This window comes from Caulobacter sp. GW821-FHT11E11 (assembly GCF_058808315.1).
Window position 1 is genome coordinate 1 of record NZ_JBXARO010000012.1, and the last position, 174,594, is coordinate 174,594.

Annotated in this window: 153 protein-coding genes, 1 tRNA gene and 1 riboswitch; of the genes, 82 read left to right on the top strand and 72 right to left on the bottom strand. The window is 67.8% G+C overall.

From position 1 onward, the window contains the following. Nucleotides 1-70: 70 nt before the first annotated feature. Complete coding sequence (locus tag AC1RR5_RS24680) at nucleotides 71-427, bottom strand: nuclear transport factor 2 family protein (protein ID WP_492926038.1); 357 nt, start codon at nucleotides 425-427, stop codon at nucleotides 71-73. 142 nt (nucleotides 428-569) lie between these two features. Here AC1RR5_RS24680 and AC1RR5_RS24685 point away from each other — a divergent pair, with 142 nt between their 5' ends. Both AC1RR5_RS24685 and AC1RR5_RS24690 read left to right on the top strand, forming a co-directional pair. Further along, complete coding sequence (locus tag AC1RR5_RS24685) at nucleotides 570-2,210, top strand: NAD(P)/FAD-dependent oxidoreductase (protein ID WP_492926040.1); 1,641 nt, start codon at nucleotides 570-572, stop codon at nucleotides 2,208-2,210. Nucleotides 2,211-2,245: 35 nt separating this feature from the next. Next, a complete protein-coding gene (locus tag AC1RR5_RS24690) occupies nucleotides 2,246-2,896 on the top strand; it encodes an NIPSNAP family protein (protein WP_492926042.1) in 651 nt (216 codons plus the stop codon). Here AC1RR5_RS24690 and AC1RR5_RS24695 read toward each other — a convergent pair. The 3 genes from AC1RR5_RS24695 to AC1RR5_RS24705 all read right to left on the bottom strand — a co-directional run bounded on the left by AC1RR5_RS24695 (nucleotide 2,893) and on the right by AC1RR5_RS24705 (nucleotide 5,936). Beyond that, nucleotides 2,893-3,963, bottom strand: a complete 1,071-nt coding sequence (locus tag AC1RR5_RS24695) for an alkene reductase (protein WP_492926044.1) — start codon at nucleotides 3,961-3,963, stop codon at nucleotides 2,893-2,895. The two genes, AC1RR5_RS24690 and AC1RR5_RS24695, sit on opposite strands and share 4 nt — an antisense overlap. A 129-nt stretch (nucleotides 3,964-4,092) precedes the next feature. After that, nucleotides 4,093-5,475: an FAD-containing oxidoreductase gene (locus AC1RR5_RS24700; RefSeq protein ID WP_492926046.1), complete on the bottom strand. Its 1,383-nt coding sequence runs from the start codon at nucleotides 5,473-5,475 to the stop codon at nucleotides 4,093-4,095. Beyond that, nucleotides 5,472-5,936 (bottom strand): DUF4126 family protein, encoded by a 465-nt coding sequence (locus tag AC1RR5_RS24705; protein ID WP_492926048.1) that lies wholly within the window; start codon nucleotides 5,934-5,936, stop codon nucleotides 5,472-5,474. The genes AC1RR5_RS24700 and AC1RR5_RS24705 overlap by 4 nt, the downstream gene beginning before the upstream one ends. A gap of 211 nt (nucleotides 5,937-6,147) precedes the next feature. Between AC1RR5_RS24705 and AC1RR5_RS24710 the strand changes: the two genes are divergently transcribed. The 9 genes from AC1RR5_RS24710 to AC1RR5_RS24750 all read left to right on the top strand — a co-directional run bounded on the left by AC1RR5_RS24710 (nucleotide 6,148) and on the right by AC1RR5_RS24750 (nucleotide 16,466). After that, nucleotides 6,148-6,720: an ANTAR domain-containing response regulator gene (locus AC1RR5_RS24710; protein WP_492926050.1), complete on the top strand. Its 573-nt coding sequence runs from the start codon at nucleotides 6,148-6,150 to the stop codon at nucleotides 6,718-6,720. Further along, complete coding sequence (locus AC1RR5_RS24715) at nucleotides 6,717-7,721, top strand: CmpA/NrtA family ABC transporter substrate-binding protein (protein ID WP_492926052.1); 1,005 nt, start codon at nucleotides 6,717-6,719, stop codon at nucleotides 7,719-7,721. The genes AC1RR5_RS24710 and AC1RR5_RS24715 overlap by 4 nt, the downstream gene beginning before the upstream one ends. 233 nt (nucleotides 7,722-7,954) lie before the next feature. Further along, nucleotides 7,955-9,175 (top strand): nitrate/nitrite transporter, encoded by a 1,221-nt coding sequence (locus AC1RR5_RS24720; protein ID WP_492926054.1) that lies wholly within the window; start codon nucleotides 7,955-7,957, stop codon nucleotides 9,173-9,175. Nucleotides 9,176-9,200: 25 nt separating this feature from the next. Next, the gene (gene nirB, locus AC1RR5_RS24725) at nucleotides 9,201-11,666 is read left to right on the top strand and encodes a nitrite reductase large subunit NirB (protein WP_492926056.1); all 2,466 of its coding nucleotides are present in this window, start codon (nucleotides 9,201-9,203) and stop codon (nucleotides 11,664-11,666) included. Then, nucleotides 11,663-12,013: a nitrite reductase small subunit NirD gene (nirD, locus tag AC1RR5_RS24730; protein ID WP_454715989.1), complete on the top strand. Its 351-nt coding sequence runs from the start codon at nucleotides 11,663-11,665 to the stop codon at nucleotides 12,011-12,013. The genes nirB and nirD overlap by 4 nt, the downstream gene beginning before the upstream one ends. Beyond that, nucleotides 12,013-14,694 (top strand): nitrate reductase, encoded by a 2,682-nt coding sequence (locus AC1RR5_RS24735; RefSeq protein ID WP_492926058.1) that lies wholly within the window; start codon nucleotides 12,013-12,015, stop codon nucleotides 14,692-14,694. The genes nirD and AC1RR5_RS24735 overlap by 1 nt, the downstream gene beginning before the upstream one ends. Continuing rightward, nucleotides 14,684-15,454 carry a uroporphyrinogen-III C-methyltransferase gene (gene cobA / locus AC1RR5_RS24740; protein ID WP_492926060.1) on the top strand — a complete coding sequence of 257 codons (771 nt, stop codon included), beginning with the start codon at nucleotides 14,684-14,686 and terminating at the stop codon, nucleotides 15,452-15,454. Before AC1RR5_RS24735 ends, cobA begins: the two co-directional genes overlap by 11 nt. Nucleotides 15,455-15,529: 75 nt before the next feature. Continuing rightward, entirely contained in the window at nucleotides 15,530-15,937 is a 408-nt protein-coding gene (locus tag AC1RR5_RS24745) for a GFA family protein (RefSeq protein ID WP_492926062.1), read from the top strand. Between the two features lie 7 nt (nucleotides 15,938-15,944). Further along, nucleotides 15,945-16,466, top strand: a complete 522-nt coding sequence (locus AC1RR5_RS24750; protein ID WP_492926064.1) for a YdeI/OmpD-associated family protein — start codon at nucleotides 15,945-15,947, stop codon at nucleotides 16,464-16,466. Here AC1RR5_RS24750 and metC read toward each other — a convergent pair. Next, nucleotides 16,463-17,611 carry a cystathionine beta-lyase gene (gene metC / locus AC1RR5_RS24755; protein ID WP_492926066.1) on the bottom strand — a complete coding sequence of 383 codons (1,149 nt, stop codon included), beginning with the start codon at nucleotides 17,609-17,611 and terminating at the stop codon, nucleotides 16,463-16,465. The two genes, AC1RR5_RS24750 and metC, sit on opposite strands and share 4 nt — an antisense overlap. Before the next feature lie 75 nt (nucleotides 17,612-17,686). Here metC and AC1RR5_RS24760 point away from each other — a divergent pair, with 75 nt between their 5' ends. Next, nucleotides 17,687-18,763 carry an amino acid ABC transporter substrate-binding protein gene (locus AC1RR5_RS24760; RefSeq protein WP_492926068.1) on the top strand — a complete coding sequence of 359 codons (1,077 nt, stop codon included), beginning with the start codon at nucleotides 17,687-17,689 and terminating at the stop codon, nucleotides 18,761-18,763. Here AC1RR5_RS24760 and sseA read toward each other — a convergent pair. The 3 genes from sseA to AC1RR5_RS24775 form a co-directional block, all read right to left on the bottom strand. Beyond that, the gene (sseA, locus tag AC1RR5_RS24765) at nucleotides 18,760-19,617 is read right to left on the bottom strand and encodes a 3-mercaptopyruvate sulfurtransferase (RefSeq protein WP_492926070.1); all 858 of its coding nucleotides are present in this window, start codon (nucleotides 19,615-19,617) and stop codon (nucleotides 18,760-18,762) included. The two genes, AC1RR5_RS24760 and sseA, sit on opposite strands and share 4 nt — an antisense overlap. Nucleotides 19,618-19,652: 35 nt before the next feature. Next, nucleotides 19,653-20,633: a cysteine synthase A gene (locus AC1RR5_RS24770; protein WP_492926072.1), complete on the bottom strand. Its 981-nt coding sequence runs from the start codon at nucleotides 20,631-20,633 to the stop codon at nucleotides 19,653-19,655. 181 nt (nucleotides 20,634-20,814) lie between these two features. Continuing rightward, nucleotides 20,815-22,254 (bottom strand): cryptochrome/photolyase family protein, encoded by a 1,440-nt coding sequence (locus tag AC1RR5_RS24775; RefSeq protein WP_492926074.1) that lies wholly within the window; start codon nucleotides 22,252-22,254, stop codon nucleotides 20,815-20,817. A gap of 60 nt (nucleotides 22,255-22,314) precedes the next feature. Here AC1RR5_RS24775 and kdsA point away from each other — a divergent pair, with 60 nt between their 5' ends. The 5 genes from kdsA (at nucleotide 22,315) to AC1RR5_RS24800 (ending at nucleotide 28,140) form a co-directional block, all read left to right on the top strand. Next, complete coding sequence (kdsA, locus tag AC1RR5_RS24780; protein ID WP_492926076.1) at nucleotides 22,315-23,178, top strand: 3-deoxy-8-phosphooctulonate synthase; 864 nt, start codon at nucleotides 22,315-22,317, stop codon at nucleotides 23,176-23,178. A gap of 3 nt (nucleotides 23,179-23,181) precedes the next feature. Beyond that, nucleotides 23,182-24,183, top strand: coding sequence for an ADP-glyceromanno-heptose 6-epimerase (gene rfaD, locus AC1RR5_RS24785; protein ID WP_492926078.1), 1,002 nt, complete (start codon nucleotides 23,182-23,184; stop codon nucleotides 24,181-24,183). Nucleotides 24,184-24,269: 86 nt separating this feature from the next. After that, on the top strand, nucleotides 24,270-25,736 hold the full coding sequence (locus AC1RR5_RS24790) for an OB-fold domain-containing protein (RefSeq protein ID WP_492926080.1): 1,467 nt from the start codon (nucleotides 24,270-24,272) through the stop codon (nucleotides 25,734-25,736). 11 nt (nucleotides 25,737-25,747) lie between these two features. Then, nucleotides 25,748-26,950 carry an acetyl-CoA acetyltransferase gene (locus AC1RR5_RS24795; RefSeq protein WP_492926082.1) on the top strand — a complete coding sequence of 401 codons (1,203 nt, stop codon included), beginning with the start codon at nucleotides 25,748-25,750 and terminating at the stop codon, nucleotides 26,948-26,950. Nucleotides 26,951-26,997: 47 nt separating this feature from the next. Beyond that, nucleotides 26,998-28,140 carry a DUF3089 domain-containing protein gene (locus AC1RR5_RS24800; protein WP_492926084.1) on the top strand — a complete coding sequence of 381 codons (1,143 nt, stop codon included), beginning with the start codon at nucleotides 26,998-27,000 and terminating at the stop codon, nucleotides 28,138-28,140. On the opposite strand, the gene AC1RR5_RS24805 is transcribed toward AC1RR5_RS24800, so the two are convergent. Then, the gene (locus AC1RR5_RS24805) at nucleotides 28,111-28,485 is read right to left on the bottom strand and encodes a DUF6285 domain-containing protein (RefSeq protein ID WP_492926086.1); all 375 of its coding nucleotides are present in this window, start codon (nucleotides 28,483-28,485) and stop codon (nucleotides 28,111-28,113) included. The two genes, AC1RR5_RS24800 and AC1RR5_RS24805, sit on opposite strands and share 30 nt — an antisense overlap. After that, the gene (locus tag AC1RR5_RS24810) at nucleotides 28,482-29,447 is read right to left on the bottom strand and encodes a phosphotransferase family protein (protein ID WP_492926088.1); all 966 of its coding nucleotides are present in this window, start codon (nucleotides 29,445-29,447) and stop codon (nucleotides 28,482-28,484) included. Before AC1RR5_RS24810 ends, AC1RR5_RS24805 begins: the two co-directional genes overlap by 4 nt. A gap of 106 nt (nucleotides 29,448-29,553) precedes the next feature. Here AC1RR5_RS24810 and AC1RR5_RS24815 point away from each other — a divergent pair, with 106 nt between their 5' ends. Further along, complete coding sequence (locus tag AC1RR5_RS24815; RefSeq protein WP_492926090.1) at nucleotides 29,554-30,498, top strand: DUF808 domain-containing protein; 945 nt, start codon at nucleotides 29,554-29,556, stop codon at nucleotides 30,496-30,498. On the opposite strand, the gene AC1RR5_RS24820 is transcribed toward AC1RR5_RS24815, so the two are convergent. From AC1RR5_RS24820 to AC1RR5_RS24850, 7 genes are all read right to left on the bottom strand, one after another. Next, nucleotides 30,495-31,214, bottom strand: a complete 720-nt coding sequence (locus tag AC1RR5_RS24820; RefSeq protein WP_492926093.1) for a class I SAM-dependent methyltransferase — start codon at nucleotides 31,212-31,214, stop codon at nucleotides 30,495-30,497. The two genes, AC1RR5_RS24815 and AC1RR5_RS24820, sit on opposite strands and share 4 nt — an antisense overlap. A 16-nt stretch (nucleotides 31,215-31,230) precedes the next feature. Beyond that, the gene (gene recG / locus AC1RR5_RS24825; RefSeq protein ID WP_492926095.1) at nucleotides 31,231-33,312 is read right to left on the bottom strand and encodes an ATP-dependent DNA helicase RecG; all 2,082 of its coding nucleotides are present in this window, start codon (nucleotides 33,310-33,312) and stop codon (nucleotides 31,231-31,233) included. 41 nt (nucleotides 33,313-33,353) lie between these two features. Next, nucleotides 33,354-33,656: a hypothetical protein gene (locus AC1RR5_RS24830; RefSeq protein ID WP_492926097.1), complete on the bottom strand. Its 303-nt coding sequence runs from the start codon at nucleotides 33,654-33,656 to the stop codon at nucleotides 33,354-33,356. A gap of 148 nt (nucleotides 33,657-33,804) precedes the next feature. Then, complete coding sequence (locus tag AC1RR5_RS24835) at nucleotides 33,805-34,542, bottom strand: amino acid ABC transporter ATP-binding protein (RefSeq protein ID WP_492926099.1); 738 nt, start codon at nucleotides 34,540-34,542, stop codon at nucleotides 33,805-33,807. Further along, nucleotides 34,539-35,198, bottom strand: coding sequence for a cystine ABC transporter permease (tcyL, locus tag AC1RR5_RS24840; protein ID WP_492926101.1), 660 nt, complete (start codon nucleotides 35,196-35,198; stop codon nucleotides 34,539-34,541). Before tcyL ends, AC1RR5_RS24835 begins: the two co-directional genes overlap by 4 nt. Nucleotides 35,199-35,204: 6 nt before the next feature. Then, nucleotides 35,205-35,987: a cystine ABC transporter substrate-binding protein gene (tcyJ, locus tag AC1RR5_RS24845; protein WP_492926103.1), complete on the bottom strand. Its 783-nt coding sequence runs from the start codon at nucleotides 35,985-35,987 to the stop codon at nucleotides 35,205-35,207. Between the two features lie 125 nt (nucleotides 35,988-36,112). Further along, nucleotides 36,113-37,228, bottom strand: coding sequence for a beta-ketoacyl-ACP synthase III (locus AC1RR5_RS24850; RefSeq protein ID WP_492926105.1), 1,116 nt, complete (start codon nucleotides 37,226-37,228; stop codon nucleotides 36,113-36,115). 238 nt (nucleotides 37,229-37,466) lie between these two features. Between AC1RR5_RS24850 and AC1RR5_RS24855 the strand changes: the two genes are divergently transcribed. The 4 genes from AC1RR5_RS24855 to AC1RR5_RS24870 all read left to right on the top strand — a co-directional run bounded on the left by AC1RR5_RS24855 (nucleotide 37,467) and on the right by AC1RR5_RS24870 (nucleotide 40,533). Beyond that, nucleotides 37,467-38,000 (top strand): porin family protein, encoded by a 534-nt coding sequence (locus tag AC1RR5_RS24855; protein ID WP_492926107.1) that lies wholly within the window; start codon nucleotides 37,467-37,469, stop codon nucleotides 37,998-38,000. A 126-nt stretch (nucleotides 38,001-38,126) separates the two neighbouring features. Then, nucleotides 38,127-38,510, top strand: a complete 384-nt coding sequence (locus AC1RR5_RS24860) for a hypothetical protein (protein WP_492926109.1) — start codon at nucleotides 38,127-38,129, stop codon at nucleotides 38,508-38,510. Beyond that, on the top strand, nucleotides 38,510-39,424 hold the full coding sequence (locus AC1RR5_RS24865) for a sterol desaturase family protein (protein ID WP_492926111.1): 915 nt from the start codon (nucleotides 38,510-38,512) through the stop codon (nucleotides 39,422-39,424). The genes AC1RR5_RS24860 and AC1RR5_RS24865 overlap by 1 nt, the downstream gene beginning before the upstream one ends. A gap of 68 nt (nucleotides 39,425-39,492) precedes the next feature. Next, complete coding sequence (locus AC1RR5_RS24870; RefSeq protein ID WP_492926113.1) at nucleotides 39,493-40,533, top strand: alpha/beta hydrolase; 1,041 nt, start codon at nucleotides 39,493-39,495, stop codon at nucleotides 40,531-40,533. Here the strand turns inward: AC1RR5_RS24870 and AC1RR5_RS24875 are convergent, their stop codons facing one another. From AC1RR5_RS24875 to AC1RR5_RS24890, 4 genes are all read right to left on the bottom strand, one after another. Continuing rightward, nucleotides 40,534-40,989: a hypothetical protein gene (locus tag AC1RR5_RS24875; RefSeq protein ID WP_492926115.1), complete on the bottom strand. Its 456-nt coding sequence runs from the start codon at nucleotides 40,987-40,989 to the stop codon at nucleotides 40,534-40,536. A 74-nt stretch (nucleotides 40,990-41,063) separates the two neighbouring features. Next, nucleotides 41,064-41,426: a hypothetical protein gene (locus AC1RR5_RS24880; RefSeq protein WP_492926117.1), complete on the bottom strand. Its 363-nt coding sequence runs from the start codon at nucleotides 41,424-41,426 to the stop codon at nucleotides 41,064-41,066. Between the two features lie 53 nt (nucleotides 41,427-41,479). After that, nucleotides 41,480-42,460: an NUDIX hydrolase gene (locus tag AC1RR5_RS24885; protein ID WP_492926119.1), complete on the bottom strand. Its 981-nt coding sequence runs from the start codon at nucleotides 42,458-42,460 to the stop codon at nucleotides 41,480-41,482. Further along, on the bottom strand, nucleotides 42,457-43,101 hold the full coding sequence (locus AC1RR5_RS24890; protein ID WP_492926121.1) for a YfbR-like 5'-deoxynucleotidase: 645 nt from the start codon (nucleotides 43,099-43,101) through the stop codon (nucleotides 42,457-42,459). The genes AC1RR5_RS24885 and AC1RR5_RS24890 overlap by 4 nt, the downstream gene beginning before the upstream one ends. A 105-nt stretch (nucleotides 43,102-43,206) precedes the next feature. Here AC1RR5_RS24890 and AC1RR5_RS24895 point away from each other — a divergent pair, with 105 nt between their 5' ends. Beyond that, on the top strand, nucleotides 43,207-44,019 hold the full coding sequence (locus tag AC1RR5_RS24895) for a universal stress protein (protein WP_492926123.1): 813 nt from the start codon (nucleotides 43,207-43,209) through the stop codon (nucleotides 44,017-44,019). 34 nt (nucleotides 44,020-44,053) lie between these two features. Next, nucleotides 44,054-44,431, top strand: a complete 378-nt coding sequence (locus AC1RR5_RS24900) for a hypothetical protein (RefSeq protein ID WP_492926125.1) — start codon at nucleotides 44,054-44,056, stop codon at nucleotides 44,429-44,431. A gap of 17 nt (nucleotides 44,432-44,448) precedes the next feature. Here the strand turns inward: AC1RR5_RS24900 and AC1RR5_RS24905 are convergent, their stop codons facing one another. The 4 genes from AC1RR5_RS24905 to AC1RR5_RS24920 form a co-directional block, all read right to left on the bottom strand. Continuing rightward, nucleotides 44,449-45,261 (bottom strand): hypothetical protein, encoded by an 813-nt coding sequence (locus AC1RR5_RS24905; protein ID WP_492926127.1) that lies wholly within the window; start codon nucleotides 45,259-45,261, stop codon nucleotides 44,449-44,451. Nucleotides 45,262-45,360: 99 nt separating this feature from the next. Continuing rightward, on the bottom strand, nucleotides 45,361-46,230 hold the full coding sequence (locus AC1RR5_RS24910; RefSeq protein ID WP_492926129.1) for an AAA family ATPase: 870 nt from the start codon (nucleotides 46,228-46,230) through the stop codon (nucleotides 45,361-45,363). 93 nt (nucleotides 46,231-46,323) lie between these two features. Further along, nucleotides 46,324-46,911 (bottom strand): UDP-4-amino-4,6-dideoxy-N-acetyl-beta-L-altrosamine N-acetyltransferase, encoded by a 588-nt coding sequence (gene pseH, locus AC1RR5_RS24915; RefSeq protein WP_492926131.1) that lies wholly within the window; start codon nucleotides 46,909-46,911, stop codon nucleotides 46,324-46,326. Between the two features lie 126 nt (nucleotides 46,912-47,037). Next, the gene (locus tag AC1RR5_RS24920) at nucleotides 47,038-48,831 is read right to left on the bottom strand and encodes a tetratricopeptide repeat protein (RefSeq protein ID WP_492926133.1); all 1,794 of its coding nucleotides are present in this window, start codon (nucleotides 48,829-48,831) and stop codon (nucleotides 47,038-47,040) included. Nucleotides 48,832-49,027: 196 nt separating this feature from the next. On the opposite strand from AC1RR5_RS24920, the gene flbT reads away from it, so the two are divergent. The 11 genes from flbT to ssb all read left to right on the top strand — a co-directional run bounded on the left by flbT (nucleotide 49,028) and on the right by ssb (nucleotide 58,834). Further along, the gene (gene flbT, locus AC1RR5_RS24925; protein ID WP_492926135.1) at nucleotides 49,028-49,453 is read left to right on the top strand and encodes a flagellar biosynthesis repressor FlbT; all 426 of its coding nucleotides are present in this window, start codon (nucleotides 49,028-49,030) and stop codon (nucleotides 49,451-49,453) included. Further along, nucleotides 49,413-49,775, top strand: a complete 363-nt coding sequence (gene flaF / locus AC1RR5_RS24930) for a flagellar biosynthesis regulator FlaF (protein ID WP_295106582.1) — start codon at nucleotides 49,413-49,415, stop codon at nucleotides 49,773-49,775. Before flbT ends, flaF begins: the two co-directional genes overlap by 41 nt. A 248-nt stretch (nucleotides 49,776-50,023) precedes the next feature. Then, nucleotides 50,024-50,848 (top strand): flagellin, encoded by an 825-nt coding sequence (locus AC1RR5_RS24935; RefSeq protein ID WP_492926137.1) that lies wholly within the window; start codon nucleotides 50,024-50,026, stop codon nucleotides 50,846-50,848. A 276-nt stretch (nucleotides 50,849-51,124) separates the two neighbouring features. Then, nucleotides 51,125-51,949: a flagellin gene (locus AC1RR5_RS24940; RefSeq protein WP_492926139.1), complete on the top strand. Its 825-nt coding sequence runs from the start codon at nucleotides 51,125-51,127 to the stop codon at nucleotides 51,947-51,949. A 114-nt stretch (nucleotides 51,950-52,063) separates the two neighbouring features. Beyond that, nucleotides 52,064-52,420, top strand: a complete 357-nt coding sequence (locus AC1RR5_RS24945; protein ID WP_492926141.1) for a flagellar protein FlaG — start codon at nucleotides 52,064-52,066, stop codon at nucleotides 52,418-52,420. 176 nt (nucleotides 52,421-52,596) lie between these two features. After that, nucleotides 52,597-53,433, top strand: coding sequence for a flagellin N-terminal helical domain-containing protein (locus AC1RR5_RS24950; protein WP_492926143.1), 837 nt, complete (start codon nucleotides 52,597-52,599; stop codon nucleotides 53,431-53,433). A gap of 65 nt (nucleotides 53,434-53,498) precedes the next feature. Further along, complete coding sequence (pseH, locus tag AC1RR5_RS24955; protein WP_492926145.1) at nucleotides 53,499-54,053, top strand: UDP-4-amino-4,6-dideoxy-N-acetyl-beta-L-altrosamine N-acetyltransferase; 555 nt, start codon at nucleotides 53,499-53,501, stop codon at nucleotides 54,051-54,053. Between the two features lie 79 nt (nucleotides 54,054-54,132). Further along, nucleotides 54,133-56,994: a hypothetical protein gene (locus tag AC1RR5_RS24960; RefSeq protein WP_492926147.1), complete on the top strand. Its 2,862-nt coding sequence runs from the start codon at nucleotides 54,133-54,135 to the stop codon at nucleotides 56,992-56,994. 57 nt (nucleotides 56,995-57,051) lie between these two features. After that, entirely contained in the window at nucleotides 57,052-57,738 is a 687-nt protein-coding gene (locus AC1RR5_RS24965; RefSeq protein WP_492926149.1) for a hypothetical protein, read from the top strand. 21 nt (nucleotides 57,739-57,759) lie between these two features. After that, nucleotides 57,760-58,161: a hypothetical protein gene (locus tag AC1RR5_RS24970; RefSeq protein ID WP_492926151.1), complete on the top strand. Its 402-nt coding sequence runs from the start codon at nucleotides 57,760-57,762 to the stop codon at nucleotides 58,159-58,161. A gap of 160 nt (nucleotides 58,162-58,321) precedes the next feature. Continuing rightward, a complete protein-coding gene (ssb, locus tag AC1RR5_RS24975) occupies nucleotides 58,322-58,834 on the top strand; it encodes a single-stranded DNA-binding protein (RefSeq protein ID WP_492926153.1) in 513 nt (170 codons plus the stop codon). Nucleotides 58,835-59,043: 209 nt separating this feature from the next. On the opposite strand, the gene AC1RR5_RS24980 is transcribed toward ssb, so the two are convergent. Then, nucleotides 59,044-59,592 carry a GNAT family N-acetyltransferase gene (locus AC1RR5_RS24980; protein WP_492926155.1) on the bottom strand — a complete coding sequence of 183 codons (549 nt, stop codon included), beginning with the start codon at nucleotides 59,590-59,592 and terminating at the stop codon, nucleotides 59,044-59,046. 317 nt (nucleotides 59,593-59,909) lie between these two features. Between AC1RR5_RS24980 and ppdK the strand changes: the two genes are divergently transcribed. The 4 genes from ppdK to AC1RR5_RS25000 all read left to right on the top strand — a co-directional run bounded on the left by ppdK (nucleotide 59,910) and on the right by AC1RR5_RS25000 (nucleotide 64,802). Further along, the gene (ppdK, locus tag AC1RR5_RS24985) at nucleotides 59,910-62,597 is read left to right on the top strand and encodes a pyruvate, phosphate dikinase (protein ID WP_492926157.1); all 2,688 of its coding nucleotides are present in this window, start codon (nucleotides 59,910-59,912) and stop codon (nucleotides 62,595-62,597) included. Nucleotides 62,598-62,673: 76 nt separating this feature from the next. Then, the gene (locus AC1RR5_RS24990; protein ID WP_492926159.1) at nucleotides 62,674-63,336 is read left to right on the top strand and encodes an SAM-dependent methyltransferase; all 663 of its coding nucleotides are present in this window, start codon (nucleotides 62,674-62,676) and stop codon (nucleotides 63,334-63,336) included. Nucleotides 63,337-63,424: 88 nt separating this feature from the next. Then, nucleotides 63,425-63,871 carry a heme-binding protein gene (locus tag AC1RR5_RS24995; protein ID WP_492926161.1) on the top strand — a complete coding sequence of 149 codons (447 nt, stop codon included), beginning with the start codon at nucleotides 63,425-63,427 and terminating at the stop codon, nucleotides 63,869-63,871. Nucleotides 63,872-63,881: 10 nt separating this feature from the next. Further along, a complete protein-coding gene (locus AC1RR5_RS25000; RefSeq protein ID WP_492926163.1) occupies nucleotides 63,882-64,802 on the top strand; it encodes a DUF4861 family protein in 921 nt (306 codons plus the stop codon). Between the two features lie 103 nt (nucleotides 64,803-64,905). Here the strand turns inward: AC1RR5_RS25000 and wrbA are convergent, their stop codons facing one another. After that, entirely contained in the window at nucleotides 64,906-65,505 is a 600-nt protein-coding gene (gene wrbA / locus AC1RR5_RS25005; protein ID WP_492926165.1) for an NAD(P)H:quinone oxidoreductase, read from the bottom strand. 90 nt (nucleotides 65,506-65,595) lie between these two features. After that, the gene (locus tag AC1RR5_RS25010; RefSeq protein ID WP_492926167.1) at nucleotides 65,596-66,294 is read right to left on the bottom strand and encodes a pirin family protein; all 699 of its coding nucleotides are present in this window, start codon (nucleotides 66,292-66,294) and stop codon (nucleotides 65,596-65,598) included. A 126-nt stretch (nucleotides 66,295-66,420) separates the two neighbouring features. Between AC1RR5_RS25010 and AC1RR5_RS25015 the strand changes: the two genes are divergently transcribed. Next, nucleotides 66,421-67,314: a LysR family transcriptional regulator gene (locus tag AC1RR5_RS25015; RefSeq protein ID WP_492926169.1), complete on the top strand. Its 894-nt coding sequence runs from the start codon at nucleotides 66,421-66,423 to the stop codon at nucleotides 67,312-67,314. Here AC1RR5_RS25015 and AC1RR5_RS25020 read toward each other — a convergent pair whose 3' ends face one another. From AC1RR5_RS25020 to AC1RR5_RS25030, 3 genes are all read right to left on the bottom strand, one after another. Further along, nucleotides 67,315-67,797, bottom strand: a complete 483-nt coding sequence (locus AC1RR5_RS25020; protein WP_492926171.1) for a hypothetical protein — start codon at nucleotides 67,795-67,797, stop codon at nucleotides 67,315-67,317. It lies immediately after the preceding gene. A gap of 68 nt (nucleotides 67,798-67,865) precedes the next feature. After that, the gene (locus AC1RR5_RS25025) at nucleotides 67,866-70,469 is read right to left on the bottom strand and encodes a hypothetical protein (protein ID WP_492926173.1); all 2,604 of its coding nucleotides are present in this window, start codon (nucleotides 70,467-70,469) and stop codon (nucleotides 67,866-67,868) included. A gap of 111 nt (nucleotides 70,470-70,580) precedes the next feature. Then, nucleotides 70,581-71,903 carry an Hsp70 family protein gene (locus AC1RR5_RS25030; protein WP_492926175.1) on the bottom strand — a complete coding sequence of 441 codons (1,323 nt, stop codon included), beginning with the start codon at nucleotides 71,901-71,903 and terminating at the stop codon, nucleotides 70,581-70,583. Between the two features lie 224 nt (nucleotides 71,904-72,127). On the opposite strand from AC1RR5_RS25030, the gene AC1RR5_RS25035 reads away from it, so the two are divergent. Both AC1RR5_RS25035 and AC1RR5_RS25040 read left to right on the top strand, forming a co-directional pair. After that, entirely contained in the window at nucleotides 72,128-73,972 is a 1,845-nt protein-coding gene (locus AC1RR5_RS25035) for a methyl-accepting chemotaxis protein (RefSeq protein WP_492926177.1), read from the top strand. Between the two features lie 55 nt (nucleotides 73,973-74,027). After that, entirely contained in the window at nucleotides 74,028-75,209 is a 1,182-nt protein-coding gene (locus tag AC1RR5_RS25040) for a BaiN/RdsA family NAD(P)/FAD-dependent oxidoreductase (protein WP_492926179.1), read from the top strand. Between the two features lie 38 nt (nucleotides 75,210-75,247). Here the strand turns inward: AC1RR5_RS25040 and AC1RR5_RS25045 are convergent, their stop codons facing one another. The 3 genes from AC1RR5_RS25045 to AC1RR5_RS25055 all read right to left on the bottom strand — a co-directional run bounded on the left by AC1RR5_RS25045 (nucleotide 75,248) and on the right by AC1RR5_RS25055 (nucleotide 79,760). Then, a complete protein-coding gene (locus tag AC1RR5_RS25045; RefSeq protein ID WP_492926324.1) occupies nucleotides 75,248-77,503 on the bottom strand; it encodes a DEAD/DEAH box helicase in 2,256 nt (751 codons plus the stop codon). A 210-nt stretch (nucleotides 77,504-77,713) separates the two neighbouring features. Beyond that, on the bottom strand, nucleotides 77,714-78,346 hold the full coding sequence (locus tag AC1RR5_RS25050; RefSeq protein WP_492926326.1) for a DsbA family oxidoreductase: 633 nt from the start codon (nucleotides 78,344-78,346) through the stop codon (nucleotides 77,714-77,716). Between the two features lie 88 nt (nucleotides 78,347-78,434). After that, nucleotides 78,435-79,760: a diguanylate cyclase domain-containing protein gene (locus AC1RR5_RS25055; protein ID WP_492926181.1), complete on the bottom strand. Its 1,326-nt coding sequence runs from the start codon at nucleotides 79,758-79,760 to the stop codon at nucleotides 78,435-78,437. 217 nt (nucleotides 79,761-79,977) lie between these two features. On the opposite strand from AC1RR5_RS25055, the gene AC1RR5_RS25060 reads away from it, so the two are divergent. Together AC1RR5_RS25060 and AC1RR5_RS25065 are read left to right on the top strand one after the other, a co-directional pair. After that, the gene (locus AC1RR5_RS25060; protein WP_492926183.1) at nucleotides 79,978-81,105 is read left to right on the top strand and encodes a CaiB/BaiF CoA transferase family protein; all 1,128 of its coding nucleotides are present in this window, start codon (nucleotides 79,978-79,980) and stop codon (nucleotides 81,103-81,105) included. A 171-nt stretch (nucleotides 81,106-81,276) separates the two neighbouring features. Then, nucleotides 81,277-82,242, top strand: a complete 966-nt coding sequence (locus tag AC1RR5_RS25065) for a YihY/virulence factor BrkB family protein (protein ID WP_492926328.1) — start codon at nucleotides 81,277-81,279, stop codon at nucleotides 82,240-82,242. Here AC1RR5_RS25065 and AC1RR5_RS25070 read toward each other — a convergent pair. From AC1RR5_RS25070 to AC1RR5_RS25085, 4 genes are all read right to left on the bottom strand, one after another. Next, nucleotides 82,211-82,456, bottom strand: a complete 246-nt coding sequence (locus AC1RR5_RS25070; protein WP_492926184.1) for a sulfurtransferase TusA family protein — start codon at nucleotides 82,454-82,456, stop codon at nucleotides 82,211-82,213. The genes AC1RR5_RS25065 and AC1RR5_RS25070 overlap by 32 nt on opposite strands. After that, entirely contained in the window at nucleotides 82,449-83,186 is a 738-nt protein-coding gene (locus tag AC1RR5_RS25075; RefSeq protein WP_492926186.1) for a pseudouridine synthase, read from the bottom strand. The genes AC1RR5_RS25070 and AC1RR5_RS25075 overlap by 8 nt, the downstream gene beginning before the upstream one ends. Then, complete coding sequence (locus tag AC1RR5_RS25080) at nucleotides 83,186-84,094, bottom strand: class I SAM-dependent methyltransferase (RefSeq protein ID WP_492926188.1); 909 nt, start codon at nucleotides 84,092-84,094, stop codon at nucleotides 83,186-83,188. The genes AC1RR5_RS25075 and AC1RR5_RS25080 overlap by 1 nt, the downstream gene beginning before the upstream one ends. 37 nt (nucleotides 84,095-84,131) lie before the next feature. Then, a tRNA-Ser gene (locus AC1RR5_RS25085) sits at nucleotides 84,132-84,221 on the bottom strand. A 106-nt stretch (nucleotides 84,222-84,327) separates the two neighbouring features. On the opposite strand from AC1RR5_RS25085, the gene AC1RR5_RS25090 reads away from it, so the two are divergent. The 12 genes from AC1RR5_RS25090 to AC1RR5_RS25145 all read left to right on the top strand — a co-directional run bounded on the left by AC1RR5_RS25090 (nucleotide 84,328) and on the right by AC1RR5_RS25145 (nucleotide 97,843). After that, a complete protein-coding gene (locus AC1RR5_RS25090) occupies nucleotides 84,328-85,344 on the top strand; it encodes a septal ring lytic transglycosylase RlpA family protein (RefSeq protein WP_492926190.1) in 1,017 nt (338 codons plus the stop codon). 46 nt (nucleotides 85,345-85,390) lie between these two features. Then, entirely contained in the window at nucleotides 85,391-86,017 is a 627-nt protein-coding gene (gene tmk / locus AC1RR5_RS25095) for a dTMP kinase (protein ID WP_492926192.1), read from the top strand. Next, nucleotides 86,014-87,024 (top strand): DNA polymerase III subunit delta', encoded by a 1,011-nt coding sequence (locus AC1RR5_RS25100; RefSeq protein ID WP_492926330.1) that lies wholly within the window; start codon nucleotides 86,014-86,016, stop codon nucleotides 87,022-87,024. The genes tmk and AC1RR5_RS25100 overlap by 4 nt, the downstream gene beginning before the upstream one ends. Continuing rightward, entirely contained in the window at nucleotides 87,021-87,809 is a 789-nt protein-coding gene (locus tag AC1RR5_RS25105) for a TatD family hydrolase (RefSeq protein ID WP_492926194.1), read from the top strand. The genes AC1RR5_RS25100 and AC1RR5_RS25105 overlap by 4 nt, the downstream gene beginning before the upstream one ends. Further along, nucleotides 87,806-88,624 carry an MBL fold metallo-hydrolase gene (locus AC1RR5_RS25110; protein WP_492926196.1) on the top strand — a complete coding sequence of 273 codons (819 nt, stop codon included), beginning with the start codon at nucleotides 87,806-87,808 and terminating at the stop codon, nucleotides 88,622-88,624. Before AC1RR5_RS25105 ends, AC1RR5_RS25110 begins: the two co-directional genes overlap by 4 nt. A gap of 202 nt (nucleotides 88,625-88,826) precedes the next feature. After that, entirely contained in the window at nucleotides 88,827-89,033 is a 207-nt protein-coding gene (locus AC1RR5_RS25115; RefSeq protein WP_492926198.1) for a hypothetical protein, read from the top strand. 285 nt (nucleotides 89,034-89,318) lie between these two features. After that, complete coding sequence (gene kdpA, locus AC1RR5_RS25120; RefSeq protein ID WP_492926200.1) at nucleotides 89,319-91,031, top strand: potassium-transporting ATPase subunit KdpA; 1,713 nt, start codon at nucleotides 89,319-89,321, stop codon at nucleotides 91,029-91,031. A gap of 11 nt (nucleotides 91,032-91,042) precedes the next feature. Next, nucleotides 91,043-93,079: a potassium-transporting ATPase subunit KdpB gene (gene kdpB / locus AC1RR5_RS25125; protein ID WP_492926202.1), complete on the top strand. Its 2,037-nt coding sequence runs from the start codon at nucleotides 91,043-91,045 to the stop codon at nucleotides 93,077-93,079. Nucleotides 93,080-93,181: 102 nt separating this feature from the next. Continuing rightward, entirely contained in the window at nucleotides 93,182-93,862 is a 681-nt protein-coding gene (locus tag AC1RR5_RS25130; RefSeq protein ID WP_492926204.1) for a TorF family putative porin, read from the top strand. 16 nt (nucleotides 93,863-93,878) lie between these two features. Then, a complete protein-coding gene (kdpC, locus tag AC1RR5_RS25135) occupies nucleotides 93,879-94,457 on the top strand; it encodes a potassium-transporting ATPase subunit KdpC (protein WP_492926206.1) in 579 nt (192 codons plus the stop codon). Beyond that, complete coding sequence (locus AC1RR5_RS25140) at nucleotides 94,458-97,136, top strand: ATP-binding protein (protein ID WP_492926208.1); 2,679 nt, start codon at nucleotides 94,458-94,460, stop codon at nucleotides 97,134-97,136. 8 nt (nucleotides 97,137-97,144) lie between these two features. After that, nucleotides 97,145-97,843 (top strand): response regulator, encoded by a 699-nt coding sequence (locus AC1RR5_RS25145; RefSeq protein WP_492926210.1) that lies wholly within the window; start codon nucleotides 97,145-97,147, stop codon nucleotides 97,841-97,843. On the opposite strand, the gene AC1RR5_RS25150 is transcribed toward AC1RR5_RS25145, so the two are convergent. The 6 genes from AC1RR5_RS25150 to AC1RR5_RS25175 all read right to left on the bottom strand — a co-directional run bounded on the left by AC1RR5_RS25150 (nucleotide 97,840) and on the right by AC1RR5_RS25175 (nucleotide 107,373). Continuing rightward, nucleotides 97,840-98,583, bottom strand: coding sequence for an IclR family transcriptional regulator (locus AC1RR5_RS25150; protein ID WP_492926212.1), 744 nt, complete (start codon nucleotides 98,581-98,583; stop codon nucleotides 97,840-97,842). The genes AC1RR5_RS25145 and AC1RR5_RS25150 overlap by 4 nt on opposite strands. A gap of 52 nt (nucleotides 98,584-98,635) precedes the next feature. Beyond that, nucleotides 98,636-101,431: a TonB-dependent receptor gene (locus AC1RR5_RS25155; RefSeq protein ID WP_492926214.1), complete on the bottom strand. Its 2,796-nt coding sequence runs from the start codon at nucleotides 101,429-101,431 to the stop codon at nucleotides 98,636-98,638. Nucleotides 101,432-101,681: 250 nt separating this feature from the next. Beyond that, nucleotides 101,682-103,193, bottom strand: coding sequence for an alkaline phosphatase D family protein (locus AC1RR5_RS25160; protein WP_492926216.1), 1,512 nt, complete (start codon nucleotides 103,191-103,193; stop codon nucleotides 101,682-101,684). A gap of 62 nt (nucleotides 103,194-103,255) precedes the next feature. Next, nucleotides 103,256-105,754 (bottom strand): TonB-dependent receptor, encoded by a 2,499-nt coding sequence (locus tag AC1RR5_RS25165; protein WP_492926218.1) that lies wholly within the window; start codon nucleotides 105,752-105,754, stop codon nucleotides 103,256-103,258. Between the two features lie 117 nt (nucleotides 105,755-105,871). Continuing rightward, nucleotides 105,872-106,819, bottom strand: coding sequence for a FecR family protein (locus tag AC1RR5_RS25170; RefSeq protein ID WP_492926220.1), 948 nt, complete (start codon nucleotides 106,817-106,819; stop codon nucleotides 105,872-105,874). Beyond that, entirely contained in the window at nucleotides 106,819-107,373 is a 555-nt protein-coding gene (locus tag AC1RR5_RS25175) for an RNA polymerase sigma factor (RefSeq protein WP_492926222.1), read from the bottom strand. The genes AC1RR5_RS25170 and AC1RR5_RS25175 overlap by 1 nt, the downstream gene beginning before the upstream one ends. A gap of 219 nt (nucleotides 107,374-107,592) precedes the next feature. Between AC1RR5_RS25175 and AC1RR5_RS25180 the strand changes: the two genes are divergently transcribed. The 3 genes from AC1RR5_RS25180 (at nucleotide 107,593) to AC1RR5_RS25190 (ending at nucleotide 113,139) form a co-directional block, all read left to right on the top strand. Next, the gene (locus AC1RR5_RS25180) at nucleotides 107,593-108,855 is read left to right on the top strand and encodes an MFS transporter (RefSeq protein ID WP_492926224.1); all 1,263 of its coding nucleotides are present in this window, start codon (nucleotides 107,593-107,595) and stop codon (nucleotides 108,853-108,855) included. 126 nt (nucleotides 108,856-108,981) lie between these two features. Then, the gene (locus AC1RR5_RS25185; RefSeq protein ID WP_492926226.1) at nucleotides 108,982-110,853 is read left to right on the top strand and encodes a hypothetical protein; all 1,872 of its coding nucleotides are present in this window, start codon (nucleotides 108,982-108,984) and stop codon (nucleotides 110,851-110,853) included. Nucleotides 110,854-111,030: 177 nt separating this feature from the next. Further along, the gene (locus AC1RR5_RS25190; RefSeq protein ID WP_492926228.1) at nucleotides 111,031-113,139 is read left to right on the top strand and encodes a TonB-dependent receptor; all 2,109 of its coding nucleotides are present in this window, start codon (nucleotides 111,031-111,033) and stop codon (nucleotides 113,137-113,139) included. A gap of 104 nt (nucleotides 113,140-113,243) precedes the next feature. Here the strand turns inward: AC1RR5_RS25190 and AC1RR5_RS25195 are convergent, their stop codons facing one another. Both AC1RR5_RS25195 and AC1RR5_RS25200 read right to left on the bottom strand, forming a co-directional pair. Further along, nucleotides 113,244-114,386 carry a lactonase family protein gene (locus tag AC1RR5_RS25195; RefSeq protein WP_492926230.1) on the bottom strand — a complete coding sequence of 381 codons (1,143 nt, stop codon included), beginning with the start codon at nucleotides 114,384-114,386 and terminating at the stop codon, nucleotides 113,244-113,246. Then, the gene (locus AC1RR5_RS25200; RefSeq protein WP_492926232.1) at nucleotides 114,386-115,624 is read right to left on the bottom strand and encodes a LysR substrate-binding domain-containing protein; all 1,239 of its coding nucleotides are present in this window, start codon (nucleotides 115,622-115,624) and stop codon (nucleotides 114,386-114,388) included. Before AC1RR5_RS25200 ends, AC1RR5_RS25195 begins: the two co-directional genes overlap by 1 nt. A 379-nt stretch (nucleotides 115,625-116,003) precedes the next feature. Between AC1RR5_RS25200 and AC1RR5_RS25205 the strand changes: the two genes are divergently transcribed. The 9 genes from AC1RR5_RS25205 (at nucleotide 116,004) to AC1RR5_RS25245 (ending at nucleotide 127,950) form a co-directional block, all read left to right on the top strand. Then, complete coding sequence (locus tag AC1RR5_RS25205; RefSeq protein ID WP_492926234.1) at nucleotides 116,004-116,972, top strand: ABC transporter substrate-binding protein; 969 nt, start codon at nucleotides 116,004-116,006, stop codon at nucleotides 116,970-116,972. A 17-nt stretch (nucleotides 116,973-116,989) separates the two neighbouring features. Continuing rightward, nucleotides 116,990-118,015: an amidohydrolase family protein gene (locus AC1RR5_RS25210; RefSeq protein WP_492926236.1), complete on the top strand. Its 1,026-nt coding sequence runs from the start codon at nucleotides 116,990-116,992 to the stop codon at nucleotides 118,013-118,015. A 168-nt stretch (nucleotides 118,016-118,183) separates the two neighbouring features. Beyond that, entirely contained in the window at nucleotides 118,184-119,035 is an 852-nt protein-coding gene (locus tag AC1RR5_RS25215) for an amidohydrolase family protein (RefSeq protein WP_492926238.1), read from the top strand. Nucleotides 119,036-119,093: 58 nt separating this feature from the next. After that, nucleotides 119,094-120,434 carry an MFS transporter gene (locus AC1RR5_RS25220; protein ID WP_492926240.1) on the top strand — a complete coding sequence of 447 codons (1,341 nt, stop codon included), beginning with the start codon at nucleotides 119,094-119,096 and terminating at the stop codon, nucleotides 120,432-120,434. 31 nt (nucleotides 120,435-120,465) lie between these two features. Beyond that, complete coding sequence (locus tag AC1RR5_RS25225; RefSeq protein ID WP_492926242.1) at nucleotides 120,466-121,479, top strand: DODA-type extradiol aromatic ring-opening family dioxygenase; 1,014 nt, start codon at nucleotides 120,466-120,468, stop codon at nucleotides 121,477-121,479. Nucleotides 121,480-121,496: 17 nt separating this feature from the next. Continuing rightward, nucleotides 121,497-122,354 carry an HpcH/HpaI aldolase family protein gene (locus AC1RR5_RS25230; RefSeq protein ID WP_492926244.1) on the top strand — a complete coding sequence of 286 codons (858 nt, stop codon included), beginning with the start codon at nucleotides 121,497-121,499 and terminating at the stop codon, nucleotides 122,352-122,354. A 140-nt stretch (nucleotides 122,355-122,494) separates the two neighbouring features. Further along, nucleotides 122,495-124,039 carry an acetolactate synthase large subunit gene (locus tag AC1RR5_RS25235; RefSeq protein ID WP_492926246.1) on the top strand — a complete coding sequence of 515 codons (1,545 nt, stop codon included), beginning with the start codon at nucleotides 122,495-122,497 and terminating at the stop codon, nucleotides 124,037-124,039. A gap of 18 nt (nucleotides 124,040-124,057) precedes the next feature. Next, on the top strand, nucleotides 124,058-124,957 hold the full coding sequence (locus tag AC1RR5_RS25240; RefSeq protein WP_492926248.1) for a substrate-binding domain-containing protein: 900 nt from the start codon (nucleotides 124,058-124,060) through the stop codon (nucleotides 124,955-124,957). Nucleotides 124,958-125,130: 173 nt separating this feature from the next. Beyond that, nucleotides 125,131-127,950 carry a TonB-dependent receptor plug domain-containing protein gene (locus tag AC1RR5_RS25245; RefSeq protein WP_492926250.1) on the top strand — a complete coding sequence of 940 codons (2,820 nt, stop codon included), beginning with the start codon at nucleotides 125,131-125,133 and terminating at the stop codon, nucleotides 127,948-127,950. A gap of 257 nt (nucleotides 127,951-128,207) precedes the next feature. On the opposite strand, the gene AC1RR5_RS25250 is transcribed toward AC1RR5_RS25245, so the two are convergent. Both AC1RR5_RS25250 and AC1RR5_RS25255 read right to left on the bottom strand, forming a co-directional pair. Continuing rightward, the gene (locus tag AC1RR5_RS25250) at nucleotides 128,208-129,401 is read right to left on the bottom strand and encodes an LptF/LptG family permease (protein ID WP_492926252.1); all 1,194 of its coding nucleotides are present in this window, start codon (nucleotides 129,399-129,401) and stop codon (nucleotides 128,208-128,210) included. Between the two features lie 21 nt (nucleotides 129,402-129,422). Beyond that, a complete protein-coding gene (locus tag AC1RR5_RS25255; RefSeq protein ID WP_492926254.1) occupies nucleotides 129,423-130,673 on the bottom strand; it encodes a glycosyltransferase family 4 protein in 1,251 nt (416 codons plus the stop codon). Between the two features lie 185 nt (nucleotides 130,674-130,858). Here AC1RR5_RS25255 and AC1RR5_RS25260 point away from each other — a divergent pair, with 185 nt between their 5' ends. The 3 genes from AC1RR5_RS25260 to AC1RR5_RS25270 all read left to right on the top strand — a co-directional run bounded on the left by AC1RR5_RS25260 (nucleotide 130,859) and on the right by AC1RR5_RS25270 (nucleotide 133,302). After that, on the top strand, nucleotides 130,859-132,076 hold the full coding sequence (locus tag AC1RR5_RS25260) for a glycosyltransferase (protein WP_492926256.1): 1,218 nt from the start codon (nucleotides 130,859-130,861) through the stop codon (nucleotides 132,074-132,076). Nucleotides 132,077-132,081: 5 nt separating this feature from the next. After that, the gene (locus tag AC1RR5_RS25265; protein ID WP_492926258.1) at nucleotides 132,082-133,005 is read left to right on the top strand and encodes a hypothetical protein; all 924 of its coding nucleotides are present in this window, start codon (nucleotides 132,082-132,084) and stop codon (nucleotides 133,003-133,005) included. Between the two features lie 123 nt (nucleotides 133,006-133,128). Further along, entirely contained in the window at nucleotides 133,129-133,302 is a 174-nt protein-coding gene (locus AC1RR5_RS25270) for a DUF5690 family protein (RefSeq protein ID WP_492926332.1), read from the top strand. An 82-nt stretch (nucleotides 133,303-133,384) separates the two neighbouring features. Here AC1RR5_RS25270 and AC1RR5_RS25275 read toward each other — a convergent pair whose 3' ends face one another. After that, nucleotides 133,385-134,392 carry a LacI family DNA-binding transcriptional regulator gene (locus tag AC1RR5_RS25275; protein ID WP_492926260.1) on the bottom strand — a complete coding sequence of 336 codons (1,008 nt, stop codon included), beginning with the start codon at nucleotides 134,390-134,392 and terminating at the stop codon, nucleotides 133,385-133,387. 193 nt (nucleotides 134,393-134,585) lie between these two features. Here AC1RR5_RS25275 and AC1RR5_RS25280 point away from each other — a divergent pair, with 193 nt between their 5' ends. After that, a complete protein-coding gene (locus AC1RR5_RS25280; protein WP_492926262.1) occupies nucleotides 134,586-135,320 on the top strand; it encodes an IclR family transcriptional regulator in 735 nt (244 codons plus the stop codon). Nucleotides 135,321-135,338: 18 nt separating this feature from the next. Here the strand turns inward: AC1RR5_RS25280 and AC1RR5_RS25285 are convergent, their stop codons facing one another. The 5 genes from AC1RR5_RS25285 to AC1RR5_RS25305 form a co-directional block, all read right to left on the bottom strand. Further along, the gene (locus tag AC1RR5_RS25285; protein WP_492926264.1) at nucleotides 135,339-136,742 is read right to left on the bottom strand and encodes a glycoside hydrolase family 30 protein; all 1,404 of its coding nucleotides are present in this window, start codon (nucleotides 136,740-136,742) and stop codon (nucleotides 135,339-135,341) included. Further along, on the bottom strand, nucleotides 136,742-139,030 hold the full coding sequence (locus AC1RR5_RS25290; RefSeq protein ID WP_492926266.1) for a beta-glucosidase: 2,289 nt from the start codon (nucleotides 139,028-139,030) through the stop codon (nucleotides 136,742-136,744). Before AC1RR5_RS25290 ends, AC1RR5_RS25285 begins: the two co-directional genes overlap by 1 nt. A 20-nt stretch (nucleotides 139,031-139,050) precedes the next feature. Beyond that, a complete protein-coding gene (locus tag AC1RR5_RS25295) occupies nucleotides 139,051-140,583 on the bottom strand; it encodes a tryptophan halogenase family protein (RefSeq protein WP_492926268.1) in 1,533 nt (510 codons plus the stop codon). 115 nt (nucleotides 140,584-140,698) lie between these two features. Next, a complete protein-coding gene (locus AC1RR5_RS25300; RefSeq protein WP_492926270.1) occupies nucleotides 140,699-143,554 on the bottom strand; it encodes a TonB-dependent receptor in 2,856 nt (951 codons plus the stop codon). Nucleotides 143,555-143,708: 154 nt separating this feature from the next. Further along, complete coding sequence (locus AC1RR5_RS25305) at nucleotides 143,709-144,749, bottom strand: LacI family DNA-binding transcriptional regulator (RefSeq protein WP_492926272.1); 1,041 nt, start codon at nucleotides 144,747-144,749, stop codon at nucleotides 143,709-143,711. 195 nt (nucleotides 144,750-144,944) lie between these two features. On the opposite strand from AC1RR5_RS25305, the gene AC1RR5_RS25310 reads away from it, so the two are divergent. Beyond that, nucleotides 144,945-146,012 (top strand): alginate lyase family protein, encoded by a 1,068-nt coding sequence (locus AC1RR5_RS25310; protein WP_492926274.1) that lies wholly within the window; start codon nucleotides 144,945-144,947, stop codon nucleotides 146,010-146,012. Nucleotides 146,013-146,070: 58 nt separating this feature from the next. Beyond that, a complete protein-coding gene (locus AC1RR5_RS25315) occupies nucleotides 146,071-146,655 on the top strand; it encodes a DUF2939 domain-containing protein (RefSeq protein WP_492926276.1) in 585 nt (194 codons plus the stop codon). Here AC1RR5_RS25315 and AC1RR5_RS25320 read toward each other — a convergent pair. From AC1RR5_RS25320 to AC1RR5_RS25365, 10 genes are read right to left on the bottom strand one after another with little or no spacing between them, the layout of a single operon-like run. Then, the gene (locus tag AC1RR5_RS25320; RefSeq protein WP_492926278.1) at nucleotides 146,652-147,125 is read right to left on the bottom strand and encodes a tyrosine phosphatase family protein; all 474 of its coding nucleotides are present in this window, start codon (nucleotides 147,123-147,125) and stop codon (nucleotides 146,652-146,654) included. The genes AC1RR5_RS25315 and AC1RR5_RS25320 overlap by 4 nt on opposite strands. Continuing rightward, on the bottom strand, nucleotides 147,122-147,877 hold the full coding sequence (gene cobS / locus AC1RR5_RS25325; protein ID WP_492926280.1) for an adenosylcobinamide-GDP ribazoletransferase: 756 nt from the start codon (nucleotides 147,875-147,877) through the stop codon (nucleotides 147,122-147,124). The genes AC1RR5_RS25320 and cobS overlap by 4 nt, the downstream gene beginning before the upstream one ends. A 1-nt stretch (nucleotide 147,878) precedes the next feature. Beyond that, nucleotides 147,879-148,907, bottom strand: a complete 1,029-nt coding sequence (gene cobT / locus AC1RR5_RS25330; RefSeq protein WP_492926282.1) for a nicotinate-nucleotide--dimethylbenzimidazole phosphoribosyltransferase — start codon at nucleotides 148,905-148,907, stop codon at nucleotides 147,879-147,881. Continuing rightward, nucleotides 148,904-150,364: a cobyric acid synthase gene (locus AC1RR5_RS25335; protein ID WP_492926284.1), complete on the bottom strand. Its 1,461-nt coding sequence runs from the start codon at nucleotides 150,362-150,364 to the stop codon at nucleotides 148,904-148,906. The genes cobT and AC1RR5_RS25335 overlap by 4 nt, the downstream gene beginning before the upstream one ends. After that, a complete protein-coding gene (cbiB, locus tag AC1RR5_RS25340; protein WP_492926286.1) occupies nucleotides 150,352-151,278 on the bottom strand; it encodes an adenosylcobinamide-phosphate synthase CbiB in 927 nt (308 codons plus the stop codon). Before cbiB ends, AC1RR5_RS25335 begins: the two co-directional genes overlap by 13 nt. Beyond that, the gene (locus AC1RR5_RS25345) at nucleotides 151,268-152,041 is read right to left on the bottom strand and encodes an ABC transporter ATP-binding protein (RefSeq protein WP_492926288.1); all 774 of its coding nucleotides are present in this window, start codon (nucleotides 152,039-152,041) and stop codon (nucleotides 151,268-151,270) included. Before AC1RR5_RS25345 ends, cbiB begins: the two co-directional genes overlap by 11 nt. Next, a complete protein-coding gene (locus AC1RR5_RS25350; protein ID WP_492926290.1) occupies nucleotides 152,038-153,027 on the bottom strand; it encodes a FecCD family ABC transporter permease in 990 nt (329 codons plus the stop codon). The genes AC1RR5_RS25345 and AC1RR5_RS25350 overlap by 4 nt, the downstream gene beginning before the upstream one ends. Then, nucleotides 153,024-153,857, bottom strand: a complete 834-nt coding sequence (locus AC1RR5_RS25355; protein ID WP_492926292.1) for an ABC transporter substrate-binding protein — start codon at nucleotides 153,855-153,857, stop codon at nucleotides 153,024-153,026. Before AC1RR5_RS25355 ends, AC1RR5_RS25350 begins: the two co-directional genes overlap by 4 nt. Then, a complete protein-coding gene (locus AC1RR5_RS25360) occupies nucleotides 153,854-154,858 on the bottom strand; it encodes a threonine-phosphate decarboxylase (protein WP_492926294.1) in 1,005 nt (334 codons plus the stop codon). The genes AC1RR5_RS25355 and AC1RR5_RS25360 overlap by 4 nt, the downstream gene beginning before the upstream one ends. A gap of 8 nt (nucleotides 154,859-154,866) precedes the next feature. Beyond that, nucleotides 154,867-156,819, bottom strand: a complete 1,953-nt coding sequence (locus AC1RR5_RS25365) for a TonB-dependent receptor plug domain-containing protein (RefSeq protein ID WP_492926296.1) — start codon at nucleotides 156,817-156,819, stop codon at nucleotides 154,867-154,869. A gap of 153 nt (nucleotides 156,820-156,972) precedes the next feature. Next, nucleotides 156,973-157,161, bottom strand: a riboswitch (cobalamin riboswitch). Nucleotides 157,162-157,197: 36 nt separating this feature from the next. Between AC1RR5_RS25365 and cobU the strand changes: the two genes are divergently transcribed. The 5 genes from cobU (at nucleotide 157,198) to mazG (ending at nucleotide 161,773) form a co-directional block, all read left to right on the top strand. After that, entirely contained in the window at nucleotides 157,198-157,716 is a 519-nt protein-coding gene (cobU, locus tag AC1RR5_RS25370; RefSeq protein ID WP_492926298.1) for a bifunctional adenosylcobinamide kinase/adenosylcobinamide-phosphate guanylyltransferase, read from the top strand. Between the two features lie 172 nt (nucleotides 157,717-157,888). Beyond that, entirely contained in the window at nucleotides 157,889-158,761 is an 873-nt protein-coding gene (locus AC1RR5_RS25375) for a DUF8189 domain-containing protein (protein WP_492926300.1), read from the top strand. 367 nt (nucleotides 158,762-159,128) lie between these two features. Continuing rightward, nucleotides 159,129-159,284: a hypothetical protein gene (locus AC1RR5_RS25380; RefSeq protein WP_492926334.1), complete on the top strand. Its 156-nt coding sequence runs from the start codon at nucleotides 159,129-159,131 to the stop codon at nucleotides 159,282-159,284. A 286-nt stretch (nucleotides 159,285-159,570) separates the two neighbouring features. Continuing rightward, complete coding sequence (locus AC1RR5_RS25385) at nucleotides 159,571-160,983, top strand: MFS transporter (RefSeq protein ID WP_492926302.1); 1,413 nt, start codon at nucleotides 159,571-159,573, stop codon at nucleotides 160,981-160,983. Beyond that, nucleotides 160,940-161,773, top strand: coding sequence for a nucleoside triphosphate pyrophosphohydrolase (mazG, locus tag AC1RR5_RS25390; RefSeq protein ID WP_492926304.1), 834 nt, complete (start codon nucleotides 160,940-160,942; stop codon nucleotides 161,771-161,773). The genes AC1RR5_RS25385 and mazG overlap by 44 nt, the downstream gene beginning before the upstream one ends. On the opposite strand, the gene hflX is transcribed toward mazG, so the two are convergent. The 8 genes from hflX to dusB all read right to left on the bottom strand — a co-directional run bounded on the left by hflX (nucleotide 161,770) and on the right by dusB (nucleotide 171,634). Continuing rightward, nucleotides 161,770-163,107, bottom strand: a complete 1,338-nt coding sequence (gene hflX, locus AC1RR5_RS25395; RefSeq protein ID WP_492926306.1) for a GTPase HflX — start codon at nucleotides 163,105-163,107, stop codon at nucleotides 161,770-161,772. The genes mazG and hflX overlap by 4 nt on opposite strands. A 12-nt stretch (nucleotides 163,108-163,119) precedes the next feature. Beyond that, nucleotides 163,120-163,368: an RNA chaperone Hfq gene (gene hfq, locus AC1RR5_RS25400; RefSeq protein ID WP_013079113.1), complete on the bottom strand. Its 249-nt coding sequence runs from the start codon at nucleotides 163,366-163,368 to the stop codon at nucleotides 163,120-163,122. Nucleotides 163,369-163,527: 159 nt separating this feature from the next. Then, nucleotides 163,528-164,391, bottom strand: coding sequence for a D-amino-acid transaminase (locus AC1RR5_RS25405; protein WP_492926308.1), 864 nt, complete (start codon nucleotides 164,389-164,391; stop codon nucleotides 163,528-163,530). Continuing rightward, on the bottom strand, nucleotides 164,392-165,780 hold the full coding sequence (gene ntrX / locus AC1RR5_RS25410) for a nitrogen assimilation response regulator NtrX (RefSeq protein ID WP_492926310.1): 1,389 nt from the start codon (nucleotides 165,778-165,780) through the stop codon (nucleotides 164,392-164,394). Beyond that, nucleotides 165,777-168,020: a sensor histidine kinase NtrY-like gene (locus AC1RR5_RS25415; protein ID WP_492926312.1), complete on the bottom strand. Its 2,244-nt coding sequence runs from the start codon at nucleotides 168,018-168,020 to the stop codon at nucleotides 165,777-165,779. Before AC1RR5_RS25415 ends, ntrX begins: the two co-directional genes overlap by 4 nt. A gap of 70 nt (nucleotides 168,021-168,090) precedes the next feature. Further along, nucleotides 168,091-169,512, bottom strand: a complete 1,422-nt coding sequence (locus tag AC1RR5_RS25420; protein WP_492926314.1) for a sigma 54-interacting transcriptional regulator — start codon at nucleotides 169,510-169,512, stop codon at nucleotides 168,091-168,093. Nucleotides 169,513-169,514: 2 nt separating this feature from the next. Continuing rightward, nucleotides 169,515-170,630, bottom strand: coding sequence for a two-component system sensor histidine kinase NtrB (locus AC1RR5_RS25425; protein WP_454716186.1), 1,116 nt, complete (start codon nucleotides 170,628-170,630; stop codon nucleotides 169,515-169,517). Further along, nucleotides 170,627-171,634, bottom strand: a complete 1,008-nt coding sequence (gene dusB, locus AC1RR5_RS25430) for a tRNA dihydrouridine synthase DusB (RefSeq protein ID WP_492926316.1) — start codon at nucleotides 171,632-171,634, stop codon at nucleotides 170,627-170,629. The genes AC1RR5_RS25425 and dusB overlap by 4 nt, the downstream gene beginning before the upstream one ends. A gap of 99 nt (nucleotides 171,635-171,733) precedes the next feature. On the opposite strand from dusB, the gene AC1RR5_RS25435 reads away from it, so the two are divergent. The 3 genes from AC1RR5_RS25435 to AC1RR5_RS25445 are packed head-to-tail and all read left to right on the top strand — an operon-like array spanning nucleotide 171,734 to nucleotide 174,524. Beyond that, complete coding sequence (locus AC1RR5_RS25435) at nucleotides 171,734-172,882, top strand: bifunctional 2-C-methyl-D-erythritol 4-phosphate cytidylyltransferase/2-C-methyl-D-erythritol 2,4-cyclodiphosphate synthase (RefSeq protein ID WP_492926318.1); 1,149 nt, start codon at nucleotides 171,734-171,736, stop codon at nucleotides 172,880-172,882. A gap of 35 nt (nucleotides 172,883-172,917) precedes the next feature. Next, nucleotides 172,918-173,409 (top strand): CinA family protein, encoded by a 492-nt coding sequence (locus AC1RR5_RS25440; RefSeq protein ID WP_492926320.1) that lies wholly within the window; start codon nucleotides 172,918-172,920, stop codon nucleotides 173,407-173,409. Continuing rightward, on the top strand, nucleotides 173,409-174,524 hold the full coding sequence (locus AC1RR5_RS25445) for an FUSC family protein (protein ID WP_492926322.1): 1,116 nt from the start codon (nucleotides 173,409-173,411) through the stop codon (nucleotides 174,522-174,524). Before AC1RR5_RS25440 ends, AC1RR5_RS25445 begins: the two co-directional genes overlap by 1 nt. The last annotated feature ends 70 nt before the right edge of the window (nucleotides 174,525-174,594 follow it).

A 174,594-nucleotide genomic window follows, 5' to 3' on the forward strand; every position in this document is an offset into this window, starting at 1 on the left:
ACCGTTCACTTCCTCGGCTTCATTCACCTCGCCGCCGCCATGATCTGGATGCGCTGAATGTCGATAAGGCCTAGGCCGGGACCTTGTCGAGGAAGCCGGTGACGATGCTCAGGCGGCCGTTTTCGACCACGCCGAAGTCGGTGCCCTCGACCAGGCTCTGGCCGTCCGGACCCAGGGTCCACGAGAAGCGGACCTTGTCGCCGTAACCATCAGGCCTACCCGCCAGCGTGAACCGGAAACCCGGGAACTGCTGGTGAACGCCGGCGATCAGCGCGTCGATCTGGGCGCGGCCTTCGCCGGTCATCATTGGGTCGACGTAGCGGGCGTCTTCGGTCCATAGGGCGGCCAGCAGGCCGGCGCGGCGATCGGCGTCGGTCTCGTTCCAGCTGTCGACATAAAGTTGGGCGATCTGGGCGGCGTCGGTCATGGCGGGTCTCCGTTTTGCAAAGCGCCTGGCGTTTCCAGGCCCGCTCTTGATGCCTTTGCTTGAGAGGCTGCGCGATTACGCGGCAGGTAAAGGCCGCCGGTCCGGATGGCGCGCGGGCGCGGTTCCGGCTAAGACGCGCGCCATGCTGCGTATTTCGGAACTGAAACTGCCGCTCGGCCACCCGCCGGAGGCCATGGCGCCGGCCATTGTCGAGCGCCTCGGGATCGCGCCCGACGATCTGCTGAGCCACGTTGTCGCCCGCCGCGCCCACGACGCGCGCCGCAAGGCGGCGATCCTGATGATCTATTCGGTCGATGTGGAACTGCGCGACGAGGCCGCCGTGCTGGAGCGCTTCAAGGGCGACCACCACGTCCGCGTCCGCCCCGACACCGACTACAAGTTCGTGGCCCAGGCGCCCGAGGGCTTTGACGGTCCGCGTCCGGTCGTCATCGGAGCCGGTCCCTGCGGCCTGTTCGCCGGCCTGATCCTGGCCCAGATGGGCCTGAAGCCGATCATCATCGACCGCGGCAAGATCGTGCGCGAGCGCACCAAGGACACCTGGGGCCTGTGGCGCAAGAGCGAGCTGAACCCGGAGTCCAACGTCCAGTTCGGCGAGGGCGGGGCGGGGACCTTTTCGGACGGCAAGCTCTACAGCCAGATCAAGGATCCGCGCTTCCTGGGCCGCAAGGTGCTGGAGGAGTTCGTCGCGGCCGGCGCGCCGGAAGAGATCCTGACCGAGGCGCACCCGCATATCGGCACCTTCCGCCTGGTGCACATGGTCGAGCAGATGCGCGCGCTGATCGAGAGCCGGGGCGGTGAGTATCGCTGGCAGCACAAGGTCGAGGACTTCAACATCGAGGTGGCCGCCGATGGCTCGCGCCGGCTGAAGGGTCTGCACATCGCCGGCCAGGACTACCTGCCGGCCACGCACGTGGTCATGGCCCTGGGGCACAGCGCGCGTGACACCTTCGAAGTCCTGTACGAGCGTGGCGTCCACATCGAGGCCAAGCCGTTCTCGATCGGCGTGCGGATCGAGCACCCGCAGTCGTGGATGGACAAGGCGCGCTTCGGGACCTGCGCCGGCCATCCCGACCTAGGCGCGGCCGACTATAGCCTGTCGCATCACTGCGCCAACGGCCGCACGGTCTACAGCTTCTGCATGTGCCCGGGCGGCACGGTGGTGGCGGCGACATCCGAGCCGGGCCGCGTCGTAACCAATGGCATGAGCCAGTATTCGCGCAACGAGCGGAACGCCAACTCCGGCTTCGTGGTCGGCATCGATCCCGAGCGCGACTATCCAGGTCACCCGCTGGCCGGGATCGAGTTCCAGCGCAAGTGGGAGAGCCTGGCTTATGTGGCGGGCGGCTCGACCTACCAGGCGCCGGGCCAGAAGGTCGGCGACTTCATGGCCGGCAACCCCTCGACCGAACTGGGCGAGGTTCAGCCGTCCTACAGGCCGGGTGTCACCCTGACCGACCTGTCGGCCTGCCTGCCGGACTTTGTGATCGAGGCCATGCGCGAGGCCCTGCCGGTCTTCGGCCGCCAGATCGCCGGCTACGACCATCCCGACGTGCTGCTGACCGGCGTCGAGACCCGGACCTCCTCGCCGATCCGAATCACGCGCGGCAAGGACTTCCAGAGCCTCAACACCGCCGGCCTGTTCCCGGCCGGTGAGGGCGCGGGTTATGCCGGCGGCATTCTCTCGGCGGCGGTGGACGGCATCAAGGTCGCCGAAGCCGTGGCGCAGGCCTACATCGCCGAGGGGCTGATCGAGGCCTGCTGACAGGATCGGGCCTCGCGCCTGATCTAAGCGGGGCCATGAACACCGTCCTAGAGCTCCGCCAGTACAAGATCGTCCCCGGCCGTCGCGACGAGATGATCGATGTGTTCGAGCGCTGTTTCGTCGAGAGCCAAGAAGAGCAGGGCATGCGTCTGGTCGGCCAGTTCCGCGACCTGGACGACCCGAACCGCTTCACCTGGATCCGCAGCTTCGCGGACATGGAAGCGCGCGAGCGCGGGCTTAACGCCTTCTATTTCGGCCCGGCCTGGCAGGCGCATCGCGACGAGGCCAACGCGCTGCTGCTGGACAACGACAACGTCCTGCTGCTCAAGCCCCTGACACCGGAGATGGCCTTCGCCGACACGGATCGGCACGAGCCGCCGGCATCGGCGAGCCCGGTAGTGGCGACCATCTTCTATCTCTGGAAGGATCCGGCCGAGGGCTTTGGCCAGTTGTTCGCAGAGCGCGTCGCGGCAGCGGGCCTGCCCACGCTGGGCGTCTACGTGCCCGAGACAAACGAAAACACCTTTCCGCGCTTGCCGGTGCGACAGCACGAGAAGGTGCTCGTGTGGTTCTCGCGGGTCGAGGATCAGACTTGGCTGGCCGCCGATCCCGACATCGTCGACGCCCAGGAGCGCCCGGCCCAGGTTCTGCGCCTGGACCCGACACTCCGGTCTCGTCTGCGTTAGGCGACTTCCGTCACCTGCTCCAGCGTCGGGTAGTCCGTGTAGCCTTCGGCGCCCGGGGCGTAGAAGGTGGCCGGGACCGGCGCGTTCAGCGGCGCGCCCTTTTGAAGGCGCTCCACCAGGTCCGGGTTGGCGATGTAGGCCTTGCCGAACATGACCGCGTCGGCCTTGCCGGCGTCGATCGCGGCGTTTGCCGTCGCGAGGTCGAACTTTTCATTGGCGAAGTACACGCCACCGAACGCGGCCTTCAGCGCCGGGCCCAGGCTGTCGGCGGCTTCATGCTCGCGAGTCGAGATGAAGGCGATCTTGCGCTCGCCCAGGGCCTTGGCGACGTAGCCGAAGGTGGCGGGCAAGTCGCTGTCGCTGATGCCGTGACTATCGGCGCGCGGCGCCAGGTGGACGCCGACGCGGCCGGCGCCGAACACCGAGACGACGGCGTCGGTGACTTCCAGCAGCAGGCGGGCGCGGTTCTCGATAGGACCGCCATACTGGTCGGTGCGCTGGTTGGAGCCGTCCTGCAGGAATTGGTCGAGCAGATAGCCGTTAGCGCCATGGATCTGCACGCCGTCGAAGCCGGCGTCCTTGGCGTTCTGGGCGCCTTGGCGGAAGGCCTCGACCACGCCGGCGACTTCCTCGGTGGTGAGGGCGCGCGGGGTGGGGTAGGGGCGCTCGGGGCGCAGCAGGCTGACATGGCCGCTGGCGGCGATGGCGCTGGGCCCGACCGGCAGGTCGCCGTTCAGGTGTTCGGGGTCCGAGATCCGGCCGACGTGCCAGATCTGCATGAAGATGCGGCCGCCCTTGTCATGCACGGCCTTGGTCACCTGCTTCCAGGCCTGGACCTGGTCCTGGGACCAGATGCCCGGGACGCCGGCATAGCCGACGCCTTGCGGCGTGACTGGAACGCCTTCAGTGATCAGGAGGCCCGCCGAGGCGCGCTGGCCGTAGTATTCGGCCATCAGGGCGTTGGGGGTGTGGGTCGAACCGGCCCGCAGGCGGGTCAGCGGCGCCATGACGACGCGGTTGGGAAGGGTCAGGTCGCCGACGCGCAGCGGGTCGAACAGGTTAGTCATCGCAGTATCCGTGAAAACGGGCGCCAACCCTCCGTCGGCGTCTGCGCAGCTATCTGGGGTCGGCCTGGCCTATCGCAACCGCAACAGGTTCTATTTCGTCTGATAGCGACCCTGCCAAAATCTGAAAATCTAAACCGGCTTCAGCTCTTGGAGCATCGTCGGGATCAGCTCCGACACGGTCGGGTGGATGTGCACCGCTCGCGAGATCACCGTGTAGGGCGCCTTGGCGTACATCAGGTCAATCATGCCGTGGATGGCCTCGTCGCCGTTCAGGCCCAGGATCGCCGCGCCGAGGATCTCCTTGGTCTCGGCGTCGACGACCACCTTCATGAAGCCTTGGGTTTCGCCCTTCTCGACGGCGCGGCCGACGCGGGTCATCGGGCGCTGGCCGACCAACAGCTTGCGACCAGTTGCCTTGGCCTCGGCCTCGGTCATGCCGACGCGGCCCAGCGGCGGATCGACAAATAGGCCGTAGCAGCTGATGCGGTCGCTGACCTTGCGGGAATCATCATCCAGCAGATTGGCGGCGATGATCTCGAAGTCGTTGTAGGCGGTGTGGGTGAAGGTGCCCTTGCCGTTGCAATCGCCCATGGCCCAGACGCCGGGGACAGTGGTGCGCAGCTGGTTATCGACGACGATGTAGCCGCGCTTGTCGGTCTCGATCCCGGCGGCGGCCAGGTTCAGATCGTCGGTGTTGGGCTTGCGGCCCACGGCCAGCAGCACGTGCGAGCCGGTGACCTGCGGCGCGCCGGCCTCGCAGGTGACGTGGATGCAGACGCCGTCCTCGTGCTGCGCGAAGCTGATGCACTCGGAGTTGAGACGCACGGCTATGCCCTCGGCCTCCAGGATCTCGCGGATGGCGTCGGAGACCTCCGGATCCTCGCGGCCGATCAGGCGCGGCCCCATCTCGACCACGGTCACCTGGCTGCCGAAGCGGCGGAACATCTGGGCGAACTCCAGCCCGATATAACTGCCGCCGACGATCACCAGGTGCTCGGGTAGAGTATCCAGCTGCATCATCCCGACATTGGTCAGATAGGTGATGTCGTTCACGCCCGGCATGTCCGGGACGTTGGCGCGGCCGCCGACGTTCAGGAAGATCTTCGGCGCGGTCAGCAGGTCGTCGCCGACGCGGACGGTGTCGGCGCTCTCGAAGCGGGCATGGCCCTGGATCACCGTCATGCCGGGCATGCCGCGCAGCCATTTCTCGACACCGCCGCGCGCGTTGTGGACGACGGTCTGCTGGCGTTCCTTGACCCGCCTCATGTCGATGCCGACCGGTCCGCCCAGCACGACGCCATAGTCTTCAGCCCGGCGGGCCAGGTGGGCGGCATAGGCGCTGGCGACCAGGGTCTTGGTCGGCATGCAGCCGGTGTTGACGCAGGTTCCGCCGAAGTCCTTGCGCTCGATCAGCGCCACCTTCTGGCCAGCGGCGGTCAGGCGGCCGGCCAGGGACGGACCGGCCTGGCCCGCCCCGATGATGATGGCGTCGAACGCGCGCGGAGAACTCATCGGGCCAGGGCCACGATCAGCAGTGCGCCGCCGACGGCGATGGCGTCCTCGATGAAGGCGGCCGGCGCGTCCTTGCCGAACTTGGCGGCCAGCCGGCCTCGCAGCTCGGCGCCGCCCAGGGTGCCAAGCACCGCGCCCACCACGCCGATCACGGCGCCGCGCACCCAATGGCCGCTGGGCATCATCAGGGCCGCGCCGCTGAAGGCCCCGGTCAGCAGGCGCGTGCCGAACTGGACGGGGACCTTGCGGCTGGGGGTCTTGGGCAGCTGGTCGGCGACCAGTTCCAGCAGGGCCAGCACGGTCAGGACGCCGACCGCGATCCAGCCGCCCAGCCAGGCCAGCGGAAAGCCCGCCAAGGGCAGCCAGCCCAAGCGGGCGGCCCAGGCCACGGCGGCCGGCGCCGTCATGGCGCGCAGGCCGGCGATCACGCCGATCAGCAGGGCGAGCAGATAGAGGGTCATGAACGAACAGCTCCGCTTGGTCTCCGCACCGATCTGGCGCGTTCGCGCAAGGCAACGCAAGGTCGATCGACGGTCTTGCATGTTCTCGTCGCATTGGTGCGACGCCCAAGGAATAATCGCCGGCGCCCGCTATCTGGGCGGACTGCGATGCGGGCGCCCCTGGCGGGGGAAAGTTCCCCCATGCCGGCCGGCGCCGCTTAGGACGAGGGCGATGCGGGTGCTTGTCATTGATCCAGATACCGCGCGCGCCGCCCTCGTGGCCGAGGGACTGGAGGGCGTGCAACCGCTCGAGGTGCGCCGTTTGGCCGTCTTCGACGAGGCCGAGGTCCTGGCCTTCGCGCCGGACGTGGTGGTGATCGCCGCCGAGAGCCCCGACCGCGACACCCTCGACAGCCTCAAGGACTACGGCCATGGGCGGCCCGTGGTGATGTTCGTCGACCGCTCCGAGCCGGGCTTGGCCGAGCAGGCCGTGCGGGCTGGCGTGGCGGCCTATGTCGTCGACGGCCTGGCGGCCAATCGCGTACGCTCGATCCTGGACGTGGCCATGAGCCGCTTTGCTTTGACCCAGCAGCTGCGCGGCGACCTGGCCAAGGCCAAGGCCGACCTGGAATCGCGCAAGACCGTCGAGCGCGCCAAGGGCCTCTTGATGAAAGAGCGCGGCCTGGACGAGGACGGCGCCTATCGCCTGCTGCGCAAGCTGGCCATGGACCGGGGCAAGCCGATCGGCTCGGTCGCCGCCGACCTGCTGGCCTTCGCCGGCGTGCTGAAGGGCGACGCCTCGTGAGCGGGCTGTCCGAACTGAAGCTGGGCTTCATCCCGCTGACCGACTGCGCGCCGCTGGCGGTCGCCCAGGCGCTGGGCTTCTTTGAGGAAGAGGGGCTGAGCGTCGAGCTGGTCCGTGAGGCCTCCTGGGCCACGATCCGCGACAAGGTCGCCGTCGGCGCTCTGGACGGCGCGCACATGCTGGCGCCGATGGCCTTGGCGGCGGAGGGCGCGATCCTGGCGCCGCTGGCCCTGAACCGGAACGGCAGCGCCATCACGGTCTCGACCGCGCTGGCGAAGAAGATGGGAACTGGCCTTGCCCAGGTCGTCGCGACGAGACGGGCGAGCGGGCAGGGGCCGCTGACCTTCGCCGTGGTCTTCCCGCATTCGATGCATAACTTCTTCCTGCGCGACTGGCTGGCGCGGGGCGGCGTTGATCCCGACAACGATGTCCGCATCGTGGTCATCCCGCCGCCGCGCATGGTCGAGCGGATGCGAGCGGGCGAGGTCGACGGATTCTGCGTCGGCGCGCCTTGGAACGCCGTGGCCGAGGCCGAGGGTATCGGCAGGATGCTGATCACCGCCTCGCAATTCTGGCCGGGCGGTCCCGACAAGGTGCTGGGCGTTACGGCCGACCTGGCCGCCCAGCGCCCGGACGAGCTGCGAGCCTGCCTGCGGGCCGTGATCCGAGGCGCAGCCTGGGCGGATGATCCCGACAACCGTACGGCGCTGATCGAACTGCTGGCGCGGCCCGACATGATCGGCGCCGCGCCGGCCGCTATCGCGCGGGCGCTGGAGTCGGAGATCGTCTTCCACCGCGACGCCGCCGGCCTGCCACGCCGCGAGCACGGCCTGTGGTTCCTATCGCAAATGGACCGCTGGGGGCAGCTCGACTCGGTCACTGACCTGCAGGTCCTGGTGGACCAAGTCTACCGCCCAGACCTCTATCGCGACGCCGCGCTGTCGCTCGGCCTGCTGGAAGCGCTGGCCTTCGCCGATCCCGCCAGCGCCGTTCCGGCCTAATCTGCACATTTCAAGGGCGTCGCTGGCGCCCGTTTGCTGAGCAAGCGTGCGCCGCACACTTCTTGGCGCTGCAGCGCGGCATCAGCCGTGACATCGAGCTCGTTGCGGGTCTCACCTAAGCTCAAGGCCAACGAACAACGGCGTTCGCGGCTGCCAGAGGACCGCTCGGATGCGGTCAGCCACCCGGAGCGATGACGCTCCGCTCTCGCAGACACGCAACCCTTGAGGCCGTCATGATCTCCCGCGACTTCCTGAAGGCCGGCCATGCGCCGACCCTGTTCGCAGCGTTCCTGTACTTCGATCTCAGCTTCATGGTCTGGGTGATCCTGGGCCCGCTGGGCGTGGCCATCGCCAAGGATTTCCATCTCGACCCCGCCCAGAAGGGCCTGATGGTCGCCATCCCGGTCCTGGCTGGCGCGGTGCTGCGCCTGGTCAACGGCGTGCTGGTCGATCGGATCGGCCCGAAGAAGACAGGCATGATCGGTCAGCTGATCGTGCTAGCGGGCCTAGTGCTGGCCTGGGCGGTCGGCATCCACAACTACCAACAGGTGCTGGCCCTGGGCATCATCCTGGGTGTCGCCGGCGCCTCGTTCGCCGTCGCCCTGCCGCTGGCCTCGCGCTGGTATCCTGCGGAGCATCAGGGCTTGGCCCTGGGCATCGCCGGCGCCGGCAACTCTGGCACGGCCCTGGCGGCTCTGTTCGCCCCGGTTCTGGCCAAGATGTTCGGCTGGCAGACCGTGATCGGCCTGGCCGCCATCCCGCTGGCCGTGGCCTTCGTCGTCTACATGCTGCTGGCCAAGGACGCGCCGGATCAGCCCGCGCCAAAGAAGCTGGCCGAGTACCTGGACGTGCTGAAGGTTCCGGACGCCTGGTGGCTGATGCTGCTGTACGGCGTGACCTTCGGCGGTTTCGTCGGCCTGGCCTCGTCGCTGACCATGTACTTCAACAGCGAGTACGGCCTGGATCCGGTGATCGCCGGCTTCTTCACCGCCGCCTGCGTGTTCGCCGGCTCGTTCATCCGCCCGGTCGGCGGAGCCCTGGCCGACAAGTTCGGCGGCGTGCGCACCCTGAGCTTTGTCTACGTCCTGGCCGCCCTGGGCCTGGCTACCGCCAGCTTCCAGCTGCCGACCGCCTGGTTCGCCCTGGCCGCCCTGATGTTCTCGATGCTGGCCCTGGGCGCCGGCAACGGCGCGGTGTTCCAGCTGGCCCCGCAGCGCTTCCGCAAAGAGATCGGCGTCATGACTGGCCTGATCGGCATGACCGGCGGCATCGGCGGCTTCTACCTGGCCTCGACCCTGGGCATGGCCAAGAAGATGACCGGTTCCTACCAATCCGGCTTCCTGGGTTTCGCCTTGCTGGCCCTGTTCGCCTTCGTCGCCCTGTTCAGTCTCAAGGCCCGCTGGCGCGCCATCTGGCCGACCCTGCAAGGCGACGCCGCCAGCATCCGCGTCTGATCCCCGCTTCCTGAAAGATAAGCTCATGACCAAGCAACGTCTGGTCGTCATCGGCAACGGCATGGCCGGCTGCCGGGCGGTCGAGGAAGTGCTCAAGCGCGACCCGAACCGCTACGACGTCACCATCTTCGGCGCCGAGCCGCGGGTGAACTACAACCGCATCATGCTGTCGCCGGTGCTGGCGGGCGAGAAGACCTTCGACGACATCGTCATCAACGACGAGGCCTGGTATCGCGACAACGCCATCACCCTGCATGCCGGTCGCGCCGTCACGGCGGTCGACCTGGAAGGCCGCAAGGTGTTCGCCGAGGGCGGTCTGGAAGTCGGCTACGACAAGCTGATCCTGGCCACCGGCTCGGACCCGTTCCGCCTGCCGCTCCCGGGCATCGACCTGAAGGGCGTGGTGACCTTCCGCGACCTGGACGACGTCGAGGCCATGGTCGCGGCCTCGGGCAAGCCCGGCGCCCGCGCCGTAGTCATCGGCGGCGGCCTGCTGGGCCTGGAAGCCGCCTACGGCCTGGCCCGTCGGGGCATGGGGGCCACGGTCGTCCACCTGATGGACGTGCTGATGGAGCGCCAGCTGGACGAAAGCGCCGGCTTCCTGCTGCGCGAGGCCCTGGCCGAACGAGGCGTCGAGACCGTGCTGGGCGCCCATTCCGAGGAGATCGTCGGCGAGGACGGCAAGGTCGCCGGCCTGAAGCTGAAGGACGGTCGCGTCCTGCCGTGCGATCTGCTGGTCATGGCGGTCGGCATCCGGCCGAACTCGACCCTGGCCAAGGCTTCGGGCCTGCAGGTCAATCGCGGCATCGTCGTCGACGACGTCATGCGCACCTCGGACCCGGCCGTGTTTTCGGTCGGCGAATGCGTCGAGCACCGCGGCAGCTGCTACGGCCTGGTCGCGCCCATCTGGGACATGTGCCGGGCCCTGGCCGAAGAGCTGACGGACGGCGAGGGCGGTTATCAGGGCTCGGTCCTGTCGACCCGCCTGAAGGTCTCCGGCGTAGACGTCTTCTCGGCCGGCAAGTTCGCCGGCGGCGACGGCTGCGAGGACATCGTGTTCCGCGACGCCGCGCGCGGCGTCTACAAGCGCGTGGTCATCGAGGACGGCAAGGTCGCCGGCGCGGTGCTGTTCGGCGACGCGGCAGACGGCGGCTGGTACTTCGACCTGATGAGGGCGGGGACCGACGTCGCCGACATCCGCGAGACCCTGATCTTCGGGCAAGCGATCACGGAAGGCCTGTCTGGCCTGGACCCTAGCGCGGCCGTTGCGGCCATGCCCGACACGCAGGAGATCTGCGGCTGCAACGGCGTCTGCAAGGGTGCGATCACCGGCGCGATCACGGCCAACGGCCTCACCTCGCTGGACGATGTCCGCGCGGTGACCAAGGCCTCGGCCTCGTGCGGGTCGTGCACGCCGCTGGTGGAGCAGGTCATCCGCCTGACCCTCGGCGACGGCTTCAAGGCCCAGACCGGGCCCAAGCCGATGTGCAAGTGCACGCACCATCCGCATGGCGACGTGCGCAAGGCGATCGTCGAGCTCGAGCTGAAGTCGATGCCGGCGCTGTTCCAGGCGATGGAATGGACCACGCCCGACGGCTGCGCCTCGTGCCGTCCGGCCCTGAACTACTACCTGCTGTGCGCCTGGCCGGGCGAATATGTCGACGACAGCCAGTCGCGCTACATCAACGAGCGCGTCCACGCCAACATCCAGAAGGACGGCACCTATTCGGTCGTCCCGCGCATGTGGGGCGGCATGACGACGCCCGACGAACTGCGGGCCATCGCCGACGTCGCCGACAAGTACGACATCCCCTCGGTCAAGGTGACGGGCGGGCAGCGTATCGACCTGCTGGGCGTCAAGAAGGACGACCTGCCGGCGGTGTGGGCCGACCTCAACGCCGCGGGCATGGTCAGCGGCCACGCCTACGCCAAGGGTCTGCGCACGGTGAAGACCTGCGTCGGCAGCGACTGGTGCCGGTTCGGCACCCAGGATTCCACCGGCCTCGGCATCAAGCTCGAGAAGTTCATGTGGGGCTCGTGGGCGCCGGCCAAGGTCAAGCTGGCCGTGTCGGGTTGTCCCCGCAACTGCGCGGAATCGACTTGCAAGGACATCGGCGTGATCTGCGTCGACAGCGGCTACGAGATCCATGTCGGCGGCGCGGCGGGCCTGCACATCCAGGGCACCGAGTTCTTGACCAAGGTCGCGACCGAGGACGAGGCGATCCAGCTGATCTCGGCGGTCATGCAGATGTACCGCGAAGGCGGCTGGTACCTGGAGCGGATCTACAAGTGGATGGCCCGCATCGGCCTCGACACGATCCGCGCCCGGACCGTGGACGACCTCAACAATCGCGCGGCGCTGTTCGCGCGCTTCGTGGTCTCGCAGGAGACCGCCCAGATCGACCCGTGGGCCGAGCGCGCCTCCGGTCGCGTGGCGGCGGGCGAGTTCAAGCCCATGGCGACCCTTCCTCTGGAGATGGCGGCCGAATGACCCTGCAAGCCCATATCGATCCCGATTGGCGTGACGTCGGCGCCGTGACCGACATCCCCGAGCGCGGTGCGCGACGGGTGGCCACGGCCCAGGGCGATGTCGCCGTGTTCCGCACCGGCGACGGCCAAGTCTTCGCTCTGGTCGACCGCTGCCCGCACAAGCACGGTCCCCTGAGCCAAGGCATCGTCCATGGCCACGGCGTGACCTGTCCGCTGCACAGCTGGGTCATCGACCTGGCGACCGGTCACCCGACCGGAGCCGACGCCGGCAAGGGCTGCACGCCCGTGGTGCCGGTGCTGGTCAAGGACGGCCGCATCCTGCTGGCCCAACCGGCGATGGCCGACTGATGGCCGACGGCTCCACAGCGCTCCCGACGATCAAGACCACCTGTGCCTATTGCGGCGTCGGTTGCGGCGTCGCGGGAATGGTGGGCGAGGGCCGTTCGGTGTCGATCGCCGGCGACGCGGTCCACCCGGCCAATCTGGGCCGGCTGTGCTCCAAGGGGTCCGCCCTGGGTGCGACGGTGGGTTTAGAAGGCCGGCTGCTGGAGCCGACGATCAACGGCAAGGTCGCGTCGTGGACCGAGGCCACATCCCTGGTCGCCAAGCGCTTCAAGGACACCATCGCCCGCCACGGTCGCGACAGCGTCGCCTTCTACGTCTCGGGCCAGCTGCTGACCGAGGACTACTACGTCGCCAACAAGCTCATGAAGGGCTTCATCGGCTCGGGCAATATCGACACCAACAGCCGCCTCTGCATGGCCTCGGCCGTCGTCGCCCACAAGCAGGCCTTCGGCGCCGATCTGGTGCCGGGCTGCTATGAAGACCTCGACCTGGCGGACCTTGTGGTGTTCAGCGGCCACAACGCCGCCTGGACTCATCCGGTGCTCTTCCGCCGCATGGAGGCCGCCAAGGCGCGCGGTCAGAAGCACGTGGTCATCGACCCGCGCCGCACCGACACCGCTGAGGGCGCGGACCTGCACCTGGCGATCGCGCCCCAGAGCGATGTGCGTCTATGGAGCGGCCTGCTGGCCGACCTGATCCGGCGCGGCGCGATCGATCGTGACTACATCGCTGAGCACGTGAACAATTTCGACCAAGTGGTCGCCGCGCTTCTGGAAATGGACCAGTCAGTCAGCGCTGTCGCCGCCGACTGCGGCGTGCCGGTCGAGTCGGTGCAGGACTTCTACGACCTGTTCGCCGAGCACGAGCGGACGGTCAGCCTGTTCTCGATGGGGGCCAACCAGTCTGCCCAGGGCGCGGCCAAGGGCCTGGCGATCATCAACGCCCACCTGGCCACTGGCCGGATCGGCAAGCCGGGCGCCTGCCCGTTCTCGATCACCGGCCAGCCCAACGCCATGGGCGGCCGCGAGACCGGCGGCATGGCCAACACCCTGGCCGGCCACATGGACTTCGCGCCCGAAGACCGCGACCGCGTCGCCCGTTTCTGGGGCGCGCCCGACACCGTCCGCGCGCCGGGCCTGAAGGCCATCGAGATGTTCGAGGCCGTCCGCGACGGGCGGATCAAGGCGATCTGGGTCATGGCTACCAACCCGGCTGTCAGCCTGCCCGACAGCGGCGCGGTCCGTGAGGCCCTGGCCAAGTGCCCGTTCGTGGTGGTCTCCGACTGCGTCGAGACCGACACCACCGCCTTCGCCGACGTCAAGCTGCCGGCCCTGGGATGGAGCGAGAAGGACGGGACGGTCACCAATTCCGAGCGCCGCATCTCGCGCCAGCGGGCCCTGTTCCCGGCGCCGGGCAATGCCCGCGCCGACTGGAAGATCATGGCCGACGTGGCCACGGCCATGGGCTTTGACGGTTTCAGCTGGGCCAGCAACGCCGGTGTCTTCCGCGAATGGGCGCGTCTGACGGCCTATGAGAATGAAAGCCGTCTGCTCAATATCTCTGGCCTTTCGGCTTTAACGCCAGAGGCTTATGGCGAACTCCTGCCGATCCAGTGGCCCGTGAAGGCCGACGGCAAGGGCACGCCGCGCCTGTTCGTCGACGGCCAGTTCCAGACCCCCGACGGCCGCGCCCGCATGGTCCCGACCCGGCCGCGCGGCCCGGCCGAGGCCGTCAGCGGCGCCTTTCCTATGTCGCTGAACACCGGCCGCATCCGCGACCAGTGGCACACCATGACCCGCACGGGCCTGGCCCCGGACCTGTGCCGCCACGCGCCCGAGCCCTATGTCGAGATCCATCCCGAGGACGCCCAGGCCCGGGGCCTCCGCGACGGCGCCCTGGCGCGGGTGATCACCGGGCGCGGCGAGGCCGTCGCCGTGGCCAAGGTCACCGACCGCCAGCGGCGCGGCGGCCTGTTCATGCCGATGCACTGGACCGACGCCTTCGCCCCGTCGGGCCGCGCCAACGTCCTGGTCGCGCCGAATATCGACCCCACCTCGGGCCAGCCCGAGTTCAAGCACACCCCCGCCCGGATCAGCGCCTATCGCGAGACCTGGACGGGCTTCTTTCTCACCCGGTCCAGCCTCGCATCCCCCGGTGGGCTGGACCTCGTCTGGCGGCGTATCCCCCACGACGCCTGCCAGCAGCACGAGTTCGCCGGCCGGGGCGACGCCGCCGAGCGCGACGCCCTCCGCAAGGTCCTGTCCAAGGGCCTGGCTGGCGAACTCGTCACCTATGAGGACGCCGCGACCGGCGCCCGCCGCCAGGCCTGGATCGACGACGGTCGTCTGGTCGCCGTCCTGTTCATGACCACTTCCGGCCGCCTGCCGGCGCGCGACTGGCTGGCCGAAATGTTTACGCAGGACGACCTTAGCGCCGAGGCGCGTTCGACCCTGCTGTTCGGTCGCCCACCCGGCGCGGCCGCCGACAAGGGGCCGATGGTCTGCGCCTGCCTGAAGGTCGGGGCCAAGGCGGTCGACGCCGCCATCGCCGCCGGCGCCCGGACGCCGGACGCCGTCGGCAAGGCGACGGGCGCGGGGACCAACTGCGGGTCCTGCCGTCCGGAAATCGCTCGCATGATCAAAGCTTTGTCGGTCGCTTCTAAGGAGCCCGCCCATGTCGGTTGAGAACACGCTCGGCAAGGTCCTGTTGGTCGGCGCCGGTCCCGGTCCGGTGGACCTGATGACCGTCCGCGCCTTTCGCGCCGTCGAGAGCGCCCAGGCGCTACTCTACGACGCCCTGTGCTCGGAAGAGGCCATCGCCCTGGCGCCCGCCGGCTGCGTGCGCATCCAGACCGGCAAGCGCGCCGGCAAGCCCAGCATGAAGCAGGACGAGATCAACCGCCTGATGCTGCGTCTGGCCCGCAAGGGTCTGCGGGTCGTGCGCCTGAAGGGTGGCGATCCGTCGATCTTCGGCCGCGTGGGCGAGGAGGCCGCGTTCCTCAACGGCTTCGGCGTCGAGACCGAGGTGGTGCCCGGCGTCACGGCCGCCTGCGCCGCCGCAGCGCAGTTCGGCTTCCCCCTGACCCATCGTGGAGAAGCCCGCCGGGTGGTCTTCACCACCGCACGCCTGGAGGCCGGCAAACTGTCGGGCGACTGGAGCGCCGCCGCCGATCCCGAGGCGACCCTGGCGGTCTATATGGGCGGCGACGTGGCGGGCGACTTGGCCCAGCGGATGATCGAGGCCGGCCGCCCGGCCGACACCCCCGTCGCCGCCGTCGAGAAGGCCGGCGGCGCCGACGCGAGGCTCTACACCGCCACGCTGGCGACCCTGGCCGAGCGCATTGCCGAGGCTGGCGACGGGCCGCTGCTGATCGTGGTTGGCGAGGTCGCGGCTCAGGCTCACGCGGTCGCGGAGATCGTCGAGCAGTCGCGTCTCACCGCCTGATACTGACAGTAGGGTGGCAGCAGTTCCTCTCTAGAACGGCGTTCAACGAGACGCTTATCGAGAGAGGGACGACCCATGCTGAAGACTTATACCGGCGGCTGCCACTGCGGCGCGGTCCGCTACGAGGCCGAGATCGACCTGGCGGCCGGCACGGGCCGCTGCAACTGCTCGATCTGCGCCAAGACCCGCTCGTGGGGCGTGTTGATGAAGCCAGACGCCTTCCGCCTGCTGGCTGGCAAGGAGCATCTGGGCGCCTATCAGTTCGGCACGATGAGCGGCGACCACCGCTTCTGCATGACCTGCGGCGTGCGGGTGTACGGCGAGGCCAATGTCGAGCAGCTGGGTGGCGAGGTCGTCTCCGTCCAGGTGGCGACGCTGGACGCCGAGCCCGAGGAACTGGCCGCCGCGCCCATCAACTACGGCAATGGTCGCGACAATCTCTGGTGGGAGCAGCCCAGCGCGGCCGAAATGCGCTACCTCTAGGGCCATCATGACCAGCCTTCGCTATCGCTCTCGTATCGACATCAACGGCATCAACCCGTTCGTGCCGGTCGATCCCGAGCAGGCCCGGAGCCTGCGCGAAGGCTGGCGCAAGCCGATGCCGGTGCTGGTCCAGATCAATGGCGCGCCCGCCGAGCCGTGGCGGATCAATATGATGCCGCGCGGCGACGGCGGCTTCTTCCTCTACCTGCACGGCATCGTCCGCGAAGCAGCCGCTGGGGTCGGCGTGGGCGATGAGGTCGAGGTGTCGGTGGTCTTCGACAAAGACTATCGCAGCGGCCCAGCCCATCCGATGCCGGAGGCTTTCGAGCATGGGCTGGCGCGCAACAAGGCCACCGCCCAGGCCTGGGAAGCCCTGACGCCCAGTCTACGCAAGGAAGTCCTGCGCCGCTTCGACAGCGTGAAGTCCGAGGCCGCCAGGACGCGCAACATCGAGGACGCCCTGGCCGTGCTAGGCGGCGCGCCGGGCCGGTTCATGGCTCGCGACTGGAAGGACGGCGCGGTCGTCTAGACCAGCTTCTCGAACGCCTGGTCGAGGTCGGCCTTGAGGTCGTCGACGTTCTCCAGCCCGATGTGGAAGCGCAACAGCGGACCTTCCAGACTGACCGGCACGGCGCGGTTCTTCAGCTGCGGATCGCAATGGATGGCCAGGCTTTCATAGCCGCCCCACGAAAAGCCCAGGCCAAACAGCTGCAAGGCGTCCAGGAAGGCGTGCACCGCGCGCTGGCTGGCCGGCTTCAGCACCACGCCGAACAGGCCGCAGGCGCCGGTGAAGTCACGCTTCCAGAGCGCGTGGCCAGGATCGCCGGGCAGGGCGGGATGCAGCACCCGGGCCACCTCGGGCCGGTCCTGCAGCCAGCGGGCGATGGCAAGACCACTCTCCTGGTGGCGCGGCAGGCGCGTGGCCAGGGTCCGCAGGCCGCGCAGCATGGTGTAGGCGTCGTCGGGCGACACCGACCAGCCGATGTCCCACATGGCGTTGCCCAGCTCGTTGCCGATGTCGACATCCATGGTCGTGGCCGAGCCCATGAAACAGTCCGAGTGGCCGCCGACATATTTGGTCAGGGCCTGGACGCTGATCGTCACGCCGTGCGCCAGCGGCTTGAAATAAAAGCCGGCCGCCCAGGTGTTGTCGATCAGGGTGATGATCCCCCGGTCATTGGCCGCCTTGGCGATGGCCGGGATGTCCTGCATCTCGAAGGTCAGGGAGCCGGGGGCTTCCAGCAGGATCATCCGGGTCTTGGGCGTGACCAGCGCCATCAGGGCGTCGGGTGTCAGGGCCGGGTCGTAGTAGGTGGTGGCGACGCCAAAGCGGGTCAGGACGCGGTCGCAAAACCGGCGCGTGGGCTTGTAGGCGCTGTCGACCACCAGGATCTCGTCGCCGGCCTTCAGCACCGCCAGCATGGCTCCGGTGATCGCCGCCAGGCCCGAAGGATACAGCGTCACGTCCGGCGAACCCTCCAGTTCGGCCAGAGCGCGTTGCAGGGCGGCGGGCGAGGACAGGCCGGTGATGCCGTAGGTGATCTGGTCGTCGTCATACAGCGACGCGGCATTGGGCAGCAGCACCGTCGAGCCGCGCTGGATCGGCGGATTGACCACGCGCGCCAGACTGGTGGGCTCGGAGCCTGTACGGATCAGACGGGTTTCTTCATCCATGGCGGGACTCTTCGGCGACGCGGCGTAAGGCTTGTGGTTTAAGGCCCCGCGCGCACGGTTCAAGGGAGCGATCGGGTGTCGGTGCGATTTGGCTTGGCGATTTTGGCGGTGCTGGCTTTGGCGGGCTGCGAACGGCCCGCGTCCAAATCAGAGTCCAAGCCAACCGAAGCGCCGCTGGCCATCAAAGCCGCCGCCGCCAGCAAGACCCTGAAGGCCGTCCGCGCCCGCGGCGAACTGCGCTGTGGCGTGAACCCTGCGCTGCCGGGCTTCGCCTTCCAGGACAATGGCGGGCGCTGGCGCGGCTTCAATGTCGACTTCTGCCGCGCCCTGGCCGCCGCCGTTCTGGGCAAGCCCGACAAGGTGACCTTCGTGCCGCTGGGCAACGAGGAGCGGATCACGGCCCTGCGCGCGGGCAAGGTCGACGTTCTGTGGCGCAACACCTCCTGGACCTTTTCGCGCGACACCGGCGACCAGCTGGACATGGCGGCGATCTCGTATTTCGACGGTCAGGGTTTCCTGGTCCGCCGCAGTCTGAACCTGACCAGCGCCGTCGAGCTGAACACGGCCAAGATCTGCGTCCAGGGCGCGGCCACCTCGGCCCAGAACCTGGAGGACTTCTTCCGTTCGCGCGGCATCGCCTACACGGCCATGGTGTTCGACAGCGAGGAGCAGACTCGCGCCGCCTACCAGGCCGACAAGTGCGACGCCTTCACCGCCGACATCTCGGCCCTGGCGGCGGCGCGGACGCTGATGGACGACCCCGGCGCCCATGTGATCCTGCCCGACGCCATCTCCAAGGAGCCGCTGGGCCCGCTGGTGCGCCAGGACGATCCGGCCTGGACCGACATCGTCCGCTGGACCCTCTACGCCCTGGTCCTGGCCGAGGAGCGCAGCGTCACCAAGGCCAACATCAAGGACATGAAGGGCGGCGCCGATCCCGAGGCGCGGCGGCTGCTAGGTGAAGGCGAGTACGGCGCCAAACTTGGCCTGGACGCCGACTGGGCCGCGCGCGCCATCATGGCCGGCGGCAATTATGGCGAGATCTTCGACCGCGACATCGGCCAGGGTTCGGCGCTGAAGCTGGACCGGGGCCTGAACGCGCTGTGGAACGCGCCCAAGCCCGGCCTGCTGTACGCGCCGCCGATGCGCTAGGTCGCGGGACCGGTGGCCACGGGCACATCCGCCAGACCGCCCCATTCCGTCCACGAGCCGTCATAGACCGCCGAGCGCGGCTTGCCGAGCCGCGCGAGGGCCAGGGCCACGACCGAGGCGGTGATGCCCGAGCCGCAGGTCGAGACGATCGGCTTGTCGATGTCGACGCCTGCCTTTTCGAACACCGCCTTCAACTCGTCCACCGGCAGCATGGTCGCGTCCGGATCCAGCAGGGCTGACAGCGGAATGTTGCGGGCACCCGGCATGTGGCCGCTGCGCAGGCCGGCACGGGGCTCGGGATCCTTGCCCTCGAAGCGGCCGGCGGCGCGGGCGTCGATGATCTGCTCGCGGCCGGTCTCGACGATGCTCCGCATCTGCTCGACCGAGCGGTAGATGTCGGCCTGGTAGCGCGGCGTGAAGTGGCGCTCCTGTGGCGAGGCGGGACCGTCCTCGACCGGGCGACCTTCGGCGATCCACTTGGGCAGGCCGCCGTCCAGCACCACGACGTCCTCGTGACCCATGGCGCGGAAGTGCCACCAGGCGCGAGCGGCCGGCAGGATGCCGATGCTGTCGTAGACGACGATGCGTGAGCCGTCGCCCAAGCCCAGCTTCTTGACGCGCGAAGCGAACTTGGCCGCCGTCGGGATCATGTGCGGCAGGTCGCTGGTCTCGTCCGAGATGTCCTCGATGTCGAAGAACACCGCGCCCGGGATGTGGGTCGCCAGGAACTCCGCGCCGGGATCGCGCTGGGCGGCCGGCATGTGCCACGAGGCGTCGACCACGCGCACGTCCGGGGCGTCGAGATGCTCGGCCAGCCAGGCGGTGGAAACCAGCGGATCGGACGGGATGCTCATGGCGAGGCCTTTTGGAATCGAACTCGCTGGCGACCTTACATCCAAGGCGGGACGGGGAGGCCCTTTTCCGCCAGGAATTCGCGGTTGAACAGCTTGGACTGATAGCGCGAGCCGTGGTCGCACAGGATGGTCACGATGGTGTGGCCGGGGCCCAGCGCCTTGGCCAGCTTGATGGCGCCGGCGACGTTGATCCCCGTTGAGCCGCCCATGCACAGGCCCTCGTGCTGCACCAGGTCGAAGATCACCTCCAACATCTCGGTGTCGTCGACCCGGAACGGATAGTCGATGACCAGGTCCTCGAGATTGGCGGTGACGCGGCCCTGGCCGATGCCCTCGCTGATCGAGGCGCCTTCGGCTTTCAGCTCGCCGTCCTTGTACCAGCTATAGAGGGAGGCGCCGTAAGGATCGGCCAGGCCGATCTTCACGCCGGGCTTGCGCTCGCGCAGGGCCTGGGCGACGCCGGCCAGGGTGCCGCCCGAACCGACCGCGCAGATGAAGCCGTCGACCTTGCCGCCGGTCTGTTCGAAGATCTCCGGACCGGTGCCCAGGTAGTGCGCCTCGCGATTGGCGACATTGTCGAACTGGTTGGCCCACACGGCGCCAAGTTCCTCGGCCAAGCGCCCGGAATAACGAACATAATTGTCGGGATTGGAGTAGGGGACGGCGTCCACCTCGACCAGCTCGGCGCCCAGCAGGCGGATGGCGTCCTTCTTCTCCTGGCTCTGGGTGCGCGGGATGACGATGGTCGTTTTGTAGCCCAGGGCCGAGGCGACCATGGCCAGGCCGATGCCAGTATTGCCGGCCGTACCCTCGACGATCCGGCCGCCGGGTTTCAGCAGGCCCTTGGCTTCCGCGTCGCGGATGATGCTCAGCGCCGCGCGGTCCTTGACCGACTGGCCGGGGTTCATGAACTCGGCCTTGCCCAGGATCTCACAGCCGGTGGCCTCGCTGGCGCGGTTCAGGCGGATCAGCGGGGTGTTTCCAATAGCGTCTAGAACGCTGGGCAGGGCGGTCATGGTCGGCCTTCGAGAGGAACTTTCGGATGGCTGGTAGATCGTGCCGCGCCCCGCCCGCGCAACCCCATTTTTCCTGAAGGCGCTTGAGCGGCGCCCGCAAACCCTGAGCTTGGCCATGGGGTTGGCGGGCTATCCACAAGGCCATACAAGACATACAGAGCTGAATGGCTCAGTGTTGCCGCTACAGGCTGCGATAGGCCTCCATGGCCCGTTCCCGCGCCTTGCCATGGTCGATGATCGGTCGGCCGTAGATGCGCTTGGCTTCCGCCGGCAGGTGGAGGGCCCGCTCCCACGGCTTGTGGATCACGTCGTCGGGAACCTTGGCCAGCTCGGGAACCCAGCGCCGGACATAGACGCCGCGTGGGTCGAACTTCTCGCCCTGGGCGATAGGATTGAAGATTCGGAAATAGGGCGAGGCGTCGGCGCCGCTGCCGGCCACCCACTGCCAGTTGCCGACATTGTTGGGCAGGTCGGCGTCGACCAGCGTGTCCCAGAACCAGGCCTCGCCCTCGCGCCAGTCGACCAGCAGGTGCTTGATCAGGAACGAGGCGACGATCATGCGCACGCGGTTGTGCATGAAGCCGGTGGCCCACAGCTCGCGCATGCCGGCGTCGACGATGGGATAGCCCGTTTCGCCCTTGGTCCAGGCGTCGAAGGCCTTGGGATCGCTCTGCCAGGGGAAGGCGTCGAACTCGGGCCGGAAGCTCTTGGTCAGCAGGTCCGGCCAATGGAACAGGATCGAGTGGTTGAACTCGCGCCAGCCCACTTCCGACAGGAACTTCTCGACCTCGCCGGCGGGGGCGTCGCCGTGCTCGGCGGCGTTACGGGCGGCCAGCCAGACCTGGCGTGGGCCGATCTCGCCGAAGTGCAGGTGCGGCGACAGGCCGGAGGTGGCTTCCACGCTGGGGATGTCGCGCTTCTCGCCATAGCCGTCGACCGGGCCCGACAGGAAGTCGTCCAGCCGCTCCAGCGCCCCGGCCTCACCGGGCGTCCACTGGTCGAAGCCCTTGGACCAGTCGGGCTTGGTCGGATGCAGAGCCCAACCGGCCAGGCTTTCGGTGTGCGGGAAATGTGCCGGTGATTTCAGCGACTTCGGGGCAGGTTCTACGACGACGTGGGTCAGGTGTTCGCGGGCGGCGCGCCAATAGGGCGTGAAGACCTTGTAGGGCTGCTTCGAACCGTTCTGGACCGTCCAAGGTTCGTTCAGCAGGCTGGCATTGAAGCTCTGGCAGTCGACGCCAGCGTCCTTCAGACGGGCCTTGATCGCGGTGTCGCGGTCGATGCTGTCCTTGTCGTAGAGCCGGTTCCACAGCACGCAGGTCGCGCCGGTGTGGGCGATAACGTCGTCCAGCACCTCGGCGGCGACGCCCTTGCGCAGCACCAGCTTATTTCCAAGTTTCTCAAGGCTTTCGCCGAGGCTCTTCAGCGACTTGTCCAGCCACCACAGCGAGGCCGCGCCCATCGGCCGAATGCCGAGCGTCTCGTCGAGGATATAGAGGCAGATCACCGGTCGGCCGCTGCCGGCGGCATGGCGCAGGGCGGGATTGTCGGCTATGCGCAGGTCGTTGCGGAACCAGACGATGATCGCCTTACCGTCGTCACTGTTCTTCTGCACTTGCACCGCCTCGCCCGAAGGGTCACCTCTGGGCGCCTCAAATCCCTATCCGTCGGAATAGTTGCCGTGAGTCAGCCGCAAGCCGTAGCCCCGAATGCCGTCGTCGAGATCAAGACTCCGAACGGCGCGCCCGTCCGCATCGGCAATGGCGAGAAGCTGTCGATCATCGCAGGCCCGTGCCAGATGGAAAGCCGCCAGCACGCGCTGGAAACGGCCCATGCGCTGAAGGAGATGGCCCAGCGTCTCGGCGTCGGCCTGATCTACAAGACCTCTTACGACAAGGCCAACCGCACCTCGGCCAATGCCCAACGCGGCATCGGCCTGCACGACAGCCTGCCGATCTTCCAGGAGATCCGCGAGGTCACAGGCCTGCCGACCCTGACCGACGTGCACGAGACCAGCCACTGCCCGATTGTGGCCGAGGCGGTCGACGTCATCCAGATCCCGGCTTTCCTGTGCCGCCAGACCGACCTACTGGTCGCCGCCGCCAATACGGGCCGAGCGATCAACATCAAGAAGGGCCAGTTCCTGGCCCCGTGGGACATGAAGAACGTCATCGCCAAGGTGACCGGCGCGGGCAATCCCAACGTCATGGCCTGCGAGCGCGGCGCCTCGTTCGGCTACAACACCCTGGTTAGCGACATGCGCAGCCTGCCGATCATGAAGGAGATCGGCTGCCCGGTCGTCTTCGACGCTACTCACAGCGTGCAACAACCAGGCGGGCTGGGTGCGTCGTCCGGAGGCCAGCGCGAGTTCGTGCCGGTCCTGGCCCGCGCCGCCGTGGCCGTCGGCGTGGCCTGCGTGTTCATCGAGACCCACCCGGACCCGGACCACGCTCCTTCGGATGGCCCCAACATGGTGCCGATGAGCCAGTTCGAGGCCCTGGTCGGCAACCTGCTGAAGTACGACGCCCTGACCAAGGCGGCCTAAGGCATGAGCCGACGCATCGTTCTCGTCACCGGCGGCGCGGGCTTCATCGGCAGCAACGTCGTGGCTCGCCTTTGTGAAGATCCGGCCCTGGACGTCGTGGTCTGCGACCGCCTGCGCGATGCGGCCAGCGGCAAGTGGCGCAACATCGCCAAGCATCCGATCGCCGACTTCGTCGCGCCCGAGCAGCTCAAAGACTGGCTGGCCAAGCGCAGCGCCGAGGTCGAGCTGATTGTCCACATGGGCGCGGTGTCCTCGACCACCGAGCAGGACGCCGACAAGATCGTGCAGTCCAACTTCGTGCTGTCGCGCGACCTGTGGGAGTGGTGCACGGAGCACGGCAAGCGCCTGATTTACGCCTCGTCGGCGGCGACCTATGGCGACGGGACGCTGGGCTTCGAGGGCAAGGACGACATGGAGTCGCTCCAGGCCCTGCGGCCGCTGAACGCCTACGGCTGGTCCAAGGCCCTGTTCGACATCTACGCCGTGCGCGAGGCACATCGCGGTCGCGCCCCGGCCCAGTGGGCCGGCCTGAAGTTCTTCAACGTCTATGGCCCTAACGAGGACCACAAGGGCGGCATGAAGTCGGTCGTGGCCCAGATCTGGCCGCGCGTCGCCGCCGGCGAGGGCGTCAAGCTCTTCAAATCGCACCATCCGGACTACGAGGACGGCGGCCAACTGCGCGACTTCGTCTATGTCCGCGACGTGGTCGATGTGATCGCCTGGCTGGCCAAGAGCCCGGCCGTGAACGGCGTCTTCAACCTGGGCTCGGGCCACGCGCGCTCGTTCCGCGATTTAGCCGTGGCGACGTTCGAGGCGGTGAACCGCGAGCCGGAGATCACCTATATCGACATGCCCGAGGTGCTGCGCGGCAAGTACCAGTACTTCACCCAGGCCGACATGAGCCGCCTGCGGGCGGCCGGCTACGACGCGCCGATGACCTCGCTGGAGGATGGCGTGGCCGACTACGTGGCCGGGTATCTCAACACCGAAGACCCTTTCCGCTGACGTCAGGGCACGGTTGCCCGCTCTTGCCGCGAGCGTAAGCTGAACGCCGATAAGTCGGGCCTGAACCCGACGTCAGGGAGTTCGCTATGCCCGGCATCGCCGCCTGGGGCGCCTATGCGCCGCGTCTGCGTCTAAGCCGCAAGGCCATGACCGAGGCCAATGCCTGGGTCGCCCCGAACCTGAAGGCCAAGGGCAAGGGCGAGCGGTCGATGGCCAATTGGGACGAGGACGCCCTGACCATGGCGGTCGAGGCGGCCCGCGACGCCTTGGGCGTCGACGACGACCGTTCCCATATCGACAGCCTCTACTTCGCCTCCACGACCGCGCCGTTCGCTGACCGGCTCAACGCGGGCATCGTCTCGGCGGCCTTGACCCTGGAGAAGTCGATCGCCGCCAGCGATGTCACCGGCTCGCAGCGCTGCGGGCTGACGGCCTTGGGCCAGGCGCTCGCAGCCGGCGGAACCTCGCTGGTGGCCATCGGCGAGCACCGCAAGGCCCGCGCGGTGTCGGCCCAGGAGCTGGACTTCGGCGACGGCGCGGCGGCCTTCGTGGTCAGCGACGATCCCGGCGCGGCCGAACTGCTGGGGCGCGGCAGCGTCACCGATGACTTCGTCGACCACTTCCGCGGCGACGACGGTGGCTTCGACTACTACTGGGAAGAGCGCTGGATCCGCGACGAGGGCATCGTCAAGCTGGTCCCACCGGCCATCCGCAAGGCGCTGGAGGTCGCTGGTCTAAGTCCCGCCGACGTTGACCATTTCTGCTTCCCGTCGACCTTCGCCGGCATGGCCGCGACCCTGGCCAAGACGGTCGGGATCAAGCCCGAGGCCGTCCGCGACAACCTCGCCGCCGTGATGGGCGAGGCCGGCTGCGCGCACGGGCCGATCATGCTGGCTCACGCGCTGGAAGAGGCGAAGGCGGGAGAAGTCATCCTGGTCGCCCAGTTCGGCCAGGGCGCCGAGGCGCTGGTCTTCCGCGCCACTGGCGCCGGCCAGCGTCCCGCTCGGGGCGTCACTGGCTCGTTGGCTGATCGCCAGGAAGAGGCCAACTACCTGAAGTTCCTGACCTTCAATGGCCTGGTCGAGTGGGACAAGGGCATGCGGGCCGAGAAGGACAACAAAACGGCCCTGACCACGCTCTATCGAAACGAGGACATGATCCTGGGGCTGGTGGGCGGTCGTTGCCGGGAGACTGGGGTCGTGCAGTTCCCGCGCACGCGCATCTCGGTCGCGCCGAACAATCCCGCCGTCGACACCCAGGAGCCGTACCGCTTCGCCGAGCGCCGCGCCTCGGTGCTCAGCTACTCGGCCGACTACCTGACCTTCTCGATGGCCCCGCCCAACCACTACGGCATGATCGTCTTCAAGGGCGGCGGCCGGATAATGATGGACATCACCGACGTCGCGCCGGGTGACGTGGAGACCGGCCTGCCGGTGCGGATGGTCTTCCGCATCAAGGAGGTCGACGAGAAGCGCGGCTTCGTTCGCTATTTCTGGAAGGCGACGCCCGACCGGGCCGCTGCCTCCGCCCAAACCGCTCAAGCCGCAGAATAGGGAGACCGATCATGCCGCAGGGTATCCGGGACAAGGTCGCCATCCTCGGGATGGGCTGCAGCAAGTTCGGCGAGCGTTGGGACGCTGGGCCCGACGACCTGATGGTCGAGGCCTATCTGGAGGCCATGCAGGACGCCGGCATCGAGCCCACCCAGCTGGATGCGGCCTGGTTCTCGACGCACATCGACGAGATCGGCACGGGCAAGGGCGGCACGCCGCTGTCGATCGCCCTGCGCCTGCCCAACATCGCCGTCACCCGGGTCGAGAACTTCTGCGCCTCGGGCTCGGAAGCCTTCCGGGGCGCGGTCTATGCCGTGGCCGCCGGCGCGGCCGACATCGCCCTGGCGGTTGGCGTCGAGAAGCTGAAGGACACCGGCTATGGCGGCCTGCCGGTCGCCAATCCCGGCACACTCAGTCCGCAGGTGATGCCGAACGGCTCGGCGCCGGGGAATTTCGCCCAGCTGGCCAGCGCCTATCGCGCCAAGCATGGGGTCTCCAAGGACGACCTCAAGCGCGCCATCGCCCACGTCTCGGTCAAGAGCCACGCCAACGGCGCCAAGAACCCCAAGGCGCACCTGCGCAAGCCGATCACCGCCGAGCAGGCCCTGGCTGCGCCGATGATCGCCGAACCTCTGGGCCTGTTCGATTGCTGCGGCGTGTCGGACGGCGCGGCCGCCGCGATCGTCACCACGCCCGAGATCGCCCGCAGCCTCGGCAAGCACGACCTCGTCACCGTCAAGGCCCTGCAGCTGTCGGTCTCGAACGGCTACGAGAGCCAGTACAACGGCTGGGACGGCAGCCACTTCCACACCGCCCGCATCGCCGCCGGCAAGGCGTATCGCGAGGCCGGTATCGAGCGGCCGCGCGAGCAGATCTCGATGATGGAGGTGCACGACTGCTTCTCGATCACCGAGCTGGTGACGATGGAGGACCTGTTCATCTCGCCCGAGGGCCAGGGCTGGCGCGACGTGCTGGACGGCTTCTACGACGCCGACGGCGGGGTGCCGTGCCAGATCGACGGCGGGCTGAAGTGCTTCGGCCATCCGATCGGCGCCTCGGGTCTGCGGATGCTGTACGAGATGTACCTGCAGCTGCAGGGCCGCGCTGGGGAGCGCCAGCTGTCCAACCCCGTCTTCGGCATGACCCACAATCTGGGCGGCGCGCCGGCCAGCAATGTCTGTTCGGTGGCCATCATCGGCCAGGAAGGCGCGTGACGGAAAAGAGGCTTAAAGCCGTTCAAGGCTTGGTGTAACCCAGAGCCATGGGCGGTACGTTCAAAGGCTTCAAGCGCTGGATCTTCGGGGGGCTGGCGCTGTTCGTCGCGCTGTTCGTCGCGGCCGCCTTCATCTTCCGCTACGACATCCTCAGCAACGCCCTGGACCCCAAGGTCCCGTTCCTCACCTATCACCCGCCGCCGGCCCCCGACTACGGCAAGCGCGAGTCCTGGGCGCTGCTGCCCAAGGACGCGCCGGCGCCCGCCGATCGGCCCGTCGACGTGTTCTTCGTCCACCCGACCACCTTCGACGGCGGCCGCGACTGGAACGGCGGCATCGACCAGCCCAAGGCCCAGCGGTTCCTGTCGCGGGTGGTGATCCCCAACTATGCCGGGCCGTTCGACCGCGTGGGCCGGGTGTTCGCACCGCGCTATCGTCAGGCCAGCCTCTATACGTACCTGACCCTGCGCGACGACGCCCGCGAGGCGCGGCGCTTTGCTTATGGCGATGTGCTGCAGGCCTTCCGGGCGTATCGCGTCCGCTACGGCCAGGATCGGCCGTTCATCCTGGTCGGGGTGGAGCAGGGCGGCTCCCTGGCCGCGCGCCTGCTGCGCGAGGAAATCGCCGGCAAGCCCGAGCTCAAGGACCGTCTGGTCGCCGCCTATCTGGTCGAGACCGCCGTGCCGGCCGACGAATACGCCCCCGACGCGGCATTGCCCGCCTGCGAGCGCAAGGGCGAGACCGAGTGCGTAGCCGCCTGGATCTCGGCGCCGGAGGGCGATTTCCAGCGCGTGCAGGAGCTGATCGGCCGCTCGCTGGTCTGGGATCGCTCGGACCAGCTGGTCAACCTCGAGGGCCGAACGCCCCTGTGCTTCAACCCGTTGCTGGGCGGCGTCTCGCTGGAGAAGGCGCCCGCGCGGATGAACCTGGGCGCGACCAACGCCACCGGCCTGGACTGGGGCGCCCGGCCAGCGTTCCTGCAGCGCCAGGTCTCGGCTCGCTGCGAGAACGGCGTGCTGCGCACCAGCAAGCCGAAGTCCAGCTCGCTGCGCGACAGCGGCTCGTGGGCCGACCGCCGCAAGGTGGACGCCTACAACCTGTTCTATGCCGATCTGGAGGCCGACGCCCTGGCGCGGGCCGCCGCCATGATGGGCCGGCCGCTAGCCCTGGCCGTCGAGCAGGGCCGCTAAGCCACCGTAGCTCGGCTGGTCGATGGCGATCTGACCGATGGCTGTGGCGCGCAGATGGGCCAGCAGAGCAGCATTCAGCGGATCGATCGCACCGTCGTACAGCGCCTCGCAGAGCTTGGCGTTCAGCGCGTCGTAGTCACCAGTCTCGCCGAGCAGACCACTTAGCCGCTCGACCGCCTCGGCCTCCAGCCGCGCGCCGTGCTCGGCCTCGCGGGCCAGGGTGGCGCGGGCGTTGTCGGTCACGCGGGTCAGGAACGCCTGGCGGGCGTCGCCAGGGATGGTGGGTTCGGCCTCGAAGGCGGCGATCGCTTCGGAGAGCTCGGCGGCGGTCGGGTGGCTGATCATGCGCCCTCCATCAGCTTGACGAGGTCGATCTCGGTCTCGCTGGTCCGCCGGCCAATCATGGCGCGCTCGATCGAGCGATCCTGTCCGGTGGCGAAGCTCTGGTACATCATCAGGCACATGACGCCCCACTTCAGCGAGCCCAGGGCCTGCCAGAACCGGACCCGGTCCAACGAGATCCCGCCGCCGTAGCCGTCCAGCAGGTCGCCATAGTCGCCAAAGCCGCCGACGGGCTTTCGCCATTCGCCGAAGCGCCAGGAATTGACGCAGATCCAACCCAGGTCCTCGGCGGGGTCGCCCAGGTGGGCCAGTTCCCAGTCCAGCACCCCGACCAAGCCGCCCGTCGGATGGATCATGAGGTTGCCGTTCCGGAAGTCGCCATGCACCAGCACCGGCTGCTCAGGCGGCGACGGGGCGATGGCCTCGAGCCAGTGGAACGCGGCTTCCAGGATCGGCCGCTGGGCGCCGAGTTGGCGGTAGATCGTCTCGTAGCGCTGCAGTTCGCCACGTGCGTCGGAGGTCGCCAGTTCCGGCAGACCCTGCGTCGGTACGGCGTGGATCCGGGCCAGCACCTCGCCGCAACGCCGCGCCAGGCCCGGCCGCACGACGGCGAAGGCTTCGTCGCGGACAATGCGACGGCCCAGGGTCTCGCCCTCGAGCCGGCGCATCACATAGGCCTCGCCGAGGCCTTCGTCGGGTGCACAGACATGGATCACGCTGGGCGCCGGCGCGCCGGCCGCATCCGCCGCGCGGATCAGGGCGGCTTCGGAGGCCAGGGGCAGGGCGGTCTCGCGCATCGCCGCGCCGTCCGGACGTCGGCGCAGGATCAGCGGCGTGCCGTCATCCAGGTCGAAGGCCCAGGTTTCCAGGCTCGCGCCGCCCGACAGCCGGCGAGCGTTCAACGCTCGGGTCGCGGTCGGCGACAGGCGCGGGGCGAGGCGGGCGAGAGCGGCGGCGACGTCCATGGAACGAGCTTCCAGCTTTCACCTTACGTCAGGCAAGGGGTTCGCGACTTTACGGCGAGCCCGGCGCGCCTTACGCACTGGGGCTCAACTCTGCTTAGGATCCTCCATGCCCTCCGGCCTTGCCGCGCTGCTCGATGACGTCGCGGCCATCACCAAGATCGCCGCCGCCTCGCTGGACGACGTCGGGGCCGCCGCCGGTAAGGCGGGGACCAAGGCCGTGGGCGTGGTGGTTGACGATGCGGCGGTGACGCCCGGCTACGCCATGGGCTTCACGCCCGACCGCGAGCTGCCGATCGTGTGGAAGATCGCGATGGGCAGCTTGCGCAACAAGCTGCTGTTCCTGTTGCCGGGCGCCCTGCTGCTGTCGGCCTTTGCGCCCTGGGCCGTGACGCCGATCCTGATGGTCGGCGGCGCCTATCTGGCCTTCGAGGCCACCGAGAAGATTCTGGAGGCCTTCACCCCGCAGGCCGAAGGTGAGGCTCTCGAGGAGCTGGCGCTGAGCGGTCCCGAGTTGGAGAAGCAAAAGGTCGACGGCGCGATCCGCACCGACCTGATCCTGTCGGGTGAGATCATGGCCATCGCCCTGGCGGAGGTCGCGCATCTGAGCCTGGGCCTGCAGGCGGCGGCGCTGGCCGTGGTCGGCATCCTGCTCACCGTCGTCGTCTATGGCGCCGTGGCGCTGATCGTGAAGATGGACGACATCGGCCTGCACCTGTCGCGCCGTGAGAACAAGGGCTCGCAGGCTTTCGGTCGTGGCCTGGTCAAGGCCATGCCGGTGACCATGGAGGCCCTGACCGTGATCGGCACCGCGGCCATGCTGTGGGTCGGCGGCGGCATCATCGTCCATGGCCTGGAGCACTTCCACCTGACGCCGATCCCGCATTGGGTCGAGGGCTTCTCGCACTGGGCGCATGGCGTCCCTGGCATCGGCGCCGTGACCGGCTGGTTGGCCTTCGCGCTGGGTTCTGCCGTCGTGGGCCTGATCGTCGGCGGCGTCCTGGCTGGCCTCATGCACCTGTGGCATCACCGCAAGGGCGCGGCGGCGCACTAGGCCGGTTTGCGGCCCGCCACCAGGGTCGCGCAGCCGAAGAAGCAGCGCTTGAACTCGACCTCCAGACCCTCGGCGCGCAGCATGCCGCCGAAGGCCGAGGCGTCGCCGAAATTGGTGCTGTAGGTCCCGATCATCGTGAAGTCCTGGGCGCCGGCCAGGAGCACGCGCTCGATCAACGGGAGCACGACCTTGAGGTGGAAGAGGTAGAGCGGCCGCAGGATCCAGCCCTTGGGATCCGACGCCTCGATCAGCGAGAACACCCCGCCGGGACGTAGGGTTCGGGCGATCAGCTCGGCCAGCTTGGCGTGCTGCTCGGCGTTGAAGGTTTTCAGGCCGAAGGTCGAGACGATGACGTCCGCGCTTTCCGGCGGCAGGGCGCTGGCCAGGAGGTCATCCTCGACGAAGGTGATCCGGTGGGCGCGATGACGATGCAGGCGCTCCAGGGCGCGTTGGTGCATGCCCGAGGAGATGTCGACCGCCGTGATGGAGGCCAGGTCCGGGAAGCGTTTCAGCAGATGCGGCCAGATCTCACCGGTGCCGGCCATCAGATCGTAGCCGACGGGGTGTGGCGGCGGCGGTTCAGGCAGGGCCTCAACGCACTGCTTGCGCCAGCGCTCGGTGAAGCCGAACGAGCAGATCCAGCTGAAGGCGATGTATTTGCCCGAGCAGCGATCGAAGACGCCTTTGACGAAGGCCGGGTCGTAGATGTCCGCCATCGTCGTCGCTCCGTGATCAGCCCGCTTCGTTCAGGGGCGAGGCCGGTTTCCAGTCGAACAGTTCCTGCATCGTCCGCAGGGCCTGGCCGCGCGGCGAGGTCAGCTCCGGATCGCGGGCCAGGATCAGCCGCGCGTCATCAGCGGCGACGGCGATCAGGTCGCGGTGCGCTACCGGGTCGGCCAGGCGATAGGCCGGGAAGCCGCTCTGCTTGAGGCCCAGCGGGTCGCCGCCGCCGCGCAATTCCAGGTCCTTCTCGGCGATCTCGAAGCCGTCGTCGCTGCGCCGCAGAATATCGAGGCGCTGCTGGGCCACTTCCGACAGCGGCGGGTCGTAGAGCAGGACGCACGAGCTCTCGCGCGTGCCCCGGCCGACGCGGCCGCGCAGTTGGTGCAGCTGGGCCAGGCCGAAGCGATCGGCGTGTTCGATGACCATGATGCTGGCGTTGGGGACATTGACCCCGACCTCGACCACCGTGGTGGCGACCAGCACGCTGACTTCGCCGTCGACGAAACGCTGCATGACCGCGTCCTTCTCGGCGGGCGGCATCTGGCCATGGACCAGGCCGACGCCGGGCAGGTGGCGGGCGAGGTCGGCGGCGCGGTCCTCGGCGGCGCGCAGGTCGACCTTGTCGGACTCCGACACCAGCGGACAAATCCAGAAGGCCTGGGCCCCGCTGGTGATGGCGCTGCGCAGGCGGTCGACGATCTCGGGCACGCGCGGCGTCGGCGCGGCGCGGGTGGCGACAGGCGTGCGGCCCGGCGGCTTCTCGTCGATGCGCGAGACATCGAGGTCGCCGAAGACCGTCAGCTCCAGGGTCCGGGGGATAGGTGTGGCCGACATGGCCAGCAGGTGGACCCCTTCGCCCTTGTCCTGGAGCCGGCGGCGCTCGTTGACGCCGAAGCGGTGCTGTTCGTCGATGATGGTCAGGGCCAGGCGGTCGAAGACGACGTCGTCCTGGAACAGGGCGTGGGTGCCGACCGCGACGTGATGGGTTCCGTCGGCCAGGGCGAGCAGCTTGGCCGAGCGACCGGCGCCCTTGTCGCGGCCGGTCAGCAGGATCACCGACAGGCCCAGCGCCTGCAGCGGCGCGGCGATGGTCTCGAAGTGCTGGCGGGCCAGGATCTCGGTCGGCGCCATCAGGGCCGACTGGAAGCCGGCATTGGCGGCGTCGGCCATGGCCAGCATGGCCACCACGGTCTTGCCCGAGCCGACATCGCCTTGCAGCAGCCGGCTCATCCGCTCGCCAGAAGCGAGGTCGCCGCGAATCTCCGACAGGCTGCGGATCTGGGCGCCGGTCAGCTTGAAGGGCAGGGCCTTCTCGGCCGCGTCCGACAGCGGGCCGGACGGGATCACCGGACCCGGCGTCGCGCGGCGCGAGGCCTTGCGCTGGGCCAGGGCCAGCTGGTGGGCCAGCAGTTCGTCATAGGCCAGGCGCCGGCGCGGACGGGCCAGGGGCGACAGGTCGGCCTCGCTGGCCGGCGCGTGCATGGCCGCCAGGGCCTCTCGCCAACCCGGCAGCTTCTCGCGTTCGCGCCAGGCGGGGTCCTGCCACTCGGGCAGCTCGGGCGCGCGGTCGAGGGCTTCCAACGCGAACTTGCGGAAGGTGCGCGAGGGCAGGCCGTGGGTCGCGGGATAGACGGTCTCGATCTCGGGAATGTCGCCGGCCCGCTCCTCGGCGACGATGTAGTCGGGGTGGGCGATCTGGAGTTCGGACGCGTAGCCGTCGGGCCGCTCGACCTTGCCGCTGACGGCGCGGCGCTCGCCCTTGGGGTGCTGGCGTTCCAGATGCGGACCGTGGCCCTTGAACCAGATCAAGGTCAGGAAGCCCGTGCCGTCCCAGGCGCGAATCTTCCAGGGCTGGCTGGGACGCTGCGATGGGAAGTGGGCGTCGATGGTGACGACGAAGGTCTGGACCTGGCCCTCGACGGCCTGGTCGACGGTCGTGACGCTACGCCGGATCAGGCCCGTCGGCGCGGTGAACAGCACGTCGCGGGTGATCGGCCCGGCCAGTTTCTCGACCAGGGGCGCGACACGTGGGCCCACGCCCTTGAGCGTGGACACCGAGGTGAAGAGGGGGAAGAGAATCTCCGGGCGCATCTGACGGGACCTTAGCCGCGTCCGCGCCCGGAAAGCAGACCCTAGTCGGCCTTATTCATGATCGGCTGGAGAGCGATCACGATGTCGGAATATTCGTCGGCGCGCGACGCGCCCGAGACGTTCAGGCGCGTGTACAGCCAGGTCGCGCCGTGGCGGGAATAGGCCTCGGACCAGCGTCCCTTGGAATCGATGAGGTTGTTGGCCTCGCCCGCGTAGATCACGGTCCCCTTGGCATCGACATAGACATAGTTGCCGGCGATCGTGGTGTTCGGATCACCACTCTCGGCCAGTTTGTAGCGATAGACGGCGCCGGAGGCGCCCTTGAGTTCGATGTAAGGCTTCACGCTGTCCTCGCCATAAAAACCACCCGGCGTAGGGCTTTGGATTCAAATGTTTAGAGCGCGTTATGAGCAGCGAGGCCGCCTACGCATTCGCCTAACGCGATACCACGAGTTGAAGCGTCCCGTGGGCCAAATTATGGCTGCCGAGAGACTACCGCAGGACGCCCGACCTAGCCAGGAACCGACGGGTTCGCTCCTCTCGCGGCGAGGCGAGAAGTTGACGTGACGGTCCTTGCTCCACGATCACGCCGCCGTCCATGAAAATCGTGCGATCGGCCACATCTCGCGCGAAATCCATCTGATGGGTGACGATCACCATGGTGCGCTTTTCGGCGGCCAGGTCGCGGATCACGGCCAGGACTTCGCCGACAAGTTCGGGGTCGAGGGCCGAGGTCGGTTCGTCAAACAGGATGACTTCTGGATCCATGGCCAGCGCGCGGGCGATGGCGCAGCGTTGCTGCTGGCCGCCCGACAGTGCCGCCGGATAGGCGTCGGCGCGGCCGCCCAGGCCGACCTTTTCCAGCAGGGCCAGGCCCTTGGCGCGGGCCTGGACCGGATCGGCCTTGCGGACGACGATCGGCCCCTCGGCCACGTTCTCCAGCGCCGTCTTGTGCGGGAAGAGATTGAAGTTCTGGAAGACGAATCCGACCCGGCCGTTCAGCGCCTTGGCCAGCGGCGTCTTGCCGCCCGCCGTGACGCCCGCGATGGTCAGGTCGCCGGCGTTCATCGGCTCCAGGCCCGCCAGGCAGCGCAGCAGCGTGCTCTTGCCCGAGCCGCTGGGGCCGATCACGGCCACCACCTCGCCGGGCGAGACGGTCAGGTCGACGCCAGCCAGAACGGAGGTGTCGCCGAAGCTCTTCTTCACGCCCTTGGCGTCGATTGCGCTCATCGGCGGCCCTCCGACGCGCGGCGCTCGAGGCGCGCCTGAACCGCGGCCAGGATCGTCGACATGATCCAGTAGATGGCCGCCGCGGCCAGATACATCGTGAAGATCTCGTAGGTGCGCGCGGTGATCAGCTGGGCTTGGCGGAACAGCTCCGGCACCTGGATGGTCGCGGCCAGCGAGGTGTCCTTCACCAGGCCGATGAAGCTGTTGGACAGCGGCGCCACGGCGGTGCGGGCCGCCTGGGGCAGGATCACCCGGCGCAGGGTCTGGCTGCGGCTCATGCCCAGCACGCTGGCGGCTTCCCACTGGCCCTTGTCGACCGCGGCGATGGCGCTGCGCAGGATCTCGCAGGCATAGGCGGCGACGTTCAGCGAGAAGCCGATGCCGGCGGCCACCAGCGGCGGCATCTCCAGCCCGAACTGCGGCAGGCCGTAATAGATCAGGAACAGCTGCACCAGCAGCGGCGTGCCCCGGAAGGCTGAGACATAGACCGCCGCCGGCCAGCGCAGCAGCGGCGAGCGCGACAGCCGCATCAGGGCCAGGCCAAAGCCCAGCGCGACGCCCACGCCCATGCCGATGACGCTGAGCAGCACCGTGTAGCCGGCGCCCTTGGCCAGCAGCGGCGCCGATTGGCGCAGAAGGTCGAGGCCGGTCTCCATGGAACCCTAGTGCGTCACGTCCAGGCCGAACCACTGCTGCGAGATGGCGGTAAGCTTGCCATTGGCGCGCAGGGTATTGATCGCCTGGTCGACCACCACCTTGAGGCCCGGATCCTTCTTCATCGCCACGCCGGCACCCTGGGCCGCGAACGGCGGGCCCGAGGCGACGAACTCCGGCGAGGTCTTGATGAATTCGGCGGCGACCAGGCGATCGTTCAGCACCGCGTCGATGCGGCCGGCCTTCAGGTCCTGGTACTTGGTGGGATCGTCGTCATAGGTGCGCGCGTCAGCGGTCGGGACGTTGGCGCGGATCCACTGCTCGTAGTTGGTGCCCAGGCCCACGCCGACCTTCTTGCGGGCCAGGTCCTCGGGCCTTTCCAGGCCCGGCTTGTCCTTGAGCTTGATGATCTGGATGCCCGAGACGGTGTAGGGCTCGGAGAAGTCGTACTTGGCCTGGCGGTCGGGCGTGATGACGATCTGGTTGATCACCACGTCGACGCGGCCCGATTCCAGCGATCCCAGCAGGCCGGCGAACGGGGCGGGATGGAACTCGGCCTTCAGGCCCAGCTGGGCGGCCAGGGCCTTGCCGAAGTCGACCTCGAAACCGGCCAGCTGGCCGTCCTTGTCCTGGAAGTTGAACGGCGGATAGGTGCCTTCCAGCCCGATGCGCAGGGTCCCGGACGCCTTGATCCGGTCCCAGCTGCTGCCGACTTCCGGCTTCTTGCCGCAGGCGGCGAGAAGGGCGAGGCCGAGACCGGCGACGACGGCGCGGCGAGCAGGGAATCGCATCGGAGAACCTTCAGGCGAAACAATCCTGGGCAGTTCTATACACGGCAGCGCGGTTCGCCAGCCCGAACATGCCGACCTGCGCCGTGTCCGGAGCATGATCACGATTTAAGCCGCGCGGCGTGCGCCTAGCGCTTCCTGACGAACACCGTGCCGGCCGAATAGCCCGCCCCGAAGCTGCAGATCAGGCCTGTCTCGCCCGCCGCGAAGTCGTCATTGGCGGTGTGGAAGGCGATGATCGAGCCGGCCGAGCTGGTGTTGGCGTACTCGTCCAGGATGATGACGTTCTCTTCCCGCGACGGATCGCGACCCAGCACCTTGCGGCCGATCATCTCGTTCATGTTGATGTTGGCCTGGTGCAGCCACAGGCGCTTCAGGCCGTGCGGATCGATGCCCAGATCGCCAGCATGCTCGACGATCATCTCGCTGACCATCGGCACCACTTCGCGGAAGACCTTGCGGCCTTCCTGGACGAACAGCTTGTCGCGCGCGCCTTCGCCTTCTGGCGCGGCGCGGTTGAGGAAGCCGAAGTTGTTGCGGATGTTGTTGGAGAACTGGGTCTTCAGGCGCGTGCCCAGGATCTCCCAGCCGCCTTCGGCCTGCGAAGCGTCCTCGACGATCACGGCCGTGGCCACGTCGCCGAAGATGAAGTGGCTGTCGCGGTCCTTGAAGTTCAGGTGGCCCGAGCAGATCTCGGGATTGACCATCAGCACGGCCTTGGCGCTGCCAGTCGTCACAAAGTCGGCGGCTGTCTTGATGCCGAAGGTGGCCGACGAGCAGGCGACGTTCATGTCGAAGGCGAAGCCCTCGATGCCCAGGGCCTGCTGAATCTCGATGGCCATGGCCGGGTAGGGGCGCTGCATGTTCGAGGCGGCGCAGATCACCGCGCCGATCTCGCTGACCGGCTTGCCCCAGCGGGCGATCGCCTGCTTGGCCGCTTCAACCGCCATCTCGGCCAGGATCGACAGCTCGTCGTTCGAGCGTTCCGGCAGCACCGGACGCATGAGGTCGGGATCGATGATGCCGTCCTTGTTCATGACGAAGCGCGATTTGATGCCCGACGCCTTCTCGATGAACTCGGGCGAGGAGGGGGCCAGGGCGACCACGTCGCCGGCCGCGATGGCGGCGGCGTTCGCGACGTTGAACCGCTCGACGAAGGTGTTGAAGGCCTCGACCAGTTCGACGTTAGAAATGCTGTGGGGCGGGGTGAAGAGCCCCGTGGCGGCGATGACGGCTTGCGGCAAGACGGCGGTCCCGATGATGCGCGCGGACCTCGTCGCTGTGGTGGCGGGCCCGCGTTCTGACGCTTGTTTGAACCCGTAGATAACACGGAAGCTGGCGCCGTCATCCCCGTGGCTTTTCGGCAACGACACGCAACGGCCTCAAACCGGGCCGTGAACCGCCGCATGGCCGCCGCGTTATCCGCCTAGCCCTAGGCTGGCTGAGGGAGCTGAAGACTACGAGTAGAATTGGAGTACAAGAATGAAGACTCTCATCGCCACTACCCTGATCGCCGGTTCGGTTCTCGCGATCCCGATGTTTGCTCAAGCTCAGAATTCGACCGAGGTCTATGGTTCGGTGAACTATGGTCAAACTCGGACGCGTGGCGCCGACACCGGCGCTATTCAAGGGCGCGTGGGCGCCAAGTTTACGCCTAATTTTGGCGTCGAGGCCGAGGTGGCCGGCGGCGTCGATGGCGACAAGACCTATACGCCCGGCGGTCCGGCCAATGTGAAGATGGAGCACCAGGCCGCCGCCTATGCCGTCGGCTTCCTGCCGGTGACCCCCAATCTCGATCTGATCGGTCGCGTCGGCTACGGCACGACCAAGTTCGAGACCAAGAATCCGGCCGCCACGGAATTCGATGGCAGCCGCGACAGTTGGAACTACGGCGTGGGCGCCGAGTACAAGTTCGACGACAAGAACGGCATCCGCGCCGACTACACCAAGTCGGAATATACCAAGAGCGATCTGAGCTCGAACACGATGTCGGTGGGCTACGTCCGCCGCTTCTAACGTGGCCTTTTCGGACCTGACAGCGGCGCGCCTCGCAAGGGGCGCGCCGTTTTCATTGGCCGCTTGACGCGCGAACTGACCTCGGCAATCTAAACAGCAATAAGTTACGGGGGGGATGCGTCGGTCTTGGACAAGGCGCTGTTGATTCAGTTGGGCGGCTCGATCACGGCCGTCATGTTGCTTGTGGCGTTCGCGGCGTGGCTGGGAGTGGCGAGGGCGACCCCGCCGCTCGACTCCGATTCCGCTCGCGCGTTGCTGGATCTGGAATTCCCCGACCATCGTCCGGACGCCGTCTGGATCGCCGCCGACGGCCGCAGCCTGATCGCTCGCGCCGACGCCTTGGCCCTGGTGCTGTACCGGCGCGGCGACAGCTATGTCGCCCGCGACCTGCCGTGGAGCGTGATCGCCGCCCTGAAACCGACCAACGGCCGGCTCACCCTGCGCCTGTCCGACGCCCGTCCCGTCCTGGCCGTCAAGGACGACGCCTGGCCGCCGAAAGAGTTCGCCTGATGCTGAAAGCCGCGTTCGACCCCGTCCAGCTGGCCATTCCGTTCTTTGTGCTGGCCATCGTACTGGAAATCCTGCTGGGGCGCTTTGGCAAGGCCAAGGCCAATTACGAGGCCCGCGACACGGCCATGTCGCTGAGCATGGGCTTTGGCAGCACCGTCGCCGGCCTGCTGCTGGGTGGGGTGATCTTCGCCGCCACGGTCTGGGTCTGGAACCACCGGATCTTCACGATCCCGATGACCGCCATCTGGGCCTGGGTGGTGCTCTTCCTGCTGGAGGACCTGACCTACTATTGGTTCCACCGCCTGGCGCACGAGCGGCGCTTCTGGTGGGCCAGCCACGTCAACCACCACACCTCGACCCACTACAACCTGTCGACCGCCCTGCGGCAGACCTGGACCGGCGGCGTCGCGGGCACCTGGCTGCTGTGGCTGCCGATGACGTTCCTGGGCTTCCCGCCGGCCATGGTGGCGATCCAGAAGGGGATCAGCCTCGTCTACCAGTTCTGGATCCACACCGAGGCGATCAAGCGCATGCCGCGCTGGTTCGAGGCGGTGTTCAACACGCCCTCGCATCACCGTGTGCACCACGCCCGCAACGCCCGCTACCTGGACGCCAACTACGCCGGTATCCTGATCATTTGGGACCGCATGTTCGGCACCTTCATCCCGGAGGTCGACGAGGAGCCCTGCCGCTATGGCACGGTCAAGAACCTGGGCAATTTCAATATCCTGCACAATGTCTTCCACGAGTGGATCGGCATCGCCAAAGACGTGGCCGCCTCGCCGCGTCATGCCCTGGGCTACATGTTCGGTCCGCCGGGCTGGAGCCACGACGGCTCGCGCGACACCTCGCACACGCTGAAGGCCAAGTGGCGGGCGCGTGTCGAGGCAGGCGAGGGCGCGCCGCCGCAATAAAGCCCCACTGTGGCGTGCTGGTCCTGGGTTGAGTGGCGTCTCCCCGAAAGCTCGCACGGAGAGTTCCGATGCCCCGGTTCCTGGGTCTGCTGCTGGCGGCCCTGATCGTCTTTGCGTCCCCGCCGGCGCGGGCGGAAATTCGCGACTTCACGATCGCCTCCAAGGCCTTCGAGGGAAACAAGATCGGCGTCAGCGGCCAGCGGCGCGTGCGGGTCTATCTGCCGGAGGGCTATGACGCCTCGAGCCGGCGCTATCCCGTCGTCTACTACCTGCACAACCTGTTCGAGGACGAGAAGGTCGCCTTCGATCGCGACGGCTTCGGGCGGCTGCTGGACCAGGCGATCGCGGCCAAGGCGGTCCCGCCGACGATCGTGGTGGCCGCCGACTTCAGCACGCCGCTGGGCAGCTCGATCTATACCAGCTCGCCCATCACCGGCCGCTGGGACGACTTCCTGGCCGTCGAGCTGGTCGGCTGGACCGACCGGACGTTCCGCACCCTGGCCCGGCGCGACAGTCGGGGTCTGGCCGGCGACCGGATGGGCGGCTACGGCGCGATGGCCATAGGCATGCGCCACGCCGACGTGTTCGGCTCGGTCTACGCTCTGCATCCGGTCGGCGCGGGTGTGGGTCTGCAGCCGATGGCGTCGCGGCCGAATTTCGAGCTGCTGCAGAACGCCAAGTCGCTGGACGACCTCAAGGTCGACGGTTTCTCGCAGCTCTTTACGGCCATCTACCAAGCGCACCTGCCCAATCCCGACAAGCCGCCGCTGTATGTCGACCTGCCGGCGCGCAAGGTGGACGGCAAGGTGGTGGTCGACGCCAAGGTGACGGCGCGGCTGATCGACAGCTTCGCGCTGGACCACCAGGTCCTGCGCCACGCTGACGCCCTGAAGACCCTGCGCGGGCTGAAGTTCGACTGGGGCCGCAACGATCCCAATCCCGACCACGTGATCTCCGCCCAGGCCCTGTCGCGCATGCTGACCGAGCTGGGCGTGCCGCACGAGGCCGAGGAGTATGTCGGCGGCTGGGGTGACCGCACCTGGGGCGAGACCGGCCGGGTCTATACTGCCATGCTGCCGTTCTTCGCGCGGACGCTGGTCGCCGAGTAGCTAGCGCACCGTCAGGTCGACCGTGATCCGGCGCACGACGCCGTCGGGCGAAGAGCCCTGCAACACCATCCGGTCGTGACCCGCATAGCCGGCGGCGGCGGTGTAGTATGCCTGGTGGCCGGGCACCTTGCGGTCATTGCAGGCTGAGCGCGGATTGGCCGGCGGAAAGGCGGCGAAATAGGGCTCGTCCTTGACCGTCGCCACGCCGTGGGCGGGCTGTTCCAGCACGGTCAGGGTCGCGCCGGGCCGGTGCTCCGAGCAGTCGGGATCGATGGCGGTGTTGGCCCAGACCCGGATCGGCGTGCTGCCGATCGCGGCCTTGTCGATGTGCAGCTTCTGGAAGCCCGATGGCCTGGCGGCGGGCGACACGCTCACCTCGTAGTGTCTGGTCTGGGCGACGGCGCCCGTCGCGAGGGCGACGCCGATACACGCCACGATAAGCAGGCCAGGCCGCATGACCGATCTCCGACGATGAAGGTGTCGGAAAGCTGCGCCGCCTTTGTTGCCGGTCTATTGCGGGTGTTTTGCAGTCACTGACAGACGTCCGACCACTTCTGTTCCAGGGCGTCGGTGCCGTCGACCTCCTCGATCGTCAGGCCGCCTTCGGAGAAGACGTAGCGTTCCTCACCGTCGAACGAGTCCTGCTCCTCGACGATGTCGACGCGGCCGCAGACCGACGGGACCTCGCCGTCCCAGTGGACGAAGGTCTTGCCATAGGTGAGCTGGGCCTGCGGGAAGCGGTTCTCGATAGCGATCTTGGCGCCGGCGATCTGCAGCGGATCGTCCTTGTTGTCGGCCGTCTCTTCGCTGTCGGCGTCGCGCAGGACAAAGGCGGTCAGGCCGAAGCCCACCGCGCCCAGCACGACGGCGGTCGCGGCGCCCGCGATGATCATGATTTTCTTGTTCGCCATCTTGAGGCGAGCTTAGGGCCGATTTCGCCTCAGGTTCAATCCCGCAGCAGCGGCAGCGACAGGCCGGTCGCCTGGCGCGTGGCCAGCATCTCGCGGCGGAAGCGGAACAGCTCGGCGGGGCGGCCGCCGGTCTCGGCGTCCAGGCGGCCCAGACCTTCGACCAGCTCCTCGCGCTCGACCACGCGGCGGAAGTTCTGCTTGTGCAGCTGGACGCCGGCGATGGCCTCGACTGTGCGCTGCAGGGTCGACAGCGTGAACTCCTCGGGCGTCAGCTCGAACACCACGGGGCGGTATTTTATCTTGCCGCGCAGGCGCGAAAGGCCCGTGGCCAGGATCCGCCTGTGGTCCGAGATCATCGGTTCGCCCAGCGCCGCTGAGAGGGCTTGGGGCTCGGCCGGGTCATGGCCGTCGGCGCGATCGCGGTCGCGAGCGGCTTCGGGCGCCAGGCCCGCCTCGTAGAGCAGCTCGTAGCGCTCCAGCACTCGTTCCTCGTTCCACGGCGCGCCGTCCAGGGCGAAGGCCAGGCGGGCGCGCGACCACTTGGTCGTGTCGTCGGCGGCCCAGCGGCGCAGGGCAGGGGCAATGGCCTCGTCCAGCAGCGTCGGGCGGCCCAGGCGCCAGTCTTCCCAGGGGAAGAAGCGAGTCCAGGGGGCCCAGGCGGTGTCGGGCGCGTCGGTGTCGATGGCCTTGGGCGTCAGGCCCAGATAGCCGACCGAGACCACGCGCGCGGCGCCGGCCCCGACCTCGGCGCGCGGGGCGTCGCGGCCCTTGTCGCCGAAGGTGTAGAGCTGCTCGACATAGCCCAGCTGGAACCGGGTCTGGGCGGTCACGAAGGCGCGCAGGCCCAGCTCGAAGGTGCGGTGCGCCTCGGGATCGAACGGGCCGAACGGCAGGCCCGACAGCGGCGAGGCGATATCGGTGATCGCATCGTGCGGTCGCACGGTCAGCACGACGGCCTCGCCGTCGCGGATCGCGACGACCACCGCCGACAGGCCGATGACGACCGAACTGGTCATTCCGTCTCGAACGCCGCGCTTGGAGATGACTCGAAGCCCGCCGCCTTCGACAGCACGTGGAAGCGCTGGACGTAGCGGGCCTGGGCCTCGAATGGCGGCTGCGGCGTAATCTTCAGATCGTAGCCGGCCGGCGGCGCGCCGAAGATCTGCAGCGACTCCGCATGCTCGAAGCCCGCCAGCTGGGTGGCCTCGAAGAAGGCGCAGGCGCGGTCGGCCTGCTTGATCAGCTTCTTGATCGGGGCGGGAGTCTTCACCGGCAGTCCGAAACGGATGTGGATGGCGTCTTCCAGCCTAGCCTCGAAATCCTTGTAGCTCACCCCCAGCGCCGCCTTGAACGGGCTGATCATGTCGCCGATCACATATTCGCTGGCGTCGTGTAGCAGCGCGGCCAGGCGCCAGCGCGGCTCCAGGTCGGGCTTGATGTGCGCGGCGATCTCTTCGACCACCAGACTGTGCTGGGCCACCGAGAAACCGTGGTCGCCGACCGTCTGGCCGTTCCAGCGCGCGACGCGCGCCAGGCCATGGGCGATGTCCTCGATCTCGATGTCCATCGGCGACGGATCGAGCAGGTCGAGCCGACGTCCGGAGAGCATTCTTTGCCACGCGCGGGGCGGTGCGCCCCTATGCAGCCCTTTGGCCACGAGATCGTTCCTTACGGTGAAGGTGGTTGACTGGCCTATGCATTGAGAAAGATCAATGTGGCCGTCGCCGTCATCTGTGGAAATGCCCTTGAAGGGAGTTCGATCATGAGTTGGGCGAGAATTATGGTTCCGCTGGCCGGAACCCCGAACGACAAGGGTGTCCTGACCTCCGCCGCGGCGCTAGCCAGCGCCTTCCAGGCCGAGTTGGCCTGCGTCCACGCCCCCGCTGACATGGCCGACCTGATGCCCTGGATGGGCGAGGGGTTCATGGGCGGTGTGCAGGTCACCGCTTTGGAAAGCCTGAAGGAAGCGGCCGTGGAGGGCACGCGGGCCTGCGGCAAGCTGGCGGCCGAGACCGGCTATCCGCGCACGCGCTTAGTCTCGCTGGACTCGCCGGTCTGGGCGGGTTTGGCCATGGAGGGTCGCCTGTCCGACGTCATCGTCTTCGACGACGCCTCGGCGCGCGGCAAGGGGCCCCTGGCGGAGTCCTTCCAGCAACTGGTCGCCGACGAGCAGCGCCCGACTCTTGTTGCCCGTCCGGGCTTCCAGGTCGACGGCGTGGCCCTGGTGGCCTGGGACGGCGGCAAGGAAGCCAGCCGCGCCATGCGCACGGCCCTGCCGCTGCTGCAAAAGGCCGGCTCGGTGATCGTGGCTGGCGCGCCTGGCGCGTCCTCGCGGGCTTTCGAGCTGGAGCGGCTGGTCGAGTTCCTGGCCGCGCGCGGTGTCCGGGCGACGGTGAAGGTCCTGGAGGGCGGCAACGACGCCGCTGGCCTGCTGCTGGGCGCCGCCAAGGATACGGGCGCGAACCTCCTGGTCGCCGGCGCGTTCGGTCATCCCAGGCTGCAGGAGTTCATCTTCGGGGGCACGACCCGCACGCTGCTCAACAGCGACGGTCCTTCCCTGTTCCTGTCTCACTAAGGCGCTGAAACTTAAAGAAGAAGGGAGACTCTCAATGTCTCTGTCTCGCATCGTCATGCGCCTTGCGCGCAATCCGGGCACCGAGTTCGCCGGCGGCGACGACCATCGCGGCTACGCCCTGACGGCCCCTCTGACTGAGGACGGTCATATCGACGAGGGCGCCTACGCCAAGGTCAAGGGCTCGTGCAGCGTGCGCCGCTTCGCGCCTGACGAGGACGCGGTGGACGGCCGCCTGAACAAGCGCGGGACGCGCTGGTTCTTCGACTATGACGACGAGGACGTGGCCGACGACGAGCCGCTGCACCGCCTGGGCGAGCACCGCTTCGCCCTGGGCGAATACGTCACCGTGACCGACGAGGACGGCCGGCCGCTGACCTACAAGGTGATGCAGGTCGAACCTCTCACACAGTAACTGGCACGCAGTAGGCGCTATCCGCCCACGTTGTGGCGGACCAGGGCCTTCATGTCGCGGAAGATATCGTGGTCGTCGGTGTCGCGGGTCTTGGCCTTGACGACGGCGACGGCCAGCGGCCCGCCCTTGGGACCGCGCGCCTCGTAGCCGGCCAAACGATAGCCCTTCGGGGCCTTGTCATTGGCCAGGATCAGGGTCGAGCGGACAGTGTCGCCCTTCTTCTGGGTGCGGATCTCGGCGCCGTGGTCGTCGGCCTTGATGGTGACGTCGCCCTCGTGCTCGTCATTGGCCGAGACATTGACCGCGCCGTGGACGTCGTCGCTGCGGATGTTGACGTTCTTATTGACCTTCACCTCGGCCGCGCCGCCATCGCTGTTGATGGTCAGGTGGCCGATGCGGATGTCGGCGCCGTTGTCGCTGGCGTCGATATTGATGCCCGGCAGGTGGATGCTCGTGCGGTTCTTGCCGTTCTTCTTGCCCTCGACGGGCTTGGGCGCGGCCGGCGGAGGCGGCATGACCTGCTTCAGTTCGTTCTCGATCGGAGCCAAGGCCGCCTCGGCGTCGGCGCCGTTCAGTCGGATCAAGCGCAGGTCGACGATCGCTTCAGCGGAGGCATAGGCGCAGGATTGGCCGTCGGCCGCGACGCTCACACGGGTCAACTCGCCTTGGCGTTCAGGGCAGTCCAGCTTGTCGATGACGTGGATGGGCTCGCGGCGGCCAGAACGGCGCTCGGATTGGCCTTGGTCGGACTGGGTGCGGTGGCAGGCGGTGAGCGCGCTCGCGCCGACGCTGATCATCAGCGCAGCGGCCAGCCATTTCGAATGAAGCATAGATACCCCGGAGCCTTCCTCGTTGCGCGGGAAGGTGGGCGCGCGCCTAGCGCGCGTCCAGTGAAATCCAAGTAACGGCGATTTGGTCGCGCTAGGGGCTTACTGGCCCGGACGCGCGCCCGAACCTTCACGACGCGCCAGGAAGGCCAGGCGCTCGAACAGGTGCACGTCCTGCTCGTTCTTCAGCAGGGCGCCGTGCAGCGGCGGGATCAGCTTGGTCGGGTCCTTCTCGCGCAGGACCGCATCGTCGATGTCCTCGACCAGCAGCAGCTTCAGCCAGTCCAGCAGCTCGGAGGTCGACGGCTTCTTCTTCAGCCCCGGCACCTTGCGCATGTCGTAGAAGATGCGCAGCGCCTCGGCGACCAGCTTCTGCTTGATGCCCGGGAAGTGGACGTCGACGATGGCCTGCATCGTCGCCTCCTCGGGGAAGCGGATGTAGTGGAAGAAGCAGCGACGCAGGAAGGCGTCCGGCAGTTCCTTCTCGTTGTTCGAGGTGATGATGATGATCGGCCGGACCGTGGCCTTGATCGTCTCATTGGTCTCGTAGACGTAGAACTCGTTGCGATCGAGTTCCTGCAGCAGGTCGTTGGGGAACTCGATGTCGGCCTTATCGATCTCGTCGATCAGCAGCACCGGGCGCTGCTCGCTCTCGAACGCCTCCCAGAGCTTGCCCTTCTTGATGTAGTTCTTGACGTCCTTGACCCGCTCGTCGCCCAGCTGGCTGTCGCGCAGGCGGGTGACGGCGTCGTATTCGTATAGGCCCTGCTGGGCCTTGGTCGTCGACTTGATGTGCCAAGTGATCAGCGGCGCGCCCATCGCCTTGGCGACCTCATAGGCCAGCACGGTCTTGCCGGTGCCAGGTTCGCCCTTGATCAGCAGGGGACGCTCCAGGGCGACGGCGGCGTTCACGGCGACCTTCAGGTCGTCGGTCGCCACGTAGTCGGAAGTGCCTTCGAAGCGCTGGCTCATGAGTCGGATCCGGTTCGAACAGTTGTTCAAATGAACGGACCAAACTACCGGCGTCTTTGCGCTTGGCAAGTCTGACGATGGGGAAGGGGCCGTTCAGGCTGCCCGAGATGGGGCCGACGGAATGTCGAAACCCTTGTCGCGCAGCCGCTGGGCCATGGCCTCGCGGCGCTGGGCCCAGTCGTGCGCCAGCAGGCCCAGGCCGACGACGTCGACCTCATGGCCGTTCTTCATCACATGCTCACGGAACAGGGCCTCGCGCTGGAAGCCGTACAGCTCGTGCAGCCGCCAGACGCTCTCGTTGGAGATCAGCACCTCGCACCACAGCTTGTTCAGGACCAGCTTGCCGAAGACGTGCTCGATGACGGCGAACTCGACGAACGAGCCGACGCCCAGGCCGCGCACCTTGGGGCTGGCAAGGTAATAGGCCCAGGCGCAGCGGCGGTGGGTCATGTCGATGTCGGCCAGATTGGCCAGGCCCACCGGCTCGTCGTCCGCCTCGATGATCCAGTAGCGACGGCGAGCGTCATGGCGCACGACGCCAAACCAGTGGTGGTGCTCGTCAGGACCGATTCTGTGGTCGGAATACATGTAGGCGGTGACCTCGGCGCTGTTGCGCCAGTCCAGCAGCCGCCCGCGGTCGTCCTCGCGCACGTCGCGCAACCGCACTTCCGTCTTCCGCATCGTCGCCGTCCCGCTCCGGCGCGCACACACTAAAGCGGCCGGTCAGGACGAGCAGCTACGCCGTGAATCGGCGCGGAAATGGGGAAGATCGGTGTCGGGTCGGCAACAAAGGCGTGGCAGACGCAACTATCCCGCGACGAATTCGCCCAGGGCCTTGGCCATGTCGCCCATGGCCTCTTCCCAGTGGCCGTACTGCTGCGTGACGAAACAGCGCACGCTCGGGTACCAGGGGTAATAGTCGGTGCCCAGGCGCGTCCACGAGGCCGCGCCGGTCAACATGAAGCTGGGCGTCCCTACCGCCCCGGCCAGATTCATGGTGGCGTTCGAATAGCCGACCACCAGGTCGACGGCGGCGCACAGGGCCGTGACGTCGTCCAGGTCCTTCTTCAGGTCGATTTCCGGCGGCTGCCAGATCTCGACGCCAAACGCCTGCTTGGCCAAGGCGATCTCTTCTTCGCAATCGCCGTACTGCAGATTGACGAAGGTGACGCCGGTCGTCTTCAGCACCGGTTCCCATTCCTCGAACGCCGAGAACTGGCGTGCGCGCTCAGAGGTGAGGTTGGCGCTCTTCCACAGCATGCCGACCTTGGGCGCGGAGCCCAATTTCTCCAGCTCGCCTTTCCAATGAGCGACGCGCTCGGGATCGGGGGTCAGGAAGGCGCGACGCGTCGGGAAAGAATCGACCGTCGGGCGCAGGCTGGCCAGGAAGTCGCCCATGGCCGCCCAGTAGTCGAACTGCCTGTAGTCCGCGATCTCCGGGAAGGTGCGCCAGACGCGGCCTTCGAACGATACCGTCCGGTGAGGGGTGACCTCGATGTCGGGGTAAGAACGTTGGAACAGCGGGATCAGGCGGGGCTCGACCCCCAGGGTCAGCTTGCCCTCGGGGCCGAGCAGCGCCTGGGTGTCGGCCAGCAGGTTGGCCAGCATGACCTCGTCGCCCAGGCCTTGCTCGGCGCTGAGCAGCAGATGCTTGCCCGTCAGGTCCTGGCCGGACCAGCGCGTCCCGGCGACGTAGAACTGCGGCGCATCGATCAGTTCGCGCGAGAAGCGGGACTCATAGGCTTTCCAGCCTTCGTCCAGACGGCCCAGGGCCAGCAGCAGGGTAGCGTAGGCGAACTCCATGATCGCGTAGTCGTGCGGCGTGATGGGGCGTTTCATCGCCTCGACGGCATCGGCTAGGGCGCCCTCGACGTCGCCCACGTCGGACTTGGCGAAGGCGCGGTTGTGCAAGGCCTTGCTGTAGGTGGGTTCCAGGCGCAGGGATTCGTCGAAGAAGACGATCGAACCAGTGGCGTCGCCCGTGTTGCACAGCACCGTGCCCAGGGTATTCCAGAGCGCGGGGCTTTCGGGATGTATGGCGATCGCGGCCTTCAGCACCTCGATCGCCTCGCTCTCGCGATTCAGCTCGCGCAGCGCGGAAGCCAGGTTGTTGGCGGCCTCAAGGTCGTCTGGGCGGGCCAGGCGGAAGTGGGCGAAGAAGCCGACCGCCAGCTCAGGCATGCCGATTCGCAGGGCCAGGCGGCCCAGGTCTCCGGCGACCGAGCCGTGGTCGGTCAGCAGGGTCAGCGCCGCCTCGTAAGCGCGCAGGGAAGAGGCGTAGTCGCCTTTCTTTTCACGCGCGATGGCCAGGACGTGCCAGGCCAGGCCCAGCCGGTCGTCGGTGTCCAGCAGCTTCAGGGCCAGCTTGTCAGCCTTGTCGAACTCCTGCTTGTGCACCGCCTGGATGGCGCGGTTCAGCAGCTTGCTGTTCTCGACATTCTTAACGTCCTGAGTGGCGCGCTTGAGGCGCTCAAGGGCCTCCTTGGACGCCGAATCGCCGATGGCGGTGTTCATCTGCCCGGCGTTGATCGGTCCAGCCCCAACCGCTTCGGCCTGAGCAAGGCCGCTGGCGGACATTTCGAGGGCGCGTTTACGGGACATGGAGGGAAACCTTACGCTTGGCGTTAACCATGTTTTGAGGCGCTATGCTTAATCGAGTCCTAAGCTGCGTCTCACGGTCGCAAGGGCGATCATGGGGCGGCAAGACAGCGTTAACACGTGCGCGTCTAGCTTTCCGCTCGAACCGTCGACATCGGCGGACTCGGGCGAAGCGGCGTCAACAAAGGAGCGGCATTAAGTGCCTTTGAAGCTGTCGCTGAAGCCCGGCGAAAAATTCGTCCTTAACGGCGCCGTGGTCCAGAACGGGGATCGGCGCGGTGTTCTGGTGCTCCAGAACAAGGCCTCCGTCCTTCGCGAGAAGGACATCATGCAGCCGGATCAGGTCACGACGCCTTCGCGTCGGATCTATTTCCCGGTGATGATGATGTACCTGGAGGAGGGCAGCGCTGAGAAGTTTTATGAGGAATTCGCCACCCGCCTTAACGATTTCATGGGGGTTGTGCGTAATCCTGCGGTCCTCCAGGACTGCATCGCCATTTCGAAGCACGTGATGGCGCGTGAGTACTACAAGGCTCTGATGTTGAGCCGTAAGTTGATTGAATACGAAGACGAGAGGTTGGGGCATGTCTCTTCGGGCTTATCAGCAGGCGGCGACGCGGGCTGAGAATCCCCGTGAAATGGAGTACCGCCTGTTCGGTCAGGTGACGCGCGCCCTCATGGACGCGTCACAGGCTCCGACGGACGACTTCGCGACACGGATCGATGCGCTGGATTGGAATCGCAAGGTCTGGTCGGCCTTGGCGACCGACTGCGCCTTGCCCGAAAACCAGCTGCCGATGCAGCTGCGCGCCAGCATCATTTCGCTCAGCCTTTGGGTCGGTCGTCACTCCAGCGCCGTGATGCGCAAGGAGGAGGAGTTCGAGCCCCTGATCGAGATCAACCGCATGATCATGCAAGGCCTGTCGGGACGCGCCGACGCCGCCTGATTCTTCGGTTTCCGCAAGACTGAACGTCTTGCCTACCAGCTCCGGAAAAACCTGCCGCCCGGCGAATGTTGCATTCGCCGGGCGGTTTTGTTTTGGCCCTGGCTGAATCTAGAAATTCAATAAAATCAGCAGCTTGTTCGATGGCGCCGAACGCGGTTCGGTTGGCCCGCCGCTTGCGATGCTTCACGCGGGCAAAACGCCCGCTCGGCAATACGCCGGATAAATCCCACCAAAACGGTAGGTATCAAATGCTGAACTCGATCAATACGAACCCGGGCGCGATGATCGCGCTCCAAAACCTGAACTCGACCAACACGGAGCTCGCCACCACCCAGAGCCGTATCAACACCGGCAAGAAGGTCGGAAGCGCTAAGGACAACGGCGCGATCTGGTCGATGGCCAAGATGCAGACTGCGAGCTCGAGCTCGTTGAATGCCGTGAAAGATTCGCTCTCTCGCGGTCAGTCGACGATCGACGTTGCTCTCGCGGCCGGCGACACCATCACCGATCTGATCTCGAAGATGAAGGAAAAGGTTCTCGCCGCTTCCGACACTTCGCTGAACACCGCCTCGTTCAACGCCCTGAAGGCTGACTTCGTCTCGCTCCGCGACCAGATCCAAAAGGCCGCGGACAATGCGAAGTTCAACGGCGTGAGCCTCGCTGACGGCAAGACCGCTCAGCTGGCTTTCCTGGCCAATTCGGACGGTGGCACCTTCACGGTCGCCGCCCAAGATTTGAGCCTGGTGGGCCTTGGCCTGACGTCGGCGCAGACGAACTTCACGACCGCTGCCGAGGCCAAGTCGCTCATCACGAACCTGACCTCCGCGTTGCAAACGGCGACGAATAAACTGTCTTCCCTGGGCACTGCCTCGACCGGTCTGGATACTCACCTGACCTTCGTTGGCAAGCTGCAGGACAGCCTGGACGCCGGCGTGGGTAACCTCGTCGATGCGGATCTGGCGAAGGAAAGCGCCAAGCTTCAGTCGCTGCAAACCAAGCAGCAACTGGGTGTGCAGGCTCTCTCGATCGCTAATCAGACTCCGCAGTCGATCCTGTCGCTGTTCAAGGGGTGAGCCCGATACGCCGGGCGGCCGTCAAAAGCCGCCCGGCGCCTCTTTCCTGCTGGGTGCGCATTATGTGCCCGGCAACAATTGCCCATGTCGAAAGCCCCCCGGCAAAAATTGCCGGGGGGCTTCGTCGTTAACGGACATATAACGTAGTAATTTCAGAGATTTAGCCCAAGCGTTGCCGCTAGGAAGTTTTGGCCCGGCAATTGCTACAGACCTTTTCGAGCAAAACGCTCCCGGCAGCCAAAATGGCGTCGGCTACCTTGAAAAGGATCTACTCGTATGCCGCTGAACAGCATCAATACGAACGCGGGCGCCATGATCGCCCTGCAAAACCTGAACACCACCAACAGCGAACTTCAGGTTACCCAACAGCGCATCAACACCGGCAAGAAGGTCGGTAGCGCTAAGGACAACGGCGCCATCTGGGCCATGTCCAAGAACCAGTCGGCCACGGCCTCGTCGCTGAACGCCGTCAAGGACTCGCTGCAACGCGGTCAATCCACCATCGACGTGGCGCTCGCCGCCGGTGACACGATCACCGACCTGCTCGGCAAGATGAAGGAAAAGGCCCTGGCCGCTTCCGACACCTCGCTGAACACCGCCTCGTTCAACGCCCTGAACGCCGACTTCGTCTCGCTCCGCGACCAGATCCAAAAGGCCGCCGCGAACGCCAAGTTCAACGGCATCAGCATCGCTGACGGCACCACCAACAGCCTGACCTTCCTGGCCAACACCGACGGCTCGGGCTTCACGGTCAAGGCGCAGTCCCTGACCCTGGCCGGTCTGGGTCTGGACTCCGTGGTCCCGGCCTTCACCACGGCCAGCGCGGCCAAGGCGATGATCGCGGAAATCGACACCGCCATCGGCACCGCCACCAACAAGCTGGCGACCCTGGGTACGTCTTCGACGGGCCTCGACACTCACCTGACCTTCGTCGGCAAGCTGCAAGACAGCCTGGACGCCGGCGTTGGCAACCTGGTGGACGCCGACCTGGCCAAGGAAAGCGCCAAGCTGCAGTCGCTGCAGACCAAGCAACAACTCGGGGTGCAGGCCCTGTCGATCGCGAACCAGTCGTCGTCGTCGATCCTGAGCCTGTTCCGCTAACGAACGGGAGGAGGCGGGCCCTGATGGCCCGCCTCCATCTTTCGTCCCGCTTTAGTCAGAAGCGTTTTTCATAACAAAGAGGAGGGGCCGGCTCGAAAACGTCGGCAATGCAAAATGGAACCAAAAGCCGCACTGTCGGCCATCAGAGATTTCATCGCTCCCGTTTCCCCCGCCAACGCCCCGGACCTGTCCGAGGGCGCGAACGTCGTTTCGGGGCAAGCTCAGACCGCCGCGCCGCAACAGGTCCACGAGGCCGAGCAGGCCGAAAAGGCCAAGCCGGTCGACGACGGTCCGCAACCGGGCGACCTGCGCCTGGTGATCGAGCAGGACGATGACTCGGGCGACTACATCTACAAGACGGTCGACCGTCGTACGGGCGAAACGCTGAATCAGTATCCGCGCGAGCAGATCCTGAAGCTGCGTGAGGAAGCCCACTACGCGTCGGGCGACGTCTTCGACGGCCAGGCCTGAGGCTGGATCTATAGGGTGAAGGGGAGGGTGCGACGGCCAGCCGCACCCGTAAACAGACATGGTTTATAAGCGTTAACCATAATCTTACCTTCTGACCCCAACTTGGGCGGCGAGTAGATCGCTCGCCGAATCGCGCGCGGTCGCAACCAATGGCAAAAGCCAGTCGGAGGCCGCGCATGACGCTGAGCGTCAACACGAACCAGCCCGCGCTGATCGCGCTGCAGAACCTGAACCGCACCAACGACGACATGCAGTCGGTGCAGACCCGCATCAACACGGGTCAGTCGATCTCGACCGCGAAGGATAACGCGGCCGTCTGGTCGATCGCCCAGGAACAGCGCGCGGACATGAGCGCGCTCGGCGCGGTCAAGATGAGCCTGGACCGCGCGACCTCGATCGCGGACGTGGCCCTGGCCGCCGGCGAATCCGTTTCCGACCTCCTGAAGCTGATGCGCGAGAAGGTGGTGGCCGCCAAGGACACCTCGCTGACCTCGTCCTCGCTACAGTCGCTGAATTCCGACTTCCAGGGCCTGTTGAAGAACCTGCAGCAGGTGATCAGCAGCGCCGTGTTCGACGGCGCCAACCTGCTGGACGGCAGCCAGGCCGCGGACATGATGTTCCTGGCCGACGCCGACGCGGCCCAGGCCATCACGCTGAGCCTGCAGAACCTGACGATGGGCGGCGGCATCAACACCCTGGCGGCCACCGACGACATCCTGAGCGCGGCCAACGCCACCTCGGTCCTGACCCGCCTCGACTCCACGATGGGCGCGATCAACCAGGCCGTCGGCAATATCGGCACCCAGGCCAAGCAGATCGACGCTCACAACAGCTTCGTCTCGCGCCTGACCGACGTGCTGGAAACCGGCGTGGGCAACCTGGTCGACGCCGACCTGGCCAAGGAAAGCGCTCGCTTGCAGGCTTTGCAGGTCAAGCAGCAGCTGGGCGCCCAGGCTTTGTCGATCGCCAACGGCGCGCCGCAGATCATCCTGTCGCTGTTCAAGGGCGGCTAACGCTAGGTCGATGAGCGTGGTCGGGCTAAGCTTCCCTAGGGTTTGCTTGGGATTCGGCGACGGGCATGATCGAGCTGCGCGACTTGCGGGACGAAGACGAGGCGGTCCTCTTTCAATGGCGGTCCGAGCCCGAGGTCGATCGCTGGATGTCGGACGCCGACCTGCCCAGCCACGAGGCGCACGCCCTGTGGTTCCAGGCGCTGCGTTCCGACCCCGACATGCGGGGTTGGATGATCACGCGTGGCGGCGTCCCGATGGGCCTGCTCACCCTGACCGGCCTCAACAGCCATCACCGCCGCGCCAGCTGGAACTGGTTCCTGGGCTCGGCCGAGGCGCGGGGCAGGGGCGTGGGTCGCGCCGCCCAGGTGCTGGGCCTCGACCGCGCCTTCGGCGAGCTGGGTCTGCACAAGGTGTTCGCCGAGGTCATGGCCGACAACGACGCGGCACTGAAGGCGCAATCGGCCGCCGGCTTCCGTCGCGAGGGTTATCTGCGCGGTCACGTCCTGAAGGACGGCCAGCCGCGCGACGTGGTGCTGCTGGGCATCCTGGCCAGCGAATGGCAGGAGTTGCGGGAAGACGCCCGCCGCGCCCTGTCGGACGCCAACCTTATCGCGGCTTAACCCAAGGTATTAACGAGTCGTCAGCGATCCTCTGGCACAGGTACCAGCGGGGGATTTTGCGTCCCGCACAGGATTGGCCGTGATCTCGTTCGATTCGAACATTCTGCTCAGCTACTATCAGGCCCGCGCGGGCGTGACGGGTGCTGCCGCGTCTGGAACGACGACGAGCTCCTCCGGCACAAAGGCCGTGGTGCCCAAGGCGCCGTGGCTGTCCGACGCCGCGCCGGCCAGTGAACTGGTCCGCTCCGCGCTGAACGGCCGCAAGTTGGTTGACGAGGGCGCCAACACCTCGGCGCTCAAGGGCGTCAGCCCCGACTACAAGAAGCTGTTCGCCACCTATCAGGCCCTGAACACGCTCTCGGCCCTGGCGGCGCGCGCCGGCGAGAAAGGGGTCACCGACGGCGAGTTGACCAAGCTGCAGACGACCCTGACCAAGGGCTTGAGCGAAATCAGCGGCTATGTGCAGAATCTTTCGCTGGATCAGTTGCGCCTGTCGACGGGCCAGGTGATGACCAGCGACAAGTCGACCGTGGGCGTGCCCAAGGCGAACTATTCCTACGTCACCGACACGCTATACAGCGGTCAGGTGGACGACGAAGTGCCCAAGTTCCAGGGCGCCGTGTCGTTCAACGTCGCGGTGAAGAGCTTCGGCGTCACCAGCAACGTGACCATGGATCTTTCCGAGATGGGCTCCAAGCCCCGGACCATGTCCAACGTCGTCAGCTACATGAACGACAAGCTGAAGACGGCCGGCTTCAACACCAGTTTCTCGGTGCAGCGGACGACGGGCCAGGAGCGCACCGTCCAGGTCGCCGGCAAGCCCGTGACCCTGCCGGCGACCGGCGACGACTTCGCCCTGAAGGTCAATGGCGACTCGGTCGAGCAGCTGACCTTCAGCGCCCCGACGACCGCGCCGGCGGTCTATGTCACCACCAAGGCCGGCGATCCCAATCCGGACAAGGACGCTCTGACCGAGGACGGGATCTATGAGACGACCCTGACCAAGTATAGCGCCGCGGGAACCAATGGCGGCGCCGGCGCGGGCGCGCCGGGCGGCAAGGTCTTCACCGAGACCCTGCAGGGCACGATCAACAGCGTTCGCAAGTCGGTCACCGGCGCGGACGGCTCGATCTACATGCTGGCCGACGTCGACACCGCAGTCGAGGGCAAGACCGACCTCAATGGCCAGGTCATCAAGGGCGAAAGTGACGTCGCTCTGCTGAAGTACGACAGCGCCGGACACCTGCTGTACGCTCGCACCCTGGGCGCGACCGACGAGGCCAACGGCCTGTCCCTGGCCGTCGCCGACGACGGCAGCGTCGCCGTCGCGGGCTCGGTCACCGGTCGTCTGGCCGGCGCCGTGAACGGCCCTATCAATAACGGCGACAGCTCGACCACCACCGACAGCTTCGTCACGCGCTACGACGCCAAGGGCGACGAGCAGTGGACGGTGCGTCGCGGCGGCTTGCAGGAGGACGAGGCCACGGCCCTGGCCTTCGGCTCGGACGGCGTCCTCTATGTCGGCGGTCGTTCGAAGTCGGACCTGCCGGGCGCGGTCGGCACGGATCCCAGCGGTGGCTACGACGCCTATCTGTCGGCTTTCGCCACCGACGCCAGCGGCCAGCCCAAGGCGCTGTTCACCCAGAAGTTCGGCACCGCCGAGAACGACAGCGTCTCGGACATTGTCGTCAACGGCTCGCAGGTCATCGTCGGCTCCAAGGAGAACGGCGAGGCGATGCTGCGCAGCTTCAACGTCACGCCCAATGTCGTGACCGAGAACGTCACCAAGCTGGACCAGTACGGCGCCTATCAGAGCGTGCCGGTCACCTACACCAAGACCGCCACCGTCACCGCCGGCGCCACCCGCGACCTGGGCTCCCTGAGGGGCGGCGACATGGTCGGGCTGAAGATCGACGGCGGCCAGCTCTATGTCGGCGGCTCCACGGCCAACGGCGCGATGTCGATCGGCGGCTCGAATTCGGCCTCGGGCGGCATGGACGCCTTTGTCGGCCGCGTGTCGCTGGACCTGTCCGACACCGGTTCCGACGCCATGACCTACTACGGCGGGGCGGGCGACGACACGGTCACCGGCTTCGACGTCAAGAACGGCACGGCCTGGGTGGTCGGGTCGGCTGGCGCCAACCTGGATGGCCAGACGACGGTCGGCGCCAAGGATGGCTATGTCGCCCAGCTGAACGTCGGCACCGGCGCCGTCGAGTGGAGCCAGCGCCTGACCGGCAAGGACGGCTACGCCACCCCGACCTCGGTCGCGGTTTCGCAGTCGGGCGCCTCCAGCCTGGACCTGTTCGGCCTGCCTGCCGGCAAGATGGACTTCACCCAGTCCGACCGCATCGTCTCGGCGACAGCGGCGCGGGCGGGCGACACCTTTCAGATCCGCACCCGCGAGCGCGGGGCCCTGACTACCATCAAGATCGACGCCAACGACACGCTCGAGACCCTGGCCGACAAGGTCAAGAAGGCCTCGGGCTACCGCGCCAAGGTCGAGGTCGTGTCCAGCGGCAACAGCCGCGTGCTGAAGATCAGTCCCGCCTCCAATACCTCGACCATCGAGATCGTGGCCGGCAAGGGCGGCACCGATGTGCTGAGCTCGATCGGCCTGGCCGGCGGCGTGGTGCGCGCCACCAAGACCGACGACGGCAAGACCGTCTCGGCCGACGGCAGTGGCCCGATGTACGGCCTGCAGCTGCCGCCCGAGCTGGATCTGACCAGCGACGCGGGTCGCAAGAACGCCAACACGGTCCTTCAGCGGGCCATGTCCGCGATCCGCAGCGCCTATCGCGAGGTGTCCGATGCGGCGATGGGTATCAAGAGCGACGACGGCAAGAGCTCGGGTAAGACCAACGGCACCGTGCCGGCTTATCTGACCGCCCAGATCTCGAACTATCAGGCGGCCCTGAACCGCCTCACCGGTGGCGGCTAACCCTTTTCCGAGGTCGTCGAGCTTGAAAGCGTCATCGACGCGTCGTAGCCAGTGGCCATGGACTTTCTGAAAGATCGACGGATCATCATCGGCGGCGGCGCGACGCTCGCGCTGCTGGCTGGTCTGGGCATCGCCGTGGCCCTGATGTCGGGCCATGACAAGAAGCCCGCCGAAGAGCCGCCGGCCTCGCGCGGTGGCCTGGTCGTCGAGACCGGACGGGACGACGACAGCAAGCTGGACCCGGCGCGCCCGCTGCGCTGCTTCGTCGGCGGCACATTTGTCGGCGAGATCACCCTGGCCGAATGCGCCAAGAAGAACGGCGTGGCCACCGGCGCCCTGGATGTCGGTGTCGACGAGACCGGCGCCCTGGCCGCGGCCGACCAGGCTGGCACCGTCCTGACCCCGCTGCCGCCGGCTCCGACGGTCAGCGCGCCGCCGGCCGCGACGACGTCGAGCCCGTCCGCGCCGTCGGCCCCGACCAGCGCCTCGACCAATACGCCCCTGGGCGCCTGCTGGCGCTATGCCGGCAACGAGTGGCGGCGCCTGCCGGGCGACATCACCCTGAATGCCTGCGCTCAGCAGCTGTTCGGCGGCCGCTGCGAGCGCTCAGGTGGCGCCACCTATGGCCGCTGGGGCGAGGAAACCCTTCGCCTGGTGCCGGGGCGCGTCGAGATCTCGTCGGACAACCGGAGCTTCCACACCGCGTTCGACCAGGGCCCGAACTGCTCTATCCCGAACGGCTGATAGGTTTTATAAGTGTAATCCATGAAGCACGCCGTCCTCGCCACCGCCGCCGTCCTGGTCGTCTCCGCCCTCGGGCTCTCGGCCTGCGAGAAGCAGACCAAGGCGCCATTCGAGCAGGGCGTCTGCTTCCAGGTGGCGACCAACAAGGACGGCACGCTGCGCTACAACCCGGTGGAGCGTAACGTTCCCCAGATGGAGCTGTGCGCCGCCACGCTGGAAGGCGCTCGCATGCGCTTCGTCCGCATGGGTCAGTCCAACAGCAAGAGCATGGTCGGCGCCTACCAGGGCTCGTTCATCTTTCTCGAGAAGGAAGGCATCTACGTCGGCCAGACCTATGAAGGCCCGCGCTTCATGTCGCTGGTCCGCACGGGCGATGGTCGCCTGGCCGTGCCGGGCGCCATCCGCCGCGAACCCGCCCAGTAGCGCTTTGGCGAAAGAGGGCGGGGCGGTTCGTCAGTCCACAGCCCTCTTGCTCGTCCACAAGAACGTTCCGGGAACAAAACTTGCATCCCGCTTAAGCGCTCGTTAACGTCCGCCTTCAGATTCCGGCGCGAGGGTCGCCGGGCGAGAACAAGGGCGAGCGATGGCTGGCAGCGTCAACAAGGTCATTCTGGTGGGCAACCTCGGGGCCGATCCTGAGATCCGCAGCCTCGGTTCGGGCGACCGCGTCGCTAACCTCCGCATCGCCACCTCGGAGACCTGGCGCGATCGCACCAGCGGCGAGCGCAAGGAAAAGACCGAGTGGCACCGCGTCGTGATCTTCAACGACAACTTGGTGAAGGTCGCCGAGCAGTACCTGCGCAAGGGCTCGACGGTCTACATCGAGGGCGCGATCCAGACCCGCAAGTGGACCGACAACACCGGCGCCGAGAAGTACTCGACCGAGATCGTGCTGCAGAAGTTCCGTGGCGAACTGACCATGCTGGGCGGTCGCGGCGATAGCGCCGGCGCCTCGTCGGGCGGCGGTGACGAGTACGGCGGCGGCTATTCGGGCGGCGGTGGCGGCAACTTCGGTGGCGGCGGCGGTCAGCGCAGCCAGCCCAGCGGCCCGCGCGAGAGCTTCTCGGCCGACCTGGACGACGAAATCCCGTTCTAGAAAACGGCCATTTCTCCGAGTGTGCGGATCGTCACAGTCCGATCCGCGCCTCGGGCTTAGACGAGACCGGTCTGCTTCTTGTGGGAGTCGGACCGGTGGGGACAGTGGAAAGCTCGTACGGCGGCCTAGAGCCAATGACGGAACGCTTTCCACGGGGGCGAACGGCGAGCGCACCGGGGACGGTCGCTCGCCGTTTTCTTGTTTGGGCCCTAGCCGAGCAGGACGGCCGGATCGGCCCAGCGATACCGCACCGTGTCGACCTCACGTCCGCCCGGCACGACCTCGGCATAACGCGCGACCTCGACGCCGCCCTTGCGGACATAGAAGTCCAGCGCCGCTTCGTTGGGCGCGTAGACCTCCAGATGCAGCGCCGCGCCGCCGTGGTCCTCGATCAGCCAGCGCGCGGTCTCGGCCAGCAGGGCGCTGCCCAGGCCGCCACCCTTGCGCTCGGGCGCGACGTGCAGGTTGTCGAGCAGGCAGCCGACCTCGAGATTCAGTCGAAACGAAGCGTAGGCCAGACCGACCGACGTCTCGCCGTCCATCGCCGCCAGGATCAGGTCGTTGGCCGGGTCAAAGGTCTCGAACCGCGCCCGCCATGTCGCCCGCGAGACGTCGAACAGCTCATGCTCCAGGAAGGCGTCGCCATAGAGGCCGCGATAGGCGATCTGGCGGCTGCGGGTGTGCAGATCGGCGATCGCTTCCGCGTCGTTTCGAGACGTCTTCAGAGCGTGGCCGAGTCGGACGATGTGCGGATCCATGCACATAGGGAAGCGTTTCGCGGTGCGAAAACAACCCGCCTCAATCGTCCGGTTTCAGCTCAAGTCGCGGGTTTGCGGCGTGGATGTTCGAAAACTGGCCAAGCCTGCCAGTCGGACAACGTTGTCATTGGAATTATTTGCCGAATTCTCTTGTTATCGCTTGGAACGCAAAGCGCCAGTGGACGCGTTCTTGAGCGAAATGCTACTGAGACGCCCGGATATTGCACTGCGGGATCACGACAGAGCAGTGCTGTTCCAGGGCGAGACGACCTCCAAAGAGAGGCGCGGCCTTCTTCACTATCGCAGGGTGAGAACAAATGCCGGTTGAGACGTTGACCAAGGCCCGTTGGGTGTACGCATTCGGTGGGGGCGGCGCGGATGGCGACGCTTCGATGAAGAACCTGCTCGGGGGCAAGGGGGCCAATCTCGCGGAGATGTCCGCTCTGGGGCTGCCGGTGCCGCCGGGCTTCACGATCACCACCGAAGCCTGCGTCCACTACTATTCGAACGGCAAGCAGTACCCGGCCGAGCTGGCCGACCAGGTCAAGATCGGCCTGGCCAAGATCGAAGAGATCACCGGCAAGAACTTCGGCGACGTCGCCAATCCGCTGCTGGTCTCGGTGCGCTCGGGCGCCCGGGCCTCGATGCCGGGCATGATGGACACGGTGCTGAACCTGGGCCTCAACGACGAGACCGTCGAGGGCCTGGCCAAGCTGTCGGGCGACCGGCGCTTTGCCTATGACAGCTACCGCCGCTTCATCCAGATGTACTCGAACGTCGTGCTCAATCTGGAGCACCACATGTTCGAAGAGATCTTGGACGACCACAAGGATCGCCTGGACGTCCAGGTCGACACCGGCCTGACGGCCGACGACTGGGCCGAGGTCATCAAGGACTACAAGGCCGCCGTTCGCGACCACCTGGGCAAGCCGTTCCCGCAGGACGCCCAGGAACAGCTGTGGGGCGCCGTCGGCGCCGTGTTCGCCAGCTGGATGAACGACCGGGCCAAGTTCTATCGCCGCATGCACGACATCCCCGAGAGCTGGGGCACGGCCGTTAACATCCAGTCGATGGTGTTCGGCAATATGGGCGACACCTCGGCGACCGGCGTGGCCTTCACCCGCAATCCGTCGAACGGCGACAATCGTCTGTACGGCGAGTTCCTGATCAACGCCCAGGGCGAGGACGTGGTGGCGGGCATCCGCACGCCGCAGTCCCTGACCAAGGCCGCCCGCGAAGAGATGGGCGACGTCGCCCCCTCGATGGAAGAGGCGATGCCGGAGGTGTTCGGCCAGTTCAAGTCGGTGGTGGAGACGCTGGAGCGTCACTACCGCGACATGCAGGACATCGAGTTCACCGTCGAGCGCGGCGTGCTCTACATGCTGCAGACCCGCAACGGCAAGCGCACCGCCAAGGCCGCGCTGAAGACCGCCGTCGACATGGCGGCCGAGGGCGTGATCAGCAAGGAAGAAGCCGTCGGCCGCGTCGAGCCGGCCTCGCTGGACCAGCTACTGCACCCGACCATCGATCCGACCGCCCATCGCGACGTGATCACCACGGGCCTGCCGGCCTCGCCGGGCGCGGCGACCGGCAAGATCGTCTTCGACAGCGACGCGGCCGAAAAGGCCAACGCCGCCGGCGAAAGCGTCATCTTGGTGCGTGAGGAGACCTCGCCCGAGGACATCCACGGCATGCACGCCGCCCGCGGCATCATCACCGCCCGCGGCGGCATGACCAGCCACGCCGCCGTCGTGGCGCGCGGCATGGGCCGTCCTTGCGTCTCGGGCGCCGGCGATGTGTCGATCTTCGCCAAGGAAGGTCTGTTCCGGGTCCGTGGGCGCGAGTTCAAGGCCGGCGAGATCATCACCATCGACGGCTCGACCGGCGAGATTCTGGCCGGCTCGCCCAAGATGATCGAGCCCGAGCTGACCGGCGACTTCGCCACCCTGATGGGCTGGGCCGACGAGGTCCGCCGTCTGAAGGTGCGCGCCAACGCCGAGACGCCGCTGGACGCCAAGACCGCCCGCCAGTTCGGCGCCGAAGGCATCGGCCTGTGCCGCACCGAGCACATGTTCTTCGACGACACCCGGATCGCCGCCGTGCGCGAGATGATCCTGGCCGACGACGAGAAGGGCCGTCGCACCGCTCTGGCCAAGATCGCGCCTTTCCAGAAGGCCGACTTCGTCGAGCTGTTCACGATCATGGAAGGCCTGCCGGTCACGATCCGCCTGCTGGATCCGCCGCTGCACGAGTTCCTGCCGCACACCGAGGAAGACGTCGAAGCCGTGGCCCAGGCCACCGGCCTGGACGCCGCCAAGCTGCTGCGTCGCGCCAAGGAACTGCACGAGACCAACCCGATGCTGGGCCACCGCGGCTGCCGCCTGGGCGTCTCATATCCCGAGATCTATGAGATGCAGGTCCGCGCCATCCTTGAGGCCGCCTGCGAGATCGCCAAGTCGGGCAAGGCCGCTCCCGTCCCAGAGATCATGCACCCGCTGGTCGCCAAGGGCGAGGAGATGAAGTACCTGCGCGACCTGACCGACCGCGTGGCCAAGGCGGTGCTGGAAGAGCAGGGCGTCGACCTGAAGTACACCGTCGGCACGATGATCGAGCTGCCCCGCGCGGCTCTGCGCGCCGCCGACCTAGCCGCCAATGCCGAGTTCTTCAGCTTCGGCACCAACGACCTGACCCAGACGACGTTCGGCATTAGCCGCGACGACGCCGGCAAGTTCCTGGGCGCCTATATCGACAAGGGCATCTTCGAAAAGGACCCCTTCGTCAGCCTCGACCAGGAAGGCGTCGGCGACCTGATCCGCATCGCCGCAGAGCGCGGCCGCGCGGCCCGTCCGGACGTCAAGCTGGGCATCTGCGGCGAACATGGCGGCGACCCCGCCTCGATCAGCTTCTGCGAGAAGGTCGGTCTCGACTATGTGTCATGCTCGCCCTATCGGGTGCCGATCGCCAGGCTGGCGGCGGCGCAAGCCGCTCTCGCCGCCAAGGGCTAACCCAAGACAAGGGGCCTCGGACTGGACAGTCCGGGGCCCTTTCCCTATCCGGGGTCAGGTATCTCGGGGGAACTTCATGGCCTATCTGCGCTGGCGCCGGTTCACGGAGCTGATGTCCCTGGACCGTCCGTGGCTGGGCGAGCTGTTCATGCGCAAGCGCGGCAAGCCGATCGTCGCCGCGCCGGTCGAGAAGTGGGACGCCGAGTACCAGGACGGCATCTACGACCGCCTGGCCCGTTCCGAGCAGCGCCACCATCACCGCCTGCTGGCCGCCATGATCGCCGACCGCTGGCCCAATCCGCGCGTGCTGGAGATCGGGGCGGGCGAGGGCGTGTTCTACGAAGCCCTGCGCGCCCATCGGCCGGCGCGTTATGTCGGCGTCGACTTCTCCAAGCCCGCCGTCGATCGTGGCGAGACCCGCCTGGCGCCCGAGATCGCCATTGGCGAGGTCAAGATGCTGCTGGGCGACGGCCGCAGCTTCCAGACCGACGAGACCTTCGACATCGTGGTGTTCTCCGAATGCATCGAGCACCTGGGCGAGGTCGAGGACCTGGTGGCCCACTATGCCCCGAACCTGAAGCCCGGCGGCGCGGTCGGCCTGACCATGTGGCTGGCGCTCAAGCCGCTGCGCCTGTGGCACCGCCTGAAGGTGATGGGCGAGGTGCTGGACGAGGCGGTGATCAACACCCCCTGGGGCGGCGGATGGCTGGTCGCCGTGGTCCGCGCCAAGGCCGACTGACCGGTTGGATTATCCAATTTCAGATTTTGGCTAGACCAATTTTCGGCGCGCGCTATATCCGGAGGAGAGACTTCTGGGAGGGAGCACGATGCTGGCGATCCTGGCTTTTGCCGCAGGCATTGCGTCCGAGCCGCTGACGCTTCCGACCGCAATAGATCTGGCCAAGGCCGCGATCGACGCCTGCGCCGCCAAGGGCGCGCACGTCTCGGCCGCCGTGGTGGACGCCAAGGGCAATCCGCTGGTCGTCCTGCGCGACGAGCAAAGCCCCAAGCCGCCGATCGCTGCCCCGCGCAAGGCCAACGCCGCCGTGGTCTTCGACCAGCCCGGCAGCGTCATGGAGCCGCGCGAGAAGGCCGATCCCGAATTCGCCGCCAAGATCGCCGCCGATCCTGACCACCTGAACGCCCACGCCGGCTCGCTGCCGCTGCATGTCGGGACGGCTGTCGTCGGTGGCCTGGCGATCGCCGACACCACGCACGAGGCCGCCGATGCTTGCGCCCGCGCAGCCCTGGCCAAGTTCCCCCAATTCCACTGAGGCGTCCGACATGAAGAAGACACTGGCCCTCGCCACCGTCCTGGCCCTGTCGCTGGGCGCGGCCCAAGCCCAAGCCCAAGACCACGGTCCAGCCACGCCGCTAGCCAAGCCCGACGCCGAGGGCCAGAAGCCCCGCGCGGCCGTCACCCTGGCCCCGTACCGCTTCAACGACATCCTGTGGGAGAACGATCGAACCGCCCACCGGATCTACAGCCGCGACCTGGAGAAGGCCGAGCCTCCGTCGACCTCGGGCATCGACGCCTGGGGCAAGAGCGAGCGCTGGCCCTATATGGACCGTCAGCTGCGCACCGGCGACCAGCACGCCAACCACGGCGAGGGTCTGGACTTCTATGACGTCGGCACCGGTCGCGGCGCGGGCGGCCTGGGCGTGTGGGCCGACAACAAGCTTTGGACCTCGCGCAACTGGGCCAACTGGAAGGTGATCAAGAACGGGCCGGACGTGGCCGCGTTCAGCGTCGACTACGCGCCGTGGCCGGTGGACGTTGATCGCAAGGTCTGGGAGACGCGAACCTTCACCCTGCCGCTGGGCACCAACTTCACGCGGATGGTCTCGACCATCAGCTCCGACAAGCCGGGCCCGCTGGTGGTCGGCATCGGCATCACCAAGCGCAAACGCGCCAGCGGCACGGGCGTGTTCAAGAAGGATCTGGCCCCGGGCCGCGTGACCTTCTGGGAGCCGGCCGATCCGGAGAAGGGCTCTATGGCCATCGCCCTGATGGTGGATCCCGCCTCGGTCGTCGAGGTGCGCCAGGACTTCGACAACTACCTCGTCCTGATCAAGGTCGAGGCCGGCAAGCCCATCGTCTACTACATCGGCGCGGCCTGGGATAAGGGCCTGGACTTCCATACGGCGGCCGAGTGGGACGCCTATGTCGCGGCCCAGAAGCCGGACTTCGACCCCAAGCACTAGGCAAAACGAAAACCGCTCCGAGGCCTGGAGGGAGGGCCTCGGAGCGGTTCGTAGGCCGTCCGCCTTGGGGGAGGGCGCGGACGGCGGCTGCGGCTGTGGGGGATCAGCCGTGCAGTTTCAGAGCGGTCTCGGCGATCTTGCGGCCTTGGTAGCGGGCGCCGACCAGCTCGTTCTCGCTGGGCTGACGCGAGCCGTCGCCGCCGGCGATTGTGGTGGCGCCGTAGGGGCTGCCGCCGGTGACTTCATCCAAGGTCATCTGACCGGCGTGGCCATAGTCCATGCCGACGATCACCATGCCGAAGTGCAGCAGGTTGGTGATGATCGAGAACAGGGTGGTCTCCTGGCCGCCGTGCTGGGTGGCGGTCGAGGTGAAAGCCCCGCCGACCTTGCCGTGCAGCGCGCCACGGGCCCACAGGCCGCCGGCTTGATCCAGGAACGCGGCCAGCTGCGAGCTCATGCGACCAAAGCGGGTGCCGGTGCCGACGATGATGGCGTCGTAGTCGGCCAGCTCGGCGACGGTGGCGACGGTCGCCTCTTGGTCGAGCTTGAAGTGAGCGCCCTTGGCGATCGCTTCTGGAACAGTCTCCGGCACGCGCTTGATGTCGACCGTCGCGCCGGCTTCGCGGGCGCCTTCGGCCACGGCCTTGGCCATGGTCTCGATGTGGCCGTACGACGAGTAGTAGAGGACGAGAACCTTGGCCATGGCGGCCTCCTTGAGAGAAATGTCGGTGAGGAAAGTCGGACGCGAGGCTAGGGTTTCCTCGCGTCCCTTTCTTGAAGGAACCGGTGACGCTTAGGCGGCGTCGACCAGCACCAGTTCGGCGTCTTCCAGGGCGGTGATGGTGATCACCTCTTCGTTCTTGATGCCGGCGCCGTCACGGGCGTTCAGCTTGACGCCGTTGACTTCAACCACGCCGACGGCCGGGACCAGGTAACCGCTGCGCCCCTTGCCCAGGGCATAGGTGGTGCTCTCGCCGGCCTTCAGCGTCGCGCCCAGAACGCGGGCGTCGGTGCGGATCGGCAGGGCGTCGGTGTCATCGGCGAAGCCCGAAGCCAGGGTCACGAACTTGCCCGAACGGTCGCCCTTGGGGAACGGCTTGGCGCCCCAGGACGGAGCCGCGCCGAAGGTCTTGGGCTCGATCCAGATCTGGAAGATCCGGGTGGTTTCCGGCTCGAGGTTGTACTCCGAGTGACGGATGCCCGTGCCCGCGCTCATCACCTGGACGTCGCCAGCCTCGGTGCGGCCCTTGTTGCCCAGGTTGTCCTGGTGGGTGATCGCGCCGTCGCGGACATAGGTGATGATTTCCATGTCGCTGTGCGGATGCGGCGGGAAGCCGGTGTTCGGAGCGATCTCATCGTCGTTCCAGACCCGCAGCGCGCCCCAGTTCATGTTGCTGGGATCGTAGTAGCTGGCGAACGAGAAGTGGTGCTTGGCGTTCAGCCAACCGTGGTCGGCGCCGCCAAGATTATCGAACGGCTTGTGGATGATCATGGCTCTAAACCTTTCCCTCTGGAGTGCGCCGCGTCGGCGCTTTCTGTTGAGGAGAAGATAGGCTTCTGCGCAGGATCCGAAATGGAAACTGTTGAAACTCATTGTTTCCAAAACTAAGCTACCGCCATGTCCAAGCTTCCCGATCTCGAAGGCCTCGCCGTGTTCGCCAAGGTGGTGGAGCTGCGCTCGTTCGCCGCCGCCGCCGATGACCTGGCCATGTCCAAGGCCACGGTCTCGAAGGCCGTCACGCGGCTGGAGGAGCGGCTGGGCGCCCGGCTCTTCAACCGCACCTCTCGACGCCTGGCCCTGACCGACGCCGGCCAGTCCCTGGTCGAACGCGCGACCCGCGTGCTGGCCGAAGCGCAGCAGGCCGAGGAGGAGGCCTCCAGCCAGTCTTCGGCCCCGCGCGGTCTGGTGCGCATGGCCGTGCCGATGTCGCTGGGCATCACCAGCCTGGCGCCGGTGCTGCCGGGCTTCTTCGAGCAGTATCCCGACGTCTCGGTCGACCTGCACCTGTCGGACGCCACGATCGACCTGGTCGGCATGGGCTTCGACCTGGCCCTGCGCGTGGCAGCGTTGCCGGATAGCTCCCTGGTCGCTCGCCGCCTACGCGCCGTGAAGCGCCACGTGGTGGCTTCGCCGGGATACTGGGACAAGAGCGACCGCCCGACCCATCCCGCCAGCCTGGCCGAGCATCGCGGCCTGACCTATGGCCACCAGTCCGCGCCTGAGACCTGGCGCTTCCAGAAGGGCGCTGAGGAGGCCTCGGTGCGGCCCCGGTCGGTGATCCGCGCCAACAACGGCGACGCGCTGGTGCCGTCGCTGATCGCCGGCGTCGGGGTGGCGGTGCTGCCGGACTTCATCGTCGGCCCGGCCCTGGCCGATGGGCGGCTGGAGGAGATCCTGGTCGACTGGACCGCCGCGCCGATCGCCCTGCACCTGGTCATGCCGCCCGGCGGGCCTCGGCCGGCGCGGGTCGAGGCCTTGGCGAACTATCTGGCCAAGGCGCTGGGGCGCTAGCTACTTCACCCGCTTGAAGGTCAGGCTCTGGTCCGGCGGACCGGGCTGCCCGTCGACGTCCTGCTCGACCTTCAGCGTGTCTGGATCGGCCAGCCAGACCTTCATCGACTGCTTGCGGCCGGTCTTGTTGCTGGTCACGGCGCTGATGCCGTGCGGGCCGTCGCGGTGGACGCTGATCATCACGATCTGGGTGTTGACCACGGCCTTGGTCGGCGTGCCGTCCAGCGGGGCATCGGCGAACTGGATGGCGGCCAGGCCTTCCTCGTCCTCTTCGATCAGCGTCCAGGCCAGGCTCTTGCCGTCGTCCTTGGTGACGTCGACCTCGGCGGCGATCGGCGCGGGACCGGTCAGGGCCTCGTTGAAGGTCGAGGCCTTGAGATCGATCGTCCAGCGGCCCGCCGCGCCCAAGGGTGCATTCTGGGCTAAGGCGGGCGTCGCCAGCAGGCTGGCGGCGATCAGAAAGGGAAGGGCGGTGCGGGTCATGAAACGCCTCCGTACGGGTTCGCCATCAGACGCCCGCCAAGCCTTGGCCGTCTAGAAGCTTTCGCGCTTTACAGGCTCTCGACCTGCGCCGGCGTGAAGGACCCGACCTGCATGGGGCTCATCGAGGCCAGGTTGGTGCTCGACAGATAGTCCAGCTGGTTGATGGTCAGGCCCGGGATCTGGACGGGCAGGATGTAGCTGACCTGGGTCGTGGTCAGGCTGGAGATCACCGAGGTCGACAGCGAGCCCAGCTGGGTGGCGCTCAGGCCCTGCACCTGGGTGGCGTTGAACTGGGCGAAGGCGGTCGAGGACAGGCTGCGCAGCTGGAAGGCCGAGAGACCCTTCATCGCCGAGGGCGTCAGCGCGGCGATCTGTTCGAACGCCATGGCGCCAAGGTTGGTCACTGAGATCGCCACCACCTGCGACGCCGTCAGGGACGCGACCTGGGTCGTGGTGAACTCGCCGATGTCCGTGGTCGACAGGGCGCTGAGCTGGGTGGCGCTGAGGCCGGCGACCTGGCTGCTGTTCAGGGCCTGGAAGGCGGTCGTGTCCAGGGCGCTGATATAGGTCTTCGACAGGCCGCCGAGCTGGGTCCCCGACAGGGCGTAGAACTGCGAGGTCGAGAACTCGCCGTAGTCGGCGTCGGTCAGGCCGCCCATCTGGGTGGCGCTCAGCCCGGCCAGCTGGGTCGAGGTCAGGGCCTGGACCTGGTCCTGGCTGAGGCTGTTGAAGTTGCTCGTGCTCAGCGCTCCCATCTGGGTGGCGGAGAGGCTGGCGACCTGGCCCGTGGTGAACTTGGCGAAGTCGTATTCCGACAGGCCGCCGATCTGCGTCGCCGTGATCGCCGCCTGCTGGCTGGCGGTCAGGGCCTGGATCTGGTCGTGGTCGAGGCTGTTAAAATTGGTCGTGCTCAGCGCGGCGAACTGGGTCGCGCTGAGGGCGGCCACCTGGCTGCGCGTGAAGCGGGCGAAATCGACGGGCGCCAGCGCCTCGATCTGGGTCGTGGTGACGCTGGCCAGTTGCGTGGCGCTGAAGCTCTGGACCCGGTCCCAGCTGATGGCGCTGAAGGCCGTCGTCGACAGGCCGGCGATCTGGCTGGGTTTCAGCAGCTGCACCTGCTCGGCCGTGAACTCACCCATGTCGGCGTCGGTCAGAGCGCCGACCTGGGTCGTGGTCAGCGCGGCCAGCTGGGTCGCGCTCAGGGCCTGGACCTGATCCCAGCCCAGGCTGTTGAAGTTCGTGGCGCCCAGCGCGGCCACCTGGCTGGTGCTCAGCGCCTTGATCTGGGTGGGCGACAGGGACGACAGGCCGGTCTGCGACAGGCCGCTGATCTGGGTGGCGCTGAGGCTGGTCAGCTGTGTCGTAGCCAGCGCCTGGATCTGCACGTCGCGGAAGGCGTTCAGCTGCGTCGCCGTCAGGGCCGCCATCTGGGTGGTCTTGAGCAGCCCGATCTGCGACGTCGTCAGCTCGGCGATCTTGGTCTCGGACAGGCCGCTGATCTGCGTCGAACTCAGCGCCGCCATCTGGGTGGTGTTCAGGGCCTCGACCTGGCCCTGGCGCAGGGTGTTGAGCTGGTCGGTGCTGAGCGCCGCCACCTGGGTCGTGCTGAACAGCTTGACCTGATCGGGCGTGAACAAGCCGAGCGTGGTCTCCGACAGGCTGCGGATCCGCGTGGTGTTCAGCGTCGCCACCTGGGTCGTGGTCAGCCCCTCGACCTGGAATTGGCTGAGGCTGTTCACCAGGTCGGTGGTCAGGGCGTTGAACTGGCTGGTGGCGAAGCTGCTCAGCTGGTCAGCCGAGAACTCGGCCAAGTCGCTGTCGCGCAGCTGGCTGATCTGGGTGGTCGTGATCGCCGCCAGTTGGGTCTGGTCCAGGCGACCGATCTGGAATGACGACAGCCCGCCGAAGCCCTCGACGCTGAGGCCGGCCAGCTGGGTGGCGCTGAAGCTCTCGACCAGGCCGTCGGCGAAGGCCGCGGTCTGGGTCCCGCTCAGGGCCGACAGGCGGGTGGCCGACAGCAGGCTGAGCTTGGTGTCCAGATTGGCCACCTGGGTCGGCGACAGCGCCTGGAGCTGGGTCGTGCTCATCCCGCTGACCTGGGTGGCGGTCAGCGAGGCGATGCGGGTGCCTTCGAACGATTGCACGAGGTCGGTGGACAGACCCGAAAGCTGGGTCGAGGTCAGGGCCTCGAACTGGTCGCGCGACAGCTCGCCCAGGTCGGTGGCGCTGAACGCCGCCATCTGGGTGAAGGTCAGCTGCGAGAGCTGGGTCAGGTTCAGGTTCGAGATCTGGTCGGCGTCCAGGCCCGTGAAGTGAGTGGCGTCCAGCGCGCCGACCTGGGTGGCGGTCAGGATGTGCAGCCGCTCGGCGTCCATCTTGGCCAGTTGGGTAGAGGTCAGGGCGTTCAACTGGTTGCCGCTGAACGACGCCAACTGCTCGGCGTCGAACATCAGGTTCTGGGCGAAAGCCGGAATCTGGGTGGCGGTCAGCCCCTTCACCGCCGTGTTCGACAGGGCCGAGACCTGGGTGGCCGAGAGGGCGCCGACCGAATCCTGCGAGAGGGCGCCGACCTGCGTGCCGCTCAGCGTCTCGAGCTTGGTGGCCGAGAGAGTCTGGACGGTCGTTACCGACAGCGCGGCCATCTGGGCGGCGGAGAGGTACGAAATCGGCACTGGACTCGTTACCCCACAAGGTCGCGACGGGAATCGATCGCGTTAACCATACGGGAAAGCCGCCAGCACGACCATGCGGCGAACTGGCTGCCTTATAGGCTGCGCGCCCAGCTAGCCCGCGCGCATCGTCCAGAGGTCGAGGTCGGTCTCGCGGCCGATCAGGGCCAGGCCCGAGGCGATGGACTCGAACTCGCCGCCGCTCTCGATCTTCTCGGCCCCGAAGCGGCGCAGGAAGATCTCGCGCACGGCCGGCACGAACGAACTGCCGCCGGTCAGGAAGACGCGGTCGACACTAGCCTCGGTCAGGTTGGCGCGCTCCAGGGCCTGGCCGACGGCGGTCTCGATCGCGGTCAGCTCGGGGGCGATCCAGCCTTCGAAGTCAGTGCGCTGGACCTGCTTCTCGATCTCCACCGAGCCGGCGGCGAAGTGGAAGGTCGCTTCCGTCTGGGCCGACAGCGCCTCCTTCAGCGCCGAGACCGACTTGTAGAGGGCGTAGCCGTGATTGCCGTCCAGCACCTCGATCAACGCCGCGATCTTTTCGGGCTCGACGGCCGTACGCTCCAGGGCGCGGATGTCGCGCATGTCCTTGGACGCGCGCAGCAGGGCCAACTGGTCCCAGCGGGCGAAGGCGGCGTAATAGCGCTGCGGGATCGGTAGGGCGTTGGAGAACGAGCGGTACTCCGAACCCTTGCCCAGCTCGGGCGAGACCAGCTGGTCGATGATCCGGTAATCGAAGGCGTCGCCGGCGATGCCGACGCCCGACCGCGACAGCGGCGTCGAGCGCAGCGTGCCGTCGGCGTCGCGCTCGAACCGCACCAGCGAAAAGTCGGACGTGCCGCCGCCAAAGTCGGCGACCAGCACGGTGGCGTCCTGCTTCAGCTGGCGAGCGAAGAAGAAGGCAGCGCCGACGGGCTCGTAGGCGTAGCGGATGTCCTCGAAGCCGAGGCGCTTGAACGCCTCTTCATAGCGGGTCAGGGCCAGGGTCTCGTTCGGCGATGAGCCGGCGAAGGTCACGGGGCGGCCGACGATGATGCGCGGGGGCAGGGCGTCCAGCTGGGGCGCGGCATGCTCCTTCAGGCGCAGCAGGAAGGCGGCCAGCAGGTCCTCGAACAGGTAGCGCTTGTTGAGGATCCGCGTCTCGGTGAAGGCCTGCGAGGCGGCGAAGGTCTTGAACGACTGGATGAACCGCGTTTCCAGCGGGTCTTCCAGATAGGACTCGATGGCCCAGGGGCCGGCCTCGACCACGCGCTCGTTCACCGCACCGTTCTGGCCCTGCACGCTGTGGAAGCTGAGCGCCGAGCGGAAGGCGAACAGGTCGCGGTTGTCGATCGAGAAGCGAACCAGATGCGCGTGATCGTCGCCGTGCGTCAGCGAGACGACGGTATTGGTGGTGCCGAAGTCGACGCCAATGGTCGGCGCAAGGAGGGCCGTCATGGGGATGGCTCGATATGGTCGGAACGGGGAGGGGCGTGCGTCGTAACGCCTACGCGAAGAAGGTCAAGCGAGATGACCCTTTTAAGCGCTCATTTACGGTCGGCGCCGGACCCTGCCGAGCAATTGAGCCGGAAACAGGACGATTCGCCTGACACCGGTGTCGCCGAAGCGCGAAAACTCAGTGGACGCAGTGTTGGGGCGTCCGGTGTATTTGGGGGAACGCTGTGAAGCTCGACGATCTGAAGGTCTCTTCGAAGGTTCTGCTGCCGGCCGTCGTGCTGGCTATCGCCACCGTGGCCTGCGCCGGCCTGGGTGTCTGGCAGCAAAAGAGCGCCGACGCGGCGACCGCGGTGCTGGTCAAGCATCGCTCGCCGGCCGAGGTGCAGTCGGCCCGCTTCCTGCGCCGGATCAGCATGATGGGCTACGCGGCCCACCGCACGGCGACCTATGAGGGTCTGTCCGAACAGGCCGCGTCCGCTTCCAAGGAACTCGACAAGGTTTATGGCGAGGGCAAGGAGAGCCTCGACAAGATCACCGCCGCCGATCCGACGACCGCCGACTATACGGCTGGCATGAAGACCAAGCTGGATGCGGCCTATGCCGACGCCCGCTCGGCCGCCGACCTCGCCCTGAAGAACGACGACGCCGGCGCCGTCAGCGGCCTGGCCAAGGTCGATCCGGCCATCGACGCCATGGCCAAGGAAGGCAAGGCCTGGGGCGACGTCTACAACAAGGAGACGGCGGCCATGGTCGCCACGGCCAGCAAGGCCGCTGCCGCCGGCTCGTGGCTGACCCTGCTGGTTGGCCTGGGCGCCGCCGCCTGCGGCATGGGCTTTGCGCTCTATATCGGCTCGCACAAGATCTCGCGCCCGGTGCGCTCGCTGTCGCGCAGCATGACCGACCTGGCCGACGGCAAGCTGGACGTCGACGTGGTCGGCGCCGGCCGCAAGGACGAGGTCGGGCTGATGGCCCGCGCCGTCCAGGTGTTCAAGGACAACGCCGTGGCCCTGCGCTCGTCGGAAGCCGAACAGGCCCGGATCTCGGCCGCCAGCGACAGCGAACGGGCCCACAACGAACAGGTCTCGTCGGCCGCCGCGCGTGAGCAGGCCTTCGTCATGGATCGCCTCGCTGGCGCCCTGTCGCGCCTGTCGAACGGCGACCTGACCGTGCGCATCACCGACGCGTTCCCGGCCGGCTACGAGGCCATCCGCAACGACTTCAACGGCGCCATCGTCCAGCTGGACGAGGCCATGAGCGGCATCGTCGCCGTGGTCGGCACCGTGGGCTCCAGCGCCGATGAGATCGCCGCCGCCGCCGACAACACCGCCCGTCGCAGCGAGCAGCAGGCCGCCAGCCTGGAAGAGACCGCCGCGGCCCTCGACGAGATTACCGCCACCGTCCGCCGCGCCTCGCAGGGCGCCGGCGAGGCCAGCCGCGTCGTCACCTCGACCCGCTCGGACGCCGAGAAGTCCGGCGAGGTCGTGCGCGGCGCCGTGGCGGCCATGACCGGCATCGAGCAGTCGTCGTCCAAGATCGGCAACATCGTCGGCGTCATCGACGAGATCGCTTTCCAGACCAACCTCCTGGCCCTGAACGCGGGCGTCGAGGCCGCACGGGCGGGCGAGAGCGGCCGCGGCTTTGCCGTCGTCGCCCAAGAAGTGCGGGCCCTGGCTCAGCGCTCGGCCGATGCGGCCAAGGAGATCAAGATCCTGATCAACGCCTCGACCGCCCAGGTCGGCGAAGGCGTGCGCCTGGTCGGCCAGACCGGCGAGGCCCTTGACGGCATCGTGCTGAAGGTCGGCGAGATCGACGCCCTGGTGTCGGAACTGGCGGGCTCGGCCCAGGAACAGGCGCGCGGCCTCAATGAGGTCAATACCGCCGTCAACCAGATGGACCAGGGCGTGCAGCAGAACGCCGCCATGGTCGAGCAGGCCACGGCCGTCAGCCATTCGCTGAAGAACGACATTGGCGGCCTCGTGAAGATGGTCGGCCGCTTCCAGGTCAGCCAGGCGGCGCCGGCGCAACGCCAGCAGGTGGCCTCGCGTCCGGGCTATCGCCGCGCGGGCTGATTGACTTCCTCGGCTTGCTCGGCTCGAACGGGGCCGAGCAAATCGTAGGAAGACCTTGGAAAACTTCGACGTCCTGGTGATCGGCGCGGGCGCGGCCGGCATGATGTGCGCCATCGAGGCCGGCAAGCGCGGGCGCTCGGTGCTGGTGATCGATCACGCCAAGGCGCCGGGCGAGAAGATCCGCATCAGCGGCGGCGGCCGGTGCAACTTCACCAACACCGGCGCGTCGATCCATAACTTCCTGTCGGCCAACCCGAAGTTCGCCCTATCGGCGCTACGTCGCTACCGGCCGAAGGACTTCATCGCCCTCGTCGAGCGCTACGGCATCGCCTACCACGAGAAGACCCTGGGGCAGCTGTTCTGCGACGGCTCGGCCAAGCAGATCATCGACATGCTGCTGATCGAGATGAAGGCCGGCGGCGTTAAGCTGCGGCTGGAGACGAGCTTCCAGGACATCGCCAAGACCGAGACCGGCTTCGAGGTCGAGCTGTCGTCCGGCAAGGTCGCGTGCGCCTCGCTGGTGGTGGCTTGCGGCGGCAAGTCGATCCCGAAGATGGGCGCGACGGGCCTGGGCTATGAGATCGCCAAGCAGTTCGGCCTGAACATCGTCGAGACCCGGCCGGCGCTGGTGCCCTTGACCTTCGAGGCCGGCATGCTGGCGCGGCTGGTCCCGCTGTCGGGCGTGGCGCTGGATGCCGTGGTCGCCCACGGCAAGACCAAGTTCCGCGAAGGCATGCTGTTCACCCACCGGGGCCTGTCGGGACCTTCGATCCTGCAGATCTCGTCCTATTGGCGGGAAGGCGACGAGATCCGGGTCGACATGGCGCCCGGCGTCGACGCTCTGGCGACGTTGAAGGCGGCCCGCACGGCCTCGCCGCGCCAGGCGGTGGCGACAGTGCTGTCGACCCTGGTCCCCAAGCGCGTGGCCCAACTGATCGCGGACGAAGAAGCGTCGGGCAAGGGCAACATCGCCGACTGCTCTGACAAAGTGCTGGGACCATTGGCGGCGGCGGTCAACACCTGGACCTTCAAGCCGGTCGGCTCGGAAGGCTATCGCACGGCGGAAGTGACGCTGGGCGGGGTCGACACCGACGAACTGGACACGCGCACCCTGGAGGCCAAGGCCGTGCCGGGCCTCTACTTCATCGGCGAGGTGGTCGACGTCACCGGTTGGCTGGGCGGCTATAACTTCCAGTGGGCCTGGGCGTCGGGGTGGTCGGCGGGCCAAGAGGCCTAAGAAAAAGCCCCTCCGGTGAGGGAGGGGCTCTTCGTCATCTACTTCTTCTTGAAGGGCTTACCGGCCGGCTTGCCGCCGGGCTTGGCGTCGAAGCTCTTGGCCTTGAAAGGCTTGGGGCCCTTGAACGGCTTGCCCGGACCCGCGTCGTCGCGCTTGCCGGCGTAGGGCTTGGCGTACGGCTTCGGGCCGGCGGCGTTGTCGGCGAAGCTCTTCTTGAAGGGCTTCTTCGGACCGTCGCCGTCCGCGCGCGGGGCGCGGGGCTTGAACTCGCGCGGCGCGTCGGCGCCGGCTTCGTGACGCGGCTTGAAGGCGCGCTTGGGAGCGCCTTCGGAGTCCTGCGGCGAGTACGGACGCGGGGCCTCGTCACGCGGCTTGAAGTCACGCGGCGCATCGTTGTCACGCGGGGCGCGGCGCGGCTTGTAGTCGGCCTTCGGCTCTTCGCCACGGCCGTACGGCTTGGCGTTGCTGACGCCGTCGTCGCCATAGCTGGACGGACGCGGGGTGTGGTCGCGCGAGCCCGGGGCGTTGGCGCGCGGCGCATAGGGACGATCCTCACGCGGCGGGCGCGGCTTGAACTCGCGCGGCGCATCGTTGTCGCGGGGCGGACGCGGCGTGAATTCGCGACGCGGACCGGCTTCACGTGCGGCCGGGGCCGCGGTCGGAGTGATCGAGACGTCTTCACGCACCGTCTGCTGGACCGCAGCGCCGAACTTCACAGCCGCTTCGGCCGAGATCTCGAACTTGGTGTCGTAGTCGAAGATCCGGATCGACCCGATGTCCTTCTTGGTGATGTGGCCCAGACGGCAGATCAGCGGGATCAGCCACTTGGGGTCGGCGTTGTTGCGACGGCCGGTGTTGAGGCGAAACCACTCCGAACCGTCCATGCTGACGCGTTCCGGACGATCGCCGAAGTCGCGCTCGCCGCCAAACTCGCGGGGCTCACGCGGCTCGCGGCTGCGCGGACCCGGATCGGCGCCGTGGCGCGGATCGTCATAGATTTCTTCCGGGGCCGGCAGCTTGGCGCGGCGGGCGCGGATCAGGGCCGAGGCCAGTTCTTCCGGCGTGCGCTTTTCCAGCATGGCGGCGACCAGGCCGGCGTCATCCTCGTTGGCGGGCTCGGAGAAGATCGGATCGTCCAGCAGGCGTTCCTGATCCTTGGCGCGGATCTCGTCGGCCGTCGGGGCGCCGCCCCACTGGCCTTCGACGCCGGCGGCCATCAGCAGCTGCTCGGCCTTGCGACGGCGGGTGTAGGGGACGACCAGGGCCGAGACGCCCTTCTTGCCCGCGCGGCCGGTGCGGCCCGAACGGTGAAGAAGCGTCGCCTTGTTGACCGGCAGTTCGGCGTGGATGACCAGGCCCAGGTCGGGCAGGTCGAGGCCGCGCGCGGCGACGTCGGTGGCGACGCAGACTCGGGCGTGACCGTCGCGCAGGGCTTGCAGGGCGTCGGCGCGTTCGCGCTGGCTCAGCTCGCCCGACAGGCCGACGACGTCGAAGCCACGCTCGCGCAGCTTGGAGTGCAGCGACCGGACGCTTTCACGGGTGTTGGCGAACACCAGGGCGCCGGGGCTTTCGAAGAAGCGCAGCAGGTTGACGACCGCGTGCTCGACCTCGTTCGGCGCGACGCGCACGGCGCGATATTCGATGTCGCGGTGCGGCTCGTTGCGGCCGATGGTGTCGATGCGGATGGCGTCGTTCTGGTAGCTCTTGGCCAGCTGCACGATGTCGCGCGCCAGGGTGGCCGAGAACAGCAGGGTGCGGCGCTCGGCCGGAGCGGCGTCGAGGATGAACTCGAGGTCCTCGCGGAAGCCCATGTCGAGCATCTCGTCGGCCTCGTCGAGGACGGCGACCTTAAGCTCCGACAGGTCCAGGTGACCGCGCTCGATGTGGTCGCGCAGGCGGCCCGGGGTGCCGACGACGATGTGGGCGCCGTAGTTCAGGGCGCGCTGCTCGCGGCGAGCGTCCATGCCGCCGACGCAGTTGACCACCACGGCCTTCGCCTCGGCGTACAGCCAGGTCAGCTCACGATTGACCTGGATGGCCAGTTCGCGGGTCGGGGCGATGACCAGACAGAGCGGCGCGGCGGCGCGGCCGAAGATCTCTTCTTCACCCAGCAGGGTGGGAGCAGCGGCCAGGCCGAAGGCCACGGTCTTGCCTGAGCCGGTCTGGGCGCTGACCAGCAGGTCGCGGCCTTCGGCGTCGGCTTCCAGCACGGCGGCCTGGACGGGGGTGGGCTCGAGATAACCTTGAGCGGCAAGAGCCCGCTCAAGAGCGGGGTGGGAGGCGGGGAAGGGCATATCGGTCCAGTTCATTTGCGGCCGCGCACACAAAAACGCGCGGCTCGCGCCAATGACCAAATCGGGCCCCCTGAAGCCTGTAACGCTTCCCTCGGACCGCTTATTGGTCGAATTCCAACAAAAATAGCCCCCTCCGCGACGGAAGGGGGCCCACGAGAAGCCTTATGCGCTTGCTGCAGTGCAAAAAGCAAGCGCAATGACGGATTTGTTTCAGTTCACCGTCGCTAGCGCCTGATCGATCGCCTCGGCGATGCGCTCCGGGGTCTCGGCGCCGACCACGGCCACCTTGCCGGCGAAGATCGCGAACGGCACGCCCGTCACGCCGCCCTGGACGGCCATGGCGTGCTCGCGGGCCACGGCTTCCTTGTCGGCGCCTTCGGACAGTAGTTGCAGCACCACCGCCCGTTCCATGCCGGCGGCCTCGGCGATGTCGGCCAGCACCAGCGGATCGCCGATGTCCTGGCCCTGCTCGAAATAGGCCTTGAACAAGGCTTCGACGACCTGGTCCTGCACGCCGGCCGTCAGGGCCCAGCGGATCAGGCGATGGGCGGCGTTGGTGTTGGGCGACAGTTCGATAGCCTCGAAGTTGAAGGCGATGCCTTCCTCGGCGCCGCCCTCGACCAGGGCCGCGTGGACGGCCTTCAGCTTGTCGGGGTCCTTGAACTTGTTGGCCATGTACTGCTTGCGATCGACGCCTTCCTCGGGAAGCGTCGGATCCAGCTGGTAGGGCCGCCAGACCAGCTGGGCCTGGACGTCGGGACGCAGGGCGACCGCCGACTTCAGGCGTCGCCAACCCAGATAGCACCAGGGGCAGACCACGTCGGCGACGACATCGATGATCATTGGCTGCTCGGCCACGGCGCACTCCTACGAACTGATGTCCGCTACAGGACGTGTTCCATATAGGCGCTGCCCTTACGGCGCCCAAGCTCTAGCTGGCGTCGCGTTTCAGGGCGCTGGCGGCGGCGCGTTCCAGGGCCTTGACCGCCCCTTCGCCGCGCTGGACCTCGGCCACGCCGATGTCGAACTCGCAGACGAACGGCGGACGGTCCTCGCCGGCGTCGAAGGCTGTGCAGCCGATGACGGCGGCGATCCGTTCGGCGGCGGCGCGGGCGGCGTTCTGGTTGGTCGCCGGCAGAGCCAGGGCGAAGACCTCGGTGGCGAGGCGCGCCGGGGTGTCCTCGACACGGACCAGGCGGCCGACCATCGAGCCGATCTGCGGGATGGCGCGGTCCAGCCAGCCGTTCTGACGGGCCCAGACGGTGTCGGGCTTGTCGGCGACGCGCAGCACGCAGATCGACAGCGGCCGAGCGCGGTCGGTGGCGGCCTTGGCCAGGCGCGCCAGGTGGGCGGCGAACAGGTCGCGGGTGAAGAGGCCGGTGGCGGCGTCCATCAGGCCCGAGCTGCGGGCCTTTTCCAGCGCGCCGCGGATCGACTCGCCGCGACGGAAGCTGCGAGCCAGTTCCATCACCCGCATGGCCGTCTCGACCTCGGGCGTCTCGGGCGAGGCCACGTCGGACACGCCGCGATGGAACGCCTCGGACATGGTCACATAGCTCTCGGCCTTCAGGTACAGCAGGGCCGGGATGTGGAAGAGGCGGGTGTTGCGGCGCATGCCGGCCGCGATCGACAGAGCTTCCTGCTGGCTGTCGCCAGCCCACAGCACCACGGAGTCGAAGGCCCGCTCGTGCAGATAGTCGAAGGCCGTATAGGCGGTGAAAGCGCCGACCACCTCGGCCCCACTGCTCTGCAAGGCGTTGGACAGGGCCAGGAACTGCGGCGCCGGCTCGCCAACGGCCAGGATGCGGAACGGGACGTCCGAGTTTTCCGGCAGGTCCAGGCGGCGACCGCGCTCGCCGAAGGTCTCGAGGCGCAGCTCGAACTCTTCCTCGGCGATGGCCGTGCGCACCAGGCTCTCCAGGCGCAGGGCAGCCTGGGATGGGTGCAGCGGCGGCGACAGGGTGAGGTCGAAGGCCTGGTTGCGATAGTCGCCGTCCGGATCGCCGATGGCGATGACCGGCAGGCGGCGCGGGGCCACGGCGGCCTTGAGCCTGCGAGCAAGTGTCTGGGTCTCGGGACCGGCGCTGGCTAGGTCGACGATGACGGCCTCGATCGGCAGGTCGCCCAGGGCGGCCAGGGCGGCATAGGGGCCACGCGCGGTGATGGTGCGCCAGCCCAGCCGGTCCAGCCCTTCGGCCAGCGGTCCGGCGCGAACATCGTCGCGCGCCACGATCAGGATCCGGGCGTAAACCGCCAAACCAACCTCCGGCCAAACGCTCGCATGCCCGGTCTGTACGCGACCGCCGAGATTCGACGCTGCAACATAGCAGAGGCCTAGCCCGGTCAAAGGTACGGAACGCCGCAGGCAGGGGATGAATCGATACCGGTCCCGTAAGGGCTTGCCTGACCGAACGTCAGGGCCGTTCTAGTGAGTGCGATCGGCGTCGAAAGAGCGCCGAAAGGGAGATTGCGTCATGGGCCAGGGTCCGCTTTCGGGGCTGAAGATCGTCGAGTTCGCGGGCATCGGCCCGGGACCGTTCTGCGGCATGCTGCTGTCGGACCTGGGCGCGGACGTCGTGCGGATCGACCGTAAGGGCCAAGGGCGCGGCTCACCGGCCGACGTCACGGCGCGGGGCCGTCGCTCGGTGGCGCTTGACCTGAAGCACCCCGAGGCGATCGAGACCTGCCTGAAGCTGCTGGAACAGGCCGACGGCCTGATCGAGGGCTTTCGGCCAGGCGTCATGGAGCGGCTGGGCCTGGGTCCGGACGTGGCGCTGGCCCGCAATCCCAAGCTGGTCTACGGCCGCATGACCGGCTGGGGCCAGACGGGGCCCTACGCCAAGGCCGCTGGCCACGACATGAACTACATCGCCATCACCGGCGCGCTGGATGCGATCGGGACCAGCGACAAGCCGGTGCCGCCGCTGAACCTGGTTGGCGATTTCGGGGGCGGAGCGCTGTACCTCGCCTTCGGCCTGTTGGCCGGCGTGATCCACGCCCGCGAGACGGGGCAGGGGCAGGTGATCGACTGCGCCATGAGCGACGGCGCGGCCTCGCTGATGGCCATGTTCTACGGCTTCAAGGCCGGCGGCATGTGGAACGAGGGCCGGCGGACCAACCTGCTCGACGGCGGCGCGCACTTCTACGACACCTACGAGTGCTCGGACGGCAAGTGGATCTCGATCGGTTCGATCGAGCCGCAGTTCTACCTGCTGCTGCTCGAGAAGACCGGCATCACCGATCCGCAGTTCCAGCACCAGATGAGCCGCGAGGAGTGGCCGCAGCTGCGCGAGAAGCTGGCGGCGGTGATCAAGACCAAAAGCCGCGACGACTGGTGCGCGATCATGGACGCCACCGACGTCTGCTTCGCCCCGGTCCTGACCATGGACGAGGCGCCCAAGCACGCCCACAACGCCGCCCGCGAGACCTTCGTCGAGGTCGCCGGGGTCATGCAGCCGGCGCCCGCGCCGCGCTTCTCGGCCACGCCGGGCGTCATCCAGGGCCCGCCGCCGAAGATCGGCGCCAACAATGACGACGCCCTGGCCGACTGGGGTTTCTCCGCTGACGCCATCGCCGGCTTGAAAGAGAACGGAGCTCTCTAGGAGCTGACGATCGCGTTCAGGTTCGGTTCAGGCGGCGGGTCATAACTTGCGGGTGTCGACCGGTCGCTGCGCCATCCGTCCCTCGATGTGGCGATCGGTTACAGGTTCATCCTGCGGAGACGCGTCGCTTTCCCAAGCGGCGCGTCTTTGACTCTGGGACCCCACGTCGCCATGGTCCGCCGGATGCAAGACCCACAGCATCCCATTCGCTGGCGCGACCTCGATCTCGATCCGACGCACTGGGCCCGCGAAATCCTGCGTGTTCTGGGCCTAGCTTTGTCCCGTTTGTGGGGCCGCGACGTCATGCTGTACGTCGGCGGCGTCTCGTTTTTCGCTCTGCTGGCCGTGTTCCCGGGCCTGGCGATTCTGATCGGCCTGTACAGCTTCTTCCTGACGCCCGAGAGCGCTGCCCATCAGGCCAACCGGCTGGCCGAGCTGATTCCCTCCGGCGCCCGCTCGATGTTCCAGGACGAGTTCTCGCGCCTGGCCCACGCGCCGGGACAGACGATTTCCCTGCAGAGTGCCGTCGTGTTGATCGTCGGCGCCTATGCCGCCCATCGCGGCTTCAAGGCGCTGCTGGCGGGTCTGTCGTTCATCCATGACGAAGAGGACCAGCGCGGCTTCGTCGGGTTCAACCTGATGGCGCTGTTCGTGCTGATCGCCGCGTTCGGCCTGCTGTTCGTGATGTCGGGCATCTTCCTGACCCTGCGCCTGCTGGGCACGGCCCTGGACCTGCGACCACTGGCCGGCGTGTCGTGGATCCAGTCGGAATGGACCTGGGCCAGCTTCGGCATCGTGGTCGGCATGAGCCTGGTCTATCGCTACGCCATGTCCCGCGAAGTGGTCGGCTGGCGCGCTTCGATCGCTGGCGGCGCGGCCGCGGCGGCGTTGTGCGTGTTCATGTCGTGGGCCAGCGCCTTCTATGTCGAGAAGATCGTCCACCTGGGCGCGACCTACGGCTCGATCTCGGCCGTGATCATCTTTCTCATCTGGCTGTCGTGGAGCGTGAACGCCATCTTCTTCGGCGGCGCCCTGGCCACCGAGGTCGAGATCGCCTTGGACGAACGCCCCCGAGCCTTGCTGGAAGGGCCGCGTGCGATCCCGCTTAAGGCGCCTTCCGAAGTCGAAAACGGATAACGCCGCCGTCCTGGTCGGCGATGTCGAGCACCTGCGCGCCGATCTGACCGGCGAAGTGCGGCACGTCGATGCGCGCCATCGGGTCGGTGGCCAGCAGAACCAGTTCAGCGCCCGGCGCGGCGGCCTCGTGAGCCTTGCGCAGCTTCAGGGTCGGGACCGGGCAGTGGTGGCCGCGCGCATCGACCAGGATCGGCCCAATGGTGTCTTCAGACATCGAACACGCCTTCGGCCTCGGCGGCCGGCAGGATGCGATACTGGCCAGGCTCCAGGCCGACGGGCAGGCCCAGGCCGCCGATCCGTTCACGGTGCAGGGTGACTACGTGATTGCCGACGGCCGCGAACATGCGGCGCACCTGATGGTAGCGACCCTCGGTGATCGTCAGCCGCGCGGTCTTGGCGTCGAAGACGTCCAGCTGCGCCGGGAGAAGCGGCTTTTCCTCGCCGTCCAGCATCAGCGTCCCGGCGGCGAAGACCTCGCCCTCCGCACCGGTCAGCGGCCGGTCCAGGGTCGCCAGATAGGTCTTTGGCACATGGCGCTTGGGCGAGATCACCCGGTGCAGGAAGTCACCGTCGTCGGTGATCAGGATGAGACCGCTAGTCTCCTTGTCGAGCCGGCCGACCGTGGACAGGCCCGGATCCCGGATCTGCCAGCGACGCGGCAGCAGGTCGTAGATCTTCTGGCCGTCTTCCTTGTGCGAGCAGGTCACGCCCAGCGGCTTGTGCATCAGCAGCACCAGCGGCGCGGGCGGATCGACGGCGACGCCGCGAATGGTCATGCGTTCGGGCAGGGTGGCGTCGACGGCGATGCGGGCGCCGGAGTCCTTCAGGATCTTGCCGTCCAGAACGACCTTGCCGGCGGCGATCAGGGCCTGGACGTCCTTGCGGCTGCCATAGCCCAGATTGGCCAGCAGACGGTCCAGCCGGGCCATCAGCGCCTTGGCCATTACTTGCGGGCCTCGAAGACCTTGTAGCCGCTACCTTCGCCGACCAGTCGGACCTTGGCGAAGCTCTCGCCCAGGATCGCCTCATAGGGCAGGTGGCGGTTCGCCACGATCCAGAAGGTTCCGCCTTTGCGCAGCGCTGCGGCGGCCGAGGTGATGAAGGCCTGGCCCAGCGTCTTGTCCTCGCCGCCGCCCTCGTGGAACGGCGGGTTGCTGACGATGAAGTCCAGATCCTTCAGCTCGGCCTGGCGTACGTCGCCCCAGACGAAGTCGGCGCGCGGATCGGTGACGTTGCGCTTGGAGACCTCGACCGCGCGATGGTCGAGCTCGACTAGGGTGAGCTTGGTCACCTTGGGCGAGGCCAGGACGTTCAGCGCCAGGATGCCGATGCCCGCCCCGAAGTCCGCGCCCACGCCGGCGAACGGCGGCAGGACCTGGAGCAGGGCGTTGGTGCCGGCGTCCAGGCGGTCCCAGCTGAACACGCCGGGCTGGGTCCAGAGGCCGTCGTCGCTGATCCGGCGCGGCGCGCCCGAGGCGAGCGCTTCCTTCAGGCCGGTGATCTCGGCCGGACGGACGACCAGGCAGATGCGGTTGTGGCGGCGGGCGCTCTCGCCGACCTCGCAGCCCAGGGCCTGGAGTTCCTTCTTCATGCGCAGGCCGCCGCGATCCTTCGGCGCGAAGGCCGTCAGGCGGCCGCCGGGCGCGAGAATTCTCAACGCTTGGGCGAGGACAAATCGTCGCTCCACCGCCCCGGCAGGGGCGCGGACGGTCACGGCGGTAAAGGATTCGTCCGGAACCGAGGCCAGATCGGTCGAGCCGACGATGAAGGGCGACAGCTGGACAGCGTCCGGCGCGGACGGCGCCAAGTCATGATCGGCCTGGCCATAGAGCGCGGTGGAGATCGCCGACATGCTTGTCCTGAAAGGGTTTTTCGAGAGTTTGAGGTCTTGGCGGGCAGGGTGGGATTCGAACCCACGGTAGACTTTCACCTACGGCGGTTTTCAAGACCGCTGCCTTAAACCACTCGGCCACCTGCCCGGAGCAGGCGGCTATATCAGCGCGATCCGCCCTTAACCAGACTTCAAAACAAACGAGTGACGATGTGGGCTCGGAAGGGGTGTCGCCCCTCTGGACGACGAGCGGAATGAACCAGCGTATTCATGAGGTCTGGCGGAACTTGCGCACCATCGGCCTTCTGGCCATGGCGGCCGCGAGCCTGGCCGCCTGCGCGACGCCCAAGTACCAGACCGGCAAGTCCGGCTATACGGTCGCGGCCCGCAACGACACCACGCGCGGCTCGGCGCCACGCGCGGGCTCGACGGTCGGCCGTGACGGCAAGGCGCTGCGCGGCACCGAAAAGCCCTATCAGATCAATGGCATCTGGTACTATCCGAAGGCCGACCCCGACTACAACGTCGTGGGCGTCGGCTCGTGGTACGGCGAGCAGTTCCACAACCGCCGCACCGCCAATGGCGAACTCTTCGACATGGACATCCCGTCGGCGGCCCATAAGACCCTGCCGCTGCCCAGCCTGGTTGAGGTGACCAACCTGGACACCGGCCAGAAGATGATCGTACGGGTCAATGACCGCGGGCCGTTCGTCGGCGACCGCGTCATCGACCTGTCCAAGGCCGCTGCCGAGCAGCTGGGCTATCGCCGCCAGGGTGTGGCCCGGGTGCGGGTGAAATATATCGGTCCGGCGTCCAAGAGCGTCTTCGACCCGCCGCGCCAGTACGCGAGGGCCGCGACGCCTCCGCCGCCTCCGGTGCGTTCCGGACCGCGCAGCTTCGACGACATCAAGGAACCGACGCAGCGCGTGCAGGTCATTCCGTCGCGTGGCGAGCCTGAACCCGACTGGAGCTCGACTCGCGCCCCGATCATGCAGTCGGCCCCGCAAATCAATCCGCCCGATCGGGTCTACGCCTCGGCCAAGTCGGCCTATCGCGTCCAGGCCGGCTCGTTCTCCAGCCGTGAGAATGCCGAGAAGGCCGTGCGCCAGCTCTCCGGGGCCGGCCAGGCCGCGATCGACACCATCGAGCGCGCCAGCGGCACGCTGTATCGCGTCACCGTGGCCGCTGGCCAGGACGAGGGCTCGGCCTGGAGCCTGCGCGATCGTGTGGAGTCGCTGGGCTATCAGGGCGCCACCATCCTGAAGCCCTAGACAAGGCCCCCTAGACAAGGTTGGGAAACCGGTCGAATGGAGACCGGTGAGCCAGGGTTATTTCATCAGTTTCGAAGGCGGGGAGGGGGCTGGGAAGTCCACTCAGATCCGCCGTCTCGCCGAGCGGCTGCAGGCCGCTGGCCATGACGTCGTCGTCACCCGCGAGCCGGGTGGCAGCACGGGCGCCGAGGCGATCCGCGAGCTGCTGGTCAATGGTGCGGCCGACCGCTGGTCGCCAGTCACCGAGACCCTGCTGATGTACGCCGCCCGCCGCGATCACGTAGAGCGGGTGATCCGTCCGGGCCTGGCGCAGGGCAAGGTCGTGCTGTGCGACCGCTTCGCCGATTCCACCCGGGCCTATCAGGGCGCGGGCGGCGACGCGCCGGCCAGCCTGATTGCTTCGCTGGAAGAGCATATACTGAACGGCACGATCCCGACGCTGACCCTGATCCTGGACCTGCCGGCCGAGGTCGGCCTGCAACGCGCCGAGGCCCGTGGCGGCGCGGCGCGATTTGAGTCCAAGGGGCTCGACTTCCACCAACGCCTGCGCGCTGGCTATCTGGAGATCGCCCGCCAGCAGCCCGAGCGCTGCGTCGTCATCGACGCGGATGCCGAGATCGACGCGGTGACCGCCGCGATCGCCGAGGCGGTCGCAGAGCGGCTGGATCTCTGATGGCGGCCCCGGCCCATCCTCGCGACGTCTACCAGCTGGACGGCCAGTCCGCCGCCGAGGCCGCGTTCATCGACGCCCTGGAGCGCGGCCGGCTGCACCATGCCTGGCTGCTGACCGGTCCCGAGGGCGTGGGCAAGGCCACCCTGGCCTACCGCATGGCCCGCCGCCTGCTGGGGGCACGGCCCGATCCGTCGATGGGCCTGCTGGGCGCGGCGCCGTCCGACGTGGTCAGCCGCCAGGTCGCCGCCCGTTCGCATCCCGACCTGATGGTGCTGGAACGCCTGACCGACGACGGCAAGGCCCGCAAGTCGATCCCGGTCGACGAGGCTCGTCAGCTGCCAGAGTTCTTCTCGACCACGCCCGCCGTCTCGCCCTATCGCGTGGCGATCATCGACGCCGCCGACGACCTGAACGTCAACGCCGCCAACGCCGTGCTGAAGACGCTGGAGGAGCCGCCGGCGCGCGGGGTGATCTTTCTGATCAGCCACGCGCCCGGAAAGCTGCTGCCGACCATCCGCTCGCGCTGCCGACGCCTGATGGTGCCCGCGCCGGGCGTGCCCGCCGCCGCCGAGATGGTCGAGCGCATGGCCGATGTCTCCGGCCGCGACGCCGAGCGCCTGGCCCGCATGGCCCACGGCGCGCCGGGCAAGGCCCTGCAACTGGCCGCCGCCAAGGCCCTCGAAATGGACGACGCGGCCAACGACATCCTGCGCGGCCTGCCCAAGATCGACGAGGGCGCGCTGCTGGCCATGGCCGACACCTTCCGGGGCGCGGAGGGCATGGCGCGCTTCGAATTGCTGATGGAGCGCCTGGCCGACCAGGTGCGGATCTTCGCCACCCAGGTGGCCGCCGACGGCAAGCAATCGCCGGGCCTGGACCGCTGGGCGACCGTCTGGGAGCGGCTCTCCAACGTGCCCGCCGAGGTCGAGGCGGTGAACCTGGATCGCGCTGACGCCTTCTGGAGCGTCATCTCGGACTTGCGCGCGGCGGCCAAGACGGCGATTTGAGCGGCATGCTCATCGACAGCCACGTGAATCTGCACGCGCCCCAGTTCGCCGAGGACAAGGACGCCGTCATCGCCCGCGCCCGAGAGGCTGGCATCGCCCTGATGGTCACCATCTGCGACAAGGTCTCGTCCTTCGAGGCCGTGCATGCCATCGCCATGGCCGAGCCGGACATCTGGTGCACGGTCGGCACCCACCCGCACGAGTCCAAGGAAGATCCGGAGCTGACCGCCGCCCGCCTGGTCGAGCTGGCCCAGCGCCCGCGCGTCATCGGCATCGGCGAGTGCGGTCTGGACTTCCACTACGACCTGTCGCCGCGCGACGTGCAGGCGGCCGTATTCCGCCAGCACTGCATCGCGGCCCGCGAAAGCGGCCTGCCGCTGGTGGTCCACACCCGTGAGGCCGACGACGTCATGGGCCAGATCCTCGAGGAGGAGCACGCGGCCGGGCCGTTCAGGATCCTGATGCACTGCTACACCAGTGGTCCCGCGCTGGCCGCCCGCGCCATGGCCCTGGGCGCCTGGTTCTCGGTCTCGGGCATCGCCACCTTCAAGGCCGCCGAGGACGTACGGGAAGTCATCCGCGACATGCCGGCCGACAAGATCATCGTCGAGACTGACTGTCCGTACCTGGCCCCCGTGCCGATGCGCGGCCGCCGCAACGAGCCGTCATATCTGCCCCATATCTACGACAAGCTGGCCGAGATTCGCGGCTGGAGCCGGGCCGACACCGAACAGCGGACCGAGGACGCCTTCTTCAACCTGTTCGACCGGATCCCTCGTCCATGACCGGACCGCTGGAGTTCACGATCCTGGGCTCCGGCTCGTCCGGCGGCGTGCCCCGCGCCGACGGCAACTGGGGCGATTGTGATCCGGCGGAGCCCAAGAACCATCGCTCGCGCTGCTCACTGCTGGTGCGCCGGCTCCAAGAAGTAGGTATGGGGCAGGGGGCCTCGAACGAGACCACGGTCGTCGTCGACACCTCGCCCGACCTGCGCCTCCAGACCGCCGCGGCGGGCGTGAAGCGCGTCGACGCGGCGCTGTTCACCCACGATCACGCCGACCAGGCCCACGGCATCGACGACCTGCGGCCGTTCTTCCTCAACCAGCGCCAGCGCATCCCGACCTTCATGGACCAGGCCACGCACGACGGCCTGCTGACCCGGTTCGAGTACATCTTCAAGACCCGCGGCGGCTATCCGGCCATCCTGGAACCGCGCCTGATCCCGCCGCTGGGCGAGGACTTCGCCATCGAGGGCCCCAGCGGGACGATCCCGGTTCACACCTTCGACGTCGACCACGGCGAGATCCGCGCGGTCGGCTACCGCTTCGGCGGCGTGGCCTATACACCGGACGTTCGCGCCATTCCGGACGGCAGCTGGGCGGATCTGGCGGATCTCGATGTCTGGATCGTCGACGCCCTGCGCTGGACGCCGCACCCGACCCACGCCCATGTCGAGCTCGCCCTGGAATGGATCGCCAAGGCCAAGCCACGCCGGGCCATCCTGACCAACCTGCATATCGACCTGGACTACAACGCCCTGACCCAGCGGCTGCCGCCCGGCGTCGAGGCGGCCTATGACGGCCTGCGCTTCACGCTCTAGGCAACTTCGCGGCCGTTGCGGAGTTTCCCAAGCGAGGCTGTATGCCTTGGAACAGGCGGGAAATGTCTGCCTTAACCGCAAGTTCGCCCAAGTTTGTCGAAAACCTGTCTGTACGTAACAGGGTTGAAATAAGCTCGTCCAACAACACCGTCATAGGGACGCGGTAGAAGTCACCTCCCGTGCGTCACTGACCAGACCTCCCATGGCTGAAACCGTCACCATCTCCCGAGAAGTTTTCCTGAGCTTGCGTGCGCGGCTGCCTGCCGTAACGCGTGAGCACCTGTTCGACTGCTACGCGATCAGCGAGACGACCTGGACCAAGCTGCGCGACGGCAAGCCGGTGAAGCGCTCCACGCTCGATCGCATACTGGCCAAGCTGGCCAAGCTGGATGCCCGCGTCGCCGCCTAGGCGCGATCTTTACGCCGCCCTTATGTGGCGGCTCAGCTTCGACATAGAGCCCTTACGCTCAGAAGTGGTCTTTGCTCTCCAACACCAAAGGAGGCCGCAATGGCTGATCTTCTCTATGGGGCGCTGGCCTTGGGCCTGTTCGCCCTGTTCGGCGCATTCGTCGCCGCGCTGAGGCGCGTGTGACCATGCTCGTGAACCTGCTGTGGGCGGCCGGGGCCATCGTGGTCGCCGGCTACATGGTCGCCGCGATGATGCGACCCGACAAGTTCTGACGGATTTCCTCAAATGAACTGGCAAGGATGGGCGGAAATCGCCCTGACCCTGAGCCTGGCGGTCGCCATCGGTTGGCCGCTGGGCGTTTTCATGTCGCGCGTCTGGAATGGCGAGCGGACGTTCCTCGACCCGGTGATGCGTCCCGTCGAGGCCCTTTTCTATACCACCTGCGGCGTCGACCCGAAGAAGAGCCAGAGCTGGCATGCCTATGCCCTGGCGCTGCTGGCCTTCAACCTGGTTGGGTTCTTCTTCGTCTACGTGGTCCTGCGCCTGCAGGGCGTTTTGCCGATGAACCCGCAGGGTTTCCCCGGCCTGTCGGGCCACCTGTCCTTCAATACGGCGATTAGCTTCGTCACGAACACCAACTGGCAGAGCTATGCGGGCGAGACGACCATGTCGACGCTCAGCCAGATGGTCGTGCTGACCGTGCAGAACTTCGTCTCGGCCGCCACCGGCGCGACCGTGGCGGCAGCCCTGGCGCGGGCCTTTCTGGCCAATCGTGGCGAGGGCGTTGGCAACTTCTGGGCCGATCTGATCCGCACAACGCTCTATGTGCTGCTGCCGGTGTCGTTCGTTGTGGCCGTCGTCCTGGTCGCCTTGGGTCTGCCCCAGAGCCTGTCGGCCGGCGTCACCGCCCACACCCTGGAAGGCGCCGACCAGAAGATCTCGCTCTACGCGGTGGCTTCGCAGGAAGCCATCAAGATGCTGGGCATCAACGGCGGCGGCATCTTCAACGCCAACTCGGCCCACCCGTTCGAGAACCCGACGCCGCTGACCAACTTGATCACGGCGATCTCGATCAACGTGCTGGGCTGGGCCGCCTTCTTCGCCTTCGGCCGCATGGTCATGGCCAAGAAGGACGTCCGCGCCCTGGTTATCGCCGCCTTCGTGCTGCTGTTCGCTGGCGCGGCGGGCATCTACGCCACCGAGACGCAACCGTCGCCGGCTCAGGTCGCCGCCAAGGTCGACACGTCGGTCAATATGGAAGGCAAGGAGGTCCGCTTCGGCGCGCCCGCCACCGCCGCCTGGGCCGCCATGACCACCGGCGCCTCCAACGGCTCGGTCAACGGCATGCATTCCAGCCTGATGCCTTTGGGCGGCGGCATCGCGATGTTCCTGATGCAGCTGGGCGAGATCCTGCCGGGCGGTATCGGCTCGGGCATCGCCATCATGGTCGTCATGGCCCTGCTGTCGGTGTTCGTCGCCGGCCTGATGGTCGGCCGCACGCCTGAGTATCTGGGCAAGAAGATCGAGGCCCGCGAGATCCAGTTCTCGATCCTGGCCGTGATCGTCATCCCGCTGTCGATGCTGGGCTTCTCGGCGCTGGCCGCCGTCCTGCCCGAGGCGCTGAAGGGCTTGATGCACGCTGGGCCTCACGGCCTGTCGGAGATCCTCTACGCCTACGTCTCCGGCACCGCCAATAACGGCTCGGCCTTCGCGGGCCTGACCGCCAACGCGCCCTGGTGGAACGTCACCCTGGCGATCGCCATGGCCATGGGCCGCTTCCTGCCGATCGTGGCCGTCCTGGCCATCGCCGGCGCCCTGGCCGCCAAGCCCAAGCTCGCCCCGACCGCCGGCACCCTGCCGACCGACGGCGGTCTGTTCGTCGGCCTCCTGGTCGGGGTGATCCTGATCCTGGGCGGCCTGCAATTCTTCCCCGCGATGGCGCTGGGACCGATCGTCGAGCACTTCCAAGCGCTCGGCGCGGTCGCGGCCCTTCGCTGAGTGGTGATCCTATGAGCGCTATAAACATCCGCGCCGGCGGTCTTTCCGGCCCGGTCCTGGCCCGCGCGGCCAAGGATTCCTTCCTCAAGCTCGATCCGCGCAAGCTGACGGGCAATCCGGTGATCTTCGCCACCTGGATCGTGGCCCTGCTGTCGACCGTCTCGGCGGTCGCGGCCGTGGCCAACCACCAGGCGGCGGGCTTCGCCATCCAGGTCTCGATCTGGCTGTGGGCCACCGTGCTGTTCGCCAACCTGGCCGAAAGCGTCGCCGAAGGGCGCGGCAAGGCGGCGGCCGACAGCCTGCGCGCCACCCGCGTGACCACCAAGGCCAAGCTGATCGTCGACGACAAGACCGGGACCTATGTCCCGACCCCGGCCCACAAGCTTGGCGTCGGGGAGGTGATCCTGGTCGAGGCCGGCGACGTGATCCCGACCGATGGCGAGATCATCGAGGGCATGGCCAGCGTCAACGAGGCGGCCATCACCGGCGAAAGCGCGCCGGTGATCCGCGAAAGCGGCGGCGACCGCTCGGCCGTCACCGGCGGCACCACCATCGTCTCCGACTGGCTGAAGATCCGTGTCACGGCCGAGGCCGGCAACACCTTCCTGGACCGCATGATCGCCATGGTCGAGGGCGCGGACCGTCGCAAGACGCCGAACGAGATCGCCCTGGCCGTGCTGCTGGCCGGTCTGACCCTGATCTTCCTAATCGCGGTCGTGACCCTGCTGGGCCTGGGCAAGTTCTCGGGCGTGGTGCTGGATCCTCTGGTGCTGGGCGCGCTGTTCATTACGCTGATCCCGACGACCATCGGCGGCCTGCTGTCGGCCGTCGGCATTGCCGGCATGGACCGCCTGCTGAAGGTCAACGTCCTGGCCACCTCTGGCCGCGCCGTGGAAGCCGCCGGCGACGTCGACACCCTGCTGCTGGACAAGACGGGCACCATCACCTTCGGCAACCGTATGGCCACCGAAGTGATCCCGGCCCCGGGCGTGCGTCCGGAGGCGGCCATGCGCGCGGCTCTCATGGCCTCGCTGGCCGACGAGACCCCGGAAGGCCGCTCGATCATCGAACTGGCCCGCAACCAGGGCCTGTCGGTCGAGCAACCGGCCGGCGCTACGGCGATCCCGTTCACGGCTCAGACCCGCCAGTCGGGCCTGGATCATGACGGCCGGAGTTGGCGCAAGGGCGCGGTGGACGCTGTCTACCGCTCGCTGGCGCTGGAACCCAAGAGCGTCGCGGTCGAGCTGACCGGCGCGGTGGACCGTATCGCCCGCTCGGGCGGCACGCCGCTGGCCGTCAGCGAGGACGGCGTCCTGGTCGGCGTCATCCACCTGAAGGACGTCGTGAAGCCCGGCGTGAAGGAGCGCTTCGCCGACCTGCGTCGCATGGGTCTGCGCACGGTGATGATCACCGGCGACAACCCGGTGACCGCCGCCGCCATCGCCTCGGAAGCCGGCGTCGACGACTTCCTGGCCGAGGCCACGCCCGAGGACAAGCTGCGCTTGATCCGGGAAGAGCAGGGCAAGGGCCGCCTGGTCGCCATGTGCGGCGACGGCGCCAACGATGCGCCGGCCCTGGCTCAGGCCGATGTCGGTGTGGCCATGCAGACCGGCGCTCAAGCCGCTCGCGAGGCCGGCAACATGGTCGACCTGGACAGCGACCCGACCAAGGTCATCGAGATCGTCGAGGTCGGCAAGCAGATGCTGATCACCCGCGGCGCCCTGACGACCTTCTCGATCGCCAACGACGTGGCCAAGTACTTCGCCATCATCCCGGCGATGTTCGTGGCCTCGCTGCCGGCCTTGGGCGCGCTGAACGTCATGCACCTGCACAGCCCGCAGAGCGCGATCCTGTCGGCGGTGATCTTCAACGCCCTGGTGATCGTCGCCCTGATCCCGCTGGCCCTGAAGGGTGTGAAGTACCGCGCCATCGGCGCCGGCAAGCTCCTGTCGCGCAACCTGACGCTCTACGGCATCGGCGGCCTGCTGGCCCCGTTCGTCGGCATCAAGCTGATCGACATGATCGTCTCGGCCCTGGGGCTGGCCTGATGCTCCGCCCGATCGCCAAGGACTTCGCCTTCGGCGTCGAGGCGATCGGGCTCGTCTTCCTGGCGGCTTTCTCCGCCGAACTCTTCCTCTGAAAGAACTCCAATGACTTCCCGCATTTTCGCCGCCGTCTCGGTTCTGGCCCTGTCTGCTGGCGTCGCCCAGGCCCAGGACGGGCCGAAGCTGAGCTACAACCTCGGCCTCGCCTCGGACTACGTGTTCCGCGGCGTTTCCCAGACCCAGGAAGACCCGCAGCTGTTTGGCGGCGTCGACCTGAGCGCCGGCAAGTTCTACGCCGGGACCTGGGCCTCGAACGTCGACTTCGGTGACAAGACCGACGCCGAGGTCGACCTCTATGCCGGCTACAAGCCCACCGTCGGCGCGGTCTCGCTGGATCTCGGCGTGATCTATTACGGCTATCTCGGTGCGCCGAAGGGCGCCGACTACGGCAATGTCGAGTTCAAGGCCGCAGTTTCGGTCCCGGCGGGCAAGGGCGGCCTGGGCGCTGCGGTCTACTACAGCCCCGACAGCTTCGGCGCCGCCGACGAGGCCGTCTATTACGAGCTGAACGGCAGCTATCCGGTCGTCGACAAGCTGTCGGTTTCGGCCGCCGTCGGCCGCCAGACCTACAAGGGCTCGGGCGACTACGCGACCTGGAACGTCGGGGCGGTCTACGCCATCAACGACAAGCTCTCGCTCGACCTTCGCTATCACGACACCGACGAACATGGCTTCGGCAAGATCTATGGCGCGCGCGCCGTGGCGTCGCTGAAGGCCGTGTTCTAGAAGGGAGTTCAAAGCCATGCTTTCGCATCTTCGTCCCGCTCTGGTCTCGATGGGCCTCTTCACCGCGCTGCTGGGCGTGGCCTATCCGCTGGCCGTCACCGGCGTCGCCAACGCGGCGTTCCCGGCCCAGGCCGGCGGCAGTCTGATCAAGGACGCCAAAGGCCAGATCGTCGGCTCGGCCCTGATCGGCCAGGTCTTCGCCAAGCCGGAATACTTCCACGGTCGCCCGTCCGCCGCCGGCAATGGCTATGACGCCGGCGCCTCCAGCGGCTCGAACATGGGTCCGATGAACGACAAGCTGATCGAGCGTGAGAAGACCGACGCCGCTGCTCTGCGCGCCGAGAACCCCGGCGTGGCCATCCCGGCCGACGCGGTGACGACCTCGGGCTCGGGCCTGGACCCCGAGATCTCGCCGGCCAATGCCCGCTTCCAGGCGCCCCGCGTGGCCAAGGCGCGCGGCGTGCCTGAGAAGGCCGTGTTGGCCACGATCGAACAGTATACGGACCAGCCGTTGCTGGGCTTCATCGGCCAGCCGCGTGTCAACGTGCTGGCGCTGAACCGGGCGCTCGACGCTCGCTTCCAGAAGGGCGGGTAGTTGCCGGCGGACGAACCTTACCGTCCTGACCCAGAGGCGCTCCTGGCCGCCGCCAACAAGGCGCGCCGGGGGCGCCTCAAGGTGTTTCTGGGCATGGCGCCCGGCGTGGGCAAGACCTACGAGATGCTGCGCGCCGCCCGCCGCCGCAAGGCCGAGGGCGTCGATGTCCTGATCGGCGTGGTCGAGACGCACGGCCGCCGCGAGACCGAGAGCCTGCTGCGCGGCATGGAGGTCCTGCCGCGCAAGCCGATCGAGCATCGCGGCCGCGTGCAGATGGAGTTCGACATCGACGCGGCGCTCGAGCGCAAGCCCAAGATTCTGCTGGTCGACGAATACGCCCACTCCAACGCCATCGGCTCGCGCCATCCCAAGCGCTGGCAGGATGTCGAGGAGTTGCTGGCCGCTGGCGTCGACGTCTGGACTACTCTGAACGTCCAGCACCTGGAGAGCCTGGTCGACGTCATCCAGCGCATCACCGGCGTGCGCCAGCGCGAGACCGTGCCCGACAGCGCCCTGTCGCGCGCCGACGCCATCGAGCTGGTGGACATCACGCCCGACGAGCTGCGCGAGCGGATGGCGGCCGGCAAGGTCTATGTGCCCGAGACCGCGCGCCTGGCCTCGGAGAACTTCTTCAAGGTCGAGAACCTGACGGCCCTGCGCGAGCTGGCCCTGCGCCGCGCGGCCCAGACGGTGGATGACCAGCTCGTCGCCGCGATGCGGGAGAAGGGTGTCGAGGGGCCCTGGGCGGCGGGCGAGCGGATCCTCGTCCTGGTCAGTGGCGACGCCATGGCCGGGGCCCTGGTCCGCGCGGGCCGGCGGCTGTCGGACATGATGATGGACGCCCCGTGGATCGTCGCCCACGTCGAGCGCACCGACCGGCCGGCGGCCGGGGAGGGCAGCGCCACCCGCCTGCGCGAAGCCTATCGCCTGGCGGAACAGCTAGGCGGCACGACCGTGGGCCTGACCGGCGGCGACATGGTCGCGACCGTGATGGCCTATGCTCGCCGCAGCAACGTCACCCAGATCGTCATCGGCAAGTCGATCGAGAGCCGCTGGCGCGAAATCCTCGGCCGTTCGCTGGCGGCGGCCCTGCTGCGCGAGGCGCGGGGCGTGGCGGTGCACGTGGTCACCGAGGCCGCCCCCGAGCGTGAGCCCAAGCCGACGCGGTCGCTGAATCTGGGAAGCTGGCAAGGCTATGCGGTCGGGGCGCTGTTCGTGGCGGCCGCGACGCTGACCGCCTGGGGCCTGGACGTCGCCTTCGACCGCGTCGACCTGGGGATGATCTTCCTGGCCGCGGTGCTGGCGGCCGGCGTGCTGCATGGTCTGAGGCCCGCCCTGGCGGCGGCGACCGTGGCCTTTCTCGTCTACAACTACTTGTTCCTGGCGCCGCGCTACAGCCTGGCGATCGGTGCGCCGACCGACTTTATCACCCTGGTCGTCTTCTGGGCCGTGGCCTTGGCGTCGGGCGGTCTCGCGGGCCGTGTCCGCGACCAGGCCCTGGGCTCGCAGCGCCGCGCCGCCGCCGTCGCCACCTTGCTGGCCGCCAGTCGGACGCTTTCGGCGGCCACGGGCAGAGACGCCGTCGCCCGCGCCCTGGCCGAGCAGGTCGCCGCCGCGGCCGGCGGGCGGTCGATGGTGTTCCTGCCGCAGGGCGAGGAGATCGCGTCCGCGGCCGGCTCGCCCAGCCTGGAGCCGCTGGACGCCGCCCAGATGGCCGCCGCCCGCTGGGCCTGGGAGAAGGGCGAGGCGGCCGGCTTCGGCACCGGCACCCTGCCACAGGCCCGCTGGACCTTCTGGCCGCTGGAGGGCGTGCGCGCCCGCACCGGCGTGGCCGGCGTCGAGGCCGGCGCCGCGCCGCCCGGCTCGGACCTGGAGCGCTTGGTCCTGGCCCTGCTGGAACAGGGCGCCGTGGCGCTGGAGCGCTCGCAGCTGGCCTCCGAAGCCCTGGAGACCGAGACCCTGCGCCGCGCCGACCGCTTCCGCTCGGCTCTCATGAACTCGGTCAGCCACGACCTGCGCACGCCGCTGTCGACGGTGCTAGGCGCCTCGACCACGCTGCTGGACTACGGCGACAAGATGCAGAAGGCCGTTCGCGACGACCTGCTGCTCAGCATCCGCGAGGAGGCCGAGCGCCTCAGCCGCTACGTCGCCAACCTGCTGGACATGACCCGCCTGGAAGGCGGTGGACTGAAGCTGCGCAGTGACTGGACCGACGTCCGCGATGTGCTGAACGCGGCGGCCGAGCGGGTCACCCGCCGCCTGGGCGAGCGGACTCTGACGCGCGACTATCCGACTACTCTGACCCTGGTCCAAGCGGACGCCAGCCTGCTCGAGCAAGTGGTCGTCAACATTCTGGAAAACGCCATCACCTACAGCGGCGACGGTAGCCGGATCGAGCTGGCGGTCTATGAGGATCGCGGCAATGTCGTGATCAGCGTCGAGGACGAGGGCAGGGGCGTTCCGCCGGCCGAGCTGGAGCGGATCTTCGACAAGTTCCGCCGCATGGAGGAGCCCAGCGACCGCCACCAGGGTGCGGGGCTGGGCCTGGCTATCGCCAAGGGGTTCGTCGACGCCATGGGCGGCCGGATCGCCGCCGCCAGTCCGATCCACGACGGTCGCGGCACCCGCATGCTGATCAGCCTGCCCAAGGCGATCGCCACGCCGCGTGATCTGCTATGACCGCGTCCATGAGTTCGCGCCACCGCATCCTGGTCATCGACGACGAGCCCCAGATCCACCGGTTCCTGGGCCCGGCCCTGGACGCCGCCGGCTACGAGCCGCTGCGCGCCGATAGCGGCCAGGAGGGTCTGCGGGGCATCGCGCTGTGGTCGCCCGACGCCGTGGTGCTGGACCTGGGCTTGCCCGATATGGACGGCAAGGACGTGCTGGAGAAGGCCCGGGCGTTCTATGACGGCCCGATCCTGATCCTGTCGGCCCGCGACCGCGAGATCGAGAAGATCCAGGCCCTGGATCGCGGGGCCAACGACTATGTCGAGAAGCCCTTCGGCGTCGGCGAGCTGCTGGCCCGCTTGCGCGCCGCCCTGCGCCAGACCGGCCGCGCCCAGGCGCCCAGCGGCCCGATCCGCGCCGGCGAGGTCGAGATCGACCTGGAAAAGCGCCGCGTCACCCGCGCCGGCGAGGCCGTGAAGCTGTCGCCGCGCGAATACGACGTGCTGACCCGCCTGGCGCTGGGCCACGGCAAGGTGCTGACCCACAAGGAACTGCTGACGGCGGTCTGGGGTCCGGCGCACGCCCACGACACCCAGTACCTGCGGGTCTTCGTCGGCCAACTGCGCCAGAAGTTGGAAGCCGATCCGGCGATGCCCAGGATACTGCAGACCGAGCCCGGCATCGGCTACCGCCTCGTCGGCGACGACGAGGCCTAGGACGTCCAGCCCAGGCGCCGGCTGACCACGGTGGCGGCCTGGGCGATGCGTCGCCCGGCGTCGTCCATCTGTTCCGCCGACATGTATTGCTGGGCGCTGGACAGGCTGAGCGCGGCGATCACCTCGCCGCTGGCGTCGCGGATCGGCGCGGCTACGCAGCAGATGCGTTCGCCATCCTCGCCGATGTGGCGCGAGAAGCCCTCGGCCAGCAGGGCGTCCTGGCTCTCGGCCGGAAAGCTGGCTCGCCAGACCGCCAGCGGCGCATCCATCAGCAGGGCTCGGCCCAGGGCGGTGGCGTCGACGCGGTTGCGGTCGCCCAGCTGGTGGCGCACAGCCAGCAGGCGGCGGCTGGGCGCGCGGGCGATATAGACGATGTACTCGCCGTCGCGGATGGCCAGGTTGGTCGCGTCGCTGGTCTCGAGGCTGAGCGCGTCCAGTGTCGGCTGGGCGATGGCGATCAGGTTGGCGCCTTCGCGCGCCAGGGCGCCCAGGCTGAGGATCCTGGGACCGAGCTGGTAGCCCTTGCGGGAGTCGTGCCTCAGCAGGCCACGATCCACCAAGGCCGAGGCCAGGCGATAGGCGGTGCTGCGGGTCAGGCCTAGCTTTCCGGTCAGGTCGGCCAGGCTGATAGGCCCCATGCTGACGGCGTCGAGGATGTCGAGCGCGCGCATCAGGGAGCGGCTGACGTCGGTCCTGTCCCGCAGGGGGATCGACGGCGATACAGCGATTGGAAGGGTCATGGGCGGATGGACGCTCGCCTTCCCGAACTGGGGAAAGCGAGCGTCGTTTCCACTAGAACTTGGCGCGCACCCCGAAGAAGAAGCGCGAACCGAAGGTCTCGTTGCCGATCCGGCGGACGGCGTTGTTGTTCTCGATCCGGACCTCGTCGGTCAGGTTCACGCCTTCGACGAAGACCGTGATGTTGTCGCTGACATTGTAGCTGGCCGAGGCGTCCAGCGAGCCGTAGGCCTCGTTGAACTCCGGCAGGCTGCCGCGGCCGACGGCCGTGATCAGCCACTGGTCACGCCAGTTGTACGAGGCGCGGGCGCTGAACTTCTCGTTCTCGTAGTAGAGCGAGACGTTGTAGCTCTTTCGCGACAGGCCCGGGAACGGCAGGATCTCGCCGGTCAGTAGGTTCGCGCCCTTGAAGCCCTCGTCCTTCTGGTAGGTGTAGTTGGCCAGGACGCCGAAGCCGTTGAACGGCGCGGGCAGGAAGTCGAAGGCGTATTGGCCGCCGATTTCCAGGCCGTTAATGTTGACCTGGTCGGTGCCGTTGACCGGACGGGTGATGTTGTAGGTCGTGCCGTCGATGGTTTCCGGCGCGGCCTGGTTGATGATGAACGACGAGATCTCCTTCCGGAAATAGGTCGCCGAGATGAAGCTGTCGCGGCTGAAGTACCACTCCAGGCCCGCGTCATAGGCGGTGGCCTCGAACGGCTGCAGGTCGGGGTTGCCGCGCGAGCCGGTCAGGCCGACGACGTCGATGCTGCGGCGCAGGGCCAGCTGGCTGGGCGCGGCGCGGGCCATCACCTTGCTGGCGGCGGCGCGGCCGATCAGCGTGTTGGGGATGAACTCGAAGCGCAGGTTCAGCGACGGCAGGGTCTTGGTGTAGCCGCCCTCCTGCGAGCCCTTCACGAAGTTGACCGGCGCGCCGCCACCGGGACCGGTGGTGCGGTTGTAGCCGGTCGAGACCGTCTTGGTGTCGACCACACGGACGCCCAGCGTACCGCTGATCGGCACCGGCAGGTCGCGGAAGTCGAAGGCCGCCTGGACGTAGGCGCTCTTGGTCTTTTCCTCGACGGACCAGGTGTCGAGGAAGGCCTGGAAGCTGCCCGAGCCACCGGCCTTTTCGGCGGTGTTGGGGTTGGGGTTGACGCCGTAGACGTCGTTCTGCAGGCCGGCCGCCGCCAGGGTGGCGTTGTAGGTGGCCAGGGTGTTGTCGTTCCAGTAGCGGACGCCGCCCGAGTAACCCAGGTCGCCGGTCTTGAAGAACGGGATGCTGTTGGTCACCGAGTTGGTGTTGACGATGCCCTCGATCGTCGAGCAGGGCACGGCCACCGCGACGGCCGCGGCGCTGCTGGCGTCGGCGCGGCAGTTGAGGCGCGTGGTGCGCTGGTACAGGACCTGGTCGGTCTGGAACTGACGCGCCTGGACGCCGCCCTTGATCTGCGTCAGCCACGAGCCTTCCGGCTTGTAGGTGACGTTGAACTGCTCGGCGGTCTCTTCGGAGGTGTTGTTACGCGGGTTGAACACGGCGTCCAGGCGGTTGACGCCCTGGCCCGTGGTCACGTCCAGGCCCGGGAACGAGAAGTTCGGGGCGCGCTGGCTGCCGGTGTAGTCGATGATCGCGCGCGGCACGCCGAAGACCGTGGCGGTCGAGTTGATCTCGTTGTTCTGGACCTCGGCGTTGGAGTAGTCGAGGCGGGCGTCGAACACCCAGTTGTCCAGCTTCCACTCGCCGCCCAGGGCGGTCGTGTACTGGGTGCGGGTCAGGTCGCCCAGGATGTTGCGATAGGCCAGGTCCATCGGGAAGGCGGCGCTGCTGGTCAGCTCGATGTGGTTGACCGTGTTGTCGCTGCCCAGCGTCGTCTTGCTGTAGTCGATCAGACCGCCCGAGGCGCCCAGCTGCAGCAGCGAGCTGTTCACCTTCTCGGTGGCCGTGGCGTAGGTGCCGTCGAAATAGGCCTTGAAGTTGTCGTTCGGACGCCATTCCAGGATGCCGTTCAGCGCCTTCCGCTTGGTCTCGCGGCGGTCGATGATCAGGCGCGGGATTTCCGGGACCCAGTCCAGCGTGCCGTCGTTGTTGACGTCGGTGCTGCGCCCAGGCGTCGCGCCCGCGCCGGTCGCCGTCAGCGCCCGGCGAATCCAGCCCGTGGTGCGGGCGTTGTTGCTGTTGAGGTGACGGTTTTCCCAGGTGCCTGACAGCAGGACGCCCAAGGTGTCGTTGAAGAAGGTCTTGCTGCCGATCAGCGCGAACTTGGGGTCGTACTTCTTGGCCAGGTTCGAATAGACGCCCTGGACCGAGCCGGCCACGAAGGGTTGCTTGCTGTCGAACGGACGGCGGGTGATCACCCGCACGGTGCCGCCGATGCCGCCTTCGGCCATGTCGGCGGTCGGCGACTTGACGACGTCCAGGCGCGAGACGAACTCGACGGGGATGTCACGGAAGTCGACGGCGCGGTCGCTGCCGCCCACGGTCAGGGACAGAGCCGACGAGCCGTTGATCTCGACGCGGTTCAGGCCCGGATCAGCGCCGCGGATGCTGACGCCGCGGCCTTCGCCGTCCTGACGGCTGATCTGCACGCCGGTCACCCGTTGCAGGGCTTCGGAGAGGTTCTTGTCCGGGAAGTCGCCGATGTCCTCGGCCGAGATGGTGTCGACCACCTGCAGCGAGCTGCGCTTCACATCCATGGCGCTGCGCAGGCTGGCGCGGATGCCGGTCACGACGATCTCGTCGACGACAGCGGGCTCCGAAGGGGGCGGGGCGGTCTGGGCGACGGCTGCGCCGGCGACCGAGGACAGCAGGACAGTTGCGACCGCAAGGCGCGAGGCGCCCGACCGCCATTGCGTACGCGAAGACGTCTTCATGGTTTCCTCTCCATTGTGCGAACCCATCGTTGCTCAGTGCCCCTGAGGTCGATGGTCTCATATTTTGGTATTCGATCCCGAATATGGGGAAGATATCGCCATTTCAGCGTTCGTGTCGAGAGGGGCGAAAAGTTTCCGCGCCGAAATTTGCCCAGCCGCACGGGCTGCATGAGCGTGCGCGTGCCGGCGCGAGCGCGCCGCGGCTGAAATGGAAATTCTGGGTTGGCGAGAGGGCCGGGCCTGGGCGGCGCTAGGCGACCTGGGCGCCCGGACGGCGATCCTCGACCGCGAACCGCGCCAGGCTTTGGGTGACGCCCGCAGGGTCGGCCTGGTCGGAGACGGCGCGCAGATCGACATCCAGTCGCTGAGGCGTCGCCTCGATCAGGGTGTAGCCCGAGCGCTCGATGTCGGCGAAGCGGACGTGGGAATTGCGGGCGCCGACCTCGCTGTAGCGAGCTTTCGGCGCGTGGCTCGCCGCCAGGCAGGTGGTCACCAGTTCCGTGGCTACCGGCGGCGCATCGGTCCTGGGCCGCAGGTCGTTGACCATGAAGGCGTGGATGTCGCCGCTCAGCACCACGGCGTTGCGGACCGACCGACCGGTCAGGCCGTGCATCAGGCGGTCGCGGGCGGCGGCATAACCGTCCCACTGGTCCGACATCACGCCTTCGGACGTCTCGATCGGAGCGACCACCGTCTGCTGGGCCAGCAGGGTCCAGCGGCCACGCTCGGCCTCTAGCGTCTTGTCCAGCCAGGCCTCCTGCGCCGCGCCCAGCATGGTGCGGTCGGGCGCGGCCAGGGCAGGGCAGTCGCGACGTGGGCGGTTGCCGCTCTGGCCCGGCGGGTTGCAGGCCTGGGCCGAGCGATACTGCCGCCCGTCCAGCACGGGCAGGCTGACCAGATCGCCCCAGGCCAGGCGTCGATAGAGCCTTGGCCGGTCCGGGCGCGCCCACAGGCTGGGCCGCACCGGCAAGTGCTCGAAATAGGCCTGGTAGGCCGCCGCCCGCCGCCGTACGAAGACCGCCGGATCCAGCGCCTTCAGATTGGCCAGATCGGCATAGTCGTTCTCGACCTCGTGGTCGTCCCAGGTCACGACCCAGGGCGCCAGGCGATGAGCCTCGCGCAGGTCGGCGTCGGACTTGTAGATCGCGTGCCGGCGGCGATAACCGTCGAGGTCGACCGGCTCGGGCGCGTCGAAGGCGCGAACCTTCGGAAACTGCGTGTAGCTGTTCTCGTAGATGTAGTCGCCCAGCTGCACGATCAGGTCGGGCTGGGCGGCGACCATGTCGCGATAGGCGGTAAACCAGCCAAGTTCGAAGTGCTGGCACGAGCTGACGGCGATGCGCGCGCGTTCGGCGCGCTCGGGCGCGGTGGCGGTGCGGCCGACCGGGCTGACCGCGCCCAGTGCGTGAAAGCGATACCAGTAGGCGCGACCGGGCCGAAGACCCGAGATTTCGACATGCAGCGCATGGCCCAGGGCGGGCGACGCCGCGCGACGCCCGCGCCGCACGATCCGGCGGAAGGCCTCGTCCTCGGCGACCTCGTAGGCCACCGGCACGGCGGGGGCGTCGAGCAGCGCGCCGCCGGCGCTGAGGCGGGTCCACAGCACGAAGCCGTCGGTCGAGGGATCGCCGCTGGCCACCCCTAGCGCGAAGGGCTCGGCGGGCGCGGCGCGGCGGATCTCCAACCCTTGCGTCGCCGTCGCGCGGGCCAGGAAAAGGCCGGTCGAGGCCGCCATCACGGCGCGGCGCGTTAGCAGGGACATCGCGAGGATCTCGTTGGAAGGGCGAGGCGACCCGGCCCGGAAAGGACCGGATCGCCTCAGGATCAGAAGTCGAACCGCGCGCCGATCCCGTAGGTGGCCGGCGCGCCGACCAGACGGGCCGCGCCGTTCAGCTCGGGGAAGTAGACCTCGTCGGTGATGTTGCGACCGTAGGCGTAGAGCGTCCAGTTCTTCGGCGTGGCCAGGTCCACCCGGGCGTTGACCAGGGTGTAGGCCTTGGCCGTGTTGCCCGGCGTGGCGTTCAGGCGGTTGGACTCCTCGCCATGGTGGGTGACGCCCACGCGGCTGCGCAGCGACCAGCCCTCGCTCAGCGTGATGCTGTGGTTCAGGCTGGCGGTGGCCGACACGTCCGGCGCGCCGGGCAGGGGGTCACCGACCGTCTGCAGCACCTCGGCCACGCGATTGGACGAGAACGACAGCACCTCGGTGTCCAGCCAGGCAGCGTTGACGTCGAAGGTCAGCTGCTGGCGCTCGGTGCGCAGCAGCTGGGCGCTGAGTGCGACCTCGATCCCCTTGCTGCTGGCCTTGCCGACATTGGCCCGGCCGTTGGTGTCGTTAGCGAGGCGCGTCGTGGCCTGCAGCTCGCTGAAGCGGTAGTCGAAGGCGTCCAGCGACAGGCGTAGGCGCGGCGTGGTCCAGCGCAGGCCGGCCTCGTAGGCGCGCACGGTCTCCGAGGCGAAGGGCTTGGTCTCGGCCACGGTGAAGATCGAGGTGCCGTCGAAGCCACCGCCACGATAGCCGGTGCCGGCCGACACGAAGACGTTCAGCGCCGAGGTGACGTCGTACTTCACCGTCAGACGGCCCGAGACGTTGTCGTCGTCAAACTTTTCGTCCCAGGCAAACGGGTTGGTCGTCGTGAAGGTCGTCGTGAAGGTGCTGATGCCCCACGGATTGTGGTCGACGTTGCGGCCGACATAGTGGGCGTTGTCACGGGTGTAGCGCAGGCCGGCCGAGACCTGCAGGCGCTCGATCAGGCGATAGTCGGCCTGGCCGAACAGGGCGAAGCTGTCGCGCTCCTGGCGGTGCAGGTTGTCGTAGTTGGTCAGGGCCGAATAGCTGATCCAGTTGGTGTCGAACTTGACCTCGTCGGTGACGTAGAAGGCGCCGGCGATCCAGTCCAGCTTGCCGCCCGTGTCGTCGGCCAGACGCAGTTCCACCGACGATTGGCTGAGCTTCTCCTTGGCGTCGAAATACGAGGCCGGGTAGGGCGAGCCGTCGCCATTGCCCTTCACCGCGCGCTTGCTGCCCTGCAAGCCGCCGATGGCGGTGAAGTTCAGGTTCTCGCGCACCTTGTGGCTGAAGCTCGCCGAACCGCCGTAGATGTCGATGGCCTGGGTGGGATAGCCGACCGAGTAGAACTCGTACGGGTCGGCGTTCTCGCCGGCGTTGGCGACCGTGGCGTCCAGCGAGCGGGCGATGCGGTCATATTGGCGGGTGTCACCCCGATCGCGGCTGCCGAACAGCTTCACGACCAGATCGCTCTCGGGCGCCATCTTGAAGTCGAAGGTGGCGCGGCCAGCGACCAGGTCCTTGTCGCCAAAGCCCTCGCGGCGGCCAGGATCGACCAGGGCCGGCACCTGGGTCTGCACCACGCCGCGCACCGACGGGCGGAAGCCGGCCAGGAGGCCAGCGCCAGCGCCGTTCATGAAGCCGCCGCCGTTCTGGGCCAGCACCGCCAGGCGGACGCCCAGGTTCTCGCTGACCGGACCGCCGACCGAGGCTTCCAGCTCGGTGTAGTCGTAGCTGCCGTACTCGACGCGGCCCGAGCCTTCGACTACCTGGCCGGGACCGCGGGTGATGGCATTGATGACGCCGGCCGTGGTGTTGCGGCCGTAAAGCGTGCCTTGCGGACCCTTCAGAACCTCGATGCGGTCGAGGTCGAACAGCGGCATGCCCAGATAGGCGTTCGAGGTCTGGTAGACGCCGTCGACATGCAGGGCGACCGAGGGGTTGCCGTTGGGCTTGTAGTCGTCGGCGCCGCCGATGCCGCGGATGCTGATCAGGCCGTAGTTGGTGCCGCCGAAGGCGTAGTTCACCGAGACGCCAGCCACCTGATCGACCAGGTCGACGACATTGGTGATGCCGCGCCGCTGGGCGTCGCCGCCTTCAACGACGGTCACGGCGATCGGGACGTTCTCGATCCGCGCCGAGCGCTTCTGGGCGGTGACGATCACTTCTTCCAGTTCGGCGACGACCGGATTTTCCTGCACCGAGATCAGGAAGGTGCGCGGGCCGGTCATGGTCGCCTTCAGGCCCGAGCCAGCCAACAGGTCGCGCAGCGCCTCGGCCGGCGCGCGGGTCCCAACGACGGCGTTGGCGCGCTTGCCCTTCACCAGGTTGGACGCATACAGCACCTGCACGTCGGCCTGCTTGGCGAAGGCGGGCAGGGCCAGTTCCAGCGGCTGGGTCGGCAGGGTGAAGGCCACCGGCGGCGCGGCGGTCTCCTGGGCCAGGGCCGGCGCCGCGGCGCCCAGGACGACCACGGCGCAGCAGGCCATCAGGCCGCGCCGAAGGCCGGCGGCTTGGGAAACTCGGTTCGTCATCGTGCTTTCCTGAAACATCGCGGCCCCCGTCGACCGGTCAACCCCAGGAACTGCGGCCCCGCCGAAAGCCTCACCTTGTCGTGAAAATTTCATCGACCGTCGGGCCGTCGGCGCGGCTCATTCGGCGATTTCCCAGGTCGTCTTGTCGACCTGATGGACCTTCACGCCAAAGCCCACGCGCAGGGCGTTGGCGAACTCGCGGCCGCCGTCGTAGCGGAACGATCCCGAGATCCGGATGTCGTCCAGCCGCGCGTCGGAGGCCAGGGACAGCTGGTCGCTGGAATAGCGATTGAACGCCGCCGCCACCTGCGGCAACGGCGTGTCGCTGAACACCAGCCGGCCGTCGCGCCAGGCGGTCAGTTCCTCCAGATCGGCCGCCACGACCGGCCGCGCGCCGGCTTGGCCCGACAGCATCTGGCCCGTCGTCACTCTCCGGACCGCGCCTTGCCCGACTGCGGCGACGTCGAGTGCGCCGTCCTCGATCAGGATCTGCGCCGTCTCGCCCTGCTTGGTGACCTGGAAGCGGCCGCCGGCGCCCTGGGCGTGCTCATCGCCGACGACGAGCTGGAACGGCTGGTCGGGCGCCAGGCGCACGTCGAAATAGGCCTGTCCCTCGACCAGGCGTACGCGCCGGCGCTTGTCGTCGTACTGGACGCGCACCGTCGACAGCGGGGCCAGGGTCAAGCTGGACCCGTCCGGCAGGGGCGCGGTCAGGCGCTCGCCGGCGCCGGTGCGGATCGTCGCCCCGGCCGCGCTGGCCATCATCACCGCCACGCCGCCCGCGCCGGCCGCCGTCGCGGCGCCCGCCAGGCCGAAGATCGTGCGCCGGCGACTGACGCCCGAGGCGTCCCGCAAGGCGGCCGCGCGCATCGCCATCAGGCCATCAGCGCCCTTGGCCGCGCCCAGGGTCGACCAGGCGTCGGCGGTCTGCTGGTAGGCCTCGGCATGGCCGGGCGCCTCGAGCCATTCGAGGAACGCCTTGCGATCGTCGGCGCTCAGCGGCCCGCGATCAGCCTTGGCGAACCAGTGGGCGGCTTCGTCATCCTGGGAAGCGCGGCCCGCCATCAGCCTTGCTCCTGCAGGGCGTTGCGCAGCACGGCCATGGACCGCACCAGATGCTTCTCGACCGCGCTGACCGAGATGTTCAGCCGGGCGGCGATCTGGGCGTGGCTCATGTCCTCGAAGCGGCGAAGGATGACGATGGTGCGCGCGCGGGGCGACAGCGCCTTGAGGGCGCGTTGGATGCGTTCCAGGTTCTGTCTCCCGCCAACCACATCCTCGGCGTCCGGAAGGTCGTCGGCCAGGTCGATGCGATCCAGTTCGACCGCGCTCAACCTGGGCCGTGTCCGCTCGCGTTTGACCTTGTCGCGCAGCAGATTGGCCGCCGCCTCGAACACGTAGCCATCGACGCTTTCCAGGGCCATCAGGCCGGGACGACGCAGCAGGCGCAGGAAAAGGTCCTGCACCAGCTCCTCGCTGTCGGGCTGCGACCCCGTCCGGCGAGCGAAATAGCGCAGCAAGGGCAGCCGCAGGCGTCGGGTGAGAGCCTCGAACCGCTCCGCGCCCCCAGTGTTCCCGGGCTCGCAGGTCGGGCCACGGTCAAGAACGGGCAATGACATGGCCGAGCCGAATGCCAGCCCGACACGACAGTGATGTGACGCCCCCGGAGGTTCTGGCGTCACCCCATCCAGCGGCTGACGGGGACCGCGGTATCGGCCGGCCGCGCGCGGGAGCCATTCAAGGCGGCTCGCAGGCTATCGGAACTGAGGCGATGTTGCCGGCCGGATATGATTTTACGCGCCCGCGGGGCTAGAAGGCGCGTCGGTTAGGAGAAGACATTGGCCCAGCATCCGTTCGCGTTCCGGGATTTCCGCTATTTCTGGACCGCGCGGCTGTGTTCGACCCTGGCCCAGAACACTCTGGTCATCGTCGTCGGATGGCAGGTCTATGACCTGGCCCGGCGAACCATGGACACCCAGGACGCCGCCCTGCAACTGGGCTTGGTAGGCTTGGCGCAGTTCGTGCCGCTGTTCGTGCTGACCCTGGTGACGGGATGGGCGGCCGATCGTTTCGATCGCCGCCTGATCATCTGCCTCACCACCTCGCTACAACTGCTGTGCGCGGCGGCGCTGGGGCTACTGACCTGGAGCGGGGCGGCGTCGCTGCAGGCCCTGATGGCGGTGGCGGTGTTCCTGGGCGTGGCGCGGGCCTTCTCGATGCCGGCCCTGAACGCCCTGGGCCCCAACATCGTGCCGCCCGCGGTGCTGCCGCACGCCATCGCCACTAACGCCATCGCCGGCCGGGTCGGCTCGATCCTGGGCCCGGCCATGGGCGGTTATCTCTACGCCTGGAGCCCGCCCGCGCCCTATGCGGCGAGCGCGGGGCTGTTCGTGCTGTCGTTGGTCGGCATGCTGCTGGTCCGCCCCGTCCGCCGGGCGATCGGCGAGCCGCGCAAGCCGTGGCTGCTGATGATCGAGGGCCTGGCCTATGTGCGCGGCAACAAGATCGTGCTGGGCGCCATCTCGCTGGACCTGTTCGCCGTGCTGCTGGGCGGGGCGACGGCCATGCTGCCGATCTTTGCGCGTGACATCCTGCACGTGGGGCCGGAGGGCCTCGGCCACCTGCGCGCCGCGCCGGCCGTGGGGGCGATGGCGACGGCGCTGTTGTTCGCCTGGCGGCCGCTGAAGCACAGCGTCGGGATCAAGATGCTGGTCTCGGTCGCCGTGTTTGGGCTGGCCACCGTGATCTTCGGCCTGTCGCGCTGGATGCCCTTGTCGCTGGGGTGCCTGGTGATCCTGGGCGCGTCCGACATGCTGTCGGTCTATGTCCGCCAGTCGCTGATGCAGCTGTCGACGCCCGACGAGATGCGCGGCCGGGTCGGGGCGGTGTCGTCCCTGTTCATCTCCGCCTCGAACGAGCTGGGCGAGGCGGAGTCCGGCTTTTTGGCCGCCGCGATCGGACCGGCGCCGGCCGTGGTGTTCGGCGGCATCGGCGCGATCATGGTCACCGGCCTCTGGGCCTGGTGGTTTCCGGTCCTGCGCCGGGCGCGGACGTTCGAGGGGACGGCGAATGGCCAGAACTCGGGGAATGGATCGGGTTGAGCGCAAATCTGATGCGCGCGGGCAGGGCGGTCTCGGCTTAGCCTAGCGGACGAGAAGTCGCGGGCCGACGCGACCCCATGAAGATAAGTCCGCCAGGCAAGAGGCGGCGCGTACCCGGAGGAACATATGGATCGCCGACAACTCCTCGCCGCCATCCCGGCCTTGTTCATGGCGGGCGAAGCGATGGCCGCGGCGCCCAAGAAGGCGGCAGCGACCGCAAAGCCGCACGGCGTGATGTTGATGAACCGCATCGGCCCGTCGTCGTCGGAGCTCTACATCGCTGACGCCGATGGCTCCAACGAGCGCAAGCTGCTGGGCGCGTCGGTGTTCGACTACCACGCCAGCTTCAGCGCCGACGGCAGGTCGGTGGTGTTCACGTCCGAGCGCAACGGTGACGGCCAGTCTGACCTGTTCCGCGCCAACCTGGACGGGAGCAACATCCAGCCGCTAATCGTCGGTCCGGCCGTCGAGGACGCCGGCGAGCTATCGCCGGACGGGACGCGCCTGGCTTTCGTCTCGACCCGCGAGGGCTATCGAACCAACATCTGGGTCAAGGACCTGAAGACCGGCCGCCTGGCCAACCTGACCGGCGCCGAGGACGTGCAGGGCGATCCCAGCCTGCCCAACGGCTTCTTCCGCCCGGCCTGGTCGCCGGACGGCAAATGGCTGGCCTTCTCGTCAGATCGTAACACCGATTGGCGCGGCCACCACGACGGCAAGGGCTGGGAGCACACCCAGGAGCTGTCGATCTATGTGATCGGCGCCGACGGCAAGGGCTTCCGCCGCGTGGCGTCCAAACCCGGCTTCTGCCTGGGGTCGCCCAAGTGGTCGCCGGACGGCAAGCGCATCGCCTTCTACGAGCTGGCGACCGAGGACACCTGGGGCGCGCGGCGGCCCGAGCTGCTGGCCAGGACCGTCTCGCAGATCGTCTCGGTCGACGTCGCCACCGGCCAGCGGATCGAGCACACCGAGGGGCCGGGCCTGAAGCTCTTCCCGCAGTTCCTGGTCGACGGTTCGCTGGCTTATCACGTCAAGGGCGGGGCCGACGAAGGCCTCTACTACACCTCGGGCGCGGCGCCGGTGCGGCGCTTCCTGCGCTCGCCGGTCTGGTCGCCGGACGGCAAGAGCGTGATCTACGAGAAGGTCGGTTTCAAGGCCCGCGCCTCGTACAAGCCGCTCTACAGCTGGGACAAGGACTGGGAGTACAAACACATCGACGTGTTCCCGGTCGTGGCCAATGACGGCACCCTGGCGATCACCGAGAAACAGCTGGGCAACTCGTCGCTGATCACCCTGAACCGCGACGGCTCTGGCCGGCAGGTGGTGTTCGACGTCAACGGCAAGGGCCTGGATCCCGAGTTGGTCAAGAAGGGTCTGGCCGGCGCCTTCCAGCCCGCCTGGTCGCCCGATAGCCAGTGGCTGGCCTTCGGCCTGGGCAACTGGTTCCAGGAGCGCGCCCGCAGCAAGGCGGTGATCATGCGCGTGCGCCGCGACGGGACCGGCTACGAGGCCCTGACCGACGGCTCGATCCATTCGGGCTTCCCCAGCTATTCGGCCGACGGCAAGGAGATCGTCTACCGGGTCTGGGGCGAGGCCGAGAAAGGCCTGCGGGTGATCGATGTCGAGACCCGTCAGATCCGCGTGCTGACCACCGGCTACGACAACCTGCCGTTCTGGTCGCCGGACGGGAAACTTATCGTCTTCACCCGCAAGGTCGATGCGGTGAACTTCGACGTCTACACGATCCGGCCCGACGGCTCGGACCTGCAGCGCCTGACGACCAACCGCGGCAATGACGGCCACGCGGTGTGGAGCGCCGACGGGAAGATCCTGTTCAGCACCGGCATGTACGGCTTCCGCGAGGAGGCCGCGCTCTACGACAATACCTTCCAGCCCTACGGCCAGATCATGGTCATGAACGCCGACGGCACGGGCAAGCGCCTGGTCACCGACAGCCTGTGGGAAGATTCCATGCCGCTGTATTTGCCCGCGAAATAAGGCCAACGGGGTCGCCGAAGCTATCGGCCGCTGCGGGTTTTCGATCCCTCTTCCACGCCCATCGCCTGTTCTACTTCGGATCAGGGCGAGCGGCGCAGAGCAGCGCCGAGGTCGCCCGAAGACCAAACGACGCCTGTCCGCAAGAGACGGGACGATCAGAACAAAAGGGAGGATTCAATGAGGGGACAATCGTTCCGCGTCGCGCTGCTGGCCGGCGCATGCGTCACGGGCCTGGCCGCGCAGGCCCGAGCCCAGACCGCCCAAAGCAACGAACCCGCCGCCCTGGAAGAGGTGGTCGTCACCGCCCAGAAGCGCAGCGAGAACGTCCAGAACATTCCGGTCGCCGTGACCGCCATCAGCGCCGAGAGCCTGGCTAAGCAAGGCGCGCCGAACCTGCAGGCGCTGCAGGGCTCGGCCCCGAACGTCGAGATCAACTCCAGCAACGCCGCCACCGGCGTCTCCATCCGGGGCATCTTCTCGACCAATGACGGCCCGCAGGGCGACCCAGCCGTGGCCTATCACATCGACGGCGTCTATCTGGGCCGTCCGCAGTCGACCGGTGGCCTGATCTACGACATCGCCCAGGTCGAGGTGCTGCGCGGTCCGCAAGGCACGCTGTACGGCCGCAACGCCACGGCCGGCGCGATCAACGTCATCTCGGTCAAGCCGCGCTTCGACTACGAGGGTGCGGTCGGGGCCGAGTACGGCAACTACAATACCTACGGCGTCAACGGCATGGTCAACATCCCGTTCGGCGACAAGGTCGCCGCGCGCCTGGCCATGCGCACTCAGAAGCGCGACGGCTTCGCGGCCGACGGCAAGAGCGAGGACCAGAACTCGCGGGCCTTCCGCGCCCAGCTGCTGATCAAGCCGACAGACGACCTGTCGATCCTGCTGGCCGGCGACTACGACCTGCGCAAGGGCGTCGGCCCAGCCGCCTACAAGCTGGGCGTCGCGGGCGTGGATCCGCGCTCGACCAATACCGTCAATCCTGGCGCCCACATCTACAACAAGAACAAGGGTGTCCACGCCGAGGTGAACTGGGACCTGGGCTTGGCCACCCTGACGGTGCTGCCGGCCTATCACGAGCTGGACCTCGACAACCTGTACGCCAGCGACCGTCGCATCCAGCTGAACCAGAAGGCCAAGCAGCACTCGCTGGAAGTCCGCCTGGCCTCCAAGCCCGACCAGACCATCACCTGGATCCTGGGCGCCTACTATTGGGATGAGTTGCAGAGCTCGTACCAGACGCTGCTGGCGCCGCCGACCTCGGTGCGTTTCGGCTATCCCGACATCGACGCCTATTCGCGGGCGCTGTTTGGTCAGGCGACCTGGCATGTCACCGACAAGCTGCGCGTCACCGGCGGCCTGCGCTACACGGCCGACCAGAAGAAGCAGAACGGCACGACCGAGGTCCGCAATCCGGCCGGCGTCCTGCTGTCGCGCATCACCAACGCCGCCAACAGCGAGTGGGAAGCCACCAACTGGAAGGCCTCGGTCGAATACCAGCTGGCCGAGCGCTCGCTGGTCTATGCGACGGCCGCGACCGGCTACAAGGGCGGCGGCAACTATGACGGCTTGGCCCCCAACTCCTATGAGCCGGAACACGTGCAGTCGTTCGAGGCCGGCTCGAAGAACCGCCTGTTCGACAACGCCCTGCAACTGAACGTCACGGCGTTCCACTACAAGTACGACAACTACCAGGCCAGCCAGCTGGGCTGCCTGAACTTGCCGACCAACCTGGCGCCGTGCACGGCCTCGGGCCGCCTGACCTACAATGCCGACAAGGCCACGGTGTACGGCCTGGAGCTGGAGTCGCAGTGGGCGATCACCTCCCAGGACCGCCTGGGCGTGGTCGGGGCGCTGTCGCACTCGGAGTTCAACGACTTCGTGCTGCCGGTGACGCCGTATTCGTCGGGCGGCAACTTCTCGGGCAACCCGCTGCCCAAGTCGCCGAAGTCGACCCTGACGGTGGACTACTCGCACCGCTTCGACCTGGCCAACGGCGGCACGATCACCGCCGCGGCCCGGGCGCGGGTGGTGGCCAGGCAGTACCTGCTGTTCGACATCCGCAGCGCCCTAATCAAGCAGGACGGCTACACGACCGGCGACCTGAACCTGACCTATGACTCGCCGGGCGGGACCTTCTCGGTCACGGGCTATGCCAACAACATCAGCGACGAGCTGGTGAAGGCCTACGCCTTCGCGACCTCGACTCCGGGCGTCTACTACGGAACCTACCTGCCGCCGCGCACCTACGGCGTGCGGATTGGGGCCCGGTTCTAGGACCGTTCTTCCCTGTACCTCGATCTGAAGGGCGAAGCGTCGTGGCTTCGCCCTTTCTTTTTGGGATCAGGCCAGGACCTCGCCGGGGTCTAGACTGCGCGCGCTCACAGGAAGGCGATGCTGGTCGGCTTGGTCACCGTCACGGACTGGTCCGTCGGGCTCAAGCGGCCGGTGACCGGATCGCGCGCCAGGACGGTCACCGTCCCCGAGCCCTGGTTGGCCGCCAGCAGCCAGCGGCCGAACGGATCGATGCCGAAGCTCCAGGGCGTCTGGCCGCCGGAGGCGATGCGCTGGATCTCGGTCAGGGCGCCAGTCTTCTGGTCGACCGCGTAGGCGACGATGACGTGCTCGACGCGGATCGAGGCATAGACGAAACGACCATCGAGGCTGACCGCGATCTCGGCCCCGTTGATCGGCGGATCGCCGCCGGCGCACACGGCGCTGAGTTCGGTGAGGCGGCCCTGGCGGGCGTCCCAGGCGAAGGTGCGGATCACCGGGACTATCTCGCTGATCAGGAAGGCGAAGCGGCCGTTCGGATGGAAGGTGAGGTGACGCGGGCCGACGCCGGGCGCGACGACGGCCGGCGTCGCCGAGGCCGGCGCCAGCTGATGCTTGCGGCGATCATAGGGGTGGACGAACACCCGGTCCGAACCCAGGTCGGCGACCAGGGCGAACTTGCCGGACGGGTCCAGCGCCACGCCGTGGGCGTGTGAGCTTTTCTGGCGCGGGGAGGGGCCTGAGCCCTGTTCCTGCTGCACCGACGCCACCGGCCCGACGCCACCATCGGCGCGGAGGGGCAGGGCGGCGACGTGGCCCGAGCCGTAATGGGCGACCAACAGGCCTTGGCCCTGCGCGTCCAGCGCCAGGTGTGTCGGCCCGCTGCCGCCGGAGTCGACGGTCGAGACCAGCGTCAGGGCGCCGGTCTTGAGGTCGACCTTCAGCGCGTGGACCTTGCCCTGGGTCTTGCCGTCATTGCCGGTCTCGCTGACGGCGTAGAGGGTCGGCCGCGTGGGATGGGCGAGGATCCAGGTCGGCCGCGCCAGTTCGGCGACCACGCCGATGGGCGTCAGATTGCCGGTGCTGGTGTCCAGCCGCGCGGCGAAGACGCCTTGGCCCGCCTCGTTGCCTTGCGTCCCGACATAGACCAGTTGCTGGCCCTTGGGCGCGGCCTGAACAGCAGAAGCGGCCAGCAGGCCCAGCGTTCCGGCGGCGACCGCGCGGCGGGTCGGCAATCTGGTGTCGTTCATCAGCCAGCCTTCTTCAGCAGAGTCGGAGTCGTCGCATCTGCTGTATGGCGCCGGAGCAGATCGATGAAGTCCTGGTGCAGCTTGGTCGGCAGCCAGCCGGCGCGCATCGTCACGCCGATGGCCGGGGCCGGCTCGATCGGGCCGAAGGGCAGGGCGGTCAGCTCGCTCTCGTGCATCAGCTCGTACGAGGTCATCAGGGCCAGGCGGTCAGACCGCATCAGCAGGTGCCGGATCACCGGCAGGGCGCTGGTGGCGATCGAGGTCTGCGGCGCGGCCCCGCCGCGGAACAGGCGCTCGAAGCAGCCGCGACGGCTGGAGCCGGGCGTGCCGCACACCCAGTCGTACTTCAGGAGATCCTCGACCGTGACCACGCCCTGCCTGGCCAGCTTGTGGCCTCGGCGGGCGGCAATGGCGTAGGGCGTGCGGGCCAGGGCCTCGTTGGCCAGGTCCTCGCCCTTGGTCTCCTGCACCAGGCCGATCACGAAATCGACCTCGCCGTCGCGCAGGCGCTTGAGCATCTCCGAGGCGCTCTCGTTGACGATCTTGACGTCGACCTTGGGATTGGCGCGGACGAATTCATCCAGCACCGAGGCTAGCAACACGCTGCCGCCGAACGGCATGGCGCCGATGGCGATCTGGCTGGCGACGCTGCCTTGCGCGGCCTCGATCTCCTGGATGCCCCATTCGATCTCCTGCGTGGCCAGCTTGATCCGCCGACCGAACTCTACGCCGGCCGGGGTGACCATCACGCCGGCGGCGGTGCGGTAGTAGATCGACTTCTTGAGGTTGCCCTCCAGGTCGCGCGCCGCCCGCTGCAGCGAGGCCTGGGACAGCTCCAGCGTCTGGGCCGCCTGGGCGAACGAGCCGCTCTCGACAATGGCGATCAGGCTGCGGGCCTGGGAGCGCGAGATGCGCTTGGCGATCACCGGCGCGGTCTCGGCCCCGCCGGGTACGCCCAGGACGATCAGGGCCTGCTCGAACTGTTCGAACAGGCGCGTGGTGCGGCGATGGAAGATCTCGCCGAACTCGTTCAGGTAGCTGCCGCTGGCGCGGCGCTCCAACAGCACGGCGCCGATCTGCTGCTCCAGCTTGGCGAGGGCCTGAGTCACTGCCGGCTGGGAGAGATTGCACTCCTCCGACGCCCTGCGGACGCTGTTCAGCCGGCCCACGCTTTCGAACAGCTTCAGCTGCCGAAAGCTGAGCGACGCGGCCCTGGCTTCAGGATCCATGTCGATCATTTTTGTTCCTCCCGATCGCCAAGCGGTAACAGGAATCAATCGGGGTGCAAGCGGCGGACAGAAGCGTGAAAGTCGCCACATCAGGCGCTTCGAAGCCATGGCAACGGGTCTAAAAGCCATTCTGTGCTTGCGATTGAGGCGATAACAAACGCGTCGCCACGCGCTCGATCTATTACAAGATGCGGCGCAAAACTTATCACTCGTCGCGGCGAACCTATCGCCCGTCCGATAGGAAATGGCGCGCGCCCTCAAGGTTTCGCGGCGGGCCGGTTGCGATCGCTCGAGGTCGAACGCCTTTGTCAGGACGAACGGGGCGACGTGCTGGTCCGATGACCGCCGACCAATCCCCGGATACTGATGAGTTCTGAGGAGAGGACATTTGGCCGGGAAGGTACATCTGAAGATCGCCGTGGCGGAGCATCCGCACACGTCGGCCATCCGCGACGGCTCGATCCCGATCGAGGGCGTCGAGGCCGAGATCATCACCGTCAAGCCGCAGATCGGCGCGTTCCGCCGGATGGTGCGCGACGTCGAGTTCGACGTCTGCGAGATCGCGCCCACGACCTACATCATCGCCCGGGCCTATGGCGCGCCGTTCGTGGCCCTGCCGATCTTCGTGGTCCGCCGTTTCCACCACTCGGGCATGCTGGTCCGTCCCGACGCGGGGATCGTCACGCCCAAGGATTTGGAAGGCAAGAAGGTCGGGGTGCGCGCCTATTCGGTGACCACCGGCGTGTGGCTGCGCCAGGCGTTGATGGACGACTGCGGCCTGGATCCGTCCAAGGTCACCTGGGTCGTCGATGACGAAGAGCACGTCCGCGAGCTGAAGCTGCCGGGCAACGTGATCCACGCCACCCGCCCGTTGGCCGACATGATGGCCGATGGCGAGCTGTCCGCCGGCGTCGAGGGCGCGGCGGGCATCGGTCGTACCGGCGCCCCGACCGGTGGCTGGCAGGAGGTCGAGGCCAACTATCCGGACCTCTTGCCCAACGCCGCCGAACTGGAGGCCGACTACTTCCGTCGCACCGGCGTCTATCCCATGCACGGCACGATCGTGGTCAAGGACTCGGTGCTGGCCGAGCACCCCTGGGTCGCGACCTCGCTCTACAACGCCTTCAAGCAGGCCAAGGACGAGTGGCTCGAGCGCGTGCGCGCCAATGGTCCGCAGAACGATACCGAGAAGAAGTACGTCAAGCTGATGGACATCGTCGGTCCCGACCCGTTGCCCTACGGCATCGAGGCCAACCGCCCGACCATCGAGGCGCTGGAGCGCACCGCCTTCGCCCAGGGCCTGACCCCCAAGCGTATGAGCATGGACGCGCTGTTCGTCGATCCGGACAAGCTGTGAGCCGAGGACCCAAGACCATGATCATCGATTGCCACGGCCACTTCACCACCGTCCCCAAGTCGTTCCGCGAGTGGCGCCAGCGCCAGGTCGACGCCGCCGACAGCCCGTCGACCGCGCCGCCGGTTTCCGAAGCCCACGTCAGCGACGACGAGATCCGCGAGGGCGTCGGCAACGGCCAGCTGAAGCTGCAGCAGGAACGGGGCAGCGACATCACCCTGTTCTCGCCGATCGCCGGCCTGATGAGCCACCACCTGGGCAATGAGCGCACCAGCCTGCAGTGGGCCGAGGTCTCCAACAACCTGGTCAAGCGGGTGACCGAGATCTATCCCGACAACTTCGTGCCGGTCTGCCAGCTGCCGCAGTCGCCCGGCGCGCCGCCCGCCAACTCGGTCCCCGAGCTGCGTCGCTGCGTCGAGGAACTGGGCTTCGTCGGGGCCAATGTGAACCCCGACCCGACCGGCGGCTACTGGACCGGCAAGCCGTTGACCGACCGCGAGTGGTACCCGCTGTTCGAGGCGCTGTGCGACCTGGACGTGCCGGCCATGGTCCACGTGGCCGCCTCATGCAATCCGAACTTCCACGGCACCGGCGCGCACTATCTGAATGCCGACACCTCGGTGTTCATGCAGATCCTGCAGAGCGACCTCTTCAAGGATTTCCCGACCCTGCGCCTGGTCATCCCGCACGGCGGCGGCGCGGTGCCCTACCACTGGGGTCGCTATCGCGGCATGTCGCTTGAGATGGCCAACCGGCCGCTGGAAGGCCTGCTGGACAACATCTTCTTCGACAGCTGCGTCTATCACCACCCAGGCGTGGACCTGCTGACCAAGGTCATCCCCTCGAAGAACGTACTGTTCGGCTCGGAGATGATCGGCGCCGTGCGCGGCAAGGATCCCGACACCGGCTACTATTTCGACGACACCAAACGCTATGTCGACGCGTGCGTCAGCCTGACCGATCAGGACCGCTACAACATCTTCGAAGGCAACGCCCGTCGCGTCTATCCGCGCCTCGATGCGCACCTGAAGTCGCGCGGAAAATAGTTCACTTTTCAACCAGTTAAGAGTGCGCGGCGTGGAGCAATCTGCGCCGCGTTTTTCGTTTCAAGACAGCCTGAACTTATACCTCGCCGCACAGCTTCGACTGCTCCTGAGCGCCGATCTCGGGGACGATGGCTTCAGCAAAAGAAGACCAGTCCTAGGGAGCGCTTAATGTCCTCGGTCATCGACATCCATCCGCACGTGATCTCGGATGACGAGGCTCGCTATCCGCCGGCGCCGCTGTTCGGCAAGCGCTCGGACTGGTCGCAGGAGCGGCCATGCGTGGTCGAGACCCTGATCGCGGCGATGGACGAGGCGGGCGTGGCCAAGGCGGCCGTGGTCCATTCCTCGACAACCTATGGCTTCGACAACAGCTATGTCGTGGACGCCTGCAACCGCTATCCGGATCGCCTGATCGCCGTCGGCTCGGTCGACGTGCGGGCGCCGGACGCGGTCGAGACGATCAAGGCCTGGACCGACAAGGGCCTGACCGGCCTGCGCATCTTCACCGGCGGCAGCACCAAGGACTTCGACCCCACCGAGCTGGAGGATCCCAGCGCCTTTCCGGCCTGGGAGCTGCTAGGCGAGCTGGGCCTGACCATGTGCATCCAGACCGGCCCGGTCGGTCTGCCGCAGGTGCGGGCCCTGGCCGAGCGCTTCCCGAACGTGCCGATCATCCTCGACCACCTGGGCCGGCCGGACGTCACCGACGGTCCGCCCTACAAGGCGGCCCGAAGCCTGTTCGACCTGGCCGACATCCCGTCGCTCTACATGAAGCTGACGCCGAGGATCATGGGTGACAGCAAGACGGGCGCGGCGACGCCGGAGACCTGGTTTCCGAAGCTGGTCGAGGTGTTCGGCGCCCGGCGCCTGGCCTGGGGCTCGAACTTCCCGACCTCGCCGGGCACACTCGCGGAGATCCTGGCCACGGCGCGCGAACGCCTGTCGTCGCTGTCCGCCGAAGACCAGGACTGGGTGTTCGGCAAGACGGCCGGGGCCCTTTACCCCGCTCTGGCGAACTGAAATCTACCGAAACAAAGCATCGACTAAGACAAGTCGACAAGGGATGGAGCGAGTTCAAGTGGCGGCAGCAAACGACGAGAGCGTCGCGACGGACGGCAAGACGCTGAAGGCCTCGTTGGGGCGCTGGGGGATCCTGGTGTTGCTGGCCCTGGGCGCCCTGGTGGCGTTCGTGGACCGGATCAACATCTCGGCCGCCCTGACGACCGCGCCGTTCAAGGAGCACTTCCATCTCTCGAACGTGGACCGGGGCTGGATCAACTCGGCCTTCTTCTGGTCCTACGCCCTGTTCCAGGTGCCGATGGGCTGGCTGGTCGACCGCTACGGCGTCAAGCGGCCCTATGCGATCTGCTTCGTCGTCTGGTGCGTGGCCTCGGCGGCCATCGGCCTGATGCCGGCGCTGTGGGGGCTGATCCTGATGCGGCTGCTGGTCGGGGCCGCGGAAGCGGTCGTCGTGCCGGCCAGCTATCGCTGGATTCGCGACAACTTTGATCCCAATCGGAGCGGCGCGGCCGTCGGCGTCTACATGCTGGGCGCTAAGTTCGGCCCGGCCATAGGTGCGCCCCTGGCCGCCTGGCTGATCATCCACTTCAACTGGCAGGTGATGTTCCTGATCACCGGCCTGGCGGGCCTGGCCTGGCTGGTCCCGTGGATGCTGGCGGTGAAGAGCGATCTTCCCAAGCGCGCCGCTGAGACCCTGGCCGTGGTCAAGAAGAAGGTCGACGTCCCGCTCAGCGCCATCCTGGCCAGCCCGCTGGTCTGGGGCACGATGATCGTCAACTTCTGCTACAACTACTTCACCTTCTTCTGCATGACCTGGATGCCGGCCTATCTGGTCGAACAGCGCGGTCTGTCGCTGGAAGAAATGGGCCTCTACACCTTCTACAGCTTCATGGGCATCGCCCTGGTGGCCCTGGCGTCCGGCTGGCTGGCCGATGTGCTGATCCAGCGCTACGGGCGTCCGGTCCTGATCCGGAAGATCTTCGTCGTCTCCGGCTTCGCCATCGCCTGCACGGTGCTGCTGGGCGCCACGGCCAAGGATATCGGGACCGCGCTGTTCTGGAACGTGGCCTCGCTGTCTGGCCTGGGCCTGACGACCGCCAACAACCTGGCCCTCTCGAGCCTGACCCTGATCCCCAAGCCGATCGTCGGCCGCGTGAAGGGCGTGCAGAACGTGGCCACGGCCCTGGCGGGCGGCGTCGCGCCGCTGCTGACCGGTTGGCTGCTGCACGTGACCGGCTCGTACGTGGCCCCGATGACACTGATCTTCGCCTTCCTGGTGCTGGGCGCGGCGACGGTCATCGTGATGCTGCGACCCGAATGGGCGCCGAAGGTTCCGGAGGAGGCCAACGCGCCGCCCCCCGAGGCCAAGCCTGGCGACGCCAAGCCCGCTGCCGCCTGAAGCCCGCCGAAAGTTCAAGGAGACGCGTAAGATGGCCAAGATCGTATTTGGCATGGCGGTGCCGCACAGCGGCATGCTGGGCCAGGCCCCCGAGGACTGGCTGACCAACGGCGAGCGGGACCGCAAGAACCCCGAGCTGTGGTTCCAGAACCGCACCTGGACCTATCCGGAGCTGGAAGCTCACCGGGGCGCGGCGTTCGAGCCGTTCCTCACCCTCGAGGAGCGCACCGAGCGCGCCGGCCGTTGCCGCGTGGCGCTGGACCAGATGGCCGACGCCTATAAGCGGGCCAAGGTCGATGTCGCCATCGTGCTGGGCAAGGACCAGAAGGAGATCTGGCCCGACCAGTCGCCCTCGATCACCATCTACACCGGCGAGGACGTCCACAACGGCCCGCCCCAGCGCCCCGTCTACGCGCCCGACCACCACGTGGTGCACAAGGCCTATCCGGCGCTGGCGACCTATCTGATCAAGACCTTCCAGAAGGAGGGCTTCGACCTCAATGACCTGCAGGCCTGGCCGGAAAACGTCTGGATGCAGCAGCGCCAGGGCGTGAAGCCGGACTATCCGGTCGTGCCGCACGCCTACAGCTTCGTCTACCACCAGATCATGGGCGACCAGCCGCCGCCGCACGTGCCGGTGCTGTTCAACCTGTTCTATCCGCCGACCCAGCCGTCGATGAGCCGCTGCATCCGGTTCGGCCGCGTGCTGCGCGACGCGATCGAGGCCTGGCCCGATGATGTCCGCGTGGCGGTGATCGCCTCGGGCGGCCTGTCGCACTTCGTCAATGACGAGGCATTCGACCGCGACGTGATGCGGAAGCTGGCGGCCTACGACTATGACGGCTTGGCCGCGATCCCCGACGGCTACTACCAGTCGGGCACCTCCGAGGTGAAGATCTACAGCATCGTCATGATGGCCCTGCAGCACACGGGCGCGAAGATGACTTTGGTCGACTACGTGCCGTGCTGGCGCACCGCCGCCGGCACCGGCGAGGGCATGGGGTTCATGTACTGGAACCCTGAGGAAACCGCTGAAGCGGTCTGAAAGATAACGAGAAAACCATGACCGACACTCGCCTGAATGGCGTCATCCGCGCATGGGAAGCCGGCAAGCCCGCCTTCACCTGCTTCGCCAAGGCCGACAAGCAGTCGGCCATCGACCTCTCGGACTCGCCCTATGACGGCCTGGTGTTCGAGATGGAGCACAATCCCTGGGACATGGCCGCTCTGGGCGATGCGCTGCAGTACCTGCTGAACCGCAAGCAGATCCACTCGGCCGCCAGCCTGGCGCCCCAGGTCACCCCGATCGTGCGGGTGCCGGCCAATGGCGTCGAGATGAACCAGGCCTATGCCAAGCAAGCCCTGGACCGCGGCGTCTACGGGATCATCTGGCCGCATATCAACGACGTGGCCCAGGCGTACAACGCCGTCGCCTCGTGTCGTTATGGCCGGCCCAAGAACGCGCCGCTGTACGAGCCGCGCGGCGTGCGCGGCGATGGCCCAGCGACGGCCGCCCGCTACTGGGGGCTGTCCCAGGCCGAGTACTACGCCAAGGCCGACGTCTGGCCGCTGGCCCCGCAGGGCGAGCTGCTGGTCGGCCTGATGATCGAGAGCGTCAAGGGCGTCGAGAACCTCGACGAGATTCTCAAGGAAGTACCTGGGATCGGCTTCGTGCTGATCGGGGAGGGGGACCTCTCCCAGGAGATGGGCTTCCCCCGCCAGTACGACCATCCGGATGTCCGCGACGCCATGAAGAAGGTCGCCGAGACCTGCGTGCGCCACGGCGTGCCGGTCGGCAATCCGCACACCAACGCCAGCAATGTCGATCGCCTGCTGGCCGAGGGTTACCGCTGGCTGATGGCCGCGCCACAGCGTTCTTACGGCGTGGTCGGCAAGGGCAAGGAACTGGCCGGCTACTGACGGAAAGAGATCCAGGGAAGGGCCGGAAATCTATCGCTTTCCGGCCCGTTTGGATTGGGTCGCCGCCCTCTGGAAATGGTCTCTTTTCCTCCTGAGACGAACGCGCCGCGAAGCGCCTTCGATCGTGTGGAGGAGTTGAGATGAACGGTGCCGAAAGCCTTGTGAACACACTGGCCGACCAGGGCGTCGAGGTCTGCTTCGCCAACCCCGGCACCTCGGAAATGCATTTTCTGCAGGCGCTGGAAAATCCCCGGATGAAGAGCGTGCTATGCCTGTTCGAGGGCGTGGCGACCGGCGCGGCCGACGGCTGGTACCGCATGCGCGACAAGCCGGCCTCGACGCTGCTGCACCTGGGCCCCGGCCTCGCCAACGGCCTGGCCAACATCCACAACGCCAAGCGCGCCAGTTCCGGGATGGTCAACATCATCGGCGAGCACGCCACGGCGCACCTCAAGTACGACGCGCCCCTGACCTCGGACATCGAGGGCCTGGCCCGGCCGCTCAGCCATTGGGTGCGCCGCGCCGACAGCTCGGCCTCCATCGCGCTGGACACCGCCTCGGCCGTCGCCAAGGCCAGCGAGCATCCGGGCCAGATCGCCACCCTGATCCTGCCGGGCGACACCTCGTGGGGCGACGCCGGGCAGCCGCCGAAGACCATCCGCGCCAAGGTCACGCGCAAGACGCCTGACCAGGCCCGCGTCGACCACGTCGCCCAGGTCCTGCGCACCGACGGCGACACTCTGATCATCCTCGGCAACAAGGCCCTGCGCGGCCAAGCGCTGGAGCTGGCCGGACAGGTCGCCGCCAAGACCGGCGCGCGCCTGGCCACGCAGTTCTTCAGCACTCGCATCGAGCGCGGGGCCGGGCGCGTGCCGCTGGAGCGCATCCCCTATGCCGTGCCCCAGGCCGTGGCCTTCCTGAAGGGCTTCAGGACCATCGTCACGGTCGAGACCGGCGAGCCGATCGCCTTCTTCAGCTATCCCGACAAGCCGAGCCTGCTGAAGTCACCCGAAAGCACGGTGCACAGCCTGATCACGACCGGCGAGGACAGTGTCCTGGGCCTGGAAATGCTGCTGGACGCCCTGGGCGGGCCCAAGGTCGCTCCGCGCCTGCAAGAGCGCTCGGACAACGGCGTGCCGACCGGCAAGCTGGAGCCGATCAGCATCGCCCACGCCCTGGCCTCGGCGATGCCCGAGCACTGCATCCTGGTCGACGAATCCCTGACCACGGGGCGGGAGAGCATGGGCCTGACCGCCGGCGCCCTGCCGCACGACACCATACAGAACATGGGCGGCTCGATCGGCTACGGCACGCCCGTGGCCACCGGCGCGGCCCTGGCATGCCCGGATCGCCGGGTCTTCTGCATGGTGGGCGACGGCAGCGCCATGTACACGATCCAGTCGCTGTGGACCCAGGCCCGTGAAGGCCTGAACGTGACGACGATTATCTTCGCCAACCACAGCTACCAGATCCTCAAGACCGAATTCGCCAACATGGGCTTCGGCGCGCCGGGCCCGCAGGCCCTGGCGATGATCGACATCGACAAGCCGCGCATCGACTGGGTGGCGATGGGGACCAGCATGGGCGTCCCCTCGCAGCGCGTCACCACGGCCGAGGACTTCCACAAGAGCATGGTCAACTCGGTCCGCGAGGCGGGTCCGGTGCTGATCGAGGTCGCGCTCTAGGCGCGAGGGGAACGAGCAATGACCGACACCACGACCGACGTCCTGACGCTGAAGACCAACCTGGCCGACTACCCGGTCACCAAGGCCATCAAGGACGGCCGGGTGACCTCCGACATCGTCAAGCTGGACTTCTGCGGACCCGAGCAGGCCCACAACGGCTTCAAGGACATGGTCCGCCGCAACCAATACGACGCCGGCGAGCTGGCGATCGTCACCTACCTGCAGGCCAAGAGCTACGGGAAACCCTACGTGCTGCTGCCCGCACCGATCTCGGGTCGCTTCCAGCACCACTGCGCCGGCTTCAACGGCGAGCTGGGCCATCTCGACCCCAAGGACATCGAGGGCAGGCAGGTCGGCGTGCGTACCTATGCCCAGACCACCGGCCTGTGGATTCGCGGCGTGCTGCAGCACGAATACGGCGTCGACCTGGACAAGGTCACCTGGATGACCACCGGCGACGGCCACCTGGAAGAATACAGCGACCCGGCCAACTGCTTACGCCTGCCCAAGGGCTCGGACATCGGCCAGATGATGCTGGACGGGCAGCTGGCCGCCACCCTGCAGGGCGTCGACCTGCCCAAGGACCCGCGCGTCCAGTACCTGGTGCCGGATCCGTTCAATGCGGCTAAGGACTGGTTCGCGCGTGAGCAGGTCGTGCCGATCAACCACATCTTCGTGGTCCACCAGGACGTGGCCAAGCAGCGGCCCGACGTGGTGCGCGAGATCTACCGCATGATCGTCGAGAGCCGCGCCCTGACCGAGGGCGGCGCGCCGGCCGTCTATCCGCCATTTGGCCTGGAGGCCAACCGCAAGGGTCTGCAACTGGCCATCGACTGGTCGTTCGAGCAGAAGATCATCCCGCGCAAGCTGTCGGTCGATGAGCTGTTCGACGACCTGACGGCGTCTCTCGGCGCTTGATCGGTTTCCGCAGCGGAAAACTAATGGATGAGCCCATCAAACCAATAAGCGAGCCGGAGGGAGCAGGATCATCCTCAAATCGCGGACGAACAACGTTCGCGAAATAAGAACACAAGCAGCCGGAGTCTCAGCGCGGAAAACTGCGCGAGCTCTCGGCGGCAAGGGAGGGATTGATGCAACTGCTCAAGACGAGCCTGGCTTTTCTTGCTGGCGCCAGCGTTGTCGCGATCGCCACGGCGACCGCGGCCCAGACTGTGCCGGCCGATGACGCCACGGTCGCCGAAGTCGTCGTCACCGGCTCACGGGTGATCAAGAACGGCGACGCCAGTCCGTCGCCGGTCACCGTGGTCCAGTCCGAAGACGTGCTGCGCATGTCGCCAGGCAACCTGGCCGACGCGTTGCAGGTGCTGCCGGTGTTTGCCGGCTCGCGCGGCTCGGGCGTCAATCCCACCTCCACCGGCAGCGTCGGGGCCGGCAACGCCTCGGCCAACCAGCTGAACCTGCGCAATATCGGCCCCAACCGCACCCTGGTGCTGGTCGACGGCCTGCGCGTGCCGCCGACCCTGCTGAACGGCGTGGTCGATGTCGACGTGATCCCGCAGATGCTGGTCTCGCGCGTCGACACGGTCACCGGCGGGGTCTCGGCCGTCTATGGCTCGGATGCCGTCAGCGGCGTCGTCAACTACGTGCTCGACAAGAAGTTCAACGGTCTGAAGGCCGTGGCCCAGACCGGCGTCTCGCAGGAAGGCGACGGCAAGAAGGCCGATGTCGGCTTCGCGGTCGGCCGGCGACTGGGCGACCGCGCCCACGTCGAGGGCAGCTACGAATATCGCGACGAGAAGGGCATCGCCCGCCGCTCTGATCGCGACTGGATGACCCTGTGGGGCGTGGCCGGGGCAGGGACCGCCGCAAACCCGTACCAGCTGCTTAGCAACGTTCGCCAGTCGACCTATACGTTCGGCGGCCTGATCAACAGCGGCGTGCTGAACGGCCAGACCTTCAACGCCGACGGCACGCTGCGGCCGTTCGTGGCGGGGACGGCGACGGGTTCGACCGCGCTGCAGATCGGCGGCGACGGCGCCTATTACGACTCCTCGCTGCTGGCCTCGCTGAAGGGTCATCAGGTCTTCGGCCGCTTCGACTACGACCTGACCGACAGCGTCCACGCCTACGTCCAGGCCAGCGGCAACATCAAGACCAACGCCAATTACTCCGACTACCTAACCCTGAACCGGGTCACGATGAGCTCGCAGAACGCCTTCCTGAGCCCGACCTATCGGGCGCAGCTGGCGGCGGCGGGGCAGGGAACCTTCACCCTCAGCGAACTGGTGGCCAGCGCCCCGCGCCTGGAAGCCCGCTCCAAGTCCGACCAGCGGATCTACACCGCCGGCCTGGACGGCGACCTGGGCGCCTGGAAGTGGGGCCTGGACTACACGCACGGCACGACCGAGCTGCGCACCACGCTCGTCACCAACATCAACAACCAGCGCTTGGCCGCGGCCCTCGATGCGGTGACCGACCCGGCCACCAGCAAGACCGTCTGCAACATCACCCTGACGAACCCGAGTTCAGGCTGCGTGCCGCTGAACGTCTTCGGGTCCGGCGCCGCCAGCGCCGAGGCTATCAACTACGTGATGCAGCCGACCCACTACACGGCCAACACGACGATGGACGCGGTGTCGGGCCACATCGACGGCTCGCCGTTCAGCACCTGGGCCGGCGAGGTCAATGTCGCGCTGTCGGGCGAGTGGCGGAAGCTGTCCTTTGAATCCAGCAGCGACGCCCTGCCCAGCGCGGTCGTGAACTGCACGGGCATCCGCTACAACTGCACGGCCGGCGGGGCGCTGTGGACCCAGACCTACGCCGCCAGTCCCAAGGTCAGCCAGACCGTCAAGGAAGCCGCGCTCGAGTTCGACGCGCCTCTGCTGAAGGACAAGACCTTCGCCCAGTCGCTGAGCGTCAATGGCGCGGCCCGCTTCACCGACTACGACACCAGCGGCAGCTACTGGACCTGGAAGGTCGGCTTCGACTGGCGTCTCAACGACGTCCTGCGGTTCCGGGGCACGAAGTCGCGCGATATCCGCGCGCCGACGCTCTACGAGCTGTTTGCGCCGATCAATTCGGTGCCGGTCAATCCGGTCGATCTGCTGACCAACACCAGCCCGCGCGTCCCGTCGACCGATCTCTCGAACCCCGACCTGACGGCCGAGATCGGCAAGACGACCACGGCGGGCCTGGTCTGGAACCCGGCGCAGGGTCTCAGCATCGCGCTGGACGGCTATCACATCACCATCACCGACGCGGTGGCCCAGATCGCCGGTTCGACGGCGGCCTACCAGCAGGCCTGCTACGCCAGCGGCGGCTCCTCGCCGTTCTGCGCCCTGCAGGTCCGGCCCAACGGCTATGTCGACAAGTCCGCCGCCAACGCCGTGACGCGCTGGTACACCAAGTACGAGAACATCGCCGAGATCGAGACCTGGGGCGCGGACCTCGAGGTCAACTACACGACCAGCCTGTTCGATCGCCCGGCCGCGGTCCGCTTCCTCGGCGCCTGGCAACCGCACGTCTACTACCGCCAGCCCGGCGCGCCGACGACCGACCAGGGCGGGGTGGCCTTTGGGCCGCTGGGCATGGCCGCCGGGCCGTCGCTGCGCCTGACGGGCCTGTTCCGCTTCCAACCCGTCCCGCGCCTGACTGTCGACCTGATGCAGCGCTGGCGTGGCTCCATGAAGCTGGGCGGCGATCCGACCCAGGTCTGGGTCAAGAACAAGATCGACTCGTTCGGAACGACCAGCCTGACCCTGACCTATGAGGCTGACACGTCGGTCGGTAAGGCGGACCTGTTCCTGAACATCCAGAACCTGTTCAACCAGGACCCGCCCGGCGGCGCCTACTCGGGCAACGGCACCCGAGCGGGCATGCGCGACGGCTATGCCATCGGCGACGACGTGCTGGGCCGTTACTTCACGATCGGCGCGCGCCTGAAGCTGTAGGGGACTGGTGATGTGGGGAGGGCGTCGATGCTCTCCCCAGTTCTCCGCTAAACGCGGAAGCTGTCGAACCAGAAGGCAGAAGCCTCGACGAGCTCATCCACCTCGCGCGAACCGCTGAAGAAACGCATCAGAATTCGCCGCATCGATCGGTCCTCCCGAGACCTGTCGATCCAGTCGGACGCACTTGAGGCCTGTCATGCAAGAGCGGGCCGGCCGAGGCGTCGCGAAACCTATCGCTCGCCTCGCAAAATCAATCGCTACGACTGCGGCCTACGCGCCCCGAACGCCTGGGCGATGGCGGTGAACATGTCGGCAACGTGCTCGGTCAGCCAGCTGACGGGGTTCTCGCCGGGGCGTTTTCGGCTGGCGATCCAGGTGGCGATGCACACCACGGCGAAGACGGCGGCCGGCAGGCCGACCGTGAGGATCGCCGGAAGACCCGCGCCCGAAACCATGGCCTGGCCAAGGATCATCGAGGTCTCGAACAGAAACAGTAGGACCGCGCCGGTGGCCATGGCCGAGGCCGAGCCCGCGCGCTTGGCGCTCAGGCCGAACGGAACGGCCAGCAGCGGCAGCAGGGGCAGCAGCAGCGCTCGTGAGCATCGAGCGTAGAGCTCGGCCAGCAGGATCTGCCGGGGCAGGAGGGGCGCGACCTTGCCAAAGCCCTGCTGGGCCAGCTCGATCAGGGTCAGCTCGCTGACCTCGTCGCCGCGGACCCGGAACAGCTTGGCCGACATCGACAGCGGCAGGTCGAAGGAAAAGCGCGAGAAGTTGGTGACATAGACCCGAGCGTCACGGGTTGTGCTGACCTGGCGGCCATCGCGCAGCTCCAGGATGACGGTCTTGTCGCGCGCGTCCTTGCGGATGACCGCCGAGACCGCTGTCATGACATCCTCGCGTCCGTCGGGCGTCACCCTGCGGATGAAGACGCGCTCCAGATCTCGGCCGCTGGGATCGGCGCGATCGGCGGTCAGGAAGACGGGACCGGTGGAGAGCAGGGCCTTGGGCCGCACGTCGCCGTTCCATCCGGCCTTCTCGGCCGCGTGCAGCACCGCGTGATAGGCGTAGCGGCTGTAGGGTTGGACGAACCCGAACAGCAGGATGCTGAACGCCATCAGCAGGACGCCCAGGCCCACAAAGGGCGCGGCGAAGCGGCCCAGCGACATGCCGCTGGCCAGGATCGCGTCGATCTCCGAGCTCTTGTTGAGGCCGTTGACGACGACGAACAGGCCGATGAAGAAACCGCCCGGCAGGGTCAGCCCCACATAGTGCGGGACGAGATTGACCAGCAGCTCGGTCAGGAACCGAAAGCCGTCCGTCGTCTGCGACAGCAGTTGGAAGGAGCGCATGATGCGCTCCATCAGGAACGCCACCATCGTGCTGATCAGCACGGCGGACATCGGCGTCAGGGTTCGCCGCAGCAGATAGCGATCGAGCAGGGTCGGGATCATGTCGAATGTCGCGGCGACGGCTCAGAGCACGGGCAGGCCGGCCGGTTGCGGCTCGGCCAGGGCGCCGGACCGCCACGCGGGCGCGCGCGGCGCTCGCGGGACGGGGCGGGCGTCCAGCGCCTCGGCATAGACGTCCACCACCTCGTTCAGGATCTCCGCCCAGCGATAGGCGGCGCTGCGCTCCAGCGCCTCGGCGCCCAGGCGCAGCCGTTCTTCGCGATCGGTCAGCAGTCCCGACAGCGCGTCGGCATAGGCGGACGGCCGATCCGCGCAGAGCAGGGCGTTGCGACCGTGGCGCAGCAGGGCCCGCGTGTTGGGCGCGTCGGCGCAGACCATCGCCAGGCCGCAGGCCATGGCCTCCAGATTGACGTTGCCGAAGGTCTCGGTGGTGCTGGGGTTGAGGAAGATGTCGCCACTGGCCAGGGCCGTGGCCAGGGCCTCTCCGGTCAGGAAGCCGGTGAAGACCGCCGAGGGGATCCGCTCCTGGAACCAGGACCGGCCGGGACCGTCGCCGATCACCAGCACCTGCGGGGCCTGGCCGGTCGCCTCCAGGCGCCCGATGGTCTCGGCAAAGGCCGCCAGGCCCTTCTCCATGACGATCCGCCCGAGAAAGACGATCACCGGGCGATCGGCCGCGAAGCCGTGGCTCAGCCGCCAGCCCTCGCTGCGGCGTCCGGGATGGAAGAGCTCGGGATCGACGCCTCTCGCCCAGGTGCGGACACGGGCCGCCGGGCTCTGGGCGCGCAACTCGTCGCCGATCGCCTCGGTGGGGGCCAGGACGTAGTCGCACGCCCCATAGAAGTTCCAGAGCTGGCGGCGCACCAGCGCGCGCAGCTGGCCGAGGCCGTAGTAGTCAAGATAGGTGTCGAACAGCGTGTGCAGGCTGGCGACCACCGGGACGTTCAGGGCGCGTCCGAACTTCAGCGCCGCCGAGCCCAAGAGGTCCGGCGCGGACAGGTGGATCAGGTCGGGCTTGAACGCCTCGACATCGCGCCGCAGGGCGCGCGGCAGGCCAAGCGCCAGGCGATAATCCCGCCGGAATGGGATCTTCACCGACGGCACCGAGATCAGCTCGCCCATCGGCTCGAACGCGGGATTCGGTCCAGTCGGGGAATAGACCCGCACCTGCGCGCCGACACTGCTCTGCAGGTGACCGACCAGGCGGTTCAACGACTTGTTCGCGCCGTCGAGGGTGTAGTTGTAGTTCCCCGAAAACATGGCGATCCGCAACGGGCGCACACCGTCGATGCGCGTCAACGCCTTGATATCCATGACCATCCTTCCCCGTGCACGCCTTGGCCCCCCGGCCGCTAGAACGACGCGCTCGCCCCCACCACCACGCGGAATCTCGAACCTGAACAGACCTACCCGGCGCACATCGTCTTTTTGTGAAGGCGGCCAACAGGACCGTCACGGTGATGGTTTAGCGATGGCGGCGGGGCTTTTCGGGAAATGTGATGCGGGTCGTGGATGTCGCCGAGTTCTATTCGCCCACCGGCGGGGGCGTGCGGACCTATATCGACCGCAAGTTCGAGGCGGCGACCCAGCTGGGCCACGAGCTGTTCGTCATCGCACCGGGACCGGAGGATCGATTCGAACCGCGCGGGCAGGGCGGCCTGATCCAGGTTCGGTGCCCGGCGCTGCCGTTCGACGCCAACTATCACATGTTCTGGGACGCGGCGCCGGTGCACCGCTGGCTCGACAAGCTGTCGCCGGACTTGGTCGAGGCCTCGTCGCCCTGGCGCGGGGCCTGGATCGTCGCCAACTGGTCCGGGTCCGCCGCCCGCGCCATGTTCATGCACGCCGATCCGGTGGCGATCTACCCACAACGATGGCTGGCCTCCGTCGCCAGCCCCGAGCGGATCGACCAACTGTTCGACTGGTTCTGGAGCTATCTTCGCAATTTGACGGGACGTTTTGCTTCCGTCGTCACCGGCGGACACTGGCTGGGGCAACGCTTCGAGCAGCATGGCCTGAAGGCCGTGACGAGCATCCCGCTAGGCGTCGACCGGGGGTCGTTTTCTCCGCGACTGCGCGACGAGCGCCAGAGATCGGAGCTGCTCACGGCCTGCGCCTGCCCCGACGACGCGAAGCTGGCCCTGGCCGTGGGGCGCTTTCATCCGGAAAAGCGCTGGCCGATGGTGATCGAGGCCACGGTGAGGGCCAGCGCTGATATCCCGATCGGCCTCGTGGTGGTGGGCGACGGCATCGACCGCGCCAGGGTCCTGCGCGCGGCCGCCGGAAAGCCCCACGTCCATCTGATCCCACCGATCCGCGAGCGGGGCCTGCTGGCCGCGCACCTGGCCAGCGCGGATGTGCTGGTGCACGGCTGCGACTCCGAGACCTTCGGCCTGCTCCCGGCCGAGGCGATGGCCAGCGGTCTTCCGCTCGTGGGTCCGGATCGCGGCGGTTTCGCCGACCTCGCCCAGCCGTCCACCTCGGAGATCTATCGCTCCGGCGACATCGAAGCCGCGGCGGCGGCCATCCGTCGCCTGTTCGCGCGCGATCCCGCCACGCTGAAGGCCGCGGCGATCGAGGCGGCCGCCGGTGTACGGCGCGACACCGACCACTTCGCGGATCTGTTCGACCACTATCAAGCGGTCGCGGACAGGACCTGGTCGACCGCGCCGCGTCCGGAGGCCCGTCCTCTGCAAACGGTCGGCGCCAGAGCTTGACCCCTGTGACGCAAGCCGACACCGCCGATGCGGACGCTTCGCCGAGCAAGACCTCGCCTTGGTGGACCGTCCTGGGCGGCGTCGTGTCAGTCGGCCTGGTCGTGGCCATCGTCCTGCAGTTGGGCGGCGCGACGGCAGACGTCCTGAAGACGATCGGTCGGCTGTCGCCCCTCGTCTGGCTGGTCTCGGTGCTGCTCTATCTGACCCAGCCGCTGTGCGACTTCGCGGTCTTCCAGCGGCTGTGGAACCTGCCCCTGGCCGGCTTCGAGGCGCTGCTGCGCAAGACCGTGATCAACGAGGTCGTGCTGGGCTACAGCGGCGAGGCCTATCTCTACGTCTGGGCGCGACGCGTGGTCGGTGTCGCCGCCGCGCCCTTCGCCGCCATCAAGGACGTCAACATCATCTCGGCGCTGCAGGGCAATCTGCTGACCCTGGGCCTGGCGGCGGTCAGCGCCACGCAGCTGCGCGAACTCGATTTCGCCCATCAGCTGGGGCCGGCCCTGTGGTCGGGACTGCTTCCGGTGGTGATCTCGCTGGGCCTGCTGGTCTTCGGGCGTCGAGTGTTCTCGTTGCGCCCGGGGCAGCTGGCCTATGTCAGCGTCGCCCATGGGCTGCGGCTCGTGGTGTCGACGGCCCTGATCGTCCTGACCTGGTGGCTGGCCCTGCCGGAGGTCGCCCCGCAGCTGTGGCTGGTTGTGCTGGCGATCCGCTACCTGGTTTCGCGCATCCCGCTGATTTCCAACAAGGACCTGGTGTTCGGCAACCTGATGATCCTGCTGCTGGGCGCCCAGTCGTCCGTCGCGGTGCTGCTGGCGGCGCTGGCGCTCGTGACGCTGGGCCTGCACCTGGCCCTCATCGTGGGACTCGGCGCGGCCGATCTGGTCCGTAGTCTCCACCGTTCATCCGCGCAGCGAGTCGCCTGCGGCTAGGGTTGGCGAGGCGTCAGGCGCGCGAGGGCGCCGGCGGCGGATGACGGCGGGGAAGGCGAGCTCCGAAGTGACGCCTGGAGCGAACTGGGCTTCGACGGCGACGTCGACTTCAACCTCGGCTTCATCGCTGCCGGGCTGGCGGTGCTGGGCCTGGCGACCGTCGGCCACCAACTGGGACTGGTCGGGCCCGTGACGTGGATCGTGATGGGCGGCGCCATCCTCTACATGGCCAACACGCCGTTCAACGGCATCCTGTTCGACCGCACGATCGCCGCGTCCGGCAGCGTCGGCAGATGACCGATCGAGCTCTGATGACGCATCATATTATTTCTGATAATATATCTTAGACGATACTCGTACAACGAACGCCCCGCCGGCCTTATCCCGCTTCTCTCCGTGCATCCCCCACCGACTGTCGGTGCATCAGCGTCAAGTCGACGGTCTCCTGGGGCCAGCTTCGGCGCACGCCGTTGATCATCTCCAGCAGCCGTTCCGTGGCGGCCTGGGCCATGTCGACCAGCGGACGGCGGATCGTGGTCAGCGCTGGCGTGATGATCGATGCGATGTCGCTGTCGTCGAACCCAGCTACGGACAGCTGGTCAGGAATGCTCACGCCGCGCTCACGCGCCGTTTTTACCACGGCGGCCGCCATGATGTCGTTGCTGGCGAAGATCGCCGTTGGCGGCTGGTCCAGCGACAGCAGCGCCTGGGCCGCTTGTAGGCCGCTCTCGAAGCCGTAGTCGCCCTTCTGCAGATAAGCCTCGGGCATGGCGCCGCCGATGCCTTCCAGGAAGCCGGCCTTGCGTTCCTGGGCCGAGCGGAAATGTGGCGGGCCCTCGATCATGGCGATGCGCTGGTGGCCCAGCGACAGCAGATGCTGGCCCAGGGCCCGGGTCGCGCCGCGCTCGTTGCTGACCAGCATGCACGGATATTCGGGCACCAGGACCGAGGCGATGCCGACCGACGGCACGCCCAGGCGCGTCAGGCGCTCGGGGATCGCGGCGATCTCGGACGCCGGCGGCAGGACGATCAGCCCGTCCACCCGCGAGCGACGCACGAAGTTCTCGACGTCGGCCGCGACATCCGGGGCGCCGAAGCGCACCGGCCGCACGACCAGCTCGTAGCCGTGCGACGAACAGGCCTCGACGATGCCGCGCTGCAACGCCCCAATCACGTGGGCGTTGGGATCGTCCTGCACCATGGCGATCAGGAACGAGCGGCCCGAGGCTAGCGCCCGCGCCCGGGTGCTGGGCGCGTAGCCCAGGCGCTCGATGGTCTCGAGCACCCTCTGGCGGGTCTCGGCCCCGACATTGGGCGACTCGTTGAGCACGCGGGAGACGGTTCGGATCGAGACCCCGGCCGCCATGGCCACGTCGTCGATCGTCACGGACAATGCCGCGCCAAACGCCCCTACCCCCACGTGAGTCTCCTTGTTCCCACGATGTGGCATATATCGGTATTTGTCTGAGTGCCAGCGTTAGCATTAACGGCGCCAGCGCTGGCATTTTTTGGCGCCACGGACGCTGCGACCTGACGTACAAACGGCCTAAGACGCTCGGTCAGCTGCGGAGGGCCAAACCATGTTCATACCCAGTGAGACCGACACCAAGACGGAGAAGGTCAGCCAGACCTTGCTGCGCGCGCTCGACATCCTGGATGCGGCGCGTGGCGGGCCGGTGGCGCTGACCGAGCTGGAGCGCAAGCTGGGCCTGACCCGCAGCACGGCGCACCGGCTGGCCTCGGCCCTGGTGGATCGCCGTCTACTGACCCACGACCCGCGCAAGGGTTATCGCCTGGGTCCCAAGCTGATGAACCTGGGCTTCCAGGCCCAGGAGTCGACCAGCCTGGCGGCGGTATCGCAGCCGTTCCTGGACGCGCTAGCCCAGGAGATGGACGACGCGACCAACCTGGCGATCCGCGACGGCGACGACGTGGTCTATATCGCCCGCTCGCCCAGCCGCCGGCGGGTGGCCGTGCGCCACCAGGTCGGCGACCGCAACCGCATCAGCAACACAGCCCTGGGCCGCGCCCTGCTGCTGGACGCGCCGCAGGACGCCTGGTCGGTGTATTTTCCGGATGAGGATCAGCAGACCGCCCAGGGCCAGGGCGTGGGCCGGCACTTCGACGAGGCCGGCGACTGCATCCGCTGTGTCGCCGCCCCGATCCGTGACGCCAGCGGCGCCGTCGTCGCGGCCATGAGCCTGTCCAGCATCCCGCAATATATGGACGAGGCGCGGATGGAGCTGGCCACCCGGGGCGTCATCGACGCCGCCGAGGCCATCAGCCGCCGGCTGGGCTGGGGCTGGGAGACCTGAAGGCCTCCCAGCCTGATTTCACCAGGTGAAGGTGCCGGCCGCGCGGGCCGGCAGGGTTGCCTTAAACGTCTTGCCGGCTTCGGTGATCGCGAAGTCGGCCGGCGCCTTGCCGACGTTCAGCACCAGCAGCACCCGGCCGCCGTCGCGGTTCTGGAAGGCCACGGTGCGCAGGTCGCCGACCTTGGCCGGCGAGCCGATCCGCGCTGCGCCCGGCTTCACGAACCGGCTGGCGTGACCGAAGGCGTAGTATTCCTGGGTGCGGGTGATCGCGCCCGTCTTGCTGTCGATCGTCACGAACGGCCGGCAGTCGTTGCAACCGCCGGCGTGCGGGCCGAACTTCTCGTCCAGGGCCAGGTTCCACATCAGGACGCCGCGCGAGCCGCCACGGACCGAACCGATGATCAGGTTCTCGACCATCCACGAAAAGCTGTCGTCGAACTTCGGCGACCACTCCCCGCCCGAGCATTCGGTCAGGAAGACCTCCTTGGCGGGGTTGGCGTCGGTCACCGGCTGCTGGGCCGAGACGTCGCCGGCGTAGCAGTGCCAGGCTACGCCCGCGACGAACGCCCGGGCCTTGGGATCGGCCAGCACGGTCGTCGGTTGTTGCGGCTGATCCCAGTTGTGGTCCCAGTCGAGCACCTTGGTGGTGATCTTGTCCCGCTTGAAGGCCGGACCCAGGTTCTCGCCGAAGAACCTGGCGCGGTCCTTGGCGTTCCAGCGCATGCCCGGATAGCTGTCGGGTTCGAAGTCCGGCTCGTTCTGGATACTCAGATAGTCGGTGGGGACGCCGACCTTGCGGGCTTCCTGGATGTAGCGGGCGAAGAAGTCGGCATAGATCGGATAGGCCTCGGGCTTCAGCTGGCCCTGGACCAGCGAGCCGTTGGTCTTCATCCAGGCCGGGGCGCTCCACGGCGAGGCCATGACCTTGAGCTCGGGATTGATCTTCAGCGCCGCGCGGACGGTCGGGAAGACGAATTCCTGCGGCCGCTTCAGCGAGAAGTGCTCGAGCTTCGGATCCCCTGCCCCACCTGGCGCGTCGTCCAGGCTGTAGTGGTCCAGCGAGAAGTCCGAGGCGCCGATGGTGACGCGGGTGAAGCTGAAGCCGAGGCCGCCCTCCCCGCGCCCGTAGAGTTCCTTCAACAGTTTGTCGCGCTGGGCGGCTGTCAGCTTGTTCTGGATCAGCCAGGCGGAGGAGTCGGTGATCGCGCCGCCGAAGCCGACGATCGACTGGTGGCGCTCCTTGGCGTCGACGGCGATGACCGGCAGGCCAGCGACCGCGCTGGCCGCCACGGCGCCCGAAGGCGCTTGAGGGCTGAGCAGCTGGCTCTTGTCGCCCGTGGTCACCCAGCTCTGCAGCTTGGGCGCCGCGAGGGCCGGAGCCGCCGCGACCAGCGCGGCGGTAGCGAGGAGGACGACGCGCATCACGGCTTCCGCGTCCAGGCCTTGAGGTTGGCCGTGCCGGTCAGGGCCATGTCGCCGGCGTGGCTGCCGACGTACAGCGGGTAAGAGCCCGCCGGGATGGTCCAGCCCGGCTTGGCGACGTCGTAGTCGGCCAGCAGGCGCGGCTCGACGGTCAGGGTCACGCGTTTGGTCTGGCCGGGGGCCAGGTCGACTTTCTCAAAGCCCGCCAGGCGGACCATCGACTTGCGCTTGCCGGCCGTGACGTAGAGCTGCGGCGTGTCGGCGCCGGCCACCTTGCCGGTGTTGGTGACGTCAAAGCTGACCTTCAGCCCCGCCGCGTCCTCGACCTTGAGGTTCTTGTAGGCGAAGGCCGTGTACGACAGGCCATAGCCGAACGGATAGAGCGGCTGGCGCTTCTCCTGGGCGTACCAGCGGTAGCCGACGGCGGCGCCCTCCGGATACTTAACCGCGAAGCCCTTGATCGGTCCGGCCTTCTGGCCGGCGCGGCGGGCGTCGTCGATGGCAGCCTGCTCCTCGAAGCCAGGAGCACTCGCACGAGGAGCCTGGTCGGCGGTCTTGGGGAAGGTCATGGCAAGGCGGCCAGACGGGTTCACGTCGCCGAACAGCAGGCGAGCGATGGCCTGGCCGCCGCGCTGGCCGGGATACCAAGCCTGCAGCACCGCGCCGACGCTATCCAGCCACGGCATGGTCACCGGGCCGCCGGTCTCGAGCACCACGATCGAATTCTTGTTGGCGGCGGCGACGGTGTCGATCAGGGCGTCCTGGTTGTCAGGAAGAACGATTGAGGGCGCGTCCTGCGCTTCGGTCTGCCAGTGCCAGGCGAAGACGATGGCGACGTCGGCGTCCTTGGCAGCGGCTGCCGCAGCGGCCGGGTCCTTGCCGTCGACATAGATCACTTGCGCGCCCGGCGCGGCGGCCTTGATCGCCTCCAGCGGCGACGAAGCGTGCCAGGTGACACGAACGAACGAGGCGGCCTCGCCGCCATTCAGCGGGATCTCGATCGGCGCGCCGCCGACCGAACGCACCTGCGACGAGCCGCCGCCCGAGATCACGCCGACATCGGCATGGGCGCCAATCAGCACGATCTTCTTGGCGGTCTTGGCCAGCGGCAACAGGTTGGCGGTGTTCTTCAGCAGCACCGAGCCGCGCTCGGCCACGGCCTGGGCGACCTTGGCGTGAGCGTCGTAGTCGATCGGCTGGGCGGTCGTCGGGAGGGGGTTATCCATCAGGCCCGAGGTGATCACCCCGTGCAGGATGCGGCGGACCATGTCGTCGACGCGGGCCTGGCTGACCTCGCCATTGGTGATCGCGGCCTTCAGGTCGTCGCCGAAGAAGATCTGGGTGTCCAGCTCCTGGCCCGACTGCTGGTCAAGGCCCGCCAGCGCGGCCTTGACCGTACTGTGCACCGCGCCCCAGTCAGACATGACAAAGCCCGGATAGTTCCAGTCGCGCTTGAGCACCTTGTTCAGCAGGAAGTCGTTCTGGCAGGCCCAGTCGCCATTGACCTTGTTGTAGGCGCACATGACCGAGGCTGGATTGCTCTTCTCGATCGCGATCTGGAAGGCCAAGAGGTCGCTTTCGCGCAGGTCGGCCTCGTCGATCTGGGCGTCCATCACGTGGCGGCCAGTCTCCTGAGCGTTCAGGGCGAAGTGCTTGATCGTCGAGACGATGTGGTTGGACTGCACGCCCTTGATCTGCTCCCCAGCCATCTCGCCGGCCAGCAGCGGGTCCTCGCCCAGATATTCGAAGTTACGGCCCGCCCACGGGTCGCGGGTCAGGTTGACGCCGCCGGCCAGCAGGACGTTGAAGGTCTTGGCGCGGGCCTCGGCGCCGATCATCGCACCACCGGCATAGGCCAGCTTGGGCTCGAAGGTCGAGGCCAGGGCCAGGCCCGACGGCAGGGCCGTGGCGACGTCGCCCTTACGCTGCTCGACCTGGTTGGCCACACCCAGACTGGCGTCGCTTTCCCGCAGCGTCGGGATCTTCAGGCGCGGCACGCCCGGCACATAGCCGGCCGACGGGATCATGTCGGCCGGGACCGTCTTGGTGTTCGGCGGGAAGAGGCCGTGCAGGTAGGTGATCTTCTCGTCCAGCGTCATCTGCTTGACCAGCGCGTCGGCGCGAGCCCAGGCGGCGTCACCCGCGCGCGGGGCCAGCGGAGCGCTGTCCTTGGTCGGCATGACCTCGGCCAGAGCGCCCGACATCGGCGTGAGGGCGAGCAACGCCACGGCGGCAGTGGTCCGGCACAGGATCCGCAGGGCGGATGAAGGCTGGGCGGCGGTCGTCATGGCGTTACTCCGTGTAGACATCAGGCTGTTGGAACGAGCGGTGGCGCGGCCAGCGGCGGGGCCTGGCACGTGTGGGCCACGAACTCGGCGTGGCTGGGCATCACGTTCAGGCACTTGCCGATGACGGCTTCGATGTTGCCGAGGTGGCGGGCGATATCCTCGTCCGAGTGGACGCGGACCAGCGGGTCGTAGGCGCGCGGGATGATCCCCTGCCCCAGGAACACCTGGATCCAGCTCTCCTCGGTGAAGAGCTCGTCATCCTCGCGGAACACGCGGCCATTGGCGCTGAAGAGGTCGATCTTCCGCTGCAGGGTCGCGGGGACCTCCATGTCGCGGCAGTAGCGCCAGAAGGCGGTATCGTCGCGCGCGGTGGCCTTGTAGTGCAGGATGATGAAGTCGCGGACCCGCTCGTATTCGAAGTCGGTCTGGCGGTTGAACTCGTCGATCGTGGCCTGGTCGAAGCCGGCGTCCGGCAGCAGGCGCACCATGCGGATCACCGACGACTGGATCAGGTGCAGGCTGGTCGACTCCAGCGGCTCCATGAAACCAGCGGCCAGGCCCACGGCCAGGCAGTTCTTGTTCCAGATCTTCTTGCGCTTGCCGGTGGTGAAGCGGATGCGCAGCGGATCGGCCCGCTGGGCGCCGTCCAGGTTCGACAGCAGGACGCGCTCGGCCTCATCGTCGTCGATATATTTGGACGAATAGACGTGACCGTTGCCGGTGCGGTGCTGCAGCGGGATCCGCCACTGCCAGCCGGCGTCATGCGCGGTCGAGCGGGTATAGGGCGTGAAGTGCTCCGAGCGCTCTGACGGCACGGCGATGGCCCGGTCGGCCGGCAGCCAGTGGGTCCAGTCGTCGTAGCCGGTCTTCAAGGCCTGCTCGATGATCAGGCCGCGGAAGCCCGAGCAATCGATGAAGAAGTCGGCGGCGATCACTTCGCCGTCGTCCATGGTCACCGACTGGACGAAGCCGTCCTCGGGCCGCAGCGTCACGTCGACGATCTTGCCCTCGCGCCGCTGGACGCCGCGCGCCTGGGCGTAGGTCGACAGGTGCTTGGCGTAGAGGCCCGCGTCGAAGTGGAAGGCGTGGGCGATGTGGCCAATCGGCGAGTCGCTCATGTCCGCCCGGGCGCGCATGAACTTGTCCTGCATCGCCATGGCGTTGTTGATCGCCAGATTGTCGAAGGCCGGCGCGCGACCCAGCTCGCGCATGCGCAGCCAGTACTGGTGGGCGCGCAGCCAGCCCAGGTCCTGGCCGATGACGCCAAAGCCGTGGATGTAGCTTTCGCCCTTGCGCCACCAGTTGCGGAACTCGATGCCCAGCTTGAAAGTGCCCTGCGTCTTGCGCAGGAAGTCGTCCTCTTCGATGCCGAGAAGCTCGTTGAATTTCTTGATGGCGGGGATGGTCGCTTCCCCCACCCCGACCGTGCCGATCTGCTCGGACTCGATCAGGATGATCTCGTAGAGACCCTGGAACAGCCGCGAGCACAGCGCCGCCGTCATCCATCCGGCGGACCCGCCGCCGGCGATCAGTATCGTCTTGAGCGGTTGCAACCACCCGCCTCCCGTCTGGTCGAAAGGTCGGGGTCGCCGTCAGGCGACCCCGCCTCCGATGGTTCTTGCCTGGCGAGCCCGACCGCTGGGGAGAGCGGCGGGCCCAGCGCTTTGCTTAGAACCGATAGTTCACGCCGAACAGGATCTGACGGCCGTACTTTTCGTAGGTTTCCGGCAACGAGGCGCCGTCGCTGGTCTTGGTGCCGCCACCGTCCAGGCCCAGGCGCGTGCGGTACGGCGAGTCCGTCAGGTTGTTGACCTGCAGCAGGAAGCCCAGGTTCTGCAGCGGCCCCTCCTCGAAGGTGTAGCCGATCTGGGCGTCCACCTGCTTGTCGGCCAGGATCTCGGTGTAGCCGCGCGTCGCGAACAGCTGCACCACTTCGCCCTTGAAGGCCGAGCGGTAGCGCTGGCTGATCCGCGCCTGGAAGCCGCCACGCTCGTAGTAGCCCGTGATGTTGTACACGCGCTTCGACAGGCCCGGGATCCGCACCGGATCGGCGGCGGTCGTCGGGTTCAGGTTCGACTTGGTCAGCGACAGGCTGCCCTGCACGCCCAGGCCCTTCAGCAGGCTGGCCACTTCACCAAAGTCCAGTGCGCCGCTGAACTCCAGACCCTTCAGATTGCCGCCATTGCCGTTGGCGGGCAGCGTGATCTGGCCGATCGGGTTGACGTTGGTGCCTGCCGGGATGCTGGCGCCGACCGGGATCGGGATGCCGGTGAAGTCGAACGTGCCGGTCTGCGAATAGATGTAGGTGTCGAGCTTCTTGTAGAAGCCGGCCACCGAAAGGTAGGTCGCGGGGCTGATGTACCACTCGTAGGCCAGGTCGGCGGCCTTGGCTTCCCACGGACGCAGGTGCGGGTTGCCGCCCGAGGCCGACCACGGATTGACCGTCGTGCCCGGACCGCAAGGCTGGCTGGAGCAGACCAGCGAGTTGAAGCCCGGCGTGACGTTGGCGCGCATCTCGTCCATGCGCGGACGGGCCATGGTCTTGGACAGGGCGCCACGGATACGGTGGCCGCCGCCCAGGTCATAGATCAGGTTCAGGCTGGGCAGAACGTCGGTGTAGCTGTCCTTGGCGTTGATCTTGGTCGGGACGATCGGCTGACCCGAGGCCAGGCCGTTGATGACCACGCCGCTGGACGACTGCTCCTGCTTGACCACCTGGACGCCCAGGTTGCCGCGCAGGGCGCCGACCGAGAAGTTGGCGCGGCCGAAGAAGGTCGTGACCTCTTCGCTGATGTCCCAGTTCTTGTCGTAATAGTTGGCGTCCAGGATCGGCGCCCAGTTGTAGTATTTTCGCCAGACATCGCCGATCTTGACGCTCAGCACGTCGCCAAAGCCCGCAAAGCCCAGATTGGTCGGATCGACCAGGTCGGCGGCGTCGACATAGACCTGCTGGCGACCGTTCTTCAAGAACAGGTCGTTGTCCGAGACGGTCTTGCCCTTGTCGCGCTTGGTGTAGTTCACGCCGGCCGACAGCTGAGTGATGAAGCCGTCCATCTCGTGCTCGAGGTGGATGTCGACGGCCTTGACGACTTCCTTGACGTGCGGGAAGCGGATGGCGCCGTCGTGACCCCAGCCGCCCCACGGGGCGCGGTCGCCCAGGGTGACCTTGCTGGCGTCGGCATAGTTCAGGCCCTCGTCATATTGCGAGAAGCCGTTGTCGGAGACCTTGAAGCCGATGGTGTCATAGGTGCGGCCGATATCCGGGGTTGACCCGGTGACGCCGCCGACGCCGAGGCCGTAGCCCGCGTACGTCTCCATGATCTGTTCTTTGCGCTTGTTCGACGAATAGGACAGATCAGCGACCAGCTTGGTCTTTTCGTTGAGCTGGAATTCGTTGTTGAAACCAGCCGAGAACAGCTGGTCCTGACGCGTGTTGAAGTCGTTGCGCACGATCGGCACGCCATGGCTCAGCGTGCCGCCCGTGGCGAACTTCGAACCGCCGACGTCGGCGGTCGTGACGTTCGAATAGGTCACGCCATCGGCGTACGGGTTCGAGAACCACTGGGCGCCGCGCGTCGTCTCCTTCTGCTTGAAGGTCGAGTAGTACAGGTCCAGCGTCGAATGGATCCGGTCGTTGGGCTGGTACTCGAAGATGCCGATGACCGCGTCGCGCTTGTTGTTGCGCGAGACGGCCATGATCTCCTGGCCGTTCAGCATCAGGGCGCCGTCGGCGCTGTCGGGCGTGGTGGATTCCGGCGGGAAGGACTCGTAGCCATAGGCCTTGTAGCGCTTCACCTGCGACGGCGAATCCAGATGGGCGTAACCCAGCGCCACGCCGATCGTGTCATCGGCGAACTGGTTGATGTAGCTGGCGCTGAAACGGCCGCCAACATTGTGCGAGTCGTCGTTCAGCTTCTTGCCGGACGTCTTCTCGCCGCGAAGGTTCACGGCCACGGCGCGCTTGCCATACGCCAGCGGGCGCACGGTGCGGAGGTCGGCGGTGCCCGACAGGCCCATGCCCGAGACCTGGGCGTCCGGCGTCTTGTAGATCACGACGCTGGACAGCAGTTCCGACGGATACTGGTCGAACTCGACGGCGCGGTTGTCGCCCGAGCTGGCCTGCTGGCGGCCGTTCAGCAGCGTGGTGGTGAAGTCGGGCGCCAGGCCGCGGATCGAGATGACCTGGGCGCGGCCGTTGACGCGTTGTGCGGCCAGGCCCGGCAGGCGGGCGATCGACTCGGCGATCGACACGTCGGGCAGCTTGCCGATGTCTTCGGCCGAGACGGCTTCGACGATCGAGGTCTCGTTCTTCTTGATGTTGATCGAATTCTGAATGCCGGCGCGGATGCCGGTCACGACGATGGCGTCGACGGTGTCTGCGTCCTGCGCCGCCGGAGCCGACTGGGCCCAGGCCGAACCACCAAGCGCCAGCGTGATCGCGGCGGCCGAGGCGGTGCCAAAGAAGGCATGGAATGGGAATTTCTGGACGGACGGACGCGCGCCGCTCTGAGTGCGGTTTCGCATAAGCTCTCCCCTCTGAACCCGCCCCTGCGCGGGCGAGCTATCGTTTTTGTTGTACGGCTGAACCTTAACCGTGGAAGCGCTTCCATGGAAGCGCTTCCAATTGCCGGCAACCCGACAACGTTGTCAAGGCGGAAACAAACCGGCTTGGGAGAGCTTAGACCAGACCGGTCGTCTGGCGGGACACGACCGCGTGTTCCAGCTGCAGGAAGATCGGTTCCGGGGTGGAATTGACCCCGGTCAGGCGTGAAACCAGCAGTTCCACGGCGCGCTGTCCTAGCACCTTGACGGGCTGGTGCACGGTGGTTAGCGGCGGCCAGACGATGGCCGCGACGGGGGCGTCGTCGAACCCCGTGATCGACAGGTCGGCCGGGATGTTCAGGCCCCGCGCATGGGCGGCCGACAGCACGCCGGCGGCCATGTCGTCATTGGCGCAGACCAGCGCCGTGGGCTTCAGAGGGTGGTCCAGCAGCTGCGGCGCCAGGTGGGTGCCCGAGCGGAAGGTGAAGTCGCCGCGCAGCACGACGCAGTCGCCCTCCCCCAGCCCACGCTCTTCCAGGGCCCTGCGGAAGCCCTTCAGGCGGCGATCGGCCGACAAGTGGCCTTCGAGGCCGGCGATGAAGCCGAATCGGCGGTGGCCCAGGCGCAGCAGTTCGCAGGTCACGTCGTAGCCGCCCGCCTCGTCGTCGACGCCCACACCGTCGGCCTTGCCCTTGCCCGGCCCGCCCGGCGAGACGGTGACGACCTTGCAGCCCTGCGCCAGCACCATCTCGATCAGGGCGACGTCATCGCTGTAGGGCGGCGACAGGATCAGCCCCTCGCAGCGCTGGGTGATGATCAGGTCCAGCACCCGCTTGCGGTAGTCGGGCGTCTGGTCGGGGACGTTCTGGACCAGCACCTGGTAGCCCAGGGCCAAGCAGGCCCGCAGCGCGCCCAGCTCCAGCGCGGACTCGTAGTACGAGTTGGGATCGTTCTCGGGGTCCGAGGCGAAGACGAAGGCCAGCAGCCGGCTGGCCCCGCCGGCCAGGCTGCGCGCCTGCGGATTGACCTTGTAGTCCAGCTGCTCGACAGCCTGCATGACGCGGGCGCGAACCTCGTCGCGGACATTGGGACCGCCGTTGAGCACCCGAGACACCGTCACGCGCGCCACGCCCGACAGACGGGCGACGTCGTCGATGGTCGGTCTCTTGCTCGTCAAAACGCACTCCCACGGAAGGGCCGGAAGATGATCAGGAAAACGGCGCAAGACAAGCGATTCAGCCATGTCGCCGATCTCCGGTCGGACCAGTTCGTCATATTGGCATGACCAATAATTGACAAGATTACATATTGGTCAGATATCTCGACCTCAACGTCCGCGCCGTAAGCGGGCGAAGTTTATGGGGAGATCGCCTTGAAGACCGCCTGGTTCGCCGCCTGCGCCCTGATCCTGGTCGCGCCCGCGGCCCACGCCGCCGACTACGCCCTGCTGGGGCCGAAGTTCGGCAAGGGCGCGGTAGCCCCCGCCCTGACCGAACAGGTCATCGCGCGCGCCACCGCCAACCTCGACCGTCCCCCCGGCGCCATTCCCCACGCCCATACCGAAGGCACCCTGCCCGGCAAGGGCATCCGCGAGATCAGCATCAAGGCCCGCGAGGACCAGCCGATCGTGCTGAACTTCGCCATCGCCTACCGCCTGACCGGCGACCGCAGGTTCCTGGACGCTGCCGCCCGCTATCTGGAGAACTGGGCCGACATCTATCAGATCTCGTTCAACCCGATCGACGAGACGGGCTTCGACACCCTGCTGATGGCCACCGACCTCACCGAGGCCGACCTGCCCGCTTCGATCCGCGCCAAGGTCGACGTCTTCTGGCGCAAGATGGCCGTCGGCTACCTCGACGCCATGGATGCCGGCCCCAAGAACGCCGAGACCAACTGGCAGAGCCATCGCATCAAGCTGGCGACCATGGCCGCCTTCCAGACCGGCGACGCCAAGGTCATCGACCGCGCCCGCAAGGCCTATCAGAAGCAGGTCAGCGTCAACCTCAACGCCGACGGCTCGACGTTCGACTTCCATGAGCGCGACGCCCTGCACTACGTCACCTACAACCTCGATCCGCTGCTGATGGCCGTGCTGTCGGCCAAGGCGCATGGTCAGGACTGGTACAGCTGGAAGAGCCCTGCCGGCGCCAGCCTGCCCCACTCGCTGGATTGGCTGACCGCCTTCGCCACCGGCGAGAAGGTCCATATCGAATTCGCCAATTCCAAGATCCAGTTCGACCGCGACCGCGCCGGCGCCGGCCAGAAGGAATACGCCCCGCACCCGTGGGACGTGGGCAACGGCGTCTCGACCTACAGCCTTGCCAGCCTGGCCGATACCAAGTTCCTGGCCCTGCGCGACGACCTGGTGAAGAAGACCGGCAAACGTCCGCCGGTCTGGACCGAGATCCTGCGCGCCTCTCAGCCGCTCGCCCGCTGACCTACGTCAGGTTGACCCGAGTTCTCCCGTCTGAACCAATCGCCGGCGGGAGAACTCGATGACTCGTACGAACCGTATTCTGATCGGCGCCGGCGGCGTGGCCGCTGTGCTGGTGATCGCGTTGTATTTCGCCTCGCCGATCCTGGCCTTGCACAGCCTCACCGCGGCGGCCAAGGCCGGCGACCGCGTCAAGCTACAGCAGAAAGTCGACTTCCCCGCCGTCCGCGAGAGTTTGAAGACCCAACTCAAGGCGACCATGACCCGCAAGTTCGAGGAAGACCCCGAGCTGCGCGACAATCCGTTCGCCGCCTTCGGCCAGCTGCTGCTGAGCGGCGTGGTCGACAAGGCCGTCGACGCCTACGCCACCCCCGACGCCATCGCCAACATGGTGGCCACCAACGAGCCGCCGAAGAACATCGCGACCGCCCCTGGCGGCGCGCCGGTCATCGAGCCGGCCAAGCCGAAGGCCAGGTCCGAGACTGAGGTCAAATACGGCTACGCCAAGGACCTGAACCACTTCCGGGCCACCTACCGCGACCGCAAGAACGCTGGCGACGAACCGTTCGGCCTAGTTTTGCAGCGCCACGGCATCTTCGGCTGGCGACTGGTGCGGATCGAACTGCCGGGTCTCGAGAAGAACTAGGCCAGCCGCCAGTCGATCACGGTCCCCTCGAAGGCGTCGGCGCCGCGTCCGATGCCTTCGATCGCCCGGATCATCGCGCCGTCGCGCTCCAGGATCGTGTCGGCCAAGGCGACCATCAGGGCGTTCGGTGTCGCTTCCGGACACAGCGCCCGCAACTGAGCCGCCAGGGCGTGCTCGTCGCCACCATTCGCGCACGCCAGGATGTAGGCCGCCGCCGTCGACCGGCTGACGCCCGCAAAGCAGTGGATCAGCAGCGTCGGGGTTCCACTTAGACCCAGGATCGTCTCGACCATCGCCGCAGATGGCGCGACAAGCCCCTCACGTTCTTCCGCGATGTCGTTGAATCGCAACAGGGTTCGAGGCCGCACCACGACCGGCGCTTCGGCGTCCGGCGAAACCAGCGACAGCACGTGATCGGCCTCGCCGACCAGCCGCTGAACCGCCGTGATCGGACCGATCAGCAGCCTCACAGCAGCGCCGCCACGCCCAGCAGGAAACCGACCTCGAACAGCTGCTCGACCGCGCCCAGCACATCGCCGGTGTGGCCGCCGATCAGCCGGCGAGCCAGCAGCGCCATGGCGATCGCCAGCAAAGCTCCGCCCACCAGGCCGAGCAGCGCCGCGCCCATCGGCAGGAATGCCAGCGGCCAGGCAGCCAGCAGCAGCGCGACCAGCACCTCACCCGTCCGCACGCCTTGCGGCACGGGCTTCCACTTGCCCGCCTCGCCGCTGGGCGCGTAGGGCGTGACCCGCATCACCACAACGGCAGCCGCCCGGCCCACGCCATGGGCGGCCAATAGCATCAGCGCGGCCATCGGCGTCGAGGCCAGCACCGCGACCTTCAGGCCCAACACCAGAACCAGGGCGCAGACGCCATAGGTCCCGACGCGGCTATCCTTCATGATCTCCAGGCGGCGCGCCGCCGTCTGGCCGCCGCCCAGGCCGTCGACGGTGTCGGCCAGCCCGTCCTCGTGGAAGGCGCCGGTGATCAGCAGTCCGACCGCGATGGCCAGCACCGCGCCCACGCCGCCGCCCCAGACCCGCTCGCCGGCCAGCAGCACCAGGGCGCTGACCGCCCCGACGCCCTGCCCGACCAGCGGCAAATAGCGCGCCGAGCGGGTGATCCATTCGGGCTCGAACGTCTTGAGACTCGGCACGGGGACGCGCGTCAGGAACTGGATCGCGCAGACCAGCAGCCGGACCTGATGCCGCGCCCAGTCCATCTCAGAGCCGCCCGTTCAGCACGTCGTCCAGGCTGGCGACATCGCTGAGCAGCCGCGAGGCCGCCCGCACGATCGGCAGGGCCAGCAGAGCGCCAGTCCCCTCGCCCAGGCGCAGGCCCAGGTCCAGCAGCGGTTCGACGTCCAGCGCCTCCAGCATGCGGCGATGGCCCTGCTCGGCCGAGCGGTGGCAGAAGACGCAGTAGTCCTGGGCCGCCGGAACCAGGTGGATCGCCGCCAGCGCCGCCGCCGAGCCGATGAAGCCGTCGACCAGCACCGGGATCCGCGACGCGGCGGCGCCGAGGATCGCCCCGGCTATCATGGCGATCTCCAGCCCACCGAACTGGGCCAGCACCTCAAGCGGCTCGGTCACGTTCGAACGCGCTGCCGCCCGCTCCAGCACCGCCAGCTTGCGCGCCAGACCCTCGTCGTCGTGACCCGCGCCGCGCCCGACACACTCGGTCAGCGCCGCTGGGGCCAGGCGATGCATGATCAGCGCCGCCGAGGCCGTGTTGCCGATGCCCATCTCGCCCAGCGCCAGCACCTGAAAGCCCTCGACTGCGGCGTCGCGGGCGATCCGCGCGCCACGCTCCAGGGCGGTGACGACCTCATCCTCGGTCAAGGCGGGTTCGACGGCGGCGTTGCGAGTTCCGCGGCGGACCTTCTCCGCCAGCAGGTTCGGATGCGCCGGCAGGTCCGCGTCCACCCCGGCGTCGACCACCCGCAGCTGCGCGCCGATCGCCGTGGCGAAGGCATTGGCGCTGGCCTTGCCAGCCAGGAAGGTCGCGACCATGGCCTGGGTGACAGCTGACGGATAGGCCGACACGCCCTCGGCGGTCAGGCCGTGGTCGCCGGCGAAGACCAGCAGCAACGCCTTGTCGAAGTCCGGCGGCGTCTCCGCGATCAAGCCCAACTGGACGGCCAGCTCCTCGACGCGACCCAGCGCGCCCACCGGCTTGGCCTTGCCGTCGATCGTCGCGCGCAGGGCGGCGGCGCGGGCGTGGTCGACAGCGGTTACAGCGGGAAGCGTCATACTCGGAACTCCAGGCCGGCCAGGGCCGCGAGGGCGGGAATGTCGAAGGCCTGCTCCAGCATGGCCGCGATCTCGTCGAGGGCCTGGTCGACGCGGACGGCCTGGTCCAGCCCGCCGGACACCGCACCCAACTCGGCGAGCAACGCCGCCCGCGCCTCGGCCCGGTCGAACAGGCCGTGGACGTAGCAGCCACGCACCCGGCCATTGGCCGACACGGCGCCGTCGGTCGCGCCGTCCTCAAAGGTCAACATCGGCGAGACCGAGCCGGTCGTGCGCCCGACATGCATCTCGTAGCCTTCGAACCCCGCGCCGTCCGCCAACTGCCCGATGACAGGCCGCAGGGTCTTGTCGCCGCTCATCACGGTCTCGACGTCGAGCAGCCCTAGCCCTTCGGCGCTTTCCGGCGCGCCCTCGATCCCGTCCGGGTCCGAGACCCGCCGGCCCAGCATCTGGTAGCCGCCGCAGACGCCCAACACGCGACCGCCGCGCCGGACGTGAGCGGCCAGGTCGATGTCCCAGCCCTGGGCGCGCAGGAAGGCCAAGTCCGCCAAGGTCGCCTTGGTCCCAGGCAGTATCACCAAGTCCGCGTCACCCGGCAGCGGCGTTCCCGGCGGCACGAAGGCGAACTCGACCTCCGGCTCGGCGCGCAGGGCGTCAAACTCGTCGAAATTGGCGATCCGCGAGAGCATCGGGACGACGATCCGCACCTTGCGGCCGTCGGCGGCGACGGCGCGGTCCAGCACCACGGCGTCCTCGGCTGGCAGGCGTCGCGCGGCCGCCAACCATGGCGCCATGCCCAGATCCGCCCAGCCCGTGCGGCGGACGATCTCGGCCCGGCCGTCCTGGAACAGGCTGGGATCGCCGCGAAACTTGTTGATTAGGAAGCCTCGGATCATCGCCCGGTCGGCGTCGTCCAGCACGACGTGGGCGCCGACCAGGGCGGCGATCACGTGGCCACGATCGATGTCGCCGACCAGCACGACCGGCACGTCGGCGGCGCGGGCAAAGCCCATATTGGCGATGTCGCCGGCCCGCAGGTTGATCTCGGCCGGACTGCCCGCGCCCTCGACGATGACGAGGTCGCTCTGCGCTTCCAGCGTGCGGAAGCTCTCGAGCACGGTGCCCAGCAGAGCCGCCTTGCGCTCCTGGTAGCCACGCGCCTTCCAGGTTCCGGCCATCTGGCCACGCACGACGAGCTGGGCGCCGACGTCGCTCTGAGGCTTCAGCAGCACCGGGTTCATGTCAACGGTCGGGGGCGTGCGGCAGGCGATGGCCTGCAGCGCCTGGGCGCGGCCGATCTCGCCGCCGTCGGCGGTGACGGCGGCGTTGTTGGACATGTTCTGCGGCTTGAACGGCCGGACGGTCAGGCCTCGGTTCGTGAACAGCCGGCACAGACCCGCGACCAGCACAGACTTGCCGACGTCGGACCCGCATCCCTGGATCATCAGCGCGGCCATGCGAATCCTCCTGCCGCCAGCATCAACCAGACGATCGCGCCGGCGACCAGATAGACCTTGAGCGCGCGGGCCAGATCGGCGGCCTCGGGCGCCCTGCCCTCGCCCAGCACCGGACGCTGCGAAAGCGCCCGGTCATACCAGGCCGGACCGCCCAGCCGCACACCCAGGGCGCCGGCCATGGCCGCCTCGGGCCAGCCAGCGTTGGGCGAGGCGTGCTTGTCGGCGTCGCTCAGCATCACCCGCCAGCCGCCGCGCCCGGCCAAAGCGACGAGCACGCCAGCCAGGCGCGCGGGGATCAGGTTCAGCAGATCGTCGCAGCGAGCCGACGCCCAGCCGAACGCCCGCCAGCGCGGCTCGCGATGGCCGATCATGCTGTCGGCGGTGTTGACGGCCTTGTAGACGAACAGCCCCGGCAGGCCGGCGACCACGAACCAGAACAGCGGCGCGACCACGCCGTCGCAGAAGCTCTCGGCCAGGCTCTCGATCGCGGCGGCGACGATGTCGCCTTCGCGCAGGCGCGCCACGTCGCGGCCGACGATCATGCCGACGGCGGCGCGGGCGGCGTCCAGGTCACCGGCGGCCAGCGGCTTGGCCACCGCCTGGACGTGGTCCCACAGGCTGCGCTGCGCCAGGCCCAGCCAGCCAACCGCGATGACGGCCCACGGGCCGCCGAACCGGGTGATCAGCCAACCCGCGCCGCCACTGACCGCGACGATGGCCAGCAGGGTCACGACGCCCAGCACCCGCCGCAGCGACTCGCCGAATGACACTTGGTTCAGCATCCGCTCCAGGTGTCCGATCAGCGCGCCGATCCAGACCACGGGATGCGGGAAGCGCCGATGCAGGGCGTCGGGATAGCCGATGACGGCCTCCACCGCGGCCGCCGCCAGGACGAGCCAGGGGCTAGCCGACACGGCCCAGGACTTCGATCAACGGGCCAGCCTCGCCGACATGGCGGCGGACGACGACGCCATAGACGTCCGACAGCAGTTGCGGCGTCAGGGCGACATCGGGCGCGGCGTCGGCGACCAGCTTGCCCTCGTCCAGCACCAGCACCCGGTCGGCGAAGCGCGCGGCCAGGTTCAGGTCGTGCAGGGTGACGACCACGCCCTTGCCCTGGTCATTGGCCAGGCGGCGGAACAGGGACAGGGCGTCCAGGGCGTGGCCGGGGTCCAGGCCCGTCAGCGGCTCGTCGGCCAGCAGCCAGTCGGTTTCGCCGGCCAGGGCGCGGGCGATCAGGGCGCGGGCCCGCTCGCCGCCCGACATCCGGGTGACGGCGCGGTCGGCGAAGACCTCCAGGTGGGCGGCGGCGATGGCGGCGTCGACCGCCGCGCGGTCCTCGCCGCTGGGGCCGAAGGCGCCCAGGTGCGGCGTGCGGCCCAGCCCGACGAAGGCGCGGACGTCGACGTCCCAGGCGATCTCGGGCGTCTGGGCCAGGAAGGCGATGCGGCGGGCGCGCTGACGACCGGGCATGGCGTTGATGGACGCGCCGTCCAGCAGGGCCGCGCCGGCGTCGGGCTTCAACAGGCCCGCCAGGCAGGCCAGTAAGGTCGACTTGCCCGCGCCGTTGGGGCCGACGATGGCGATCAGGCCGCCCGTGGCGAAGTCGGCGGTGATCCCGGTCAGGACCGGGCTCTCGCCGAAGCTGACGGTGATGTCTTGTGCCTGCAGGCTCATGCCAGCCTCCGTCGCATCGAGATCAGCATGGCCAGGAAGAACGGCCCGCCCAGCACGGCCATGGCGACGCTGAGCTTCACCTCGCTGGCCGCCGGGGTCATGCGCACCAGGATGTCGGCGCCCAGGGTCAGGACCGCGCCGCCCAGGAACGACGGGAACAGCACCGCGCTCGGCTTGGAGCCCAGCAGCGGCCGCAGCAGGTGCGGGGTGATCAGGCCCACGAAGCTGATGACGCCGGTCACCGCGACGCTGGCGCCGACCGCCAGGGCCACGCCGACGGCCATCAGGAGGCGCGTACGCGACAGGTCGACGCCCAGCGACTTGGCGCCCTGCTCGCCCAGGGTCAGGGCGTCCAGCGAGCGGCCCAGGGTCAGAAGCAGGATCCCGCCTAGTACGACGCCCGGCGTGGCCAGCTTGACCTCCTCGACGCTACGGTCGGCCAGCGAGCCCATCGTCCAATTGATGATCTCGTTCACCGCCCAGGGATTGGGCGCGAGGTTCAACGCGAGAGCGATCGCGGCCCCGCAGACGGTCTGGATGACGAAGCCGGCCAGCAGGAAGGTGACGATGCTGGACGAGATCCCCGCAAGGCTCAGCAGCACGGCGACGCCGATCCCGGCGCCGACCATGGCGGCCAGCGGCAGGATCCAGGTCGCCTCGCCGGCCGCGCCCAGATAGAGGGTCAGCACCGCGCCCAGCGCCGCCGCCGTCGACACGCCCAGGGCGGCCGGATCTGCCAGCGGATTGCGGGTGTAGCCCTGCAGCGCCGCGCCGGAGAGGCCCAGGGCCCCGCCGACGATGATCGCCAGGATGGTGCGCGGCAGACGCAGGCCGAAGACGATGGCCCAGCGCGGGTCCTCGCCATGCGAGATCCAGGCGCTCCAGGGCGTCCAGACGCGTCCGGCGCACAGGCTGGCGACGAACAGCACGACCAGCAGCGCCGCCAGGACGCCGCAGATCAACCAGGGACTTCTGGGCTTGGTCATGCGCCCTCCTTCAGCGCCTGGGCGCGGGCTTTGGCCATGGCGGCGGCGGTCTCGATCAGCACCGGACCGCCGCAGTAGAGAAGCTTCTCGGGGACCCGCACCTGCCGCATGCGGTGGGCGACGCCCTTCAGGGCCGGATGGGTCATGATCCGGTCGGCCCAGCTGCGCGCGCCGGGCGCGGGCTCACCGACCAGCAGCACCTGCGGCGGATCAGCCAGCAGGCGCTCCAGCGGGACATTGCCCCAGGTCTTGAGACCAAAGCGCCGGGCGACATTGTCGAAGCCGGCATGCTCCATCATCTCGTCGACCAGGGTGCCGGGACCGGCCGCGAAGCCGTTGGGCTGGTAGATCAAGGCGCTGAGCCGCCGCGCGCCGGGCGCGGGCGTGGCGGCCTTGATCGAGGCCTGAATGCGAGCGACCAGCGCCTCGCCCCGGTCGGCGTGGCCGATTAGAAGGGCCAGCTTGCGCACCTGGCCCAGGCTCTCGTCGATCGACTTGGGCACCTTGAAGCGCTGCACGGGCACGTCGAGACGCTTGAGCGCATTGCGGGTCGCCAGGGCCGAGTGCTGGCTGGCCAGGACCAGGTCGGGTCGCAGCGAGATGACTTCCTCGGCGCTCTCCCAGGTGAACGGCAGGGTCTTGGCCTCAGCCGCGACGGTGGAACTGTGGTCCTCGCGGGCATAGTGACTGAGCGCCGCGATCTGGCTGCGGTCGGCCAAATGGACCAGCATGGTGTCCAGGCAACTGTTCAGAGAGACGATGCGCCTGGGCGGCGGCGTCGCGCCCGCCGTCATCGCCAGGGCGCCGACCACGACCTCCCGCCGGTTCATGCGCGCACCGCCTTAAGCGCTTGCTGGAAACGTTTGAATTCATTGTCGGATGGCAGTCCGATCCGAAGTCGGTCCGGCTGGTTGACGAACGGCCGGACCAGCACGCCGTGTTCGCACAGTCGTGTGAAGGTCGCATGCGCGTCGGGGACCTCGGCCCAGCGGAACAGGTCGCAGCCGCCAACCGTCGTCAGGCCGACCTCGGCCAGGGACGCGTCGACCTTGGCGGCCTGCGTGGCTAGCCAGGTCCGCGTCGCCGTCTGCCAAGGCGCGTCGGCATAGGCGCCCTGCCCCAGGATCAACGCATCGGCGCTCACCGGCCAGTCGCCGAGCAGCGCGCGAAATTCTCGTGAGAAGATCTTGTTTCCAATCAGGAAACCCAGTCGCACGCCCGGCAGGCCATAGAACTTGCCGAACGAGCGCAGGGTGATCAGCCGGTCGATCTCCAGATCGGCGACGCTGAGCTCCGGCGCGACCTCGACGAAGGACTCGTCGACGATGGTCCAGCGCCCTGCGTCGGACCGCTCCGCCGCCAGCACGGCCAAGGCCTCGCGGTTGATGCGGCGGCCGTCGGGATTGTTCAGATTGACCAGCACCAGCACGTCGGTCGCTTGAGCGCGCGGGTCGTCCAGCGACGCAAGCAGGTTCGCGCCCGCCCAGGCCTCGGCATGGCCGCCATAGATCGGGGCCAGCAGCGCAACCGCGCCGCCGCCGATCAGGCCCGGCAGCAGGCGCAGCGCCGCCTCGGCGCCGGAGACAGCCGCCACCCGTCCGGGATCGACCACGCCGAAGGCGCGAGCCGCGACCGCCTCCAGCTCGGCCAGCGCCTGCGGATCCGGCAGCCGTCGCAAGTCGTCGAGCGAGGCGCGAGGCCCCGACCATGGCTGCGGATTGATGCCGGTCGACAGGTCCAGCCAGGGCTGGGGCGCACGCGGGTGGGCGGCCGTCGCCTCGCGGAGACGGCCGCCATGCCGGAAGGCGCCGAGGGCTGAGATCGACGCCACAGGCAGCCCTAGAACCGCGCCCGCAGGCCGACGAACGCCCCGCGACCGGGCGTGCCGTAGTTCAGGATGGTCTGGTAGTCCTTGTCGAAGGCGTTCTCGACCCGACCGAAGACCTCGTAGGTCTCATTGATCGTGTAGGCCGCTCGCAGGTCGACCAGCGTGTAGCCCTTCACCACCTGGGTGTTGAGGTCGTTGTTGAAGGTCTTGCCCACATAACGCGCCGCCACCGTGGTGGTCAGGCCCACCGGCCAGCGATAGCCGACCGACAGGTTGGCCATGTTCTTCGGCCGGCGGGTCAGCTGCTTGCCCTTGCTGGCGCCGGAGTCGGACTCGGCGTCGGTATAAGTGTAGTTGCCGGTGATGGTCAGGCCCGCGACCGGCTTGACCTCGCCGATCAGCTCGACGCCTTGCGCCTTGGTCTTCTGGACGTTTTCGTAATAGCCGAAGCGGAACACGCCACCCGGATTGCAGACGGCCGCGGTCGAGCCCGAGGCGCACGAGAAGAAGCGGATCTCGTTGTCGGCCTCACGTTGGAACCACGTCGCCGAGGCGCGCGCCTTGCCGCCGAAGAAACGCTGCTCGAGGCCCGCTTCCCAGCTGTCGAACTCTTCCGGCGACAGGTTCAGATTGCCGTACTCGCTGTAGAGCTCGTACAGGCCCGGGGCGCGGAAGCCCTGGCCGAAGCTGGCGCGGACGATGGTGTTGCCCTCGTTCAGCGCCCAGGCGGCCGCGACCTGGCCCAGGGTGTGCGACCCGTAGGTGTCATGGTCCTCGTAGCGGACGCCGGCGGTCAGGGTCAGGCCCTGGACCACCTCGGCCTGCACCTGGCCATAGACGCTGTCGACGCCGACGCGGCCGGTCTTGAACGCCGGGTTGGGCGTCGTGACCTGCGGCGAGCGCGTACGCATGCGCGACCGCTCGCTCTCGGCGCCGAAGGTGGCGGTGACCGCATCCGAAACGGCGAACACGCCCTGGTACTCGAAGCGCTTGTTCTTGCCGGCGGCGTCGAACGTCAGCGGCACGGCCGGGCGAGCCGGGTTGATGTTCTCGCGGTCGGTGTCGGTGTAGGCGTAGCCCAGGCGGTTGTTCCAGCGACCGTCCAGCAGGGCGAAGTTCAAGCCCGTATAGACGACCAGCTCCTCGGTGCGGCCGTATTCGGCGCTGTCGCCGTTGAAGGTGTCGAAGTCGTTCTTGCCCTTCGAATAGACCGAGCGGACCTCGGCCGAGACGGCGTCGCTGAACTGGTAGCGCAGGCGGCCCGACAGGCCCTTGTTCACGTAGCCGTCGGTTTCCTTGCCGGCCTTCCAGGACGAGAAGCCGTCGGTCGAGTAGTAGCCGCCGGCCAGACGCCAAACGACCTTGTCGCTGGCGCCGCCGATGCCGGCCCGCAGATAGCCGGTCTGGCGCGCGCCGCCTTCGACGTCGACCGAGGTCTGGAACGGCGTGGTCGGGTCGGCGGTGACGATGTTGACCACGCCGCCGATGGCCTGGCTGCCCCACAGGGTGGACTGGGCGCCGCGCAGCACTTCGACGCGCGAGATGTCGCCGACCAGCAGGTTGCCGCTGTTGAAGCCGCCCTGGGTCGAGGACGGGTCGTTGAGCTTGACGCCGTCGATCAGCACGACGGTGTGCTGGGTCTCGGCGCCGCGAATGTTGAGGCTGGTGGTCGCGCCCGGCCCGCCGTTGCGGGTGAAGCTGACGCCCGGCTGCTGGGCCAGGAGTTCGGTGACCGAGATCGCCTGGCTGGCCTCGATGGCGGGCTGGGTCAGGACGGTGACCGACACGCCGACCTTCTGGATCGGGGTCGCGGTGCGGGTGGCGGTGACGACCAGTTCGGCGACGCCATTGGCGCCGGCCTTGCCGGCCACGTCGGCTTCCGGCGCCTTCTGATCTTCGGCCATGGCGGAGCCGGCGATGAGAATGGTGGCGAGAGCGCTGGAGCTAAGAAGAGCTCGGATCATTTTCTTGTTTTCCCCTACTGAAACGACCCGCGCGCTGACCCGCGACGCACTCGCAAGCTTGGAAAAAGCCACGCGTACGCCTCGGACCGGCACGCGGTCCTGTGACTGTCGTTTCTCGGGAGATCCCGTTCGTTCGGCGCACCCCGGCCGAGCGATGAACGACTGCGCCGGGCAGGTCTCCTGGCTCACGGGTCATCGCTCTTGACGTCGCCTTCCCAGGCCGTGAGGGCCCAGTGGCATGTGACGCTAGAACTCGCCGCTTACAGTTGCGGGGGCAGCCGAGGTGTTGAACCTCGTTCCCTTTTAATCCTCTTTCGAGGAGCCTGACGCGCGGCCAGCCCTATATGCTGCGCCGCACACGGTCAATGTGGAGCTCTTATGACGTCGATCCTGGTGTTGGGCGGGGCCCGTTCCGGCAAAAGCGCCTTCGCCCAGAAAGCCGCTGAAAGCGCCGCTGGGGCTGAGCGCCCGGTGCTGATCGCCACCGGCCAGGCCTTCGACGATGAGATGGCGCAGCGCATCGCCCGTCACCAGGCCGAGCGGGGCGAATCGTGGACCACGGTCGAGGCGCCGCTGGCGCTGGCCGAGGCGATCACCGCCCTCCCCGCCGACGCCGTGGCCGTCGTCGACTGCCTGACGCTGTGGCTGTCGAACCTGATGCTGGCGGAACACGACGTCGAAGCGGCCGCGGGCCTGCTGGTCGAGGCGGTCGCCGCCTGCCCGGCCCGGCTCTGGCTGGTCAGCAACGAGGTGGGCCTCGGCCTGGTGCCCGAAACCCCGCTTGGCCGTCGCTTCCGGGATGAGGCCGGCCGCCTGCACCAGCGCCTGGCCCAGGCGGTCGACGAGGTTTACCTCATCGCCGCCGGCCTACCGCTGAGGTTGAAACCACAGGGCTAGGCGCCTGTTTCAGAAAAGAAAACGTCCAGGATGTAGCTAGAAATAACTACACGCGTGAGTTGCTCAGCGCCCTGAATTCGGGCCTTGTCTGGGTTGTTCAGAGTTCCAGTGCGCCGCGTAGAAGCCGCCCCGCCGCCGCACGCGCCCGGGCGATGTTCCTGGAGACATCCCAATGACCGACACCCTCTACGTACTCCACCAGGGCTATGGAGGCGACGGCGCGCTCTGGTGCGCCACCTGGGACGGAACGACCTGGTCGGCCGACACGCCACTGAACGCCGGCATCACCGGCGGCCCCGCCGTCGTGGCCTATAACGGCGTGATCCACGTCTTCCGCCAGGGCACCGGCGACAATACGGGCGTCCTGCTGCACACGACCTGCGAGGACGGCGTCTGGTCGGCTGACGAGTCGCTGGGCGCGGGCCTGTCCTGGAACCCCGCCGCTGTCGTCTATGACGACAAGATCTGGGTCTTCCACCAGGACGGCGCCGACTCCGGCGCGATGTACTACATGACCTATGACGGCACGACCTGGTCGGCGGACACCCAGATCCCGCTGGGCATGTCGTTCAGCCCCAGCGCCGCCGTCTATGATGGCAAGATCTGGCTATTTCACGTCGGCTATAACGGGCGCTGGATCAACCACTCCGACTACAAGCTGTGGTACACGACCTACGACGGCACGAGTTGGAGCGCGGATGATCAGCTCACCCCATCCGGTATCTCCGGAAGTCCCGGCGCCACGGTTCACAGCGATCGCCTCTACGTCTTCTATCAACAGTACAGTTTTGGCGCGAACGGCAAGATGAGCGCCATGCGCTATGACGGTACGGAATGGGACACCTTCTTCACCTTGCCGTGCGGGATGTCCGAAAGCCCCGCCCCGGTCAGCTTCGACGGCTATGTCCGCGCCTTCCACCAGGGCTACAAGGACGACGGCACGCTCTGGTACGTCCACTGGGACGGCAGCGCCTGGGACCCCGACATTCAGGTTCCGCCGATGATATCGGATACGCCCGGCGTGGCGGTTTTGCCGGGTAGTTGAGGCGTGAAGTCGACCGCAAACGCCCGGTAAGGGATGGAAATAGAGACCCCTCTCTCATGGAGAGAGGGAGGGGCCCGCGCCAAAGGCATGGGAAGGTGAATGGGTGGGCAAAGCCCCGCCCGGGGTTCGCACATCTCACTGTCTTTTCGGGATTATTCGGTGAGCGGCGTAACCACTCACCCTCCCATGCTCCGCATGCCCCCCTCCTCTAAGAGAGAGGATGATGTGAGGCACGAGCGTTCACCGCTCTCCATGCCCGCCTCAAAATCCTGCCGTACAGTCTACCCACCTCGTCGCGAGGAAAGGGCGCATGGCCAGCGACCGTTGCGGCGGCGGGGTGTGATCGAGCGGTGAAGGTCCGAGGGGGATACTCGGACGGTCCGGGGATGAGCTTGCTGGGCTCACCCGCCCGCCGTCGGCGTGGTTGGAGGCAAAAGGGTATGTCCTGGCCTGGAGTGGCCCGCCCTCTTCGACCGTCGGAACTTGCTGGAAACGGCGAGGTCCGGGTCCCGGTAAGGCCTGAACAGGGCCACCCGACGGGAGGCTGGCGGATAACGATCGCGCGGAGCGTCTGGCTTCGTCGAAACGGTACCAAACTACTCACCCCTCCGGGCGTGGCCCGGCGCTCCGCGTCCCTTTCCATGCCTTCAGCGGCCTGCCGCGTGAAGCAGGGGAGCCGTGCGCTTACACCAGGAGATGCCGCACGAAGAGGCTGGCGCTCGGCGAGCAATGCTCGCACACTCATTCAAACGGCCGTTCAGCGGCTTCAGTGTCCGAGCGCGACCAACAGCGCGGGGGAGTAGCAGCAGATGACGGACCGACCCGCTTCTCAAAGAATATCGTCCTGGTCCCTGGCGGCCTGGGCCTCCCCCAACATCCCGATCGCGGCCCTGGGCCTGCCGCTGGTGGTCTATCTGCCCGAGTTCTATGTGACGACGGTGGGGCTGTCGTTGGCGGCGGTCGGCGCGGCCTTCTTGCTGGTGCGCGTGATCGACATCGCCGTCGATCCCTTCCTGGGCGGCGTCATGGACCGGACCCGCACCAAGCTGGGCCGATTTAGACCGTGGCTACTGGCGGGCATGCCCATCGTGGCGATCGGCGCCTTGATGCTGTTCATGGGCCAGCCGGGGGCGAGCCTCTACTACCTGTGGGGCGCCTTGCTGGTCACCTATGCCGGCTATTCGATGGTCGTCCTGTCCCACACCGCCTGGGGCGGCGTGCTGTCGAGCGACTACCAGCAGCGTTCACGCGTCTATGGCTGGTGGCAGGCGGGCAATGTCGTCGGCATGATCCTCGTTCTGTGCCTGCCGCCACTGCTGGTGGGCGTGTTCAAGACCGAGCACGCCGAGGGCGTGCGGGCCATGGGCTGGTTCATCATCGCCCTGCTGCCGGTCACCATCCTGGCGGCTACGCGCATTGTCGGCGAGCCGCCCGCGCCGGTAATTCGCCACGAGGCCGGCATCAAGCAATATCTGGCGCTGCTGGGCCGCCCGTCGGTGCGCTTGCTGCTGTTCGCCGACCTGCTGATGGGCCTGGCGCCGGGCATCGCCGGGGCGCTGTTCCTGTTCTTCTTCGAGCGCATCAAGCAGTTCGACAAGACCCAGTCGGGCTTGCTGCTGCTGGTCTATTTCGTGGCCGCCTTGGTCAGCGCCCCGATCTGGCCGCTGGTGGCCAAGAAGATCGGCAAGCACAAGGCCCTCGCCGTCGCCGCGGTGATCTACGCCTTCGTCCAGGTCGCCGCCGTGTTCACGCCGGCCGGCAATTCCGGGATCGGCATGATCATTCTGATCCTGGCCGGCATCCCCTACACCGCAGCCCCCGTGCTGGTGCGGGCCATGATGGCCGACATCGGCGACGAGGAGCGGCTGACCAGCGGCGTCGACCGCACCGGCCTGCTCTACGCCATCCTCACCGGCACGGTGAAGCTGGGCTACGCCCTGGCCATCGGGGCGTTCCCGGTGCTGCAGTGGATGGGCTACGACCCCAAGATCCCGACCGCTTCGGGCGACAACGCCTTGATCGTCATGTACGCCGTTGTGCCAGCGGCGATGGGACTGGTGGTCGCGGCGGTGATGTTGCGCTATCCGCTGAATGCGACCCGTGTCGCCGAGATTCAGCGCCAGCTCACGGCGCGGGACGCGGCGCAGGGGGACGCCCCCGCAGCGGAGCCGGAACCCAATGACCTCCCCCAGCAAGTCCCCGCCCCTGGCCCCGCCGAGTGACGATCTCCATCCGATCTCTCGCCTCGTGGAGATCATGGCCAAGCTGCGCGATCCCACTGGCGGCTGTCCCTGGGACCTGGAGCAGACCTTCGCGACGATCGCGCCCTACACGGTCGAGGAGGCCTACGAGGTCGCCGACGCCATCGAGCGCAACGATCTTCCGGAGCTGAAGGAAGAGCTGGGCGACCTGCTGCTGCAGGTGGTCTTCCACTCGCGGATGGCCGAGGAACAGGGGGCGTTCGACCTCAAGGACGTCGCCGCGGCCATCAATGACAAGATGATCCGCCGCCATCCGCACGTGTTTGGCGACCACGCCTATGACGACCTCTCGGCCCAGGTCGCCGGATGGGAACAACTGAAGGCCGAAGAGCGCAAGGCCAAGGCCAAGACCGGCGTGCTGGACGACGTACCGGCCGGGCTCCCTGCCCTGACCCGCGCCGTGAAGCTGACCAAGCGCGCCGCCCGCGTCGGCTTCGACTGGCCGACGGCCGCCGAGGTGCTCGACAAGCTGCGCGAGGAGACCGAGGAGATCGCGGTCGAGATCGAGGCTGGCGATATGGCCAAGGCCCGCGAGGAGCTGGGCGACATCCTGTTCGTCTGCGCCAACCTGGCCCGCAAGCTGGACGTCGACCCGGAAGACGCCCTGCGCGCCACCAACGCCAAGTTCACCCGCCGCTTCGCCTTCGTGGAAGCGGGCCTGGCCGAGCGTGGCAAGACGCCCGACCAGTCCGATCTCGCGGAAATGGACGCGCTGTGGAACGACGCCAAGGCGGCGGAGAAGAAGGCCTAGTCGACCGCCGCGACTTGAGCGTCAGGGAACTGACGCTCGAACCGGCCCAGGGCCTGGCTGTCGAGACGGGCGATGATCGTCACCTCGCCGTCCGGACCGTCATAGCGGCTCAGCACCCGACCGTTGCGATAGACCCAGGCAAGGGCCTGGCCATCCTCGGCCTTAAGCTGCACCTGGACCGGCGGCGAGTCGTCGATCAGGCCGCTGATCCGACGCAGCAGGGCCTCGCAGCCCTCCCCCGTCACGGCCGAGACCGCAGAGGCTTCCTTGCGGCGAGCCTGGCCCTCGATGACCTCGCGGTCGTCCTCGGAGAGCAGGTCGATCTTGTTCCAGACCTCGACGACGGTCTTGCCCTCGTCGAAGGTGACGCCCAGTTCGGACAGCACCGTCTCGACGTCGCGGGCCTGAGCCTCGCTGTCGGGATTGGCGACGTCGCGGACGTGCAGCACCACGTCGGCCTCCTGCACCTCCTCGAGAGTGGCGCGGAAGGCCTCGACCAGTTCGTGCGGCAGGTCGGATATGAAGCCGACGGTGTCGGACATGATCGCCGGCCGACCGTCGGGCAGCTTCACGGTGCGCAGGGTCGGATCCAACGTCGCGAACAGCATGTCCTTGGCCAGCACCTCGGCTTCGGTCAGGCGGTTGAACAACGTGGACTTGCCGGCATTGGTGTAGCCGACCAGGGCGACCGTCGGGTACGGCGCCTTCTTGCGAGCGCTGCGGTGCAGGGTCCGCGTGCGACGCACTTCCTCCAGCTCTTTCTTGAGCTTGAGAATGTTGTCGCGGATCAGGCGGCGATCGAGTTCGATCTGGGTTTCCCCAGGACCGCCGGTGTTGCCGGTGCCGCCGCGCTGGCGCTCAAGGTGAGTCCAGGTGCGGACGAGGCGCGAGCGCTCGTAGTCGAGCCTGGCCAGCTCGACCTGCAGCTTGCCTTCCCGGGTCCGGGCCCGGCGGGCGAAGATCTCGAGGATCAGCCCGGTGCGGTCCACGACCTTCACCTTCAGCGCCTTCTCGAGGTTGCGCTGCTGGATGGGCGTGAGTTGGTCGTCGAAGACGGCGACGTCGATATGCTCGACCTCGCAGATCGCCGCGAACTCCTCGACCTTGCCCTTGCCGAACAAGGTCGCAGGCGTCACCGCGCGCAACGGCGCGATCATCGTCTCGACGACTTCGAGATCGAGCGCGATCGCGAGGCCGACGGCTTCCTCGAGCCGGGCATTGGGATCCCGGGCCTCGAGGGCCGCCTGGCCGCGCAACTGCCGCGCCGGATGGATGACAAGCGCCTTCAGGATCGGCGCGGCGTGGTCAATCGACCTGGATGTAGACTTGGACAAGCGTCTCTAAATTCAGTCGTCGGAGTCGGCGCTGGGCTCATAGAGCTGGACAGGCTGAGCCGGCATGATGGTGGAAATGGCGTGCTTGTAGACCAGTTGCGACTGGCCATCACGACGCAGGAGGACGCAGAAGTTATCGAACCAGCTGACCACGCCCTGCAGCTTCACGCCATTGACCAGGAAGATGGTGAGCGGCGTCTTCGACTTGCGCACGCTGTTCAGGAAGGTGTCCTGAAGATTCTGTTTCTTTTCGGCGGACATTTTCGGGGGTTCCCCTCTCATTGTTCTCGGAGGGCAAAACGCCCCCCACACAAACAAGTCCATGCTAGATGATTTTTCGCCGAAAGCGACAAGCCCTCAGTGAAAATTTCCGCAAGATCGCGCTGCGGTAAGCCGTCCTCGTCGAATATTGGTCCGATCTCAGACGGCTTTTTGACGCGCCCGCTCAATATAGAGACGCCGTAGCCGCGTCGCCACCTCGCCGGGCTTCCCATCAGACAGTTTCACGCCGTCGACTTGTACGATCGGCGTCAGAAGCGACCCCGCCCCGGTGATGAAGGCCTCCTTGGCGGCCTGGGCCTCGGCGATCGTGAACGGCTTCTCGCTCATCGGAATGCCGCTCTCGCGGATCACCTCCAGCAGGGTCGAGCGGGTGACGCCGCGCAGGATGTTGGCGTTGGTGTCGCGGGTGCGCAGCACGCCCTCGCCGTCCACGATCCAGGCGTTGGACGAAGCGCCTTCGGTGACCAGGCCCAGGTCGTCGACGAACCACGCCTCGATGGCGCCGCGCTCGCGGGCCGCCTGCTTGGCCAGCGCGTTGGGCAGCAGGCCGATCGACTTGATGTCGCAACGACCCCAGCGGTTCTCCGGTACGGAGACGATCGAAGCGCCGGCGGCGGCCTTCTTGTCGGCGGCGACACGGTCGACCGACTTGGCGGTGATCACGACCGCCGGCGGCACGGCCGGATTCGGGAAGGCATGATCGCGCTTGGCGACGCCGCGGGTGACCTGCAGGTAGCAGAGGCCTTCCTTGACCTTGTTGCGCCGCACGGCTTCACGCAGCACCAGCAGCAGCGAGGCCTCGCTCATCGGATGGGCGATGCGCAGCTCGTCCAGGCTGCGCCACAGGCGGGCGAAGTGCCCCTCGGCGTCGGCCAGCTTGCCGTCGAACACGGCCCAGACCTCGTAGACGCCGTCGGCCAGCTGATAGCCGCGATCCTCGATATGGACGGCGGCCTCGCCGTGACGCACGAAGCGGCCGTTCACATAGGCGAAACGCGACATCTACTCTTCCTCTTCCGCCCGGGCGCCGGCCACGCCCAGGGACTTGAGCTTCCTGTGCAGCGCCGAGCGCTCCATGCCGATGAAGTTGGCGGTCCGCGAGATGTTGCCGCCGAAGCGCAGGATCTGGGCGTTGAGGTACTCGCGCTCGAACAGCTCGCGCGCCTCGCGCAGCGGCAGGGCAATGATCCGCTCGGCCCCGATCGCGCCAGCATTGCCGGCGCTGGGCTGGTCGGCGCCGGCCAGCATTTCGGCGGTGATCACGTCGCCCGGCTCGCCCGAGGCCAGGATCAACATGCGCTCGACGTTGTTGCGCAGCTGGCGGACATTGCCCGGCCAGGTCTGCACCTGCAGCGTGGCCAGGGCGTCCTCGCCCAGCTTGCGGCGCTGCAGGCCGGTGGCCTCGCTGATCCGCTCGACGAAGAAGTTGATCAGCTCGGGAATGTCCTCGCGCCGCTCGGCCAGGCCCGGCACGCGCACCGGCACCACGTTCAGGCGGTGGAACAGATCCTCACGGAAGCGGCCGCCGGCGATCTCCTCGCGAAGGTCACGCGAGCTGGACGAAATCACCCGCACATCGACCTGCACGTCGTTGTCGCCGCCCACGCGGCGGAAGCGCTGCTCGACCAGGACCCGCAGGATGCGGCCCTGCGTCTCGCGCGGCATGTCGGCCACTTCGTCCAGATAGAGGGTGCCGTTGTGGGCCCGCTCGAACACGCCGATCTTGCGCGGACGACCGCCCTCGCCTTCCTCGCCGAACAGCTCGACGTCCAGGCGCTCGGGGGCCATGCCGGCGGCGCTGACCGCGACGAACTCCTGCTTGGTGCGGGTGCTGGCGCCATGGATCAGACGCGCCACCAGCTCCTTACCGGCGCCGGGCGGGCCCGAGACCAGCACGCGGCTGTTGGCCGGCGCGACCTTCAGGATCAACTGGCGTAGGGCCTGGGCTGGGGCCGATTTGCCGATCAGGCCGTCCGGCGCCAGGGTCTGGGTGCGCAGGCGGCGGTTCTCGCGGCGCAGCCCCGCCGCCTCCAGCGCCCGCTCGACGACCAGCAGCAAGCGGTCGGACTTGAAGGGCTTTTCCAGGAACTCGTAGGCGCCGCGCTTGATGGCGCTAACGGCCGTCTCGATATTGCCGTGGCCCGAGATCATGATCACCGGCAGGTCGGGATCCAGCTGCTTGACCATGTCCAGCAGCTCGAGGCCGTCCATGCCGCCGCCCTGCATCCAGATATCCAGGACCAGCAGGGCCGGCTTGCGCGCTCGGATGGCGGCAAGCGCCTGATCGGAATCGGCGGCCGTGCGGACCGCATAGCCTTCATCCTCAAGGATGCCGGCCACCAGTTCGCGGATGTCGGCCTCGTCATCCACAACAAGAACATCGGCGCTCATATCATCTCCTCAACGCCACTTTGCGCAGTGGCGTGCAGTCGTACGGTCGTCGGGAATTTCAGGATCACACGGGCGCCGGGCGGCGTCCGCGCGTCGGTCAGGGCCAGGCTGCCGCCATGGTCCTCCATGATCCGCTTGACGATGGCCAGGCCAAGGCCCGTGCCCTTCTCGCGGGTGGTCACATACGGTTCGGTCAGGCGATCGCGGTCCTTGGCGGGCAAGCCGACGCCGTTGTCCTCGATCGTCACGCACAGGTCGTCGGCGTCCGAGGTCAGGATCGCGGTGATCCGGCCCGGCAGCGCGGGTTCGGACGCCCGTCGCGCGCCGACGGCTTCGCCGGCGTTCTTCAGAATGTTGGTCAGGGTCTGGCCGATCATCCGCTGGTCGCAGGTGATCCACACATCGCCCTCGCCCGGCTCCTCCAGCTTCACCTCGATCTCGGCGTCCTGGAAGCGCTGGGCGAAGACCGCCTGACGCAGCATCTCGGTCAGGTTCGCCGGCTCGAAACGCGGAGCCGGCATGCGGGCGAAGGCGGAGAACTCGTCGACCATCCGGCCGATATCGCCGACCTGGCGGATGATCGTCTCGGTGCAGCGGTCGAAGGTCTCCAGGTCGCTGGCGATCTCCTTGCGGTACTTGCGGCGCAGGCGCTCGGCCGACAGCTGGATCGGGGTCAGCGGGTTCTTGATCTCGTGAGCGATGCGGCGCGCGACGTCCTTCCAGGCGGCGTTGCGCTGGGCGGCCATCAGGCGGGTGATGTCGTCGAAGGTCAGGACAAGGCCCTCGGCCACATGACCGGCGGCGCGCACCCGCAGACGGCGGGTCTCGCCCTCACGCATGATGTCGACCTCGACGTCGGTGTCGGGGCGGCTTTCCTGCAGCGCCTCCATCACCGTCTCGAACTCGGGCGCCAACTCGACGAGGTCGACGCCCAGGGCGTTGTCGGACAGCCCCAGCAGCGTCACCGCCCGGCGGTTCATGGCCGAGACCTTGCCGTTCTCGTCCAGGCTGACGACGCCAGCGCTGACGCCCGTCAGCACGGTCTCGATGAACTGCCGCCGGCTCTCGGCGTCCAGGCTGGCGGCCTTCAGCGCGGCCTGCTGCAGCTGCAGCTCGCTGGTCATCATGTTGAAGGCGTTGGACAGCGCCCGGATCTCCTCCGGACCCGTGTCGGACTCCACGCGGGCGTCCAGGTCGCCGCCGGACACGCGCCCGGCCGCCTCGACAAGGCCCGCGACGGGACCAGCGATCGAGTTGGCCGCGGCGATGCCGACCCAGATGGCCGCTACCAGCACCAGCAGCGCCGTCTCGAGATAGCTGAGACCGAAGATCGCCTGGATCCGGCCACGACTACGCTCGGCGTCGCGGTACGAGACCAGGGCGTCCTGGGTCTCGATCAGGTGGTTCAGGATACCTTTCTCGATCGGCCTGACGATGTAGAGATAGGCGTCGGGATAGGCGTTCAGCTTATAGAGCGCCCGGAAGAGGTCGGCCGACACGAACCTCTGGGCGCTGACCTCGCCGCTGTCGGTGGCGGCGAAGCTGGATGGCGGCGGCGCCAGGAACGGCGGCGTTTCACCAAACTCGGCGCGCGCCAGGATCCGCCCGTCACGATCCAGCACGTAGGCGGCCGCGAAGCCGGCGTCCTTGGTCTGCTCGGACAAGAAGTGGCCGAACGCCACCGGAGACTGACCCAGGGTCGGCGCGGCCTGGTTCAGGATGCCGGCCATCGGCCCGATGTGTTCGGAAATGTACTTGGTCTGCTGCTCGACGTACGAGTTGGCGACCTTGGCCGAGTTGCCGACCACCGTCTGGACCCGCTGGCTGAACCAGCCATCCACGCCGCGATTGACCAGCACGCCGAAGAACAGCGCCACGATCACCGCCGGGGCCACGGCCGCCAGCGAGAAGAGGCCTACGAAGCGCAGGTGCAGGCGGGCGCCGGCGTCGCTGGCCCGGGCGTCGATCAGGTCGTAGAGGCGCAGGCCCACCACGGTGGCCACGCCCAGGATCAGCACCAGGTTGAAGCTCAGCACCACCAGGATGACGGTGCTGGCCGTACTGATCGAATCGGTGCGCGGCGGCGACGAGGCCAGCGCGACGCCGGCCACGGTCAGGATCACCGCCAGGGCGTAACCGCCCCCGATCAGGTAGCGCGACCGCAGAAGCTCCCGCCACCAGGCCCGGCTGAACCGGGTCGGCGGGTCTTCCGATCCCGTCGCGTAAGCCACTGAAGACATCGCCGGGGAGTTTAGGAGCGTGTGTCCTAAATTCAACAGCTATGTGCTGATAAAGCTTCAGCGGCGAGGGTCAGCGTCGACCTCTGGTCATTTCCACGCCCAGGTCTTGGATCTTCTTGCGCAAGGTGTTGCGGTTCAGGCCCAAGATCTCGGCGGCCCGCACCTGGTTGCCGCGCGTCGCCGACAGGGTCAGCTGGATCAGCGGACGCTCGACCTCCTGCAGGACGCGGTCGTACAGGCCGGCCGGCGGCACGCCGTCGGGCTGGTCGGCGAAGTGCGAGGCCAGGTGACGCTCGACCAGGGTCGCCAGGGTCACCGGACCTTCTTCCGAGCGCATCGCCGGCGTATGGTCCTGCAGTTCGCGATCGACGATGCGGGCGGTGATCAGCTCCTCGGCATAGAGGGCGCACATCCGGCGCATCAGGTTCTCGAGCTCGCGGACATTGCCGGGCCACGGATGGGTCTTCAGGCGATCAAGAGCGCTCTGGTCGATGGTCTTGGCCGGCAGGCCTTCACGGGCGGCGCGCAGCAGGAAGGTGCGGGCCAGATCCGGAATGTCCTCGGCGCGATCACGTAGCGGCGGCAAGCGCACGGGCGCGACGTTGAGGCGGAAGAACAGGTCTTCGCGGAACAGCCCCTGCTGGATCAGGCCGCGCAGGTCGCGGTTGGTGGCGGCGATGATCCGCACGTTCGGACGACGGCCGGTCTTGGGGTTGATCACCGGCTCGGTGCCGTCGATCACGCGCAGCAGGCGGGTCTGGGCGTCCAGCGGCATGTCGCCGATCTCGTCCAGGAACAGGGTGCCGCCGTCGGCCTCAACCAGACGGCCATTGTCGCCGTCGCCGCGCCCGAACAGCTCGACCTCGACCCGCTCGCGCGGCACGGCGGCCAGGTTCAGCACCACGAACTTGCCGTCGCGACGACGACCCAGCTCGTGCAGGGCGCGGGCGACCAGCTCCTTGCCGGTGCCGCTCTCGCCCAAGATCAGGACGGTGAGATCAGCGCCGACCAGGCGGGCGATGGTGCGATAGACCTCCTGCATCGGCGCCGAGCGGCCGATCAGCGGCAGACGCTCGTCACGCATGGCCCGGGCCTGGGCCTTGGAGGCCTCGGCGTCGGCCGGACGCGACAAAGCTCTACGAGCAGCTGCGGTGACGTCATCGAGGTCGAAGGGCTTGGAGACATATTCGAACGCGCCGGCGTCGGCGGCATTGACCGCCGTCAGCAGGGTGTTCTGCGCGCTCATCACGATGATCGGCAGCTTGGGCCGCTCCTTGCGGATGCGCGGCAACACGTCGAACACGTTCTCGTCGGGCATCATCACGTCGGTGACGACCAGGTCGCCCTCGCCGTCCGTGACCCACTTCAGCAGCGTGGTGGCGTTGCCCGTGGCGCGGACCTGATAGCCCAGGCGGGTGAAGGCCTGGCTGAGCACCAGACGCACCGAGCTGTCGTCGTCGGCGATCAGGATCTTCTTGCTCGCGGCGTTCATGCTCAGGCGTCTCCGGAAAGGGTATCGGGGGCAACCGGCAGCAGCACGCGGAACACGGTGCGGCCGGGCTCGGATTCGAAGTCGATCAGGCCGCCGTGGGCGGTGACGAGCTTGGTGACCAGGGCCAGGCCCAGGCCCGTGCCGTTGGCCTTGGTGGTCACGAAGGGCTGGAACAGGTGGTCGCGCAGGCTGGCCGGCACGCCGGGACCGTTGTCGATCACCTTGACCTCGATCGGTGCGCCGCTGGCCGACTTGCCGTCGGCCCCGCGCACTCGGACGCCCGGGCGCCAGGCGGTGTGGATCGAAATCTGGCCGCGATCGTCGCCGCGCATGTGAGCGGCCTCGGCGGCGTTCTTGGTCAGGTTCAGGAAGATCTGGATCAGGTGATCCTCGTCGCCCCAGACCGGCGGCAGCGAAGGATCGTAGCTTTCCTTCATCTGCAGGCCGTCGGCGACGCCGTTGGCGGTCAGGGCCCGCACGCGGTCCAGCACCTGGTGGATATTGACCGGCTCGCGCGGGGTCGGGACCTCGTCGGAGAACGCCTCCATGCGGTCGACCAGGCGGCGGATGCGGTCGGTCTCGTCGACGATCAGTTGGGCCAGCGGCTGGTCCACGGCGCTGGCGCCGGTCTTCAGCAGCTGGGCTGCGCCGCGGATGCCGGCCAGCGGGTTCTTGATCTCGTGGGCCAGCATCTTGCCCAGGCCCACGACCGAGCGCAGGCCTGCGGCGTCGGCCGCCTTGTCGACGCCCAGCACGCCCTTGACGTGCAGGGTCAGCAGCACCGAACCGTCGCCCAGAGGCGCTGCGGCGCCGTCGGCCTCGAACGGCGGCTGGCCGAACAGATTGACCTCGACGCCGTGCTCGCGCACCAGCGCCCCTTCGAAGATCGCCCGGTCCAGCAGCGAGACCAGCACCGAGCCCGGCGGCAAGGCGGCGCGGAAACGACCGCGCGCCAGCAGCGACAGGCCGTGGCCGAACAGGGCCTCAGCGGCTTCGTTGACCGCCACCAGCCCGCCCTCGCGATCGACCACCAGGGCCGGCTCGGGGCTGAGGTCGAATGCGGCGGCCTTCAAGGCTTCGGGCGTAACCCCTCCCAGGACGCGGGCGCGGTCGGTCATGCGGCTAATCTCCCGCCCGCCAGCCATAGGTCGCGCAAGGCGACCTCCACGGCGGCGGGATCTTCAAGTCGGCACAGGGTTGCGCGAGCGGCCCGTCGCGCTTCAGCCGTTTCGGGCCAGGGCGCGGCTTCGATGTACGAGGCCAGGTGCTTGCGGAACATCTTCAGGCCCAGCGGCTCGCCATAGAATTCGAGGCTGCGGCGGAAATGGGTGAGCGCGATGGCCAAGCGCTCTTCGGCCCCTGGCTCGACAAATCCAAGGCCTTCGAGGGCGGCCTCGATGGCGCCGGCGATCCAAGGACGGCCATAGACCCCCCGGCCGATCATCACGCCGTCGGCGCCGGACTGCTCCAGGGCCATGCGAGCGCTGTCGCCGTCGATGATGTCGCCATTGACCAGCACAGGGATCGAGACGGCCTTCTTCACCGCCGCCACGGCGGTCCAGTCGGCGACGCCCTTGTAGAACTGGCTGCGCGTGCGGCCGTGCACCGTGATCGCCTTGGCGCCGACCGCTTCGGCGCGGCGGGCGATGTCGGGGGCGTTGCGCAGATTGTCGTCCCAGCCCAGCCGCATCTTGACGGTGACAGGAATATCGACGGCTTCAACGGCCGCGCTGACCAGGGCTTCGGCCAGGTCAGGCTCGCGCATGATCGCAGAGCCCGACTGCTGGCCGGCGGACACTTCCTTGGCGGGGCAACCGAAGTTCAGATCGACGATCTGGGCGCCGGCGTCGGCGGCCATGCGCGCGCCCTTGGCCATCAGGCCCGGATCGCGCCCGACCAGCTGGACCACCATCAGCGGCAGGCCCTCGCCCACCGCTGCGCGGCGCACGACATCGGGTCGCCCTCGCGCGAACTCGGCGCAAGCCACCATTTCCGTCGCCACATAAGGCGCGCCGAGCGCCGTGGCCGTTTCTCTGAAGGGCAGGTCTGAGACCCCGGTCATGGGTGCGATCCACACCCGACCGGGGACCTCGATCCCGCCGACCTCGAGCTTGTTGCTCATTTTGTGATCATCCCCGTAGCCATCTTTTTAGGCACATTGTGCGGCGCAGTAAAGCCCGGATCGACTGGACAAGCCCGGCGGTCGGACTAAACAGCCGCCATGACCTTTTCCGCCGTGATCGTCGCCGCCGGCTCGGGAACCCGCGCCGGACCCGGCCAGGCCAAGCAGTGGCGGCTTATAGCTGGAAAGCCGGTATTGCGCTGGTCGGTCGAAGCCTTCCTGGCGGCCGGCGCGTCCGAGGTCGTGATCGTAACGACCGAAGACGGCGAAAAGGCGCTGGCTGAAGTGCTCAGCGGCCTGTCCGGATGGAGCCCTGCACGCGGCGGCGCGACTCGGGCTGAGTCGGTGCAGTCGGGCCTGGCCGCCCTCGCCCATCGCCCCGCCGACGAGCCCGTCCTGATCCACGACGCCGCTCGCCCTTTCCTAACCGGCGCGACCATCGACGGCGTGCTGAAGGCGCTCGAGACCGCCGACGCCGTCCTGCCTGCCCTGCCGGTCGCCGATACGCTCAAGCGCGCGGAACCAGGCCAGAACCCGACGACGACCTCTCGCGAGCACCTCTGGCGCGCCCAGACGCCCCAGGCCGCGCGTCGCGACACTCTGCTGGCCGCCTACGCCGCCTGGACCGAGGGCGAACCCACCGACGACGCCCAGGTGGTGGAAGCCGCCGGTGGCCGCGTGGCCATCGCGCCGGGCGATCCGCTCCTGCTGAAACTCACCTATCCCGAGGACTTCGCCATGGCCGAACGGCTCGCCGGCGCCGCGCGCATCACCCGAGTCGGCCAGGGCTTCGACGCCCACCGCTGGGGTCCGGGCGAAGAGGTCTGGCTGTGCGGCGTGGCCATCAAGCATGACGAGACCCTGATCGGCCATTCGGACGCCGACGCCGGCCTGCACGCCCTGACCGACGCCATCCTGGGCGCGATCGGCGAAGGCGACATCGGCGACCACTTTCCGCCGACCGACGACAAATGGAAGGGCGCGTCCTCGGACCTCTTCCTGAAGCACGCCGCCGAGCTGGTGACCGCCAAGGGCGGTAGCATCGTCAATGTCGACGTGACGCTGATCTGCGAGCGGCCCAAGATCAAACCGCACCGCCTGGCCATGCGCGAGAAGCTGGCCGAGATCCTGGCGCTGCCGCTGGACCGGGTCAGCGTCAAGGCGACCACGACCGAGAAGATGGGCTTCACCGGTCGCGGCGAAGGTCTGGCCGCATCAGCCGTCGTGGCGGTCGAGACGCCGGCCTGAACGGGCTAAGGTAGGGTTCGAATCCGGAGAGCCGCATGTTCCCGCTGGAAATCCAGACCCTGGCCCGACTGCTGATCGACGAGGCGCGCGGCAAGTCTCTGCGCCTGGTCGCCGCCGAGAGCTGCACTGGCGGGCTGGTGGCCGGGGCCATCTGCTCGATCTCCGGGGCGTCCGACGTCTTCGAGCGCGGCTTCGTTACCTACACCAACCGCGCCAAGTCCGAGATGCTGGGCGTGCCCGGTGACCTGATCGCCGACCACGGCGCGGTGTCCGAGCCGGTCGCGCGGATGATGGCCGAAGGCGCGCTGGAAGCCAGCAACGGCCACGTCGCCGTCTCGATCACCGGCATTGCCGGCCCTGGCGGCGGCACGCCGATGAAGCCGGTCGGCACCGTCCACTTCGCCGTCGCCCGCGCCAACCGTTCAGTCGTCCACCGGCACGAGCACTTCGCCGGCGAGACCCGCGAGGCGGTGCAGCTGGCGGCGGTGCGCACCGCGCTGGAAATGCTCCGCGAGGCGGTGGCCTAGTGCCTGAGACCGCGCCCAGCGACTGGAGACGTTTCGCCGGCGTCGGTCTCTCGCAGAAGGCGCTGAAGGCCGCGGCCGCCCGCAAGACCGAGATCCGCCACGCCATCCGCGTCTCGGCCGCCGTCGGCGCGGCCTTCGCCCTGGCGACCCTGTTGCGCTTGCCGCAAGGCTATTGGGCCGTGTTCACGGCCGTGATCGTGGTGCAGTCCAGCCTAGGCGCGACCATCACCGCCTCGCTCGAGCGCTTCATGGGGACGGTGGTCGGCGCCCTGGCCGGCGCTGGCGCGGCCTATTGCCATGCCCGCTGGCCAGAGTTTGGCGGGATCATCCTGTGCGTGACCGTGGCTTTGCTGGCGTTCCTGGCTTCGATGCGGCCGGCGCTCAAGGTCGCGCCGGTCACCGCCGTGATCATGCTGATCGGCACGACCACGCACATGGAGCCGCTGCTCGCCGCCGGCTGGCGGGTGGCCGAGATCACGGTTGGCAGCGTCGTCGGCATCGCCGCCACCCTGCTGATCTTCCCGGCCCGCGCCCACGCCTCGGTGGTCACCAGCGTTCAGAAAATCGCCGGCCTGCAGGCCCACATCCTGGACAGCCACGTCCTGACGCTGCGCGGAACCCCCGGCCCCACCGACTATCTGAAGGCCCAGGACGATCTGCGCGCGGCGCTCGCCAAGTTGCAGACCGGCATGACCGAGGCGGACCGCGAAAACGTCAGCAAGCTCAGCGAGCGCTCGGTGTCGGAGGCCATCCCCCGCACGCTCTGGCGCCTGCGCAACGACACGGTGATGGTCGGCCGCACCCTGCACGAGCCCCTGCCCGCCGAAGGGCTGGCCCCGGCCGCCGCCGACATGCTGGAGGCCAGCGCCAAGTTCCTGCGCGCCACGGCCGACCTGCTGGCCGGCGGCCCGCGTCCAGATCGCGTGGCCTTCGCCGAAGTCCACCAGACCTTCCAGACCTGCGTCGAAGGACTGCGCAAGCAGGGCCTGACCCGCGAGCTGGAGTTCGACGACGCCGCGCGGGTGTTTGGCCTGGTCTTCGCGATCGAGAACCTGTTCGGCAACCTCGGCGACTTCGAGGAGCGGATCGAGGAAGCGGCCGGGAAGAAGGCCTAGGCCTTATCGACATTCAGCGCATCCAGATCATGGCGGCGGCGAGGTGAATGAAGCCGAGGAAGTGAACGGT

What these genes read in the sequence shown, in the direction of transcription:
- AC1RR5_RS25415 (WP_492926312.1), bottom strand. Translation starts at nt 168,020, where the DNA reads ATGTCTTCAGTGGCTTACGCGACGGGATCGGAAGACCCGCCGACCCGG.
- AC1RR5_RS25160 (WP_492926216.1), bottom strand. Translation starts at nt 103,193, where the DNA reads ATGTCCCTGCTAACGCGCCGCGCCGTGATGGCGGCCTCGACCGGCCTT.
- AC1RR5_RS25130 (WP_492926204.1), top strand. Translation starts at nt 93,182, where the DNA reads ATGACTTCCCGCATTTTCGCCGCCGTCTCGGTTCTGGCCCTGTCTGCT.
- AC1RR5_RS25190 (WP_492926228.1), top strand. Translation starts at nt 111,031, where the DNA reads ATGAGGGGACAATCGTTCCGCGTCGCGCTGCTGGCCGGCGCATGCGTC.
- tcyJ (WP_492926103.1), bottom strand. Translation starts at nt 35,987, where the DNA reads ATGCGATTCCCTGCTCGCCGCGCCGTCGTCGCCGGTCTCGGCCTCGCC.
- AC1RR5_RS25405 (WP_492926308.1), bottom strand. Translation starts at nt 164,391, where the DNA reads ATGTCGCGTTTCGCCTATGTGAACGGCCGCTTCGTGCGTCACGGCGAG.
- AC1RR5_RS25350 (WP_492926290.1), bottom strand. Translation starts at nt 153,027, where the DNA reads ATGACCAAGCCCAGAAGTCCCTGGTTGATCTGCGGCGTCCTGGCGGCG.
- AC1RR5_RS24695 (WP_492926044.1), bottom strand. Translation starts at nt 3,963, where the DNA reads ATGACTAACCTGTTCGACCCGCTGCGCGTCGGCGACCTGACCCTTCCC.
- dusB (WP_492926316.1), bottom strand. Translation starts at nt 171,634, where the DNA reads ATGAGCAACAAGCTCGAGGTCGGCGGGATCGAGGTCCCCGGTCGGGTG.
- AC1RR5_RS25345 (WP_492926288.1), bottom strand. Translation starts at nt 152,041, where the DNA reads ATGAGCCTGCAGGCACAAGACATCACCGTCAGCTTCGGCGAGAGCCCG.
- rfaD (WP_492926078.1), top strand. Translation starts at nt 23,182, where the DNA reads ATGAGCCGACGCATCGTTCTCGTCACCGGCGGCGCGGGCTTCATCGGC.
- AC1RR5_RS25210 (WP_492926236.1), top strand. Translation starts at nt 116,990, where the DNA reads ATGATCATCGATTGCCACGGCCACTTCACCACCGTCCCCAAGTCGTTC.
- AC1RR5_RS25070 (WP_492926184.1), bottom strand. Translation starts at nt 82,456, where the DNA reads ATGTCTGAAGACACCATTGGGCCGATCCTGGTCGATGCGCGCGGCCAC.
- AC1RR5_RS25050 (WP_492926326.1), bottom strand. Translation starts at nt 78,346, where the DNA reads ATGATCATCGATGTCGTCGCCGACGTGGTCTGCCCCTGGTGCTATCTG.
- ntrX (WP_492926310.1), bottom strand. Translation starts at nt 165,780, where the DNA reads ATGAGCGCCGATGTTCTTGTTGTGGATGACGAGGCCGACATCCGCGAA.
- AC1RR5_RS25060 (WP_492926183.1), top strand. Translation starts at nt 79,978, where the DNA reads ATGGGCCAGGGTCCGCTTTCGGGGCTGAAGATCGTCGAGTTCGCGGGC.
- AC1RR5_RS25000 (WP_492926163.1), top strand. Translation starts at nt 63,882, where the DNA reads ATGAAGAAGACACTGGCCCTCGCCACCGTCCTGGCCCTGTCGCTGGGC.
- AC1RR5_RS25250 (WP_492926252.1), bottom strand. Translation starts at nt 129,401, where the DNA reads ATGATCCCGACCCTGCTCGATCGCTATCTGCTGCGGCGAACCCTGACG.
- AC1RR5_RS25020 (WP_492926171.1), bottom strand. Translation starts at nt 67,797, where the DNA reads ATGACCCGCACCGCCCTTCCCTTTCTGATCGCCGCCAGCCTGCTGGCG.
- AC1RR5_RS24870 (WP_492926113.1), top strand. Translation starts at nt 39,493, where the DNA reads ATGCCCCGGTTCCTGGGTCTGCTGCTGGCGGCCCTGATCGTCTTTGCG.
- AC1RR5_RS24815 (WP_492926090.1), top strand. Translation starts at nt 29,554, where the DNA reads ATGCCCTCCGGCCTTGCCGCGCTGCTCGATGACGTCGCGGCCATCACC.
- nirB (WP_492926056.1), top strand. Translation starts at nt 9,201, where the DNA reads ATGACCAAGCAACGTCTGGTCGTCATCGGCAACGGCATGGCCGGCTGC.
- AC1RR5_RS25080 (WP_492926188.1), bottom strand. Translation starts at nt 84,094, where the DNA reads ATGTCGGCGATCTCCACCGCGCTCTATGGCCAGGCCGATCATGACTTG.
- AC1RR5_RS24875 (WP_492926115.1), bottom strand. Translation starts at nt 40,989, where the DNA reads ATGCGGCCTGGCCTGCTTATCGTGGCGTGTATCGGCGTCGCCCTCGCG.
- AC1RR5_RS24865 (WP_492926111.1), top strand. Translation starts at nt 38,510, where the DNA reads ATGCTGAAAGCCGCGTTCGACCCCGTCCAGCTGGCCATTCCGTTCTTT.
- AC1RR5_RS25175 (WP_492926222.1), bottom strand. Translation starts at nt 107,373, where the DNA reads ATGTCATTGCCCGTTCTTGACCGTGGCCCGACCTGCGAGCCCGGGAAC.
- AC1RR5_RS25155 (WP_492926214.1), bottom strand. Translation starts at nt 101,431, where the DNA reads ATGAAGACGTCTTCGCGTACGCAATGGCGGTCGGGCGCCTCGCGCCTT.
- AC1RR5_RS25115 (WP_492926198.1), top strand. Translation starts at nt 88,827, where the DNA reads ATGGCTGAAACCGTCACCATCTCCCGAGAAGTTTTCCTGAGCTTGCGT.
- AC1RR5_RS25425 (WP_454716186.1), bottom strand. Translation starts at nt 170,630, where the DNA reads ATGACCGACCGCGCCCGCGTCCTGGGAGGGGTTACGCCCGAAGCCTTG.
- AC1RR5_RS24800 (WP_492926084.1), top strand. Translation starts at nt 26,998, where the DNA reads ATGGGCGGTACGTTCAAAGGCTTCAAGCGCTGGATCTTCGGGGGGCTG.
- AC1RR5_RS25240 (WP_492926248.1), top strand. Translation starts at nt 124,058, where the DNA reads ATGACCGACACCACGACCGACGTCCTGACGCTGAAGACCAACCTGGCC.
- AC1RR5_RS24745 (WP_492926062.1), top strand. Translation starts at nt 15,530, where the DNA reads ATGCTGAAGACTTATACCGGCGGCTGCCACTGCGGCGCGGTCCGCTAC.
- AC1RR5_RS25110 (WP_492926196.1), top strand. Translation starts at nt 87,806, where the DNA reads ATGACCGGACCGCTGGAGTTCACGATCCTGGGCTCCGGCTCGTCCGGC.
- AC1RR5_RS25255 (WP_492926254.1), bottom strand. Translation starts at nt 130,673, where the DNA reads ATGGATATCAAGGCGTTGACGCGCATCGACGGTGTGCGCCCGTTGCGG.
- AC1RR5_RS24750 (WP_492926064.1), top strand. Translation starts at nt 15,945, where the DNA reads ATGACCAGCCTTCGCTATCGCTCTCGTATCGACATCAACGGCATCAAC.
- AC1RR5_RS25230 (WP_492926244.1), top strand. Translation starts at nt 121,497, where the DNA reads ATGACCGACACTCGCCTGAATGGCGTCATCCGCGCATGGGAAGCCGGC.
- AC1RR5_RS24970 (WP_492926151.1), top strand. Translation starts at nt 57,760, where the DNA reads ATGAAGCACGCCGTCCTCGCCACCGCCGCCGTCCTGGTCGTCTCCGCC.
- AC1RR5_RS25245 (WP_492926250.1), top strand. Translation starts at nt 125,131, where the DNA reads ATGCAACTGCTCAAGACGAGCCTGGCTTTTCTTGCTGGCGCCAGCGTT.
- AC1RR5_RS24705 (WP_492926048.1), bottom strand. Translation starts at nt 5,936, where the DNA reads ATGACCCTCTATCTGCTCGCCCTGCTGATCGGCGTGATCGCCGGCCTG.
- AC1RR5_RS25260 (WP_492926256.1), top strand. Translation starts at nt 130,859, where the DNA reads ATGCGGGTCGTGGATGTCGCCGAGTTCTATTCGCCCACCGGCGGGGGC.
- kdpA (WP_492926200.1), top strand. Translation starts at nt 89,319, where the DNA reads ATGAACTGGCAAGGATGGGCGGAAATCGCCCTGACCCTGAGCCTGGCG.
- AC1RR5_RS24885 (WP_492926119.1), bottom strand. Translation starts at nt 42,460, where the DNA reads ATGACCAGTTCGGTCGTCATCGGCCTGTCGGCGGTGGTCGTCGCGATC.
- AC1RR5_RS25015 (WP_492926169.1), top strand. Translation starts at nt 66,421, where the DNA reads ATGTCCAAGCTTCCCGATCTCGAAGGCCTCGCCGTGTTCGCCAAGGTG.
- AC1RR5_RS24880 (WP_492926117.1), bottom strand. Translation starts at nt 41,426, where the DNA reads ATGATCATCGCGGGCGCCGCGACCGCCGTCGTGCTGGGCGCGGTGGGC.
- AC1RR5_RS24950 (WP_492926143.1), top strand. Translation starts at nt 52,597, where the DNA reads ATGACGCTGAGCGTCAACACGAACCAGCCCGCGCTGATCGCGCTGCAG.
- AC1RR5_RS25195 (WP_492926230.1), bottom strand. Translation starts at nt 114,386, where the DNA reads ATGAACGACACCAGATTGCCGACCCGCCGCGCGGTCGCCGCCGGAACG.
- AC1RR5_RS24855 (WP_492926107.1), top strand. Translation starts at nt 37,467, where the DNA reads ATGAAGACTCTCATCGCCACTACCCTGATCGCCGGTTCGGTTCTCGCG.
- AC1RR5_RS24905 (WP_492926127.1), bottom strand. Translation starts at nt 45,261, where the DNA reads ATGCTTCATTCGAAATGGCTGGCCGCTGCGCTGATGATCAGCGTCGGC.
- AC1RR5_RS25335 (WP_492926284.1), bottom strand. Translation starts at nt 150,364, where the DNA reads ATGGCCGCGCTGATGATCCAGGGATGCGGGTCCGACGTCGGCAAGTCT.
- AC1RR5_RS25235 (WP_492926246.1), top strand. Translation starts at nt 122,495, where the DNA reads ATGAACGGTGCCGAAAGCCTTGTGAACACACTGGCCGACCAGGGCGTC.
- kdpB (WP_492926202.1), top strand. Translation starts at nt 91,043, where the DNA reads ATGAGCGCTATAAACATCCGCGCCGGCGGTCTTTCCGGCCCGGTCCTG.
- AC1RR5_RS24895 (WP_492926123.1), top strand. Translation starts at nt 43,207, where the DNA reads ATGAGTTGGGCGAGAATTATGGTTCCGCTGGCCGGAACCCCGAACGAC.
- cobS (WP_492926280.1), bottom strand. Translation starts at nt 147,877, where the DNA reads ATGGACTGGGCGCGGCATCAGGTCCGGCTGCTGGTCTGCGCGATCCAG.
- AC1RR5_RS25355 (WP_492926292.1), bottom strand. Translation starts at nt 153,857, where the DNA reads ATGAACCGGCGGGAGGTCGTGGTCGGCGCCCTGGCGATGACGGCGGGC.
- sseA (WP_492926070.1), bottom strand. Translation starts at nt 19,617, where the DNA reads ATGAGCATCCCGTCCGATCCGCTGGTTTCCACCGCCTGGCTGGCCGAG.
- AC1RR5_RS25010 (WP_492926167.1), bottom strand. Translation starts at nt 66,294, where the DNA reads ATGATCATCCACAAGCCGTTCGATAATCTTGGCGGCGCCGACCACGGT.
- AC1RR5_RS24810 (WP_492926088.1), bottom strand. Translation starts at nt 29,447, where the DNA reads ATGGACGTCGCCGCCGCTCTCGCCCGCCTCGCCCCGCGCCTGTCGCCG.
- ssb (WP_492926153.1), top strand. Translation starts at nt 58,322, where the DNA reads ATGGCTGGCAGCGTCAACAAGGTCATTCTGGTGGGCAACCTCGGGGCC.
- AC1RR5_RS25185 (WP_492926226.1), top strand. Translation starts at nt 108,982, where the DNA reads ATGGATCGCCGACAACTCCTCGCCGCCATCCCGGCCTTGTTCATGGCG.
- AC1RR5_RS25280 (WP_492926262.1), top strand. Translation starts at nt 134,586, where the DNA reads ATGTTCATACCCAGTGAGACCGACACCAAGACGGAGAAGGTCAGCCAG.
- wrbA (WP_492926165.1), bottom strand. Translation starts at nt 65,505, where the DNA reads ATGGCCAAGGTTCTCGTCCTCTACTACTCGTCGTACGGCCACATCGAG.
- AC1RR5_RS25290 (WP_492926266.1), bottom strand. Translation starts at nt 139,030, where the DNA reads ATGACGACCGCCGCCCAGCCTTCATCCGCCCTGCGGATCCTGTGCCGG.
- AC1RR5_RS25090 (WP_492926190.1), top strand. Translation starts at nt 84,328, where the DNA reads ATGAACCAGCGTATTCATGAGGTCTGGCGGAACTTGCGCACCATCGGC.
- AC1RR5_RS24945 (WP_492926141.1), top strand. Translation starts at nt 52,064, where the DNA reads ATGGAACCAAAAGCCGCACTGTCGGCCATCAGAGATTTCATCGCTCCC.
- AC1RR5_RS24735 (WP_492926058.1), top strand. Translation starts at nt 12,013, where the DNA reads ATGGCCGACGGCTCCACAGCGCTCCCGACGATCAAGACCACCTGTGCC.
- hfq (WP_013079113.1), bottom strand. Translation starts at nt 163,368, where the DNA reads ATGTCCGCCGAAAAGAAACAGAATCTTCAGGACACCTTCCTGAACAGC.
- AC1RR5_RS24685 (WP_492926040.1), top strand. Translation starts at nt 570, where the DNA reads ATGCTGCGTATTTCGGAACTGAAACTGCCGCTCGGCCACCCGCCGGAG.
- AC1RR5_RS24935 (WP_492926137.1), top strand. Translation starts at nt 50,024, where the DNA reads ATGCTGAACTCGATCAATACGAACCCGGGCGCGATGATCGCGCTCCAA.
- AC1RR5_RS24795 (WP_492926082.1), top strand. Translation starts at nt 25,748, where the DNA reads ATGCCGCAGGGTATCCGGGACAAGGTCGCCATCCTCGGGATGGGCTGC.
- AC1RR5_RS24990 (WP_492926159.1), top strand. Translation starts at nt 62,674, where the DNA reads ATGGCCTATCTGCGCTGGCGCCGGTTCACGGAGCTGATGTCCCTGGAC.
- flaF (WP_295106582.1), top strand. Translation starts at nt 49,413, where the DNA reads ATGTCTCTTCGGGCTTATCAGCAGGCGGCGACGCGGGCTGAGAATCCC.
- AC1RR5_RS24770 (WP_492926072.1), bottom strand. Translation starts at nt 20,633, where the DNA reads ATGACCGCCCTGCCCAGCGTTCTAGACGCTATTGGAAACACCCCGCTG.
- AC1RR5_RS24995 (WP_492926161.1), top strand. Translation starts at nt 63,425, where the DNA reads ATGCTGGCGATCCTGGCTTTTGCCGCAGGCATTGCGTCCGAGCCGCTG.
- cobT (WP_492926282.1), bottom strand. Translation starts at nt 148,907, where the DNA reads ATGACGCTTCCCGCTGTAACCGCTGTCGACCACGCCCGCGCCGCCGCC.
- AC1RR5_RS24820 (WP_492926093.1), bottom strand. Translation starts at nt 31,214, where the DNA reads ATGGCGGACATCTACGACCCGGCCTTCGTCAAAGGCGTCTTCGATCGC.
- AC1RR5_RS24790 (WP_492926080.1), top strand. Translation starts at nt 24,270, where the DNA reads ATGCCCGGCATCGCCGCCTGGGGCGCCTATGCGCCGCGTCTGCGTCTA.
- AC1RR5_RS24835 (WP_492926099.1), bottom strand. Translation starts at nt 34,542, where the DNA reads ATGAGCGCAATCGACGCCAAGGGCGTGAAGAAGAGCTTCGGCGACACC.
- AC1RR5_RS25420 (WP_492926314.1), bottom strand. Translation starts at nt 169,512, where the DNA reads ATGAACGCCGCGAGCAAGAAGATCCTGATCGCCGACGACGACAGCTCG.
- AC1RR5_RS25215 (WP_492926238.1), top strand. Translation starts at nt 118,184, where the DNA reads ATGTCCTCGGTCATCGACATCCATCCGCACGTGATCTCGGATGACGAG.
- AC1RR5_RS24910 (WP_492926129.1), bottom strand. Translation starts at nt 46,230, where the DNA reads ATGAGCCAGCGCTTCGAAGGCACTTCCGACTACGTGGCGACCGACGAC.
- AC1RR5_RS25165 (WP_492926218.1), bottom strand. Translation starts at nt 105,754, where the DNA reads ATGACGAACCGAGTTTCCCAAGCCGCCGGCCTTCGGCGCGGCCTGATG.
- AC1RR5_RS25150 (WP_492926212.1), bottom strand. Translation starts at nt 98,583, where the DNA reads ATGACCCTTCCAATCGCTGTATCGCCGTCGATCCCCCTGCGGGACAGG.
- ppdK (WP_492926157.1), top strand. Translation starts at nt 59,910, where the DNA reads ATGCCGGTTGAGACGTTGACCAAGGCCCGTTGGGTGTACGCATTCGGT.
- AC1RR5_RS24805 (WP_492926086.1), bottom strand. Translation starts at nt 28,485, where the DNA reads ATGATCAGCCACCCGACCGCCGCCGAGCTCTCCGAAGCGATCGCCGCC.
- metC (WP_492926066.1), bottom strand. Translation starts at nt 17,611, where the DNA reads ATGGATGAAGAAACCCGTCTGATCCGTACAGGCTCCGAGCCCACCAGT.
- mazG (WP_492926304.1), top strand. Translation starts at nt 160,940, where the DNA reads ATGACCTCCCCCAGCAAGTCCCCGCCCCTGGCCCCGCCGAGTGACGAT.
- AC1RR5_RS25225 (WP_492926242.1), top strand. Translation starts at nt 120,466, where the DNA reads ATGGCCAAGATCGTATTTGGCATGGCGGTGCCGCACAGCGGCATGCTG.
- tcyL (WP_492926101.1), bottom strand. Translation starts at nt 35,198, where the DNA reads ATGGAGACCGGCCTCGACCTTCTGCGCCAATCGGCGCCGCTGCTGGCC.
- AC1RR5_RS24980 (WP_492926155.1), bottom strand. Translation starts at nt 59,592, where the DNA reads ATGGATCCGCACATCGTCCGACTCGGCCACGCTCTGAAGACGTCTCGA.
- AC1RR5_RS24700 (WP_492926046.1), bottom strand. Translation starts at nt 5,475, where the DNA reads ATGAGTTCTCCGCGCGCGTTCGACGCCATCATCATCGGGGCGGGCCAG.
- AC1RR5_RS25200 (WP_492926232.1), bottom strand. Translation starts at nt 115,624, where the DNA reads ATGATCGACATGGATCCTGAAGCCAGGGCCGCGTCGCTCAGCTTTCGG.
- AC1RR5_RS24900 (WP_492926125.1), top strand. Translation starts at nt 44,054, where the DNA reads ATGTCTCTGTCTCGCATCGTCATGCGCCTTGCGCGCAATCCGGGCACC.
- AC1RR5_RS25065 (WP_492926328.1), top strand. Translation starts at nt 81,277, where the DNA reads ATGGTCCGCCGGATGCAAGACCCACAGCATCCCATTCGCTGGCGCGAC.
- pseH (WP_492926145.1), top strand. Translation starts at nt 53,499, where the DNA reads ATGATCGAGCTGCGCGACTTGCGGGACGAAGACGAGGCGGTCCTCTTT.
- nirD (WP_454715989.1), top strand. Translation starts at nt 11,663, where the DNA reads ATGACCCTGCAAGCCCATATCGATCCCGATTGGCGTGACGTCGGCGCC.
- AC1RR5_RS25170 (WP_492926220.1), bottom strand. Translation starts at nt 106,819, where the DNA reads ATGGCGGGCCGCGCTTCCCAGGATGACGAAGCCGCCCACTGGTTCGCC.
- AC1RR5_RS24680 (WP_492926038.1), bottom strand. Translation starts at nt 427, where the DNA reads ATGACCGACGCCGCCCAGATCGCCCAACTTTATGTCGACAGCTGGAAC.
- AC1RR5_RS24720 (WP_492926054.1), top strand. Translation starts at nt 7,955, where the DNA reads ATGATCTCCCGCGACTTCCTGAAGGCCGGCCATGCGCCGACCCTGTTC.
- recG (WP_492926095.1), bottom strand. Translation starts at nt 33,312, where the DNA reads ATGCGCCCGGAGATTCTCTTCCCCCTCTTCACCTCGGTGTCCACGCTC.
- AC1RR5_RS25365 (WP_492926296.1), bottom strand. Translation starts at nt 156,819, where the DNA reads ATGATCCGAGCTCTTCTTAGCTCCAGCGCTCTCGCCACCATTCTCATC.
- AC1RR5_RS25440 (WP_492926320.1), top strand. Translation starts at nt 172,918, where the DNA reads ATGTTCCCGCTGGAAATCCAGACCCTGGCCCGACTGCTGATCGACGAG.
- AC1RR5_RS24965 (WP_492926149.1), top strand. Translation starts at nt 57,052, where the DNA reads ATGGACTTTCTGAAAGATCGACGGATCATCATCGGCGGCGGCGCGACG.
- kdpC (WP_492926206.1), top strand. Translation starts at nt 93,879, where the DNA reads ATGCTTTCGCATCTTCGTCCCGCTCTGGTCTCGATGGGCCTCTTCACC.
- AC1RR5_RS25435 (WP_492926318.1), top strand. Translation starts at nt 171,734, where the DNA reads ATGACCTTTTCCGCCGTGATCGTCGCCGCCGGCTCGGGAACCCGCGCC.
- AC1RR5_RS25030 (WP_492926175.1), bottom strand. Translation starts at nt 71,903, where the DNA reads ATGACGGCCCTCCTTGCGCCGACCATTGGCGTCGACTTCGGCACCACC.
- AC1RR5_RS24940 (WP_492926139.1), top strand. Translation starts at nt 51,125, where the DNA reads ATGCCGCTGAACAGCATCAATACGAACGCGGGCGCCATGATCGCCCTG.
- AC1RR5_RS25300 (WP_492926270.1), bottom strand. Translation starts at nt 143,554, where the DNA reads ATGCGAAACCGCACTCAGAGCGGCGCGCGTCCGTCCGTCCAGAAATTC.
- pseH (WP_492926131.1), bottom strand. Translation starts at nt 46,911, where the DNA reads ATGCGGAAGACGGAAGTGCGGTTGCGCGACGTGCGCGAGGACGACCGC.
- AC1RR5_RS25375 (WP_492926300.1), top strand. Translation starts at nt 157,889, where the DNA reads ATGACCGACACCCTCTACGTACTCCACCAGGGCTATGGAGGCGACGGC.
- AC1RR5_RS25385 (WP_492926302.1), top strand. Translation starts at nt 159,571, where the DNA reads ATGACGGACCGACCCGCTTCTCAAAGAATATCGTCCTGGTCCCTGGCG.
- AC1RR5_RS24920 (WP_492926133.1), bottom strand. Translation starts at nt 48,831, where the DNA reads ATGTCCCGTAAACGCGCCCTCGAAATGTCCGCCAGCGGCCTTGCTCAG.
- AC1RR5_RS25045 (WP_492926324.1), bottom strand. Translation starts at nt 77,503, where the DNA reads ATGCCCTTCCCCGCCTCCCACCCCGCTCTTGAGCGGGCTCTTGCCGCT.
- AC1RR5_RS24710 (WP_492926050.1), top strand. Translation starts at nt 6,148, where the DNA reads ATGCGGGTGCTTGTCATTGATCCAGATACCGCGCGCGCCGCCCTCGTG.
- AC1RR5_RS25075 (WP_492926186.1), bottom strand. Translation starts at nt 83,186, where the DNA reads ATGGCCAAGGCGCTGATGGCCCGGCTGGACCGTCTGCTGGCCAATCTG.
- AC1RR5_RS25145 (WP_492926210.1), top strand. Translation starts at nt 97,145, where the DNA reads ATGAGTTCGCGCCACCGCATCCTGGTCATCGACGACGAGCCCCAGATC.
- cobA (WP_492926060.1), top strand. Translation starts at nt 14,684, where the DNA reads ATGTCGGTTGAGAACACGCTCGGCAAGGTCCTGTTGGTCGGCGCCGGT.
- AC1RR5_RS24690 (WP_492926042.1), top strand. Translation starts at nt 2,246, where the DNA reads ATGAACACCGTCCTAGAGCTCCGCCAGTACAAGATCGTCCCCGGCCGT.
- AC1RR5_RS25315 (WP_492926276.1), top strand. Translation starts at nt 146,071, where the DNA reads ATGACTCGTACGAACCGTATTCTGATCGGCGCCGGCGGCGTGGCCGCT.
- AC1RR5_RS25285 (WP_492926264.1), bottom strand. Translation starts at nt 136,742, where the DNA reads ATGCGCGTCGTCCTCCTCGCTACCGCCGCGCTGGTCGCGGCGGCTCCG.
- cobU (WP_492926298.1), top strand. Translation starts at nt 157,198, where the DNA reads ATGACGTCGATCCTGGTGTTGGGCGGGGCCCGTTCCGGCAAAAGCGCC.